At 59.4% G+C, this 223,343-nt stretch carries 230 protein-coding genes, 1 tRNA gene and 18 pseudogenes (2 of these 249 cut by a window edge); 117 read left to right on the top strand and 132 right to left on the bottom strand.

From position 1 onward, the window contains the following. Positions 1 to 50, top strand: a pseudogene (locus ACPPVR_RS35510) (hypothetical protein); its annotated part reaches 205 nt to the left of the window's first position; the annotation flags it as partial. A 1,734-nt stretch (positions 51 to 1,784) separates the two neighbouring features. Further along, entirely contained in the window at positions 1,785 to 2,300 is a 516-nt protein-coding gene (locus tag ACPPVR_RS35515; protein ID WP_426611161.1) for a ferritin-like domain-containing protein, read from the top strand. A 17-nt stretch (positions 2,301 to 2,317) separates the two neighbouring features. Here the strand turns inward: ACPPVR_RS35515 and ACPPVR_RS35520 are convergent, their stop codons facing one another. From ACPPVR_RS35520 to ACPPVR_RS35535, 4 genes are read right to left on the bottom strand one after another with little or no spacing between them, the layout of a single operon-like run. Continuing rightward, entirely contained in the window at positions 2,318 to 2,794 is a 477-nt protein-coding gene (locus ACPPVR_RS35520; protein ID WP_426611162.1) for a DUF3147 family protein, read from the bottom strand. Beyond that, entirely contained in the window at positions 2,791 to 3,138 is a 348-nt protein-coding gene (locus ACPPVR_RS35525; RefSeq protein ID WP_426611163.1) for a DUF3147 family protein, read from the bottom strand. Before ACPPVR_RS35525 ends, ACPPVR_RS35520 begins: the two co-directional genes overlap by 4 nt. Continuing rightward, complete coding sequence (locus tag ACPPVR_RS35530; RefSeq protein ID WP_426611164.1) at positions 3,135 to 3,740, bottom strand: cupin domain-containing protein; 606 nt, start codon at positions 3,738 to 3,740, stop codon at positions 3,135 to 3,137. The genes ACPPVR_RS35525 and ACPPVR_RS35530 overlap by 4 nt, the downstream gene beginning before the upstream one ends. A gap of 2 nt (positions 3,741 to 3,742) precedes the next feature. Next, positions 3,743 to 4,369, bottom strand: coding sequence for a phosphatase PAP2 family protein (locus tag ACPPVR_RS35535; RefSeq protein WP_426611165.1), 627 nt, complete (start codon positions 4,367 to 4,369; stop codon positions 3,743 to 3,745). Between the two features lie 49 nt (positions 4,370 to 4,418). Here ACPPVR_RS35535 and ACPPVR_RS35540 point away from each other — a divergent pair, with 49 nt between their 5' ends. The 4 genes and pseudogenes from ACPPVR_RS35540 to ACPPVR_RS35555 all read left to right on the top strand — a co-directional run bounded on the left by ACPPVR_RS35540 (position 4,419) and on the right by ACPPVR_RS35555 (position 7,356). Beyond that, positions 4,419 to 4,619 carry a hypothetical protein gene (locus ACPPVR_RS35540; RefSeq protein WP_426611166.1) on the top strand — a complete coding sequence of 67 codons (201 nt, stop codon included), beginning with the start codon at positions 4,419 to 4,421 and terminating at the stop codon, positions 4,617 to 4,619. Between the two features lie 136 nt (positions 4,620 to 4,755). Beyond that, positions 4,756 to 5,677, top strand: a pseudogene (locus ACPPVR_RS35545) (YihY/virulence factor BrkB family protein); the annotation flags it as partial. Beyond that, entirely contained in the window at positions 5,637 to 6,821 is a 1,185-nt protein-coding gene (locus tag ACPPVR_RS35550) for an extracellular catalytic domain type 1 short-chain-length polyhydroxyalkanoate depolymerase (RefSeq protein ID WP_426616248.1), read from the top strand. The pseudogene ACPPVR_RS35545 and the gene ACPPVR_RS35550, both read left to right, overlap by 41 nt. Positions 6,822 to 7,200: 379 nt before the next feature. Next, positions 7,201 to 7,356, top strand: a complete 156-nt coding sequence (locus ACPPVR_RS35555; protein WP_426611167.1) for a hypothetical protein — start codon at positions 7,201 to 7,203, stop codon at positions 7,354 to 7,356. A gap of 382 nt (positions 7,357 to 7,738) precedes the next feature. Here the strand turns inward: ACPPVR_RS35555 and ACPPVR_RS35560 are convergent, their stop codons facing one another. Continuing rightward, positions 7,739 to 10,123 (bottom strand): PAS domain S-box protein, encoded by a 2,385-nt coding sequence (locus ACPPVR_RS35560; protein WP_426611168.1) that lies wholly within the window; start codon positions 10,121 to 10,123, stop codon positions 7,739 to 7,741. 573 nt (positions 10,124 to 10,696) lie between these two features. Beyond that, entirely contained in the window at positions 10,697 to 11,266 is a 570-nt protein-coding gene (locus tag ACPPVR_RS35565) for a peptidase S14 (protein WP_426611169.1), read from the bottom strand. A 149-nt stretch (positions 11,267 to 11,415) separates the two neighbouring features. Between ACPPVR_RS35565 and ACPPVR_RS35570 the strand changes: the two genes are divergently transcribed. Further along, positions 11,416 to 11,622 carry a hypothetical protein gene (locus ACPPVR_RS35570; protein WP_426611170.1) on the top strand — a complete coding sequence of 69 codons (207 nt, stop codon included), beginning with the start codon at positions 11,416 to 11,418 and terminating at the stop codon, positions 11,620 to 11,622. Positions 11,623 to 11,814: 192 nt separating this feature from the next. After that, positions 11,815 to 11,973, top strand: coding sequence for a DUF2934 domain-containing protein (locus ACPPVR_RS35575; protein WP_426611171.1), 159 nt, complete (start codon positions 11,815 to 11,817; stop codon positions 11,971 to 11,973). 185 nt (positions 11,974 to 12,158) lie between these two features. On the opposite strand, the gene ACPPVR_RS35580 is transcribed toward ACPPVR_RS35575, so the two are convergent. After that, positions 12,159 to 13,430, bottom strand: a complete 1,272-nt coding sequence (locus ACPPVR_RS35580) for a DUF892 family protein (protein WP_426611172.1) — start codon at positions 13,428 to 13,430, stop codon at positions 12,159 to 12,161. A gap of 250 nt (positions 13,431 to 13,680) precedes the next feature. On the opposite strand from ACPPVR_RS35580, the gene ACPPVR_RS35585 reads away from it, so the two are divergent. Further along, entirely contained in the window at positions 13,681 to 14,406 is a 726-nt protein-coding gene (locus ACPPVR_RS35585) for a Crp/Fnr family transcriptional regulator (RefSeq protein WP_426611173.1), read from the top strand. Here the strand turns inward: ACPPVR_RS35585 and ACPPVR_RS35590 are convergent. Then, the gene (locus tag ACPPVR_RS35590; RefSeq protein ID WP_426611174.1) at positions 14,396 to 14,557 is read right to left on the bottom strand and encodes a DUF6894 family protein; all 162 of its coding nucleotides are present in this window, start codon (positions 14,555 to 14,557) and stop codon (positions 14,396 to 14,398) included. The genes ACPPVR_RS35585 and ACPPVR_RS35590 overlap by 11 nt on opposite strands. A gap of 255 nt (positions 14,558 to 14,812) precedes the next feature. Here ACPPVR_RS35590 and ACPPVR_RS35595 point away from each other — a divergent pair, with 255 nt between their 5' ends. After that, positions 14,813 to 15,328 (top strand): ferritin-like domain-containing protein, encoded by a 516-nt coding sequence (locus tag ACPPVR_RS35595; protein WP_426611175.1) that lies wholly within the window; start codon positions 14,813 to 14,815, stop codon positions 15,326 to 15,328. Positions 15,329 to 15,789: 461 nt separating this feature from the next. Here ACPPVR_RS35595 and ACPPVR_RS35600 read toward each other — a convergent pair whose 3' ends face one another. Next, positions 15,790 to 17,025 (bottom strand): Gfo/Idh/MocA family oxidoreductase, encoded by a 1,236-nt coding sequence (locus tag ACPPVR_RS35600; RefSeq protein ID WP_426611176.1) that lies wholly within the window; start codon positions 17,023 to 17,025, stop codon positions 15,790 to 15,792. A gap of 201 nt (positions 17,026 to 17,226) precedes the next feature. Between ACPPVR_RS35600 and ACPPVR_RS35605 the strand changes: the two genes are divergently transcribed. Continuing rightward, positions 17,227 to 17,376, top strand: a complete 150-nt coding sequence (locus ACPPVR_RS35605; RefSeq protein ID WP_426616249.1) for a BLUF domain-containing protein — start codon at positions 17,227 to 17,229, stop codon at positions 17,374 to 17,376. A 481-nt stretch (positions 17,377 to 17,857) separates the two neighbouring features. Here the strand turns inward: ACPPVR_RS35605 and ACPPVR_RS35610 are convergent, their stop codons facing one another. Further along, positions 17,858 to 18,175 carry a DUF7662 domain-containing protein gene (locus ACPPVR_RS35610; RefSeq protein ID WP_426611177.1) on the bottom strand — a complete coding sequence of 106 codons (318 nt, stop codon included), beginning with the start codon at positions 18,173 to 18,175 and terminating at the stop codon, positions 17,858 to 17,860. A gap of 319 nt (positions 18,176 to 18,494) precedes the next feature. On the opposite strand from ACPPVR_RS35610, the gene ACPPVR_RS35615 reads away from it, so the two are divergent. Further along, positions 18,495 to 18,701 carry a hypothetical protein gene (locus ACPPVR_RS35615; protein ID WP_426611178.1) on the top strand — a complete coding sequence of 69 codons (207 nt, stop codon included), beginning with the start codon at positions 18,495 to 18,497 and terminating at the stop codon, positions 18,699 to 18,701. Between the two features lie 627 nt (positions 18,702 to 19,328). Here ACPPVR_RS35615 and ACPPVR_RS35620 read toward each other — a convergent pair. Further along, the gene (locus tag ACPPVR_RS35620) at positions 19,329 to 19,532 is read right to left on the bottom strand and encodes a hypothetical protein (protein WP_426611179.1); all 204 of its coding nucleotides are present in this window, start codon (positions 19,530 to 19,532) and stop codon (positions 19,329 to 19,331) included. A 225-nt stretch (positions 19,533 to 19,757) separates the two neighbouring features. Next, positions 19,758 to 20,306 (bottom strand): hypothetical protein, encoded by a 549-nt coding sequence (locus ACPPVR_RS35625; RefSeq protein ID WP_426611180.1) that lies wholly within the window; start codon positions 20,304 to 20,306, stop codon positions 19,758 to 19,760. A gap of 567 nt (positions 20,307 to 20,873) precedes the next feature. On the opposite strand from ACPPVR_RS35625, the gene ACPPVR_RS35630 reads away from it, so the two are divergent. Continuing rightward, positions 20,874 to 21,092, top strand: a complete 219-nt coding sequence (locus ACPPVR_RS35630; protein WP_426611181.1) for a hypothetical protein — start codon at positions 20,874 to 20,876, stop codon at positions 21,090 to 21,092. A 141-nt stretch (positions 21,093 to 21,233) separates the two neighbouring features. On the opposite strand, the gene ACPPVR_RS35635 is transcribed toward ACPPVR_RS35630, so the two are convergent. Together ACPPVR_RS35635 and ACPPVR_RS35640 are read right to left on the bottom strand one after the other, a co-directional pair. After that, on the bottom strand, positions 21,234 to 21,434 hold the full coding sequence (locus tag ACPPVR_RS35635) for a hypothetical protein (protein ID WP_426611182.1): 201 nt from the start codon (positions 21,432 to 21,434) through the stop codon (positions 21,234 to 21,236). A 150-nt stretch (positions 21,435 to 21,584) separates the two neighbouring features. Then, positions 21,585 to 21,716: pseudogene (locus ACPPVR_RS35640) on the bottom strand (ester cyclase); the annotation flags it as partial. Positions 21,717 to 22,117: 401 nt separating this feature from the next. On the opposite strand from ACPPVR_RS35640, the gene ACPPVR_RS35645 reads away from it, so the two are divergent. Beyond that, positions 22,118 to 22,357, top strand: a complete 240-nt coding sequence (locus tag ACPPVR_RS35645; protein ID WP_426611183.1) for a hypothetical protein — start codon at positions 22,118 to 22,120, stop codon at positions 22,355 to 22,357. 800 nt (positions 22,358 to 23,157) lie between these two features. On the opposite strand, the gene ACPPVR_RS35650 is transcribed toward ACPPVR_RS35645, so the two are convergent. Further along, positions 23,158 to 23,382, bottom strand: a complete 225-nt coding sequence (locus ACPPVR_RS35650) for a hypothetical protein (protein WP_426611184.1) — start codon at positions 23,380 to 23,382, stop codon at positions 23,158 to 23,160. Positions 23,383 to 23,695: 313 nt separating this feature from the next. On the opposite strand from ACPPVR_RS35650, the pseudogene ACPPVR_RS35655 reads away from it, so the two are divergent. From ACPPVR_RS35655 to ACPPVR_RS35665, 3 genes and pseudogenes are all read left to right on the top strand, one after another. Further along, positions 23,696 to 24,123, top strand: a pseudogene (locus ACPPVR_RS35655) (Hsp20 family protein). A 79-nt stretch (positions 24,124 to 24,202) separates the two neighbouring features. After that, positions 24,203 to 24,535, top strand: coding sequence for a hypothetical protein (locus tag ACPPVR_RS35660; RefSeq protein ID WP_426611185.1), 333 nt, complete (start codon positions 24,203 to 24,205; stop codon positions 24,533 to 24,535). 692 nt (positions 24,536 to 25,227) lie between these two features. Then, complete coding sequence (locus ACPPVR_RS35665; protein ID WP_426616250.1) at positions 25,228 to 25,485, top strand: methyltransferase domain-containing protein; 258 nt, start codon at positions 25,228 to 25,230, stop codon at positions 25,483 to 25,485. A gap of 286 nt (positions 25,486 to 25,771) precedes the next feature. On the opposite strand, the gene ACPPVR_RS35670 is transcribed toward ACPPVR_RS35665, so the two are convergent. Further along, positions 25,772 to 25,957, bottom strand: a complete 186-nt coding sequence (locus ACPPVR_RS35670; RefSeq protein ID WP_028133503.1) for a DUF3606 domain-containing protein — start codon at positions 25,955 to 25,957, stop codon at positions 25,772 to 25,774. Positions 25,958 to 26,074: 117 nt separating this feature from the next. On the opposite strand from ACPPVR_RS35670, the gene ligD reads away from it, so the two are divergent. From ligD to ACPPVR_RS35710, 8 genes are all read left to right on the top strand, one after another. Continuing rightward, a complete protein-coding gene (ligD, locus tag ACPPVR_RS35675; protein ID WP_426611186.1) occupies positions 26,075 to 26,995 on the top strand; it encodes a non-homologous end-joining DNA ligase in 921 nt (306 codons plus the stop codon). 68 nt (positions 26,996 to 27,063) lie between these two features. After that, the gene (locus ACPPVR_RS35680) at positions 27,064 to 27,408 is read left to right on the top strand and encodes a response regulator (RefSeq protein ID WP_426611187.1); all 345 of its coding nucleotides are present in this window, start codon (positions 27,064 to 27,066) and stop codon (positions 27,406 to 27,408) included. 294 nt (positions 27,409 to 27,702) lie between these two features. After that, on the top strand, positions 27,703 to 27,903 hold the full coding sequence (locus ACPPVR_RS35685; protein ID WP_426611188.1) for a hypothetical protein: 201 nt from the start codon (positions 27,703 to 27,705) through the stop codon (positions 27,901 to 27,903). Positions 27,904 to 28,614: 711 nt separating this feature from the next. Further along, positions 28,615 to 29,481, top strand: coding sequence for a hypothetical protein (locus ACPPVR_RS35690; RefSeq protein WP_426611189.1), 867 nt, complete (start codon positions 28,615 to 28,617; stop codon positions 29,479 to 29,481). A 182-nt stretch (positions 29,482 to 29,663) separates the two neighbouring features. Further along, positions 29,664 to 30,101 (top strand): DUF2231 domain-containing protein, encoded by a 438-nt coding sequence (locus ACPPVR_RS35695; RefSeq protein WP_426611190.1) that lies wholly within the window; start codon positions 29,664 to 29,666, stop codon positions 30,099 to 30,101. After that, positions 30,098 to 31,420 (top strand): PQQ-dependent sugar dehydrogenase, encoded by a 1,323-nt coding sequence (locus tag ACPPVR_RS35700; RefSeq protein ID WP_426611191.1) that lies wholly within the window; start codon positions 30,098 to 30,100, stop codon positions 31,418 to 31,420. Before ACPPVR_RS35695 ends, ACPPVR_RS35700 begins: the two co-directional genes overlap by 4 nt. Before the next feature lie 167 nt (positions 31,421 to 31,587). Next, positions 31,588 to 32,148 (top strand): MOSC domain-containing protein, encoded by a 561-nt coding sequence (locus tag ACPPVR_RS35705; protein ID WP_426611192.1) that lies wholly within the window; start codon positions 31,588 to 31,590, stop codon positions 32,146 to 32,148. Between the two features lie 349 nt (positions 32,149 to 32,497). Further along, positions 32,498 to 33,625, top strand: a complete 1,128-nt coding sequence (locus ACPPVR_RS35710) for a YihY/virulence factor BrkB family protein (RefSeq protein WP_426611193.1) — start codon at positions 32,498 to 32,500, stop codon at positions 33,623 to 33,625. 137 nt (positions 33,626 to 33,762) lie between these two features. On the opposite strand, the pseudogene ACPPVR_RS35715 reads toward ACPPVR_RS35710, so the two are convergent. From ACPPVR_RS35715 to ACPPVR_RS35730, 4 genes and pseudogenes are all read right to left on the bottom strand, one after another. Further along, positions 33,763 to 34,160, bottom strand: a pseudogene (locus tag ACPPVR_RS35715) (hypothetical protein). Positions 34,161 to 34,175: 15 nt separating this feature from the next. Next, positions 34,176 to 34,376, bottom strand: a complete 201-nt coding sequence (locus ACPPVR_RS35720) for a hypothetical protein (RefSeq protein WP_426611194.1) — start codon at positions 34,374 to 34,376, stop codon at positions 34,176 to 34,178. A gap of 263 nt (positions 34,377 to 34,639) precedes the next feature. Then, the gene (locus ACPPVR_RS35725) at positions 34,640 to 34,882 is read right to left on the bottom strand and encodes a hypothetical protein (protein ID WP_426611195.1); all 243 of its coding nucleotides are present in this window, start codon (positions 34,880 to 34,882) and stop codon (positions 34,640 to 34,642) included. A gap of 100 nt (positions 34,883 to 34,982) precedes the next feature. After that, positions 34,983 to 35,345: a response regulator gene (locus ACPPVR_RS35730; protein WP_426616251.1), complete on the bottom strand. Its 363-nt coding sequence runs from the start codon at positions 35,343 to 35,345 to the stop codon at positions 34,983 to 34,985. 52 nt (positions 35,346 to 35,397) lie between these two features. Here ACPPVR_RS35730 and ACPPVR_RS35735 point away from each other — a divergent pair, with 52 nt between their 5' ends. Next, the gene (locus tag ACPPVR_RS35735) at positions 35,398 to 35,610 is read left to right on the top strand and encodes a hypothetical protein (RefSeq protein WP_426611196.1); all 213 of its coding nucleotides are present in this window, start codon (positions 35,398 to 35,400) and stop codon (positions 35,608 to 35,610) included. Here the strand turns inward: ACPPVR_RS35735 and ACPPVR_RS35740 are convergent. Beyond that, positions 35,591 to 35,812 (bottom strand): hypothetical protein, encoded by a 222-nt coding sequence (locus ACPPVR_RS35740; protein ID WP_426611197.1) that lies wholly within the window; start codon positions 35,810 to 35,812, stop codon positions 35,591 to 35,593. The two genes, ACPPVR_RS35735 and ACPPVR_RS35740, sit on opposite strands and share 20 nt — an antisense overlap. A 2-nt stretch (positions 35,813 to 35,814) precedes the next feature. After that, positions 35,815 to 36,072 (bottom strand): helix-turn-helix domain-containing protein, encoded by a 258-nt coding sequence (locus tag ACPPVR_RS35745; protein WP_426611198.1) that lies wholly within the window; start codon positions 36,070 to 36,072, stop codon positions 35,815 to 35,817. On the opposite strand from ACPPVR_RS35745, the gene ACPPVR_RS35750 reads away from it, so the two are divergent. Next, positions 36,071 to 36,322: a hypothetical protein gene (locus ACPPVR_RS35750; protein WP_426611199.1), complete on the top strand. Its 252-nt coding sequence runs from the start codon at positions 36,071 to 36,073 to the stop codon at positions 36,320 to 36,322. The genes ACPPVR_RS35745 and ACPPVR_RS35750 overlap by 2 nt on opposite strands. 96 nt (positions 36,323 to 36,418) lie before the next feature. Here ACPPVR_RS35750 and ACPPVR_RS35755 read toward each other — a convergent pair whose 3' ends face one another. From ACPPVR_RS35755 to ACPPVR_RS35775, 5 genes are all read right to left on the bottom strand, one after another. After that, entirely contained in the window at positions 36,419 to 36,853 is a 435-nt protein-coding gene (locus ACPPVR_RS35755) for a hypothetical protein (protein ID WP_426611200.1), read from the bottom strand. A 2-nt stretch (positions 36,854 to 36,855) separates the two neighbouring features. Next, positions 36,856 to 37,119 (bottom strand): hypothetical protein, encoded by a 264-nt coding sequence (locus ACPPVR_RS35760; RefSeq protein WP_426611201.1) that lies wholly within the window; start codon positions 37,117 to 37,119, stop codon positions 36,856 to 36,858. Next, entirely contained in the window at positions 37,119 to 37,424 is a 306-nt protein-coding gene (locus ACPPVR_RS35765) for a hypothetical protein (protein ID WP_426611202.1), read from the bottom strand. The genes ACPPVR_RS35760 and ACPPVR_RS35765 overlap by 1 nt, the downstream gene beginning before the upstream one ends. Positions 37,425 to 37,522: 98 nt before the next feature. Continuing rightward, complete coding sequence (locus ACPPVR_RS35770) at positions 37,523 to 37,852, bottom strand: hypothetical protein (protein ID WP_426611203.1); 330 nt, start codon at positions 37,850 to 37,852, stop codon at positions 37,523 to 37,525. 1,208 nt (positions 37,853 to 39,060) lie between these two features. After that, positions 39,061 to 39,327, bottom strand: coding sequence for a hypothetical protein (locus tag ACPPVR_RS35775; RefSeq protein WP_426611204.1), 267 nt, complete (start codon positions 39,325 to 39,327; stop codon positions 39,061 to 39,063). A gap of 869 nt (positions 39,328 to 40,196) precedes the next feature. Here ACPPVR_RS35775 and ACPPVR_RS35780 point away from each other — a divergent pair. After that, a complete protein-coding gene (locus ACPPVR_RS35780; protein ID WP_426611205.1) occupies positions 40,197 to 40,361 on the top strand; it encodes a hypothetical protein in 165 nt (54 codons plus the stop codon). A gap of 518 nt (positions 40,362 to 40,879) precedes the next feature. Continuing rightward, a complete protein-coding gene (locus ACPPVR_RS35785; RefSeq protein ID WP_426611206.1) occupies positions 40,880 to 41,104 on the top strand; it encodes a hypothetical protein in 225 nt (74 codons plus the stop codon). Between the two features lie 46 nt (positions 41,105 to 41,150). On the opposite strand, the gene ACPPVR_RS35790 is transcribed toward ACPPVR_RS35785, so the two are convergent. Further along, positions 41,151 to 41,468: a hypothetical protein gene (locus ACPPVR_RS35790; RefSeq protein WP_426611207.1), complete on the bottom strand. Its 318-nt coding sequence runs from the start codon at positions 41,466 to 41,468 to the stop codon at positions 41,151 to 41,153. Positions 41,469 to 41,823: 355 nt separating this feature from the next. Next, a complete protein-coding gene (locus ACPPVR_RS35795; RefSeq protein WP_426611208.1) occupies positions 41,824 to 42,192 on the bottom strand; it encodes a hypothetical protein in 369 nt (122 codons plus the stop codon). A gap of 337 nt (positions 42,193 to 42,529) precedes the next feature. Between ACPPVR_RS35795 and ACPPVR_RS35800 the strand changes: the two are divergent. After that, positions 42,530 to 42,732: pseudogene (locus tag ACPPVR_RS35800) on the top strand (hypothetical protein). A 582-nt stretch (positions 42,733 to 43,314) separates the two neighbouring features. On the opposite strand, the gene ACPPVR_RS35805 reads toward ACPPVR_RS35800, so the two are convergent. After that, positions 43,315 to 43,494 carry a hypothetical protein gene (locus ACPPVR_RS35805; protein WP_426611209.1) on the bottom strand — a complete coding sequence of 60 codons (180 nt, stop codon included), beginning with the start codon at positions 43,492 to 43,494 and terminating at the stop codon, positions 43,315 to 43,317. Then, positions 43,491 to 43,811, bottom strand: a complete 321-nt coding sequence (locus tag ACPPVR_RS35810) for a ribbon-helix-helix protein, CopG family (protein ID WP_426611210.1) — start codon at positions 43,809 to 43,811, stop codon at positions 43,491 to 43,493. Before ACPPVR_RS35810 ends, ACPPVR_RS35805 begins: the two co-directional genes overlap by 4 nt. Before the next feature lie 365 nt (positions 43,812 to 44,176). Between ACPPVR_RS35810 and ACPPVR_RS35815 the strand changes: the two genes are divergently transcribed. From ACPPVR_RS35815 to ACPPVR_RS35825, 3 genes are all read left to right on the top strand, one after another. Next, positions 44,177 to 44,407 carry a hypothetical protein gene (locus tag ACPPVR_RS35815; protein ID WP_426611211.1) on the top strand — a complete coding sequence of 77 codons (231 nt, stop codon included), beginning with the start codon at positions 44,177 to 44,179 and terminating at the stop codon, positions 44,405 to 44,407. Positions 44,408 to 45,280: 873 nt separating this feature from the next. Continuing rightward, a complete protein-coding gene (locus ACPPVR_RS35820; protein ID WP_426611212.1) occupies positions 45,281 to 45,415 on the top strand; it encodes a hypothetical protein in 135 nt (44 codons plus the stop codon). 944 nt (positions 45,416 to 46,359) lie between these two features. After that, on the top strand, positions 46,360 to 46,545 hold the full coding sequence (locus ACPPVR_RS35825; RefSeq protein WP_426611213.1) for a hypothetical protein: 186 nt from the start codon (positions 46,360 to 46,362) through the stop codon (positions 46,543 to 46,545). A 1,470-nt stretch (positions 46,546 to 48,015) separates the two neighbouring features. Here ACPPVR_RS35825 and ACPPVR_RS35830 read toward each other — a convergent pair. Both ACPPVR_RS35830 and ACPPVR_RS35835 read right to left on the bottom strand, forming a co-directional pair. Then, positions 48,016 to 48,308: pseudogene (locus ACPPVR_RS35830) on the bottom strand (hypothetical protein). Beyond that, on the bottom strand, positions 48,268 to 48,567 hold the full coding sequence (locus tag ACPPVR_RS35835; protein WP_426616341.1) for a hypothetical protein: 300 nt from the start codon (positions 48,565 to 48,567) through the stop codon (positions 48,268 to 48,270). Before ACPPVR_RS35835 ends, ACPPVR_RS35830 begins: the two are co-directional and overlap by 41 nt. Before the next feature lie 398 nt (positions 48,568 to 48,965). Here ACPPVR_RS35835 and ACPPVR_RS35840 point away from each other — a divergent pair, with 398 nt between their 5' ends. Continuing rightward, positions 48,966 to 49,331 (top strand): hypothetical protein, encoded by a 366-nt coding sequence (locus ACPPVR_RS35840; protein ID WP_426611214.1) that lies wholly within the window; start codon positions 48,966 to 48,968, stop codon positions 49,329 to 49,331. A 560-nt stretch (positions 49,332 to 49,891) separates the two neighbouring features. After that, positions 49,892 to 50,392 carry a ferritin-like domain-containing protein gene (locus ACPPVR_RS35845; protein ID WP_426616252.1) on the top strand — a complete coding sequence of 167 codons (501 nt, stop codon included), beginning with the start codon at positions 49,892 to 49,894 and terminating at the stop codon, positions 50,390 to 50,392. 828 nt (positions 50,393 to 51,220) lie between these two features. Here ACPPVR_RS35845 and ACPPVR_RS35850 read toward each other — a convergent pair. The 4 genes and pseudogenes from ACPPVR_RS35850 to ACPPVR_RS35865 all read right to left on the bottom strand — a co-directional run. Next, a pseudogene (locus ACPPVR_RS35850) lies at positions 51,221 to 51,382 on the bottom strand (YhjD/YihY/BrkB family envelope integrity protein); the annotation flags it as partial. Positions 51,383 to 51,676: 294 nt separating this feature from the next. Further along, positions 51,677 to 51,952, bottom strand: a complete 276-nt coding sequence (locus ACPPVR_RS35855) for a hypothetical protein (protein WP_426611215.1) — start codon at positions 51,950 to 51,952, stop codon at positions 51,677 to 51,679. A gap of 76 nt (positions 51,953 to 52,028) precedes the next feature. Further along, a complete protein-coding gene (locus tag ACPPVR_RS35860) occupies positions 52,029 to 52,235 on the bottom strand; it encodes a hypothetical protein (protein WP_426611216.1) in 207 nt (68 codons plus the stop codon). A 968-nt stretch (positions 52,236 to 53,203) separates the two neighbouring features. Beyond that, a complete protein-coding gene (locus ACPPVR_RS35865; protein WP_426611217.1) occupies positions 53,204 to 53,473 on the bottom strand; it encodes a hypothetical protein in 270 nt (89 codons plus the stop codon). Between the two features lie 725 nt (positions 53,474 to 54,198). Here ACPPVR_RS35865 and ACPPVR_RS35870 point away from each other — a divergent pair. The 3 genes from ACPPVR_RS35870 to ACPPVR_RS35880 are packed head-to-tail and all read left to right on the top strand — an operon-like array spanning position 54,199 to position 55,090. After that, on the top strand, positions 54,199 to 54,345 hold the full coding sequence (locus tag ACPPVR_RS35870) for a hypothetical protein (RefSeq protein ID WP_426611218.1): 147 nt from the start codon (positions 54,199 to 54,201) through the stop codon (positions 54,343 to 54,345). Further along, complete coding sequence (locus ACPPVR_RS35875) at positions 54,336 to 54,899, top strand: YihY/virulence factor BrkB family protein (protein ID WP_426611219.1); 564 nt, start codon at positions 54,336 to 54,338, stop codon at positions 54,897 to 54,899. The genes ACPPVR_RS35870 and ACPPVR_RS35875 overlap by 10 nt, the downstream gene beginning before the upstream one ends. Before the next feature lie 2 nt (positions 54,900 to 54,901). Continuing rightward, positions 54,902 to 55,090, top strand: a complete 189-nt coding sequence (locus tag ACPPVR_RS35880; RefSeq protein ID WP_426611220.1) for a hypothetical protein — start codon at positions 54,902 to 54,904, stop codon at positions 55,088 to 55,090. 278 nt (positions 55,091 to 55,368) lie between these two features. Here the strand turns inward: ACPPVR_RS35880 and ACPPVR_RS35885 are convergent, their stop codons facing one another. The 3 genes from ACPPVR_RS35885 to ACPPVR_RS35895 all read right to left on the bottom strand — a co-directional run bounded on the left by ACPPVR_RS35885 (position 55,369) and on the right by ACPPVR_RS35895 (position 57,240). Then, entirely contained in the window at positions 55,369 to 55,863 is a 495-nt protein-coding gene (locus ACPPVR_RS35885; protein ID WP_426611221.1) for a DUF4142 domain-containing protein, read from the bottom strand. A 900-nt stretch (positions 55,864 to 56,763) separates the two neighbouring features. After that, positions 56,764 to 56,928: a hypothetical protein gene (locus ACPPVR_RS35890; protein WP_426611222.1), complete on the bottom strand. Its 165-nt coding sequence runs from the start codon at positions 56,926 to 56,928 to the stop codon at positions 56,764 to 56,766. A gap of 108 nt (positions 56,929 to 57,036) precedes the next feature. Continuing rightward, complete coding sequence (locus ACPPVR_RS35895) at positions 57,037 to 57,240, bottom strand: cold-shock protein (protein WP_426611223.1); 204 nt, start codon at positions 57,238 to 57,240, stop codon at positions 57,037 to 57,039. A 289-nt stretch (positions 57,241 to 57,529) separates the two neighbouring features. On the opposite strand from ACPPVR_RS35895, the gene ACPPVR_RS35900 reads away from it, so the two are divergent. Next, complete coding sequence (locus ACPPVR_RS35900; RefSeq protein WP_426611224.1) at positions 57,530 to 57,721, top strand: CsbD family protein; 192 nt, start codon at positions 57,530 to 57,532, stop codon at positions 57,719 to 57,721. Positions 57,722 to 59,837: 2,116 nt separating this feature from the next. Then, the gene (locus ACPPVR_RS35905) at positions 59,838 to 60,164 is read left to right on the top strand and encodes a PilZ domain-containing protein (protein ID WP_426611225.1); all 327 of its coding nucleotides are present in this window, start codon (positions 59,838 to 59,840) and stop codon (positions 60,162 to 60,164) included. A 1,077-nt stretch (positions 60,165 to 61,241) separates the two neighbouring features. On the opposite strand, the gene ACPPVR_RS35910 is transcribed toward ACPPVR_RS35905, so the two are convergent. The 5 genes from ACPPVR_RS35910 to ACPPVR_RS35930 all read right to left on the bottom strand — a co-directional run bounded on the left by ACPPVR_RS35910 (position 61,242) and on the right by ACPPVR_RS35930 (position 66,924). Beyond that, on the bottom strand, positions 61,242 to 62,390 hold the full coding sequence (locus tag ACPPVR_RS35910) for an ABC transporter ATP-binding protein (protein WP_426611226.1): 1,149 nt from the start codon (positions 62,388 to 62,390) through the stop codon (positions 61,242 to 61,244). Next, a complete protein-coding gene (locus ACPPVR_RS35915) occupies positions 62,374 to 63,192 on the bottom strand; it encodes an ABC transporter permease (protein WP_426611227.1) in 819 nt (272 codons plus the stop codon). Before ACPPVR_RS35915 ends, ACPPVR_RS35910 begins: the two co-directional genes overlap by 17 nt. After that, positions 63,189 to 64,043, bottom strand: a complete 855-nt coding sequence (locus tag ACPPVR_RS35920) for an ABC transporter permease (RefSeq protein WP_426611228.1) — start codon at positions 64,041 to 64,043, stop codon at positions 63,189 to 63,191. The genes ACPPVR_RS35915 and ACPPVR_RS35920 overlap by 4 nt, the downstream gene beginning before the upstream one ends. A gap of 55 nt (positions 64,044 to 64,098) precedes the next feature. After that, on the bottom strand, positions 64,099 to 65,145 hold the full coding sequence (locus tag ACPPVR_RS35925; protein ID WP_426611229.1) for an ABC transporter substrate-binding protein: 1,047 nt from the start codon (positions 65,143 to 65,145) through the stop codon (positions 64,099 to 64,101). 324 nt (positions 65,146 to 65,469) lie between these two features. Next, on the bottom strand, positions 65,470 to 66,924 hold the full coding sequence (locus ACPPVR_RS35930) for a 4-hydroxyphenylacetate 3-hydroxylase family protein (protein ID WP_426611230.1): 1,455 nt from the start codon (positions 66,922 to 66,924) through the stop codon (positions 65,470 to 65,472). A gap of 121 nt (positions 66,925 to 67,045) precedes the next feature. Here ACPPVR_RS35930 and ACPPVR_RS35935 point away from each other — a divergent pair, with 121 nt between their 5' ends. Both ACPPVR_RS35935 and ACPPVR_RS35940 read left to right on the top strand, forming a co-directional pair. Next, positions 67,046 to 67,321, top strand: coding sequence for a helix-turn-helix domain-containing protein (locus ACPPVR_RS35935; RefSeq protein WP_426616253.1), 276 nt, complete (start codon positions 67,046 to 67,048; stop codon positions 67,319 to 67,321). Next, positions 67,231 to 67,930 (top strand): annotated as a pseudogene (locus ACPPVR_RS35940) (LysR substrate-binding domain-containing protein). The gene ACPPVR_RS35935 and the pseudogene ACPPVR_RS35940 overlap by 91 nt, the downstream one beginning before the upstream one ends. On the opposite strand, the gene ACPPVR_RS35945 reads toward ACPPVR_RS35940, so the two are convergent. The 8 genes from ACPPVR_RS35945 to ACPPVR_RS35980 all read right to left on the bottom strand — a co-directional run bounded on the left by ACPPVR_RS35945 (position 67,924) and on the right by ACPPVR_RS35980 (position 74,570). Continuing rightward, entirely contained in the window at positions 67,924 to 68,853 is a 930-nt protein-coding gene (locus ACPPVR_RS35945) for a 2-hydroxyacid dehydrogenase (protein WP_426611231.1), read from the bottom strand. The pseudogene ACPPVR_RS35940 and the gene ACPPVR_RS35945 overlap by 7 nt on opposite strands. Continuing rightward, a complete protein-coding gene (locus ACPPVR_RS35950) occupies positions 68,850 to 69,305 on the bottom strand; it encodes a type II 3-dehydroquinate dehydratase (RefSeq protein ID WP_426611232.1) in 456 nt (151 codons plus the stop codon). Before ACPPVR_RS35950 ends, ACPPVR_RS35945 begins: the two co-directional genes overlap by 4 nt. 193 nt (positions 69,306 to 69,498) lie before the next feature. Further along, the gene (locus tag ACPPVR_RS35955; protein ID WP_426611233.1) at positions 69,499 to 70,494 is read right to left on the bottom strand and encodes a LysR family transcriptional regulator; all 996 of its coding nucleotides are present in this window, start codon (positions 70,492 to 70,494) and stop codon (positions 69,499 to 69,501) included. 64 nt (positions 70,495 to 70,558) lie between these two features. Then, entirely contained in the window at positions 70,559 to 71,239 is a 681-nt protein-coding gene (locus ACPPVR_RS35960) for a DUF1028 domain-containing protein (RefSeq protein WP_426611234.1), read from the bottom strand. 7 nt (positions 71,240 to 71,246) lie between these two features. Then, positions 71,247 to 71,666 (bottom strand): RidA family protein, encoded by a 420-nt coding sequence (locus ACPPVR_RS35965; protein WP_426611235.1) that lies wholly within the window; start codon positions 71,664 to 71,666, stop codon positions 71,247 to 71,249. A 30-nt stretch (positions 71,667 to 71,696) separates the two neighbouring features. Then, complete coding sequence (locus ACPPVR_RS35970) at positions 71,697 to 72,236, bottom strand: flavin reductase (protein WP_426611236.1); 540 nt, start codon at positions 72,234 to 72,236, stop codon at positions 71,697 to 71,699. Between the two features lie 16 nt (positions 72,237 to 72,252). Further along, complete coding sequence (locus tag ACPPVR_RS35975; RefSeq protein ID WP_426611237.1) at positions 72,253 to 73,767, bottom strand: 4-hydroxyphenylacetate 3-hydroxylase family protein; 1,515 nt, start codon at positions 73,765 to 73,767, stop codon at positions 72,253 to 72,255. Positions 73,768 to 73,823: 56 nt separating this feature from the next. Then, positions 73,824 to 74,570: a class II aldolase and adducin N-terminal domain-containing protein gene (locus ACPPVR_RS35980; protein ID WP_426611238.1), complete on the bottom strand. Its 747-nt coding sequence runs from the start codon at positions 74,568 to 74,570 to the stop codon at positions 73,824 to 73,826. A 384-nt stretch (positions 74,571 to 74,954) separates the two neighbouring features. On the opposite strand from ACPPVR_RS35980, the gene ACPPVR_RS35985 reads away from it, so the two are divergent. The 5 genes from ACPPVR_RS35985 to ACPPVR_RS36005 all read left to right on the top strand — a co-directional run bounded on the left by ACPPVR_RS35985 (position 74,955) and on the right by ACPPVR_RS36005 (position 80,849). Beyond that, positions 74,955 to 76,061 (top strand): ABC transporter ATP-binding protein, encoded by a 1,107-nt coding sequence (locus ACPPVR_RS35985; RefSeq protein WP_426611239.1) that lies wholly within the window; start codon positions 74,955 to 74,957, stop codon positions 76,059 to 76,061. Positions 76,062 to 76,115: 54 nt separating this feature from the next. Next, positions 76,116 to 77,195, top strand: coding sequence for an ABC transporter substrate-binding protein (locus ACPPVR_RS35990; RefSeq protein ID WP_426611240.1), 1,080 nt, complete (start codon positions 76,116 to 76,118; stop codon positions 77,193 to 77,195). A 36-nt stretch (positions 77,196 to 77,231) separates the two neighbouring features. Further along, the gene (locus ACPPVR_RS35995; RefSeq protein ID WP_426611241.1) at positions 77,232 to 78,593 is read left to right on the top strand and encodes an LLM class flavin-dependent oxidoreductase; all 1,362 of its coding nucleotides are present in this window, start codon (positions 77,232 to 77,234) and stop codon (positions 78,591 to 78,593) included. A gap of 46 nt (positions 78,594 to 78,639) precedes the next feature. Further along, complete coding sequence (locus ACPPVR_RS36000; RefSeq protein WP_426611242.1) at positions 78,640 to 80,436, top strand: ABC transporter permease subunit; 1,797 nt, start codon at positions 78,640 to 78,642, stop codon at positions 80,434 to 80,436. A gap of 326 nt (positions 80,437 to 80,762) precedes the next feature. Beyond that, positions 80,763 to 80,849 carry a hypothetical protein gene (locus tag ACPPVR_RS36005; protein WP_426616138.1) on the top strand — a complete coding sequence of 29 codons (87 nt, stop codon included), beginning with the start codon at positions 80,763 to 80,765 and terminating at the stop codon, positions 80,847 to 80,849. A 666-nt stretch (positions 80,850 to 81,515) separates the two neighbouring features. On the opposite strand, the gene ACPPVR_RS36010 is transcribed toward ACPPVR_RS36005, so the two are convergent. After that, positions 81,516 to 81,740 (bottom strand): hypothetical protein, encoded by a 225-nt coding sequence (locus ACPPVR_RS36010; protein WP_426611243.1) that lies wholly within the window; start codon positions 81,738 to 81,740, stop codon positions 81,516 to 81,518. Positions 81,741 to 82,109: 369 nt separating this feature from the next. On the opposite strand from ACPPVR_RS36010, the gene ACPPVR_RS36015 reads away from it, so the two are divergent. Together ACPPVR_RS36015 and ACPPVR_RS36020 are read left to right on the top strand one after the other, a co-directional pair. Beyond that, positions 82,110 to 82,373, top strand: a complete 264-nt coding sequence (locus ACPPVR_RS36015; protein WP_426611244.1) for a DUF6894 family protein — start codon at positions 82,110 to 82,112, stop codon at positions 82,371 to 82,373. 371 nt (positions 82,374 to 82,744) lie between these two features. Beyond that, positions 82,745 to 82,924, top strand: a complete 180-nt coding sequence (locus tag ACPPVR_RS36020; protein WP_426611245.1) for a hypothetical protein — start codon at positions 82,745 to 82,747, stop codon at positions 82,922 to 82,924. 78 nt (positions 82,925 to 83,002) lie between these two features. Here ACPPVR_RS36020 and ACPPVR_RS36025 read toward each other — a convergent pair whose 3' ends face one another. Then, on the bottom strand, positions 83,003 to 83,203 hold the full coding sequence (locus tag ACPPVR_RS36025; protein WP_426611246.1) for a CsbD family protein: 201 nt from the start codon (positions 83,201 to 83,203) through the stop codon (positions 83,003 to 83,005). Positions 83,204 to 83,565: 362 nt separating this feature from the next. Here ACPPVR_RS36025 and ACPPVR_RS36030 point away from each other — a divergent pair, with 362 nt between their 5' ends. From ACPPVR_RS36030 to ACPPVR_RS36040, 3 genes are all read left to right on the top strand, one after another. Next, positions 83,566 to 83,799 carry a hypothetical protein gene (locus ACPPVR_RS36030; RefSeq protein ID WP_426611247.1) on the top strand — a complete coding sequence of 78 codons (234 nt, stop codon included), beginning with the start codon at positions 83,566 to 83,568 and terminating at the stop codon, positions 83,797 to 83,799. A gap of 182 nt (positions 83,800 to 83,981) precedes the next feature. Beyond that, entirely contained in the window at positions 83,982 to 84,200 is a 219-nt protein-coding gene (locus ACPPVR_RS36035) for a hypothetical protein (protein WP_426611248.1), read from the top strand. Positions 84,201 to 84,663: 463 nt separating this feature from the next. Further along, entirely contained in the window at positions 84,664 to 85,962 is a 1,299-nt protein-coding gene (locus ACPPVR_RS36040; RefSeq protein WP_426611249.1) for a PAS domain-containing protein, read from the top strand. Positions 85,963 to 86,585: 623 nt separating this feature from the next. On the opposite strand, the gene ACPPVR_RS36045 is transcribed toward ACPPVR_RS36040, so the two are convergent. From ACPPVR_RS36045 to ACPPVR_RS36065, 5 genes are all read right to left on the bottom strand, one after another. Continuing rightward, on the bottom strand, positions 86,586 to 86,720 hold the full coding sequence (locus ACPPVR_RS36045; protein WP_426611250.1) for a hypothetical protein: 135 nt from the start codon (positions 86,718 to 86,720) through the stop codon (positions 86,586 to 86,588). Between the two features lie 736 nt (positions 86,721 to 87,456). After that, complete coding sequence (locus ACPPVR_RS36050; RefSeq protein WP_426611251.1) at positions 87,457 to 87,828, bottom strand: response regulator; 372 nt, start codon at positions 87,826 to 87,828, stop codon at positions 87,457 to 87,459. Between the two features lie 599 nt (positions 87,829 to 88,427). Continuing rightward, positions 88,428 to 89,570: a hypothetical protein gene (locus ACPPVR_RS36055; protein ID WP_426611252.1), complete on the bottom strand. Its 1,143-nt coding sequence runs from the start codon at positions 89,568 to 89,570 to the stop codon at positions 88,428 to 88,430. A gap of 506 nt (positions 89,571 to 90,076) precedes the next feature. Then, positions 90,077 to 90,226: a hypothetical protein gene (locus tag ACPPVR_RS36060; protein ID WP_084292415.1), complete on the bottom strand. Its 150-nt coding sequence runs from the start codon at positions 90,224 to 90,226 to the stop codon at positions 90,077 to 90,079. Between the two features lie 15 nt (positions 90,227 to 90,241). After that, positions 90,242 to 90,556 carry a hypothetical protein gene (locus ACPPVR_RS36065; protein ID WP_426611253.1) on the bottom strand — a complete coding sequence of 105 codons (315 nt, stop codon included), beginning with the start codon at positions 90,554 to 90,556 and terminating at the stop codon, positions 90,242 to 90,244. Between the two features lie 277 nt (positions 90,557 to 90,833). On the opposite strand from ACPPVR_RS36065, the gene ACPPVR_RS36070 reads away from it, so the two are divergent. Together ACPPVR_RS36070 and ACPPVR_RS36075 are read left to right on the top strand one after the other, a co-directional pair. After that, on the top strand, positions 90,834 to 91,577 hold the full coding sequence (locus ACPPVR_RS36070) for a DUF3750 domain-containing protein (protein ID WP_426611254.1): 744 nt from the start codon (positions 90,834 to 90,836) through the stop codon (positions 91,575 to 91,577). Positions 91,578 to 91,656: 79 nt separating this feature from the next. Beyond that, a pseudogene (locus tag ACPPVR_RS36075) lies at positions 91,657 to 91,920 on the top strand (SOS response-associated peptidase); the annotation flags it as partial. A gap of 386 nt (positions 91,921 to 92,306) precedes the next feature. Here ACPPVR_RS36075 and ACPPVR_RS36080 read toward each other — a convergent pair. The 3 genes and pseudogenes from ACPPVR_RS36080 to ACPPVR_RS36090 all read right to left on the bottom strand — a co-directional run. After that, a pseudogene (locus ACPPVR_RS36080) lies at positions 92,307 to 92,560 on the bottom strand (transposase); the annotation flags it as partial. Positions 92,561 to 92,632: 72 nt separating this feature from the next. After that, a pseudogene (locus ACPPVR_RS36085) lies at positions 92,633 to 92,798 on the bottom strand (Ku protein); the annotation flags it as partial. A 344-nt stretch (positions 92,799 to 93,142) separates the two neighbouring features. Beyond that, positions 93,143 to 94,126: an AraC family transcriptional regulator ligand-binding domain-containing protein gene (locus tag ACPPVR_RS36090; RefSeq protein ID WP_426611255.1), complete on the bottom strand. Its 984-nt coding sequence runs from the start codon at positions 94,124 to 94,126 to the stop codon at positions 93,143 to 93,145. A gap of 386 nt (positions 94,127 to 94,512) precedes the next feature. Between ACPPVR_RS36090 and ACPPVR_RS36095 the strand changes: the two genes are divergently transcribed. Beyond that, positions 94,513 to 95,523, top strand: a complete 1,011-nt coding sequence (locus tag ACPPVR_RS36095) for an NAD(P)H-dependent flavin oxidoreductase (RefSeq protein WP_426611256.1) — start codon at positions 94,513 to 94,515, stop codon at positions 95,521 to 95,523. Positions 95,524 to 95,904: 381 nt separating this feature from the next. Here ACPPVR_RS36095 and ACPPVR_RS36100 read toward each other — a convergent pair whose 3' ends face one another. Next, positions 95,905 to 96,873, bottom strand: a complete 969-nt coding sequence (locus tag ACPPVR_RS36100; protein WP_426611257.1) for a metallophosphoesterase — start codon at positions 96,871 to 96,873, stop codon at positions 95,905 to 95,907. A gap of 296 nt (positions 96,874 to 97,169) precedes the next feature. Here ACPPVR_RS36100 and ACPPVR_RS36105 point away from each other — a divergent pair, with 296 nt between their 5' ends. The 3 genes from ACPPVR_RS36105 to ACPPVR_RS36115 all read left to right on the top strand — a co-directional run bounded on the left by ACPPVR_RS36105 (position 97,170) and on the right by ACPPVR_RS36115 (position 98,948). Next, positions 97,170 to 97,376, top strand: coding sequence for a PRC-barrel domain-containing protein (locus ACPPVR_RS36105; RefSeq protein WP_426611258.1), 207 nt, complete (start codon positions 97,170 to 97,172; stop codon positions 97,374 to 97,376). 464 nt (positions 97,377 to 97,840) lie between these two features. Beyond that, positions 97,841 to 98,134 (top strand): hypothetical protein, encoded by a 294-nt coding sequence (locus ACPPVR_RS36110; protein WP_426611259.1) that lies wholly within the window; start codon positions 97,841 to 97,843, stop codon positions 98,132 to 98,134. Between the two features lie 334 nt (positions 98,135 to 98,468). Further along, a complete protein-coding gene (locus ACPPVR_RS36115) occupies positions 98,469 to 98,948 on the top strand; it encodes a Phasin protein (protein WP_426611260.1) in 480 nt (159 codons plus the stop codon). A gap of 52 nt (positions 98,949 to 99,000) precedes the next feature. On the opposite strand, the gene ACPPVR_RS36120 is transcribed toward ACPPVR_RS36115, so the two are convergent. Beyond that, the gene (locus ACPPVR_RS36120) at positions 99,001 to 99,516 is read right to left on the bottom strand and encodes a hypothetical protein (RefSeq protein WP_426611261.1); all 516 of its coding nucleotides are present in this window, start codon (positions 99,514 to 99,516) and stop codon (positions 99,001 to 99,003) included. Between the two features lie 994 nt (positions 99,517 to 100,510). Between ACPPVR_RS36120 and ACPPVR_RS36125 the strand changes: the two genes are divergently transcribed. Continuing rightward, on the top strand, positions 100,511 to 101,128 hold the full coding sequence (locus tag ACPPVR_RS36125) for an NYN domain-containing protein (protein WP_426611262.1): 618 nt from the start codon (positions 100,511 to 100,513) through the stop codon (positions 101,126 to 101,128). 1,358 nt (positions 101,129 to 102,486) lie between these two features. Here ACPPVR_RS36125 and ACPPVR_RS36130 read toward each other — a convergent pair. Beyond that, positions 102,487 to 102,651 carry a hypothetical protein gene (locus ACPPVR_RS36130; RefSeq protein ID WP_426611263.1) on the bottom strand — a complete coding sequence of 55 codons (165 nt, stop codon included), beginning with the start codon at positions 102,649 to 102,651 and terminating at the stop codon, positions 102,487 to 102,489. Positions 102,652 to 102,868: 217 nt separating this feature from the next. Here ACPPVR_RS36130 and ACPPVR_RS36135 point away from each other — a divergent pair, with 217 nt between their 5' ends. The 7 genes and pseudogenes from ACPPVR_RS36135 (at position 102,869) to ACPPVR_RS36165 (ending at position 108,333) form a co-directional block, all read left to right on the top strand. Then, positions 102,869 to 103,096 (top strand): hypothetical protein, encoded by a 228-nt coding sequence (locus ACPPVR_RS36135; RefSeq protein ID WP_426611264.1) that lies wholly within the window; start codon positions 102,869 to 102,871, stop codon positions 103,094 to 103,096. Positions 103,097 to 103,098: 2 nt separating this feature from the next. After that, positions 103,099 to 103,703: pseudogene (locus tag ACPPVR_RS36140) on the top strand (DNA ligase); the annotation flags it as partial. Positions 103,704 to 105,331: 1,628 nt separating this feature from the next. Next, a complete protein-coding gene (locus ACPPVR_RS36145) occupies positions 105,332 to 105,706 on the top strand; it encodes a hypothetical protein (protein ID WP_426611265.1) in 375 nt (124 codons plus the stop codon). Between the two features lie 814 nt (positions 105,707 to 106,520). Next, positions 106,521 to 106,691 (top strand): LuxR C-terminal-related transcriptional regulator, encoded by a 171-nt coding sequence (locus ACPPVR_RS36150; protein ID WP_426611266.1) that lies wholly within the window; start codon positions 106,521 to 106,523, stop codon positions 106,689 to 106,691. Between the two features lie 285 nt (positions 106,692 to 106,976). Next, entirely contained in the window at positions 106,977 to 107,411 is a 435-nt protein-coding gene (locus ACPPVR_RS36155) for a hypothetical protein (RefSeq protein WP_426611267.1), read from the top strand. Positions 107,412 to 107,887: 476 nt separating this feature from the next. Then, positions 107,888 to 108,070: a hypothetical protein gene (locus tag ACPPVR_RS36160; RefSeq protein ID WP_426611268.1), complete on the top strand. Its 183-nt coding sequence runs from the start codon at positions 107,888 to 107,890 to the stop codon at positions 108,068 to 108,070. Positions 108,071 to 108,114: 44 nt separating this feature from the next. Beyond that, on the top strand, positions 108,115 to 108,333 hold the full coding sequence (locus ACPPVR_RS36165) for a DUF6894 family protein (RefSeq protein ID WP_426611269.1): 219 nt from the start codon (positions 108,115 to 108,117) through the stop codon (positions 108,331 to 108,333). Positions 108,334 to 109,885: 1,552 nt separating this feature from the next. Here ACPPVR_RS36165 and ACPPVR_RS36170 read toward each other — a convergent pair. After that, the gene (locus ACPPVR_RS36170; protein ID WP_426611270.1) at positions 109,886 to 110,707 is read right to left on the bottom strand and encodes a hypothetical protein; all 822 of its coding nucleotides are present in this window, start codon (positions 110,705 to 110,707) and stop codon (positions 109,886 to 109,888) included. Here ACPPVR_RS36170 and ACPPVR_RS36175 point away from each other — a divergent pair. Next, positions 110,694 to 111,137 carry a hypothetical protein gene (locus tag ACPPVR_RS36175; protein WP_426611271.1) on the top strand — a complete coding sequence of 148 codons (444 nt, stop codon included), beginning with the start codon at positions 110,694 to 110,696 and terminating at the stop codon, positions 111,135 to 111,137. The two genes, ACPPVR_RS36170 and ACPPVR_RS36175, sit on opposite strands and share 14 nt — an antisense overlap. Positions 111,138 to 111,325: 188 nt before the next feature. Here ACPPVR_RS36175 and ACPPVR_RS36180 read toward each other — a convergent pair whose 3' ends face one another. From ACPPVR_RS36180 to ACPPVR_RS36220, 9 genes are all read right to left on the bottom strand, one after another. Further along, complete coding sequence (locus ACPPVR_RS36180) at positions 111,326 to 111,649, bottom strand: hypothetical protein (RefSeq protein WP_426611272.1); 324 nt, start codon at positions 111,647 to 111,649, stop codon at positions 111,326 to 111,328. Then, on the bottom strand, positions 111,649 to 111,912 hold the full coding sequence (locus tag ACPPVR_RS36185; RefSeq protein WP_426611273.1) for a hypothetical protein: 264 nt from the start codon (positions 111,910 to 111,912) through the stop codon (positions 111,649 to 111,651). The genes ACPPVR_RS36180 and ACPPVR_RS36185 overlap by 1 nt, the downstream gene beginning before the upstream one ends. Continuing rightward, positions 111,912 to 112,262: a P27 family phage terminase small subunit gene (locus ACPPVR_RS36190; RefSeq protein ID WP_426611274.1), complete on the bottom strand. Its 351-nt coding sequence runs from the start codon at positions 112,260 to 112,262 to the stop codon at positions 111,912 to 111,914. The genes ACPPVR_RS36185 and ACPPVR_RS36190 overlap by 1 nt, the downstream gene beginning before the upstream one ends. 149 nt (positions 112,263 to 112,411) lie before the next feature. Then, on the bottom strand, positions 112,412 to 112,705 hold the full coding sequence (locus ACPPVR_RS36195) for a hypothetical protein (RefSeq protein ID WP_426611275.1): 294 nt from the start codon (positions 112,703 to 112,705) through the stop codon (positions 112,412 to 112,414). A gap of 190 nt (positions 112,706 to 112,895) precedes the next feature. After that, a complete protein-coding gene (locus ACPPVR_RS36200) occupies positions 112,896 to 113,102 on the bottom strand; it encodes a hypothetical protein (protein ID WP_426611276.1) in 207 nt (68 codons plus the stop codon). Positions 113,103 to 113,389: 287 nt separating this feature from the next. Beyond that, positions 113,390 to 113,761 (bottom strand): hypothetical protein, encoded by a 372-nt coding sequence (locus tag ACPPVR_RS36205; protein ID WP_426611277.1) that lies wholly within the window; start codon positions 113,759 to 113,761, stop codon positions 113,390 to 113,392. A gap of 50 nt (positions 113,762 to 113,811) precedes the next feature. Then, entirely contained in the window at positions 113,812 to 113,964 is a 153-nt protein-coding gene (locus ACPPVR_RS36210; RefSeq protein ID WP_426611278.1) for a cold-shock protein, read from the bottom strand. A 50-nt stretch (positions 113,965 to 114,014) separates the two neighbouring features. Beyond that, positions 114,015 to 114,533 (bottom strand): hypothetical protein, encoded by a 519-nt coding sequence (locus ACPPVR_RS36215; protein WP_426611279.1) that lies wholly within the window; start codon positions 114,531 to 114,533, stop codon positions 114,015 to 114,017. A 778-nt stretch (positions 114,534 to 115,311) separates the two neighbouring features. Further along, the gene (locus ACPPVR_RS36220; RefSeq protein ID WP_426616254.1) at positions 115,312 to 115,389 is read right to left on the bottom strand and encodes a hypothetical protein; all 78 of its coding nucleotides are present in this window, start codon (positions 115,387 to 115,389) and stop codon (positions 115,312 to 115,314) included. Between the two features lie 492 nt (positions 115,390 to 115,881). Between ACPPVR_RS36220 and ACPPVR_RS36225 the strand changes: the two genes are divergently transcribed. After that, entirely contained in the window at positions 115,882 to 116,076 is a 195-nt protein-coding gene (locus ACPPVR_RS36225) for a hypothetical protein (protein WP_426611280.1), read from the top strand. A 419-nt stretch (positions 116,077 to 116,495) separates the two neighbouring features. On the opposite strand, the gene ACPPVR_RS36230 is transcribed toward ACPPVR_RS36225, so the two are convergent. From ACPPVR_RS36230 to ACPPVR_RS36240, 3 genes are all read right to left on the bottom strand, one after another. After that, the gene (locus tag ACPPVR_RS36230; RefSeq protein ID WP_426611281.1) at positions 116,496 to 116,699 is read right to left on the bottom strand and encodes a hypothetical protein; all 204 of its coding nucleotides are present in this window, start codon (positions 116,697 to 116,699) and stop codon (positions 116,496 to 116,498) included. Then, entirely contained in the window at positions 116,690 to 117,211 is a 522-nt protein-coding gene (locus ACPPVR_RS36235; protein WP_426611282.1) for a hypothetical protein, read from the bottom strand. Before ACPPVR_RS36235 ends, ACPPVR_RS36230 begins: the two co-directional genes overlap by 10 nt. Before the next feature lie 131 nt (positions 117,212 to 117,342). Next, positions 117,343 to 117,792: a hypothetical protein gene (locus ACPPVR_RS36240; RefSeq protein WP_426611283.1), complete on the bottom strand. Its 450-nt coding sequence runs from the start codon at positions 117,790 to 117,792 to the stop codon at positions 117,343 to 117,345. A gap of 405 nt (positions 117,793 to 118,197) precedes the next feature. On the opposite strand from ACPPVR_RS36240, the gene ACPPVR_RS36245 reads away from it, so the two are divergent. From ACPPVR_RS36245 to ACPPVR_RS36255, 3 genes and pseudogenes are all read left to right on the top strand, one after another. Next, the gene (locus tag ACPPVR_RS36245) at positions 118,198 to 119,700 is read left to right on the top strand and encodes an MmgE/PrpD family protein (RefSeq protein WP_426611284.1); all 1,503 of its coding nucleotides are present in this window, start codon (positions 118,198 to 118,200) and stop codon (positions 119,698 to 119,700) included. A 193-nt stretch (positions 119,701 to 119,893) separates the two neighbouring features. Next, positions 119,894 to 120,733 carry a class I SAM-dependent methyltransferase gene (locus ACPPVR_RS36250; RefSeq protein ID WP_426611285.1) on the top strand — a complete coding sequence of 280 codons (840 nt, stop codon included), beginning with the start codon at positions 119,894 to 119,896 and terminating at the stop codon, positions 120,731 to 120,733. Between the two features lie 205 nt (positions 120,734 to 120,938). Next, positions 120,939 to 121,568 (top strand): annotated as a pseudogene (locus ACPPVR_RS36255) (IS3 family transposase); the annotation flags it as partial. Here ACPPVR_RS36255 and ACPPVR_RS36260 read toward each other — a convergent pair. From ACPPVR_RS36260 to ACPPVR_RS36270, 3 genes are all read right to left on the bottom strand, one after another. Continuing rightward, a complete protein-coding gene (locus ACPPVR_RS36260) occupies positions 121,498 to 123,126 on the bottom strand; it encodes a hypothetical protein (RefSeq protein ID WP_426611286.1) in 1,629 nt (542 codons plus the stop codon). The pseudogene ACPPVR_RS36255 and the gene ACPPVR_RS36260 sit on opposite strands and share 71 nt — an antisense overlap. A gap of 1,071 nt (positions 123,127 to 124,197) precedes the next feature. Beyond that, positions 124,198 to 124,377 carry a hypothetical protein gene (locus ACPPVR_RS36265; protein ID WP_426611287.1) on the bottom strand — a complete coding sequence of 60 codons (180 nt, stop codon included), beginning with the start codon at positions 124,375 to 124,377 and terminating at the stop codon, positions 124,198 to 124,200. Positions 124,378 to 125,049: 672 nt separating this feature from the next. Next, the gene (locus ACPPVR_RS36270) at positions 125,050 to 125,367 is read right to left on the bottom strand and encodes a transposase (RefSeq protein ID WP_426616255.1); all 318 of its coding nucleotides are present in this window, start codon (positions 125,365 to 125,367) and stop codon (positions 125,050 to 125,052) included. Positions 125,368 to 125,758: 391 nt separating this feature from the next. On the opposite strand from ACPPVR_RS36270, the pseudogene ACPPVR_RS36275 reads away from it, so the two are divergent. The 3 genes and pseudogenes from ACPPVR_RS36275 to ACPPVR_RS36285 form a co-directional block, all read left to right on the top strand. After that, positions 125,759 to 126,111, top strand: a pseudogene (locus ACPPVR_RS36275) (hypothetical protein); the annotation flags it as partial. A gap of 121 nt (positions 126,112 to 126,232) precedes the next feature. Beyond that, positions 126,233 to 127,342: a hypothetical protein gene (locus tag ACPPVR_RS36280; protein ID WP_426611288.1), complete on the top strand. Its 1,110-nt coding sequence runs from the start codon at positions 126,233 to 126,235 to the stop codon at positions 127,340 to 127,342. Between the two features lie 47 nt (positions 127,343 to 127,389). After that, positions 127,390 to 129,576 (top strand): hypothetical protein, encoded by a 2,187-nt coding sequence (locus tag ACPPVR_RS36285; protein WP_426611289.1) that lies wholly within the window; start codon positions 127,390 to 127,392, stop codon positions 129,574 to 129,576. 279 nt (positions 129,577 to 129,855) lie between these two features. Here ACPPVR_RS36285 and ACPPVR_RS36290 read toward each other — a convergent pair whose 3' ends face one another. Further along, complete coding sequence (locus tag ACPPVR_RS36290; protein WP_426611290.1) at positions 129,856 to 130,965, bottom strand: hypothetical protein; 1,110 nt, start codon at positions 130,963 to 130,965, stop codon at positions 129,856 to 129,858. A 5-nt stretch (positions 130,966 to 130,970) separates the two neighbouring features. Next, on the bottom strand, positions 130,971 to 131,429 hold the full coding sequence (locus ACPPVR_RS36295; protein ID WP_426611291.1) for a hypothetical protein: 459 nt from the start codon (positions 131,427 to 131,429) through the stop codon (positions 130,971 to 130,973). A gap of 578 nt (positions 131,430 to 132,007) precedes the next feature. On the opposite strand from ACPPVR_RS36295, the gene ACPPVR_RS36300 reads away from it, so the two are divergent. Genes ACPPVR_RS36300 through ACPPVR_RS36315 form a run of 4 tightly spaced genes read left to right on the top strand, consistent with a single transcriptional unit; the run spans position 132,008 to position 142,683 of the window. Next, complete coding sequence (locus ACPPVR_RS36300) at positions 132,008 to 136,204, top strand: hypothetical protein (RefSeq protein WP_426611292.1); 4,197 nt, start codon at positions 132,008 to 132,010, stop codon at positions 136,202 to 136,204. 30 nt (positions 136,205 to 136,234) lie between these two features. Beyond that, positions 136,235 to 139,930, top strand: a complete 3,696-nt coding sequence (locus ACPPVR_RS36305; RefSeq protein ID WP_426611293.1) for a hypothetical protein — start codon at positions 136,235 to 136,237, stop codon at positions 139,928 to 139,930. 60 nt (positions 139,931 to 139,990) lie between these two features. Beyond that, positions 139,991 to 140,968 (top strand): peptidoglycan-binding domain-containing protein, encoded by a 978-nt coding sequence (locus tag ACPPVR_RS36310; protein WP_426611294.1) that lies wholly within the window; start codon positions 139,991 to 139,993, stop codon positions 140,966 to 140,968. Positions 140,969 to 140,982: 14 nt separating this feature from the next. Next, on the top strand, positions 140,983 to 142,683 hold the full coding sequence (locus tag ACPPVR_RS36315) for a hypothetical protein (protein WP_426611295.1): 1,701 nt from the start codon (positions 140,983 to 140,985) through the stop codon (positions 142,681 to 142,683). A 367-nt stretch (positions 142,684 to 143,050) separates the two neighbouring features. On the opposite strand, the pseudogene tnpC reads toward ACPPVR_RS36315, so the two are convergent. Beyond that, positions 143,051 to 143,638, bottom strand: a pseudogene (gene tnpC, locus ACPPVR_RS36320) (IS66 family transposase); the annotation flags it as partial. 355 nt (positions 143,639 to 143,993) lie between these two features. On the opposite strand from tnpC, the gene ACPPVR_RS36325 reads away from it, so the two are divergent. Both ACPPVR_RS36325 and ACPPVR_RS36330 read left to right on the top strand, forming a co-directional pair. Continuing rightward, positions 143,994 to 144,182 carry a hypothetical protein gene (locus ACPPVR_RS36325; RefSeq protein WP_354257742.1) on the top strand — a complete coding sequence of 63 codons (189 nt, stop codon included), beginning with the start codon at positions 143,994 to 143,996 and terminating at the stop codon, positions 144,180 to 144,182. Between the two features lie 242 nt (positions 144,183 to 144,424). Then, a complete protein-coding gene (locus tag ACPPVR_RS36330; protein ID WP_426611296.1) occupies positions 144,425 to 144,757 on the top strand; it encodes a hypothetical protein in 333 nt (110 codons plus the stop codon). 68 nt (positions 144,758 to 144,825) lie between these two features. Here ACPPVR_RS36330 and tenA read toward each other — a convergent pair whose 3' ends face one another. The 3 genes from tenA to ACPPVR_RS36345 form a co-directional block, all read right to left on the bottom strand. Beyond that, on the bottom strand, positions 144,826 to 145,500 hold the full coding sequence (gene tenA / locus ACPPVR_RS36335; protein ID WP_426611297.1) for a thiaminase II: 675 nt from the start codon (positions 145,498 to 145,500) through the stop codon (positions 144,826 to 144,828). A gap of 89 nt (positions 145,501 to 145,589) precedes the next feature. Next, a complete protein-coding gene (gene fdxA, locus ACPPVR_RS36340) occupies positions 145,590 to 145,925 on the bottom strand; it encodes a ferredoxin FdxA (protein ID WP_426611298.1) in 336 nt (111 codons plus the stop codon). 38 nt (positions 145,926 to 145,963) lie between these two features. After that, on the bottom strand, positions 145,964 to 146,566 hold the full coding sequence (locus ACPPVR_RS36345) for a MarR family winged helix-turn-helix transcriptional regulator (RefSeq protein WP_426611299.1): 603 nt from the start codon (positions 146,564 to 146,566) through the stop codon (positions 145,964 to 145,966). A 98-nt stretch (positions 146,567 to 146,664) separates the two neighbouring features. On the opposite strand from ACPPVR_RS36345, the gene rpoH (ACPPVR_RS36350) reads away from it, so the two are divergent. The 3 genes from rpoH (ACPPVR_RS36350) (at position 146,665) to ACPPVR_RS36360 (ending at position 149,785) form a co-directional block, all read left to right on the top strand. Next, positions 146,665 to 147,570 (top strand): RNA polymerase sigma factor RpoH, encoded by a 906-nt coding sequence (rpoH, locus tag ACPPVR_RS36350; RefSeq protein WP_426611300.1) that lies wholly within the window; start codon positions 146,665 to 146,667, stop codon positions 147,568 to 147,570. A 71-nt stretch (positions 147,571 to 147,641) separates the two neighbouring features. After that, a complete protein-coding gene (locus ACPPVR_RS36355; protein ID WP_426611301.1) occupies positions 147,642 to 148,832 on the top strand; it encodes an NADH-quinone oxidoreductase subunit D in 1,191 nt (396 codons plus the stop codon). 794 nt (positions 148,833 to 149,626) lie between these two features. Then, a complete protein-coding gene (locus ACPPVR_RS36360) occupies positions 149,627 to 149,785 on the top strand; it encodes a hypothetical protein (protein WP_426611302.1) in 159 nt (52 codons plus the stop codon). 36 nt (positions 149,786 to 149,821) lie between these two features. Here ACPPVR_RS36360 and ACPPVR_RS36365 read toward each other — a convergent pair whose 3' ends face one another. Next, positions 149,822 to 150,001, bottom strand: coding sequence for a hypothetical protein (locus ACPPVR_RS36365; protein WP_426611303.1), 180 nt, complete (start codon positions 149,999 to 150,001; stop codon positions 149,822 to 149,824). Between the two features lie 511 nt (positions 150,002 to 150,512). On the opposite strand from ACPPVR_RS36365, the pseudogene ACPPVR_RS36370 reads away from it, so the two are divergent. Then, a pseudogene (locus ACPPVR_RS36370) lies at positions 150,513 to 150,999 on the top strand (IS3 family transposase); the annotation flags it as partial. Positions 151,000 to 151,113: 114 nt separating this feature from the next. Here the strand turns inward: ACPPVR_RS36370 and ACPPVR_RS36375 are convergent. The 5 genes and pseudogenes from ACPPVR_RS36375 to ACPPVR_RS36395 form a co-directional block, all read right to left on the bottom strand. After that, positions 151,114 to 151,326 carry a hypothetical protein gene (locus ACPPVR_RS36375; RefSeq protein ID WP_426611304.1) on the bottom strand — a complete coding sequence of 71 codons (213 nt, stop codon included), beginning with the start codon at positions 151,324 to 151,326 and terminating at the stop codon, positions 151,114 to 151,116. A 243-nt stretch (positions 151,327 to 151,569) separates the two neighbouring features. Then, positions 151,570 to 152,178, bottom strand: a complete 609-nt coding sequence (locus ACPPVR_RS36380) for a TorD/DmsD family molecular chaperone (protein WP_426611305.1) — start codon at positions 152,176 to 152,178, stop codon at positions 151,570 to 151,572. A 62-nt stretch (positions 152,179 to 152,240) separates the two neighbouring features. Then, positions 152,241 to 152,879: a DUF3306 domain-containing protein gene (locus tag ACPPVR_RS36385; RefSeq protein ID WP_426611306.1), complete on the bottom strand. Its 639-nt coding sequence runs from the start codon at positions 152,877 to 152,879 to the stop codon at positions 152,241 to 152,243. Beyond that, entirely contained in the window at positions 152,876 to 153,379 is a 504-nt protein-coding gene (locus ACPPVR_RS36390; protein ID WP_426611307.1) for a DUF3305 domain-containing protein, read from the bottom strand. Before ACPPVR_RS36390 ends, ACPPVR_RS36385 begins: the two co-directional genes overlap by 4 nt. Next, positions 153,376 to 154,389: pseudogene (locus ACPPVR_RS36395) on the bottom strand (DUF6352 family protein). Before ACPPVR_RS36395 ends, ACPPVR_RS36390 begins: the two are co-directional and overlap by 4 nt. Positions 154,390 to 154,796: 407 nt before the next feature. Between ACPPVR_RS36395 and ACPPVR_RS36400 the strand changes: the two are divergent. From ACPPVR_RS36400 to ACPPVR_RS36415, 4 genes are all read left to right on the top strand, one after another. After that, positions 154,797 to 156,398 carry a hypothetical protein gene (locus ACPPVR_RS36400; protein ID WP_426611308.1) on the top strand — a complete coding sequence of 534 codons (1,602 nt, stop codon included), beginning with the start codon at positions 154,797 to 154,799 and terminating at the stop codon, positions 156,396 to 156,398. Positions 156,399 to 156,420: 22 nt separating this feature from the next. Continuing rightward, a complete protein-coding gene (locus tag ACPPVR_RS36405; protein ID WP_426611309.1) occupies positions 156,421 to 156,987 on the top strand; it encodes a hypothetical protein in 567 nt (188 codons plus the stop codon). 388 nt (positions 156,988 to 157,375) lie between these two features. Next, positions 157,376 to 157,915 (top strand): hypothetical protein, encoded by a 540-nt coding sequence (locus ACPPVR_RS36410; RefSeq protein ID WP_426611310.1) that lies wholly within the window; start codon positions 157,376 to 157,378, stop codon positions 157,913 to 157,915. Positions 157,916 to 158,446: 531 nt separating this feature from the next. Continuing rightward, entirely contained in the window at positions 158,447 to 158,959 is a 513-nt protein-coding gene (locus ACPPVR_RS36415; protein ID WP_426611311.1) for a hypothetical protein, read from the top strand. 397 nt (positions 158,960 to 159,356) lie between these two features. On the opposite strand, the gene ACPPVR_RS36420 is transcribed toward ACPPVR_RS36415, so the two are convergent. The 4 genes from ACPPVR_RS36420 to ACPPVR_RS36435 form a co-directional block, all read right to left on the bottom strand. Beyond that, positions 159,357 to 163,172, bottom strand: coding sequence for a type VI secretion system tube protein Hcp (locus tag ACPPVR_RS36420; protein WP_426611312.1), 3,816 nt, complete (start codon positions 163,170 to 163,172; stop codon positions 159,357 to 159,359). Between the two features lie 259 nt (positions 163,173 to 163,431). Next, positions 163,432 to 164,991, bottom strand: a complete 1,560-nt coding sequence (locus ACPPVR_RS36425) for an ISL3 family transposase (protein ID WP_426616256.1) — start codon at positions 164,989 to 164,991, stop codon at positions 163,432 to 163,434. Between the two features lie 335 nt (positions 164,992 to 165,326). Beyond that, positions 165,327 to 165,704 (bottom strand): hypothetical protein, encoded by a 378-nt coding sequence (locus ACPPVR_RS36430; RefSeq protein ID WP_426611313.1) that lies wholly within the window; start codon positions 165,702 to 165,704, stop codon positions 165,327 to 165,329. A 271-nt stretch (positions 165,705 to 165,975) separates the two neighbouring features. After that, positions 165,976 to 166,167 carry a hypothetical protein gene (locus ACPPVR_RS36435; RefSeq protein ID WP_426611314.1) on the bottom strand — a complete coding sequence of 64 codons (192 nt, stop codon included), beginning with the start codon at positions 166,165 to 166,167 and terminating at the stop codon, positions 165,976 to 165,978. 509 nt (positions 166,168 to 166,676) lie between these two features. Between ACPPVR_RS36435 and ACPPVR_RS36440 the strand changes: the two genes are divergently transcribed. The 7 genes from ACPPVR_RS36440 (at position 166,677) to ACPPVR_RS36470 (ending at position 174,411) form a co-directional block, all read left to right on the top strand. Beyond that, positions 166,677 to 166,979, top strand: coding sequence for a recombinase family protein (locus ACPPVR_RS36440; protein WP_426611315.1), 303 nt, complete (start codon positions 166,677 to 166,679; stop codon positions 166,977 to 166,979). A 771-nt stretch (positions 166,980 to 167,750) separates the two neighbouring features. Further along, positions 167,751 to 168,749, top strand: coding sequence for an AraC family transcriptional regulator (locus ACPPVR_RS36445; protein ID WP_426611316.1), 999 nt, complete (start codon positions 167,751 to 167,753; stop codon positions 168,747 to 168,749). 378 nt (positions 168,750 to 169,127) lie between these two features. Beyond that, on the top strand, positions 169,128 to 170,735 hold the full coding sequence (locus tag ACPPVR_RS36450; protein WP_426611317.1) for an ABC transporter substrate-binding protein: 1,608 nt from the start codon (positions 169,128 to 169,130) through the stop codon (positions 170,733 to 170,735). A gap of 685 nt (positions 170,736 to 171,420) precedes the next feature. Beyond that, on the top strand, positions 171,421 to 171,555 hold the full coding sequence (locus ACPPVR_RS36455; protein ID WP_426611318.1) for a hypothetical protein: 135 nt from the start codon (positions 171,421 to 171,423) through the stop codon (positions 171,553 to 171,555). A 2,026-nt stretch (positions 171,556 to 173,581) separates the two neighbouring features. Further along, a complete protein-coding gene (locus ACPPVR_RS36460; protein ID WP_426611319.1) occupies positions 173,582 to 173,821 on the top strand; it encodes a helix-turn-helix transcriptional regulator in 240 nt (79 codons plus the stop codon). Between the two features lie 79 nt (positions 173,822 to 173,900). Beyond that, positions 173,901 to 174,263, top strand: coding sequence for a response regulator (locus tag ACPPVR_RS36465; protein ID WP_426611320.1), 363 nt, complete (start codon positions 173,901 to 173,903; stop codon positions 174,261 to 174,263). Positions 174,264 to 174,279: 16 nt separating this feature from the next. Continuing rightward, the gene (locus ACPPVR_RS36470) at positions 174,280 to 174,411 is read left to right on the top strand and encodes a hypothetical protein (protein WP_426611321.1); all 132 of its coding nucleotides are present in this window, start codon (positions 174,280 to 174,282) and stop codon (positions 174,409 to 174,411) included. 142 nt (positions 174,412 to 174,553) lie between these two features. Here the strand turns inward: ACPPVR_RS36470 and ACPPVR_RS36475 are convergent, their stop codons facing one another. Both ACPPVR_RS36475 and ACPPVR_RS36480 read right to left on the bottom strand, forming a co-directional pair. Next, a complete protein-coding gene (locus tag ACPPVR_RS36475; RefSeq protein WP_426611322.1) occupies positions 174,554 to 174,709 on the bottom strand; it encodes a hypothetical protein in 156 nt (51 codons plus the stop codon). Between the two features lie 642 nt (positions 174,710 to 175,351). Beyond that, positions 175,352 to 175,570 carry a hypothetical protein gene (locus ACPPVR_RS36480; protein WP_426611323.1) on the bottom strand — a complete coding sequence of 73 codons (219 nt, stop codon included), beginning with the start codon at positions 175,568 to 175,570 and terminating at the stop codon, positions 175,352 to 175,354. Between the two features lie 991 nt (positions 175,571 to 176,561). Here ACPPVR_RS36480 and ACPPVR_RS36485 point away from each other — a divergent pair. Next, positions 176,562 to 176,753, top strand: coding sequence for a CsbD family protein (locus ACPPVR_RS36485; RefSeq protein ID WP_426611324.1), 192 nt, complete (start codon positions 176,562 to 176,564; stop codon positions 176,751 to 176,753). A gap of 88 nt (positions 176,754 to 176,841) precedes the next feature. Here ACPPVR_RS36485 and ACPPVR_RS36490 read toward each other — a convergent pair whose 3' ends face one another. After that, complete coding sequence (locus tag ACPPVR_RS36490) at positions 176,842 to 177,021, bottom strand: hypothetical protein (protein ID WP_426611325.1); 180 nt, start codon at positions 177,019 to 177,021, stop codon at positions 176,842 to 176,844. Positions 177,022 to 177,299: 278 nt separating this feature from the next. Beyond that, positions 177,300 to 177,578 carry a DUF6894 family protein gene (locus tag ACPPVR_RS36495; RefSeq protein ID WP_426611326.1) on the bottom strand — a complete coding sequence of 93 codons (279 nt, stop codon included), beginning with the start codon at positions 177,576 to 177,578 and terminating at the stop codon, positions 177,300 to 177,302. A gap of 356 nt (positions 177,579 to 177,934) precedes the next feature. Here ACPPVR_RS36495 and ACPPVR_RS36500 point away from each other — a divergent pair, with 356 nt between their 5' ends. Next, on the top strand, positions 177,935 to 178,150 hold the full coding sequence (locus ACPPVR_RS36500; protein WP_426611327.1) for a hypothetical protein: 216 nt from the start codon (positions 177,935 to 177,937) through the stop codon (positions 178,148 to 178,150). A gap of 287 nt (positions 178,151 to 178,437) precedes the next feature. Here ACPPVR_RS36500 and ACPPVR_RS36505 read toward each other — a convergent pair whose 3' ends face one another. From ACPPVR_RS36505 to ACPPVR_RS36550, 10 genes are all read right to left on the bottom strand, one after another. Then, positions 178,438 to 178,629 carry a DUF3606 domain-containing protein gene (locus tag ACPPVR_RS36505; protein WP_426611328.1) on the bottom strand — a complete coding sequence of 64 codons (192 nt, stop codon included), beginning with the start codon at positions 178,627 to 178,629 and terminating at the stop codon, positions 178,438 to 178,440. Between the two features lie 31 nt (positions 178,630 to 178,660). Beyond that, positions 178,661 to 178,825 (bottom strand): hypothetical protein, encoded by a 165-nt coding sequence (locus ACPPVR_RS36510; protein ID WP_426611329.1) that lies wholly within the window; start codon positions 178,823 to 178,825, stop codon positions 178,661 to 178,663. 105 nt (positions 178,826 to 178,930) lie between these two features. Next, entirely contained in the window at positions 178,931 to 179,179 is a 249-nt protein-coding gene (locus ACPPVR_RS36515) for a helix-turn-helix domain-containing protein (protein ID WP_426611330.1), read from the bottom strand. Then, the gene (locus tag ACPPVR_RS36520) at positions 179,176 to 179,376 is read right to left on the bottom strand and encodes a helix-turn-helix transcriptional regulator (protein WP_426611331.1); all 201 of its coding nucleotides are present in this window, start codon (positions 179,374 to 179,376) and stop codon (positions 179,176 to 179,178) included. Before ACPPVR_RS36520 ends, ACPPVR_RS36515 begins: the two co-directional genes overlap by 4 nt. A 254-nt stretch (positions 179,377 to 179,630) precedes the next feature. Beyond that, entirely contained in the window at positions 179,631 to 180,746 is a 1,116-nt protein-coding gene (locus ACPPVR_RS36525) for an HlyD family secretion protein (RefSeq protein ID WP_426611332.1), read from the bottom strand. Positions 180,747 to 180,749: 3 nt separating this feature from the next. Further along, on the bottom strand, positions 180,750 to 181,073 hold the full coding sequence (locus ACPPVR_RS36530; protein ID WP_426611334.1) for a DUF3302 domain-containing protein: 324 nt from the start codon (positions 181,071 to 181,073) through the stop codon (positions 180,750 to 180,752). 71 nt (positions 181,074 to 181,144) lie between these two features. After that, complete coding sequence (locus ACPPVR_RS36535) at positions 181,145 to 181,429, bottom strand: hypothetical protein (RefSeq protein WP_426611335.1); 285 nt, start codon at positions 181,427 to 181,429, stop codon at positions 181,145 to 181,147. Positions 181,430 to 181,469: 40 nt separating this feature from the next. Beyond that, positions 181,470 to 183,014 (bottom strand): DUF1254 domain-containing protein, encoded by a 1,545-nt coding sequence (locus tag ACPPVR_RS36540; protein ID WP_426611336.1) that lies wholly within the window; start codon positions 183,012 to 183,014, stop codon positions 181,470 to 181,472. Positions 183,015 to 183,076: 62 nt separating this feature from the next. Next, complete coding sequence (locus ACPPVR_RS36545) at positions 183,077 to 183,235, bottom strand: hypothetical protein (protein ID WP_426611337.1); 159 nt, start codon at positions 183,233 to 183,235, stop codon at positions 183,077 to 183,079. 59 nt (positions 183,236 to 183,294) lie between these two features. After that, the gene (locus tag ACPPVR_RS36550) at positions 183,295 to 184,488 is read right to left on the bottom strand and encodes a DUF1214 domain-containing protein (RefSeq protein WP_426611338.1); all 1,194 of its coding nucleotides are present in this window, start codon (positions 184,486 to 184,488) and stop codon (positions 183,295 to 183,297) included. A gap of 92 nt (positions 184,489 to 184,580) precedes the next feature. On the opposite strand from ACPPVR_RS36550, the gene ACPPVR_RS36555 reads away from it, so the two are divergent. Continuing rightward, a protein-coding gene (locus tag ACPPVR_RS36555; RefSeq protein ID WP_426611339.1) for an IS3 family transposase occupies positions 184,581 to 185,776 on the top strand; the annotation gives its coding sequence in 2 pieces (ribosomal slippage) (positions 184,581 to 184,842 and positions 184,842 to 185,776; 1,197 coding nt in all). A gap of 15 nt (positions 185,777 to 185,791) precedes the next feature. Here ACPPVR_RS36555 and ACPPVR_RS36560 read toward each other — a convergent pair. After that, on the bottom strand, positions 185,792 to 186,166 hold the full coding sequence (locus ACPPVR_RS36560) for a hypothetical protein (RefSeq protein WP_426611340.1): 375 nt from the start codon (positions 186,164 to 186,166) through the stop codon (positions 185,792 to 185,794). A 236-nt stretch (positions 186,167 to 186,402) separates the two neighbouring features. Here ACPPVR_RS36560 and ACPPVR_RS36565 point away from each other — a divergent pair, with 236 nt between their 5' ends. The 4 genes from ACPPVR_RS36565 (at position 186,403) to ACPPVR_RS36580 (ending at position 189,293) form a co-directional block, all read left to right on the top strand. Beyond that, entirely contained in the window at positions 186,403 to 186,978 is a 576-nt protein-coding gene (locus tag ACPPVR_RS36565) for a tyrosine-type recombinase/integrase (protein ID WP_426611341.1), read from the top strand. An 80-nt stretch (positions 186,979 to 187,058) separates the two neighbouring features. Further along, positions 187,059 to 188,063 carry a hypothetical protein gene (locus ACPPVR_RS36570; protein ID WP_426611342.1) on the top strand — a complete coding sequence of 335 codons (1,005 nt, stop codon included), beginning with the start codon at positions 187,059 to 187,061 and terminating at the stop codon, positions 188,061 to 188,063. A 221-nt stretch (positions 188,064 to 188,284) separates the two neighbouring features. Continuing rightward, positions 188,285 to 188,845, top strand: a complete 561-nt coding sequence (locus tag ACPPVR_RS36575; RefSeq protein WP_426611343.1) for a hypothetical protein — start codon at positions 188,285 to 188,287, stop codon at positions 188,843 to 188,845. 112 nt (positions 188,846 to 188,957) lie between these two features. Further along, positions 188,958 to 189,293, top strand: coding sequence for a DUF3768 domain-containing protein (locus ACPPVR_RS36580; RefSeq protein WP_426611344.1), 336 nt, complete (start codon positions 188,958 to 188,960; stop codon positions 189,291 to 189,293). Here the strand turns inward: ACPPVR_RS36580 and ACPPVR_RS36585 are convergent. Next, positions 189,290 to 189,544, bottom strand: a complete 255-nt coding sequence (locus ACPPVR_RS36585) for a helix-turn-helix domain-containing protein (protein WP_426611345.1) — start codon at positions 189,542 to 189,544, stop codon at positions 189,290 to 189,292. The genes ACPPVR_RS36580 and ACPPVR_RS36585 overlap by 4 nt on opposite strands. Before the next feature lie 79 nt (positions 189,545 to 189,623). Here ACPPVR_RS36585 and ACPPVR_RS36590 point away from each other — a divergent pair, with 79 nt between their 5' ends. From ACPPVR_RS36590 to ACPPVR_RS36605, 4 genes are all read left to right on the top strand, one after another. Then, the gene (locus tag ACPPVR_RS36590; protein ID WP_426611346.1) at positions 189,624 to 190,253 is read left to right on the top strand and encodes a DUF4339 domain-containing protein; all 630 of its coding nucleotides are present in this window, start codon (positions 189,624 to 189,626) and stop codon (positions 190,251 to 190,253) included. Positions 190,254 to 190,311: 58 nt separating this feature from the next. Continuing rightward, positions 190,312 to 191,127: a hypothetical protein gene (locus tag ACPPVR_RS36595; protein ID WP_426611347.1), complete on the top strand. Its 816-nt coding sequence runs from the start codon at positions 190,312 to 190,314 to the stop codon at positions 191,125 to 191,127. 34 nt (positions 191,128 to 191,161) lie between these two features. Further along, complete coding sequence (locus tag ACPPVR_RS36600) at positions 191,162 to 191,338, top strand: hypothetical protein (RefSeq protein ID WP_426611348.1); 177 nt, start codon at positions 191,162 to 191,164, stop codon at positions 191,336 to 191,338. A gap of 96 nt (positions 191,339 to 191,434) precedes the next feature. After that, complete coding sequence (locus ACPPVR_RS36605) at positions 191,435 to 191,776, top strand: hypothetical protein (protein ID WP_426611349.1); 342 nt, start codon at positions 191,435 to 191,437, stop codon at positions 191,774 to 191,776. A gap of 421 nt (positions 191,777 to 192,197) precedes the next feature. Here the strand turns inward: ACPPVR_RS36605 and ACPPVR_RS36610 are convergent, their stop codons facing one another. Next, positions 192,198 to 192,698, bottom strand: a complete 501-nt coding sequence (locus tag ACPPVR_RS36610; RefSeq protein ID WP_426611350.1) for a hypothetical protein — start codon at positions 192,696 to 192,698, stop codon at positions 192,198 to 192,200. Positions 192,699 to 193,562: 864 nt separating this feature from the next. On the opposite strand from ACPPVR_RS36610, the gene ACPPVR_RS36615 reads away from it, so the two are divergent. Beyond that, complete coding sequence (locus tag ACPPVR_RS36615) at positions 193,563 to 194,495, top strand: hypothetical protein (protein ID WP_426611351.1); 933 nt, start codon at positions 193,563 to 193,565, stop codon at positions 194,493 to 194,495. A 227-nt stretch (positions 194,496 to 194,722) separates the two neighbouring features. Here the strand turns inward: ACPPVR_RS36615 and ACPPVR_RS36620 are convergent, their stop codons facing one another. From ACPPVR_RS36620 to ACPPVR_RS36645, 6 genes are all read right to left on the bottom strand, one after another. Next, complete coding sequence (locus ACPPVR_RS36620) at positions 194,723 to 195,472, bottom strand: hypothetical protein (protein WP_426611352.1); 750 nt, start codon at positions 195,470 to 195,472, stop codon at positions 194,723 to 194,725. After that, the gene (locus tag ACPPVR_RS36625) at positions 195,465 to 195,674 is read right to left on the bottom strand and encodes a helix-turn-helix domain-containing protein (protein WP_426611353.1); all 210 of its coding nucleotides are present in this window, start codon (positions 195,672 to 195,674) and stop codon (positions 195,465 to 195,467) included. Before ACPPVR_RS36625 ends, ACPPVR_RS36620 begins: the two co-directional genes overlap by 8 nt. A 917-nt stretch (positions 195,675 to 196,591) precedes the next feature. Then, the gene (locus ACPPVR_RS36630; RefSeq protein WP_426611354.1) at positions 196,592 to 198,691 is read right to left on the bottom strand and encodes an acyltransferase family protein; all 2,100 of its coding nucleotides are present in this window, start codon (positions 198,689 to 198,691) and stop codon (positions 196,592 to 196,594) included. 321 nt (positions 198,692 to 199,012) lie between these two features. Then, a complete protein-coding gene (locus tag ACPPVR_RS36635; protein ID WP_426611355.1) occupies positions 199,013 to 199,690 on the bottom strand; it encodes a hypothetical protein in 678 nt (225 codons plus the stop codon). Positions 199,691 to 199,811: 121 nt separating this feature from the next. After that, entirely contained in the window at positions 199,812 to 200,363 is a 552-nt protein-coding gene (locus ACPPVR_RS36640) for a TIR domain-containing protein (protein ID WP_426611356.1), read from the bottom strand. Then, positions 200,364 to 201,227, bottom strand: a complete 864-nt coding sequence (locus ACPPVR_RS36645; RefSeq protein ID WP_426611357.1) for a macro domain-containing protein — start codon at positions 201,225 to 201,227, stop codon at positions 200,364 to 200,366. 215 nt (positions 201,228 to 201,442) lie between these two features. On the opposite strand from ACPPVR_RS36645, the gene ACPPVR_RS36650 reads away from it, so the two are divergent. The 3 genes from ACPPVR_RS36650 (at position 201,443) to ACPPVR_RS36660 (ending at position 205,649) form a co-directional block, all read left to right on the top strand. Further along, positions 201,443 to 202,129: a recombinase family protein gene (locus ACPPVR_RS36650; protein WP_426611358.1), complete on the top strand. Its 687-nt coding sequence runs from the start codon at positions 201,443 to 201,445 to the stop codon at positions 202,127 to 202,129. Between the two features lie 480 nt (positions 202,130 to 202,609). Beyond that, positions 202,610 to 203,137: a hypothetical protein gene (locus ACPPVR_RS36655; RefSeq protein ID WP_426611359.1), complete on the top strand. Its 528-nt coding sequence runs from the start codon at positions 202,610 to 202,612 to the stop codon at positions 203,135 to 203,137. Positions 203,138 to 203,954: 817 nt separating this feature from the next. After that, complete coding sequence (locus ACPPVR_RS36660; protein ID WP_426611360.1) at positions 203,955 to 205,649, top strand: hypothetical protein; 1,695 nt, start codon at positions 203,955 to 203,957, stop codon at positions 205,647 to 205,649. A gap of 159 nt (positions 205,650 to 205,808) precedes the next feature. Here the strand turns inward: ACPPVR_RS36660 and ACPPVR_RS36665 are convergent, their stop codons facing one another. The 4 genes from ACPPVR_RS36665 to ACPPVR_RS36680 all read right to left on the bottom strand — a co-directional run bounded on the left by ACPPVR_RS36665 (position 205,809) and on the right by ACPPVR_RS36680 (position 208,914). Continuing rightward, positions 205,809 to 207,557 carry a DUF6538 domain-containing protein gene (locus ACPPVR_RS36665; protein WP_426611361.1) on the bottom strand — a complete coding sequence of 583 codons (1,749 nt, stop codon included), beginning with the start codon at positions 207,555 to 207,557 and terminating at the stop codon, positions 205,809 to 205,811. Between the two features lie 89 nt (positions 207,558 to 207,646). Then, positions 207,647 to 207,721: transfer RNA gene (locus ACPPVR_RS36670), tRNA-Glu, on the bottom strand. A gap of 144 nt (positions 207,722 to 207,865) precedes the next feature. Further along, on the bottom strand, positions 207,866 to 208,456 hold the full coding sequence (locus ACPPVR_RS36675; RefSeq protein ID WP_426611362.1) for a DUF2846 domain-containing protein: 591 nt from the start codon (positions 208,454 to 208,456) through the stop codon (positions 207,866 to 207,868). A gap of 113 nt (positions 208,457 to 208,569) precedes the next feature. Continuing rightward, complete coding sequence (locus ACPPVR_RS36680; RefSeq protein ID WP_426611363.1) at positions 208,570 to 208,914, bottom strand: hypothetical protein; 345 nt, start codon at positions 208,912 to 208,914, stop codon at positions 208,570 to 208,572. Between ACPPVR_RS36680 and ACPPVR_RS36685 the strand changes: the two genes are divergently transcribed. From ACPPVR_RS36685 to ACPPVR_RS36700, 4 genes are all read left to right on the top strand, one after another. After that, entirely contained in the window at positions 208,913 to 209,920 is a 1,008-nt protein-coding gene (locus ACPPVR_RS36685; RefSeq protein WP_426611364.1) for an RluA family pseudouridine synthase, read from the top strand. The two genes, ACPPVR_RS36680 and ACPPVR_RS36685, sit on opposite strands and share 2 nt — an antisense overlap. Positions 209,921 to 210,139: 219 nt before the next feature. Further along, positions 210,140 to 211,039, top strand: a complete 900-nt coding sequence (gene rpoH, locus ACPPVR_RS36690; RefSeq protein ID WP_426611365.1) for an RNA polymerase sigma factor RpoH — start codon at positions 210,140 to 210,142, stop codon at positions 211,037 to 211,039. Positions 211,040 to 211,290: 251 nt separating this feature from the next. After that, positions 211,291 to 211,632, top strand: coding sequence for a hypothetical protein (locus ACPPVR_RS36695; protein ID WP_426611366.1), 342 nt, complete (start codon positions 211,291 to 211,293; stop codon positions 211,630 to 211,632). Positions 211,633 to 211,870: 238 nt separating this feature from the next. After that, entirely contained in the window at positions 211,871 to 212,278 is a 408-nt protein-coding gene (locus ACPPVR_RS36700) for a hypothetical protein (RefSeq protein ID WP_426611367.1), read from the top strand. 104 nt (positions 212,279 to 212,382) lie between these two features. Here ACPPVR_RS36700 and ACPPVR_RS36705 read toward each other — a convergent pair whose 3' ends face one another. From ACPPVR_RS36705 to ACPPVR_RS36720, 4 genes are all read right to left on the bottom strand, one after another. Continuing rightward, positions 212,383 to 213,009, bottom strand: a complete 627-nt coding sequence (locus tag ACPPVR_RS36705; RefSeq protein ID WP_426611368.1) for a peptidoglycan recognition protein family protein — start codon at positions 213,007 to 213,009, stop codon at positions 212,383 to 212,385. A gap of 35 nt (positions 213,010 to 213,044) precedes the next feature. After that, positions 213,045 to 214,256 carry a GGDEF domain-containing protein gene (locus tag ACPPVR_RS36710; protein WP_426611369.1) on the bottom strand — a complete coding sequence of 404 codons (1,212 nt, stop codon included), beginning with the start codon at positions 214,254 to 214,256 and terminating at the stop codon, positions 213,045 to 213,047. Positions 214,257 to 214,844: 588 nt separating this feature from the next. Further along, a complete protein-coding gene (locus ACPPVR_RS36715; protein WP_426611370.1) occupies positions 214,845 to 215,456 on the bottom strand; it encodes a LysE family translocator in 612 nt (203 codons plus the stop codon). A gap of 94 nt (positions 215,457 to 215,550) precedes the next feature. Next, complete coding sequence (locus ACPPVR_RS36720) at positions 215,551 to 215,925, bottom strand: response regulator (RefSeq protein WP_426611371.1); 375 nt, start codon at positions 215,923 to 215,925, stop codon at positions 215,551 to 215,553. Positions 215,926 to 216,049: 124 nt separating this feature from the next. On the opposite strand from ACPPVR_RS36720, the gene ACPPVR_RS36725 reads away from it, so the two are divergent. Beyond that, complete coding sequence (locus tag ACPPVR_RS36725; protein WP_426611372.1) at positions 216,050 to 216,892, top strand: SDR family NAD(P)-dependent oxidoreductase; 843 nt, start codon at positions 216,050 to 216,052, stop codon at positions 216,890 to 216,892. A gap of 180 nt (positions 216,893 to 217,072) precedes the next feature. Here ACPPVR_RS36725 and ACPPVR_RS36730 read toward each other — a convergent pair whose 3' ends face one another. Continuing rightward, positions 217,073 to 217,879, bottom strand: coding sequence for a lytic murein transglycosylase (locus tag ACPPVR_RS36730; protein ID WP_426611373.1), 807 nt, complete (start codon positions 217,877 to 217,879; stop codon positions 217,073 to 217,075). A 157-nt stretch (positions 217,880 to 218,036) separates the two neighbouring features. Here ACPPVR_RS36730 and ACPPVR_RS36735 point away from each other — a divergent pair, with 157 nt between their 5' ends. Together ACPPVR_RS36735 and ACPPVR_RS36740 are read left to right on the top strand one after the other, a co-directional pair. Further along, positions 218,037 to 218,972 (top strand): OmpA family protein, encoded by a 936-nt coding sequence (locus ACPPVR_RS36735; protein ID WP_426611374.1) that lies wholly within the window; start codon positions 218,037 to 218,039, stop codon positions 218,970 to 218,972. A 525-nt stretch (positions 218,973 to 219,497) separates the two neighbouring features. After that, on the top strand, positions 219,498 to 219,734 hold the full coding sequence (locus tag ACPPVR_RS36740; RefSeq protein ID WP_426611375.1) for a hypothetical protein: 237 nt from the start codon (positions 219,498 to 219,500) through the stop codon (positions 219,732 to 219,734). 74 nt (positions 219,735 to 219,808) lie between these two features. Here the strand turns inward: ACPPVR_RS36740 and rpoD are convergent, their stop codons facing one another. Together rpoD and dnaG are read right to left on the bottom strand one after the other, a co-directional pair. After that, complete coding sequence (gene rpoD / locus ACPPVR_RS36745; RefSeq protein ID WP_426611376.1) at positions 219,809 to 221,953, bottom strand: RNA polymerase sigma factor RpoD; 2,145 nt, start codon at positions 221,951 to 221,953, stop codon at positions 219,809 to 219,811. Positions 221,954 to 222,328: 375 nt separating this feature from the next. Then, positions 222,329 to 223,343, bottom strand: partial view of a DNA primase gene (dnaG, locus tag ACPPVR_RS36750; RefSeq protein ID WP_426616257.1) — the 3' portion only. 998 nt of this gene lie beyond the right edge of the window; only the last 1,015 of its 2,013 coding nucleotides appear in the window; the start codon falls outside the window, past its right edge — the gene reads right to left on this strand; the stop codon is at positions 222,329 to 222,331.

The following is a 223,343-nucleotide window of genomic DNA, read 5'->3' on the forward strand; positions in this document are numbered from 1 at the left end:
ATGTCACGTCTCTGAAGAAGGACGACAATGGCGTGTGGCGCGGAAAGGCCTGTGAATACTGATCCAACTTTGCCCCCCTCAATCAGCGCACGCACGGATCCAAGCGTTGATTTTATTAATGTGGGACCAGTGACCCCGGCGCCGATCGGCGTCGGAACCCCACGCCGAATGACAGCGGCAGCTTCAGGGTCATTTGACCGTCGCCAAAGATCAGAAGGGAAGTCGCTTCCTGATCGATTTGCCGATCATTTCGCCTCCGGATCAATCGCAATCGGCTTGACCTGAATACTAATAGTCACTCGGGAGCCTGCACCCTGAGTGCCTTCCCCAAAGCCGGTGCGTCTCCTGGGCGTGTCGCTGTCCTCGCTGCAAGGTGAGAGCGAGGAAGATGAGCAACTCGGCCTGCCGATCTGAGAGGGTCTTCGTCGCTGTGACGGAGGGAGCCGGCGTGACGGGTCGGGTAAGTCAAATCAGCGCCCGAGCCGGCCGATTCGCCACCGAAATATTTACGTATTGCTCATCACCAACGACTTCCATCCGATATGCATCCGCTCTGATTGGACATATGCTGCATTTTTCAGCCTTCTGTCGCTCATATGGTTCGGCGCCGGTGCCCAAGGTCTGGGAAGGATTCAAGCGGCTGGATAAGCGTAGGTGAAGACGACATAGCGAGGCGCTCAGCGGCCATGTGATACCCGATCAAGAAACGTATAGCGAAAATGCCGCCGGCACTACTGAAGTGCACAAGAATTAACGACCTGCACCATTGGGACGGATGTACCCCTAGCTGCGGTGAAGACCCTCGGTCCGACTCCGGGGGTCTTTTTTACTTGGCTGTCAGGCTCCGAGTGCAAGAAAACGGCAGTCAGTGTCCGCTAAGACCAAGGCAAAGCCATCTGCTTCCGCATCTCTTCTGCGCCGTTCGGAGTGATGCGATACACCCTCTCGCCGCCGTCGTCGCGATACTCAATCCAACCATGGCCCAAGGCATTGCCTTTCACCCGTGTTCCGCCGCAAATTCGAACTCGACGCAAGCTCATATACGCCGACTAGAACACCGACCCAGCGCACAACATCGGACTCTGTATCGGCGAGCAGAGCGCGGCGGCGCAGGGCGCAAACACTGCATTACCCAACAGTACTGCTGGCACGGACGCTGTAAGCGCGCCGGGCGTTCGCCGCTAACGGTCGGCCCCGCCAGGTTCTGGACTTGGCTGGAGACTGAAGTCGCCAGTTGCAGCGCGCGGGGCGTTAGTGCGGCCGTTCAGGCTGCTGACTCTCGGGCCTGACAGTCATGTTGCTGGCCGGCATTTTGTCTCGGCCCTGATCGCCCGTCTCGTCTTTCCCGCCAGAAGTGGAGGTACCACTTCCGCTGCGCGAGCTAGGGGATACGCCTGTCGTGCCGCGCGGGTCTCTGCTCGGCGTCGTTGAGCTGGCCGCGGGATCACCATTGACCGCCCCTCGTCCACTCGGCGAGCCGGCCTGCTGCGCTACGGCGCTGACAGTCGATAGAGCGAACGCCGCAGCAGCTACCGCCAGTAATTTGTTCATTCTCAGCTCCCGCGCTTTGGATGGTCTTCCTGCCCCGGGTTAATCGAAACGTGGCAGGGTGTGTTCCTATCGAGAACGGAGCGCTCCCTTAGTGCGTATTAGTCTTCTGCCAATTTTCGAGGTCGACGTCGGCTTCGTTACGTTGCTCTCGTTCGGGATCTAAGCGCAGCGCTCAGGAACAGCGACCTTCCAACCGCGTTCGATTGCCATCATTGCGAGAGGAGAGATCGATTATGGGCTTCTTCACAAAAGACATCAAAACCATGGAAGACCTGTTGATCCATGGATTACAGGACATCTATTACGCGGAGCAGCAAATCCTCAAAGCGCTTCCAAAGATGATCGACAAGGCCACCAACCGTGACCTGATAACAGGCCTCAAGAACCATCTGGAAGAGACCAAGAAGCAGGTCGAGCGGCTGGAAAAAGCCTTCGCTAAACTCGGCAAGGAGCCGCGCGGCACCAAGTGCCCCGCCATCGACGGCATCATCAAGGAAGCCGACGAGACTGCCGGCGAGATCGAGGACAAGGCCGTGCTGGACGCTGCCATCGTGGCGAACGCGCAGGCCGTCGAGCACTACGAAATGTGCCGCTATGGCACGCTGATCGCGTGGGCCGAAGAACTCGGACACGACGAAATCGTACGCTTTCTGACGACCAACCTCAACGAGGAGAAGGCAGCGAATAACAAGCTCAACACGGTGGCGTTGCGCAAGGGCGTCAGCGCGAATGCCTCAACCGCGGCCTAAACCAGTCGCCGGTCGTCTCAGCGGCTCCGCGACCTCGCGGGGCCGCTGTTTCGTTGTGCCGCGCGCGTGACGCGAAGCCGCCGCCGCGCGAACCAGGCGGCGACCGAAATGATCAGCCACGCCAGCGCCGCGCAAACGAAGGCACTGGGCACGCTCCTCTCCACAAGAATAAAGAACACCCCCGCGAAAGTCAGCATGCCGAGCGCTCCCAGCGCGGCGCCGGCGGCATCGAGCGCCGCGGCCTCCTGCCCTCTCCGCTTGCCTTCGAGACCGGCCTCCCGCTTGCGCCGTATTTCGTGGCTCTCGATCAAGGTCGCGCTCGCACAGAAGATCGCCGGCAACGCAAGAAAGAGCCCTCCGATCGAAGCGCCACAGCGACTGCTGACGAGCCCGGCGAACACTGTCGCGGTGCCACCCAGCGCGAAGCGGACCAGATATTCATACCAGCGGCCTTCGTGCAACGACGAGATCGTGACCTTGATTGGCGTTGTCATGCCCGGCCTCCCGCGAGCGCCCACAGACCGAAGGCCATGATCAGCCAGAGGACGGTCGACAGCAACGTTGCCGGCAACGCGCGCATCCGCGCGCGCATCAGCAGATGACACACCACGACGCTGGAGACGACGAGCGCGACCGCCCCGGCCATCATCGAAAAGGTCTGTGTGGCCGCGTAGGTCGCGCCGTGCCGGTAGATCGCGATCCCGAGCGTCGCCAGCGCGACCGAGGGCGCCGCTCCGAACAGGCCAGCGAAACTCTTTGGCCTCAGGACGTCTCCAAGCATCGAGAACGCCGATACCATGACGCCACCGACCAGGAAGCGGACGACGTACTCGGTCACTTCGGCTTCTTCCACAACTTCGACAGAGGGCCATCCGTCCCGTATGTTGGATCCTTGCGCGGGACGGGCACCTTCGGAATCGTTTTGAGCGCGCGCGGACGATCTTCGACCGTCGTGCATTCGTCATAGGTGCCCGCTGCCGGATAGGCGCCGACGACGAGGAAATCTTTGTCCGCGGACAGACACTGGTGGCCGGTACCGGCCGGCAGCATGGCGACGTCCCCCGCCTTCAGCGTGAATATGCGCCCCTTACTGCCTCCGAAGCGCACCCGTCCCTTGCCGCGCGCGACGCCGAGCACCTCGTGGATCCGGGAGTGATAATGCACATAGTCGTAGATCGCGTCTCGCCAACTATCGCTCCAGCCGTTGGCCGCGAAGAGGTCCTCGAACACCGCCGCGGGATCGTGTCTACCGCTGAGGTCGATGGCGCCTCGGTAGAGAATCAGAGGCCAGCGAGGATGGTTCGGAACCAGGCCGTCGTCCTTGAACCGGACAGCGTGCGGCTTCCTTGAGCGCGTCAGGTCGGAAGCTTCACGCTTGCCCGGGCGACGAAGACCGGTCGCGCGTTCGGCGTATTCCTTCAGGTCCTCAAGTATCGGCATGATCATCCTCTCCTTGGTTGGATAGCCGGTCCACAGGCGAAGCATCCGTTCGAGTACGGCCCCGAGCGCGAGCCGGCGATGACGTCGCTGGCCCAGTGCGCCAACACGACGATGCGCGTCAGAGAAAGCCCGATCGCCAGTGCCCGGATCGCACGCCTCGGTCCAATCGGCAGCGGACCCGCCGCCGATGCGAGCGCGCCCATGTGCAGCGCGTGTCCGGGTGGAAAGGCATCTTCACGCTTGCCAGAGAACGAGACCCCGTGAACATGGCCCAGCACGGTCCTTCGATCCGGACGCGCCTGGTCAAAGACCCCTTTCATCAGATGCGGCAGCAGCGATGTGGTTGCAGCAACCAGCAGCGCGTGGCTGCCGGCGCGGCGCAGCGGCTCGCCCTTGTTTCGGGTCGCCAACCAGCCCGCGGCGGCGAGAGCCAACAGGATCTTCTCGTCGGCTCCCCAGGTCAGTCGGCGCGCGACCGCCTCGGCGCGATGATTGGTTTTCCGCGCCACCGTTCGCGCGATCAGCACGTCCAGCTTCGTGGGTCTGACGGTCGCAAGGGCCATCTGTTCTCCTAGCTTCGGTTTGTGATTCATAACTCCAAAACCGGTTCCGGGTTCGATCTCACGCATAGGAACCAAGCGTGCAACCCATTGTTGGGGAAGCGAGATCGGAGGGCACATGAAGAGGAAATCGCGGCAGTCCGTGTTGACGGCTGTCCGGATGGCGTTGCTCTCCACGATGGTCGGCTACCTGATGTTCGACACGAAAGACTCAGGCGCTGTCCATGCCAACCCCGGCGCCATGAACGAGAAGGCTGCAGCGTCGGTCGGTGCGCGCGTCCTGCCGACGGCTCCTCTGCTGAAGGTCGAGCCGAAGTAGGGCGGGAGAACAGATCATACGGAGCGTGCCGAGCTGGACAGCCCAAGGAACAGTCGGAAGCTGCCCTCGTTGAACCGACCATGTCCGGCACCATCGCTCCCTACGTCGGGGCGCGCGGAACGCCACGCCAGCCGACATCGCGACCGAAGGCGGAGATCGCGGACGCCAAGCGACCTCACCTGCCGAGATACCCGCCCGAGGCTGGAAGGACATCCTCTGGCGCGTCTACGGCAACATCGGCGACCATCGCGTCCTCGCGCTCGCCGCTGGCATGACCTATTACAGCCTGCTCGCGATCTTTCCCGCGATCGCGGCGCTCGTCGCCATCTATGGCCTTTTCTCGGATCCAGGGAGCATCGCCAGGCACCTCGACGACGTCGCAGGTTTCATCCCGGGCGGAGCCGTCGAGGTGGCGCGCGAGCAGCTGAGGCGGGTCGCCACGAAAGGCGACCGTACCCTCGGCTTCACCTTCGCGATCGGGCTCGCCATCTCGCTCTGGAGCGCGAACGCCGCGATGAAGTCGCTGTTCGACACGCTCAACATCGTCTACGGCGAGCAGGAAAAGCGCGGCTTCATCAAACTCAACGCGATGTCGCTAGGATTCACCGTCGGCGGGATTGCCTTCATCATGGCGGCGCTCGGCGCGGTCGTCGTCGTCCCGGTCATGCTGCAACATTTGGGTCTGTCGAACGCCGCCGACCTCCTGATCCGGATCGGCCGCTGGCCGGCGCTCTTCGTCGTGCTGGCTCTCGTCATCGCCTGCGTCTACCGCTTTGGCCCCAGCCGCGAGGCGCCCCGATGGACGTGGATCACGTGGGGCAGCGCGGCCGCGACCCTGCTCTGGCTCGCCGCGTCCGGCCTGTTCTCGTTCTACGCCGCCAACTTCGGCACTTTCAATCAGACATACGGATCTTTGGGCGCGGCCATTGGCTTCATGACCTGGCTCTGGATCTCCGCGATCGTGATCCTGCTCGGCGCTGAGCTCAACAACCGAGATGGAGCACCAGACCGCGCGCGATACGACGACCGGCAGGCGGAAGCCGCTCGGCGTCAGAGGACATCGTTCGCGAAGCCACACGCCTCACGCGCTCCGGCCGGCTCGTCGAAGCCACCGCACTCCTTCAAGGCATGCTTCGGGGCGAGAGCGCACCGAGCGCAACCTCGCCCACAAACATCGCCTCGGCCCGCGCTGGGAGCGAACCGCCGATCATCGACGCCAAGGCAACCGCCGCAGAAACGCGGCGTCCGCACCGTACCGTCCATACGCCCGTCGATCCGACCATGAAGCTCCCCGCGTTCGGACTCGGAGGATCGCTAAGACGCGCCCTACCGGCCACAGCGGACATCGTGCCGGAGGGCGCCAGATTCGTTGAAGGCAACTTTAGCAATTCCGCAGGGACCCGCGCCTACCGGCTCTTCATTCCCAGCGGCTATCACGGACAGGCCATTCCGCTGGTCGTCATGCTCCACGGCTGCACGCAGTCGCCGGAGGATTTCGCCGCCGGCACGCGGATGAACTTCATCGCCGAAGAACGAACCTGCTTCGTGGTCTATCCTGCGCAGCGCGCGGAGGCCAACCAGGCCAAATGTTGGAACTGGTTTCGTTCGGCCGACCAAAAACGCGACGGAGGCGAACCGTCGCTCATCGCACGCATCACCCGCCAGATCATGCGCGACCATTCGGTCGATCCGCGACGCGTCTACGTCGGTGGACTATCGGCCGGCGCCGCGGCCGCCGCCGTCATGGGATCGACATACGGCGACCTGTTCGCTGCGATCGGCGTACATTCGGGACTTGCCTGCGGGGCCGCCACGGACCTCCCCTCAGCGCTGCTCGCGATGCGGCAAGGCGGCGGGTCCGGAGCAGGACGAGGCAACGGCAAGGCCATTCCGACAATCGTCTTCCACGGCGATCGTGACACTACGGTGCATCCAAACAACGGCGGCCAAGTCGCCCGACAGTCCATCGGTGCGACGGGCACGAAGACGAAACAACACCGCGGACAAGTGCCAGGAGGGCACGCCTACACGCGCACGGTGCATACCGAAGCTGGCGGGCGCACGATCCTGGAGCATTGGCAAATCCATGGCGCCGGACACGCATGGTCGGGAGGCAGTCCCGCGGGCTCCTATACCGACCCGGATGGGCCCGATGCGACGAGAGAAATGCTCCGCTTCTTTCTCGATAATTTGCTCCCATAGAAGCGAAATCTATTTGGGCCGCCTCACTTGCCTGGCGGCTTTAGCGGGCTCTCGGCCCACCGGCGAGCGGCCGGGTTCTCCAAAGGATCGACGCCGTCGCAATTCGTGCAGACGTACCTGTCGCGGCCCTTTTTGGTCTCGTCGGAGGGGCGCTTCATCGGCTTGCCACAGAGCGGGCAAGGCTTTCGGACCGGATGGAAAGCGGTAGACATCTTCGTGACCCCTGCCGCCATGAGCATGTTCCGGCTGCTGCACGAACTCAAGAAGATAACGTCGTCGGCTCATCCATACGCGACTTCATGAGAGCCAGTTCACACGCGAACGTGCGAAGGCCCGCTATCATGGACGTCGTCGCGGCGTTTTTCCAGGAGATCGAACAATGGATTGGGCAGCCAAAGCGCTGGCGCGTGCGACCGGCACGAACGTCGACGTCGAAGAATTCAAGGCGGTCGCGATCTTCTGCGGCGCCGGGTTGCTGCTGTCCGTGGCTGCCGCCCTCGCCTTCGGTCCCGACGTCTGGGCCGCTCTCCTCTAAGAGACTGCTGCCGGCGCTCCGGACGGCTTGACGGCGCCCCTTCTCGGTACTGAATTCAGCGAGTGCCGTTTGCGGGGGTGCGTCATGGAAATTGAATTTTATCGAGGCCTTGCCCAGCGGGTCCGGGACATCGCCGAGCGAGCGGACCCCTTCACAAAACGACGCCTAACGAAGTTGGCCGAGCGGTACGAGGCCAAGGGCTGCCCCGAGGTACCGGTCTCAACAAGGGTCGATAGACCGCTTCCCATCCCCCGCGCGCCGCTTCACCTCGTCCCGCGCCCCGGCGAAGCATAGGACCTTACGCGCATCGGCCGCCGGCTGCATTGATCCTCGACCGAATCCACCGCGTCTCCTTTCCTAACGGCTCCCGCCGCCTTGGACGTCAGCGTCCCGGTAAGGCCGCCTTTCTCGCCTTCAGCGCGCTCTCCAATCCTTCGCGCAGGGATTCAGAAGTGTAAGGTTTCACGACGAGCACCGCGTCCAAGAGCGCGGCTTCAGAGCCGACGCCGCTGTCGCCCGTTGCCAAGACCAGGCAGAGATCCGGCCGCCGTACGCGCGCGTCCTTCGCGAGTTGCAGACCCGATACGCCGGGCAAGCCAACGTCCGTGAGAAGGATCGTGACAGCAACCTCATCCAAGACCTTCAAAGCCTCTTGAGCCGTGCCAGCTTCCCTAACCTGGCATCCGAAGTCGCTCAGCATTTCCGTCGTCGCGGAGCGGACGAGTTCGTCGTCTTCGACGAGCAACACTGTCGCGGTCTTGAGGCCGTCTTCGATGGCCGGCCGACGCGATCCCAGAGCCGCGACGCGCCTTTGGGCATGATTGGCCAGCACATGCCTGACTTTCCGTGCGAGCGCCTCACGTGTGTAAGGCTTGGCCAACAGCTCCACTCCAGGGTCGAGCCGACCACCGTGCACGATGGCGTTTTGCGTGTAGCCGGACGTGAAGAGGACCGCCACGTTGGGCAGACGTTCCTTGGCCTTGCGCGCCAACTCCGGGCTGCGCAGCGTGCCAGGCATCATGACGTCGGTGAAGATCAGATCGATCGGGATGCCGCTGTCAACGATGACGAGTGCGCCCGCAGCATCCCTCGCCTTGACCACGCGATAGCCGAATTCGGAGAGCATGGAGACCGCAACCTCGCGAACTTCGTCGTCATCCTCGACCACGAGCACGGTTTCGTGGCCACCAGCAACTTCACCGGAGGGAATGCCGACCAGCGTGTCTTCGCTCGCAACTTCTCGCTTGAAATAGAGCTTCACTGTCGTTCCGGAGCCGACCTCGCTGTAGATTTTAACATGCCCGCCCGATTGCTTTAGGAAGCCGTAGACCATAGCGAGGCCGAGGCCCGTACCCTTGTCCTCAGCCTTGGTCGTAAAAAAGGGCTCGTACACCCGCTCCAGGATGTCTGGGGGGATGCCGATGCCGGTGTCGGTGACCGCGATCATCACATACTGTCCGGCAGTCAGATCCTCTTGTTGACGGACATACTCGTCGTCGAGGAAGGCGTTGCTGGCTTCGATCGTCAGTCGGCCTTCGCCGTTCATCGCGTCGCGCGCGTTGATCGCAAGATTGAGGATCGCGTTTTCAAGTTGATCCGGATCAAGGAGGCTGTTCCAGAGCCCGCCGGCGATGACCGTCTCGACCTCAATCTCGCCACCGAGTGCGCGCCGCAGCATCTCATCCATGCCTTTGATCAGGCGACCGACGTTCACCACCCTCGGCTCAAGCGGCTGTCGTCTCGCGAAGGCCAGCAACTGAGAAGCCAGCTTCGATCCACGGGCAACGCCAGCGAGAGCGCTCTGGACGCGAGTCTCGGCGCGAGGATTGCCGGCGATGTCCTTGCCGAGCAGCTGCAGATTGCCGCTGATGACCTGCAACAGGTTGTTGAAATCGTGAGCGATGCCGCCAGTAAGTTGACCGATGGCTTCCAGCTTCTGGGAACGGATCACCGTCGCCTGCGCCGCGTGGAGCGCGGCTTCCGCCTCGCGGCGCTCCGTAATGTCCCGGGTCACCTTGGCGAAACCGACGAGCTTGCCGTCGTCGTCTCGGATCGCGTCGATGACGACGTGCGCCCAGAAGGGAGTGCCGTCCTTCCGGACCCTTTGACCTTCGTGTTCCCATCGGCCTTCACGGGCCGCGGTCTGCAGGCCTATTTGCGGTAGGCCCGCAGCCCGATCCGCTTCCGTGTAGAAGTTCGAGAAATGGCGACCGATAATCTCTTCGGGAGTATAGCCCTTGATGTGCCGGGCACCGGCGTTCCAGCTCGCGACATTCCCGTCCACGTCGAGCAAGTAGATGGCGTAGTCGGTCACGCCCTGAACCAGCAGTCGGAACTGCTCTTCGCTCTCGCGTAGTTTCGCCTCGGCTGCCCTTCGCTCGGTTAGATCCCGGGTGATTTTGGCGAAACCCACGAGGCCGCCCTCGGGCGAGCGGATCGCATCGATGACCACATGAGCCCAGAACTGCGTGCCGTCCTTGCGCACACGCCATCCCTCGCGCTCGAAGCGGCCGGTCCGCTCGGCCTCCTCCAACGCAAGAGCCGGCACGTTCTGCGCCCGCTCGACGTCAGTGTAGAAGGTGGAAAAATGACGGCCGATGATCTCGTCCGCGTCATAACCTTTGAAACGCTTGGCACCCGGGTTCCAGCTGGTCACGTGCCCCGCGGGATCGAGCATATAGATCGCATAGTCGGTGATCGCCTCGATGAGGAGGCGGTATCGCCCCTCGCTCGATTTTGCAGCTTCGAACCGATCAGAGATTTCCATATGAGTCCTACCCCGGGTCCCAGTCGGAAGCGGGACCGTCTGCGGTAAAACAATACTTCGTTGATCAGGTTCCATAAGACGCGGCTTGCCGAGCCCGATCCGAGACCCGCGGGGCCTCTACCACCGGCCCGGATGGCCGGTCCGAACAGGACAGTCTTCTATCGCAACAGGAAGTCGACGCGATATCGGCGAAACCCTGAAGGATACGTTGACGGCCGCCTGTCTCGGCCTGGTCCTCGTGCTGTTCGATCGTGCCGTCGCCGAACGACGAGCGGCGCTGCAGAGTTGGCCCGCCGATCAAGCAAAAGCCCCGGGTCCAACCCTTGACTCGCCGGTAGCGGCGCGAGGCAGGCCGTTGTGACTACTCTCCGCCCTGGAGGGACCTTCTTCCCTCGCGGGCGCCTTTACATCTCCAGATGGCAGCACAAAAATTAGCGAAGCGGGATTTGGCTTCAAGGGTGGAAGCAACAATATTGGTACCAGGCTTTAACGGCGCTGGCCAGCGGCCGTGCCCCGTCGTGCCGTCTCATCGCCTTCGGCTGAAGCGTGGTTGAAGTTGCTCCCAGACCTCGACTAAAGGACGTCTTCGACAAGCCCACGGTTCTTCGCTTCCTGCGCTTCCAGATACCAGTTCGACGAAGCTTTCTTGAGCACCTCCTCGAACGTGACATCCGAACCGACAATGAGGTTCTGAAACCCCTCGTTCTGGATCGCTATCGAGCACTCGATTTCATTGAGGGTAGCTTTCACGGTCGCAATGCACGTCGTCAGGGGACCGTCAATTGTCAGCTGCTTCGAAAGCTTTCGCTCATGAATCATGAGGCGCGTGCCGCGGGCGAGATAACGGTTCCGGCGCGCGAAGAAGCCCATGAACGTGGTGCCCGCAGAGTAGATCGCAGCTTTCCCCAGAAAGACAAATCGCCGCTCGGGCTCCATTTCGCTGGCAAACCTTATATCCTCGCCCATCATGCGGGCGACTTCTGGATCGCCTCCGAGTGTCGAGAGTTCGGTTACAACCATTTCCTGATCCGAGGCTTGGTCGAACTGTGTCCTGAACTTCGTGTACATGTCATAGTCGACGACACCCGACAAAGCGATGGCGGGTGACTTGAAGGCGATAGCTGACAGACCCTGCAGTTCCATAGCCGGTCCTTTCGGTTCACGGTTTTCATGCAGAGAACATGCCGTTTTGCGACGACTTCAAACGCCCTGAATGGAGTGTCGAGTTTCACAAATGTGAATGTGCGGGACGCCTTTTTCGCTAAACTCCCAGCTTATGCGAGAGGCGACAGATGTCCGAGATTGACAAGCGCGTACGTGCGAAATTGGAGATGGTGTTGGAAGAGACCTGTCGCGAGCTGGAAAATGGCGGGGATCATGACACCCGCAAATGTATCGCTGAGCAGTTGATGACTGCTATTCAAGTAGGTCATTACACGCTCGGCGAACTGGATATCGTCGCCCGGCGAGCTGTCGCGGAATTCAAGCTTAGCGGCTAGTCGGGCTGTACCGCTCGATGATGACGTCTGCTTGCACATCCGAACCGGTGTCGCCGTAGGAACGGGCCGCAAGCCGACGCTTTGAATCATCAGGCCGGATTTGTACGCGTACTGGCCTGCACGGCTCCTGCCTTCGAATCCTCCTCAGCAGTTGTCCCGGAGGCAGGGGCGTGCTTTTACAAGGAGATTTCGATGACAGTTACTGAAGAGGAGGTACGTCAGCGTGCTTTCGAGCTTTGGGACCTAGCCGGTCGACCTGCCGATCGTGAAGATGAGTTTTGGTATGAGGCTGAGCGGCAGCTCAAAGATGAGGTCATCAAGCACGAACTGAAGGTACCGGATACGCTGTAATTGCCGTCCAACGACACTTGCAGCGTGAGCAGACACTCGCTGCGTGAGCAGAGGCGTGGCAAAGCGCGCTCGCGCTTGCAAAACACATCGACGGATCTGTTTCGGTGAAAACGCTCGCGCCGCGATTGCATGCTTGAGGCGACGATGTGGAGAGGGCCGCCGGGTGCCCTCTCCTTTCGCCTCTTTTACTCAATCTGTTCAATTGCGGCCGGCATCTTTGCGATGGACATCAACGAGCGTGCGACTTGATTGAGCAACTGATCCGCGTTTTCTTCCTCGGCCAGCGATTTCGAGAGGAGGCTGACGATCTGACTGTGGCGCAGTTGCTGCGCCAGACTGCGCGCCGTGGAATAGCCGGCGATCTCGTAGTGTTCGACGCGTTGGGCGGCGCTGATAAGGGCGAGATCGGCAGCGGCATCTTCCTTGTCCTCGCCCTCGGCGATGACTTCCTGGCCTTCTTCGACGAGGCCGGCCATCCCTTTGCAGGGCTTGGCGCGCGCCGACTTGCCCAGCAATTCGAAGCATTCGTTGATACGTTCGACCTGCGCTTCTGTCTCGCTGAGATGCTGTTCAAAGAGCTCCCGCAATTGATCGAACCGCGCGGCTTCGGCCATCTTTGGCAGGGCCTTGGTGAGCTGCTTTTCAGCATGCAGAATATCGCGGAGCTGGTCGATCAAAAGGTCGCCGAGACCGGCCTCATCGACTGGTGACGAACTCTCGGCGACGATTGCTGTTGGCCCGGTTTCGCCGCCCGCCTGGATGGCAGGAGATTCCGTGAACACCCAATCGCTACCCTCATTCCAGGGACCGCGCGTATCGATTTCGCCATGATCGCCGCTGCCCGTCGAGTCGTTGAAGAATTGATTGACCAGGCCCGGTGTGGGCGCGATGCGGCCAATGCTAAAGGCGGGCTTGTTCATGCTCTCCAGGGCGGCAGAGAACGCCTTCATGTGGGTGATTTCGCGGGTCATCAGGAATTGAAGCGCATCCTTGGTCCCGGCATCGTCGCAGAAATTGATGAGACGCTCATAGACGATCTTGGCCCGCGCCTCGGCCGCGATATTGCTACGCAAATCAACGTCGAGTTCGCCGGTGATCTTGAGATAATCGGCCGTCCAGGCGTTGCCTTGGGAATTAAACAGGTTGACACCGCCGCCGCCCGCAATGGCGATCAACGGATCAGCTTCGGCTGCCTCGCGATCGAATTTAGCCGGCTTCAGATGCATGCGGGCAAGCGTGCCCACCACCTCAAGGTGACTGAGCTCCTCGGTGCCGATATCCATCAGAAGATCCTTGCGGTCGGGATCTTCGCAGTTAATTCCCTGAATGGAATATTGCATGGCTGCGGCCAACTCGCCGTTGGCGCCGCCGAATTGTTCGAGCAGCATGTTGCCGAATCGCACGTCAGGCTCATCGACGCGCACGGTGAACATCAGTTTTTTGACATGGTGATACATGCAGGCCTCAACGGTGGGAGAAAGATACCTCTCGAACCGGCCGTCAGATGCGTTGTTCCTAATAAGATGAGGCGACAACGCATCCAATCGCAGATTTCGTTTTACCGGAGGCAAAGTGCCGCTGGGGGCGTCTGAACCGAGGCTGCTCTTTAACATTTGCGAAGAAACCGGATGCGCAGCTAAGAATTTACTCATACTGCCGTTTCTCGGCACTTGGCGATGTTTGCACATCATCCGTAGGGACAGCTCGATGACCGCCTTAGCAACCGCTCTCGTCACGAAACTCAAGATCTCGAACAATTTGGGCGACGAAGATATACGGGCCATCGAGGCGCTACCGATACGCCGGCGTGACCTCGAGGCACACCAACGTATTGTAGGCGACGGAGACCGACCAACCGACTGCTGCCTGCTGCTTAGTGGCTTTGCCTACCGCGCCAAGACGATCGTCGATGGACGCCGGCAGGTTTTATCGCTTCACATTCCCGGTGAAATCCCGGATATGCAGAGCTTGCACCTGCACGTGATGGACCATGACCTCGTAACGATGACGCCCTGCGTGGTTGGCCTTATCTCACACGACGCTGTCAAAGCCCTCAATCGCGCAAGGCCTACCGTGGCGGACGCCTTTTGGCGCGAAACGCTGGTGGACGCCGCCATTTTTCGGGAATGGATCGTTAATGTGGGCGGACGCCCTGCGAATACGCGCTTGGCTCATTTGCTGATGGAAATCTATCGCCGGTTGGAAGCGATCGGGCGGGCAAACGATAACGAATTCGTCTTTCCGATAACTCAGGCGGATCTCGGCGATTGTTTAGGCCTTTCAGCGGTCCATGTGAATCGTGTCTTGCAGGAACTGCGCCGGGAGGGCTTAGTCGAAGTGCAGCGCGGTCGCTTTCGCATTTTGGAGCGCGCGAAGCTAGAAGCTTTCAGCGGTTTTGAAGACGGCTATCTACATTTGAAGCCTACAAGTTAGCGATCGACGTCGTTGCCCGAATATCAATCCGGAATATGATCTCGCCGTCGCGCCTAACTTCAAGCGTCCAGCATCCGCCGGGATTCAGAGCACTCTCGATGTCCCGCACGGTAAGAACCGCCTCACGCCAGGCGGCCGTGTCGTCCGGCAATTCGGTACCCTCGTCATCTTCGAAGGGGTGACCGTTTGCGATCCTAAAGAAGCGGTCGCGAGATCGCGAGCCCCACGGGCCGATCGGTTTGATCTATGGGATAGAGGTGTACCCTGATGGGGCTTGAGGCCCGGTCGCATTGAGGACGCGCTTTGCCCATTGGGCACGCGGCCCGCGGCGTTTCCGTCGGCCGCTAGGTGATCGAGGAACCGCAACCCCTATGCCGCGTTGCAGGTTCTTTCAGAGGAGGATCGGATGGGTTTATTCACGAAAGACATCAAGACGATGGACGATCTGCTGCTGCATGGCCTTCAGGACATTTATTACGCCGAACAGCAGATCATGAAGGCTTTGCCTAAGATGATCGATCTGGCGACGAACCGGGATTTGGCGACCGGCCTTCGAGGCCACCTGGAGGAGACCCAGAAGCAGGTGGAGCGCCTTGAGAAGGTCTTCGCGAAGCTTGGAAAGGAGCCGAGTGGCACCCAATGCCCGGCGATTGATGGTATCATCAAAGAGGCGAACGAGACGGCTGGCGAGATTGAAGACAAGGCGGTTCTCGACGCCGCCATCGTGGCCAATTCGCAAGCGGTCGAACACTACGAAATGTGCCGCTATGGAACGCTGATCGCCTGGGCGGAAGAACTGGGGCACGAGGATATCGTGCGCTTCCTCACAACCAACCTGAACGAAGAAAAGGCGGCGAACACGAAGCTCAATACGATCGCGCTGCGCAAGGGCGTCAATAAAAAGGCCTCGACCGCGGCGTGAGGCTCGGAACAAACGTCAGCTCCTGAGGTTGGTGCGACGTATCAGTGGTGCCGACGAAGCTTCCCCCGGTGATGTCGGCTTTGAAGAACCCCGCGCTTTATAGCCGGGGTTTTTCTCTTTTTGCGCGCCGTAGGCGCTTTTCGCCGGTTACAGGCGTTTTAGTGTTCTGCTGGTGAATAAATGGTGCCGGGAACTTTCCCGTTACGGTTAAAGACAATGACGACGCCATGCGCCGGTCTAAGCCACAGCCAATCCGAGGTCGGCGACCGCGCGCGGGTGCGGCTGATAAAAAAAGCGGTTGGGTCTCTCGGAGACAGAGCTGGCCGCAATTGTCGCGGACGGATCGGCAACTCGATTTTCGCGATTAACAAAGCATCGGCGGCGCAACGCGCATGCACTCGGCAGCCGCCGCAGCTGCCACCGGCCGCTGTAATCACCCCCGCCAAGGTTATCGCGGCCAATCAGAGTTTCAGCCGAGCTCCGGATTCGGCCGCCCGGTAGATAGCAGCCATGAGCCGCATGTCACGCAAGCCCTCTTCGCCCGGCGTAGCAGGCGAGCGATTGTTGACGACACAGTCCGCCATGTGATCGATTTCCAGCGCAAACTGATCTTTTGCGGGCACGTCTATCACCGTTTCAGTCTCGAGGCCGTCAAGGGCACGCACTAACGAAAGCCGTTGCCCTTTATAGGGAAAGGCATGGTCGAGGATAAGTGAAGCCTCGTCCATATGCACCGCCATCCGCGAGGCTCTATGCGCCCCGTAGCTGGTCGACAACGCCGCGAGAGCGCCCGATGGGAAGCGCATCGTCCATACAACGCTTTCCTCAACCTCTCGAAAACGCGGATCATCCGGCGTTGAGCTTATCGCTGCTTGAATCTCCGCCGGTTCCTCACCTAATGTCGCACGGGCCGCGTTCAAGCAGTAGAGCCCAATGTCGGGCAGCGAGCCGCCGCCCGAGAGAGTTTGGCGGAGGCGCCACTGACTTGGATCGCCTTGGTTCTGTGCGTTGACGGCTTCGATTAACTTGACCGACCCATATTCCTTGCCCTGAACCCGACGCATAAGTTCTTTGTGGTGCGGCTGATAGCGGCAACGATAGGCAATCATCAGCTTCACGTTTTTCTCCTTGCAGGCGCCAACCATCGCCTCGGCGTCTAGCGAATTCGTTGCCATCGGCTTTTCGCATAGAACATGCTTGCCGAGAGCGGCTGATCGCAGGACGAACTCCTTATGCAAAGCGTTCGGAAGAACGATATAGATGACGCGAACCTCGTCTACCGCGGCCAGCTTTTCGAACTCGTCGTAGGTGAAGAGCTGGTCGTCGCCGAGCCCGTATTGGCGTCCAAGCACCTTCAATTTCGCGGGCGATCCGGAAACGAGCGCGGCGAGCTTTGCTTTCTTGGATTGTGCAAACGCGGGCAGGATCTGTTCAATTGAAAGGCGCCCCAAAGCCACAACAGCGAAGCCCACTCGCTGGTCGTCGGGCAGTGGACCGTCTGCATCTCGCTCGCCGGCTTCATTCGATTTGAGGATGGCCGGAAATCGTACCTCCCCCTCCCGCACCCCGCCACGATCGACCGGGCTGGCATCCGCCGCAGCCGCAGGCGGGGCAGCAGCTAAAAGAAGCGAGCTTGCCGATACCTGCAAGGCGCGGCGACGGGTGAAAACGGACAGTGGAATACGTGAGAAATGCATGTTCGCAAACGAGACGAGGGTCTGATTGTTCCTGTTCCGCTCCGGACCCCTTGCATTCCCATCTGACTCTTCACTTGGTTACCTGGCTTTAGGGAAAACGTCCTTTACTTGCGGCAAGATTACGATGACGGAGAACATTGTGTTTCGGGTTTTTACGCGAGCGAAGCGGGCCACGCGTTTACGCGCGACGATCTTGCGCTCTTGCTGGCGGGCGTCCGGCAGCGAAACGCCGCCGCCGACCTCACCGGTATGCTTGTGTTTGCCCAGAATCGGTTCCTGCAGGTGCTCGAAGGCCGTGCGGAAGATGTTCTGGCGACCTTCGCCCGCATCGAGATCGACCGCCCGGCATAAGAACATCACCACGCTTTTTCGGGGCAACGCTTCAGCTGGTCGCTCCTTTGCCGAATGGTCTATGCGCTTTCACCTCATCGCCGGCGCGGAAGATTTGCCGCCGGGGTTTGTTCGGGTTCATGAGCGGATCAACCTAGCGCAATTTGATCATCTCACGGCGCTCGAATTCCTCTCGGCATGCCAGCAGTGTCTAGTCGCATCCTGAGATCGGACAAATACGGTTGCATGCGGTGAGAAAGAAGCCCTAATTTTACACGGTCTCAAGCAAACGATCGGGTCGTGACGGTTTTGCAAGAACACGGTATCGCGTGGGAGTGACGTATCTCATGCCTGACATACCAAGATATTCAGATGCGGATCGCTTGAGCGCGCCTATCGGCGCACAGTCGACAGCTTCGGCCCGCAGCTTTCTCATGCTGTATCTACATGTCTCACGGCAGTCTCCTGCGAACGCCCTGTAGCAAGTTCGGTAAAATGCCGCCTAACAAATGTTAGGACGATAGCTGCGGATCTTGCGGCTAACGGAAAGCCGTCGGGCGCGCCGGAATTCGACCATGCGGTTCTTGATGGACGCGTGGGCGCGAAAGCCGGCTTCCATCCATGCTTTCGCTTGGGTATGGCCGACTTTCATCGAACTCTCGTTGCTCCACCAAGCTGAAAATGTGTGGGCCGAACGCGGAAGCTTTCTGCCAAGGATGGCTTCGATCTCGGAAAATGTTAACTGAAGGCTCTGGCTGCCCTCGCGCAGTAGTCTTTGGCGCAGCGGCTCGTAGACCGATTTGCGGCTTTCCAACGTCATACGGTGCACTCTAGCGAGACGCCCGCGCGGCGGGAAGCGCCGATCGATCTCTTTCGACAGGGACGAAGGTCGCCCATGCGGTCCGCTGCATGGAACGCCAGCCTAACCTCCTCGGTTGAAGGAGAAAGGAGACGCCGTGACGCAAGTCGATGCCGATAGATTTAAGAGCAATGCCGACGAGTGCCGACACCTCTCGGCAGCGGCGGTTAGCGACGATGATCGACAGGCATGGCTTCGGTTGGCCAACGAGTGGGATAAGCTTTCGGAGCATGCGCGGCTCCGCCACGGAATTTTTGATCGATATTTATGAGAAAGAACCATGCCCTTTACGATCGGCGAGTCATCACCCAACCGTCTGAAGCCTTGGTCGCTCGAGGACGAGGCTAAGCTGCAAGACATGCGTTCCGGCGGTTCATCCTGGTCAGTTGTTGCCAAGGCGCTTGGCCGCACGCAAGCTGCTTGCGAGAGCCGTTACGCGACGTTGATAAAGAAAAGGCGCGCGCGCGAGGACGCACCGATCGGGTAGATGGCCCGGCGCTGCCAGCTGCCAATCCCTCGTCGGTGGTTGGTACCAGATGACGCCGGCTGGCGCGCGCCCCGTCGTGACACGCTTGGCCTCGACCAACGCGGGAGAAGGCTGTGATCTTACAGCGGCGAGCTGGCGCATGGCTCGACGGCAAGTCTTGAGAGAAATTCGCGCTCCAGGCCGCTGAGCTCCATCTTCGACAACCTCAGATGCGAGAAGGCCCCGAAGTTTTCCTCGGGGCCTCTTTTCGGTTAGCGATTGCCTTGCTGGCCGCCCTGTCCGGGCTTGTCCTGGCCGGGGTTCTGCGACTGCTGACCCGGCTTCTGGTTTGGGTTCTGGCCTTGCTGGCCCACCTTGGTTATTCTGGTTGTTCTGGCTCATGACGGAGGTCCTATTGTAAGCCCCGGTCGTCATTGACGGGAGCTGACCAACCTGCGAGCGCGCGGCGTCGTTCCTGACGGCGACGCAGCAAACGTCATGGCGCCGCAACCGCAGTGTATACTTTTGTGCTCGCGTAAGTTGCGGAAATTCGAAGGTCTTCTGAAGTTACGGAGCGACTGTACGCTCTCGTTGTTAACGTGCCCGTTACATGAGCGCATGAGGCGCAAGCCCGGTGGCGAATTCCGGCTAGGCCATGTCGAATTCGTCCTGAAGTTTGCGCACTTCTTCGCCGAGTGCCGCCTCGGCAGATTCATCCAGAGGCATTTGCCGGATACCGCCGAGCTCCCAACTTGGAATGTATCCCTTCACCCGGATCAGCTTGAGGCCGGTGACGCCCGAGCGATCTTCAAGTTTTTCCGCGAGCTCGTGCTGGTAGAGGATTGGTTTCATCTGGTTCTCCGTTTGCGTTGAGATGCAATTAGCAGCCGCGACATATACTCTTGATCCTCTTGTCCAGCGCGATATCCGCCGGATCGCGTGGCCGTTCGGCACGAGGGTTTGCGGCACTGGGCGGGCTTACTGTCGAAACATGACGTGCGACGAGCCGCTTGCTCTTCGCATCCGCCCCCCGCGCGGCGACAAGACTAGAAGCCGCGACGATGACTGCGATGGCCCTCAGCAATTTTTGCAAATCTTGTTCACCGTTCCGTCGACGTTGGTGTTCTCCTGGTCGATCTTTGCGTCGGTGTCCCTTTCATCGGTGCTTGTTGGCCGGCCGATGCCGCCCGCCGCCGCACCCTGTGGATTGGCAGCCGGTGTTCCCGACGAGCCAGCTGTGCCTGCGGTATTAGTGCCTGGGGTCGTGACGACGCCCGTGCGGTCACCATTGACCATTCCCTGGTTGGTTTCAGATGGGGGCACGGGTGTGGTGTTGGCTATGCCTGTTCTTGCATCGGTAGTTCCCGTTGTTGGATTGGTATTTGCATTCGGCGTAATAGCCGACGGGCTTGCCGTCGCGCCCGAGTTCGCCGTACCCGCTGCTCCCATGCCGGACGGAGATGTTGCGGCCGAACCTCCCGTGCCCGCGGAGGACGTCGCCCCGCCCGCGCTTGCACCGGCAGAGCCGCCAGCACCACCGCCGCCTCCACCACCGCCTCCACCTTGGGCGAACGCCGCGCAGGGGATGACGATAGCTAGGACGAGTACAATGCGTGAGGGTTTCATGTCGCAACTCCTTCAGCGACCAAGCCACGCTCCCGCGTTTCGTTCCTAGGCGTGAAAATGCCCCACATCGCTGCCAATCTGGGGCACCTGGCATTGCGAGCTGTGATCGATTTGCGCGCGCGCTGCTCCTTTTTCCTGGCGGCCCCTTTATGTCGGATCTTATTCCTGCGCGGAGGGCTTGTGCGGCGCTGAGCCTACCGTACCCTGTTGCGAGGGACGATTCTTGCCGCCACGCGCTCCGCAATCCCCACCCCAGAATTCTGGGCACTTTGGAGTTGTCGAAGGCGTGCCGGATGTATGCACCAATTGTCACCGCTCGGCATACGAGACGCTGAGCCGAGCTTGTCCTGTTCGCCCAGTAACCTGATGCGCCTGAGTTTTGCGTCTTGATGCCTTAGCCTCATTCTTTGAGCGGAAAACGTAACGTTTCCGAAGCTGGGCGAAAAACAGTGAGCTGCTTTGCGCAGTGGATCCGGCAAAACGGGGCGATCGACAGAGCCGTCGAATCGGAACTGCGAAGTCGAAAGACCGTTGTTTCAGGCGCATGGGCGCATCGAGTCCCGGAATATGCAAAACTTCGCCAATGCGGCGTTTCCTCCCGATATGGTCGAGGCTATGACGTCAGCCTTGCACGCTGCCGTGGCGACGCTGCCAGAGCCAGTTCATTCGGCGCACGTCAACATTATCGCTGAATCAATCCTGCGTACGGCCAAGGGTGGAGAGCGCGACATGGCAATTCTGCAGAGAATAGCTCTTATGGAATTGCAACTGACGGGGCGGCCCTAGGCGGTCCGCAAAACCGTAGCCAGCGTGCCCAAGCAAAGTCCGTTTCTTCGACAGAAGCGACGAGCCAAGAATATGCCAAGGTTGAGCGAAAGACGAGATTTGCAGACTCCAAAATCCTTAAACGGACGGGCACGATCACGCTTAGGACGCCGCTGGTGGTGGGATAGGGATGCCGGTCTCATCATCCGGCTGGCACGGCTGAATGGTGTACCCATCCTCCAGAACTGTCTTCCCAGCGACAACATCAACAAGGCCGGCCTCTTCAGCGTGAGCCCAAACCTCTTCCTCGGTGGGGAATTCCTTGCTGAGCTTCTGGTCGTCTTCAAACAGCGCATAAGGCATAGGAGTCTCCTCTTCAAATGGAACGCCGTGAGGGAGAACTGGTTCAAGGCGCAGGGCGCGGCGTGCTCGTCGCCTTCGATGCGTGTCCTTCGACCAGCCCGATGTCGCATCGGTCGGGTCTCCTGATGGTGGCCCTGGAACGGCGGTTGCCTAGAGTTGCGCTTCCAAGACCGCCAGATCGATAATCGATCGAACGCGTACGATCTTGTTGTTGTCGAATTGGTAGAAGACGTTCTCTGGAGAGACGCGCCTGCCATTCACCGGCAAGCCGAGAAAGACGCCTGCCAAAGTTTCCCTGCCAAGGAACAAGTCATAGACGCAGTGGTTGTCCGGCAGTTTTGGAGGAGACTATGTTGAAGCTGCTGGACTGCTTCTGCTACTGTCGTCGGCTGCTTTCGCTGAGCCTGGTACAATTGACTGCCCGCCGATAGGACAAACTGCCAAGGGAGACATGGTCTACGCCATGGATTGTCAGGCGCTCAAACCGGAAAACAAAATTGAAGTATTGCCAAACATGCCGCCCACTAACATGGAAGACACCGTCATACCGAAGTCGGGAAAGGTTCAGACACCCGAAACAACTCCCACGACAGGCGAAAATAAATAAAGGACAGGCTTTGCGCGCCTGCAATTGCGGGGCGCCGTAGAGCCCTCGGCATACATCGGTTCGGACATTCCTGGCTATGGCATACACCCTGACGATCTTTCCGGAAGACGGCGGCGCCCTCCCACATAAGTTGGAAGAGGCCACAAACGATCAGGCCGCAATTGCCGAAGCGATGAAGATTGTTCAGGGACGACTGGGCGCTGGTGGTGATCCATTCGTTGTGCGTGAGGACGGCAAGGTCTTCTATAAGGCTGGCGAGATGCCCGATGGCATCGAGCTGGAGTGGCGTGACCCTCCCACGCCGCGGTCTGGCTAATTTACAGCATTTCGGGAGCGGCACGGCGTCACCCGTGGCCTGATCTAAACAACACTGCTGATTCTTGTGCAACTGGCGGGCGAGCCCAGTGGGGCGTACTTACAGGCCGCCGCGCCAGTTCGGCGGTTAGCCAGTATGGTTCGGCTCTCGTGCAAAATCGCTGCTTCGGAACGAGCAAGCTACCTCAGCTTTGGAAAGGTGATGAGCTGAGCCCGCTTGAGCTTCGGAACGGAGAAGAATCCAACCGACGCTCAGCGAGGGTAGGCTGCATCCATTCCCTCGCGTGGTCCATTTGTGAACAAAGCGCGGCGATGTTAGCGCGCGGGCTTACTGCTCGTGAATGTCCTCCGTCTGGTGCGAACGGCCTCACGAGAAGCTGCCGAATTTCGATAGGCTTCGGTATTCCAACGGAGGTGTGTTTTGCGTCACCCGAAACTATGTTTCGCGCTCTGAGTAAGCGTGGAAATGACGAGCCGCCGCAGCCAGGAAAATCCACCCGTGCTCACCTGCCAAGAATGCAGGCGGCCAATGGAGTACCTCGCTACACTTCCGGAGATTGCTGGCCTGCCAGCAATACACGCCTACCTGTGTCGGCCATGTCAGCGGGTTGATAGGGCACATTTTAGGTTAGCCGTCCCGGCACCGAATGCCGAAGTTGTTGCAGGTCAACGCGAAGGCTTCCTTCGCCTTTGCATCCTTAAAGCAGAAGCGAGGGCCTCAGTCTTTGCGTTCTCCAGCAACAGACGATAGTGTCCGATGACCTTCTCGCTACCGCGAAATGTGCAGGTCGCGCACGTCGCTCACGGCTCGCCTCCCGACGTAGCAGGGGCCGACGGGGCTTCGGGCATGATTAATGCTATTGGAAAAGCGTCGGCGGCCAAGGCTTCGAGCGCGGTCCGCTCTTCGGCAAGGCGTCTCTCGAGAAACTCGCGTTCCAGCTCCGAGAGCGTAGTGCGCAGCAGCCGCTGATATCGGCCGATGTTGTTGCGATGGGCCCGGCTGCGGGCGAAATCTTCGTCGAGCATCAGCGTCACTCCTGACGGGCTTAGTGGTCCTTTGCGATTTCAAGAGCTCGGAAGAACGGATCTTCCGCAGCCAAAAATATTCGGGAGCGCACCGCTGTCAAGCGCCTTCTGTCATGAAGGCCGCGAGTCATTCCCGACACATCCGGTCGAAAAAAATTTCCGCCGACCCTCTTGAAGCGCCCTTGCGTTTTTCTATCTCGTTTTTTACCGCGAGAGCGGTGCCGGGCGCCTTCACGGGCCCGGCGCGGGCGCCGCCCGGCAGCTGCCGTCTTGCGCTCCTTCGTAACCATCTTGCTCTTAGGAGGACTTGGATATGAGGACGACCTTCGACTTTGCGCCGCTGTGGCGCTCCACCATCGGATTCGACCACCTGGCTGGGCTGGTCGACAGCGCACTCCGTCAGGCGACCGACGACAACTATCCGCCCTACAACATCGAGCGCTCCGGCGAAGGCCATTACCGGATCTCCTTCGCGGTGGCGGGCTTCGGAGCCGACGACATCACGGTGACCGCCGAGCACAATGCGCGGGCGACTACCTGTTCCAGGGCATCGCCGCACGCCCCTTCCGCCGGATATTTAACCTGGCCGACTACGTCCAGGTGAAGGAAGCAGCCTTCCGCGACGGCCTCCTGATCATCGATCTCGTCCGCGAGGTGCCGGAAGCCATGAAGCCCCGCCGAATCCAGATCGCCGGCGCCACGGCTTCCTCGCCTCAGATCGAGCAGAAGAAAGCCGCCTGACGGCTTTCGCGGGCGGCGGATCTTCGCCGCCCGCATCAACAAACCCGTCCCTGAAAGGAGCGTAAAGGGAGACAACGCAATGACCAACGCCAACACGAACTCCGGCAATCTCAATTCTTTCTTCCACTCGGCTGCGCACTACGCATCCCCGGATGACGTTCTGAACGACATGGAGCTCACCGTTCCGGAGAAGCGGATCATCCTGTCGTCCTGGGCCTCAGACATGTTCGCCGTCGAATCCTGCCCCGCCTTGCGCGAGATACCCGGCATGGGCCGCACGATCCGGCTCGCCGACATCCTCGCCGCATTGCGAAAGCTGGACGGCGATGACGACGATCCTCCCCGCGGCGGCGGCGTGCCGATGCGGTTGCGGCGGCCTTTGGCCGCCGCCTTTCGGAGACAACCGCGATGACGCGGTACTCCGAATGGGATAGTTCGGATTCAAGAGGAACGGACTTGCCGGTTCCGACACGCCGGCCGCCATCCCCGAGAACCCTTGCAGATCGTTAGAAGCACCATCGAAACTGGGCGCTGGCCTGCTTCCAACCTCGATCGCCTAGTTTGAAAATCACTGTGGTCTGATTTGAAGCTCAATGATCACCCATGGCTCTCCAAGACCATGCAGGCACATCTCCGAACGTTGACCAGTTTGGGCAAGGAACCGCCGAAGCCACCCCCTTCGCGCCAAGAAGAGGTCAAGCGGATTATCGAAGTACGCGGTCGACCTCCGAGAGATTATCCGGAAACTACGCCGCAAGGTCAACCGAGCGTATGTTAAAGCAAAGGGCCGCTGTCTGAGACCCCCTCACGCTTTCCGGGTTTCAATAATTCCGAAATGAAATGGCTTAACCAGCCCTAGATTGCCACTTTATCCCAGCTCGCAAATCCTTGCCATAACTAAAGTGAATCGGAACCCGTAAAATTGCCCGTGTAGGCCCCGTCAATTTCGGCCTCTTTCATTCTACGTGCGCTTTTCCGCGTCACCGTTGATGGTGGCGAAACGTAAAGCATAAGCTACTTTTGTCGGTAACCAAACGCGGGCACCTTTCCCCGCGAGCGTGAACACGCGAGGCGGGCAATCGTCGATCCCGCGTTCGCTTCGAGATCGCAGACGCGTGCGACCTCCCGTTCGCGGACGGATCGTTCGACCATTCGCTTTCTCTGCTGGCTTTGCAGTTGGCTCACGACTCGGATCTTGCTGTACGCGAGATGCGACGCGTGACCTGTCCCGGCGGGACCGTATCGGCTGCCACATGGGACACGCGCGGCGACTTCGTCGCTTTGCGGATGTTCTTCGACACGGCCGCCGTCCCACCCCGAGCGGAGAGAGCCGGCGCGCGCGGGCCTATACCCGGCGACTGAGCCGCCCCGGCGAAGCTTGGCTGAACGCAGGCCTGGTCGATGTGGTACAGGGCAGCCGAACCATCCGCATGGACTTAGCTTCCTTCGCGGACTTTTGGGCGCCGGCGGAGGGAGGCGAAGGGCCTATTGCCGAATTCGTTGCCTCGCTGGAAGAGACGACGAAGATCACGCTGCGCGATGCTGTTCGATCCGCGTATCTCGACGGAGAAGGGGACGGGGCTCGTTCGTACGCTGCGACCGCGTGGTGGCGACGAGCGCGGTGCCTTGAGGTGCCGATCTGCTCCGTTCAGCGTCCGAGCCGCTTCTCAACCCGCTTGCGGGAGTTGCCTACCTTCTTGACGGCCTTCTTCACCGCCGAGGCCGACCGACCGGTCTTCTTCGCCTCGTACCGGACCTCGTAGTCCTGTCCCTTTGCGACGCGGGCGCGGTCCTGCTTGCGTCCACGCGCGGTCTTCTTCTTTGCTGCAGCCATCGGTGCCTCCTCTTGCGAAATCTGACGGCAGTGCAACGCTGCAAGGATTCGTGGGTTCCGGAACGATTCCGGCTGTGTCAATTTGAATCGGCGTGTTGTTGCACTGGAGTTCGTTGAGTGGCGTTTCAGCGGCGTAAACCGGCGGCAATCGGCGTCAAGGCGCCGTTCCCCGGATTCGTAGAACCGGCGTTGGCATCGTCGATCGAGAAGGTGCCGTCAGGCGCCAGATGGATCCACGAGATCAAGTTCGACGGCTACCGCGTCCAAGTCCACCTGGCGAACGAGGCCGCCAAGGTCTTCACTCGCCGCGGCCACGACTGGACCAACCGCTTCAAGAAGGTCGCGGACGAAGCCTGGCACATCAAGGCCGGCTCGGCCATCGTGGACGGAGAGATCGTGGTCCCGGCGGCCGACGGCACGACGGATTTCTCGGTCCTTCAGAACGAACTCAAAGGTAGCTCCACCATCATCGTCCTCGTCGCCTTCGACCTTCTCTATCTGAACGGTCGCGACTTTCGGAAGCTGCCGCTCTTTCAGCGCAAGGCCGAGTTGAAGAAAATTGTCGCCGGCACCGAGATTCAATTTAGCGAAAGCTTCGAGATCGAAGGTCGCGAGATGCTCGCGCACGCCTGCAAGGTGGGTCTGGAGGGCGTAGTGTCGAAGGTGCGCGACAGCACGTACGCCAGCGGTCGGGGCAACAACTGGGTCAAGAAGACCTGCGCGCAGCGCGAAACCTTGACCATCGCCGGTTTCGCTCTCGACGAAGGAAAGTGGGATGGAATCTATCTGGGCCGGCGCAAGGGTAGTGATTTGGTCTACGCCGGCAAGGTCGATCACGGCTTCGACAAGGTCTCGACGGCGGAACTCCGAAGGCGGCTTGAGCCGCTGGTTCGGAAGACACAGCCCTATGCCAAGCGTGTCACGCACAAGGGCGTCTGGGTCGAGCCGAAGCTGCTCGCCGAGATCGAGTACCGTGCGAAGTCTGCGGAAGGGAAGGTCCGGCATCCGTTCTTCAAGGGACTGCGTGAAGATCTGTGATCGCCGAGGGGGTTGCCTCGAACCAAATCGGCGATTTCGGATTGACCCGCATACACGAGGAGACCCGAATGTCCAACTTCGTTACCCTGCTTGTCGAAGACGACCCGCTGCAGCGGGAGATCATGTCCGACCTGCTTCGGGACGAAGGTTTCGAGGTCGTCGAGTGCGCCACGGCCGAAGCGGCGGAGCTCATCGTGACTTCGACCGGACCCGAATTGCAGGCGTTGGTCACCGATCAAAACCTGGCCGGCAACATGACTGGCTTGGATCTGGCGAGGTATGCGCGGGAGCGGCATCCACGGCTCAACATCATCGTGATGTCTGGCACCGTCGTCGGTCGCCTGCCGCCGCGAACGGTCTTCCTGCAGAAACCGTTCGTCCCCCGGGCGCTTCTCGACGCGGTCAGATACTGACGGGGGTCGGGCGGGCAAACGCTTGGCCCATCACATCGAGCAATCGCGCACCCCCGCGATCATTGGTGGGCGGGAGTCCACGATAAAAAGCGCCCCTTGTTCAATTGCGGCTGCTGGCCGCAACTGAGATTATTGAGTACTTTGCTAAGGAAAAGCGTTATCGCGCCTCCAAACATTTGTTGTATCGAACCGATCTCCGCAGGCGTACCTTTCAAGCATCACCGCACGGTCCGTGGCAAATATCGGTGATGAGAGCAGCGCTCCCGCCTTCCCCATATGGAAAGGAGCAGCGCCATGCAGAAGCGGCGTCGTTTCAAGCAAGTTACCTCGCTTCGGAAGCGTCTGGAGGAATTCGCCGCCGATTGCCGAAAGGCGGCCGGACAGATGCCGGCAGGATTAAACCAGGACGCCATGCTCAGGCGAGGTCGCCAAGCCGACACAGCAGCTCATCTTGATGACTGGTTGTCGTCACCCGGCCTTAAAACTCCAACATAGAATCGGACGGTGAGGGCGGATGTAACCCCACCGGAAGGCCCTCTTCGGGGGGCCTTCGTCGTTTTAAGGAACGTCCGCAGACCCCCGCCGTTTTCGATATATGGGCACGTATATTGCGGTTCTGATCGGCTCTTTTTTGATCGTCGCGATGGCGTGCTTCGCGTCGCGAAACAGTCGGCGAGCCACCGATGATAAATCCGAAATGCCGAATCTGCCATGGTTTAGGGTGGGTGTGCGAAAGCCACCCGGAACTTCCCTGGCAGGACGAGGTCGATGGGTGCCAATGCGGGGCGGCGATGAGGTGTGAGTGTCAGGACAACGATGAGGAAGAGCCTGTGATCCTGGAGATCACAGTGCGGTATCACTAGCGCTTCAGCGCTGGACCTCGGCTGCATGATGGGCATCAATCCCATTCGCATTCCGTCGGTGAACTCTATCACCGCACTGGGCGAAAAAATGGGCGGTGCGCGGGGGTGGCGTCTCTGCCGACCGGGTCTTGAACGGGACGGCGCTTCCGGAGATCACGCGCTATCGCCGGCAGTAGCGCCGCTAACGCGCGCCGCTTGTTGCCGCAGGCGCACGATCTCTCGCTCACGCCTCCGATTGTGAGGCATCACTTTACCAAACGACCGAGCTTGTGAGTTTCATTCGAGGAACTTACCGCGGAGCTGCGCATTTCTTGGGCATCAATGTCTCAAGGAGGGAAGCGATATGGCAGAAGGATTCGCACAGACGGCGACGGAAGAGCTCGTCGAACCGTCGGTTGCCGGCGTATCCTGGGCGGCGGTATTGGCGGGCGCCGCGGCCTCGCTCGCTATAACCCTCGTCCTGTTGTCCTTCGGCCTAGGCATGGGCTTCGCGGTGGTGTCGCCGTGGGGCAATTCCGGTGTGTCGGCAACGACGTTCAAGATCGGCACCGGTCTCTATTTCATCGTGATGGCGATGTTGTCGTCCTCGATCGGGGGCTATCTCGCCGGCCGTCTTCGGACGAAGTGGGTCGGCGTCCACACGACCGAGGTCCAGTTTAGGGACACGGCCCACGGCTTCCTGGCCTGGGCGGTCGCGTCCTTGCTCGGAGCGGTGTTGTTGGCCTCGCCCGCCAGCACGCTTCTCGGCAACGCCCTCGGCGGCGCCACCCAGGGCGCGGCAAGCGCAGCGAACTCCGGGCCGATAGCGGGTTACGTCGACACGCTGCTGCGTCCCAACGATCCGTCCGCACAGGCACAAGGACAATCCGATCCGCGGCCAGAGATGGTGCGTCTGCTGACCACCGACTTCCGTGCCGGAAGCGATGTGAACGCGAACGACAAGACCTACATCGCCAAAGTGGTTGCCGCGCGCACTGGTCTCAGCCAGGCCGATGCCGAGAAGCGCGTGAACGACGTCGTGACCCAAGCCAAGGCCGACCTCGATGCCGCTCGTAAGGCAGCGATGCAAACGGCCATTTGGTTGACGCTGTCGCTGTTCATCGGTGCATTTTCCGCGACCCTCGCCGCCATGGAAGGCGGCGGACTTCGGGACGGGACATGGGGAAAGAAACGCTACGCAACTGCTCAATCACCCCTGGCAACAAACTAAGGAGATAGAACCATGCCCATCCTTTTATGGCTCGTCGGAATTCCAATCCCGCTCATCATCCTGATCATGCTTCTGCGCTGAACGGGCATCCGCCACGCGGTCTTCAGCCGCGTGGCGGCCGCCTGTTCCAAGGGGCGGCCAGAGGTCGCTCGGCGCTAACCATCGATCCTTTCGGAGGGTACATGGCAAGACCGTCGCCCGAGGCCCGTCCGAGATCACTGCTGCACCCAAGCTTCATTGGCGCCGGGGCAACTCTGCTGATCGCCGGGCTGGCCACCGACATCATGTACTGGGACACATCGAATTGGCAGTGGGCCAACTCGTCATCGTGGCTGATTGCTGCCGGTCTGGTTCTGGCTCTCTTCGCCACGATGGCCCTGATCATCGATTTACTGACGGGCCGTGCGGGCCGCATCAATTGGATCTCCTTCTTACTCGTCGCGGCGGCCGCCCTTCTGTCTCTTCTGAACGTTTTCATCCATAGCCGCGATGCCTGGACCTCGGTCGTGCCGCAGGGGATCTCGCTCTCCGTGATTGTTACGATTCTGCTGCTTATGGCCGCCGTCCGTGGTTGGAAGGTGACCGCTGTTCGGACCTGCTCGACCGGAGACAGACCGTGACTCATGCATTGCTCAGAGCCTTGCCGGCCCTTTGCGCCTTGGTCGCGCTGACCGCCTGCGGCGATCAAGGCGGTGATCCGATGCGCCAATACGGGGCAGATCCTTATCTCCCTGAGCCTCAGAACTATCTGTTGCCGCCAATGAGCGTTCCCAGAGAGGTGGGCTGGAAACCGGGGGAGACGCCGACCGTGGCCGGTGGATTGAAAATTCAGGCGATGGCAACAGGCCTGTTGCACCCTCGCATCGTCTACCCTCTGCCGAACGGTGATATCCTGGTCGTCGAAGGTAACAGTCCGGGCACCACACCTTTCCGGCCCAAGGACTTCATCCAAGGCAAAGTGAAGGCAAGAGCTGGAACTGCCGGCAAGGGCGGCAATCGCATCACCCTGCTTCGCGATGCAGACGGCGACGGAAAGCCGGAGGAGCAAACGATCCTCGTCGACCATCTTCACTCGCCTTACGGCGTGACTTACGTGGACGGCACCCTCTACGTCGCCAACACCGACGCGATCATGGCGTTCAAATACTCGCTGGGGCAGACTCAGATCAAGGAGCCGGGTATCAAGCTTGCTGACCTTCCGGCGGGACCTATAGACCATCACTGGACCAAATCGATGGTCGCCAACGCGGATGGATCCAAGCTTTATGTCGGCGTCGGATCCAACAGCAACATTACCGAAAACGGCCTCGATGTCGAAGAAGGCCGGGCCGCAATCTACGAAGTCGATCGCCTGACCGGTGCCAAGCGCATTTATGCTTCGGGCACGCGTAACCCAACCAATCTCGCAATCGATCCGGAGACAGGCCGGCTGTTCGCAGTCGTGAACGAGCGGGACGAGATTGGTCCCGACCTGGTCCCGGACTACCTTACCATGGTGCAGGAGGGCGCCTTCTATGGCTGGCCTTACAGCTACTGGGGCGAGCACGTTGATGTAAGAGTCCATCCGCAGAGGCCTGACCTCGTGGCCAAAGCGGTCAAGCCCGACTACGGCCTGAGTTCGCATGTGGCAGCGCTTGGCCTTGCGTTCAGCCAAGGCGAGAAGCTCTCCCCCAAATTCAGCAACGGCGTCTTTGTCGGTGAGCACGGCAGCTGGGACCGTAGCCCGGTCAACGGCTATCAGGTCATTTTTGTGCCGTTGGTGAACGGCCGCCCTGAAGGCAAACCCGTCCCGGTCGTTACCGGATTTCTTGGCGACGACAACGGAACGGTGCGGGGGCGGCCCGTGGGCGTCGGGCTCGACCGCACAGGTGCACTGCTTGTCGCCGACGATACCGGGAACGCGGTGTGGCGCATCAGTTCGGTGAAGTCGGCGCAGTAGCCAGCGGGGTCTCCCATGCAGCGCGATCCGCGTGGCAAGACCACATGCATTGGGGTGTCGCGATGGCGCGCAAGGGCGGCGCCCGACCGGGTCTTGAACGCAATGTCCCTTCCGGAGATCACCCGCTACCTGCGCCAGAAGCGGCGCCTGACCGCCCGCGCGGCCTGATGCCGTCGGCGCGCGATTTTTCTCTGGAGGGAAATGTGGTGGCCGTCGCTTCCGATCGCCGTCACCGCTTCAGCAAGCCGACGCAAGATCACATCGTGCTGGTGGAAGGTCATGGTATCGAAGGAGACGCCCACGCCGGTGCGTTCGTCCGGCACCGTTATCTCGCGCGTCGCCAGCCGCGGCTCCCCAATCTGCGGCAGGTTCACCTGATTTCCTCCGAGCTCTTTGCGTCCCTCGCGGATGCCGGCTTCAAGGTCGGGCCGGGAGAGCTCGGAGAAAACATCACAACTGCCTGCCTGGAGCTTGAGCGGATGCCCCTGGGGACGCTTATCGAACTTGGACCGGCGGCAATCGTAGAGCTGACGGGCCTCCGGACGCCCTGCGTGCTCATCGACCGCTTCCAAGCCGGCCTGAAAAGGCAAGTGCTCTCGTCGGCGGAAACGAGCCCTCCATTCAAATGCGGCGTGCTGGGCGTGGTACGGGTCGGAGGAGCGGTCGCGACGGGCGACAGCGCTCGGGTTCGGCTTCCCTCGTCCTTCCGCGACTTGCCGGCTCTGTGAGGATCGCCGACGCGCTCGTCACCGACATAAAGCTTCCCGGTCCCGTTGACGGACGGCAGGTGGCAGAGCGCTGTCGAGAGCATTACCCGCACTTGCCCGTAGTCTAGGGACCGGTTTCTCGCCCGTGTCGCCACGGCCGGTCCTGGGCGGTCTGTGCTTCAGAAACCTTATCATCCAGACGATGTCGTCAAGGCCGTAGAAGAACTCACCGATGCGGCGCGAAGCCGCCGGGCTCAACTAGACTAAATGAAATGCTCGGCTTTCGGCTTCTTCGCCGGGTCAACGTCGCGGCGGGATGAAGCCGCTATCCGCGAGGAACTCCGACTCGGCACTTGCCGTTGAACTTCGCATGGAAAACCAGGAAAAAGCGCGCTCAGAATCGAGATATAGCGGATGGAGCCTCGCTGCAGCGCTCGGTCTGCTGGCGACAGCGGTACTGATCGACCGCGTCGCGCCTTTGCAGAATGGCAACGCCCCGATCTCAACCAAGGAAAAGCGCGACGCATCCTCGGCCGGACTTGCGACGGAGGGCGGGGATCGAGGTCGGCACGCCTCATCACCCGCCGAGATACCGGCGAAAGGTTGGAAAGACATTCTGTTGCGCGTTTACGGCAACATCGGCGATCACCGCATTTTGGCCCTGGCCGCCGGCATGACCTACTACAGCATTCTGGCGATCTTCCCTGCTCTCGCGGCTCTCGTCTCGATTTACGGATTCTTTTCCGACCCCGGCAGCATTGCGAAGCACCTCGACGAGATATCCGGGTTCGTTCCGGCCGGCGCCATCGACATCGCGCGCGAGCAGCTCACGCGAGTGGCGACGAAGGGCGACCGTACGCTCGGACTAACATTCGTGGTCGGGCTGCTGATCTCCCTGTGGAGTGCGAACGCCGCGATGAAGTCTCTGTTCGACACGCTAAATATCGTCTACGGCGAGCAGGAAAAGCGAGGCTTTCTAAGGCTCAACGTCATTTCACTGTCGTTTACCGTGGCCGCCATCACGTTCGTCCTGATTGCCCTCGGGGCCGTCGTAGCCGTACCGGTCGTCCTTAACTACGTATGGCTCTCGGATATCGCCGAGCACGCCATCCGGTGGGCAAGATGGCCCGTCCTGTTCTTCGCGGTCGTAATCGGCCTCGCCTGCGTCTACCGGTTCGGGCCCAGCCGCGAAGCCCCGCGCTGGAGATGGCTGACATGGGGCAGCGTCGTCGCCACGCTTCTGTGGCTCGTCGCCTCAGCTTTGTTCTCATTCTATGCGGCCAACTTCGGCACGTTCAACGAGACATACGGATCCTTGGGCGCGGCGATAGGCTTCATGACTTGGCTCTGGATCTCGGCCATTGCGATATTGCTGGGGGCTGAGCTGAATGCCGAGATGGAGCATCAAACCGCCCGAGACACCACGACCGGCGCGCCGAAGCCGATGGGCGCCCGGGGGGCGAAGATGGCCGATACTGTCGGGGCCGCTCGCGCCTGACGAACAGCCGGCCGCCGTTGTGGCGCGCGAGCAATTCCGAACGATCGTCGCGCGTATTTGACGAGCGCCGAATCCTCGACGCTGAGATGCGGTAGTCCCCTCTCGCCTCGGGTCAAGCGACCGGCGTCGTGACAGACTCAAGAGACGTTCGCCCGAGCTCGCTCGCGTCCTTCGCGGCGACGCTCGCGGCGTTCGCGTCGCCGCTTTGCCCGCTCGGCGGCGCGCGGCAAAGGTGGCACGGAGGCTTGGTCTGTGTCAGCAACCATGACCGGCTGCTCGACGTCCTGACGCGCCTCCATGAATTCGAGCACGATCCGTCCCTTCTCGGTGATCCTCCAACCTCCGCTTTGGCGCTCGACCAGGCCTTGGGAAAAGACATCGAGATCGGGCACTCGCGCCGCCAGCCGTCTGGTGCGGTCGGCCCACTCCCGGCCGCTGGTGGCCAGGATTGCCATGTCGCGTTTGATGTCGTCCATCACCGCGAAGCCAGCCGATAACTCACAAGTATCTTCAACACCGTAACTTGGAAGTTCACACGACCCTCGACCTGTCAACGCCACATGGTCGGCGCCTGCGACAAAGCCTGGCGTCCGACCTGCCTGAGGCCTTCCGGCGAGACTTCCCCGCGGCTTGCAGCTTCGAGAATTCTCGCGGCCACGTGCGAACGCGCACCGGTCTCGCGTGACGAAATGCCTTCGCAAACTTCGTCGAGGACCGCGCGCAATAGCGCGGTGGTAGCCGTAACGAACATGAGGCGCCCCCAAGGCGGAAAAGCTCTAGAGTAGCCAAGTTTTCCCGAAATGCGGATCGTTTTGAGGGTCAGCAAATCTGACCTTCCAAGCCGGAAAGGGTGTGCCGCAAGTCCGACCGGATGGTGCGCGAACATACGGATGATCGTTGGGCGCGCGCGGCTTCCGCAGCCGCGAAATGCCCGGATCCGCTCGCTCCAGCTGCGTAAAAAGCCGCCCTAGCAAATCTGCCAAAGACGGCTCTCAACAAGACATACGACCCGGTTTAGTCCTGCTCTTTGATGATCGTCTTTTCGCGTGGTTCGTCGTGCTCCTTCTTGATGACCGTCGTGCGGTCGGCCGGCTCACGCTCTTTGACCACCGTGGTCGTCCTGTCACGGTCGTAGTCGCGGTGAGACTCGCCGGTAGTCACGCCCGCGCCGACGGGACCGACGTGAACTCCGACTTCGTCTGCGAAGGCAGGGGTAGCGAGGGTAACAACAGCGGCAATTGCCAAAGCGTATTTCATCGTGTGTTCTCCATGATCGATCTTTTGGAAATTCGGCGGATTGCCAAATGTTCCCGGCGGACCGGCTTTGGCGGCCGTGAGCCCGTTGGACCAGGAGCAGCTAATCGGACGTCTTCGAGACATCGTCGATCGCCTTCGCGAGAGCATCGATTTGAAACGGCTTTTGCAGCGCAGGATAATCGTAAAATTCATCCGGCAAACCGGCGAAGCCGTATCCGGTGGCGAAGATGATAGGGCAATTGCGCGCCTTGATCATCTGGGCGACGGGCGTAACCTTCACACCGTTGACGTTCACATCGAGAATCGCGAGTTCGAAGTCGGCCGATGCAGCGTTGGGCAGAGCTTCGTCGATAGCGCCGGCCTCCGCAATCACGCGGTCGCCCAGTTCTGCGAGCATATCCGAGACAATCATCCTGATCAGGACATCGTCCTCGACCAGAAATATTGAAACGTGTCGGTTCATTGGCGTCCTCAATCTAAAAAGTGACTGCTCTAACGAGCTGCCCGAGGCAATCATGCACGACTACGGCGACCGCTGGGTCGCGACCATGTCCGCCGAGATCGAGAAGTACCCGCGCTTCTACATCCCCGCTCTCGGAAAGCCTGCCGCGCCGTATCGCGTCCAGCGCCGGACCGCCGAGCAGATCGCCGCCGACGATGCGGCCAAGGTGGCGCGGAAGGTCTCGCGCGCGAGGCGGGCCACCCAAATCACCGCTTCTTCGGCTTGATCTTCGCGAGATGCATCTCGATCTCCTCCCGCAACGTGATGACGTTGCCGGCGCCGTCGACGGAGAACGACATGTTCTTGTAGAAATAGACGGCCCGATCGTCGCCGCGTTCGACGACCTCTAGCTTCGGCAGACTGACCTTCATCTCGGTGATGCCGCGCTCGCGCAACATCCGGAACGCCTGGTGCGAGGTGAATGTCATCTCTACTCCTTCAGCTCGGCGAACATCCTGCCCGCCGTCTCGCTAATTTGTCCGCCGCCTTGTGCATGCGGGCGGTCGAGCAGCGCGTCTGCCACCTTGCGATAGACGTCATCGCTGACGATCCGGTCGCCGCGCACGATGAACGACAGCAGCTGCTGCGATACGCCGGCCGCCGCCGCAAGTTGCGTCAGGCCGCGCAGGCCGAACGCCGTCTCGGTGGCGGCTTTGATGCGGGCGGCGCGCGGAGAGAGCTCAACCATGCCCCATCTCAACGATTTCGAGCTCTACCCATTCCTTGGCGACCGCGTCCCAACGGTGGGTCTGCTTCCAGCCGACGTAGCGGGCCTTCTGGACGCGTATCTCGTCGCGGACGTTCTTGATCTCATGGTCGCGCTTGGCGCGGTCGTGTTCCTTCAGCCTGTCGAAGTCGTAAATGCTGAAGAGGGCGTCCGAGCCCGGGTGGGCGGCCTTGGTGGCAGCGAAGTTGTTGCGAGTGATGTCGGTCCATAGGCTCGGCCAGCGACCGTATCGGTCGCGCTGGCCGCCGCTCTTGTCCGCGAAGCGCCGGCTGGGCCGCGAAGGCCATCAAGGAGGACGCCGCGCTGCTCAACGCAGAGCTGATTCGGCGCGAGATCCGCGAGCGCAGATACAAGAAGGCCCCAGCGTGATGCCGGGGCCGTCTTGCTCATGAGGGTATCGGTGGTTTACCCGCCCGGAGTCGGAAGGTGACTGCAGGACGCACGCGCCATCGTTTTTCGACTGCAGTCTGCCCGCGCGATCGCGCTGGGCACGCTTGACGGACACGCACTTGTAGCCCATTTCGATCATGGCATCGACCTGCGCCAGGATCTGTTCCTTGAAAAGCGTTCCGACGATGATCTCGTTGCAGAAGCCGTCCAACATGCGGTTGGCATCGACGACGACGATCTTGTCGGGCGCGCCCAAGTTCTCTTTCTCGATTAAGGCCATGATCGCCGCGAGCGGAATCCTAACGACGATTCCATCTTCGTCCAGCTTCGCTTCGAATTGAGTGCCAGCCATCTCTACTCCTCCAGTTCGCGCAGCATCTTGCTCGCGATCATTTCGATTTTTCCGGCCGACTCGTACATGCGAGTGGCCTCTTTGAATAACGCCCAGACAATCTTGCGGTACACGTCGTCGGTCACTTCGCGGTCGCCGGCGACTATGAACGACAGCAACTGCTTCGAGACGCCGGCGACCTCCGCGAGCCTCGAAAGGCCGCGCGTGCCGTAGGCCGCCTCTGATGCGGCTTTGATGCGGGCGCCGCGGGGCGAGAGCTTGGCCATCAGCTCCTCTGCGCCAGCATGTCGTCGCCACGCGGCTCGATGACGCCGAGCTCGCGGACCGAGTCCGCGCCGTCGTCGTAGACGTGCTCGGCCTCGAGCGCGAACATCTGCTCGATCTCCGTCGTGCCGCCGGGAATTCTCTCGATTTCGTTGTTCAGCATCTCGATGACATCGTCGACGAACGCATCCTCGTCGACGACTTCGAACTCTCCGCCGACGCCCGCGTTAACGAGCTCGATCAGACGCGCAACGGGAAGCCGGAAAACGATATCCGAGCCCTCAAGCACTAACTTCGAAGCAGCCATTGTAACCTCCAGGCCCGACGCCACGGAAGGCGTCCTCACGGCCCCGAGCCCGGTAGGCCATCACTGGCCGCCGGGCGTGAGATCGATGTCGGTGACGTCTAGGCGCCGGACACTTCGGAACAGGGCACGTACCACTTGATGTGTCCGATGCCGCCGCGCGCCAGTCGACAATCGCGGAGAGCGCGCATGTAGGTGAGGTTCGCCTCGCTCGGCAGGATCAAGCCGTTCGCGACCGCGCGGTCGGCAATGGCCTTCGCGAGGGCGACGATGCCGCCGATCGTGCGGGGCGTGACGCGAAGGGTGAGGTACTGCTGCCTTGAGGTGTGGGATCCGGAGATTCCGACACCCTCACTTTTCCACAGCCCCCGACGCGCGCAACGCAAGGAACGTTGGCTGAATTGCCACGTTTTCCCGATGCCCTTACCCAAGGGCGCTCGCTAGCCCCAGCTCGCTCTGACCCCAACTGAGCTGGGGCTTTTTTTCCTTTTGGATGATCTGGCGTCCCCTGCGCGACTACACACCATGAGCTGGCGAGAGATACCGCATATTCGAGACGTCCTTCTCGCCATCCTCGCGGGCTATTTGGCTTGGAACATCACACTAGCAATCAGGTTCTTTTTCGGCGGTTGAGGTGGCCGGCCTACTTGTCGGTGATCACGGCCCCGCGCCGACTATCGCCGTGACGACGCCAGCAGCCAGCACTGCGTAGAACGTGATTTCGGACCAGCCCATGTTTTTACTCAAGGCGGCCTTACTCCCCGAGCTGGCGGCGCTCGGTCGCCCTTCCATCTTAGTGTCTCTGGATTGGCTCAAACCGAGCAATCTTGGTTGCGCCTTCCCAAAGCTCTACAGCATGGCCGTTTACTAGCTGTTTGGCCCTGTCCCTTGCGGCCGTTTCGTCTAGCGCTTCAATGTCGATTCGAAGCGCTATGTGACCGTCTGCGTCGATTATGTAAGCCCGAAACCCCCGCATTCTCCGCTCCAAAGCGCCGCACGTTACGAAGCGAGAACGATTTTAGAGTCTCTCTAAAAACACGTCAAAAGAAATTAGGCCACCGTGATTTTCAAACTAGGCCACTGAGGTAGGTAGCAGGCAAGTACCCGGGCACGAATAAGAACGTTGCAGGAAATAAGGCCGCTACAGATCCCTGCGGCCCGCGCCGCGACGTTCCGCATGATCGGCGCGACGGGTGAAGGTAGATTGATATTTGATATTGCGGGAACTTTCGGCAATTCGATACGTTCGCGTTGAGGTCGCCCCGCCTTTCGTGGGTTATCACGTCCCTCGAGTCCGAGAAGCTATCGTTTGAACCGGGAATTAAAGGAATTCCGCAGGCTCGAACGGGCTTGCAGAGACCAGGCGCAAGCATGAGCGCGAGGGTCTTCTCAAGGTGGCCGAGGATTACCGGAAAGCTATCGAGTCGCTGCAACGAATGTCCGACGCTGGCCGTCCCTCGGCCCCAGCATCGAGCCGGGGGGCATGATGATGCTGGGGCCTCCGGACAGGCTGTGTCTCGTGGGACCGAGACAGTCACCGCAAGCCATAAGCCTGCCGCCAACGGGACGTTCCTATTTGCGTTACAGGCCGGCGGAAGCTGAAGATCGATCAATGAAAGAGGCGCCCGCTGCGGCGACCCTAGTCTGGCTTCTCGATCCGGCCTTTGTAGTCGGCCAGATGGTCCCATTGGGTGGCCATCTTTAGGAGGGTCTCGCGCTCTTGCTGGTCGTGTGTCTCGGCTGCAAGGCGTCGGCAGTGATCGGCGCTTTCCCGATACTCAGTCGATGTCGGCAACGCCCTTACTCCCAGACTTCCTTGCGGCAGGCGTCGCAGAAAAAGATCGGCACCGACCTGTTGTTTTTGACGTCCAGGATCGACGTCATGAAGCGAGTTGGCTTGCTGCAATTTGAGCAGTCAGGTGGATGATTGTCGCGCTTTGGCGGCTGTTGCTGATCTTCCACGGCACTCCAATGCATCGGATCGTGGATATAACAAAAGTTAAGTTGTTCCCAAATCAAATCAGGCCACGAGGGGTTAAAGCCCGCGAAATTTCAGCTGGCGTCGAATCGTGCGCTGAGTGATAACTCGACGATCTCGGAAAGTCGGGGCGCGTGAGCACCCTGTACTTGGGTGGAAGGCCCGCTAACTAGCCAGCCCCGGCGGTGCCTTTCCTCACCAATCAGGTTAAGGACGTCGCAGGTTTCATTTTCGGAACTGGCGAAAAAGGAGTCGCGTCGGGAATGATGCTCGGTTAAGAGGTCGTTACCGGGGCTGGCTTCATATTTCACTTAGATCTTTTTCACCCGGATTTTTTTGACCATGGCGCGGGCCGCAGCACACTCAATCGCTGCGGCCTTCTTCTTTTATGGGGACGCGGCGCACCCCGACGCGACCGCAGGTTTTGAGCTCCCAATACATCCGCTCCCTGGCAGGAACTTCGGGATCGCTCCGTCGTTGCCTGTTTTTCCCGACGGACGGCAGTATGAAGATTCCCTTCCTAAACCCTTCTAAACGGCTATCAGACACAGAAATTGAAATGGCGATGGAGCTATTGCGAAAGCTGAGGCTGGAGGTCGCGACGGCTGAGATTGAGGCTGAACTTTCTCGGGTCGCGTCGAACATTCGAGTTTTAAAGCCACGAAACGCTGGGAAGAAAAACAACTGACCACATACCGTCCGGCAGTCTCGGCGCCAGACTCGTGCGGGAGAGAGTTGGGTTTGGCGAGATAAGAAAGCTGGGCGGTGACTGCCTTGGAATATCGGACGTTTAGTGCATGAAGTTCAAGCTGTTCTGTTTCTTTGCCATTGTCGGACTCGGCTTGATTTGTTTGACCTACATCGCAGCGTCCGATCCTGAGGTTCTCGCGCTGGTAGGCAGCATCGACGTTCTATTTATCGTCGCGTCTGGCTTTGCCGCGCTTTGGTGTATTTCTACATAGCGATAAAGGCCCGGCCTGCGAGCGTCGCGCGCGGGTCCGAACGCGTGCGCATTTACCCTACCGCTCAAGCTTAATTCCGGAGTTCAGTTGCGCGCCTCGGCGGTCTGAGTAGGTTGGCGTTACCGGACATTGCCCCCGACACCCCAGTCCGGGATTACCCCAACGGAGCCGGCGAGCGATCATACTCCGCTCGTCGGCTTTGTTTCTCAAACCGAAGCAATACGGCAGCACGCGGATCGTTCAATGTCCATGGGTGTCGAAGATCTCGAGATGCTTCGCTTGATCAAAGCATTTCAGAAAATAAGGAACCAGGGCACGCGCCGCGCTCTGGTGTTGCTAATCGAGGAAACAGCGCAGAAAGAGGCAAGCCTGCCCGAGCCGCCGAAGAATTCCGTAGAACAGCTTTCCCACGTAGCGTTGCTACACCACGGCTCTCGCCAGCGGTCATTGGCCTCAGGAACATCTAGATCAGCCGTCCATTAATCCGTGCAGCCCGAGGACGGTAGAATGCCGGCGTTATGAGCGTGATCAACGAACTTTCCAAGGCCACTAAGACCAATGAAAGGCGCGAGGGAAAGTTGAGTCACGCGGAGGCAGCAAGCATCGCCCAGCGGCCGAGAATGCGCCGCTGGCCCGCCCGCACCATTTGGGCCATTGCGTGCGTAGTGGCAATGCTTGGATGGATGAGCGCGCTAGCGTGGGTTTTCTGGAAGATCCTGAACTGGTTCGCAATGCTCGGGTGAGACGGCGGCCCGCCTTCAGAACCAAATTTGCGAAAGCTTGCCGCCCTCATTGCGAAATTGCGTGTACTGCTTGCACACTATCTCGTGCAAACTTTCGAGGTCGGGCGGGTCGTTCGCCTTCTTTCCACCGTTTCAAAATTCGGGTTTCAATGCCGAACTCTCGCACCGTGGTGAGTTGGACAAAGCCGCCAACATCCTGCGGTCGCAGACGTCCTTGCTGATCGACAAGCGCGACGGCGCGGCGGTCGTCGAATTCGAGTTGCAGGCGAGCGAAGTCGCCCGCCAAATCCGGCGACAATGGAGAGTAAAACGTTCCGGTGATATCGTAAGGCTTCCACGGGTGAAGACCGTAGGCCGCGTTCAAGTCGCTGGTGCCAAGTACGAAGCCCGCCGGACCGCGGCTTTCTGACCAGCCGGTCGACGATCTCGCAGCCGTACAACGCATCCGCGCCAAAGTGTGCTTTCAGCAGCGGTCGCTGCGCGTCGAATGTCGGCTGAATAATGGACGCGATGTTATTGCGCAGATCGTCATAAGAGAGAGAGATCCGGCAGAGATCAATTCCCAGCAAATGCCCATTGCGGGACGCGTGCCACGCACGGCAACGGCCACACCAAGATGAGGCAGCGGCAGGACTTTATGCTTAACCGAGTGCGGCGCTCCATCGCGCGAATTCAGGCCGTCCGTGACGAGGTGGACGCAATTGCACAAGACGACCAAATTAGCCGCGGTCATAGTCCCCCCTGGAAATGGAGACGCCGCGCGAAACGGCCGTGGTGATCAGGAACGTGGTAACGGCAACGGCAACCGATCCGGCGACTGCGTCGATGCCGACGAACGTCAGGACAGCGATGGAAATCGGATCTTGCGTCATTTGAACCGGCCGGCCGAACCCGGCCTGGCCCATCTGCATGACGCGATGTTCGGAGATGGTCGGAAACAGAGCGTCGTCGAGCACTGACCACACGAACGCAACGTGATTTGCTTCAATGAAGCTCACACCAGTTTCGTTGCGGCCGACGAACCACCCGCGCTTTCGGCAAACGACGGTGGCAAGAACTCTTTGACCGTTGTACTCGGTCCAGATCATGCCGACGTCGCCGATCTGCGCCGCGTGCGGGTCGCCATCGCGAACAGCAGCGACAAACGCCGTCTGTGCATGCGCCCGCTTGGCAGCCCTCCACTCCGCGGACCGGGGCCGCAGTACACATCGCGCCGAGTGCAATCGGGGCGGAGGCCACAAATCTAAGGATTGTCGGCTTTGAGCGGGCCCTGGAAGACGCTGGAAAGGGATCGCGAATTGACCGCATTGAAGCATACAGATCGGGCGAAGACCTCGCAGCATCGAAGCGATAGCTATTGAAGCGAGTGGAAATGGAGAGGGTGCGGTGACTCGTCCTGACTCCTTTTCCTATGCACCGCGCGGCATGTCACGCGACGAAGCTGCCCGTTATGTCGGAATCGGCACCCCAAATTTGACGAGATGGTCGCCGACGGCCGGATGCCCAAGCCGAAGAAAATCGACGGACGGGTGATTTGGGACCGGCTGCGCATCGAGGCGGCCTTTACCGACCTTCCGAACGTGGAAAACGCTGTGAACCCGCTGGACCGCATGTTCGATGCGCCATGACACAGCCGTCATTCCCTCCGCGCCTGCTATCCGGCACAGACGCCGCAAGCTATTGCGGGATTACACTAAATACATGGTCGAAGTGGGTGGCCGCCGGTTTGATGCCTAAGCCTGCGATCGGCCGTCGCTGGGACAAAAAAGCCATCGACCTGGCATTAGACAAGGCGTCAGGATTAGTCGCGGCATCGAGCGTTCCGGAGGAGGACCCAGTCACCGCGTGGGAACGAGGCTATGAGGCGCGTAAAGCTGCTCCCGCGGGGGCGGATTATCCCCGACAGCGCTATCGCTGGGAAGACGAGACGACTTCGACGCAGCATGGCCAGATCACATAGCTGAGCACACTGCTCTCTATGCTCGACAGGCCCCGGGCAGCACGGAGCAACTGCGGCAACGACTCTGGAATATTTGGAAAGACCTTAAGGGCGCTGCGCCAGCTCCGATCAACAAGAAAAAGCGCTCGCCGTAGCGGTCGCGGCGTCTATTTCTTGGAGATCGTCGCCTTTAATCCAGCTTCGATCAATTGACGGATTGCGTCCGAGACGTTGGAAATGGGACGCTGCTTGGCGCGCCACTTTGAGTAGATTAGGCGGAGGGCGGCTTCAAGGACGGCTTATCTCCGTCTAACCAGTCTTGCTCTTCCGCCAAAGCGCGCCATGCCGCTTCCATTCGCTTGAACCGATTTCTGTCCGGCTCATCTTCAGCCGCTTCAGCCATCTGAGCGCAGTTGGCGGCGTTCAATCGGTATTGGTCGGCCGTCGTCATTTCTTCACCATCGGCTGATCAAGGCGAGCCCCGCGAAACTCTGTCGGCCCCTTGGTTAGCCGTCGTCGGCGCTGGGCCTGTTCTTCCGGCAGTGCAGCGGGATCGATAATCTTTTCGATCACCTTTGTGGCGAGCTCCTGAGCGCGCAACTTCCGGTCGGGCTTGCTGGCGGCGGTCCGCGCGGGCGTCTTTACGGTAAGCCCGATCTCGACCAGCCGGCGGATGGCCTCGGAACGGCTTAGCTCGCGCGCCTCACCCCAGGCATCAACCTCCGCTGTTACGTCGGCAGGCAGACGAACAGCGCTTACGGGATCCACCCCGCCAGCCTTCTTTGGCCGGCCCCGCGATTTTTTGTTTACGGAAATTGATCTCTTCATAATTTTAGTTTACAAGAATTCGAGCCGAGACGGAAGCAGCAACTTCCACTCGGCTCTAACCTCGACCACAAAGGACGGAAATCCAAATGACCCAGGCTGACCGCGTGCATAGCACGCCACCCCTAAACACGTCTGCATTCCGACAACCCGAACAACCGCCACGCGCTATAGCGAAGCCCCGGATTCGTTTTATCCCACTCCGCCACCAGACAGCCTGTAACGGGAGAACGCGCCAGCGAGACCCCTATGCCCGTCCAGCGCCTATCCGCTTCGGCAGGCTTCAAGGCCAACGCGGGAGACCCGCAATGAGAAACATCATCGCATTCCCCGGCAACCGTCCGGCCTCGAACATCTGCGAGCCGCACAATCCGTCATTCGATCACGACCCGGCGCGGTGGCGGTCGCCAAGCTATAAATCCTCCGGCCACCTGAACATGCACACCTTCTCGTTCCGGAGCTACGATCTCAGCCTCCTTCAAACGATGCGCATGTCCCTTCGCGAGATTGCGAAATACGGCAAGCACGGGCCGACGTGATGAGGCGCCGGCGCAGACGGCACAGGAAGCGCGACCGGCAACGGCTGATTACGCACCGCCGTCGATTGAAGAGGTAAAAACTCAGGAAGGGCCGCCCATCAAGGCGGCCCTTCATCATTGGAAAGCTGTTGTCGCTCCCGCCTAGTCGATCACCGATTTGGTCCGGGCTGAGGCGCGGCAATGCCGTTGGAGATTCCGGTTCTTGCGTCGGTATTGCCTGTTTTCGGGTTAGTATTTGCGCCTGCCCCCGTGGTCGGGGCACCGGCCGCTCCCCCGCCGGACGAAGATGTTCCCGAACCTGTCGTACCTGCTGATAACGCCGCGCCGCCTGTGCCAGCGCCGGCTCCGGCGCCGCCCGGTCCACCTGCCTGCGCGTGCGCGAAACCGATCGACGCACCAGCGAGCAGCGCACAGATGGCCATCGAGAAAATTGTCTTTCGCATGTTCCAACTCCGTTTGACGTTGTGGTTATCAAGCGAAGTCGCGTGCGAACGTTCCTAAGGAGAAGCCCGACATGGGTCCGTCTCCGAGCTGGAACCACCCTGCGGCTTTTCCCCATTTCGCGCGGTCTTACATCAAGCTGGCACCCCCATCACATAGTGCACCTCGTCGGCTCGCTTGGAGCGTTCCCGCAAAAGAGCAGGCAGAAAATCTCGTGGACGGTCATGACGTAGAGCTCTGGCAACTCAATCGCAGGATTTGCGAGTTCAAAGCCAAAGGATGAGCCCTTAGTGGCGGGGCCGATAGGAACGTGGCCCGGCCGGGTCTGTTGTTGACTTATCATCGTATCCAACCTTTGGCCGCTGCCGGTGACTGCGAGTTTCCACGTGCTCACGCTCCCACCGCGGGATGGTAAGCATGTGCGATAAGTGCGTGGAATTCGACAAACGGATCAGCCATCTGGAATTCTTGGCTGCCAATGTGAACGATACTCAAACGGTCGCTGCCATCGGCGTGATGACCAAAAAAGTAGAAGCCGAGAAGAGCGCACTTCACCCCATCGAGTAAGCCGCTCAGCAGGCGCCGACTTTGCCTGTCAAGTAAGTTGCGCTGTACTGCCCTGCTATTGGCGATGGTGCAATGCGCACAGCGGAGGAGTGCAGAAGGATCGTTCTCTTTCAAACCACGCTTTCGCAGCCGACCGTGGCGAAGATCGCGATGTGCTCGACAGTTGCCTCGTGCGCAAGCTTCTCGCACGCTAGCGCTTTTATGCGATATTTCTCAGCATTCATGTGATGCTCCCCTCATGCCTCGCGGGGCGCTGACCTTGTTCCGAGCCTCAGTGCCTGGATTGACGACGACAGTGACCTAATTTGATCTGGGCGTAGATCTAGACGCCGACAATTCGAGGTAGAAGATAACGGACCGTCATCCCCGCGCCGTTCGTTCGATCGAGAAGCAGCGTATCGCCAGTCATAAATTCTGCTTCCATGGCGTCGCATCAGAAAGCCGCCCCGGAACTACCATTGATCATGGAGCGGCAGTTTCGCCGAGTTGATCAGAAGGTCTATCCCACCGCCTATGGCCGCGCGGGCCAACTGGGCACGCAGTTCGTGGCGGAAGTGATCGGTCGAAACCATCTGGGGTGCTCCTGCAATAACTACGCGCGCAATCCGCACCAATAGCTAGTCAATTCGCTACGTAGACAGAGGGCGCCTCAGTGGGCGCGCGAACTACTGCGCGGCCTGGGTGTGGAAAAGCAAAGGACCGCCGGTCATGCTGGCGGGCCTTCGTGCTGTCGTTACGAGCGACCGGTGCCCGCCGGTCTATAATCTAGCTCAACTCTGCCGGCTCAAAGGCCGGCACAGTTCTATGTCAGTCATCGAAGGGAAAGAGCCGATCGTCCTCGGGCAAAGCAGCGAACGCGAAGTAGATCAGCGCGCTACGACGTTGACTTTTGACCGCACGCCAGCCCGTACGCACGATCGGGAAAAAGTGGCATCGGGTGCGCCATGAAGGAATACGAAGCTCAGATAGAGAAGCTGCGGAAGGACGCCGCCGAATGTGCGTTCATCCGCGATCTTGCGACGGACAAAGCCAAACGGCAAGTATTCGACCGGCTCTTCAAACAGCTCACAACTCTAGCGGATCAAGTGACGATCTCAATGCTAGAGCAGAGCAAGGCGACGGAAACGTAAGGCCGCCTCAGTTGGCGGCCTCATCTCGTCGGGTTCACGCTGGCGGCCCTTTTCTCGGTTTGGGTTGTGGAACGAACTGTACAGTTTGGTACTTAGGAACCTCGCCGCGACGCGAGGTGATTCGATGCTCGAAATGATCCTGATAATGTCTGTGTTCGGGACTTCGGCAGTTGGCACCATAGTCATTGTGATGGAGTGGCGCGCGCTGGTCGGTTACTGGCGCCTCAAGCGACAAAGGCGAGCATCGGTAAATTTCCCAATGGACGAGGCGTGAGGACGCGTCAGCCCTTTTCAATGGGAGAGGCGGCCCCGGCTTGGGCTGAGGAGAATGGGCCGGAGCCGCTCCGCCAGCTCGGCAGATAGCCAGCGACAACCAAATAGCAGAGCGCGGCCACTGTTCCTGCCGGGCGTGAGCAGATCTAAATCGTTAACCTATGTGGTCGCGGCGTCCACAAATGCTGGGGAGGTTTTTCCGTCACAGACCGGGCCTCGGCTTTCATCTGTGATGAGAACGCCATCACGCGCTCCCGCCTCCTCTAGAAAGGAGCAGCGCCATGCAGCGACCCGTATCAAGCAAACCACGTCCCTTGAAGAGCGCCTTGCCGAACAAGCCACACGGCTGCGCGAGGAAGCCGAACTGCTTCCTCATGGGCCTGTGCGCGATGCCACCATCCGTAGGGCTCGCCAAACCGAGACCGGCTTACACATCAGCGACTGGCTCAGGTCGCCCGGCCTCAGAGCTCCGACCTGATATTTCATTGGACTATGCGTCTATTCGACGGTCCTAACGTCTATGTTGTTCTTCAGACTGTAAGATGCAGGGCCGCCCCAGTTGGCGGCCTCCCGAGGTCACGCTGGCGGGCCAAATTCGAAGGGCCGCAGCGGGAGGTTTAAACCGCTGCGGCCCGCGCCGTGTCAAAAAGTCCGGGTGAAAACGATCTAAGTGAAATATGCAGCCGGCTCCGGTGACGGAGATGATAGCGGGCGTCTGAGCAGCTGCAATATGATTTAGATCACAAATCAAATTAGTAATTAATCTGAACCATATGCGCGAAGGGAGAGCACCGCGGGGCTGGCTAGCTGGCGGGCTCTCCCGAGCGCAAGACCGCGAATGTCCCCCACGGCCCCGTCCCGCCGGGTACCCTGAATTCACTTGATTAATGAAATCTGAATTTTAAATTAGATATTGTCGGATTTAAAAGCCATTTATATTGGAGGCATCTGATTTAATTGCGTGTCTCCCGGGCCTCAGATGGACTTATCAGGAGTTGCTTGATGGAAATATTCAGAGCGGAGAAAATTGCGGAGTTGGAAGAAAATTCGAGCAGGGAATGCGGCGCTTGCGGTGCAACGATGGAGTTAGTCGGAGTAGTGCATTTTCCAGACAGGCAAGCAGTCGTTCGGGCATTCGAGTGCAATTGCGGCGAGCGTATTTGGAACGAATAAGGCCGCCTCAGTGGGCAGCCTCTTTCAGAGATCTCTCTTCAGCTTGCGCCGGCTCCAGTGTGGGTCTTTGCCCTTCGGGTTGAACTCCTGGACGTAGTGTCGGTTCAGCGCCCGTACGATGCCGATACGGGCAAGCATGGTCGGACCGCCGCGCTCGACGACCAGCAACAGGGCCTCCATCGCGGCACGCCATTCGGGAGTGTCGTCTCTTTCTTCGGCAGCGCAGCGATGTATTCGCCGGCGTCGAGCAGTGTCACGAGCTCGCGGCCGTCGACCTCAATCAGATCCTCGAACGGTCGCGCCCAGCCCTTCGTCATGAAACCGTATTGCCTTCCTTGTTGCGTTGCTGCCACCCCTGAGAATGGCCCCCCGCTTGCCGCAGACCTGGCAGATGAACCGCGGCTCCAGATCGGGCAGCCGGATCTTGTCCGGCCATCGATCGACGTAGACAGCCGAGAGCTTCACATTGCGACTGCACCTGTAGTCTTGGCAGAAAACGAGCAGGTCGCGAACGCCGCTCTCGCGCATCTCGCCCAGCGTGATCTTTGACCGGGCGGCCGTCAGCACGGTGGCCAAGCGTGTCATGGCGTCGAGTGGATCGAGGCATGCCGCCACCGAACCGAGGCCTCGGTCATGAGTCAAATCCACAACGGATATGGCCTTGGAACGCGCGCAGACTACTGCGCGTCGTGGGTGTGGACATCGCCGGCGGGCCGCCGCCCGTTATTCCCCTTCATTTTTAGGCGGCGAGCGGCCAGCTTGTGCGGCAAGGCGCCATCCAGCGATGTCTTCGGCATTGCCGCAATATTCGCAAGTCAGATCGCCTCTGACGAGGCAGGGCTCCAAACGCCGCGCCGCAAACAGGCGACTCGCGCAACTTCTGAAATAATCCGCTTCCTCCGAGGAAATGTCTGTCAGCTCGCGAGTTGTCTGGCGAACAAAACCAGGAGGATGAATCTATGCGGATAGCAAACTTGACGTTCTCCGTCCTGCTCGCGGCAACGGCATTGCCGGCACACGCGCAGCAGAATTCTCCCCAGGCTGTTCAGGAAGAAGCCGACAAGGGCGTGAAAACGCGCAACTCCGGAGCGTCCGGGGTTGTCGGAGAACAAAAGCCCGGGTCCGCGAACATGCCGGGCCAGATGGGGACGACCAATCCCGCAGGGCAGCCGAGCGCGCAGAACTCGGGCACGGGTGTCAGCGGCGCACCGGGCAATAAGAACGGCCCGCCCGCGAACGCGACCACTACGGGCACCTCCAACTCGGCGGTCCAGCAACAGGACAGTTCGGGCGTCAAGGGCCTTCCCGGAAACAAGAGCGGCCCGCCCGCCAAGCGGTAAGCCTTCCTTCCTGGCAGGAGCGCCGCGGCGATCGTCTGTCGTGTCATGGGTCTTTCTCATGGACGCCAAACGCAAAAGGCCGCGCGAGGTTGCTATCCGCCGGCAGGAATCTCGGCCCGGCGGGTGCTTTTGACCTACGAAGCGAATCCCTTCCGTGGCTGATTGAGAAATCCATCCAGATTTCCTGGGATTACATCGAACGTACCGTCGAGATCGTAGATGCTGCGGAGACGAGCAAATTTCTGCTCAGGATTGTCGATGAGATGGTCCTGAAGGGCGAGCGCAGGAAGCTGATGCTGGCCAACCGGGCCATCGATGCCTATCGCCTTCGCAAAGTGCAAATTGCCTCGTTAAGGAGCAAATGGAGAAGCAGCCCACTCAGGAACAGCTCGGCGAAGCGTGCGCGCCACGGCGGAGATTGGCATCCTGATAGAGACCCCGGTGGGCTTGTATCCAGTGACGGAACGCCACCGGAATTGGAACGACTCCAACGCGGCCTCGTTAGCCGCCGAGCTTCACCAGCGGTGATGCGACGACCTCAAAAGATTGGAGAAGCGCAAATGGCAAAAGAGCCGAAGACTCTCGACGACCTATTTCACGATACCCTCAAGGATATCTACTTCGCTGAGAAAAAAATCCTGGCCACCCTGCCGAAGATGGCAAAGGCTGCTCAAGACGAAGAACTGAAAGCAGCATTCGAAAAACACCGCACCGAGACCGAAGGCCAGATCGAGCGGCTGGAGAAGGTGTTCGCAGTGATCGAGAAGAAGCCGCAGGGTAAAACCTGTGCAGCAATCGTAGGCATCACGGATGAGGGCGCCGAGATCATGGAAGAATATAAGGGCTCGCTCGCTCTCGACGCCGGCCTCCTTGCCGCCGCTCAGGCCGTCGAGCACTATGAGATTTCTCGTTACGGCACCATGATTGCCTGGGCCGAGGAGCTTGGCCTTGACGAAGCGGTCTCGCTCCTTGAACAAACTCTCGAAGAAGAAGAGGCGACCGACGAGGCTCTGACCGAAATCGCAAAGACGGCGATCAATCAGGAGGCCGAGGCTGCGTAATTTCGACATACTGAAATGCCCTGCCATGCGGGGCATTTTTGTTTCAGGCTCGTCTAAACGCGGTGGCATCGGCAGCACAGATGCCACGATTTGCAGCACTTCCCAAGGCTATTAGAGTTCTACTTTCGTGACAGCGAATTTCAGACATTTGTCACAAAGCTTGGCGACTTCTCGCGGCATTACCGCTATCCGAGGCTAAAAGTGACCCGACATTCCCTCGTTGAACTACGCCAGCGCTACGTCATCGAGGGCACCCCACTTGAGGCGAGGCTTGAAGAAATCTTGCGCGCTGACACCCGCGCGGGAGCGCGCGCTATCCTCGCTTCGATCAGGAAGCGGCTTTGAAAGCGGATCCGAAGGACAGCGGCTTCGCAAGATGCTGCGCTTTGAAACACTGCTTTGGGAAAATGGGCAGGATGCTGTCGCCGGCGTCGACGAAGCCGGAATGTCTCGGCATCCCGGCGCGCTCCAACTTAGATATGAATAGCTTCGTTCCTGCAGCGACCGTGAAGGTTCGGCCTGATTGATTGACAGCCGGTAGTCGAAGCCCGTCCTGCCCTTCAGATCGACCGCCATGCGCCGGCGGTGCATCCCGAGCTTCCCAAGGGACTGCCGGTCATTCATTCCCACGGCTGGTAGAGCCTCGACCTACAGAGCTGGCAGCAAGCGCCAAGGCGCATGAGGGACGATGGCGAGAGCGGCGTCGCCCGCTAGGACCCGTCCCCCGACTTTGACCACGGCCGATACGCCGCACCGGAATTTGGGCACTGTCCCCTTCCGTGGGTCGCCCGGGCCGCGATCGAACTCAAGGTCCGTTTCGCGCAGCGCCGTATCCGCCATTTTGGCGCCACGCGCACCCAACGGCTTTGGTGCACCCGCCGTCGTGTCGTGGGCAGTCTGGTGCTCCATCTCGGCGTCTAGCTCGGCGCCCAGCAGGACGACGATCGCCGAGATCCAGAGCCACGTCATGAAGCCGATCACCGCGCCCAGCCGATCCCGCTAAGCGCGCGGTATTCGACCGACTTGCCAGCCACCTCACGCTTCTCGCAGACCAAGTCGAGATGGCGATGCTGGAAAGGAAGCAAGCCAGCGGGGGGTAGGGCCGCCCTCAGCCGACGTCCTCGCAGTCGACGCACTTCATGACGCTGTGGGCGGAGAGAGGGCTCCGGCCGGGCTGGGGCAGGGGTATGGGCCGGGGCCGCTCCGCCAGTTCGTTGCGGCGAGCCAGCGAGACTCAGAAGCCGATATGACGACCTTTGTTCCTCGCTGCTCCACTTGGGAAATTTACGGGCGGTCAGCCTGGCGGGAGCGTGTCACCGGGCGCCAATATCCGGACGTAGGTCCCGCTCTCATGAAGCTCAAGCCAACCTTGATCGATTGCATGCTTGATGCCGGCGCCGAATTCTGGCCGCTTGCCTTGAGTGTGAAGAGAAACGGCGCGTTGATCTTCTCGATGTAAACGCGGCCGTCCTGGACCGCTTCGATGCTCTTGGCGATCTCGATCAGTTTGCGCGCCGCGGCCTCCGGGTCCGCGTAAGGACGATCATTGGTCAGCTTCATCAGGCCCCCAGCCGTAGAAATGTCGGCCAGCTATAGAGCGATTCTCATTTTACCGGACCACCCTACAGATTCCGGCCTATCCGCACTTGTGGTTCTTGCCGTGGAGCGCGGTTCGGTCTGGGGTCATTTCCTCGACGTAGTCGTCGATCGCCCTCATCAGCTTTTCGCGGTTGCCGCTGCGGCGTGCCTTGATGCCGAAGATAAGGTAGCGGCGAAGACCCTCAAGCTCTGCGAGATCTGCCTTCACGCGTTCGGCTTCGGCTTCCTCATCGATCTTGCGCATCCGCTCTTGGTGGTAGGCCTTCGAGCCGCGCGGTTCTCTCCCTTTGTCATCGTGAGAGGATATGAGGGACTGGAGCAAGTAGCCAGCCGCTGCGGCTTGCGGGTGTGGACCGTTCTATCGCAATGGCTTGGTCAACGGGGCAACACCCGCGAAGAAGAACGTGGCGTTCATCAGGGCGCGGTACAGTAGCATGACGCGACGCTGCCGGCAAATGTTGTTGCTTGCGGTTAAGGACGCGAAGGCGAGGCTTAATGCTCGCTAAACCACGAAGGCCGCAGCGGAGGTTCAATCGCTGCGGCCAGCGCATGGTCCAAACAAGCCGGGTAAAAGATTTAAGTGAAGTATGCCAGCTCCGGTCTAAGAATTTTAGCGCCAACTTCATCTCAACTGCAATCGGAATTTCTGCGGAACCGAAGTTTGCCTGTTGGGCATAAGGTTCCGAGCGACGAGGAGGGCTTCGCCGGGACTAGGAATCGGAATTCGGACCCCACGGTTAGGACCCGAGGTCAGTCATGAAGCATCGCCGCCGGATCAAACAAACTTTGTCTCTCTTGAAGAACGCCTCGCCGAAGAAGCCATACGCCTCCGTGAAGAAGCTGAAGTGCTCCCGGAAACAAAGCACAAGTAGTTGGAGTTTCACCAAGGACAGCGACCATACTCAAAAACATCGCTAATAGCCTGAACGGGCTCGCAAGCCAGTATGAGCTTCTGTCCGTCATTGCGGCTGAGGAACGCCGACAGCACCGTAATTGAGCCGCCTAAGTTGGTAGCTTGCGGAAGTCGCTTAATGGCCGGACCGACCTCAAGTCAGTGCGCGTTCGCCGTCACCTTTTGACCCACCGCAGTCATTCGGCCTCGAGTGACCGTCTCTAGGCAGTTCATCTGTCGCGGTTGCAGGTCGTAGCAAAGCCCCGTGGGGATTTCCGTCACGGGACTTTTGGATTAACGAGCATGGAGCCGCCAGCCTTTTAATAGCATGGTCCGTAGGGGTAATACCCGCAGCGTGGCCTAGCAACCACCGCTCCTCCTACTACCGCTCCGCCCACCACCGCCCGCCGTGTGGTTCGACGTGCAACGCCGGCGACACTCACGGGGGTCAGCGGTCGCCCCACACGTGCTTGGGCACTATCGACGAACAGCGAGAGGCCGTCATTTTTCGACCACCCAACTGAACCGGAAACCCCGCACGCGACAACGACGGCGACTAACAAAGCTCGTTTCAGCCCGATTTGTTTCATAACAATCTCCTTTCCCTGTTAGGGGAAACGACTGTCGCTGGCTAACCCCGTGAATGCTTGATCTGTGTCAACGTTTCGTCATGGCAGAGCGCAGTACGGTGCCTTCGTTGAAGAACTGAGCCGAAAGGCGACTTTCGTTTCTGGCCCATCGCGTCATTTCGCTGTGCTGCGGAATTTAGACGCTATCGGGGAATAGCAGACACTAACGAACCGTCCGCCGGGAAAGATTTATAGGTTCACGGCCTAAGGAAACGCTGCGTAACGTCGCAAAGGCCTATTAGGTTCTAGCTAGACGCGCAGAGCAAATCCGCACCGTCCAACAGGCGGCAGAGTAAGGCCGCCCTCAGTTGGCCGCTAACAGAACCTGCGACCTCGTGCCCGCGTTAGCCGGTCATGGCAGAATCATTCGGCAACTCTTTTACATTCGTCGAAGCGACAGCGGACGACCTGTCCGCTGGCGGAGTAACAACGCAGATATGGGTTGCAGTGGCTAAGCCGAGTCAGGCGCTCACGCTGGTACTTGCAGCCGTCTCGGAAGGGTGGACAGCGCAGCTTGTAACTGTCCACTTGACGCAAGAGCAGCAAGAGAGATTCGAAGTGCTAAACCTCGAGCCGGGCGATGTTTATCGACTGAATCCTTGCGATCTTCCCCGCGCTCGCCGCTCTCGTCGCCGTTTTTCCGATCCGGGGAGCATCGCCAAGCATCTCGATCAAATCTCCGGGTTGTGCCCAGCGGCGCCATCGAGGTGGCGCGCGAGCAGTTCACGCGGGTCACGTCCAAGGGCAATCAAACGCTCGGCTTCACCTTCGCCATCGGGCTTGCGGTATCGCTATGGAGCGCGAACGCTGCCATGAAGTCGCTGTGCGACTGAACATCGTGTACCGCGAGAGTGAGAAACGCGGCTTTCTAAAGCTGAATGCCTTATCACTGTCGTTCACGGTCATTTCCATAGGCTTCGTGGTGGCGGCGCTCGCCGCCGTCGTGGTCGTCCCCGTCGTCCTGAATTGTCTCGGGCTCTCCCACTTCGCCGACCTGGTCGTTCGCATCTCGCGATGGCCGGTCATGTTCGTCGTCTTGACGCTGGCCCTTGCCTGCGTCTACCGGTTCGGTCCGAGCCGCGCGGCTCCGCGCTGGCGCTGGATCACATGGGGTAGCGCGGCCGCAACGATCATGTGGCTCGCCGCCTCCGGCCTATTCTCCTGGTACGCCACTAATTTCGGGAAGTTCAACGAGACCTACGGCTCGTCGCGAGATCGCGGATCAGGGCACATTCCGCCGCGTCTGTCCGAAGCTTTTCGATGTGAGTCTGATAGTCTTTCATGCGCCGTCCCCGGCGCCAGTTTTTGGGATAATTTGGCAGGGGAACTGCGGTGTCAATCCGCCATTAGGTCAATCAGGCCACTGCAAAATTCAACTCGAGATTAGCGATGCTTTCCAGGATCGAATACCCCCATTGGCTGATGCTGGCCGGAGCCATCCTTGTGCTGGCAGGTCTGGTCGCGTGGGCGTTTCAAAGAAACCGGCAAGCGTCCGAAGATGACATGCGAGAACCCGTAGTTTCCAACACCGATCAACCGGCCGTCGAGCCGGAGGCGAATGCCAACGCCAAACAATAACAGCGCTGATGACCCAGCCCAAGCCAATGTACCCATGCTTCTTTTTGTCTTCGGGTATATGCCCGGCCGGCCTATGATGCGTTATAGTCCCCTGTTGTACTTTGCTCTTCTATCCAAGAGCTTCGCCCGGCGGCTGGCCGCGGTGGTCCGCCGCTGCGGCCTTTTCGTGCGGCTCGTGCTGCTGCGACGCGTAAGACCGCGCCGGCAGCGCCAATTGAATGGTGCCGCAGCCGCCCTGAGCCCGCTAGACTTGCCGCGATCAGCGACGCGACGTTGGATTAATCAGCGGCTTTCAACGATTTTGCGGTGTCCAGATGCTTTTGCAACGTATCTATCTGGCCGGAAGCATATTCTCCCGCTGCATCCTTACTTTTCGATGCCTTTTTGTACTCGGCGATATCCTTTTGGTGGTCTGCGACCATGCGAGTCGCGAACATTTTGTCGAAGCCCACGCCGGACATTTTTGACATCTTGTCATGTTCGGCTTTTTGCTTCGCATTCGGTCCGCTTGGTGCGTTCATTCCGAGTCCCTGGGCAGCATCTAAAGCCTTCTGATTGGCGGCTGCATGGTCTGTGGAAAGCATTCTGCCATACGACTTGACGGCATCGCTTTGGCCGTTCTGCTGCGCCAGCTCTCCCATGCTCACTTCAGCGAAGTTGCCCTCGATTGCCTTCTTGAGGAACGTTTCGCTTTGCTTATCTTTCGCAGATGCGTTGGCAATTGAGATCGCCATCAATGTTGCTGTCCCGAGCGACAAAAGCAGTTTGTTCAAGGATACCTCCTGAGAGTTGTTTGTCGATGAACACGCCAATAGTCGAACAGGTTCCAATTGAGCGCCCGGTGCGAACTGGCGCCTGCCGGTTGCTCGGCTGAGGATCGAACCTTTGACCTCCCGGCGGCGCTCTAACCTGCCGGCTTCCTTGGCGATGCATTGGCGAGCTGTCGTTTTTAGTCTGATCGGCTTGGCGGGTCCGATTTTGAAAGTCGTTGGACAACGCTTGTCCGTTGAGTGAGTACCGGCTTGCGGTAATTTAACCCCATGCCGGTTGCGCACACTGCGTCATGTGTTAGACCGCGCCCTCATCACTGAAGGAGCGCCGCTTTGGCCAAGAAGAAAAAAGTAGTTCGCCGCGAGTGGACGCCCGCTGATTTGCGGACTCTTAAGAAGCACTCGAAGGATCGAACGCCTGTTCTGAAGATCTCAAAGGAGATGAAGCGCACCGCTGGCGCGCTCCGTCAGAAGGCCCTCGTATTAGGGTTTGGCTTAGGCCATCAGCGGTGACAAAGACAACCTGTCCGGAAATTCCTCACTACTTCCAAATCGCCAAATTTCCATATTAGTTTGGACACTAATCCGACGCGATCAGGTGCAGACTATCGGTCTTGCGATGAGGCTTGGGGAATTCATGGCCTCTGCGCGGGATAGAGGGCTCGCTTTATCCAGCCCCGGCGAGCCCTCCCTTCCGTCAATAGGACTGACGTACACAAACATTTTCCAGAGTATGACATCGATAACATTGCGCTCCAGCGCCGCCACGGTAGGCTTAGCTCGCCGGGGCTGGATCTCCCATATTTCACTTATAAATTTTAACCCGGCAGGCCGCAGTGGTCCGCCGCTGCGGCCATTTGATTCACGAATGCTAAACGAATAGACGCAGAGAGAACCGTAGGCTCACTCCTCACGCCCATCTCCCACGCCGGCACCTTGGGCGAGATTCATCCAATCGGCGGCAAGCCTCAGCCAGGCTTCTTTATCCGAGTGCTTAACAGCCTTCTCGGCCAAACGACGGCACTCCGCAGCTTCGGTGCGATAGCGATCCGCTTCATCCTCGCTCATCGTCCACCCTCCCTAGCGAAAGGCGAGGATCGCTGACTAGGAAATCGGAGGAAATTCGACGATAGACCCAAGCAACGAGTGGAAACCGTCGCGTCGCGGTTTGGAAGGCTACCCGACGCGCAGATTTTCCGCCGAGTCTTTTCCGCGATTGTTCACGACGTCGAAGCTCACTTTGTCGCCTTCGTTGAGGCTGCTCCGGCCAGCCTTCTCGACTGCCGAGATGTGAACAAACACGTCCTTGCCACCGTTGTCAGGTTGGATGAACCCATAGCCCTTTGTCGAGTTGAACCACTTAACTGTCCCCATAGCCACTTAACTTCTCCATTTTTCAAAAACGAAAACTAGTGCTGGAATTCCGACAAAAGAAAGGCCTGGCGCTGAAGGGTCGCCGCCTCCCGAAACATTCGTCGACCTGATCAGATGTCCCAGCCATAGGCCCGAACGTGCTGGGTGCGACCGCTCGAACACGGTTGCGCCGAATATAAGCATTTAGCGGCGAACTTCTGATCGGTTGGCACGGCGTCAATGTAATGATTCCACTAGGGAACGGCCGAGACAGCTCGCCCGTTATCTGAAGTGTCCATAAGGAAGGATAGCGACAATGGATCGAGAACACGTGAAAGGCGCCGCTGACAAGGCAAAGGGCGCAATCAAGAAAGGCGCCGGCAAGCTCACTGGTGACAAGAGCCTGGAAGCCGAAGGCGAGATGGATAAGGCCAAAGGCTCCGCTCACAACGCTGCGGGCGACGTCAAGGACGCGGTCCGCGATGCGACTGACGCTGCAAAGAAGTAGTTCAAGAAACTAGCCGCCTTCGGGCGGCTTTTGCCGCTCTCCTCGCCCCGCTACAGGGGCGAAGTTGTGTGGACTGCTAGAGAAGCGGACTCACAATGTAGGATGTGTAATGCGCCAGATAGGTGCAATTTAGGGCCGGGGCGGCTCGCCATGCCCACCGGGCGATTTTTGCCTTCAATGAATCGCGGAAGGGCCGCCTTATTGATGGACCGGTCGAGTTTCGGGAATCCGCCTTGATAGCGATTGAGTCTCTCCTCCCCAATCTCCTTCAGCGGCCGAGCCCGAAGTTCGAGCACGTCCGACGCGGGCTCGCGGTCCTGCCGATCAGCGAATACGCGATACCACAAACTCGCGGCCAAGTACCTTGCTTCCCCAACCGCACCGGCTCCGTACTTCCATGTACAACACGCACTTGGTTGGCAGTTCGGCGAAGTTCCAGAGGCGCGATCGGGAACGCTCTTGGATCAGTCCTACACCTTCGCCCGATCAATCTTCGGTACACTAGTCGGAATTTCTGCCTTCGTTTGCGCGCGGCTCTGGATCAACCAATCCCCTCAGGGAAACTTCTCTCAAGACGAGTAGGAGTCGGCTGCTCCTGTCAGATCCGTGTCAGCTTTTGGAGTTACGTAAAGCCTTGCTCGCGGCAAGGTCGATCATGGGCGGGTTCGAGAGACTGATCGGCAGTCTGACGGCGGAACGCGACGTCGCTCGGCATGAGTTAGCCGAACCGCAAAAGCTGATCGGATAGATCCGCGAAGCGGTCGCTAAGCCTGGGACGCGGACAAAATAATCGCGTGGCTTGTCAGTCGGCTGCAAAATTTCCACGGCGGCCACTGAAACTGCGTGGAAGTTAGGCGCCGACTGGCGGGCCTACTGCGCATACGAGGCCGCAGCCGAGGTTTAATCGCTGCGGCCCGCGCATGGTCAAAAACACCGGGTGAGCCAGCCCGGTAAGTAGCAAATCTACAGCAACTCTAACGACGCACAAAGTTATCTAGGTCACACTTTGGAATCGTATTTAACGCGCGTGAGGGAAGGCTCGCCGGGGCTGGCTGCTCGGCGGGCCTTCACCCTCCGAGCACAAGGCCGCGTAATTCCCCACGGTCCCGTCCCAAAGATGCACCCTGACAGACTCCCTCTAACGGATGGCTAAGATCTCAAGCATTCGAGTGAGGTGTCCGACTGGCATGCAACACGCTGCGCACCGCCGATCGTGCAGAACGTCGCGGAGTCGGTCGCTGATGGTCCAGCGCGGCGGCCCGACGCTGTCCGCGCGGATCGGCGTCATGCGCAGGCTGAACCGACACCACGTCCCGACGTCGTGCGTCCCGATCCCATAAGGCCGGAACAAAGGTCGCACGTTAGAGTTGTCCGCACTCTGAAAACCGGAGGCTCATCATGTTGCGGACAATCTTTGCGATGTCGGTTGCTGGTTTGCTTTTCGCTGCTCTACCCGGGAATTCCCATGCGGCACCTCTGGCCCCCCTCCCGGCCGGAGTTACGGCGAACCTCAGTGATGTAACGCAAGCTTCCTGGCGGCGATGCTGGCGGGATCGCTGGGGTCGCATGCGCTGCCGTGCATGCTGGAGAGACCGTTGGGGTCGCGTTCGCTGCCGGTGAAGTAAACGGCATTGCCGAAGGAAGCCTAGGATCGCCGAGTTGCGTAGGTGCCTCTGCCACCACCTCATACTGAGGCGCTTTAATTCTGCTTGCGGTGAAGCTTCCTCCGTCGCTGAACCGGATCGGCTACGTGTGCTTGGACGATCTGGCAAGCCTCTATCTCGGCGAGTTGATCGCCTAGCTAACTAGATGCAAGCTCCACACGCTTGTTATCGGGTCGCGTAGATCCGTATTCCTTACGGCGGATTCGCCCGGCAAGGAATCGCCGGTTGGTCCGGCTCGATAGTGTAAGGTGGGTCAAGCGCCCCAATTAACCACGAAATCCGATCGAATTTTAATAAGACAACAGCACTGCTTGTTAGCGTAGGCCGCGCGGATGATTGTGTAGGTATTGCCGTATTCTGGAAGCCGGCGGGGCCGGGAAATTGATTTCGTTTAGTGCGAACCGCTTCGATTCGCTCGATGGAAAACTAAATTTCATTTGGAGCATCTCGCCATGATCGAACGTCGTGCAATGGAGCGCATACCGATCAACCGGGCGGCGCGGCTGTCATTTGGTGAAATTCGTGGGACGCATCCATGTATGGTGCGCGACATCAACGCGCTGGGGGCCTGCATCTCTACACCCTACTACGTGTTTGCGAACGAATTTGTCCTGTCGTTCGACGGCCATTCCGCAACCTTCATATGTCGCATCATGTGGAGAAAGGGAACGCTTTGCGGCGTTTCCTTCCTTCTACGTAGCCGCTCGCCGAGGTTGGCGAACGATTCCTGCGAACCCACAAACGTGCAGTTGAGTAGCGAGCAACCGACCCGCACTTAGTAAAGCGCTGCCGACAATTACACTTTCAAAAACCGATATCGCGCTCGTCAACCCTCACTAACTTCCCCTCATAAGCTGATGGGTCGAACATTTTTTGCTTGCCGCGCGTTCGATCTGCGATCGGAACACTACAAAAATCTGCTAAACACTCTTTACTGGGCTGCATCTCATTCCCATTCGACGAAGATCCGTTCAACCATACAAAGACCGCAGCCTCGCCCCGATTCACGGCGAAGTAAATTCCGTGCTAAACGACTTTGTATTTCGCCCTAGAGTCCGGCTGCCGGACAAGCCATATAATTCGATCAAAACGAGAGAAGCCGATGGTCGTGCATCCGAGCATCGCCTGATGATTTAAAATGGCGATTCTCGAAATGGAGGCAAAAATGAAATTTCTTAGACGTCATTGGTACGATCTGGGTGCAGTCGTCGCGATTGGCGTGGGGCTAGTCTCATTTTTCTATGGCGCGACATGTCACCGGTACAGCGCGTGCTGCTGCTAAATTTCATAATGAACGGCTTCCCAATGCGCTCGGACTTCGCGCCCGAACCTGGCCGCCGGGAACGGACTATTCGGATGCAGAGACGCGGCGCCAAAATTCGCCCGTAAAGCGACTGAGCTCCTGCAGAGACAAAAATCCGGAAAATTGATAGCCGAAAATCCCGGCAGAAACGCCCGAGTTGGCGTCGTCCCGGAATCGTGCGTGTTACGAAGACTGGATGGTGGGCGCACCAGGGCTCGAACCTGGGACCCGCTGATTAAGAGTCTCGTGCTCTTCAATATGATTCAAGGGCTTAGCTGTAAAAGATACGTCGGACGGGGCTATATCGATCAATAGGTTACATCCGATATGTAAATCGCGCGCCGCCTTTTGGCCGACCTGCGACCCCTGCGTCCCGAACGTAAGTAGCAAACGAAAACTTAGATAAAATCAGTCAAGTTCGCTGCTGATCGACCACCTTTATCGCCGTTTGCTCACGTCATTTCGGTGGTCATTCGGCGGTCAGCTTCTCTTTCTTTGGGAGTCTGTCGGCGTGACGTAGCTCGCCGAAGGCGCCGCAGCTTGACCGAGGCCGTTACCCGCCCGTTTCGGGCGCGAATGCAACGACGTCGTGGGACTCTACGATCAATCCGACCTCGGCACCAACCGGGCAGGACGACAAGGCCGCGCTCCCCGCTGTACGCAACAGTACGGCTTTGCGCGCAACATCGGCGATTTCGATATAGAGATCGATGTGATCGCCCTGAAAGATCTGCGCGGTCACCGTTCCGGGCAGCGAGCCCGGCGCGCGTGCCGATGTCACAGCGAAGTGTTCCGGCCGAACGAAGACGTCTACAACGTCGCCGATGGCCAGTTTCGCGAGCGGTGCGGCCGGAACCTCGATATGCATGCCGCCGATGGATACGGTGGCGACTTCACCGTGCCGCGCGGCGAGACACCCTGCCAGAACATTCACATCGCCGACGAAGGACGCAACGAAATGATCCGCCGGACGGCGGTACACATCCCTTGGCGCGGCGACCTGACGTATCCGTCCCGCTGACATCACCGCGATGCGATCCGACATCGACAGTGCCTCGCCCTGGTCGTGAGTCACGAAGATCGTGGTCACCCCAAGCTCGCGCTGGATCTGCTTGAGCTCGACCTGCATCGACCCGCGCAGATTCTTGTCGAGCGCCGAGAACGGCTCGTCGAGCAGAAGCACCTTCGGCTTGATCACGAGCGCACGGGCCAGTGCAACGCGCTGCTGCTGACCGCCCGAAAGTTGTCGCGGTTTGCGCTCACCGAACCCGTCCAATTTCACCAGCGACAGCGCTTCGTCGACCCGGCGCGCAATCTCCTTCCTGTCGATGCCGCGGGTCTTTAAACCGTAGGCGATGTTGTTGGCGACGCTCATATGCGGAAACAACGCATAACTCTGGAAAACGATACCGATCTCGCGCTGATGGGCCGGCGTTTCCGTGACCAGGGTGCCCTCGATGAAAATCTCGCCGCTATCGGCTTCGAGAAAGCCGGCAACGAGATTGAGCAACGTGGTCTTTCCGCAACCGGACGGCCCGAGCAGGGTCATGAACTCACTCTGCTGGATCTTGAGCCAAGCTTCGTGAAGGGCAACGGAGCCGCTGAAGCGCTTGGTCACGCCGTCGAGCTGGACGGCCGGCCGGTCTTGCCGTCCTGCCTCGCTGGCCGCGGTTGCGCCCATCCGATCAGTGTGCATCAACATTGAGAATCTTCCCGAGACCGACGAAGGCATTGGCGAGGCTCAGCAGCAATGCCGTGACGGCGATATAAATCACCGACAGTGCCGCCAGCGTCGGATCGGCAAACTCGCGGACATAGTTGTACATCGCGACCGGCAGCGTCTGCGTCGCCTGGCTGCTGACAAACAGTGTGGCAGTAAACTCGTTGAACGACAGGATTGCGGCAAACAGCCAACCGCTCAACAGTCCCGGCAGCAGCAGCGGGACCGTCACGGTCAGCAGGACTCGGCCCGGTCTGGCGCCGAGACTGGATGCTGCGAGCTCGAGGCGGCTGTCGAGGTTCTTCAGCGAGATGAAGGTGCTGCGCATCACGAATGGCAGCACCAGCAGCACGTGAGTCAGGATCACAAGCGGAAAGCCGCGGCCCATGCCTGCCTGCGATGCCAGGATCAGCACGCCCAAGCCGATTGTGTAATGCGGGATGATCAGTGGCGACAGCAAGATACCCTCGAGCAGAGACTTCAGGATGAAGTTGTAGCGATGGATCGCGATTGCGAAGGCTGCGCCGACGACCAGCGCAATGCTCGACGCCCATAACGTCACCGTAAGTCCGTTCCAGAAGCCCCGGCCGAAATCACTATATGAGAATGCCCGCCAGAACCAGCGCAGCGACCATGCCTGTGGCGGAAATGCCAGTATCGCACGGTCGTTGAACGCCGTAATGGCAACGACAATGCCTGGCAGCAGCACGAACAGGAGGATCGCGGCGACAAGCATGCGCCCCGACCATCTCAGCACTATGGTGGCGAAAGGAGACCGCTTCATGTTGCGCTCGCCAGCTGTTCCAGCGGCCGGGTCGCCTGCTTCAGCAGTGCGATGACGGACAGAGACAGCGCGAGGCCGATGATCGACAGGCTCGCTGCAAAGGGGAAGTTGAAAGACGAGAAGCCGAGTTGATAGATCAGGGTCGATACCGTGCTGACCCGCCCACCGCCGATCAATTGCGGAGTTGCGAAAGCGCTGAAAGTCCAGGCAAACGCAGTCGAGAAGCCGGCGACGATACCCGGCATCGACAGCGGCAGGGTGATCGTCAGAAAGACCCGGATCGGTCCCGCGCCAAGACTCTCCGCTGCCTTCTCACAATTCCGGTCGATATGCGACAGACCCGCGGCCAGCATGATGACCATGATCGGCATCGTCACATGGACAAGCGCGGCGATCACGCCGCCTGCGGTAAACATCATCTGCACCGGGCGCTCGACGAAGCCCAGCTTAACCAGCAATGTGTTCAGGAACCCGTTGTTTCCGAGCACGATCATCCAGGAATAGGTCCGCACCACCTCGCCCAGAAACAACGGCGTCACCGCCACAATCAGGATGAAGGAACGCGCTGCGGAGCTTCTCGTGCGGACCAGTGCATAGGCCAGCGGATAGGCGAGAACCAACGTGAACGCCGCGGTCTCAAAGCAGAGCAGGATCGTGTTCCAGAATGCCAGCGCATAAAGCGGCCGCAGCATGGCCGCAAAATTTTGCCACGTGAATCCGCCCACCTCCAGCGAACCCGGGATGTAGGTCCTCATGCTGAACTGAAATACGGCCGCCATCGCAGCCGTCAGCCCCAGCGCGACGAGCCCGGCCGGCGAGACGAACCATCCCAGAAACGGGCGCTTGGTCATGGCAAACTCCGCACGGGAACTCGCGGCCCGGCCGTAGCCGGGCCGCTGCTTTCGCTCAGGGAGCCATCATGTTTTCGGCGAACCACTTCCGCCACTCGGCCGTCTTTTCGGCGCGCAGCTTGTGATCGATGATGAGGGTCTGGTGTGCCCATTGATCAGGCGTCGTGAACACGCCCGGGAGCGCCGCCACCTCCGGCCGGAGTTTCGCGTTGTCGACCACCGGACTTCCCTTCTTGAGATCGGCGATCTGTGCCTGTACCGCCGGATCGAGCGCAATGTTCAGGAATTTGCAGGCGAGATCAGCCTTGGTCGTGCCCTTGGTGATGCCCATGGTGTCGACACCGAGCACCGCACCTTCCTTGGGAATGACAAGTTTGATCGGAACGCCCTGATCACGCATGTAGTAGGCATTCATCGACAACACGACCTGGACCGGCGTCTCTCCGGTTGCGAACATCTGCTGGCTGTTGGCGTCATTGGTGTAGAACGCCTTGTAGTTCGGCTTCAGCGCCTTCAGCTTGTCCTCGCCGGCCTCCCAATGCGCGGCATCGGCGCCAGACAACTTTGCAGCGACGGCGATCACGTGGCTGGGGTCGAAATCGGGCGACGAGATCATTCCCTTCAGCGCCGGATTCCACAGCCCTTCCCAGCTATCGAAGCTGACACCCTTTGGAAGCTGATCCGGCAGATAGCCGATCGTATAGACATAGGCCCAGGCGCCGATGTGGTACGGGCTGATCTTGGCCTGCTCCACCAGATGCGCAGCGTTGGGGATCTTCGAGAGATCGAGCTTCTCGAGCAGATTATCATTTGCGTAGAGCCAGCCAACATGGGCCGTCGTGAAAGTGACGTCGCTCTCGGGCTTGCCGGCAGCCAGTTTGGCCTGGTTGAGCCGGTCCATTGTGCCGCCCGTGACGTACTCGACCTTGACGCCCGTCTCCGCCGTGAATTTCTTCGCGATCGATTCGTCAATCAGATCGCGAAAGCTGCCGCCCCAGGTGCTGACAACGAGCTTATCCTCAGCTGAGGCCGCGGACGGCGCGCCACCGATGATCAGCACCGACGACAGCGCCATCACGAAGTGCTTCAGGACACGTTTCATCTCCAACCCTCACAACAATGTTTGACGTGGATCGAAAAGCAAGAGGCATGCCATGTCGGTCAACAACCCCTTGAAAACATTTATGAAAGACGCACAAAAACCCACTGATCTCTCCGACGAGAGATCAGTGCTCATCTGGCAAAAAGCTGATGTTCGATCAGCCCCGGTGCGGTTCGATCATCGAAGTTTCAGAAGTCACGGCGATCTCCGTCAGCTTCGCGAGACGTCAGAGGATTAGGACTTTCACAATCAGAGTGACGTTCGTGCCTTTTCGAGGAGCAGTCTGATACAGGTCGCGGCAACATCCGCCCGCAGATCGCAAGCTCACGGGACCTTTCCATCGATGCGGTCCGATAGGCCGGCCGACTTCTTCACGAAATCAAGCGGGCCAGAGAAATCGAAGCTGTTGTAGACGGCGGCCAGATGATTGAAGTGCGGCGCCTGGGCGAATTGCACGAAGGTCAGGCGATGACCGGCATAATCCGAATTGAGGAGATCGCGCGCGAAGGCGAGCAATTTGCGACGATCGTCGGCCTGCCATTGATCGTTCAGGGAGTAGAACTTGTTCAGCCACTCTCCGCTGCCTTTGGTATCGAACGCGTTCGCATTGGGCGTGATGCAGATCTGCCCGCCGCACAATTCGCGCGCGATGTGCATCATCGCAGGCAGCTGCGAGCAAGCAAACACGCGTCCCGCGTAGAGCATGGACTGCTGCGGCATCAACAGCCCGCCAGAGCTCTTCTCGGCCATCGCGATCGACGCCGTGAGATGCGCGTTGATGCCTTCGCGGTAGCAGACGAGGTCGGCAAGCTTCTCGCGGACCGACTGGAGTTTCTCGAGACCGGTCTGCTTGGCGTTCCACATCGCCGCCCCGATCATCATGTCGGCGACGTAAAGCAGCCGCAGCACGTAAGGGAATGCCGAATATCGATGCAATGTCGAGCGAACGAACTGGGCGGCACGCGTGTGGCGATAGAAGAAGACGTCCTCCCAGGGGATCAGGACATCGTCGAACACGACCAGCGCTTCCACCTCGTCGAAGCGACTGGCGAGCGGATAGTCCAGCGGGTTGCTGCGGCTGGCGAAGCCGCTGCGGCAGATGTGCTTGACGCCGGGCGCACCCATCTTGACAATGCAGCCGACCGCATAATCAGACAGCTTCTCGGTCGACCATGCTCCGACCGTTGGCTTAAGATAGGCCTGGTCGGCATAGGCAGCCGCAGTCTCGTATTTGGCGCCACGGATGATGATGCCGGCGTCGGTCTCGCGCGTGACATGGACCATCATGTCGGGATCCTGCTGCTGCGGCGGCAGTGATCGGTCGCCTTTCGGATCGGTGTTGGCAGAGACGTGAAAGACGTCTTTCTCGACCACGGCGCGGATATGACGGTCGATATTCGGCGCAAAGCGCGGATCGATCTCTGCCAGAACGTCACGACCATCGGACAGGGACCACATCTCGCCGATAGTCTCGTCGCCGACCCGCGTGACGACGCCGGAAATGTCCTTCATGAAATGATCGAGCGCCTTGATCTTGTCGTGCCAGTCCTTCTGGACCGTCGGAGGCCGATAGAAGATCGAATGGCGCTCGTTACCTTCGACATAGGTGAGATCGCCACTGTAGCGATCCTCATGCGTCATGTCGTACATGCGCGCCTTGATGTCGATGATCGGCTTCAATGCCGGATGTGTGGTGACGTCCTTGACACGTTCGCCATCGATCCAGACCTCGCGACCATCGCGAATGCCCTGCTTGTACTCTTCGCCTGTGCGGATCATCGATCGGCTCCTGTTGCACTGGACGAAAGGGTGCCGGAGCAGCTAGCATAAGGAAAATATAATTATCTTTGGAGATGCATAGGAAAACACGATGAGGTTCTCTCTCCGCGCCCTTCGGTACATGGTCGAAACGGCTGACGCGGCGAGTGTAACCGAGGCGGCCAAACGCCTGAACGTATCGCAACCCTCAATTTCGGCCGCGCTGGGCCAGATCGAGGCGGACTGGGCATTCAGGTCTTCGTGCGGCATCTGGCAAAGGGCGTCACGCTATCGCCGGCCGGCAAGCGCCTCGTCAACGATGCACGATTGTTACTCAATCATGCGCGCGATTTTGCGCAAAGTGCACAGTCTCTCGGCAATACGCTTCATGGCGAGATCGTCGTTGGAAGCTTCCTGACCCTGGCCACGCGCTTCACGCCAGGACTGCTCTCCGGCTTTCGCCAGCGACAACCCGGCATCTCGGTCAAGCTGGAGGAAGGTAACCAGCAGGAAATCATCGACGCGTTGATGTCGGGTCGGACCGAGCTTGCCCTCTCCTATTCGTTGGCCATGCCGGACGACATAACAGGCGACAAGCTATGCGAGCTGCCGCCCTATATTCTGCTGTCGGCCGACCATCCGCTGGCGCGGCGTCCTGCGATCAGCCTTGGGGAACTTCGCAACGAGCCGTTCATCCTGCTCGACCTGCCGCATTCACGCGACTACTTCTTTGGGCTATTCGCCGCCGCCGGAGTCGAGCGTCGCCTTCCGGAGCCGGTCATTCGAGATGATCCGCGGCCTGATCGGTCATGGACAAGGCTACTCAATCCACAACGCCGTGCCACGCACGACCATCGGCTACGACGGCAGCCGCATCGCGGTCGTGCCGATCGTCGAGCCTTTGCCACCGACCCACGTCACGGTGCTGCGGCTGAAGCGGCACGCGCTGCGTCCGGCCGTGCAGAGCTTTGCCGACTACACCCGCGATGCGTTTGCGATCAGTGGCCTGTTCGGCCAGGCTCAATAGCCCCGCCCGGGGTCGACGCGACTTAGCAACGGTTCGCCAGTCCTGGACCGGCGAACATTCTCACCGATCTGCCGGGCTGCCGACGCCGGCAGCGCGATCGATGCCAGATGCGGCGTGATCAGCACATTATCCAGCGTCCAGAGCGGGCTTTCCGACGGCAACGGTTCGGTTGCGAACACGTCTAATGTCGCCTCGGCGATATGGCCGGTTCGCAGTCCCTCGACCAGCGCGGGCTCATCGACGATGCTGCCGCGTGACACGTTGACGAACGAAGCTCCCGGCCTCATCTGTGCCAGCCTGCCAGCATTCAGAAGGCCGCGGGTCGCTGCGGTCTGTGGCAACATGCAGACGACGATATCGCTATTCCCCAACACCGCTTCGAGGGCATCCGGGCCGGCCGTGGTCTCGATCCCATCGACCGCCTTCGGCGAGCTCGACCAGCCGCGCACCCGAAAGCCCTGTCGCGCGCATTCTTTCGCAGCGGTCAGCCCGAGCTCGCCAAGACCGAGCACGCCGACGTTGATCGTCTCAGGATCGCGCGGATGGATATAGTGCCAGCGCCGCTGACGCTGCGCCCGCTCGAACGCGGGAATATTGCGCGCATGACGGAGCACCGCGAACAGCACATAGCCGGCCATCATGCGTGCCATCTTCGGATCGGACAGTCGGGTGATCGGCACGTTGGGCAGATCGTCGCGTCCGACCAGTGCGTCGACACCGGCCCCGAGATTGACGACAAGACCGAGATTGGGATAGCGCGCGAAAAAGCCATGCGGCGGCTTCCAGACCAGCGCATGCCGAACACGGCCGACCTCCTCGATATCATCGGCCCGGCGCAACTCGACATCCTCGGCCGCAAGCGCGGCGCGCCATGCGTTGAAATCGTCATGCGCACTGTAAAATGCCATCAACTCCGATGTCATTGGGCCGCCCGCTCCGCGATCAAACGTGAGAGCGCCGTCAGTGCGAGCTCGTAGCCGAGTGCGCCAAGGCCGGCAACGACGCCCGTCGCCGCGCGCGACACGTAGGAATGGTGCCGGAACGGCTCGCGCTTCCAGATGTTGCTCATATGTGCTTCGATGATCGGTCCTTCGAAGGCGAGCAACGCATCGAGAATCGCGACCGATGTGTAGGTGAGCCCCGCGGCGTTGATAACGACGCCCGCGGCCTTTTCCCGTGCCTCCTGGATCCAGTCGACGAGGACGCCCTCATGGTTCGACTGACGGAAATCGAGCGTCAATCCGAGAGTGGCGGCATGATCCTCGCATCGCTTCTTGATCGAAACGAAGCTCTCGCGGCCATAGGTTCCGCTGCGATCCAGGCCATAGAGATTGGCATTCGGACCATTGAGGAAATAGATCGTCGGTTTCGTCATGGATACGCTTACACCTCTGTCCAACACAGTCGACACTCGCCGCGACCGTTGACGATGCAGGACGCATACCAGTCGGAACGCACGGCCGCACGAACAGTAGCCAGTCGCGTCAATTGGATGAAAATCGAAAAAACCTATGGGCTTCGACGGATTTAGATATGCCCCGGCAGGACTTCGGAGAACGGCCGGTCGCTCAGTCCGGCGTGCCCTTTTCGGACTTGCTCTCCTCGCCCTCCACCAGCCCGCGGAAAGTGCGTCGTTCCATGACGGGCGCGACCATTCCCGGGATATAGGCGTCGGAGACGAAACGGCGGCAATGCTGCTCGAACATGTCGACCAGCCTCGATTTTCGTCCCTGCGAGAGGGTCAGCACGCCGATGATCATCGGCCTGTGATCGCCGGACAACCGAACGCGGGAAACTCGCCGGCCGTCTAACGCAATCTCGCAACGCGGACGAACGTTTGCCAGCGTATAGCCGTAGCCGTTGGCAACCATGGTCCGGATCACGTCCTGATGTGTCGAACGCGATACGATGTTCGGCTCCAGACCTTCCTTCATGAACATGCTGAGGAAGTATTCGCGGCTGATCGGCAGATCCAGCAGGATCAGCGGCTCACGCGCAAGCTCTTGCAGGCTCACGGCAGAATGGCGTGCCAGGGGGCCGGCCTCGCTGACCACGACATGCGGCGGCAGGCTCGCCAGCGGCAGAAACTCGAACTCGTCGGGGATCAATAGATCGTAGGTGATGGCGACATCGAGCTCCGCGCGCAACAGGCGCTCCAGCAACTGCTCGTGGTCGGCGACCGTCTGAATGATGCGTGCTTCCGGATAGGTGGACGTGAACGAATGCGACAGCTCCGGCATCACCATCGGCGCCAGCGTCACCAGGCTTCCCAAAGACAATTGGCCGCGAACGCGTGCTCCGACCTCGGAAGCCACCGAATAGACCTGCTCAGCCTGCTCGATCAGCCGCTTCGCTTCCACCAGAAGCACGCGCCCCGCCGATGTCAGCGACAGTCCCTGCGCGTGCCGGCGCACGAAGAGCTGGGTCCCGAGCTCCTCCTCCAGATGCGCGATGGCCGTCGAGATCGAGGGCTGCGAGATGTTCACCCGCTCCGACGCGAGAGTGATGCTCCCGGTCTCCGCGGTCGCGATGAAATATTCAATCTGGCGTAGCGTATATCTCATCAGCTCCTGCTCGGCCCCTGCACCCGATGACTCGAAGCCGACTATAGCATGGGTGTGGGCCCGATCAGGCCCTGTCGTCGCCGGCGACGCCAAAGCCCGGCGCAACCGACGGGTTTTTGGCCCGATCGATGTATGCATCGACCTGGGGCTGGTAGAATGCCCAGAGCTCCCGGAGTGCCTCAATTGGGCTTTCGCTCCAATCGACCCGGAGATCCACAATCGGCCAAGATACGTCCCGCACCACGCAGAGGCCCGCCGAATGAACCGGACCGGCTTCTCCGCCCTGGGCGAGCCCGGCCTCCAGCGCCGACAGCAGCCGCTCGACAAAGGGCTTGCCGGCACTGGCCTGATAGTCCGAGACCATGGCCGCCGGCACCTGCGCATTGGCGAGCATGTTGCCGGCGGCAATCGCGCCCTCGCCACAATGGGTGGCGTGAATGCCGAGCGTATTGCTGCCGGAATACGACGTGGTGCGTCCTTGCGTATCGACGACCACAAGCTGACGGTAGGCGATGAACGGCGTCGAGGCGACCAGCGCGTCGCGAACCGCGGCTGCGCTGAGACCGCGCGCCAGTAGATCGAGACCGATCTGCCCCAGCACGGGATCCGTGATGTTCTGGCTCGCCACTGCGCCCACCGTGGCGCGAAGATGGACGCAGCGGGCCGCAACGGCCGGAGACGAGGACGAGATCACCATGCCGAACATCCCGGTGTCCGGGCAACGGGCCGTCAGGGAGAAGGTCATGCAGCCCTCATCTTCCGTCGGGGATGACTGCCGTCACATCGACCTCCACCAACCATTCCGGCCGCGCCAGCGCCGACACCACGATTCCGGTAGAAACGGGGAAGACCCCCTTGAGGTGCTCTCCGATCTTGCGATAGACCGCCTCCCGATAACGTGGGTCGGTGATGTAGATCGTGATCTTGCAGATGTCACCAAGCTCTGCACCCGCCTCCGCGAGCAATATCCTGACGTTCTTCATCGCCTGCTCGGTCTGACCTGAGGCATCGCCAATCGCGACATTGACCGCGGTCTCGATATCCTGGCCGACCTGGCCACGGACGAACACCATGCTGCCTTTCGCGACCACGACCTGGCATAGATCATTGTCGAGCTTCTGTTCGGGATAGGTTTCCTTGGTGTTGAACTGGCGGATACGCTTGTGGGTCATCGACTGGTCCTGATGTCGTAGCGGAACTGATTATGAGGCCTGTGAAGCCGGGATAGGATGGGCCCGGCCATAGACGCGATCGGCGTAGATCAGCGCCCGCCCCGAACCGACCGCCACCGCGCCGACCGCGCCGACGAAAATGTGGTGGGTGCCGATGCGCTCGGACGACATGACGCGACAGTCGAACGCCACCACGGATTCGGCGAGGCGCGGCGCGCCGGTCTCACTCGGGAGCCATTGCCCATATGCAAACTTGTCGTCAGCGCCGAACTTGCTGCGGCCACCAAAATGATCGGCGATGTCGGACTGGTCGTCGCGCAGGATATTGATACAGAACACGCCATTGTCGACGATGGCCGCCGCCGTCTTGCTCTGATGATGGATGCAGACCAGGACCGTCGGAGTGCTGCCGTCGGCCGAGACCGACGACATCGCCGACACCGTCACACCGGCGCGTCCCGCCGGCCCATCTGTCGTCACGACGTTGACGCAAAATGCGGCGCGGCTCATGCCGTCGAGGAATTGCGTCCGAATGTCCATCGTAGTCGGTTGCATGCTTGTGGCTGACACGTCAAACCCCTCCCTGCTATTCGGCCGCATCACGGATCTGGCCGAACCATTGGTTGACGGCGCGGTCCCCGGTCTGAGCGCTCTTCTCTTTCATGACCCTCTCTGACAATCCGGCCGATCTCCGCACGAAATCGAGCGGACCGTCCCAATCGAAATTTCGATAGACCGCGCCAAGGTGCGCGAACGGCGCCGACTGTGCAAATAGCTGGAACGTCAATCGATGGCCCGCATAGTCCGAATTCAACAAATCACGCGCAAAGGACAGCAACCGACGCCGGTCATCGGCGATCCAATGCTCGTTGACTGTATAGAACTTCTCCAGCCACGGGCCCGTCTCGGCGTCCTCGAACGCAGCCTTGTCGGGCGTCACGCAGATCTGACCGCCGCACAACTCGCGCGCGATGTGCATCATCTCGTGAAGCTGCGAGCAGGCCAGCACACGTCCGGTGTAGAGCAGCGACTGGTTCGGCATCATCAGGCCGCCGGGGCTGCGCTCGGGCAGCGCGATTGCTGCCGTCAGGTGCGCGTTGATCCCCTCGCGGTAAATAGCGAGCTTCGAGAGCTTCTCCTGCACCGCCTGCTGCTTCTCGAGCCCGGTCTGGCGGACATTGAACAGCGCCGCGCCGATCAGCATGTCGGCGAGCTTCAAATTCCGCTGCACGAACGCGAACGCCGAGTAGCGATGCAGCGTGGCCCGAATGTAGGCCGCAGCTTTGGTATGCCGATAGAACAGCACGTTCTCCCAAGGGATCACCACGTCGTCGAAGATCACCAGCGTATCGACCTCGTCGAACCGGTTCGACAACGGATAGTCTTCGGCTGGCGCGCGGCCCGCAAAGCCGGTGCGGCAGATGAATTTGAGGCCCTGCGAATTGAGATCGCAGATGAATCCGACCGCATAATCGGAATAGGCGGCATCGCCCCAATTCGCGATGGTCGGCTTGGTGAACGCCTGATTGGCGTAGGCTGCGGCCGTCTCGTATTTGGCGCCACGCACTACGATCCCCGCATCGGTCTCCTTGACGACATGCAGCAACATGTCGGGATCCTGATCTTGCGGGGCCTTCGAGCGGTCACCCTTGGGATCTGTGTTTGCCGAGACGTGGAACGGATCGGAGTGCAGCACCTTCAAAATGTGATTACGAATATTCTTGGAGAATTGCGGATCGACGTCGTTGAGCACGTCCTGCCCATCGAACAGCGACCACATTTCACCGACCGTCTCATCGCCAACGCGTGTGATGACACCGCCAACATCCTCCAGGACCGTATCGGTCGCGCGACGTTTGTCCCACCAATCCTGCTGACTGAGGGGCAATTTGTTGTTGATCGCGTTGACTTCCCCGTCCTCACGGTAAGTCATCAGATGCCGCGCCGCCGGATCATGCTGGAGGTCGTATATCCGGGCTCTGAGATCGACTAGCGGCTTGAACGCCCGATGGGCGGTGACGTCCTTGATCTTCTCGCCGTTCATATAGACCGCGCGGCTGTCGCGAATGGAGGCTTTGTATTCTTCGCCCGTCCGTATCATGTCAGCTCCTGTCTCGATTTCATTCGCACTGTCTCGCGGGGCAACCGTAGTCGCGATCAATGCGCATAGGACGGATCCTCGGCATCCAGGATGCACTTCATCTCTTCAAAATGTGCGATCGAAAAGTCCGTGATCTGCTCCCAATCCTGCGCGGTGCTCTCGGCAACGGCGTCGGGCAGAACCCTCAAAGGCTGCCCCGTCGCGTAAGCCTGGAACAGGATCTGGCAGGCGCGCTCCAGCGTGTAGATGTCGTCGAAGGCTTCGCCGACCGTATCGGCGATCACGAGCACGCCGTGATTTCCCATCATCAGCCGCGATTTGTTGCCGAGCAGCGCCGCAAGACGCGCCCCCTCCTGCTCGCTGTCGGCCATGCCGCCATAGCGATCGTCGATGGCAAGACGATTGAAATAGCGCGCGGTATTCTGATCGATCGGCTTGATTTGGGGATCAATGAGCGACGCGATCGTCGTCGCGAAAGGCGGGTGTAGATGCATCACGACCCGCGCCTGGGGCAGTTGTCGGTGCATCTGGCCGTGGATGGCCCAGGCCGTCGGATCAACGTCCGGCCGTCTCTTGACGTCCTGCTCGTCCTCGAGATCGAAGAGAACGAGATCGCTGGCCCTGATGCGCGAGAAGTGCCGCCACTTTGGATTCATCAAGAACCGGCGGCCGTCCGCAGAGATAGCGGCGCTGAAATGGTTGGCGACGGCCTCGTGCATGCCGAGCTTCGCGATGCTGCGGAAGGCAGCCGCGAGATCAACACGAAGCTGCTGCTCTTCCGACGAGACGGCTGAGTTCGTCATCTATTGCTCCTACGAGAGGCACATTCAGGTAAGCGAGCCTTATGGATTCCAGCGCGCGCGTAAAATAAGAAAATCGTCGCCGCTGATTACCTGAAAGCTATATCGGGCCGACGCCGGCTCCGTAGGCGAAAAGGCCAATGATTGACCACCGTTCGCCCAATAATTCCTCAGCTGGATCGATTAGGCGTCGTCTAATCAAAGGACCCGGTTTTCGTAATTTACACATCACGGATCCGGGAGGCTTACTTTGCCCGAGTTGACCTGACAGGATCTGTAATGGATGCGATCCGCGCCGTTCCACCCCTCCGAAGCCGCCGTAGCGACGTGTTTCGTATGTTATGGCGATCGCCGCGCGACGCACACGATGCGCCTATAGGCTCTGCCGTGTCGGACCACACTTCCGCGTCGACCGGCCCGCTGGCGTCGAAGGTCAAGCTGCACGTTCGTGGCATCTCCAAGGCCTACGGTGCGGTCACCGTGCTCCAGCCGATCGAGCTGAAGGTTATTGCCGGCGAGCTCCTCGCGGTTCTTGGTCCATCGGGCTCGGGCAAAACGACGCTGCTCCAGATCGTCTGCGGCCTCGTCGAACCGTCGGGCGGCCAGTTGATCATCGACGGCCGTGACGAGACCGACAACGCCGCCGACAAGCGCGACGTCGGCGTGGTCTTTCAGAATTACGCTTTGTTTCCTCACCTCACCGTCCGTGAAAACGTCGCGTTCCCGTTGCAGATGCGGCGAATACCGGCGAGCGACGTCAAGAGCCGGACGGAAGCGGCGCTCGCGATGGTCGGACTGTCGGACTTTGCCGGCCGTTTTCCCCGCGAGCTGTCCGGCGGCCAGCAGCAGCGGGTCGCGCTGGCGCGCTGCTTCGTCTATCGGCCGTCGCTGATCCTGATGGATGAATCCCTGTCCGCGCTCGACAAGAAGCTCAGGGAAGACATGCGCATCGAGATCAAACGCCTGCATCGCGAAAGCGGCGCCACGATCATTTTCGTGACGCACGATCAGGAAGAGGCTCTCGCGCTGGCCGATCGCATATGCCTGATGAACAACGGCCGGATCGAGCAACTCGGCAAACCCGAGGAGATCTACGAACGGCCAGCCAACACCTTCGTCGCCGACTTCATCGGCGCCTCCAATCTAATCCATGGCAAGGTCGCCGCGAACGGATGTCTCGAGACCAGCGATGGCATGCTTCCGCTGCCCGACGGTTGCGCGATGCAAATCGGCCAATCGGCTGCGCTGGTGGTGCGTCCGGAGAAGCTCGTTCTTTGCGGCGGTGACGAGGCACTGCTGAGCGGTCGCGTTCAGGAACGCATCTATGCGGGCTCGGAGACGCGCCTGCTGATCCGTCTCGCCGGCGGGACGCTGATCACCGTGCGTCGTGGGGCCGGCCTGCCGCCGGTCGAAATCGATGAAGGCGTCTTTGTCCGCTGGGAACACAATCAGGCCCGGGTCCTCGAAAGCGGGCCTTCAATGGCGGGCGCATAGCGCCGTCACATCGCGTCCTCCGACACCGTTCATTGCATCACAGAGAGAACAACAATGTCCGCCATCACACGTATCTCGAGACGGAAGCTTCTGAAGGCCTCGGGCGCGGCCGCCACCGGCATCGCACTGCCGGTAGTCTGGTCCGGACGAGCCAGTGCGGCGGAGCAGATCACCGTCGCCGATGTCGGCGGCGCTCCGGGTGCTGCGCTGCGCACCGCCTTCTATGATCCATTCGAGAAGGCCACCGGCATCCGCGTCGAAGGCGTTGCCCACGAATCCGATCCGGTGACGCAGTTCAAGGTTATCGTGGACACCGACAGCAAGCTGTGGGACGTCTGCATGGTCACCCCCGACGACGTGCTCCGCCTGACCCAGGAGAAGAACTATCTCGAGCCGCTCGAGGTCGACAAGGGACCGGATGACGAACTGATTCCCGGCGCATTGATGCCGAACTGGTTCGGCTTCTCGGCCTATGGCATCGTGATGGCCTATCGCACTGACGTTTACAAGAAGGAGGCCCCGACCGGCTGGGCCGACTTCTGGAACACGACCAAGTTTCCGGGGCGCCGCGGCCTGTATCGCAATCCCAAGGGCGTGCTGGAATCCGCACTGCTCGCCGATGGCGTCGCGCCGAAGGATCTCTATCCGCTCGATGTCGATCGCGCCTTCAAGATGATGGACAAGATCCGCTCCGAGGTCGCGGTATGGTGGACGGCCGGAGCACAGAACACGCAGATCCTGCAGAACGGCGAAGTCGATATGGCCGATACGTGGTCGGCACGCGCTTTTGCCGCGATCGATTCCGGTGCCCCGGTCAATATCATCTGGAAGGGCCTCTACTCGATTGACGGCTGGTCGATTCCAAGGGGCACGACGAAACTGAAACAGGCGCGCCAGTTCGTAAAGTTCTCCATGCAGCCCGAGCGCCAGGCGGCTTATTCTAGCATCGTCGCCAATGGCCCGAGCAACCTCAAGGCCTACAAGTACATCACGCCCGAGCGAGCCAAGGTGCTTCCGACGCTGCCTGAGAATCTCGCCGGCCTCACCGTGCGCGACTATGCCTATTGGGGCAAGAACTACGCAGCCGTCTCGGAGCGCTTCCAGGAATGGCTGCTGATGGGCGGCAGGAAGTAACGTCTGCGGCGCGCGACAGAACATGGAGGGACGGTCATGAGCAAGAAGAAGCAGATGGTAGTCGGCGCGTTGGTGCATGCCAACGGATCGCACGCGGCATCGTGGTTGATGGAGGAGGCGCGGCCGCACGCCTCGACGGACATCGACTACTACCGCGAGATGGCGCAACTCGCCGAGCGCGGTAAGTTCGACTTCTTCTTCATCGCCGACACGCCGGCGGCGCGCACCGAGAACCTGAGGGCCTGGAGCCGATCGCCGTTATTCATGAACGTGCTTGAGCCGATCACCCTGCTTTCGGCCATTGCGGGAGCCACGACTCGCATTGGCCTCGGAGCGACCGCGTCCACCAGCTTCTACGAGCCCTACAATATTGCACGGCTGTTCTCCTCGCTGGATCACATCTCGCACGGCCGTGCCGCCTGGAACGTGGTGACCTCCGCCAACGATTACGCAGCACGCAATTTTGGTCTCGAACGGTTGCCCCCGCACGCCGACCGCTACACCAAGGCGAAGGAGTTCCTCGAGGTCGTCGAAGCACTCTGGGACACCTGGGAAGACGGCGCCTTCGTCTACGACAAGGAAACATGCCAGAGCTTCCTGCCCGACAAGCAGCATCTGGTCGACCACAAGGGCAAGTACTTTACCGTGCATGGCGCACTCAACATCGAGCGTTCACCGCAGGGCCGCCCGGTCATCATCCAGGCCGGCGCATCCGACACCGGCCGGGATTTCGCGGCCGAACATGCTGAAGTGGTGTTTGGGTCGAGCGGCAATCTCGATGCCGCCAAGGCCTTCTACAGCGATCTCAAGACTCGCATGGCCAAGTTCGGCCGCCGACCGGACGATCTGAAGATCGCGTCGGGCATTTCGGTCGTGATCGGCGACACCGAACAGGAGGCCCGCGACAAGCTCGATCGCTGGCAGGATTTGGTCCATCCCGATGTCGGCGTTCTGCGCCTTGGGCAGGACCTCGAAACCGACCTGTCGGATCTCCCTCTCGACGAGCCCGTGCCGGTCAACCGGATTCCCGCGACGTCCAATCTCCACAAGGCCTATTTCGACGAGATCGCCGGCCTGATTCGTCAGGGCCTGACCTTGCGCGAGATCGCGCGCCGGTTCAATCGCGCCAAGGCGACGTTCTGCGGCACTGCGACCCAGGTGGCCGATCACATGGAGACCTGGATCGACGCGGGCGCCTGCGACGGCTTCATGATCTCGTTCGTGGCATTGCCGAGCACGATGACCGACTTCGTCGAAAAAGTGGTGCCGGAGCTGCAGCGACGCGGACGGTTCCGCCATGACTATGAAGGGCAGACTCTTCGCGAGCACCTCGGCCTGGCGCGCCCGGAGAACCGCAAAGCGGCGTTGGTGAAGACGCCGCTTGCCAAGCGCGCGTAGACCGGGGGTGACCGCACTGCAACGGGTCGAGCGAGGGAATTGAGAGATGGCCGAGATGACGTCTCTCGGAATTGCCGAGCGTCCGCGCGCAAAGGCGCGTAAGCTCAAGCTCGATCCGCTGTGGCTGGCGCTGCCCGGCCTCGGCTTCCTGGCCTTGTTCCTGGTCTGGCCGACTGCGCAGATGTTGTCCGTGAGTGTCATGGACAAAGTTACGGGAGCGCTGACATTCGCTCCATTCCTGCGCATCTGGAACGGCGGCCCTTATCTCACCGTGCTGTCGACGACGTTCCAGGTCGCGTGCTGGACCACCGTGCTCTGCCTGGTGCTTGGCTATCCCCTTGCTTATTGGCTGTCCCAGAAGCCGGCCCAGCAGCAGCGCATCGCCACCTTGTTCGTGCTGCTACCGTTCTGGACCAGCGCACTGATCAAGAATTTTTCCTGGCTGGTGCTACTCGGGCGCAACGGCGTCGTGGCGAAAACCATGGCGGCGATCGGCATGAAGGGCGGGGATCAATTGCTGTTCGGGCGCACCACCGTCATCTTTGCCATGGTGCACACGCTACTGCCACTCGCGGTCGTCACGATGTTGCCGGTCATGAACCAGATCGACCGTCGCCTGATGATGGCGGCATCGACGCTTGGCGCCAACGGCTCCCGCGCGTTCTGGCAGGTGTTCTTCCAACCCTCGGTACGCGGCGTCGCTTCGGCCGGCCTCCTCGTTCTTGTCTCCTCGCTCGGCTTTTTTATCACGCCGGCCCTCGTCGGCGGCGCCAGGGACACCATGATCGGGCAGCTCATCATCCTGCAGATCAACGAATTGCAGAATTGGCAGCTCGGCAGCGCACTTGCGGCGATTCTCTTGATCTCGACCATCACGATCTGCTTTGTCTATGACAAGATCTTCGACCTGTCGGCGGTGGCGACAGGCGGTGGCCGGCCGACAAACGCGGACGGCCCGGTACGGCGCATCGGGCTGACCGTCGTCCACGCTGCCGGGCTGATCTGCGGCACGATCGAGGATCTCTGGAAGCGCAATATCCGCGGCCTGCGCGGGGGCGCCCTGCTCTCGGTCTATGCCTGGGTCATGATCGCCTTGCTGCTGGCGCCGATCGTTGCCTTCGTCCCGATGGCGTTCACGGGCTCGACCTTTCTGTCGTTTCCACCGCCGAACTGGAGCGCACGCTGGTTCGAGCAGTTCTTTGCTTCTCCCCTCTGGCTCGGCGCGATGACCCGTTCATTCGGCATCGGGTTCGCGGCAGCGGCGGTTACGCTGCTGATCGCATCGATGGCGGCCTATGGTGTCGCCAGGACCCGCAGCCGGCTCGGCGGCATCGCTTTCCTGCTCTGCCTTTCACCGATGATGGTTCCGTCCATCGTCACCGCAATCGCGCTGTTCTACCTGTTCGCGCGGATGGGACTGGTGGCGAGCGACATCGGGATCACCATCGGTCACACCGTTATCGCGATGCCGGTGGTGTTCATGGTCATGCTGGCGACCTTCAAAGGCTATGACTCGAAGCTCGATGCGGCCGCCGCAACGCTTGGCGCCGGACGGCTGCGGATATTCTGGCGCATCACCTTGCCGCTGGTAGCAGGCGGCCTCGCCGTCGGCTTCGTGACGGGATTCTTGCAATCGTTCGAGGAATTGACGGTGGCGCTGTTCGTCGGAGGCGGCATCAAGACGACCCTGCCGAAGCAAATGTGGGATGGAATCCTGCTTCAGGTAAGCCCCGTCATCGCCGCAGCATCCGTCGTCGTCCTCATTGTCGTGATCGTCATGTTCGCTATCATCGAAATGCTCCAGGCGCGCCGTTCGCGCCCGTCCAGACCAGCTGGGACCTAAGGTTCCTGAGGCGCGCGAGCTCCAAGGCTGGCATGGAGCTAAGCGAGCAGCAGCGACCCGCCGACGGCGTCGGCCAGATGGAGGGCCACCATGTTGACGCCACCCAACAAGCCGCCACGCCGAAGCCGAGCACGAAAAGCAGACTGTAGAAGATGGAGATAAATCCTGTCGCAACTAGAACCGAGGTTCGGGCCGGCTGTGCCGAAGATCAGGGCCTGAAGTCGAGGAGCGCATGCTGTCCGACGAGCGCGATCTCGTGCGCTACCAGGAAAAGAGTAAATTGAGTAAGCAGCTCAAAAAAACCCAAGGCAACATGGGTTGAGCCCGTGTTCACCGCTGAGGTCGAGTACCGCGACGTCACATCGGAAGGCCTCCTGCGAGCAAGCGCGCTAAAGGGTTTCTCCAAATCTTAATTTTTGTTGTGGTTTGGATTTCTGGAGAAACTGTACAGTAATCCCTTCATAACGATGGAAGGGAGCGCGCCATGTAGAAGCGGAGGCATTTCAAACAACAACTTACACTTCAGGATCGGCTCGCCGCGTGGTCAAAAGAGATCCACGAACAGGCCGCCAATCTTCCGCCCGGTCCCGAACGGGATGCTCTTTTGAAAAAGGCCAGACAGGCGGACGTCGCCAGCCACTTAGATGATTGGGCGAAATCTCCCGGCCTCCAGTCGCCAACATAGGAACAGGGCGGCACATCGCGCATTTTTAGTCAGACGGCCGCCGTGCTCGCGGGAAGGTCGTCGCGGCGCGCGGTATGCCTGCGGTCTCCGGTGCAGGGCCCGCGCGTTTTTTGCCAAGCGAAGGGCCTCGGTGAGGGATCCGGATCTACTTCGGCTTCTCGGCGCTGATACGCAGGATATAGAGCGGGTTCTGAAACTCGTCTACGACTTCCATGCGCCAGTCCTGATCGGGCCCAGGGGTCAATGTTCGGAGCCGAAACACAATCGCGTCTGACCGATAGCCTACTAGGCTTAGAGAAAAGGGGCTCAAAGAAGGTCCGAGGAGACTTAAGGGCAGCGAAGCCATTCTGTAATCTCAGGGAGGCCCTTCCTGGACTTCGACCATTTTGCGAAGCTACGGTTTTTCAAGGCTGGAGCCGCGAGAGCAGGCGTTGCCAATCCTGATCGCGAGTCGCTGATCGGAGCGCATTCGTTCAAGTTCGACTTCAGCCTTTGAAATATCCTGCTTTTGTCGCTTCAACTCAATAGTGAGCGCCTCTTGCTTTGCGAGCCGCCGTTCCCCTTCGACCACATCGCGCTCAATCTGCCTGAGTTCATCGCCTATCGCATCCCTGTACATCACGATCCTCGATACTGGAGCTTCGGTTGTCCACCTCAAAGGAACAATCAGCGAAGCGTTGCTTTTTTTCGAGACCGGCGCTAGCACGCATGATTTCTACGTCCTAGCTGCTCAAGCGTTCCAGCGATGCCACTTCTTCCCAAAGATATGGGCATGCCGTGGAAGGGCGCTTTCGCAGCATCAGTTGGCGAACCATTCGTAGTACTAGTCTACCGATTGGAGCCGACAACCCTTCCTAACGGGCCGGTCTGCTTTGCGTTCGGTACGGAGGCTAGCGGGATACGTTGATGGCTCTCAGGCCCCAATACCTAACTAAAACAATGTCCGTTGGAATAGGAACGTAACCGCGCTTGCCGGTTTTTCCCGGCTATGACACTGCTCTTCTTCGACATTCACACCGGTTCAAGCGTCACTATTGATGACCAAGGTGTCGATGTGCCGAATGCTAACGTCGCGCGGCGGATGGCCCTGGAAACACTAGGCCAAACGATTATGGACGAGGCGGCCCGCGGTACAGCGGACGTCACCAAAGTCGAGCTGCGCGATCAGTACGGACCTCTCCTCCGGGTCTCAGCTTCTGTCGTGGTTGAGGAACTCTGCGTGACGGCGATGACCACCCCGATTCCTAAGTAGCGGGCCGCTTGGCGCCTGGGAGTGCTATCGATATGTCCATTCCTTCAGATTGCGACGATGAGTTTGATGCAGCCCAGCAAAAGGCTCCCCCAGCAAACAACAGGCGGTCATTTAGTGACCTAGTGTTCCCAATTGCTTTCTTGAGCATCGCGGGATTAGCCACAGTCACTTGGGCTGGCGGCATCGGTTGGGCCCTTTGGCGCATACTGGCTGTCTTTCTAAGGTGATGAGGTGCGGACGAAAGAGTTCAAAAGTGGTCGGTCTCATTGGGGATATCGCGCCCTGGCAGGACAGGCGTGCATATCGTCACGGCGGTCCGACGTGGTGAGTCGAAAAAACACGCCGCAGGACATTGAGCCCGGACATACAGCATGAACCCGATCGACACATTCAATCCCGACGAGCCCTGCCGCCTCCACGATGGGCTGAACAACGACTTCATCGAATGGAATCCGGAGTGGGCGGCGCACTACAGAGAGTATTCCTTCAAGCAGGACGAGGGCGTGATCTCGTGGGACGGAGCACTTTTGGACGGATGGGTACCGATGTAAGAGCTAGTCGCCGGCATAGCCTGACGGCCCAGGAGCAAAAGAAAAGGCCGCCCGAAGGCGGCCAGTTCTTGTCTTCACTCACTCTTCTTTATTTTTGAGGGCGTCAGCGGCTTCCCGCGCGGCGTCCTTTACATCTCCTGCGGCGTTGTGAGCGGAGCCCTTGGCCTTGTCCATCTTGCCTTCGGCTTCCAGGTCCTTGTCTCCGGTAAGCTTGCCAGCGCCTTCTTTGATGGCGCCTTTTGCTTTGTCTGCAACGCCCTTCACATGTTCGCGGTCCATGATCGTGTTCCTTTGCCGTTCTTAGGACCGGCCCAACGAAAGAGTAACAGTGAGGTTCCTGCAGCAGTGCGCCATGAAGCTACGATCCACTGCTGGCCCTTCTCAGAAATGTCGACCGCTGCTGCGCTTCGCGGCGTGAATGGGGCCCCCTTTGGGACCTGAAATCCCCAAGTTTTCCCCGGAGCGACTTCAAAATTCGTGGGGCTTTAGGCCCGCTGCTGCTCGGCTGATCGCTCGGCGCTTGAAATCTAAAACCGGGACCTACCAGTTTGAAACATTAAGGCAAGAGAACACATTTGCAGCCCGCGAGTTGCCAGTTTGATTGAGCGCGGCCAACGCGCCACACATCGAACGGAGCAACCATGCCCAAGCCCAAGCTCTCACCGGAAGGCGAAGTCATCGCAGCATACGGAGCCGCCATGGTTGCGGCGTTTCAGGTGCTCGTCAGCTGTCTTGAAGAGATTGAAGCCATTCATGTCGGCCAGTACCCAGCGGCGCTCGGCGTGTACATGGAGCTGGTCAAATCAAACAAGAACGAAGTAAGCGACATGACCCTCGCCGTGCTCCACGACATTCGAGCGGCGACACTGGCTTAACGTGATGACCGAAGGATCGGACTACGTCACGGACGACCGCGCGATGCTCGCGCTGATCGAATGTATCCGCTTGCTTGTCGGGAAGGTTCCTCTGCGCCGCTTCAACATGAGTTTAACCCACGAGACGCACGGCTGTCACAAGCACGGGCTACGGGTGTGCAGAGCACTCAGGAGCGCCTCAGATGCCCAAGATCACCCCTTGCCAGTTCGAGCCGAGCTTGGTCGCAACGATGAGAGCGGCGTTGGATACCGCTGCGGATCAGGTGGCCAAGCCTTCGCGGACACCAGCAACCAAGGCGAAGATGGCTCAGCGTATCGTGCAGTCTGCTGCTGAGGGTGTCACCGATGCTCAGGAGCTGGTGGCCGCGGCCGTGAGAGAGGGCTTGGAGCCGGCGCTGTAAGTGACCGCTGCTGCGCTTCGCGGCGTTAACGGGTCCCCCTTTGGAACCGGAATTTCCCAAAATCTCCTGGGAGCGACTTCAGAAATCTCGGGGCTTTACCCGGAGCTGCTGCTCGGCTGATCGCTGGGCACGCTGAAGACCAGGAGAACACAATTCGAGCTCGTGGAAGCTCCTGTTGGCCTAGTTTCCTTTGTTCTCAACGGAGATAGGCAGATATCGCTGCTCTTGCACTTTAAGCCAAACGGTCTTTACAGTAGAAACTGTGTTTGCCATGGCAAATTCCGGGAACAACGATAGCTTACCTTTCGGCGGGGACGAAGCGGGCGCACTCATCCGTCTCCGCGACTGGTCCGACACTAGCTTGGGGCCGATTTCCGGGTGGCCACAAAGCCTGAAGACCACGGTCGGATTGCTTTTACGCTCGCCAGTCCCCATCGTGCTCCTGTGGGGCCCGGACGGCGTCATGATCTACAATGATGCCTACTCGGTCTTTGCAGGGGGACGCCATCCCCTCCTGTTCGGATCGAAGGTGCGAGAGGGTTGGCCTGAGGTCGCCGACTTCAACGACCATGTGATGAAGGTGGGCTTGAGTGGAGGTACGCTCTCGTACCGCGACCAAGAACTCACGCTTCACCGTAAAGGCTTTCCCGAGCAGGTCTGGATGAACCTCGATTACAGTCCCGTGCTGGGCGAGAACGGCCGTCCCGCAGGCGTACTCGCCATTGTCGTGGAGACGACCCGGCGGGTTCTGATGGAGCGGGCATTGGCGAAGACCGAGGAGCGGTTGCGTCAAGCCCTGAACGCTTCCGGCATGGTGGGCACATTCGACTGGCATGTGCAGTCCGACACTTTTTTCGCCGATGCCCGGTTCGCAGAAATGTTCTCGGTCGATCCCCCCGAAGGGGACAAGGGCGCACCTTTGGCGGAGTACCTTGCGGGCATTCATCCTGAGGACGCAGAGCGGGTCGCTAACGCAGTCAACCGTGCCGTCACCACCGGAGAAAGCTATGTTCAGGAATACCGGCTGCTGCGCAAGGACGGAAGTATCCGCTGGGTCGAGGCGCGTGGCGAGTGCTTGTCCGGCGAGGATGGTGGGCCCTCACGCTTCGTTGGCGTGGTGGTGGACATAACAAGCCAGAAGAATGCGCAAGAGCGCCAACGGTTACTAGCCCGTGAGGCGGACCATCGGGTGAAAAACATCTTCGCCAATTTCCACTCGATGATTAGTCTGAGTGCCAGATCTGCCCGCACTCCCAAAGAAATGGCCGAAGCTCTTCGTGGTCGGCTAGATGCGCTGTTGCGGGCCAAGGACCTTATCCGACCAGGCATCATGGGCACGGAACACGACAGCAAGCACACGACCATGGATGCGCTGGTACGCACAGTCTTGCAGCCCTATGAAGACGGCTCGCCCGACCGCATCGTCCTAAATGGACCCGACGTGCCTGTCGGAGCGAAGGCCGTAACGGGCCTTGCCCTCGCGTTGCATGAGACTGCGACGAATGCGGTCAAGTACGGGGCACTCTCCCGACCCAACGGTTCGATCCATGTCACATGGCACGCGAGCGGTGATGACTTACATCTTGACTGGGACGAAACCGGCGGCCCCGAGATCGATGTGACACCGCAAGCTCGCGGCTTTGGTAGCATTCTTACGGAGCGAAGTGTGGCAGGTGAGCTCGGAGGCAAGATCGAACACAACTGGCGGCGAAATGGCCTTCGGCTAAAGCTGAGCATTCCATTGGGACGCCTCGCAGTTTGAAGTGCATAGGCTCGATCTAGCCAGATCAGTAAGCAAACGCTAAGCCAGCTTAAGAGAAAGTCAGGCGGAGATACGGGCCGAGTGGCGAATGTTAGCCTATGGCCGCCCTTCTGAGACGTCCTAGCCGCTCAGACGACTGTCCGTTGTTGGGGGGCATCAGACATCGCTGGCTTCCGCAGTGGCCTCGCGTTCCCTTGGGTGTCTGACGCGCTCTCAAGAGCCCGGTGTGACCTCCGAATGCTGCAGCTCCTCCGGTCGTGCGGCGATCCTCACGAACCAACAGCAGCAGTATCAGGCGAAGACCACTGACCCGTACTCCGCGCTCAGCGGGCTCATGGCATCATCGCCACCAAAAACTGGGCTCGACCTCCAACGGCACGAGCAACACCACGAGCACCTGAGTGCTTGGGATACGCTAAGCGGGATTATGAGTTCTGGCGGTGGGCTCCTGAGCAGCTTCACACCGAGGCACCTGTCATGAGCACGCCCGGCGGCCTAGGTGCAGGCACAGGTGGCCTATCGTTCCCGGTTTACGTAACACGGACCTAGCGGCACACGCGTTCGTCCGAGTTCTTTGGGCGCTAAGGGGAACGCGGTGCTTGCTGTGATTGCTCCTCCGGTTGTCATTTGCGGAGTGCTTTCAGCGCAATGCGGGTATGGCGGGCAGCTTTCTGATTGCCTCGCTTTTCAATCTCTTCAAGTGCGCAAGTGAAATACTGCTGAGCAGCCTCGAAATTAATATCGTCGCAAACAGTCATGTGGATTGCTTCTCTTGCTGTTCTGCACCTATCCCGCACGGGCAGTATGCCTCACCACAAGAGGCGCCTAGTGACGCAGATTGCTGGGTCGGCTCAGCGGAACCTGCGGCCTCCATAGTGTGCGATCCGGTAGCCGCCGTGGGGTCCTCCGTAGCCTACCCGGTGACCATAACCGTAGCCAATGCGATGCCCATAGCCGCCGTAGCCCACCCGATAACCATAGTGTCTGTAGCCATAGTGCCTGTAACCGACATACGGCACTCCATAGCCGTAGCCATAGCTATAGCTAACAGGTGCATGACCGTATCCGTAAGCTTCTGGCTCGTATCCGTAGCCGTAACCGCCGCCGCAACCATCGTAACCGTACTGACAACCGTAGGCCTCGCCATAATACGGCGCGGCGATTGCGGCACCGATGAGCGCTCCAGCGGCGAGCCCCAATCCAGCACCGCCCCAGCCCCAACCTCCGTGTCCCCAGCCGCCTCCATGGAAACCGCCTCCATGGAAACCGCCCCCGTGGAAGCCAAAACCCCCTGCCTCAGCAGACGTGCTCAAGCTCGTAACGCTTGCAGCGACCAGGACCGCTGCAAAAGTGACTGCACCTAATTTTTTCATTTCACTTCCTCCCTCTCAAACTACACTGCGTCTGAGAGCTAACGCGTCGATGTTCGCGAATGTTCCGCTCTGAAGTCGCCACGAAGCGAACGCTCAAGCGCAAGACTTTCTGAGCGTCTTCTTAGGAGCCGACGCCGACTAACTCCCGGATCGCGCCGATTACTTCGTGCGTAGCATATGGCTTGGGCAGAAAGCGCCCGCCCTCTGGCAAGTCAGCCTCCGCGATCCTAGCGTGCCCAGATGTAGCGATGATCTTGACAGGCGGCCATCGGTGGCGAACGAAATGGGCGAGCCTCAAGCCATCCATCGAGCCGGGCATGTGGATGTCGGTGAAGACAAGATGAATGTCAGTGCGCCGCTCAAGGACGGCTATGGCTTCATCGGCGTTGCCTGCTTCGATGACTTCGAAGCCAGCCTCAGTGATGGTATCCACCGCGCCCATGCGAACAAGCGGTTCGTCTTCGACGATGAGAATGACGGGCGGCTTACCCATGGAACTCTACTGAAATTCGTGCCAAGCACAGTCAATGCAAGGCAAAGATTAGTGTTCCTGGGCCGCACCGACAAATGAGAAAGCTGAGATCATCTTACGCTGATGAGTGCGCACGGAGCGCCATGGCCCGGTGGGCACCCCGTGAGCTTACGCCCCGGGTTTCAAGGAGCACCTGCCTCACGACAAGGCGGCGCTCGGCGTAAGGCCGTTTCCGTGGGTGCAGCTTTCAATGGTTCGAGCGCCTGCGATCAAGCCCTGCTCAGTGAGCCTGCGAGCGCCGTGGAGCCGCTGCACGCTGACACCCCAAGGCCCGACCTCGTTGGCGCAAGGCGACCACCGGCCTCGCAGTTCCTCTGTGGGCACCCAAACGCCCAAGCTCTCTCTTTGGCTCGAGCTGACGATCACGCAGCGGTCGCTAGGCGCGCCCAGATCCACTATCGAAGGTAGTTGTCATGGTGATTGACCGAGAGCTGAAGGCCTCTTGTACTGGAGCTACGCTGCAGGGCCACGGATGCCAACGCGCGCTCGGGCTCTCCTGAGCGTCTAGGTGGGTCTGCGCGCGAAGCTCCCTCAAGAGGTCGAGGGCTCGGAGATCAGCGCTACTGCGCGGGCGCCATACCTTCGGCCACCACTGCCGCCACGAGCAACTGCGCATCCGTGATGCCTTCGTGCGCCGACCTGACGATGCGCTGAGCCATCTTCGCTTTGGTCGCAGGCGTGCGTGAGGTGGCCGGGACACGATCAGACGCAGCGTCCAGAGCCCATCGCATGGTGTTGACGAAGTCGGGCGCGAAGGCTGGCTTGATCTGCGGCATCTTGGGAGCCTCTTGAGTTGCCCAAGCTGTGTCATCGGTGCGTGTGACGCGCCGGTGTCGTCCTGTCTCATCCTTCAACGCGACGCGCTTAGCGGTTTTAAGCAGTTTGGCACCTTGGCCACCAGCTACAGCGAGCCGATCCAGATGAAGGTGCTTCATCGCGTGAAAGATCATGATCCTATCGCCGTGCCGAAGATCCGCCTTGCCCTGCTTGAACTGCTGGAGAACTATGCCATCCGCATTCGTAATCGGCCGGCCCAGTTCATCTTCCCGATCTCGGACAGACACCCGATAGGTTTTGCATGGCGATTTAAGAATATATGCCGAATGCGTGGGCAGCCGCCCCTGCTTGATCTTGCGGGTATGGGTGGCATCCAAACCATCCGCGATGGCTGCGTACCGGCCAGCCTTGACCAGCTTTCGAAGCCGCTTCTTCAACTCCTTATGCGAGACGCCCCACACCAGAGCATGCAGGTGCCAAAACAAGCTTCGCTTCCCGTCGTACCGAACTCCCTGCTGCAGATTGACGTAATAGGCTGGTTCGACCATTCCAAAACAGGAAAATTCGCGTAGGCCATGCCTGAGCCGATTCTTGATGACTTCTAGATCAGCGTCGGTCAGCCGATCTTCGGGCGACCAGGCGCAGGTGATATCCATGAGCGAGACAAAATAGAGATCCTGGTTGTGGGTCGTGCCATCTCCGCCGTCGCAGAAAAGCCGCGACAGCTCCCGGCTGAGGACCTCCCCCCAGATCCGACGGGAGAAAGAATTGACCGCTAATAGATCACTCCGAAATTTTGGTTTCGGCAATTCTCGGTCCCCACGAGAAAGGCTATGCCGCTTGGGAGATTGTTGAAAAGCACGCTGAAGGGCCGAATGCTGTCGCGACTGCCAATACTCGATCCTGGTGTTTCGATAGAATGTCATGTCCATCTCCAATGTGGTGCTGGAGATGCTTTACAAGTACTCACGTCACGCCATTTTGGTCGTTGGCGGCTCGAATTACCCAATTTGGGGCTGTGAGGCGCCATTTGGCTAGTTGGTGTGTTCAAGCAGCAGTAGCAATAGCCTGCGAGGACACCAAAGAATGACAGTACTATGCGTCTACTCCTTTGTTGGACCAGAGAGGGACGTCACCTGAGCGAGTCGTGCAGTCCGTGCACCGTTCAACATCCTTCTTCGATTTCTCAGCGTGCCAAATGTGCGATTGACTCAGATCGCCTTGTCTAGGGAACCGAATCGGGGCACGGATTGCACAGCTCAAATCGTCATCGGACTTCATTGTGTCACGCGCCACGCATGGCTGATCGGCAAAGCAGTCTTGATCATGCCCGACGAGCTGCGGAGCTCAACCGATAACCTACCATATACCCGCGCGGCCAACCACGACCATCCCATCCGCCTGCCCTCAGTAGGATCGTGGACTTGGCACGTCAGTGTCGCTTGAAATACTGCACGTCGCGCTCGTGCTTCTCAGCTGCCGCGCGACTTTTGAACGTGCCGAGGTTGCGCCGCTTGCCGGTCTTAGGATTCACTTTGCGCGAGTAGAGCCGGTACTCGCCGGATGCAAGTTTGCGGATCATGATTGCGCCTCCTGCTTACATGACTTCAACGGCGCTATGTTCGGGCAAGTTCCTTTTCGAGATGCCGACAAGGCTCGCTGACAGTCCGATCCCCTCCCCGCGCTCTCTGCGGACTTCAGAAACGAAGCCCCAGAGCACAAGGCCGGTGCTCGCGAGCATCAGCACGCCAACGGATACGAAGCCAGATGTCACGAGCAGTTCTTGCCATGCCGGCGCGGCCTGGTTCGCGGCTGTGATGGGCGACATTGCAGCTGTGCCCAACACGGCAGCAAGCGTCGTCGTTGCCCAATTGCCGTAGGTTCCTGCCAGCAGGCTTATGAAACGCCGCACGTTCCAGCCCGGTCGATAGCCGAACGTGCTCCCAACAACCTCCGAGCGCAAAAAGGAATATGCCGTTCATGAGGCCCTCGAGGTGAGCCGCAAGTCCCATCCTAAATGTTCGAGAAGTGTTGTTCGGCAAGACCGGTGAGCAATCCCAGCAGAAACAGAAGCATTCCATGCCATAGCAGGCGGCGTCCAATTGCTTGCACTTTTTGCCCTCCCTCTTTCGGCTCTGGCGTCTCCACCGTCGCGAACTATATGACGGAGTATCGTATCGCGCGCGCCATTGAAGAAGCCCTTGCTCATCCTTCTATTCCTGCTCTTAGCGCCGATCGCGGCATCGGCGGCGCGTTATCTTTGGCTGGGCGACGGCCGAGGGAACTGGCAGACCGCGGACCGGTCCAGCGCAGGCCTTTTGCCGCCGGCAAGCACTCATCCAGAAGCAATGATCCGGGTCTTTGCTGCGCGAACGGTGCGATGGCGCAGCATTTTCGCCGTCCACACATGGATCGTTGTGAAAGAGAAGGATGCGCCGACCTACACTCGCTACGACTACACAGCGTGGGGTGATCCCATCCGAAGCAACGGCTTCGCTCCGGACGGCCGCTGGTTCGGCGCCCTGCCCGAGGCAATCGTCGCCGTAGACGGCGAACGGGCCGAGGTGCTCATTCCAAGGATCCGCAAGGTCATCGAGAACTACCGATTTCGTGCATACGGCGACTATAGCCCGTGGCCAGGTCCCAACTCGAACACCTTCGTGCAGGCTGCGCTGGATTCCGTCCCCGAGCTACATGTGGTTCTACCGCCCACCGCGATCGGCAAGGACTTCCCATATGATGGCCGCTGGATCGGAATCACGCCATCGGGGACCGGCGCCTTCGCTACGATCGCGGGATACGTTGGCCTCACCGTCGGCTGGGTCGAAGGGCTTGAACTCAATTTCTTCGGCGCAGTTCTGGGGCTCGACGTACGACGTCCCGCACTAAAGCTCCCCGGCCTTGGTCGGTTCGGATTTGCTGCCGGGCTTTGACCGCTTACCGGCATTCCGAGACGCAGCGACACTGCTGCAGTTAGAGCAGCGGCCACCAAGCCGCACCGGAGATCACACCTTGTGCAACCTCTGCAGTATCACTACGAACCAAGCTGCGATCAGCGCGCTGTATGTTGGCGACCTGGCCCCGATGCCTGGCGTCTTCCCTGATTGCAAAGCGCCGATCGTCCGGACTGGCGCCAATGGCCGAGAGCTCGCTACCGCTCGATGGGCCATGCCGTCGTCGGCGCAAGCGCTTATGGAGGCGACCAAGAAACGCGCCGCGAAGCTGGAAGCCAAGGGCAAGACCGTCGATTTTAAGCAGCTGCTCCGGATGGAGCCCGTCCCACGCGAATGTGCCGAACGCACGTACCGGCGTCTCAGTGCAGGCCGGGTTGACCGCCGCCATGTGCATTTTTGATCCGATGTCGACGGCGGCGGCGCCAACATTGACCGGATTCAATTCCGGGCGGTCACTGGTCGTCTTCTTTGGCATCGCAAATCCTCCATCCGATAGTGGGCAGGAGGGTCTGGGCTATGCCAATTGTCATCTTCCTAATCGGGATCACCGCAGGAACGGCGTCACCACTCTCAAGTTCGCATGCACCCATGGACCACGTTTTTTAACGGGGATTGTGCCTCCAATAAGCTGACGGCCGCTACCCTCCGAGATCGAGGATAGCATGGGCTGTTTCTACCGCGCGCAGGCGGCAACGGCCCGTGACAGTTTTTTAGGATATCCCGCTCCGCCTTCAGCTTGGCGACCTCACGGCGCAGCCGCTCGATCTCCTGCTGCTCCGGCTTCATCTGCCCGTGGCCGGCAAAGGCTTGCGTCGGTCGGAGCCCAACTCCTTCACCCATTAGCGGAGAACATTCTCATGAACATCCAGGTCACGGCCGGCTTGCGCCACCGACACCCCACGTTCCCGCACCAGCTTGACCGCCTCGACCTTGAACTCGAGGCTGAACTTCCGTCTTTTCATCGCCACCTCCGGCTTCATGGAACACCTAATCTCGGTGTCCATCAAACCGGCGGCAGCTCACCTCGATGAACGTGTCTCGGTGTCGACCTTGTAGCCCTTCACGATGTCTTCGTTGCGGACCTCATCATCGACGTTGTCCGCGTCGACCTTCAGATACTTGATCCGATGGCCGGTCCGCCGGTTGAGCTGGTTGAACGAGATTTTCTCGCTCTCCGACGTGGCCGGGGTAGAGCGCCATCGGACAGGTGACGAGCGACAGACGCAGAAAACCTTTCCGGTTGGCGCGGGGTCCGCGACAGCGCGTACGCCAGCGGCCGCGGCAACAACTGGGTCACGAAGGCACCCCTTCTTACCCATAAAGCTGGCTGACTACTCCGGGCTGCAGCTGGCTCCTGGTTGTGCTGTGTCCAACGGTGGCGGATCGTCCCACGACATCTAGTGTCGGCAAACCGTGGTCATTTCATAACATCTGATGGGCGAATGACTGCTTTGGGTAGTGGGCTTGAGAAGCGGCCACTTGCCAAATTAACACTATTTGCAACGTGCGAAAAAGCTGGAACTCTCTAGAACCATTCAGGTCGATCATTTAGCCGGCGGCTCCGATTTCTTCGTTGCGTCGGATTTAAGACGAGCCGCGCGTAGTCGACGATAATCGCCCGGCGATTGGCCGACCCAGCGCCGGAAGGCATGATTGAACGCGCTGACTTCGGAGTAGCCGAGCGAAAAGGCAATTTCTGCCAGCGCCAGAGTCTCGTTTTCCAGGAGGTTCAGCGCCAGCGTCTTGCGCACATCGTTCTGCAGGTCGGAGTAGTTCACGCCGGCATCCTTCAGCCGCCGCTGCAGCGTCCGCACCGAGGTGCCGGTTGCCTTCGCGAGATGCTCGATGCCGCCTTCGCCCTTGACCAGCACGCGGGCGATCTCGCGGCGCAATTGCTCGATCTCACCGCGCTGTTCCGGCAAGGCAGCGAGCCGTAGTTCGCCGTAATGGCGCATCAGGGCCTCGATCATCGCATCGGACGTCGCCATCAGTCGCTTGAGCAGGGCGGCGTCGAACCGGATCCCGGCCCAAGGATGGCCGACCCGGATGTTATCGCCCATGATCTCCGCACGGGAGCGGCGCTGCGTCGGCGTTTCGTCCGGCAACTGCGGCAGCAGGACCTGCTGAGGGGTCCAGCGCGGATCGCCGAGCCCGGCGCGCATGAGGTTGCACGCGAAGGCGATCGCCCAGTCAGCTTTCTGCCGGTACGACATCATCAGCGGATCGATATAGTAGGAATACGCAAACACGATCCCGTCACTGACTTCCATGCCGTGCACGGTGGCGTCGACCATGGTGGGCAGATAACGCCCTATCGCTTCGAAGGCTTCGCCGATGGTGCGCGAGGCGAGGGCGATATTGCCGACGACGCCGGCGTGCCTCGGCTCGTACTGGGCGCCGAACTTCAAGCCGAATTGCGGATCGGCCAGCAGATCGGCGCAGAGCTCCAAAAGCTCCAGATAGCGGATGAGCGGCACGCGGCGATCGGGATCGGTCAGGTCGCGGGGCTCAAGTCCGGCGCGGCGCAAGGCATCACCTGCCTCAACCCCACGCGAGCGCATATAGGCGCCAAGGCCATAGACAACGCTGGCCAGATTGATGGTCGGCGCCGCGAGCTTGGCCGCGGCGTGTCTTTCCGTCGTCATTGGCGCGATCTCGCAAGGCTTTGGCGGCGTATATCAAAGACCGCCGTTCCGTTGCCGACTACTCAAGCGGCACAAATCACGGCCGCTACCTGCCGTGTCATACGACAAAAGGGACCGGATTGTGACCCCGGTTGATGCCATCGACCCGGTTCTGACCATGGCGGGGGCCGCACCCCATCAAATCCTCGCATCGAAAAGCGCATCGGCGGCCGCGGTCGCGGTGCCGTCCTGACGACAATCCGCAACTAAACTATCAAAGGATTCAGATCATGTTTTCGACGTCCATCACCCGGTCCTTCAAGCTCACGACGCCCATCGTCAATGCGGGCATGGCGATGATCGCGCGTCCGGCTCTTGCGGCCGCGGTCTGCGAAGCTGGCGGGCTCGGCACGATCGGGGCCGATATCAATCCACCCGATATCGTGCGCGATCTCGTCCGACAGACGAAGACACTGACAAAGCGGCCTTTCGGCGTCGATCTGATCGGTGACTTCGTCACAGATGAACATGTGTCCGTCCTCATTGAGGAACAGGTGGCGCTCGCCATATTCTTCTGGACGTTACCCACGCAGCGGCATGTCGAGCGGCTGAAACAAGCAGGGATCAAGGTCTGGATGCAGATCGGGCGCGTCGCCGAAGCCGAGCAGGCGACGGCACTTGGCGCCGACGCACTCATCGTCCAGGGCGCAGAGGCCGGCGGCCACAATCGGGCTGAGGCCTCGACCATGACGCTGTTTCCGCGCATCCGCAGGCGCTTCCCTGGCTTACCGTTGCTTGCCGCGGGCGGCATCGTCGATGGCGCGACCATGGCCGCGGCGCTCATTCTCGGAGCCGATGCCGTATGGTGCGGCAGTCGCTTCCTCGCTGCGCAAGAAGCAGAAGCGCACGATTCCTACAAGGACCGTGTGCTGTCCGCCGATGTCGGCGATACGGCGATCCTCTCCATTTACGGCCCCGAATGGCCCGATCAGCCGATGCGTGCGATCGTCAATGACGGTGCACGCGTGGCGCTGGGACGGGAAGCTGAGGCTATCGGGGATGCAAAAGGCCAGATCATTGGCTCGACGGTCCTCAACGGCCAGACGATCCCGACGCCGCGCTACAGCGCCATCCTGCCGACGCGCGGTTTCAACGGCGATATCGAGCAGGTTTGCCTGACAGCCGGACAAAGCGCGGGCAACATCAGCGAGATTTTGCCAGCAGGCGAGATCATCCGGCGCATGACAAGCGAGGCGAAGGCGGCCCTCGATCGTCTGACTGTCAAAAGAGAGGCCGCCTGACGCAGTCTTCACGGCTCGATGTCGCTGAATTGGTAGCGACAGCTGGCGACCATGCAGCACCGGCAGAAGATCTTGGCTAACTTTTGCAGATCACCCGGCGTTTTCGGATTTTGTCAGTGAAAAATGGGAGGTGCTGCCGTCTCCTCTGTGAATCGGCGCTGTGGAATGACCCCGCTCAGATCAATAATGTCGGTGGCTTATCATGCCGCTCGGCGTCGGGACCCACGCCGATTCACAACTTGCGAGCCCTCGCGGTACCAAGCGAGGGCACCGTGAGCCCGTTTTTGCCGATTTTCATGCGGCGCGGTGGATCTGATTTGGTGCCGCAAGGGGATTTCTTGATACCGCGTTTTGTTTTTCGGCCACGGACTTGCGCGCGAGCTAGCGCTGCTGCCCGTCGTGCAAGATATGCAGAGTTATCTCCGGCGGGCAGTTTAAGCGAACCGGCAGAAGGCTCGTGCCAGCGCCCACCGAGGTATATCCGACCATGCCGCCATGGCGCCATGATCCAGCGCCCATGAATCTCGGTAATGCCGACTCCAGCTTGATCGGAATTCCGCCGGGTAGGCAAAGCTGGCCCCCGTGGGTGTGTCCGCATAACATGAGATCGAATCTGGCGTTCATTGCTCGATCGTAAACTTCCGGCGTGTGCGCTAACAAAATCGAAAAGGCATCTGAAGGAATTTGCGACGCGGCTTTCTCAATGTCGTCCGCCCGATAGAAATGCGGATCGTCAACGCCGGCCAGGAAAATACGTTGCCCGTCACGAACAATCGGTTCGCACTCGTTGAACAGCATGCAGATTCCCATGGCGTCCATTGAAGGGGCCATGCGAATGCTGTCGTGGTTACCAAGCACCCCAAAGACCGGCCCCTTTAATTGGGCCTGCAGTTCATCGATAATTTCTAGGCATTTTTCGAATGGACCATATGTCTTGCCGCGATAGTCGCCGGTCAAGACGCAAATGTCGTATTGAAGGCCGCCAACCACGTTAACCAGATGCCGCATTGCGCCTATACTTATGTCGGCATGCAGATCGCTGATGTGAAGGATAGTGAACTTGTCAAATGCCGGGGGAAGGTTTGCGAAAGCCACGCTATGTTTTTTGACAACGATGTGGTCAGCGTTTCGACGGGCACGGCCATAAAGTCCAGTCAGCTTCAGTGCAGTTCTGACGACCCACGGCGCTAGGTACCAGTTTTCAACATTGAATAAGATCAGTCCCTGTCCAAACAGCTGGGCCTCATGCTCGACTTCTATTTTCAGTCGCCGCTCAACGTGTTCTGATCCAATTCGCTCGATCAGGCCTTGCAGAGACGTTTTGGTCGCAACGTTCGAAGTAGGATCCAATCTCTAGTCTCTCTCGTGCTGGTCTAGCTGGCGTTCAAGCTGCATTGCTTCCGGGCAAATTAGTCACCGCCACCGTCAAAAAGAATGCTTCGGTCACCAAATTTTCCTTCCCCCGGTGGGCAGCCGAACGTCCCTTACCGAGCTTACGTACAAAGTCGGCTCACGGCGGTCGCCCTCGATGCGATTGTTCCTTGGATTGGGGAACCTGCCTAGACCTTTTCGTAATTCTGACACGACTGGCGCACTTTTCGATGGGAGCAGAGACGTACCTACCACTCGGCTAGCGCGATGAAGCCATGCCCTCGAAGCTCTATGCATCAACAATCATGAACGCGCTCGGGGAGGCGCAGTCCGAACTTATCGGCAAAGCCGTTGTCCTCACCGACGGAAAAGCCGGAACCGTCGAGAACGTGTGGCTTGATGATTTGCACGGGCTTCGAATTTCCATTCGAGGCCATGACGGAAAGTGGCCTGTATCGACCATCAAGTTCGCGGAGCAATAACCGCGCTGGATCGCTCCTGCGAGATTTTTCACGTTTGGCTATACCTGACCAAGCGGGAGGGGCGCGAAGTGCTCATTACGTCAATTCGGCTTGAATTCGCCATTCGGGGCCTGCTGCTTCTATTTATCAGGTTGGGCTCCTGGATATCTCCATCGGCCGGAGTTTCAGTACAGCAGGCTTTTGGCAGGAGAGGCCGGCCGCACAAAAACATGGCCGGCGTTTCTGACCATGTGACCGAATCTCCTGATACGGAAAGCGTCCCGAAGGCGGTTCTCTTACTTCTTTAGAGCATCCGCCGCATCGCGCGCGCCATCTTTTACGTCGCCTGCGGCAGGTGTGCGGAGCCCTTGGCTTTATCCATCTTGCCTTCGGCTTCCATGCTCTTATCGCCAGTGAATAACCGTATCCATTCCTGTGACATCGTACGATAACGGCTAGCCTGTTCGGCCGTTCCAAGAAAACAGGTGAAGCGCAACGCTGCTATGTGGCTGGCTGATCATACAGCGCACTCTGCGCTGAAGCGGGATGGCTGGGTCAAAGAGACAAGCTATCTGTCGTTCCTGGTGTACGCCTTCCTCGTCCGAATGTTCGGCAAATACCAGTTCTTGCAGCCCAGGACAAAGGTTGGGGTTCGCCGTCCGCTTATCATAGTCGATGGGCGCACTCGCCGATTGGTCTTCATCAAGATGCGCGAAGAGGTTCAGCAAACGCCTGTCGTGCGCTGCATGGGCGCCATCCGCTTCAACCTGGGACGATGATCATTGGCTGACGAGGCGGCTAAAGCCGTCGAATAACCTTCAGCTGAGGCGTCCACCTGCGGCGACACGAGACTCAAGCCTGGGCAGTTCCCTTACCGGACTCTTTCGTCGTGTAGAGCGGCGGGGCGTCACGCCCCTGCCGTGTCGGTCACGCACATCGACATGCTGCCGAGCGGACAATTCGGGGTTTTGCTGGGACCAATCTTCGTGAGACGAGACGTTCACAGTTCGACGGTGAGGCTTGCTCTAGGCGAGGTGGCCTTCGGAACGTTGCACATGCACAGTATGTTGTCGTCGCACCGGGGGGGGCGACTAACCATCCTTGGAGTGCTAGATGAGCAAGCGTAAACCAGCGACATCAAAGCATACCCGCGGCCCGAAAACAGTCGGGAAGGCTCAACGGACTACTCAATCTATTGTCCGAGGCCCGAAATCGGGTGCTCAGCCTTCCATTGCCGCAGACTCGAACGAACCGCCGGCAAAGCCTCCTCAGGATTCCCAAGAAGACACTCTCATTAAGAATCCGCAGCCTGTTGTTGAGAAGCCGGAGACAGCCTTCCGGGCGACAGAGAACGTTTCAAAGCGAGAGATTGATTTTCTGTCCTCAGCCAACGCCAACATGTGGGCTTATCAAGTGATGCTACTGGAAATGGCACAAGCCAACATGCAACTTGCTATTGAGTACGCCCAAAGGCTGGCGACGATTAGCTCGCCGCTTGAAGTTCCCAGTGTTGTTGCCGACTTCACTAACAAGCGGATCGCCATGTTCCGGAAGCATTCCGCAGAGATGGTCAAATTAGGTACTAAGCGATGACCTTCTAGGACAAGATCGTGATGCCGAGAACTAATTGGATTGCGCGGCTCACTCAGCTGGCTCGCGAGCGGACGGTCGGCGTGGGTTCGCCTCGCGCTCGGTGAAAGGCCGCACGCCACACGTTTCCAACCTGAATAGCTAGCTTTCTTGCCACCTTCCATACCGCGAGAGATTCGACCATATCCATCATGACTCGCCAATGCCGATATCCCCATCCAAAGGCTGGGATCGACAGCAACTTTTCCTTGTTCAATTCAAACAGGCGCTCGACGACGGTGAGCTTCAAGACTTCGGCTGCAATAAAGGTGACCGCTCCCGCAAAGAAGTGCCCGGTCCCGATTAAATAGCCGCTCAGAGGCTTTGCCGGCTCCAGGATGATCACTGGCACGGCAAAAAGGGCAAGTGACGGATATGGCCGCAATGAAACAACCCAGAGCCGCGCGCGCTCAAGCAACCTCTGCCTGGCCAACCACATGGTGATCGGCCGCATGACATAGGAAAAGGCGCCGTCAACGACGAAGTAGACGAACGCGACCATGAAGATCGGGGTTTTCCATACGCTGGTCATGACGCGCCTCCGCCGTATCAAAGCGAGCCTCAAGAATGTGTTCCCGGACCGGCTGAGCAAATCAAGGGGTCGTGGGTGTGTTTCGGCGTAGGGTTTGGACGCCGATCGGCGCCGGGGTCACTGTTTCTCACATCAATAAAATCAAAACTTTAGATCCACGCGTGAGACGATTGAGGGGTCAATGTTCGATCAGCATTCACACCCGGCTTTTGTCTGGAATCAGATTCGGACTTTTTTCCGTTACGCAATCCGATCGCTGTGGCATGGCCATTGCTACCCCTAAAGCTTAACAAGGATTTCAGGGCTCGGATTGAGAATGAAGCGCTGTCGGGACGTGCATTTCGAGTCCGGCAGCGTTCTATATTGGGATTGGAATGCTCGTCGGCACCCAACGACCGTTAGTTTGCGCACGGTCTATGCTGATTCAGCATTCATCGCCCTGCCGGGTCTGGTTTCGGCGGTCGGGAACACCGACGCCCTGCGTCCGCCATCCAACCTGAGAGAAGCCCGTCCTAGGCTCCGGGTCTACTGCCCAGCGTAGGCGGTGCATCCTCGGATCTTATTCGACTGCGATAAGGAGCGGTCAACAAAAGCTGAAACATGGCACGAGCCGCCATGTATTGCGCCGCGGACCGGCCGCGCTCGTCTCCGACAAACAGAAGTTTCCCGGATTGATCGAAGACAGACCACCGCCAAGCGCGGCCGCGCCTGCAAATCGAAAGATCGAAGAGAGTAAAATCGCCGAAGACCATGGCTCGACCACCCTCCAAAACGCTTCAGCAATAGACAGCAAACATTACAATTCTGACGGAACAACTTTTGGCTAATGCACCAGTTCCTGAAACTCCGTTTATGCGTGTGCGGGTGTCCCGAACACCAGTGGCGCTGACGATCTTCGGTAGCTATCTGTACAAAATGCGACCGACTACTTCCCGATGCGGATGTAGAATTCCTCTTCCTAGCCTATAACCTTGGTTCGCGCGGAACGGCACCAATGTCACCTTCTGCCACTAACAACATCGCGCTCTTCATCGACGGGGCCAATCTCTACGCGACGGCGAAAACTCTGGGCTTCGACATCGACTACAAGCGCCTGCTGAAGGAGTTTCAGAGCCGCGGGACGCTGTTGCGGGCGTTCTACTACACCGCGATTATCGAGGATCAGGAATACTCCTCGATCCGCCCGCTGATCGATTGGCTGGACTACAACGGCTATACCGTCGTCACCAAGGCGACCAAGGAGTTCATCGACGCCTCCGGCCGCCGCAAGGTCAAGGGCAACATGGACATCGAGCTCGCCGTGGACGCCATGGAGCTCGCCGAGCACATCGACCAGATGGTGCTGTTCTCGGGTGACGGCGACTTCCGCTCGCTGGTCGAGGCCGTCCAGCGCCGCGGCGTGCGGGTCACCGTGATCTCCACCATCGCGAGCCAGCCGCCGATGATCGCCGACGAGCTGCGCCGCCAGGCCGACGTCTTCACCGACCTCGTCGAGCTGCAATCCAAGCTCGGCCGCGACCCGTCCGAACGCCCCGCCCCGCGTGACCGCGGCGGGCGCGAGGGACGCGGTCATCTGCCGAAAGAACCGAAGGCGAATGACCTTCCGGAGTGACTCTGGCAGGTCACCCGCGGCCGCTACTTTTGACATGAATGCTGCAGCCGCTTGGCCGAGCAGTTTCGCCTTGCCGGTGATCACAACGAGAACTTCCGAAAAGCTGTCGGCTGTCTGAGCTCTAGCGATTTGACGTCGGCAGTCTGGTTGGCCACCGTTCAACCAATGCACCTGCCATAAGAGGACGGCGACGCACTCGCCTGAGAGGTAAAAGTCCGATCGACACCTGCGGCAAGGTAGACGGCTTTTGGTATGAGGCGAAGCGTCACGAAGCAAACCGCAGAGCCCGCGCAACCCGACAGAAGCAAGACATTAGCATGCCACTAGACCGGTCTGAAGCAAACGAGGTCAATGCAAAAGGCTCCCGGGATCGGACCGAGAGCCTTCCGGCCCACTGGGGTACGTCCGCCCGAGTGAGCAAAATTCGATCGAGGGCGACCGCCGCTCAACGCGAGGCGCGAAGTTGTCGCTCCAGACTGACCGCATGCTCCGCGTTGCGGACCTTTTTCAGGAGCTCGTCCTTCTCGGCGCCCTCCGGCTCTGTGTCAGCTTTCCGTCTCATCCGGTCAGCGAACTGGGCGATTCGATCTTGGAGAGTTTCTGTCTGTTTGAACCGCTTGCGCTTCAAAAGCATCGCACGCGCCTTTTCTCGTACGACGAGTATAGAAAATGGAGCGGGCGGGCCCACAACATACGTTAAGGCCCGTGTCATCTTTCTTGTGATGGATTTTGCCTTAGTCGAAGGCGGCTCTGAGTGCCTCGTCAGAGATTGCTCTGGAACATGCCTGCGCCGCACTGGTAGCCGAACACTTCACTCCAAGCACGTGTCGGAAAGTTCTCGCCACAAAGCCAATGCCGACGAGCAAGGGATCGCTAATGCACAATGATAACGTATAGGAGAGCGGTGGCCAGCAGGACTCCCAAGACCGTGTTGGCATTGGGACGCACTCTAATCTCCTAACTGTACCGGGTGGGCTCAATGCGGCTTTTGCGACTGTTCGTTTTGGGGCTTGACGTTCATGTTGCTGTCCGGCATTTCGTCTCGCCCCTGGTCTCCGTTGTCATCTTTGCCGCCGGACGTGGACGTGCCGCTCCCGCTCCTTGAGCCGGCGGACGTACCCATTGTGCCACGCGGGTCCGTGGTCGGTGATGTCGAGCTGGCGGCCGGATCGCCGGTGACCGCTCCCCTTCCGCTCGGGGCGCCTGCAGGCTGCGACGAAGCGGCGGCAGCGGAAAGAGTAACGATACCGGCTGCTAACAACAACGTTACTCTCATGGCGAGCTCCAGCGTTATTCGCGCCCAACCCGCCGGCTGCGTGCTCGTTCCTATCGACGAGCCGATTTTGCTGCCTTCTTTTTTACGGCCTTCTTCGCCTTAATGGTTTCTTGACGGCCGTGAACTCGCCAGACGTCTCGTCGCGCTTAGTGAAAGCAGAAGCTCCGCCCCACGCCGTCTTGCTCGCGAACGCCTTCTTGACCGCACCTTTTCGCGCATTGTCGCCAGTGGGCTTGTTGACCGCCATGTTGTCTCCCTGAGGCCATTAAACCCGTTGCTTCCTAGCTTGAGGAACGAATCGGCCTTCGTCAAATTGAATCCCGGTTCCGCTGCGTGAGTTGCTTATGCGTCAATTCCGATGGCTTTTGTCGATCGCTCCGAACAGCGACGAGACTGTCTACCTGGTAGCTGACAACTCCGGCCGCAATGGCAGCGCCTGGTGCGAAGCAGACTTGGAGAGGGCGGTGGAAGCCGTCATCCAGGATCTGCTTGCTGGAGAATATCGCAAGCCTTTCCGGGTAGTCGCCTTCAACCCAGTAGAGCGGTGGTCGGAAGATGTTTCCGGGGCCATCGCCCGCGAGATCCAGCATCGCTGTAACCTGCAACTGAGCGACGTCCCCTCACACCTGCAGGAATTCGTCGATCGCTACGCTGCCCAGGACAGCCGGCAGTACAGCTTGCGCCTGGTGTAACCGTGTTTCAGCGAAAGAAGCCGGAAGCACTGGGCGTCAAGCCCCCCTTCCCCGGCTTCATCGAGCCGGCCCTGGCATCCTCGATCGACCGCGTGCCGTCCGGCGAACGCTGGATTCAAGAGATCAAGCTCGACGGCTATCGCCACCGTATCCACCAGCCGTGGGCACGACTGGACTAAACGCTTCAAGAAGGTCGCCGACGATGCCTGGCAAATCAAGGCGAGCTCGGCCATCATCGATGGCGAGGTCGTGGTCCCCGCCTCCGATGGCAGCACCGAGTTCTCCGTCTTGCAGAACGAGCTAAAGGGCGCCTCGACCAAGATCGTCTTCGTCGCCTTTGACCTGCTCTATCTGAATGGCCAGGACCTGCGGAAAGTCCCTCTTCTCCAGCGCAAGGCCGCGCTGAAGAAGATCATCACTGGCAGCGATGTCCAGTTCAGTGAAAGCTTTGAGATCGACGGCGGCGAGATGTTCACGCACGCTTGCAAGATCGGGCTCGAAGGCCTGGTGTCCAAGATGCGCGACAGCGTCTACGCGAGCGGCAGGGGCAACACTTGGGTCAAGAAGACCTGCGCGCAAAACCCTGACGATTGCGGGCTTCGCGCTCCTCTCATGCCGACCATTTGTGAGGCGACCCCGGTCGGCAACTGCTTCCAAGGGTAACGCACCATGGACCGCATATTTCTGGCTGTCATCGTCTCGGCACTGCTGCTACTTACCGGCGCCTTAGGCTTGGCGCTCCGCGGACTTGGTGGATCTGACATCAGCGCAAAGCACTCGCTAATCACGCCCTCCCTCGTCCCGCCGTCTCCGCCTCCTGATCCTGCGACGGTGGGACAGGCTGCTCGTCCTGGATTTCGTCCAGGACGAACGGGAGAACCTCGGCCAGCTCGACCACCTGGGTGACTAAGATTGAGATCTACGCGCTCACAGCAGTACTCGATTTCTGTCGACTCCCGACTGCAAAGGGAATGTAGTCCCATCTCATTACCGTCCCATTCAGATACCGCTGAGAGTGTTGCGCTCCCGCATTAGTCACAGGGTGCGTCATGTCCCCACCTGCGTCCCAGGTGTCCGAAGTGAGGAAAAGCCTATGCACTTGCTGATCCAGGAAACGGCGCCCGCAATTTTCTTTGGGCTAGATGCGATGACGTTGTTCCGATGCAGTGAAAAGTCACTCAGCGCTTGATCGAGAAGCGAACGCGGCCGCCTGAGTAGCGCCCTGCGGGGTGATCAGGTCGCGTGAGTGCGGTGCAGCCTACCGTCCAGATTATCGCCCGCCAAGGTTGCAGCCGGCGACGAATGGCTCGTCTAGGAACGTTGGGCTTGTTCCCCAGCGGAAGAGAGGACATCATGGTCCGTGACCTTTTTCTCCTGCTCGCCGTTTCAATTCGTATCGAGCAATATCTAGAGTATCTTCGGAAATTCGCACACAAGATCCCGGCACCCGCGAGGTGAAGCATCACTCGCCTTGACTGCCGCTCCGGATTTGCAGCCCACGTCTGAGCTCAGTCCGTATGTGAGGACAGAGCGCTGATACGTCTGTCGTCGATGGGCTGGCCGGTATCGCTTTTGCGCACTCTCGTGAGCCTAGCACGTCTGCACAGGGTTAGCGGAGTATGGCTGTCAGGGACAGAGGATGCGTCGCGGCCGCCTAGCAAAGGGCCGCGACGAGCAGGACGTTGGTTGCGCCGTGGCTTTTACTTCCCGCCGGATCCGCCAGCTCCCCCGGCCCCACCGCCCGCTTGGCGGCCCATATTGTTGGTGTTGGACCGCCACCCGTTGGCTCCCGTCCCATGCTGTCTCCAGCTTGGTTCTTCATACTCGAAGCGCCGGTCGTCCGGCGGCCGATGGGCCGACTTCACCTTGCCCGGAGGAGCCCGGCGCGGGCTGGTTGGATTGCGCATATGCGCCCGTTGTTGCGAGCGCGAAACTGCAGGCGGAGGCCAAAGAAGTTTTCTTCAAGAACGTCGTCTCCCTTTGGTTTCTAAGTTTCGACAACGACATAAAGGATCGCGGCGTTCCTATTGACATCGCGACGCGGCCGATTGTGACGAGTGCATGCGCGGGTGACCGGGAAAGAGCGTCATCTTTGTGTGGGGCTCGGGAAACCCTGCACCCAGCCGGACGTTCCTAAAGATGGGCAGGCGAGCGACTGTAGAACGAAGGACGTCCCAGATACGGAGCGCTAACTGACGGGAATTGAGCTAATATAGCGATTCTGGAGGACGCCCCATGGACACCGAAAAGCAACCGCCTCAAGGTCAGGCCAAAAACTCTTCCGAGCAGAAGCCGATCATCGACCAGATGACCGACCTTGCTGCCAACGCGGCCGGAGTGCTGGCCGAGACCGCCGTGAAAACGGTGGCGGACAAAGCAAAAAAGGCGGCGGCTAGACGCATCCCCAAGTCAGTCAAGAAGGTGGCGACAACCATCGCCGACGCTGCCGTGAAGAAAAAAGCAGTCAAAAAAGCCACCAAAAAGAAATCTGCCAAGAAGTCCGCAAAGAAGACTGCGCCCAGGAAATCAAAGAAGGTCGCTAAAAAGAAGGTCGCTAAGAAGACCTCGAAAACATCAGCAAAAAAGAAGACCGCGAAATCGCGGCGCTGATCACGAGCGGCATCCGCAACCAAGCGCTGATCGTCAGAGTGTGTGCCCGCGCACCGACGACAGATGCTTCAGACGGGTGTCTGAGACATTTCCTCGGCTTCTTTTTTTGCCAGCACTCTAAGCATTTCGATGCCGATCTCGCCTTCCTGCGCGGCGACTTGAGGAAGTCGAGCTTGCCCACAGACTGTTCGACGGCTACGATGACTGCAAGCGCGTGGTTGGCTGTCGGGACTTCGGTCGTTAAAACCGCGACATTGCTGCGTTTCAGAAACCGATGTTGTAGGTCATCTCTGCTTCCGAGTTTCGAGACGGTCATGACGTCCACCTGCTGAAAGGGCGGCTCCAGCCTCCGGTACCTGCTGCCAGCGCCGCACTTCGACGCGAATTGAATGTTGCAACGTATCATTTGTTAGCGCGCGAGCGCGCCGAAGGCAGAGGATGGCGTCGGTGCGCTGGACAAGCCGCGCGCTCGCGGCCCCAGCGTCCCCGGCCTCCTTTTTCCGAAAAGCCCCCGGAGACGATTGGGGTCGTCGCACGCTGCGTCACGGATAGAGCAGTGCAAGGATGATCAATGCCGGTGTAGTCATGCCCACCGACATAATTAGCACGATGAACATTCGCTCGTTCGCGGCGGCCCTCACGGGACGAGAATAGACCTGGGGCGGGCGGGGCGCCTTGGGTATACAAGTGAACAGATGGACAGACGGTGGCGGGACATGCTCGCTTCCGTGCCCTGGGCACTCTCGGCGCGCTCGCGGCCCCGTCGTCCCGCTGTTGCTCTCACGGAGACGCTTGGGGCCGCCGCGCGCTGATCATGTACGTGCTGCGTAAACGGCGCTACAAACGCGAGGTCGTCGGCGGTGGGGATAGTCCGATGCGCGACCTGCTTAGTCCACGTGAGAAGCAATTATTGAAGCGCTTGGCTGCTGGGAAGACTGACGCGCAGATCGCGGAGCGGCTCGGCGGCACGGCCAAGCAAGTGTAAGGGTAGAGAGCCCGGTTGCTTGCGCGCCTGCAGATCAATTCGCCCGACGAGATCGCCGATGCAGCAGAGCGCTGGGCGAGCTGGCCGGGCTATCGAGGCATCACGTAGAATCTCGCCCGCGAAACCAAGCGCACGTCTCTTGTGGGAACGGTCGGCGCACACCAGGCGATTCATTGGGCTAAGATCAAGGATCATCTGCGCCGCTGCCACTGGTCCAGGGTTAACGCATGGTTAAGCCGGATCTGTGAGGTTGCAATGGGGGTGACCTAAAACACGAGGTCCACCATGTTGAGGCTGAAGGAAGCTACCCCGGTATCTCGCGATTTGAACATCGGCCAGATCGACACCGCCGAGTTGCTGCTGCACCGCGTATACGCCTTTGGAGCACCCGAGGGGCATGCCCGCGGCATGTCAGTGGGGCAAGACGCTGCGGGGTGGGAACGGGCAGAAATGGCTGTCCTACAGGCGGAGATTGACACCCAGCGCCAAATTATCAAGCTGCTCCGCAACGAAGTGTCAGACCTGAAGAAGGAACGGGACGCTTGGCGCAGTCGGGCTACCAGGCTGTGTCGATCCGTTTCGACTGACCTCACGGCCACCCCGCGCCCCGGATCCTTTTCCGACCTCAACCGCAGACGACAGATCGCTTTACGTCGGGGAGATCGCACCCTTCGTTCAGGACTGCAAATTTGCCTCAGGCATATTCACTCTGCTTTATGATTACTTCGACAAGAAGCCGCGATCATTGCCCGAAATATTTCGACAACCAATAACCCGTCAGAACCTAGCTGACCTTCGACCGCTCCCGACCGCCAAAGTACCGCAACCCCGGCGGAAACCATCTGTTCCGAAACTGTCGCGGGCACAGAAGCGCGCGAAAGCGCAGAAAGACGCCCACGCGGGGAAGAAAACGCAGTAGCGGCAGTAATTTGCTTCGGGCCACCCACCATCACAAATCCTCGTTGATTGAGCCCGCTTAACGGTTGCGACAAACCTTGGCGGGCAGCGACGCGTCGTGCTGAGCAAGCGCCGCCCTGATGAGCGCAACGGTTTTTTCGCTAGCGTCGCCCTGGATGACTACGGTGCTTCCAGCGTGAACCGGCGGGCCTTACGTTGTTGGACAGCGGCGCTTCAGGTGCCAGCAGGCAAGGGCAGCCCGGACTTTGGTCAGGCATGCCGTTTGCAAGGATGACCTCTTGGCGGATCGGACCGGCCCGGTGTTTCTCGATAAAAAGACACCGGGCCTTTTATTTGCGCGCACTGCACAAAAATTCGGCGAGCCAACCAAGCTGTTTGTTGGTTCTGTTTGTGCGGGTCCTTGGGGCGACACCTCATTCGCGAGCCTCGCGCCATCCATCCGCGAGCCCCCGCTTGCTTAGGCGGGCGGGGGCTTTGCTTTAGCAGCATCGGCTCAGGCAGCCCTATGCCCCTTTTCACCTACAAGCTCATCAACGCGCATTTCGTCTCTGGCTTCGGGGCGCATGATTTGCCCAGCGAAACGGAGGCCCAAATAGAGGCTATCAAGCTCGCTCGTTCGTTACGCGAGACCCGACCAGAATTAGTGGGCAAGGGCTATTCAATCTCTGTGATCGATGATGATGGTGTCGCCGTTTGTGTCATCCCACTTGACGCCGCTCTGTGATGGCCGAAAGCCCTGCCAACGAAAAACAGGGACGAAATCATTTTTCAGCGGTGAAGAAGCACGCCGGAAACAAACCCGTTCTAGCCTTCTGTCATCGGACCAGAGGGGATAGGTCATGTTGGATTTCATCAACGCCTTGTATCGGGACTATTGCTTGGCTCGCTTGCAGGAAGTGCGGAAACTCGGTCTAGAGCACTAAGTCATGACGAACTCGAAGCGGTACCCGATCACGACCGCCGCTTTGACGAATGTCACGGTCGCCGTCGCTATTTGATCTGTCGCCGGCCAGCCAAAAACAGCCCATCCCAGGAAGGCCGCGCCCCGTTTGGTGGAGCGGCGCAGAAGCGCTTTTTTTCCTTTCGCTCAACATCCCGGAACAAAGCCATGCAGGAAGATAAAGGCATTCAACTCCAGGATCTCGACCAAGTCTTGTATCATGCCCAACTTCGCCGTTCGGCCGATTTGGGCATCTGGTTGAGGCAGTATCTTGAGGATCGACGTCAGGCCCGCCTACACAGCAAAGAAATGCAGTCGAAGGCAATCACAACTCTCCACCGAACCGTCGCCTAGCTCGACAAGCCAAAGACGCTAGAGCTCTAGCTGCGCCCGATCGTTTGAGCGCTGAGAATGAAAAACCCGCCGGCGTTAACCAGCGTGACCTCTTCATGGGTGGCTATGAAGCCCCCAGAACGCAATCAGCAGAAGGGCTACTGCTCCAAGCCCCCGCAACACAAGAATTGCATCCAGCATGACGAATCAAGCCCCGCCCGTGGCGTAAGGATACACCCGGGCGCAATCCTGTCATCAAGGGACGCGCGCTGCCGGCTCGGCTCGGAAGCCATTCGTCGGCTAATCGATATTGGGCTGAAGGCCGCCCAGCTCATGGCCCAACTTTTCCGCAACGGTTGATGGCCTGGACTTGCAGTCGTGATTCTGGCTGGTTGGCGGTCTGACGCGCGAATGAGAACAAGTTGTCATGAGCAACACCATAGTTCGGCTGCATTGCCAACCCGGTCCCAACCTCGGTTCAGGGACTTCTTGAGTATTGCTGACCGCTACGGCGGCGCCGGCAACCACCAGAACAGCGGCTGCCAGCGTGAGCATTCCAGAGGCTGTCCACTCGGATTTCATGGCGCGTCCTCCAGCTGACGTGGGGACATTAAGCTCGGTTCATGCCCGTCAGTTGTGAACTACTTCATGCCGCCCTACTCAATACTCATCACACCCGCGTGCGGAAGGCCCGCCAGCGCGAACCTGCTCCCTATAGAAGAGGCCGCGAACTGAGGGGCGCGCTTGACGGTCGCAATCACTTCTCCTGGCAGCGCTGCGTCGTGCCTAACCACGGCGGCCCTGATCAGCGCGACAGTCTTCTCGCTGGCGTCGCCCTGGATAACAACGGTAAGTCACGTCTCGGGCAGCGCCATCAAGCCACAATGGCCCGTCGCTGTGTTCGCTATTGCTCTGAATTTGCTTCCGCTGTCGGGGGTACAACGGATATGACTGAACCCGCTGCTGGCTCGACCCGGTCGAGAATGACCCAAAGCTGACGAAACTAATAGCTAGAAGAGTGCTGGCACTCCTCGGGCGAACTGCCGTCACGACGAACAAGCGAGATCTGTACGAGAATGATAGCGCACGCGGTAGCGACCGCCGAAAAAATATGTTTGCCGAAACCCTCGTGCCAAAAATCGTACATGGACGGACTGAGACAGACAAACACGAGACGCGAGACATTAAAGGCGAACTGAACCAGCATCGCTGTCAGGCCAAGATACAAATCACTCTTCAACCAATACGGCCGATGCAACATCGTGAGCGTTACCCAACATAGAGAGGCCAGCGAGAGATTGTGAAACGAAGCGCAAGCCGAAGTAATTTCAACGTTATGCTCGCTTGAAGAATGAACGACAGTCCCGCTCCACGAAGCTCCTGGCACAAGGTGACTGACTAACCAGCCGACCACCCCGGCGTCGATTTGCAAGAGGAAGAATGCGATCTTCGAAAAAACGAGAGGGGCCCAATGCATCTGCACCATAACCGCGCCGGCAACGATTCCGGCAGCCTTCGTGCTCAGGTCGTCGCCGTTTCTGACCAGCAAATGCAATGCAAACAGAGTAATTGAGATACCTGGAAAGCCCACGCAGGTGACCAACACCGCCAGTGCACAACCAAACAGATCTGTTAGCGAAACGCTTCCGGGGTGCCCTTTTGAAAGGAGATATAGCGACGCGGCAACACCAAGGAACTCGAAAGCTCCAAGCGCAGCGCGACCGCCTAAATCAACCCTCTCGTCCAGCGTCGAAAACGTATGGAAAAAGAAAACCGCGAAGGCAGCCAATATCGTCGTCGCTAAGATAAATTTGGTCGTTCTCACGGCTTACCTTACAGGGCGCGACACATTTGCACACGCTCCAGCAGAAGCGGGTATAAATTGGGTTATCGGGCTTTTTTCGGTCAGACAACGGTTACTGCGTCCAGATACCATTGAATGGAACCCAGTTAAAACATTTGACGCCCTGTTTTTTCAGCGGCATATTAATTATCAGATAGTTAATTGGTTTGGAGAATTAAAAATGAAAATTTTACTGGGTGTCCTGCCCGCCTTGATCGTAGCGTCCGCGCTGACGGTTGTCGCAAAGCCTTCTTTGGCGTGCGAACCCGGAGTTACCGGAAAATGCGGTGATGCACCCGGCCAGAACAAGGGAGCGCCCGCACCCCTGCTTGGAGCGGGGATACCCGGTCTAGCTATCGGGATCGGTTACGGTGCCTACTTGATTGCTCGCCGCCGCCGTAGTGTACCCTGACTTAATCGTACGTCGGTTAAGAACCAAGGCCGCCTCAAACTTGTGGCGGCCCTTTTCTTTTCCATAAGTCCGACCTTGGCCCATCGCGTCATTTAGCTGCGCAGCGGAATTCGGTCGCTATTGGTGCATAGCTGACTCCGGCAAGCCGTCCGCCGGTAGACAAAGCTAACAGCACACGGTGGGCGCCCTCAGGCAAAAGGCGTTGAGTCTTGGAATCGGCCTGGGCCATCAGCGCTAGTAGTGGCGTCCCTCCCCCTCTCCTCCAGCAGCCGCGTTCGCAATTCGAGCACGGCCTCCACTGGCTCAGTGTCGCAGCCAATCAACGAGCGCGGCTCGCTGTCCAACGGACATGCACGAAACTTCGATCGGCCGAGCGCGGCGGCAAGCCGTATCTTAATGTCGCGCAGCTCGTACAGATCGCTGGTGTCGAGGCCTTGCCTGAATATTGCGATTGCCTCGGGCGTGATCTGCGTAGAATGGCGGCGCTTGTTCCGCTTCAGGCGCGCCGGCATCAGCGCAGATCTCCGAACTGCTCGACGGCCCATGGTACAGAATCTGTGCCGTTTGGATGTTCTGCTTCAAACTCAGCCATGAACTCAGCACCGAACCGCCGCCAAGCGGCCTGAGCCACATCTCGCGGTGGCTGGCCGTTGTCGTCCAGCTCGACGATACCCCACAGGTCACCGGTAAGGGGCCAGCCCATGCTGAACGTCCACTCCCAATCGTCGAGCCCGTCCGCCGTACGACGCTTATTGTTACGCTTCCGTACCGGCATCAGCGGCGGCTTCCATAGTCGGCAGTGCGAGGCATACGCGGCGCTTCGGGGCCGTCAACTCCGTCAAGCGCAAGCTCTCGGATTAGGCGGGCGAAAGAAATCCGAGCGTTTTGCAGGATACCGACTTCCGGACGCTCCTTCGGTTGGCCGAAGCGATCCATAAACGTCTGGCCGTCACGGTCAAGAACCTCCCGCGCGGTCTGTGCCTGGTCCCAGCTCTCTGCCGCCAAGGTCAGCAATCGAACGTGGTGCCCATCGAGTTCGTAATCGCCGACAACCGTATCGAACCATCGTCGCGTCGGAGTGCGCAGATGTTTGGGTGCCGTTGGAGCACCGGTTAGTTTGGCCATTCAGGCCCTCCAAATATTTTCTTGACCGGGGCGCCCGCCACGCGCATTGAGGTTGGGCGCCGGTAGCCAAGGCGCGTAAGCCCACGCTTTTGACCTACCCGGTGGGGGTCACCGCCCGCACGATACCCGCCCGCGCCTAGCCGGTTAGCCTAAGCCAGAATCCAAGCGACCTTGTCGCCAGGATTGACGAACAGATCTGCACGCCCGTTGGCGGGGTCCATGTATCGACGCGGCCCGTTGGTGGCGTCTGGGCTAGGTCCAATCGCAAAGAAAATCGGAGCGGACGCGCTGATCGAAAGCAGGGTCACGGCATTATTCGGGTTTGCGCTCGATGTACCCGCCGACGCCATGCTCTGTGTCATGGCGAGCGCGAATGGCAACGTCGATTCGCCGTAGCCGACGTTGGTGGCGCCGAATTCAAGATGAACGCCTGTTAGGGCCATTGGTTCTATTCCCTCGATGTTTAGATTTAGGATGTTGGTTGGAAGAGCGTGCCTTATCGGCGATGCTCGTTAAATCGACTTCGAACGGCGACGGCGACAGCAATTGCCTTCTGCTTCTCTGCAGCCCCATCATCGCCCGCCAATGCACTACGGCTTGCAGGCCTTGCAACTGGCTCTGACTTGGCAGTCCTCACACTAGCCTCTGCAGCACGGAGTCGCTCGCACGGTTAGCCGGCTTGGCAGCGGCGGCAGGCTTCTTCTTGGCAGCCGCCTTCACGTGCCTCGCAACCGTGGTTAGCAGCGCGTCCGCCGTTGCACGAAGCTCGCGCCCGGTCTTCATTTTCAATCCTTTCGTCGTCAAAATTCGCCTCCCTGAGGTGGTGAAATATTTTCCCATTGAGGAATCTTACCGGCGCCGCAATGGCCGCGCTCGACGGCATCCATGATCGTCTGCGCGAGAATCGTGCCCGGCTCTCCCAAACTGCCGAACCGTTCGAGTTCAATGGTCGAAACGCTTGATAGCCGACGCCGTCCTGGCGCATCGCGTCCAGGAATTTGCTATGCGACTGAATCGCATCTCCGAACGCGCGAGTCGCGTCTACAACCGCCTCGGCGTGCGCCTAGTATTCGGCTTTGCGCAATTCAGCAACCTTCAGCGAATATTTCCGGCGCTCGCGCTTGAGTTCAACAGATCAACTTAATAGCCTCTGAAACGTTTTCAGCTTCAGCGCTCAACTCCCTCAGGCGCTGCTCGCCGGGCCAGCTCGGCGGCGGTGGCAAGGGAGCCAGCTCTTCGGCCGGTTGGGGACTTAGCAACGAACCAACCAAAGCAACTGCACCCGAGTGCCTGTGTTTCGGCTGCGGTTTCGGCTTGGGCAGTTGCGCTGTCCAGCTTGCCTGCGATCGGCGCTCCTCCTCGGCTAGCGGTCTGCTTTCGGCAATGACTGCATCGTAGCGCGCGTGAAGATTCTGATTGGTATCGAGGAGGTCGGCGTATCGTGGCGAAATTTCCCTGATCCGATCGATCTGTGTTTTTGGTTCTTTGAGTCTAGCCAATGAATGCTCCTTTGCGCCGCGATGGCGCTGTGGTTGTTGGGTGGTAGCTGTTAATCGATGACCCGCACATCAGCTGCGCGGGGCCTTCCATCCTTGTCGAGGACAGAGAACGACAGCGAAAGTCCCACGCGCGGATACGCGACTCCGGCGCTGTAGAGGTCGTTGTAGTGAACGAACGCATCGTCGCCGCCGTCGTCGCGCATAACGAAAGCCAATCCTGCGTTGTGATCGACTCTGGAAATTCGACCAGTTGTCATTTCATTCCCTTCAGCAAATCGTCGAGATCTCCCGCCGACCTGCCCGCAAGCTCCGAGGCGATTGCGAACAAGGCCGCCCCACTAATGACTATGGTGCGGTCGACCGTCTCTTCCGAAGGAAGGTCGCCGAAGACGGCTGTCTTGGCACCATCTGCTGTCAGCGTCGTCAGCAGCGCATAAACTTCGGAGTCGGTGTGGATTTCTAGGCCGCTGCAGATTGGTGGCAGCGAATCCGGTCGTGCCAAGGCGTGCGCGAGCGCACCCTCCAACGTCGTTGAAGCAGGGCCGAGCAAGCCACCAAATCTGATGACGGTGCTAGGCGCCGCAGCGAGACCTTCGTCGATAACCCCCGCCAGCAACATGCGGGCGGCCTCTATCGTGGACACCTCGGCATAGGCGGCCCCGAACTGGTATGTACCAGGACGGCCTCGGCCAGGCGCTGCACCAAACTGGTCAATCGTGTTGATCGCACACCAAGTCGGCGCAAGCATTCGCACCGCGTTAGCTTTGCGCATTTTGTTTCCTTGAAATTTTAAAATCGGTGAGAAAACTAAGCCGCCTGCAGCGGCATCACGGCACTCGGGCCGGAAAAGGTCGCCGGCCGAAACCGGCGCTAGGGGAGCACGTCACGTCGGGGCAGAAATCTGCCTATAAAGACAAAAGAGCTTGGGGGGCTTGGGAGCGTACATGCCCGAGGGCGACGCGGCCTGAGCTGGGAGTGGCCGTTTGCTGAACGTTCACCTATCTGCCTTCGTTCTTGTTCATTTTTGGGTACTGGCCTGCTTCCGACCTCAGTGGCCTACTTTGGTTTTCGTAGTGGCCTGTTTTGGTTCTCTTGATAGAAAGTCGTGTTCCGCCAGACGAACAGTCGCACAGGCTGCTTGATGCAGATCAAAGGATGTTCCGGTCTTTAAGGGCCCCATCAAGGCATGACGCGGGCCACCTTGTTCTTCTGCCTCTCGCTCGGTTGGCTGGTGCTGGTAGCCGGCACAATCGGGTTCGTGCTCGGGCGAATGTGGTAGGCAGCATGCAGCTTTGCCACTGGCCGGGCGTTACATTCCCTGAGTAGAGTGAGGTGATGGAACATGACCTTTGGTTTCGCATCACCGTTGTCAGTGCTGGTATTTTGACCGTTGTTTTGGTCGTCCTGTTGTTCATAAAGTAACCGTCATATAGGCAACTGTCGCGCCCAAATGCTCTTTTAATTTCGGAAATCCAATATTGCGGGTAAGCGCCTGCGATAGTGTGCCCTTACGGCGCCCCGTCTCTGATTTAGGGATAACCTTTTTCAATTCATTCAAAACGCCCGGCGCTAGCCATGAGCGTGCCGAAGTACTGCGGACGCTTCACGGATTCGGCGCTGTACTCCAACCCGCGCAGCCGGAAAAGTTGAACATAGTACTCTCAGGAAACGTTTTCACCCACGGCTGCAACTCCTTCGCGACAAACGCTTCAAGGATTCGAGCAAGAGAGTTGCGTGTGCGGTCATACTGAAAGCCCGTCGCTTCATCGACCAAGGCGATGATGCCGACGCGCGCAAACCCGCGCCATCCAACATGCAACAGCGGAGTACGCGCTGTACCGGCGGCAGATCGCCAAGGCGAAAGAGAAGCTCGGCTTACCTAAATAGGGGGCCTCCTTAATTCTTTGTTCACTTCTGCACTGACCGGGCAAGGGTTGCTTGCTAGAGAAGGGTCATTGCCAGTTTTTCCTTAGTCGTGTTTTGAGTCCCCAGCCCGGCAGTTCGACTGCCGGGCTTTTGCTTTGTGGCCTGTTTTGAATCTGCGAGTGGCCTATTTTCGGCCAGTACCCGGCCGCTGTCACTGGCCTGTTCCGACCTCGGTGCCCAGTTTGGAATCGTTAGTGGCCTATTTTGAGTTTCGGGCGCATAAATCGCCCCATGCCGGAACCGTCTTTCCAACCGCGGCCAACACCACCCATTGCCCGGCTTGTGCGCAGGTTTTGCGCCTGATGAGTTCCATGCTGGACGTCAAGTCCGACCGGACGGTTCGCCTTTATCAGTGCGACAAGTGCGGCGAACGGATCTGGGAAGATTGAAGCCGCTTCAGTTGAGACTCCTTTGATCTAGCTCAAACGGGTATCCGCATCCGCGCGGCCAACCCTCGGCCCATGCCGGCCCCGAAAAACAGAGCGAGGACAAGAAAGCCACGTCGCGCTTGGAGGGGGTGCGACGGATCATTGAGGAGTATGCGGCTGACCTACGCGAGATCATCCGTAACCTGCGGCGCAAACTCAATTGAGGCCACTTCAGGGACGGAACTCACCCGCTTCTTGAGGAGTTTTAATTCCATTCCGGAGCAGGGAAAATCTAGCCCGGGGAAGTCAGATGGAGCGCCGTATCCAAGACCCTCAAGTCGAGACCTACACATTCCAAGCGCGCGTTTGCCTTGGAATTGCAATCGTCGGCTTCGTGATTTTACTCGTCGGGCTTAGCGCCCTCCAGTAAGGTGGCGGCCCTACGCCGCCACCCTCTCCTCTTCGCCCAGCGCCGCGTTCAGTGCAGCCACCGCCGCGCGGACCTCTTTGCCGGCCATCCGCGCATATTGGCCGGCAAAACCCAGACGCTCGCCTATTTCGGAAAGAGTGTTGTCGCCCGCCGCCATATCAAGGATGACGCACGCCTTGCGGCCCAACCTGCCCCGCAGCCGCTCTAGATCCATTGACCGCGCCAACTCGACCTGCACGTCGGCATCTCTGCGTCGAAGTGCTCGATGTCGGCCTTTTCGCTCTTGCGTTTGCGTACCTCGCCGAACTCGGCATCGGGACTAACCCATGCATGCCCATTCCAAACCTTGACCAGTTTGTTTTCGACCCACCGCGTCCGATTGTTTTTGAAGGCCCAGATCAGCTGCTTGGCGGACACGTCAACCATTTCTCGATCCATGTTGGGGGCGACAGGCTGCTCGCCCTGCTCGGTATCTTCCTCACCCGGCTCATTATCGTTCGCAGCCATGCGGAGCGGTTCATTCAGGCTGCGCCAGAGCCTGAGACCGAAGAATGTGACTTCGTCCTTCTCACGCTTGGCCCACGTGACGCAGGGCGGCTGAGCATGATGCGTTGCGTGGGTGGCCGGTGCGGTGGCCAGCCATGCGCGGCGGGCGGCACGTCCTTCTGGCGTGTCAGGGAAGTCTGCAGCTTGGACTGGGCCGTTGTCGTTAGCGTGTGCGGGCATCAGCCCTCCTTGACGTGGTGTGCTGCATTGTCGGGCCGCTTGGGCGGCTCTTAAAAATAATCCGGAATATCGCGGAATTTAGCGTGCGAGGCCCAAACCGGTCTGGGCCATGTAGATTGGGAGGTTGTGACCTACCCCGCCATGTCCGCCACCGTCACCGGTCCAAATGAGTCGCCGGCAATCATGAACGTGGAGCCGTGCAGGTCAGAGCTATCCTCGACGTCCGAGACACCGCAGGCATCGCAGAGTCTCCCGAAGTGCTTTTGCCCTTCTTCTTGCAGGGCCGAACTACTGGCCTCCAGCATAATCGCTACACGCCCGCCACTTGTATCCAACTCTAGCCACTTGTCGCCGCCGCGCTGCTCTATCGCAGAGGCAAGCACCGTGAGTGGCTTATTGCGTGGTGCATCAACCACGATGGCGGCGCGCCCAATCCTGCGGGCATGCTCGGCCATCTTGGCCGCGTAGGAACCGCTGTCTTGCTTCCGTCCCATGTTGGGCGCCCCCTCCTCAATGCCTTCGGCCACCCTCGCCTTTGGCTTCACGCTGCGGTCTGCTTCGTCGTACTTCTCGGCGGCCAACCACTTCTCAAGCGGCATCCGTCGCTGGCCTGGCTTCGCGCTGGCAGCCCATGCAGCAGCCTCCGCCGCCCATTCCGTTTGGTGTCTGCATTTGAGGTTAGATCCGACGCATTGTCCAAGCGGGACGACTGCCGCTATTGGCCCGTCTCGGACCTCCGCACTGCTCCGACCGATGTATGCTCCTGAGAGATCAGCTGACGGGCCGCGAGCTGGCCACCACTTCGCGTTCTGACCCGAAGCCAATATCCCTAGCTTTCCAAAACCGTCGCTGTCGGCCATATTTGAAGTTCGTCGGCGCATAGAAGATACGCGCACTTTGGCGTCCTTTCGCGCCTAAGAGTCTCGACGCTAACGAAGTTCATACTGATCGGTAGCATTTCTGCAATTTCATATTGGAGGACAATCATGAAACGCCGAGATTTTCTGAAGCTAGCCGCAGGTACCACTTCCGCAAGTCTCCTTCTGGAGAGCGTTCGGACTGACGGTTATCGTTTGGTCGGTGCAGCACTCGCTGGCAGCAACGGCGATGAACAGAAAGCAACGCTTGAGCAGAAATTTGCCGAATTTGCGATTTCTATCAGATATGAAGCTCTCCCCGCCGACGTCGTCGCCTCGGCCAAGCGGGTTCTTCTCGATACTCTCGGCTGCGCTTTTGGATCGGTAGGGTCCGAGCCCGCAAATATCGCCGAGGCAACCATTCGAAAGACTTTCGGGGACGGTAATACTGCAACAGTGATCGGCTATCCGCGACCCGCGACCGTGGAAGGCGCGCTGTTCGTCAATGGCGTTCTCGTCCGTTCCCTCGACCTGAACGACACATACATCGGCACCGACCCGCTTCATCCAAGCGAGGTGCTGCCGACGGCGCTTGCGCTCTGCGAAGAGAGTGGACGAAGCGGCCGTGATCTTGTCGAGGCGATAGTTGCTGGCTACGAGGCGAGTATGCGTGTCAATGACGCCATTTCCTTCATTGAGCGAGGTTTCCATCCGTTGTGCGCGGCCTCCTACGGCATTCCCGTAATTGCGGGCAAGATCTGGGGACTTCCCAAGGAAGCCATCGCAAACGCGGTTGGAATATCGGGCGCTCGTGGGTTCACAAGTTTTGTCGTCAATAGTGGAGCGATAAGCATGATGAAAGCCATGGGACTTGCCGCCACGGCGGCTGACGGCGTTTTCGCAACACGGCTTGCCGCGCAAGGCTTCACCGGCCCGTCCGGCACGCTGGAGTGGCTGGCGTCGAAGATGAAGCCCGCCAAGGAGGGCTTTGCCGTTGACCTTGAGCTCGCGCGATACCGGCTGCCTAGGGTGGCATTCAAACGCTTCCCCATTCAAATCGAGTTGCAAGCCGTGGCAGAGGCTGGCGCATCGCTCTCTGCGAAGATCAAGGACCGCGCACAGGATATACGGGCGATCACGGTTGAGACCTATCCCGGAATAATCGAGCGCGTTGCGGATCCCGCGAAATTCCGGCCACAAACAAAGGGTACCGCCGATCACAGTCTCCCCGTCTGTCTTGCCTTGGCTCTTCTCGACGGCGATGTGACGGTAGCTCAATTCGAGAAGGATCGCTGGCGAGCCCAGGACGTAATGGCGCTGGTGGGAAAGACGTCGGTGAAGCCCGGAGAGGCACTCATCGCCAAACTCCCCAAGGGACGCGGCGCAAACCTAGAGATTGTGTTCGCGGACGGTCAGTCTTTGCGCGAGACCGTGGAGGTTCCCGAAGGTGGCGCAGAACGACCGCTCTCAAGGTCGTCGCTCGAACGCAAATTCATGAACTTCGCCGTCCCCGTCGTTAGCAAGGCCGGCGCTGAACGCATCATATCACTCGTCAACAATCTCGAAGAGCTGAAGGATGTCCGAGAATTGACCGGAGCCCTCAAGGGCGCTGGAAAACCAAATCCGACGTGAACCTGCCCAGTTCTGGTCGTGCCCATGTCGGCTGTTGGCCCGTCGGGGACCTGCGCATCGTGTTGGCCGACGTCTGCTTCCGAGAGAAAAGCTGACCGGCCGCGAGATAGCCACCCTTCGCGTTTTGACCCAACGGAGACATTGGCTGCGCCAGAGCATAAAATGCTAAATATGCCAAAGAAGGATAGCTGACATGCGCTCTGGACTGCCCAGTCAGACGGCTCGGGGCGCGGCGGCCTATCGCGCTGTCCATCAGATGTTGGAAGGCGGAGCAATCTTCAAAGACCCGTTCGCATCGAGAATTCTGGACGAGCGGACAGCGGCCTCCCTGAATGAAATGGCGGCCGATGAATCGCTTCTGCCATGGCGTTTGTTCATCGCCGCGCGCAGCCGGTTTTCCGAGGATACGATGGCAAATTGCGTTGCGGCCGGCATGCGCCAGATCGTGGTGCTGGGTGCGGGCCTTGACACGTTCTCGTTGCGAAATCCGTTTGCCGATCTCGGGGTCCGCGTATTCGAAGTCGATTACGCTGCGACACAAGTGTGGAAGCGCGAGCGGATAAAGGCCGCAGATCTCATCGAGCCGCAGTCGCTTATCTTTGCGCCCATTGACTTCGAGCAGGAAAGCCTCTCGGAGGGCCTAACGAGAGCGGGGTTTAGACTGGACCGGCCTGCGTTCTTCCAATGGCTTGGCGTTGTGCCGTATCTGACAAAAGAAGGGGTCTCTTCCACTCTAAAGTTCGTCTCCAAGGTACCGCAAGCCGTCGTCGTTTTCGATTACGCCGAGCCATTCCAAAATTATCCTGTTGAACGCCGCGCTAACGTCATAGCTACCGCAGAACGAGCCGCGGGCGGTGGTGAGCCCTGGGTCAGTCTTTTCGACCCTGCCGAGTTGCTCGAACTGTTGCGCGGCGAGGGTTTCAAAACCGTTGAAGATCTGGGTCTTCCTGAAATAGCGGAGCGCCTCTATGGGGACCTGAGACGGGACATTGCGATTGGACCCGGTCCGCACATCGTTCGGGCATATCAATAAGGCGCGCCGCAGCGCTGCTTTAGTGCATGAGTCCGTTTGTGGCAGGGTGAACCGAAAGGTACTTGAGCCAGCGACGACTTCCGATTGTGGGCCCAGCGCGGACCTGGGCGCAGATCCAACGAAGGCTATGATGCGATAACGTTTCCGACCACGCAGTCAATGCATAGGGCCCGCGCATGAGCACCACTGTCGTCCCAGATGGTTGTGTGGCCTGCACCGGATCGAACGATTGATGCGGCAGCAAGCGCTTAAAGCGCGCCCGCGCCGGCGTCGACTGCCGCCGGATCTGGGTGAGCGGCAGGTCGCCGCCGTCGCTCCCAACGTGCTCGACCGCAGCTTCGAAGCTCCCGCTCCCAACCGCAAATGGATTGCTGACTTCACCTATGTGTGGACGGCGGAGGGCTGGCTCTATGTGGCCGCCGTCGTCGATCTCTTCTCCCGCCGTGTGGTTGGCTGGTCGATGAACGCAGCGATGACGGCCCAGCTCGTCACCGACGCCCTGGTGATGGCGATCTGGCGACGGGGCAAGCCGGACGCGCTGCTGCATCATTCCGATCGTGGCAGCCAATACACCAGTGAACAGTTCCAGAGGCTGATGGCTGATCACGGCGTGGTCTGCTCGATGAGTCGTTCCGGCAACGTCTGGGACAACGCGGCGATGGAGAGCTTCTTCTCGTCGTTGAAGACCGAGCGGACGGCGCGTAAGGTGTATCGATCACGGGACCAGGCCAAGGCCGACGTCTTCGACTACAGCCATTGGAGTTTTACTCGCTTTCCTGCTCCTTGGTGCTTTCAACATTCTCCTGTGCTTGGTCAGGTGCCGTCGCGGATCTGATATTCGCACCGCCCAGATCGTGCAACACCGCGGGTGTGATACCCAGCGCCGATGACATCGCATGTCGCAACTCTTGCGCCTGGTCGGGCGCGTGCTGGGCGAGGGTTGCAATCCCAGCCGCAGCTTGCTTCAGCTCCCTTATCACCCTCGTGTATTCCTGCGGAGGATCAGGCAGCGTCTTCACCAGACTGAAGAACGCGTCGGACCGGATATAGCGTGCCGCAACGTCAAGGAACGGCTTCATGCAGCGGCCTCTGTCGGCGTAGTACCGTGCCTCCCAGTGCAGGATCTCGTTGTCGACAGTCAGGCTTTCGGCACTCCAGCTAACATCGCTTGAGGCAAAACGCTCGCTCGCGCTCGCCTCGATCGACAGATCGACATGTCCAACCACCCCCGGCAAATCAAAGACTAAATTGGAGGTGAAGTCGTCCTCTCCGACGCCATAGTTTACAATCACGTCCTGTAACGCAGACGTAGCGGGCTGGGCCGCGTGGTCGGTCGTAACTGCAGCCTGAACTGTGATCGAACCCTGCACGTTGGGCTGCTCCAGCTGCGCCGGCGGATTTAAGTCGACTCCGTTGACTCGCCACCGGTATATCGGTAGCCCAAACCCTCGCGTGGCAGCAATGCAAGTTACTTTCTTCGGTGCACTGTCGAGGTACCAGCGGTAGACGTCTTTCGGACAGGTGAAGAAAGGCGACGTGAGTACTAGGCCCTGATCTACCCGGAACGGCTTGCCTTCCGGCTCCGAATCTACTGAGAGCTTCACATCTCGTCTCAATCCTTCCAGCAGTGGAAATGGATTCTCAGTCGCAAGCTGTGGCGTGCTGCCCGGCCGAAAATACTTATTGATTAGCTGAGAAAAGGCCGCGGCCGCGTCATTCTTACCGGTAAGATTTTGATAGGTTTGCGCAAGGTTGTCTCCTCCCGCGGCGATGATGTCAGGAATCGAGTGGTTCAGCTGGTTCTTGAGGTAGTAGAGAAACAAGAGCGACAACCCAAAGCTGACCGGATTTTTGTCCGTGTTTTCCGATGCCCCTATCCATTGCGTATCTCGGCTCGACTGCAACCATCTGTTTACCCATGGCGGGCCGTAGAACAGAGCATAACCTGTGCCGAACCGCTCTCTGGCGCACAGTAGTGACAGCCCCTCGCCATCGCTCTTAGATGCGTTCCACGCACTGTTGCCGTGCTGGTTGCGATAGCTGGCGAATACCTCCACCAGCTCAGCAACCAATGACATGCAGCTACTCTGTCCCGCAGCCACAGCGTTCGCGTTTGACGTTTGGTTGCCAATCTTGATGACGGTATTGCTTCCCTTGTATCCGTTGTTGCTTGCCCCACCAGCGGCAAAGTCCGCAACGATCTGAATGGTGATGCGATTGTCCGGGCCGAATCCGTCGGTGATCTTGTACCAGCTGGCCAAAATGCCGAACTCGGCCTCACATACTCCCATCACTCGCTGAGCTCGCGAAATTGCATTCGGGGTGCCGTCAGGACCGATCAGGGTTTCGTCGTACTGAATGTTGAAATGCGCAGTTTGCCCAAGCGTCTGCATCCGAAAAGATCCTTTTGCAAATGACACCGCGTCTTTGGGAACCATAGGCGCAATCGCGATTCCACTGTGAGAGGCAGTTCACACACCTGGACGGATAGTTCTTGGTAGGAAGCGCGGCCAAGAATCGCAGGGCGGCTGACGAGTTTGCATCTCAACTCAGGGAAAAACTGGACGCGGATCTATTGCGGCGATCTTACAGTGAGATTGCGCGGCGCTTGAACGATGCCGGAGTTACGACGGCGACCGGGCGCAGATCCTATCAACAGACTGTCAAGAACTACTTGGTTCGCACTAAACGGGTCTCAGAAGACAGCTAAGCATATTCGACCGAGATGCCACTCTCCATGATGGCACCTTCATGTTCGTTCCACGCAGCTTCTGAGCGTCGAGAGTCGCTTTCGGTCTTAAATATCAGCAACTGAGGCAGCGCTCGCATCGTCAATCGTCAGCCGTCGTTGGCAACGAGTGACAACAATGGATGAACCTCTACGCCTCGCTGACGCTGATAGCCGACGATCACCGTGGTTCGGCTAAGGCCATAAGGGGAAATGGCTACGGCATGAGAAAAGGTCGCCAACTGAGGCGGCCTCCTTGGTCAGAAGGTCGCACGGTTTAGGCTTGGCGTGGGCGTTCATGGGACAGAAAAATCGCACCTTCCGCCTTCAGGTGGGATTGTCAAAACTAGATAAGCAGTGATCGACGACTTCTGGTTCCGCGACCGGCTTCCAAGCCGCCCGGCCGCCGTTAGGGAATTGCTGCGACGCGCGCTCGCGAACGATAAACCTCTGTCCAACAGTGTCCCGCAATGAGGCGAACTAAGAAGGACGGCCAACTGCGGCGACTTACTTCGTGCCGTTCTTTCGTTCCAGTCGCCATTTCAACCTGATCCGCGAGCATTGTGAGATGGCTTGCTAGGCGATCAAAGAGCGCGCACTTAGCCGGATCAGTTGCAAGATGCGAATGAGAGCGCACTCGGCCGCATCTTTCCGAAGCTTCTCGACCTGCCCCAAATAATCCTGCATCGCGGCCTCCGGAGAAACCGAGTTTCATCCTTGGACACTCTGAGTCGAATTAACTGCGAGGCTGGCGGCGCTCCTCGTCACCAATGGCGGCTAAGACCTCGTGTTGGCTTGCAAGGCCCGGCAAGCTGCGGGCGATATTGTTGAGGACCGTCGCCATTTGCGGAGACACGCCAGCCTGACCCGCCTGAGTGCGGTAGTGCACCATCCGACGGGTTTTGACGTCCAGCATGGAAGTCATCAGACGGAGTGGATTCGCGCAAGCTGGGCAATGGGTGAGCGCATGGCAAGGTTGGCGAGACGGGTCCGGCACGGGCGCATCTTATGCGCCCGAAACTCAAAACAGGCCACTCACGAAATCAAACTAGGCCACTGAGGTCGGAAACATGACAGACCCTCAGCGGTACTGGCCGAAATAGATCACTCTCAGAATCAAATCAGGCCACCTAACGAGAACGCCACCAAGCTAATAATGCTCAGTGGCGCTGCGCTGGAACTGGAAATTGCAATCCCCCAGTAAGAATTGGTCGGGCGGCGGGCCTCTACGGTTCAAGGGCCACTCGGGATTTCAAAGTAGGCCAGTGTCAGCTGCGGTGGAGTGGTGAATCACGAGCTCCAAATAAAATAGGCAGCCAACTAAAGCGGCCTTTTGTCATCAGGTCGGCGCTCTCAAACCTGGGGAGCTTAGAGCCGTCGTGGATTCGATCGCTGCGCCGTCGGTTGCGGCTACCCCATTCGCGGAAGCACGCTGCCAGATATCCGGCGCGATCTCATTTAAGCCGCAACGCGGCCGGCTCCTGGCAGCGCTCGCCCTTCTCCATCATCGCCAGGCCATTCTGCCGAGCTTGTTGGCAAGCACGATGGCGGCAATCTTGGTCGGTCGCCGCGCCAGCAATCCCGTAAGCTAGGGTCGATGATCGGTACCATGGATCTTTGCATAACGGATCATGGCAAGCGCGCCAGCCGTGAACAGGCTACGCAAACAGCGATCGCCTTGCTTGCTGATGCTCCCAAGCCTGTCATTGCCCCCGCTCGAACTCTGCTTGGCACGAGCCCAGTCCAGGCTAAGAGGCCTCGTCCGGATCGGAAGGCTCTTGATCGGCCACACTCGCCGCCAGCGCTGGGCCAAGGCCACACCGGGGATCGCATCCTGGTGCCGATCGCAGTCGGCCCCCAGGCCGAAACACACGACAAACCTGCGTTCAACTCGTGACGTTTCCATCAGCTTGGCTTGAGGCAAGGATGAACTGACAATCACGGAGCGGCAGTTCGTCCTGGTAGAAAGGATGGCTTCGCTCTTAAATCTGTTTGCACCGCGCAACGAAACGCGCAACGAAAAAGGTCGTTAACCGCCTTTTCGAGAGTATGGGCTGGGATATGGGCCCTCAGGTGGTTGATTTGGGGAAGCGCTGAAAAGTAAGAACTTTTCGGCCTGTATGGCGGAGAGAGTGGGAGCGAACCCCATTCCCGTAGTTAACCCATTGAGTCGCGAAAATTTTAGAGAGCCGCAGCCGATTTCAGATACCATGTTGTGTACCCTGAGCCTGCTTCTTGGTCAACGCGCTGAAGCTACCGCGCCCCCGTCGGGACGGGTCGTGATTTCAGCCGGATCGATGCTTCGAGACTCGAATTGTTCGGGGTTCGAATGTTACGAGACTCGAAATGTCTGCCCCATCGACGTTTCGGGACTGCCTCCCGAATACTGGAAAGCCATCCTGCGCTACCCGTGCGTTGACGCCGATGCGGGTTGGCCGAGGGAGCTGCAGCTAGACCAGATTTCCAAGCAAATTCTGAGGGTGGGCCATCGCCCTCGCGGACGGACCGTCGAGAGATCCAGACGGTCAATGCCGTCCGAACATACGGCCTGCAGGCCGCCTGGAAGGATGTCGGCCAGAGGTTGCTCGACAATACGTGCGGTCAGCGGACTGGGCGTCACGAAGAGGACGGCTGCCGGCCGCTTTTCGAATACCGCGACATCGCTCTACCTGTGAGCTTTGTCGCACGCACTCGGTTTGCTATAACAATCGGACGTTGCCGCTTATCCCAGAACAACCATTAGCTCAATGTCCTCAAGCCAACACCCTCGAATGGCCCTCACCGTGGTAGCGACGGTGTGTTCGCTCTTCATGGCAGCGGGCGGTCTATCATCTACTGGCCACTCAGCGGATCTGCCGGCACAGCACAAGTGTGACCGCTTTGCGGACTTGGGTGGGTCGAAATCGATTGTCGCGGAGGTCAACCTCGAAGGTGTTCGGCTCATTCAGCTCTCATCGAGTTCCTTCGGTGATTACAATACGGCCATTTGGGGCAACAAATCGAAGGGCGGTGAATTGCCGAGCGATACAGGCATTTGGGGGCGGCTTATCAAGCTCGGTTCGTATGCCGTCGTCATTGGAAAAGATCGAACCAGCGTAATCGATGGCAAAGGAAGCCAGGTAAAGACGTTCGATCTCCCCATGAGGGACCTGTCCTCCGATGTCCCTCCCCTCCCGAATCTTTCAATTCCAAAAGAGCTGTGGATCGGTTTCCCTGAGCCCTACGCAAAAACTGGCGACGTGCTCTGGCTCTCTTCTGAGAACGGGCTGTTTAGATTAAGTGCAAGGGATTTGGAGTTGACGAAGGTCCGGGATGGTTCGTGGTCGTTCCGAGCCCTTCCGAAAGCCATGGATGCGGATCTCGCTCTGGCCTTTGGCCCAGGAGCCGGCTTCTCTGTCGTTGCGTCGCAGCTGTCCGTGCCCGCGGGCTCTATTCTGACGGACTTCACGATAATGGATGGCCTGGCGATCACGCCATCAACTGTCCTATTTGCCGGCCCGGGAGGGCTCTTTTGGCTCGACCCGCGAAACGGCGACAGCGGTGCATTGTCCGACCAGCCATCGAACATCCAGTATCGAGCTGGAACGCTTATGCTCGTTCGTGTGGGTGCTGGACTCAAGCGCGTAGCGCTGGAGGATAGGAAGCTGGAAGACGTCGGAGCTTCCGCGTCGAACGTGTCATCGAGCGATGCTTTCCTTTGGGCATCGGGCGCGGGACGCCTCTATCGTTCGGCAAAGTCGGTCCCCATCAAGTTCGACGAAGTGTCTCAATTTAGAGGAGAAGTTGTCGCACTTTGGGATTTCGAGGGAGCTTCGTATGTCGCTACCGAAGATGCGAAGCTCTTTCGAGTGGAAGAATCTGAGCCCCCACGGCCACATTGATCCGTCAGTTTCCAGCGACGTTCTCAGCCAAGTCGCGAGATTTCATAGTGTACAGTTCAGGTCAGGACCTCTTCCTCGTCAATTATTCGGGCCGCCCTCAACCGGTCGCGCTCAAGATGACCGACCATCAATGGATATCGAGCGACGACGCATTCTGGATCCTGTCCGGGGCCACCTTGGTTATGCTGAATGCAAAGTCCCCGGGAAAGGTCCATCAGTATCGACTTCCACGTTCCTACCCTGCGCAATCAGATTTTGCGGTCCATCTGGGCTCGTCAGGTTACTTCGTCAGGATAGGCGGCGATGGCTATCTCCTTACAAGTCTGGACTCAGAATCACTTCAAGAAGTTCATCCCAACAAATATGCGGAGCCTAATGTCGATGGCTCAATCGCGTCGGATAACGAACCGGTTGAAGGGATTCGAAAGATTAACGGTCATTTGGTTGCACTCGACCCCTCGCTTGACATAACTCTTGAATGGCGACCTGAAGTCGAACTCCTGAAAGGGACGCCCGATCAAGCTGCGCCCTTTCAGAATATCGTACTGACTTGGGAGGTGCGAGACTACAAATGCACGGCAAACCACGAGTTGGTCAGATTCCATAGCGCCCTGATTGCGCCAGATGGAAAGAGGCTTGCCGAGCCTGTCACTGTGGACGCATCCAATTACAATAGATTTCAGTCGATCATCTCGCTGCCTGGGAACGAGGGTGAATACACTGTCGAAGCCTCGCTCACCGACGTGTTCGGAAGGCGATGGATTTATCGTAAGAACGTTCATATCGGAATATATGAAGTCGATTGGATCAAGCTCGCCAAGCGGGTAGGTATATCTGCCGCTGTCTTGAACGTCGCTGTTTTCGTAATCCTTTTGATGGGTGCAAGATGGTCAGAGCTCTGCTTCAAGCTGCTGACGGATCCGGTCTTACGACGAATTGGCGTCTATTTCGGGCCAACTCTTTTGTACCTTCGACCCATTCGACTATGGATACTCCAAAGATATTTCGTCCTAGCAAAGCAAGAATACACTGATCTTCGCAGCTATTTGCCGGTAACGCTCAGAACGGCTTCTGACGGACGACCTGGCAAATCGATAATGTCTGATGGCGTCCTCGGCGGAATGGCGGAGACGCCGCTTGCGTGGGTTCGTGGAGAGTCCGGCACGGGCAAGTCCGAGCTATGCCGCGTTCTGATGCGATCCTATTTTGAACAAGGCTCCCTATATGCGGCATGGAAGAAATTTGGGCTCGTCCCCATATTGGTCCGCGTCCGGTATAGTTCGGCGCAGCCGGGTGCAGATTGGATTCCTGAATCGGCGCGACTCTCCCTTCGGCGCTATGGCCTTTGGTTCAGCGATGGTGAGTTTTTTCAACGATTGCTTACCTGCGGGGACTTCCTAATAATCCTCGACGGAATGAATGAGGCGGACGTCACCAAACATTACAGAACCTATGCACTATCTGAGAACAAGGCTCGCATTCTTGCGACGTCCCAAACTCCTCTGGGAGAGCCATCGGTTGTAGAGTACGTACTTCCATTGATCCGTGGTGAAGCAGCACGGATGTTGCTGAAACTCCTTTTGGGGCGACAAGAAGGGGAGAAAGGCGATACGGCGCGAATTGCCCCAAGCCTCTTTGAAGATTTGCGTTCCGGATACGACGTCTATCTTCTAGCAAATGTACTTGAGGCGGGAAAGAAGCCTCCTAGTGATCGCACCTCACTTTACGGTTCGATATTGGCGCAAGCTAAGGAGTTTGCTGATTTCGACGACAGTGTTATCTGCAGTATCGCCGCAGAGATGCTTGTTGCACGTCAGAGATCGTTCGGCACAAGTGATAAGCTAACTCAAGAGTTGATAGCGCCACTTGAGCGAGCTAGAATTGTCGTAACGCGAGACGGACGATACGAGTTTCGACACGACCTTATGCGCGGGTATCTCGCATCAAGATGGTTCACGGTCCACTGCGCATCTACTGAGGAGATGTTGAAGCGAATTTCTGACGATAAATTATGGGCATTGAGCCCGGGCGAGCTCGAAACCCTCTTGCCTTTCTTGTGCGATCTGGTCACCGATAATGCAGGTCTAGAAGAGCTAATAGGGTTAGGCATGACGAATCCGATCAGATTTGTCGCTTTGCTGGATGCCCTTCAATCATCGGCCAGTCGACGTGGTCTGGATGTACGGTTTGCTATAACGCTGGAATCCACATCAACATCTGGATCATTTGACTGATCGGCTCAAATCGAAGCGGGGGTAGATCAACGTTTAGGCGGCGCTTCTTCGTTCGTCGGGGCGAGCCCGCTTCCGACGAAGCTAGATCGTCGAGCATTGTCCCGGCGAAGCTTCGAGACTCGAATCGTTGCCCGCGTGGAAAGTCGCAAGTCGCCAAAGTCACTGCACGATTGGCCCGCACTTTACGCTGCTTCCGATCTCAGACTTCGCTGAGTCGAATCGCCGCCATGAGCGGTCGTTCCATGGAGCCCGTTGCGGCGCGAGCCGCACTCGCCCTCATTACGTCAGCGATAGCATTGGCGGATTTTGAGGCCTAACGCATCGCGAGGAAACGTCCATCAATGGAGCCAGAAAGCTGTCCACGTCGTTGGGCAGGTCTTGATTGCGTGGCCAACCGAGTGAGTCCCATCCATGGGAGGCTTGCTCTATTCCGTCATTGAGGGCGGATTGGATTTCAGCATCAGATAATTTGAACTGCGGCAAATCGATATGTACGGCTGCTTGAATATATAAGGCCCGGTGTGACGCGGGAGGATGTGAGTAAGAATGCCCGGAATAGTGCTCGTAGAGCAACGAAACAATTCCCACTGCGATGCCGAACAGCGTCAGATGCTCGATAGCTGCTTCATGCTTTCGTTCGATCGAGGGGTTCTCCCACAGGGAGTGCAGGATGTGCAACGCTCCCAGATAGAGCGCTCGCTGATCCGCCAGGAATTCAAGTGGCTGCAATTCCTTGCCTAAGAACTCTTCACGCTTCTGACGTCGCATTTGTAGTGCTTTGTACTTGGTCTCTCGGCAAAACTCGATGTGGCCCTCAATAACGTGGGCGATTTCATGAAGAAACAGATACGTGAGCGCGTGTGAATGTAACAGCCTAAGATTGCCCATGAGCTTCGAATCCTCGGCTAACGCGGGAGCTTTGATGTTCTGATGACCGATCCAGCCGAACTCCGACCCGCCTCCTTTCGGCAACAGTGGAAGGCCGAGCGGCACCTTTAGCTCAAGCTGGCGAACTGACTTGAGTGAAGTAAAGGTCGATGGCTCGGCCATCAACCGGAAGAGTGCAAGCAGAATTTGAATGGAAGAAGAAGCCTCCACCGCGACGGCGTAGCCGCTGCGGTCACTGAGATAGCTCGCGCTTCCGCCGAACCCGCCATAGTTGGTCAGCCCTGGAAATACGTACTTGCAGATAGGAAATGCTTCTTCTTCCAGACTTAACAGGCCTCTCATGATTGGCAGAATATCCGCAAGAATCTTGGAAGCGGCGACCATGCCGTTAGGCATATTGGGATTATTACAGTATTGACGCGGATCAACCCAGGACCAAGGCCAACCGCGCGGAGGATCGGAGATCGTCCGGGAAAAGTCAGCCTCTTGATCGTCCGGCATTCGCTTCAACTCTTCTCGGCCGACGTGCGTTTCCTGGCTGACTCTTTCGTCCTCGACGGCTTGGGTGTTCGAGTTGTCCTCGCGGGCTTTATTTCACCACACCAGGCGTCGATGGCGTCTTTGCCTAAATCGTTGATCGTCGAACCAAATTGCTTCTTGATGAGAATGACCGTTGCGTATGTCGCAATCGCCCCTCCGAAAACATGTGCGAGGGTGCCGAAGATAGCCTGAACCACCGTAAGCGGTCCCTTTTTGCGAATAGTGCTGCTCTGGCACACGAACATCCTGACGTCGTCCTTGTGCCGGTTCCACCAGCTCTGCCCTCCCTCGATCCTCGCCTCGTCCGACTCTTCCGCCGCGCCGAGATCGGGCCTGTCCGGATCGAGATCGGCTAATCGCTTAAATGCGTAATCCAGGCTGTTCGGGTCCTCCAGGAGCGCCTGCAGGTTTTCCTCCGGGTCCATGGTTGCGTCCTCCACGCTAGGTGCCCGAGACTATAGGAGCTCAACCAGAGATCGGCCACAGCATTTAGGTGCGATTAGCGCGGTTAGCGTGACATTTTGACCCACCAACCCCAAGCTGATTGGTCCACAACGGTTCGAAATTGCCTTTTCCTGATGGAAGCATGGGAGCTGTCCGCACGTATCGGAGCAAAGGACCGCCGCAGCAATCGTCACTGACGATTCAGCCCTCGATAGAATTTCTTTGTGAGATTTCCGCGAGTTGTGTCTACCCAAGCGAAGCACTCTGCAAGCGCGGCATTGTCTTGAAGCACATCCTTACGTGCGCTCTAACGGACTGCCAAATTTAGGACAAGCAAAACTTCCGGTAGTGCCCTAGCATCGCTGCTCGCAGGGCGGCCGGAGGGCAGCAGATGAGCGATCCGTCAGGGGTGGAACGTGACCAAAGGCAGGCCCTTCTTGGACTTGCTCTGAATCTCTCACCGGGGCCAGGGGCGGCTGAAACTGACGTTACCCTTGCGCACGCGAGGTTGACGTCTGCCGTCGAAGGGGGCCAGGACGTGGGCACTGTAGCGGCTTCAGTGCTTCTCGAACCGAACCAACTCGGCAAGACCGCTACGAAGGACATCAGGAGCAGCCAACCCGGAGCGAACCGTGCCTTTCTCTCCGGGCTGCCCGCGACGTTGGAGGCTGACGGCGGGGTCCCCGAGTGGGCGCACGGAATGGTCGTCTCTGCCGTGGCACCGCCAATGCTCACGGTCGATCGTCTACCCGCGCAACTGCGCTGGATCGACCCGCTCGTTCAGATGAGCGTGGTTCGCGCCGACGACCCTACGGTCTTGGCGACCATTGACCTGCCGTTGCGGAGTCGGCCAGGACGATCGTTTGCGATCGGCGCGGGTAGCGTCTGGTTTGCTTCGGGCGCACTGGCCGTTGGATCCTCAGGCGGGTTCGCGGGCTTGCGAGTTAAGAGCGGCACCCTGACCGTCGACATGGACGTGACCTTCACCGATTTCAAAGCCCATCTGCCTGTCGGTGCGACGGCGACACTGCAGCTCGAAATTGAACAACCGACCGACGTTTCAGTTCAGTTTCCGAAATCGATTTTGATCGTGTGGGCCCCGGACAAGGTCTCGCTGTCGGCAAATGGTGCAGCCACGGTCACTGCGTTTGGCGTTCGCGTCGGATTGACACCTGCTACGGGGGCCGTCGCCTACGACAACGCTACCCACGACCTGACCGTCCCTCTAACACCGGACACCGCGCGATTCAGCCCGGTCGCATCTGACTCGGTGATCGCCGCGGTCGACGGGATGGCGCCTATCAGCGCGGCTTTGTGGGCCATCCCGGTGGCGTTCGCCGCCGCGACGAACCTGGGCCAAGCGGCCGGTGCCGGGGCAATTCGGCTGATCCTGGGCGACGGAATTGCCCTCACGATTCCTACGCTGAATTTGAGAACACCTGTTCGAGGCGTAGCGATTTCGGTAGGGACCGATTTGCTGCAATTGACCGGCCAACTTGCCCAGCACCTGACGGCGGAGGTTCAACTTTGGGACGAGCAAGGCGGAGTCTCGGGTGTTCGGACATCGAGCATTCTCTTTTCTGCCAAACCTGGCGACCAGGTACTCTGGCGTGTGGAAGTTTCCACAGAACTAGTTTCAATTCTCGGTGCCTGTACGGCCTCGGTCGATCGTCCGCTCACCTCAGCCGGTACACGGCTCGGGCTGAGTTTTCCGATGGCCCTGCTCGCCGTTACGCGTACGACGGCTGGAATCTCGGCTTACGTCATAGGTAACCAGACCACCGCAGAACACCCCGAACGCCATTCACTGGTTCTCGAGAACGCACTGCTGATCGTGGATGGGCCGCAAACGCTAGTCGCAACTGGCCCGATCGATGACGCGCGATTGCGCTCGGGCTCGCTTCGGCTGACGTTTCCCATGTTTGACGTGGTGGCCACGCTGCCAGACCCATATGCGGCAAGCACGTCTGAGCAGCGACGCGCCAGCAACTTGATCGTGGACGTGCTCACCGTCGCCATGCAATGGAGCCCGGAAGGTGCAGCGACGCTTGAGGTGACATCCAAAGGGGTCGGACCGACGCCGGGTGTCGTGTCTGGTCGACAGCCCGATATGCTACTTGACGTGTCGACAAACGCCGATCTCTTCGGCGTCCGGATGATCGAGGGAGGCGGCGCACGGGTAGATGCATCGATCCTGAGCGCATCTGGTGCTTCGCTGGCTCTCTTCACGGTGCCGGGTGTCTCGTGGGAGCCAGTCGAATTCAATGATGCCGCGATTACGATCGACCCGCCGCCCAACGACGGCCAGCCGACGGTCATCAGGGTTGAATCGGTTCGTCTCGTGCCAGTCGAACCTCTGCCGGTGCTCAGTGCATTTGTCGACATGACGAAGGCAGGCGCGTCCGCCGCCATGAGGTTCATGCTGCCATTCGGCCTGGTAGCCGACGCATCTTTACCTGCGAATTCAATCCGCGATCAGGGCTCAGCCTTTGAGCTGGTCATGCCGGCGTTCGACCAAGGTATGATCGGTGGCCACCAACTCACATTGCGGCCCCCTAATCCGACATCGCTCATTGCTGGCTTCCCCGGATCGGTCTCCGCCGCTGGCCCTGGCGCCAAGCAAGTGCTGGGCTCGAGCGTGTTCAGCATTTTCGACGGTCAGTTCGGGCCAAGCGCGGGAAACCGAATGGTCCCGGTCCGACGCGTCGACATTTCCGGCTATGGCAACTCGATGTTTAGCGATTGGCTCGACACCGCTACCGATGCCGGCGTCCCCGCGGTGGCGGAAGCGCGCTTCGACGTTATTGTAGGACGCACTTCCTACGAAGTGATTCAGGTCGTCAGTGTCATCTACCCGTGGGCTATTCGCACGGTGCGCACCATCACGATGGCGCGCCAGGACGGCGGCCGAATCCTGCGATCGGATACCGGCTGGCTCGCGCTCTCCGACGGTAACTTCGACTTGCCTCCCGGCATCGTCTCCCACAAGGGAGCGGTCACTCGGGTGACCAATGTTCACAACATTAAGGAACAGGGTCCAGAACTAGTCCTTGACTCGACCGCGCCGGGACTTGATTTCCAACCCGTCACATTCGATGCCGACGCCCTGATCAATCCGGATCTGGGTGTTCCTGACGGCGGTGTGAACAGCAGCACCGGGACCGTAGTGCCAAGCAAAGGCATGAACGGCTTCATGCAGCTCAAGCCGAACAAACAATTCATCAGCGCCGCGCAGCTTCGCACGTTGATGCAAGACCGGCCGGTGGGCGGCGCACTCGCCTGCTCCGTCGATCTCGGTGGTCCAGGCGTCGGCGGCCCTTTGGTACGGGTAACAGGCGTCGGTGTGAGTACCGCGGACACCCCCGCAGCGCCCGAAATTGTGGTAACGCTGATGGGAACGCCGCGCCTGCCATCGAACGGCTCGTGGAGCGTCGGTCGCCTATCTCCCGGCGACACCGCGCCCAACGCGCTCAAGCCTGACGCCGCCGTTCCTTTGATTCGGCAGAACGGCAATCCCGACTGGCATTTCGCGGACCCCCAGGACATTGATCGTCTCACCGCCCCGCAGGCAACCCAATACGGACTGATTCAAGGAACGGGAACCCAGCGCGCATTCTTCCGGCAACCGCGTGTGGCCAAGGGCAGTTCTCAAGTCGACCTCGGCCAGCCGCCCCATCTTGCAGACGTTTCATCTCTGCTCAATGCGACCGGTGTGTTCCCCGACCTGACCAACGCACTCAAGTTCGACAAGCCGCCCCAGATCAACCTCGTCGGCGATTCGCTCACGGTTCAACGACACCGGTTTTCACTAGCGGGCGTCCCTCCGCGTACTCTGCTGGAAATCACGCCGGTGAAGATCCTGCTGGACTACGCCGACGCAGACGGTCAGGCAGCATTCGTCGACTTCGAGATCGAGCCGAGCGGATCGCCCATCTGGACCGTCGCCATCGGCACCGTCAGCATCCTTCTGGTCCTCCCTCCGTTCGGGACCCAGAGTGACCCGCTTCTGCGTCTAACCGGTTCAATCCACGCGGATTCGCGGTCGGCACCGAACTACAAGGATCTCGTCGTTCACTTCGGTGGCTCGATGAGCTTGATCCAGCAGGTGTTCACCCGCCTCCAAGAACTCGCAAAGATGCTACCAGGCGGAAGCGCGAACCTCGACGTTTCCTTTTCCGACGGCAGGCTGACCATCCGTGACGGCTTCACGTTACCCAATCTTCCGCTCGGCCTGGGCCAGATCACCAATGTCGGAATGGACCTCGGCCTCACGGTGTCGCTCGGGCCGCCTGCGGTCAGCTTCCAAGTCGGCATTGGGACGCCCGACAAGCCATTCCATTGGCTGGTCTCACCCTTGTCCGGCACGGGTGCAGTCGTGGTCGGTTCGCAGGATGGCCGTCCGACGATCCTGATTCTGGGCGGCATCGGAGTCGGATTGGCGATCGATGTCGGGATCGCTTCCGGCAGCGCGTCCGTGGTGCTCGCGCTCCAAGTCGACAATCGAGTCGCGCCGCTGGAATTAAAGATCATCCTGACCGGCCAGGCCGCGATCGACGTATTGGAGGGCTTGGCGAGCGCCACGATCACGTTGTCTGCGGCGATGGGCATCGCCCCGGACGCCCTGCCGATTCCACATGAACTCACCCTTTTTGCGGATGTCGCGGTCGGCATTCACTTGTCACTGTGCTGGGTTGCGAGCATCGACTTCGACGGTTCGTGGCATGTCCAGCAGACGCTCACGTCTCCGATTTCATAAACGCCCTGAATTTCCTTCAGGAGGATTGCGATGTCTCTCAGCGATGTGCGTCTGTCGATACTCGCCTTCCCGCAACGTTGGGACGGCAATGGAAACCTCGATCTCAACATCGTCGTGATCCCGGTCGGCGATCCGCTTGCTGCGCTGACGCCTACCGGCCCGTCCTTCGCCGGCACCGAACTGCAACTCCAGGCCATCGTGATACCCGGGTTGGACGCGTTGCCAGCACCGGCGTCGCCTGCAGTGCCGTTTTCGATTTCGACCCCGCTTCCGCCAAATCAGATCGCGCTTTTCGGCACGTTTCTCGGGACCTACCCGATCGATCCGGAACCAATCAAAAGAGTGCTCGGGCCCGATGTGCGTGTTCGCAAGAGTTTGCCGCCAAGTTATCTTGCCGCCGCAGGCGTCGATGCGCCTGGAAGCGCGGATACGACTGTCGGCGATGAATTCGGCTGCAGCCTGCTCGGGCAAGACCCCGGTGCAACACGTCGCGGCAGCCAGCCGCCACGCACGATTAGCTGGGGAGCTCTGCTGTCGTTCGCTCTAAGGCAGCCCCGGGTGGCCAGGGAGTTGGGCTTGATTTACCAGGTTTCCTTGCCGGTCCATCCCTCCGACGTGATCGAGGGTGGCTGGGTCTACGTCCATATCGATCCGGCTGGCGATGCTCCTTACAGCGCCGACTCTACCGCCGCCCCTGCGCTGGTTCGCTCCTACGCGGCGCGTTTGCCGCCGCTCCACAAGTCGCCGCGCCGGTTGTTTGCAGCCGTTCTCTTTCCGGTGGTTCCGCCGGTTGGCGATCCTGCGGCCTATGACGAGGCGGACCTCGAGGCGCAAGTCTACGACGACGGTTTCGCGACGGTCGTGCACTGCGACCAGCCGACCACCTTCGATGCCGCCTCGGGCGACCACGGCACGTTGAGCCCGGCGACAGATGCTGGGATCCAGATCGGCTGGGACGACGAGCAGGTCACTACCTGGCAAAACCGCCAACTCGACATCGCGCGCGCCCGCCAGGCGGCGACTGATCCGCCTGCCGAGGTCCCTCTGGGAGTCTTCGGCTACAGGGTTGACGTGAGTGACGACGCGGGCTCCACGTGGGCCTCGTTGTGCATGGCAACACAGCAATTCGCGTTCGGGCCACTTCAAGGGCCGCAGCCGTTTGAAGGCATGATCGAACCAACACCCGTGCGCGCGAACCGCCCGGACGACAACCATGCCTGGCTGCCGCGCTACTTCGCGCAGTGGAGAGGCGGCTCGATGGTGGCCGACGATCCGGTCGTTCATGAGATGACCGGCGGTGGGCTCCCTCCCCCGAGTTCATCATTGCGCGCCCTCGCGCCTACCGTCGATCTGAGATACGGCCGCCGTTATGCGGTCCGCGTGCGGCTGGCCGACATTAGCGGCGGAGGACCGCTCGTCTCCGACCAGCCAGAGCACCCGGGCGCCGCCTCCATCTCCCATTGGGACTTCAAACGACATGTCCCGCCAAAGGCAGTGCGTATCGCCACCACGCCACCGCGACCGCCCATGCCGGCTGCGGGCACCGCCCCCCAAGCGGCGACCGCGACGGCGCCCCTCGTTGTCCTCGACGTCCTGCGCCCGCTGATCGGATATCCGGAAATGCGCTTCACCGGGCTCGGCGATGCTGACCTGCTGCGTTTTCGCCAACTGATTAGCCTCGGCGTCACGACGGCACCGGGTGAGCCGGCGGGGATCTTCGGACTGCCGGATCCCGACGTCGATACGTTGCACATCATTGTGGAGGCGCGTTCGCTGGCACCCGATGACGGAGGAGCGCCTCCGCTCGACGGCGCGTTCAGGGTGATTTACGAACTCGAGCGCGCGTTTCCCGTGCGACCGGCCGACCCGCTCGCCGAAGACGTACCGCTGACGATCAGTTTGACCTATGTCGACGTCGGTACGATTTCGTCGCTCGTCGCGCCAGCGGCGGGACTGGTTCTTCCCATCCCGACCGCGAGGGATGTGCGCATCCGGCTCTCGGCAATGTGCAAGGGGGCGTCGCCCGACTATTTCGGCAGTGATGCGGCTCGCATCGGTATCACGGTGGACCTCACCACGCGGAAGGAGTCGTCTCTCGAAGACGATCTTCTGATCCCGGTCGGGGCCCACGGTGCCGAGGCGTTTTTCCTTCAACCTGGATCGGACGCTGCCGCACGGCTGGCGCAGCAACTTGATCTCGACGTCAAGGAACTCACCTTTAGTGGCCGGCCCGGTTCGCGTACGGTGGTCGCCGCCTCGCGGTTCCTGCGCCACACGCTCTCGGGCGACCACAATGCCATCACTCTCGCGAGCCGCGAGGAGCTCGCGCACCAATGGATCGTCGCCATTCGATTCGATCTCGCCCGCGACTGGACGTGGGATGGACTGGCGGACGAGGGAATAGCCGTGGAGCGCGACGACACCGGAAAGGGCCCGATCGGATCTCTCGAATTGCGCCGGACTGCTACTCCTGCAGCGCTTGCACCTTCAGACGAAGGTGCGCGCCGCGAGATCACTCGTCTGGTCTTTTTCGACGCAGTCAATCCACAGCCATCGCCAAAAACCTTCCCGACAGAACTCCGCATCCGGTACCACTTGAGGCCGAAGCTGACCGGCAGCGCGGCGGTGGCCCCCACAGACGTAACAGAGCTCCGCCTCCCGGTGACCGTCAACCCAGCGCAGATCCCGCGGCTGGCGTCGGCTGGCGTCGCTCTTACGCCTTACCTTGCGGCCGATGACTACTCCTCGACACAGCCGCGCCGGCGCGCGCTCTGGCTCGAACTGGCCGAGCCGGTGGCCGATCCGAACGATGCCATCTTCGCACGGATCCTTGCCTATGCGCAGGACCCACTGCTCGCGCCTTTCTCCGCACTGCCAGACGTTGCAGACGAACCTCCACTCTCGCTGCCCGATGAAAAGATCAGGTTCATCGCACCGGGGCAATCGCGGGACGATGCCGGACTGGCCGCGATGACTCGATTGTTGCCGTCCGCTGGCTCTGCCAAACACTTCCTGCTGCCGCTACCGGACGGCGTGGACGCCAATTCGCTTGCCCTCTTTGGCCTATGGACCTACGAGCTGCGCATTGGCCACGTCGGCGAATGGTCGACCGCTCAAGCGCGCTTCGGCCGCCCATTGCGGGTTGCTGGCGTCCAGCACCCGGCGCCGACGCTCTACTGCGCTGCCGGCCGCGTCGGCCCGCCTGACCACGCTTCCGGCATTCTGGCTTCCGCGCCGTTGGCGACTTCGGTCACCGCGGAAGGCAAGCGTTTGAGGCTACGCGATCTGCCCGGCAACACGTCGATGTACTTTCTGCTGTACGCGCAGGCCAGGCAAGCGGACGGTCTTGCTTGGCGCAACATTCTGCTTGTGACGCGGCAAGGCAATGCGGTCCGGACCCACGACAACGTCTCACAGTCACGAGATGTGCGCGCGAGCGCGTTCTTCACCGACGAAGAGATACGCGGCGCTCTCGACCACTTCCTTCTCTCGAGAGATTCCCGTTTGAGCATATTGGCGGTCGAGCTGATGCCGGAGGGGACGGTGCCGCAGAAGACGCCGTTGACCGATGAACTCGGCTCACGCCGCATTCTTCGCACGTCGCCTCTCGAGCCGGTGCACGCTGTCTGTCCACCGGAGACCGCTCCACTACCGCGAGCTCGGCTTCATCCGGGGCTTGCGATCGCGGTCGACAACCACGCTCCTCTTCCGGCACCGCACGAGTAACCGAGAGTGAATGACCGGGCCCGGAAAGGTTAGAAGTCAGCCAAGAGGAATACGGTTGCCATGGCAGTCCCACCGACAATATCAAGCGGAAGCCCAGACGTCGGGACAGTCGTCGCGGCGCAGCGGAACCTCAACGTTGCAGACGCACGAGAAGCGTCGGCCGGCCGTCCGGGCCTGAACGCCTGTCCGCTCACCGAAGACGGTGTCTTTGGTACTGAAGTGACGCAGGCGACGATCGAATTCCAGACACGCCGTGGCTTGGTCCCGGATGGCATCATCGGTCCTCTCACCTGGGGTCAGCTTCTTGAGAGCGTCAATCCAGACTCGGGCGTGCGTTCAGGTACATCGCTGCCGATCGAGGGGGCGGTGCGGTGGTCCGTCGGTCTTGACGATATCGCGACGGTTGCGGGCCAAGCGCCAACTGACGCGCAACTGTCGGGCCTTTTGGTGACGGTCGGCGGCAGCGCAGCAAGGGATGTCACCATCTCTCCCGACGGCCGGATCATCTATTTCACCGTCCCAGCCGGCGAGGAGGGTGCTGCCGACCTGGTGCTCACCGGAGGAGATGCCAGCAGTTTCGTGCTCGCGAATGCGGTTAGCTACACAGCTTCTTTCGGAGCCGCGCTGCAAGGGGTGATCGTTGCCGTGGCACTAAGCATCCAGGAGGCTGGTTCCTTTGCGGCCGCGCTTCAGGTCGGGCGCATCCAAAGCTTCGTTGACGACGTGGCTGCGGCGATGCGCGATCACCAGAATCTCCTAGCCAAGCTGCTGACCCGCCTGCAGGATCCCCTATTTGCAGACTCCGTCGAGGATGCCGACGCGTGGTTCGGGTATATGTCATCACGCGCGCGGATGGTCGCAGCAATTGTGAACGAGCAATGCCGTATCACCTTGTCAACCGACCCTATCGCTGACCTCGACGGATTGCCGTTCGGCGGAGCGGACGATCAGCCAACATTGGACACCGGAGCAACGGTGTTGCTGCTGACGGCCATGGAAAGCGTGATCGTCCCGGGCTTTGTGGATCTCACAGCTTAGATAGGAGAACAAAATTGGCGCAGATGATCACCGACCGCGGCAAGCCAACGCAGATCGTCTGGGATCAGGACGAAAAGGACGTGCAACGCGTGCCCGGTACAAAGATCGTTCAAGGGTTCCTTCCAGTTCCTCGGCAGGGTGGCCCGCTGACTAACGTCACTTCGCAAATCTTCCCCGGCGTGCCCGGGATTCCAGATGTGCCGGACCTGCCAGGGTTTTACAAGGCAGAGTGGTTTCTCTCACCGTCGGACGGCCTGACTGTCCAGAACGTCCGCTTTGTCCAGGCCAACGTGTCGGATGAAGTCCACAAAGTGGTCGAGTTCATGCAATGGCGAAACCTCCGGCTGATCGTCGATCGGGGACCCGCACCTTTTCAGACGATCGCCGTGACCTTGCCCGACAGCACATGCATGCAAGGTGCGCTGATGACACAGAAAGGCACACGGACGGCGGACAACAAGAAATTCGCGTGGGGCGCCTGCGTGATGTTCAATCCGTTCGAACTACCGGACAAGAGTCCTGCAGGGCTGCTGGCGAATATCAAGTACACTGTGACCATCAGCCAGTCGTATCTGTTCGGGGCGCCGGACGCAGATATCGAACCCAGCGGATCCGTCGTGGCCGTAAAGGCTTGGCCAGTAATGACCGTATCGATCACATCGAGCGATCCGAAGTTATTTCCGCCGCCTTCCTTTGCAGCGGATCTCAAATTGGTCGTCGCCCCAAGATTGACACGTCCCGATCAACACCGCCCTGCTCCTCAGTTCCCGAACTCGGCGTTGCGCGACACCAATGTCGTCAGCATCTTCTCTGATACTAATGACCTCTCGCGCGGCATCCCTGGACAGCCAGGTTCTGTCGTCACGCTCTTCGCGCCAAACAAGCCATTTTGGGACCGGGTTTTCGATTACAGCGAGCCTGACGTCAGTACCGAGATCGCGTTCGATGCGGTCGTGTTTCCACGCTCGATTGCTTCAACAAAGCCGTTCACAGCAGCCAGCCCTAGCAGTTCCTTGCTGCAATGTCAGCGCGTTGGCGGCCAAGGCGAGTTCGATAACGTTCACATTCATCCTTGGGTCGGATTCGACGATCCGACAAGCAGTTCCGGCACCAATAGCAACAGCCCCAAGTTCATCGAGGCTCCCATCGCTGCAGATGAAGTGATCCACATGCACTGGCGTTGGGGAGTGGGCATACCCCAGGGCGTGAAGGACGGCTCCTTCCCTACACCTGCCGATGCAGAGAACTTCAGAAGAAGCTTTCGGGGGTTCGACCCGCAGGCGAATCAGCCCAACAGTTTAGCGGGCGCCCCGCTCATTCCTGCGGACCAGTCCCTGCGCATCAAGCTCGGCAATCCGGGCAAGGATGTTTCCGATCCGCCGGCTGGGCCGCTCGACCCGAATTCGACGGTGATTTGGTATTCCCCAATGTGGCACGCTCCAAAGAACGGGGCTTACACCCAGTTCTTCGTTCACGGGTTCGCATGCGCTTATCGCCTCAAGCCATTTACCCTGTTAGGAATTCCGGTTCTGAAGAATCCTGACTTGCTCGACTCTCCATCCTTTCCAGGCTTTGGCTACCACGACCTGCGCTTCGATTCGAGCGGCAACCAGAATGTGCTGATCGCGTCGGCCAGTACGCCGCCAGGTCTGTCGAGAAATCGAATTGGTACTGGATCGACTCCCGTCGACAAGGACTTCTTCTCGCCGAAATAGCCGATAACGATCGATCGTGGCGTCGCAACGCCTGGCATGCGTTGCTCACGCAATCCGCCTGTAGTTCTCTTTCTCGATTCTGAGCGAGTAGCCAAACGACGCCGGCCCGATCATAAACCGCTGAGGCTGCCACGGCCGGATCGGCGTTTCGTGCACGGCGAAGAACCGGGCGTGGCAGAAAGCCATCGCTCATCTTCACTTGCCGCGGCTCACCGTCGAGGACCTCACCGAAATCCATCAGTTCAAATTGGGGCCATGAGTTTGCTCGATGTCCAATTCGCACATGGAGGATGACCACCAGAAAGGCGTCATCATTCGTACGCATCCGGCCAGCACCCCGGCCAGGCGCGCCGGTCTGCCGTAGCGCTCAGGCAGCAGCCGCTTTGGACTTTCGGTCCGCCTTCCAAATCCACGGGAGCAGGTCGGCGACTCCGTTTGCGGGGTGATCGGGAAGCCTGGCCAGCACGTCAGCGAGCCAAGCTTGCGGATCAACGTCGTTCATCTTGCAGGTCTCGATCAGGGTATAGACGGCGGCGGCACGATTGCCGCCAGCATCTGAACCGGCGAAGGTTCAATTTCGTCTTCCGACAGCCACACCGCGTAGTGCTCGTTCGGCAGCATTGTTCGAGAGGCAGACGCGTCCGTCGTCTAGGAAGCGTGTAAACGCCGCCCAGCGGTTGAGCAGGTAGTTGATCGCCTTTGCAGTATCGTTGCCTGAGGAGAGCAAGGTCCGCTGCTTGCGCATCCAGATCTCGAGATCAGCAACGATCGGCGCGGACTTCTCACGACGCACCGCAAGTCGCTGTTCCGGCGTTTTGCCGTTGATGGTGCGCTCGATCTCGAACAGGATATCGATGCGTCGCACGGCCTCGCTGGCAATCGGCGCCTCACCAGACTTCGCCAGATCAAAGAACTTTCTGCGGCCATGGCTCCAGCAGGCCGCTTCAAGGATTGGACGGCGCGGAAATCTCCGGACCAATATTTGAATCGAGCGTCGCGGCGCAGTCAAAGCTCACTCCGAGATCGGTTGTGTCTTAACGCTGAACTTCATAAACGGGCTGTTGCCGAGTGTGGCGCACCACGCTTGACCTCGAATGCATCCAAGCACTCACCCTCTCAATGAGGGCTGCAATCTAGGAGCGAATCGTAGGCTGGTCACCATAGGCTGGTTGCCGCGAAGACAAGTTAGCTTCCCGATTTCGGGTTTTCCACGCCTTCGAGACGGGTCGAATGCGGAATCTTCTCGCTTATGTCGACTTTGCCTGCAAACACTACCGGCGTGTTCCAGACCCATGAGATCGAGAGACAGCATGACAAAACGCAGCATGGCGAAACCGCGCAAGGAGGATACGTATACGATGACATCGCTCACCCCGAGAGGCGTCCGCATCACGTTGCCCAAGACTGACTATATTTCACCGTTGTATTCGCGCAAGCAGGTGCGGGCCATTATCGCCGATCTCCTGGATGCCCTCGATAACGATTTGTTCTACGCCTAAGATTTCGGGACTTCTGAGTGAAATTCTCCCATCCGCGTCGGCAGCTGCGTCTCCCGGAAGCGTCGTGGGGTGCCGTAGGTATCGGCAGCGAACCTCGGCTCGCGCAGTGTAGAGGCGCGGCGCTTAAGCGCATCCGATATCGCGATGTAGAACGGATCCCCTGCGATGTCGGTCACGAGAAACAACCATTACGTCCCACGGTGGTATCAAGAGGGCTTCCCGGTCGCTCGTCGCTTGCGTACGTGGACATGACGCCGGACCGCCAGATCCTTCCAGACGGCCGCGAGATCGTCCAAAGGGGCGAGTGGAACGATACTCCGACTTCGAAGGCCTTCCGGCAGCAGGACCTCTACTCGACGTTTTTCGGCACCTCGGTCAACGACGAAATCGAACGCCGACTGTTCGGCGACGTCGACGCTCGCGGGTCCAAAGCCGTCCGCGCGTTCATCGGCACGGACATGCGTGCATGGCACGAACACTTCAACGACTTCTTCGAATTTCTCGACATCCAGAAGATCCGGACCCCGGGCTGGGGTGAACCATGGCGTTGGGTGCTCGGTTTACGGAGGCCGTGATCTGACGTGAGTTACGGCGTTCGCCATCGACTGCGATCACAATCGAATTCTTGATGATGGGCGAACGATTATTCAACACGCTGGCCGGCGCGCCAACCCATCTGCCAGAAGTCTGCCTCGAGCCTGGTGGCTTCCTTGAAGATCGCAATCAACTCTGCCTCGCGAGCCGACGTGGAGTAGAGATCGGCGAGATGCTCCAGGTGCGCCCGCGCCTTCGCCGCGACCTCCTGGTATGGCACGCCAGCATACTCAGCGACCCAAATGCGATAAGGGTTCGTCGCAGCGTCCGCGGCGGGGTGCGAAGCGAGCCGCGTTGCGATCTCCGCGTACCCGATCACACAGGGGGCAAGCGCCACCTTGAGTGCCAGCAGATCGCCGCGCATTCCCGCGTCGAGCACATAGCGTGTATAGGCCAGCATCTCGACCGCGGGAGGGGTTTGTTCAAGGTCGCTGGGCGATAGGCCCCAGCCGGCGCAGAGCTTCACATGCATGTTCATCTCGACGTCGAGGATGACCGAGATGCCGGCCGCCGCTTCACGCATGTCGGCGAGCTTGGGCGATTTATAGACGGAGAGCGCGTAGGCGCGAGCAAACTCGATGAGGAACAGGTAGTCCTGAACGAGGTAGTGACGAAACGCCGCTTCGGCGAGCGAACCGTCTGCCAATCCGTTCGTGAAGGGATGCTCGGTGTAGGCCCGCCACTCGGCGGATGCTTCTGTCTTCAGGCGCTCGAAGAAACTCATGATCTTTCGCCAGGTTTGCTTCTCAATGAGTGGCTTTGGGTCGCCACCATAGCACATCGCAAACCGGGTGGACCTTGACCTCGTCCGCCTCAATCACCCGTGCCGGGATTCGGTGAGAAGTATTGGAGTTTGTCCGGCTTCCCCTCCCACTCCTTAGAGTCGGGCGGGGGCGCCCTTTTGATCGTAATATTTGGCCAGATTTTCGCGTATTCCGCATTCAGCGACAGCCATTTCTCAAGCCCCGGCTCGGTGTCAGCTTTGATCGCGTCGTATGGGCATTCCGGCTCGCAGACTCCGCAATCGATGCATTCGTCCGGGTGGATGACGAGCATGTTCTCACCCTCGTAGAAGCAGTCCACGGGACACACGTCGACGCAGTCCATGCTTTTGCAGCGAATACAGCTCTCGTTGACGACGAAGGTCAAGTAAGCATCCCTTCAGCAGAGCGCAGTGGTGAACTCATTCATGGTGTCCGGCCGTCCTCGCGGTGCTCGTTCGTTGGTTGAAAATGGATGCACAGAAGACCTACGTCCTCTGGCTCAATCGGAACACCGAGGAGCAGGCATTCAGCAGCCGAGGAGCTCGCGCTCGGCGGGTTGCCGCACATCTCTGCGCCGAAATGCGCGCAGTCCGGGCAAACACCGATCCGCCGATGCGCACCACTCGTAGCTAGAGTGGACAGCACTTGGTGCAGGGCGCGACGCATCGCAGTTCGCTGCTGCGCGTCGAGCGAATCCACGGCGCGCACCAGAACTTCGAACGGATCGCGTGCAAGCGCTTTTTGGCCCTTGCTCGTCAGTCGCAGACTTACGCTTCGCCCGTCCGTTTTGAATGGCTTTCGGACCAGGTACCTACCCGCTTCAAGCGCCTTAATGGCTTGTGTGGCGGTGCCGCGTGTCGTCGCTTGAAATTCCGCGAATGCCGACGGGGTCCGCGAGAACGGGTTGGCGCGCGCGAAGAAGCGGAGCGCCATCCATTGGGCCGGACTGAGTTCGCCGTCATAGCCCTCAGCTTGTACGAGCCGTCCCACCTGCAGCAGGAGTTCTGCCGTTTCGCGCGCTGACATGATTGCCTCTTTTCAAAAGATAATAGCGTTTCGAAATCAACTTGACAAGCGATCGGATGCGGATAATTTTGTTTCGAAACTAGTTGGAGGGCTTGATCATGGCCCGCGACGCGGCCCTGCGGATACTTACGGCGGAACCCGGCCTCACTCATTATCTTGAGGAAATTCGGCGGTTCCCGATGTTGGAGCGCCAGCAAGAATACATCCTGGCCGAGCGCTGGCGCGAGCACGGCGATCGCGACGCGGCGCACAAGCTCGTCACCAGCCATCTGCGGCTCGTGCCCAAGATCACCAGGGACTATCGCGGCTACGGCCTGCCAATCTCCGACGCGATCTCCGAGGGCAATGTCGGCCTGATGCAGGCGGTCGAGCGCTTCGAGCCGGAGAAGGGCTTCCGGTTCGCCACCTACGCCGTGTGGTGGATCAAGGCGGCGATCCAGGAATACATCCTGCGCTCATGGTCGCTGGTGAAGATGGGCAGCACGGCCAACCAGAAGAAGCTGTTCTTCAACCTGCGCAAGGCCCAGAGCAAAATCTCCATCCTCGACGATGGCGATATGCAGCCGGACCAGGTGAAGATCATCGCCCAGCGGATCGGCGTCACCGCAACGGACGTGATCTACATGAACCGGCGGCTCGGCGGCGACGCCTCGCTCAACGCCGCGATCCGCGAGGACGGCGATTCCGGCGAGTGGCAGGACTGGCTGGTGGACCAATCCCCGGACCAGGAGACGACGCTCGCCGCGCGCGAGGAGTTCGATGACCGTCGCAAGACGTTGTCCGATGCGCTCACCGTGCTCAACAAGCGCGAGCGGCGCATTTTCGAGACGCGCTGGCTCGCCGAGGAACAGATCACGCTCGTGGAACTGGCCGAGGAATTCGGCGTCTCGCGCGAGCGCGTACGCCAGGTTGAGGTGAGCGCCTTCGCGAAGGTGCAGAACGCAGTGACGCACCACGTCGCGGCGATGAAGGCCGATCCCTGGCCGGCTGGGCATTCGAAATAAGCGATTGAACCGGTCCTTTCCCCGATCGCTACGGAACCCTGGAAAGGGCGTTGAGCCGACGCGAGGCAGCCATGGCCGAAGCCCCTGCTCGCAATTTCACCATCAATTTTGGGCCCCAGCACCCGGCGGCCCACGGTGTCCTCCGGCTCGTAATCGAGCTCGATGGCGAGGTCGTCGAACGCGTCGATCCGCATATCGGACTTCTGCACCGTGGCACGGAAAAGCTGATCGAGCATAAAACATACCTGCAGGCGCTGCCCTACTTCGACCGGCTCGACTATGTCGCGCCGATGAACCAGGAACACGCGTTTTGTCTAGCAACCGAGAAACTGCTGGGCATCACCGTTCCCAGGCGCGGTCAGCTTATCCGGGTGCTCTATTGCGAGATTGGCCGCCTGCTCTCGCACCTTCTCAACGTCACAACGCAAGCGATGGATGTCGGCGCGTTGACACCGCCGCTGTGGGGCTTCGAGGAGCGTGAGAAGCTGATGGTGTTCTACGAGCGCGCCTCGGGCGCACGTATGCATGCAAACTATTTCCGGGTCGGCGGCGTGCATCAGGATCTGCCGCCGAAGCTACTCGACGACATTTGGGCATTCTGCGATCCGTTCCTCAAAGTCTGCGACGATCTCGAGGGCCTGCTGACGGACAATCGTATTTTCAAGCAGCGCAACGTCGGAATCGCGGAAGTCAAGCTCGCGGACGCCTGGGGGTGGGGCTTTTCAGGCGTCATGGTGCGCGGCTCCGGTGCCGCTTGGGACCTGCGCAAAGCGCAGCCCTACGAATGTTATGCCGAGCTCGATTTCGACATCCCCGTTGGCAAGAACGGCGACTGCTACGACCGCTATCTCTTGCGCATGGAAGAGATGCGCCAGTCAGTGCACATCATGAAGCAGTGCTTAGAAAAGCTGCGGCTGCCCGAAGGTCAGGGGCCGGTGGCAATTGTGAACCATAAGATCGTTCCGCCGCGGCGTGCCGAAATGAAGCGCTCCATGGAGGCCATGATCGAGCATTTCAAGCTATATAGTGAAGGTCATCGTGTTCCCGCCGGCGAGGTTTACGCTGCTGTCGAGGCGCCCAAGGGAGAGTTCGGTGTCTATCTCGTCTCTGATGGCACCAACCAACCCTACAAATGCAAGATCCGGGCGCCCTCCTTCGCTCATCTGCAGGCAATGGATTTCCTGTGCCGCGGCCACATGCTGGCCGACGTCTCGGCGATCATCGGTTCGCTCGATATCGTGTTCGGGGAGATCGATCGATAAACGCCCGCCGCTCTTGACCATCTGAGAGCAAATACATGACTGAGACGCCCGCCGACAAAACATGCACGCCCTGTCACGGCGGCATCCCGCCACTCACGCATGATGAAGCTCAACGCTTCCGGTCACAGTAGTCTCTCCTCCTCGGAGCCCGACGTCCCCACCCAAAAAAAAGCGGAGTTCTCGATAGCCGCCGACGTAAACCGGCGCCCTCACCTCTCCTCTTCCGGATGAAGCCGGAGCGACGATCGCCAAGCCCTCCGATGCTGGCCGAATTAGGCCACTCGCGTTTTCAAATTAGGCCGCTAGACCTTTAGGCAATCGCTCCCCAATTTTGCCCCGTGACAGGCCGTGACTTGAACGCGGCGAGGAGCGCGCACGGGCGATTTTGTGCCAGGCTTGGGCGATGCGGATGAACCACTCCAGGCCTTCGGCTACGACGGCCTGTCTCATGGCGCCTTCTGGCCCGTCCTCGACTCCAAGAACCTTGTCCAAGAACCGTCCAAGACCCCTTGGGCTGGATGGTGAGCGGTCTCGGGCAGCCCGCGGCGGCGCAGGAGCAACATGGATCGCTCGTTATTTCTCGCCAGGCTCAGGGGTCCGACATTCGTTGCGATCACACTCGGCATACCGATTAATCTCGGCATGTACGAGAGCATGATCGCAGAAGCGCGTATACCGGCATTCTGTTCTATCTGTCCCGCCTGCTGTCCCTGCTCGCGGGCCTCGCGATTGTCAATCTGCACAATAGGTGGTGCGCAGACTGGCGCGTCATCGTCACGGTGCTTGGCTAGCTGATGACGATCGGCGGTATCAGCCGCATTGTCGTGCCGCAGATCGCGGTTGCGATCGGTTCGAACATCCATGGCGACCGCGCCTCCACGATCGTAGTCGCACTGATCATCGGCACACTGGGTGGTTTCCTCAGCTTCAAGGGCTACTTGCAGGGTGCGTAACGGCTCGAAATGCGGGCGATCCTAAAGCATCCTGTTCTAGTCTTCGTCCGGCTCGCGCACGACCGGCAGTTCATCGGTGCGGTCCTCTTCGTCCTCTTCGTCCTCTTCGTCCCCGTCTTCATTAGGATCTCCGGGCGGCATCGTGTTGCCCATGATCACAAAGGGACTCCGGGCGATCAACTTGGTGGATAATTCCTTGGGGATGTGTGGGGTCATGGCGTTGCTCCTCGGGTGTGGACACTAGGGTGTTATTTAGCATAGGATTTTCGACGCCGGTCGGCACGGTAACTCTTTGATTGTTTTAACACCGGTGGGGTCTACTTCGGCGCCGATTTACAAGTTGCCCGCGCGACTTGGTGGCAGCACTAGTGTCGCGCACCGCTGCAGGGCCGATACGCCATTTGTACCGATCACCCGTGCGTGAAGTCGCCGGGTCTCAATCCGAGCGCTTTGACAGCGGCTTCCGGAAGGGGTCCCCACGCTTCAACCCTTTCATTCGGCGCCATCACTTCAGCGACGATTGCCGCGGCCCTTTGCGGATCCCCTTCGGCCACGAAGTAGACAGAGCGAACGGGCGAGCCGCCGCCTAACGGTTCAGTTGTTAATAGGACAACCTGACCATTTGCCATACCCTCATCTACCACCGTTGCAGTGACGTTTCCACGATCGTATGGATCCCCATAGGCTTGGCGGTGCGGCAACGACAATGTGCGCGCCGAGGTAAACTGTCGCGACCTGGACCGGCTTCGTCTACGTCGCCTTCGTCATCGACGCCTATGCCCGCAGGATCGTCGGTTGGCGAGCCTCGCGCACGGCACATGCCGGCTTTGTGCTCGATGCGCTGGAAGCAGGCACTGCACGATCGTCGGCCGGTCCATCGCGGCGGGCTCCTGCATCATAGCGACCGCGGCAGCCAATACGTCTCGATCAAATACACCGAGCGCCTGGCCGAAGCAGGCGTGGAGCCCTCGGTCGGCAGCGTCGGAGATTCCTATGACAATGCTCTCGCCGAAACCATCAATGGTCTCTACAAGGCCGAGGTGATCCATCGGCGTGGGCCATGGCGCAGCTTCGAAGCTGTCGAGTTCGCAACCCTGGAATGGGTGGACTGGTTCAACAACCGAAGGCTTTTCGAGCCTATCGGCAACATACCGCCGGCCGAAGCCGAGCAACGCTACTACGCCATGCTGGAACAACCGGCCATGGCGGCGTAACTTAAACCAAATGGCCTCCTGCAAACCCGGGGCGGTTCATATGCCCGGATCACGATACACAATCAGGCTGCACGTCTGTGTCACGACGCCGCCGTGGTGGGACCGCCCGTCTGCTCAGTTCTTTCCCTGCGCGGAAAAGACCAGCGACTGATCTTCCATTTCCTGAACCGGAAGCTTGTGCACGCCGGCTACAGCATGGAGCTCCTGCAAGGAAGGCATCGCCGCGGCTCCGGTCGAAATGTCGATCGAGCGCGATGGGGATCGCATCATGAAGGCTGCGATCGCGATTGCGAACACCGCAAGCGCGGGAATTGTCAGGCGCAACATGGATCGCTCCATTTCTCCACTTCAGATCAGTCGCCCGGTCCGACCAGGAGGTTCAATCCGGGACCGATACGGCGGGCTGGAACCGCCCCGCTTCAAAGCCGCGCACTTGATTCTGCAAAGGCCGCGGACGCCGGCTGTTGCACAAAAAAGTCGAGAATGGCCGCGGCACTGACGGCGAGCAGGCCAGCGATACAGCAAGCAGCGATAAACGAGCGCATAACAATCTCCTGTTTCTCGACTGCCTTAGGCTGGCAGGGAGTAGGCTTCGATCTCGATGTCCATGAAAATCCGGCCAAGCGCTCCCACCGATGAATAAAAAGGCGCAGATTCCGCCCGCTCGAGGTCGACAAAAAGGCGCCTCGCCCATACCGTAAGATGCTTTTCGAAAAACTCGCGGTCCGTGCCCGTCGGAGCCGGGATATCTCCGCCGACAAGACCCGCCATGATCTCACAGAGAATTGAGATGTGGTCCTCGGGCTCCGACCGGCGTACCGATTCGATGCCCAGTCGCTGAAGCGTTTCGCGCAGCCGTGCGAGCGGCCGTGCATACAACGAGCCTGTCAGGTAGTGCGATGCATATGGCGAGAGCAGTCCTTGCCCGAGCCCGACAAAGAGATTGAAGTATTCTCGTCTCGCGCATTCCTCGCTGGTGTTGGCCGCCGCATCCGCGAGCGCTGCGTGAGCCGTTCCAAGCGAGCTGTCGTCACCTTGCAACAAGGCCAGTCGCTTTATCATTTCAGTATCCGGACTACGAGCAAGCAGGGTCGCAAGCAGCGCATACTCGCGCGAACGGGCGCGGTCGATCCCGTCGGAACCTGTTTCGGCGGAGACATGGGGCGCAGGCTGCTGCATCCGCCCTATATCCGCCGGCGATGTACAGTTCGATCAACAGAGAACATTGCCTTCTCGTCCTGTTACTTTGGCAAGGCCCCGCCGTGAGAACGGCGCGGCGCGGGAGAATCATCTTCCTGCCCAACAGCAGGACCGATTTCGGTCACGTCTACTTCCTGGTCCGCCTCGCTCGCTGCAGTTGGGCTATCCAACGTCTCGCGGCCGACGCGCGTGTGCGCAATTGCGTCCGGTGGCGCCTGCCGAACAGATGCTGATACCGGCTCCGGGAGCTTTTCATAGTCTCCGAGCGCTTGCCGGAGAAGTATTTGCACATCGTCAGTCTCTTTCAGCTCACCAAAGCCCGGTATGGCGTTCGGATCGTTAAAATCCCACTGATTCTCCGCGATGCCGATAAAGTCGCGGATGGCTGGATCACTCGCCCAGGCGCGGCGTAGTGCGGCCCGGGTCAACTCGACGGGAACCCGGCTTTGCAGAAATGCGCCGATGTCGGCCTGGGCCGTAATCGCCTCGAGCGGCGGCAGACTTGCCGGATCGAATAAGTCATCCGCCGTCGCGTTACATTGGCCAAGCGCGAGCTCAACGTTCGGCATCTCAACCGGGTCAATTTGAATATCCTTGCCGCCGGCCGCATCCTTGCGCTCCGAAGCCGCCTCGCACTTCAACCGCGCCCAACGAGAAACGAAACTGCCGGACCCCGTCATGCTCCATCCTCCCGCGCGTCCTTGCGACGGTCGAATTCAGCCGGCTGACGCCGACGCTTCACGAATGGCTGCTCGACATGATGCGTGGCGATGAACTGGGCAACAATCTCCACAATGTCGGCCGGCATCGAGACGGTCTCGACCAGATTGTTGCCGGCATCCGTCAACGCCTCGCCTTCCGCCGGATCCGCCGTAACTGCCGCGAGCTGATAGGGAGGGTCGGATGCGGTAGGACGCAACGCGACCCACAATTTGGCATCAGCTGATGCAAGATTGTCGCGGTAATACGCCGTCTCGGTCCGGTGCAATTCGATCACAGCTTCACCGGCGTAAAACAAGACTCTTTCCTCTGCTATGTCGAGCGGAGTCCAAGGCTCGGCCGAAGGCGTTCCGATGAGCACCGAGACCGGACGCCACAGAAACTCTACCCATATGCTCGACGCCTTGCGCCGTTCGACGACAACACCGACCGGGATGCTCGCGAGTACGGTCGACCTCAATTTACCGCCTCCTCACAATGAATCGGCAGTCCCGTCACCAGATTTTGCGGCTTCAACCGCAGCATCTCGTCAACCGTCATGGCCGCCAACAGATAGACCGGATCGCCCCTGACCTTTTCGATCATGTCGAACGGATCACGGAAGGTCAGCCGATACAGGCCGACGAGGTTCTTTCGTATGGGGTCGTCGACATCGCTTCCATTCCAGATCGCGTCGCCGATGCGCGTGGCGTCGGAATCCAATCCGACATACCACGTCAGTGGCGCGTCACGCAGTTCGGTCAACGGCTCGATCGCGACATCGACCGCAAGCAGGTGTGAGAGCTAACGCATGGCAACGTCGCCAAGCGCGCCGAGCCCGCGCGACCCCGCTGTCAGATCGAGCGCCATGTCGAACCGATCGCTGCGTTCCCAATAATCGCCGGCCGTTGCATCACTGAGCACGTCGACGTCCGTCGTTTCCTGCAGCCCCAACAGCGCGATCAACGGCGATTGATGCTGTCGACTGACTGAGGTCTCGGCTTCGTCATCGATGGCGACGACCGAATTATCCCGTATCATCAGCTTTTGCGGGCGGAAAAACATCTCCGCGGCACGGAGAACAAAAACGTCTGTGCAATCATCCAGCGCGTTTCGCAAAATGACCTGCACGAGCTGACCGATCAAAACATGCGGAAATCGCATGCTGCACCGGGCAATCTTGAGATAGGCCGCTTCCAGCGTGCGGTTCCCAACGAGATGGTCGCGCCAGGCGACCATCACTTCCCAATTCTTACGGGCGTCCTGATCCGCGATCGTTGCTATCCGCGAGGCAGTCACCAGGCGTCGCGGGTCGTTTAGGAAGTCATCATGAAGCAGGCGCTCGGCAACACAGGCTTCGGGCGGCGGGACGATCTCAGGACGCGCCAGATATGCCTTCAAGAACTCATCCGTGACCAATAGTCGCCCGTCGGCATCACGATCGAGGAGATGGTGTCCGCAAGCAAACCAGAAATCGTGCTTCCCGCTCAACTGGGCACTCCCTTCCCCAGCTCTGCGAGGTCAAAGTGTGTTTCGGCGTGGGTTTAGACGCCGATCGGCGCCGGGGTCACCATTCCCACATCAATTAAATCAAGACTTTAGATCCACGCGTGCGACATTTGAGGGGTCAAAGTTCGATCATTATTCACATCCAGTGGCGGAACGGGCGCAGCGCCGCCGCGAAGGACGCGAACGAGCTCGAGCGAACGCCTCTTGAAGGTACGGGGCACGACAGGTTTGCTTCCCTCGAGCAAATCGGCCCTATTGACTCGGATTGCGAATGGGCAAATCCTTCCGACAGTGCGATTGCCATTTAATTTCAGACCTACTAACTTCGGCGCACCGGTATTTATTGGCGCCATCTGGCTAAATCTTTTCTGACCAGAAACGGAGGGCCGATGCGCGCGCTCGCCTTGAGAGCCGTCTCTCTTCTCGCCCTTGCTACCCTGGGCTCGATTTCCGCCTCGCCTGCGGCACGCGCGGAGGACGGAACCGACGAGCAGTTTGGCAAGGTTCACTTCCAGACCTCCTGCAATGAGGTGGCGCAGCGCCGCTTTGACCGCGGGATGCGCTATCAGCACTCGTTCTGGTACCGGCCCGCTAAAGAGATTTTTGAGGAGACATTGCAGGCTGATCCCGAATGCGCGATCGCCTATTGGGGAATTGCCCTGAGCCTGCTGTACAATCCGCATTTTCCAGCGCCGAAGGAAAACCTCACCGAGGGTCTCGCCGCGCTGCAAAAGGGCAAGGCACTTGGCGCCAAGAGCGAACGCGAGCGCGACTATATCGACGCGCTGCTGGCCTTCTATTCGGGCGATGAAAGGACGACTTTTGGCCAGCGCGCACAGGCTTATCTCAAAGCAACCGAAGTCGTGGCCGCACGCTACCCAGATGACGACGAGGCGCAGATTGCCTACGCCATTACGCTGAATGTCACGGCGTCACCAAACGACAAGACCTATTCCAACCAGCTCAAAGGCGCCGCCATCCTGGAGCCGATCTTCAAGCGCCAACCGCGACACCCTGGCGTCGCGCACTACCTGATCCACCTCTACGACTATCCGGCGATCGCGGAGCAAGGCCTCGACGCTGCCAAGCGCTATTCTGAGATCGCGCCGGCGGCGCCGCACGCTTTGCATATGCCGTCGCACATCTTCACGCGCGTCGGCTACTGGAACGAATCCATTGATGCCAATAGCCGTTCAGCCAAGGCTGCCAAAGAGGGCAAGGACCCCAGCGAGCAGCTGCATGCCGACGACTATATGGTATACGCCCTGCTCCAGCTTGTGCAGGACGGCCGAGCTCACGACGTCATTGCGGACATGGTTGCGACCACGGGCTACGCGCCGGCGGTCCGAGCGGGTCCCTACGCGATAGCGGCCAGCCAGGCGCGCTATATGGTCGAGCGCGGCGATTGGCAGGGCGCTGCCGCCCTGAAGGTCGAGCCGAGCAGATTTGCCTATGTTGATGCGATCACCTATTTCGCCCGCGCCCTTGGCGCCGCGCGCTCCGGCAATGCAGACGCAGCCTCGGCGGACATTGCCAAGCTGGCGGACCTGCGGGACAAGCTGCAGCAGGACAAGGACGCCTATTGGGCCGAGATTGTCGACATTCAGCGGCAGGTCGCCACAGCCTGGCAGCTCAACGCCCAGGGAAAACAGGCGGACGCGCTGGAAGCGATGCGCGTTGCCGCGGACGCCGAAGACAAGACTGAAAAATCCATCGTTACGCCGGGACCGCTTGCTCCGGCACGCGAGCTTTACGGGACCATGCTGCTCGAACGCGGCAAGGCGGCGGAGGCATTGGCTGCGTTCGAAAGCACCATGCGCAAGGAGCCGAACCGCTTTGGCGCGACGATCGGCGCCGCTCACGCTGCCGAGAAAGCGGGTGACGCCGTGAAGGCACGCCAATACTACGCCAAAGTCGTCGAGATGGCGCGCAATGGCGACTCCTCACGGGAGGACCTCGTGGCCGCACGAAAGTTCTTGGCTCAGAATTAGCAAAAGTGCCGCGGCAGCTTCCATGCGCCTGACAAGCAAATTCTTCGCGATCAGCGCTGCCGTCGCACTGCTCTGCGCAGCCGCGGCGGTCTGGAAATTGCGACCCGGCGAACCGGCACGCGCAACAGCGGCATCCGGCGAGGTCCGCCCGGTGTGGACAGAAACCGACTGGCCTTTCGGCGCAGACCCTTGGGGGAAAGGAAAGGCGTTCCGCTGCAAGGCTGCCGATTGCGGCGGTGAGGTCCAGCTCTACGTCCGCGCCAAGCTCGGCTTTTGCAATTGCGCCACCGGCGTCGCCGACGATGGCGACCTCGAGCAAATGGGCGACCTGGCGCTGATTGGCAAGGCAACGCCGATCGGTTCCGGCCGCGAAATCATTGTCGGTCCGATGCGCGGCCGCAGCCGGGCCTATCGCGTCGAGGGAGATCGGAACGCGGCGCTGTCACTCGCCTACAATCAACGTTGTGACATGGTGGCCGCAACGGCTTTGGTTGGGCCGGGCGCTCCCGCGTCACTAGAGCCGGCGGTGCTGGCCTTCCTCAATAGCGACCGCATGTTGAAATGGGCTGAGATGGCGCTTGGCTTGTAATACAGCAATTCGGGTCGTTCGCAGTGTTCGGATATCCAATGTTATGGATGAAATCGGCCGGGTGACTGGGCTCGCTCCAGGAGCCGCACATGCAAGAAGCGCAACGTTCGCATTTGTACGACATCGAAGCCATTAGTTCGCAAGTGAGCGGAGCGGAAGTGGCGTCGACCGCTGCGTCTTTGAGAGAGCGAATCCTCTCGATGCGTTGAGGGCTCGGCTCTCTCCTTGGTGAGCCATCGCTCCAATCGGTCAAACGTCACAAACCTCGGTCAAATGGCGTCGCTTCTGCATCGCAACATCGGCGATAACCACGTTTCCATTCTTAATCTATCTTTAGCGATCTACTAAGAATTCCGGTTTCAAGGTCGTCTCGAATGGGAGGCGACCCATGCCGTTGATCAAATATTTTGGGTTTGTCGGCAGCGCCCTTGTCCTAGTGCTGATCGGATTGGGGTGGTGTTTGCCGCAGCCAGTGGCGGAACCTATCGTTGGCGCGAACGACAGGCCAGCCATAAGGATAACCTCGGCCGAACTGTTGCCCGAGCGGGTCATTATCGACACGAGTTTGCCGACGATTGTCTCGCCGCCGAGCGTTCTGGAATTTGCTGAACGATGGCCACAAGCAGCTGTTGCAACTGTGGTTCCAAATCCCAGGACAACGACTCCGGCACCGGTTGGTGAAGTACGGATAAAGCCGAATCTCACAAACCAGGGACGTTCGAAAATGGTTGCTGTTCGTCATCCAACGTCAAAGACGAATATCGAACCCTCGAGGAACGACAAAGCCACGACTCCATCTGCAGTCGCTGAATTGTCTCTGTTGGACAGCGTGAAGGAAGGGTTGGGACATACGCAAGCTAAACTGATGGCGGGCCTTGAGCCCTTGACGACCTATGTCGCGAAATCCCGGCTCGAGATACGGCGATAGTGCTGTCACCCTCAGTCGTCGTTGAGGCTGAAGTGATCGCATCGGGAAGAATGCTGAGTACGACTGATGGAGCCCCTGAGAAACGAGGCGAGCGCTCTTCAGGAGGATACTGCAACGGCACGGGCCACCGTGTCCGGCTTGCAAGCGCACCGATCTTGACAATCTACCGGAGGGGTTTGTCGTCGAACTGAAGCGCAACCAATGACCGACGGCTGAGGGCGCCATTTGATGATCCGTTCCCGTCGCCAACAAGGCAGCGGGGGGAGCGATGAATGGGAAATGCAGTGTGATGCACAATGTTTTCCTTGCCATCACCTTCGCCGGAGTCCTGGTGCTTGTCTTAGCGTCTCTTGTCGCCCTTCAGAGGATAATTGAGTGATCGTCGCCTGACGATCCATTGCAACGCTTGCAGGGAACTGCGACCTGTCGCGGTTTCTTCCAAGTGTGTGAGGCATCTCTCAAAAGACTGCGTCGAGTCTGGCGTAAGACGGGCGTGGAGGTCGTCTTCCGCAAACCACCGTGGAGATTGCAATGGCCAAGAATCCAACGGGCGGCTCAGGTAATGACCGGCTCCCGAATCCGTTCAGCGACTTGCTCGCCGCCGCTACCGTACCACCGCAAGCCGAGTTCCTCGTGCACAGCGTGAAGGTCGTGTGCGGCAGGCAGACCGAGACGAACTGCTGCTGTACCGCGGGCGCAAGGCCGGGCGTGTACGCGACCGAGGTCAACATACAAAATATCACCGGTCAGCCGGCGCAGGTCGCAAAATTCTTCGTACCTTTGATCAACGCAGGCGCCGTTATTGGGCGCGAGCCCAAATTCGCCGATCCAGCCAAAATCTCCCAGCGCACTGGCGAGCTCATCACGCTTCCACCGCTCGCGGCGACGATGGACGATTGCTGCCGCATCGCGGAGTTGCTGCTCGGCGGTCCCCCAAGCGGAGAGTCGGCGCTCACGATCGGCTACCTCACGATCGGGAGCTTCTTCGAATTGGCCGTCTCTGCGGTCTACACAGCTACCCCCCTGAGCGGGGACGGCATTTAGCATTGACGTCGAGTGCATTCTGCCGCGGCGCCTGGGACGTGGCCGGGTCAGGGCTGAAAACCGCCTGACAAAACAAAAGTCATTGCGATCCGGAAGGAGTTGGATGCCCCCTGCGCGCGCACGGGTGGCCTTCCTTGCACGCGGAAAGCCGCCTGCGGCGCAAGCGGGTCCAGAGCCTTGACGGTTCGGTCGCTGACGCATTTGGCGTCTCGCGAGCAAGCATTCAGCTTCGTTTGAGCTGCGGCGCTAGCAAGAACGGAGATTCGGAAATCAGATGTTATGGAAGAACTCAGCCAATGGCTAAGCTTGCTCGCATTCGCAAAGGACTCGCATAAACATGGGTGATAATCTCGCCATGGAGCGCGTGAGCGGCTTACGTGCACGTTCGCTGAAGTTTCTAGACTAGAAAGAAATCCGTGTGCATGTGGGCAAATGCGGTGAGCGTGTCGTGGTCGACCGGCATCACTGAGCCGGTCGCGAAGTTGACGGTCTGGCCGGCATTGACCGAGCCGTTCGGGTTCTGGCCCGGAATGGTCTCACTGCCCTTTGCGAAGTTGAGGGCGATCGCGGTGTCGTGCCCACCATCAGCGGCAAAGCCCGCAACAGTCACATCCGTCAGCTTCAGGTCCAAGACCTTCTGCAGGCCGTCACCTTGGGGATGCAATCCAATCAGCTCGATCGTCGGGATGTGCTTGCCCGACGCCGCATCCGCAAACAACGTCATCAGACCTGGCGATAGCTTGCCGATGTCGACCATCAACGGATCGAACTGAGGCTTGCCGGCACCTGCACCGCTGCCGGCACCTGCTCCGAGCTTGCTCAGCTCGTTGAACGTGAACTCGTCAACCGTAAAGGCGCCCTCATAGCCCTTTACCGTGGAATCCCCCGTGACCCCCGCCACCTTCAAAAGGTAGGTCGACTGTGATCCGACATGCTCATGGGCAAATGCGGTGAGCGTGTCGTGGTCGACCGGCGTCACTGAGCCGGTCGCGAAGTTGACGGTCTGGCCGGCATTGACCGAGCCGTTCGGGTTCTGGCCCGGAATGGTCTCACTGCCCTTTGCGAAGTTGAAGGCGATCGCGGTGTCGTGCCCACCATCAGCGGCAAAGCCCGCAACAGTCACATCCGTCAGCTTCAGGTCCAAGACCTTCTGCAGGCCGTCACCTTGGGGATGCAATCCAATCAGCTCGATCGTCGGGATGTGCTTGCCCGACGCCGCATCCGCAAACAACGTCATCAGACCTGGCGATAGCTTGCCGATGTCGACCATCAACGGATCGAACTGAGGCTTGCCGGCACCTGCACCGCTGCCGGCACCTGCTCCGAGCTTGCTCAGCTCGTTGAACGTGAACTCGTCAACCGTAAAGGCGCCCTCATAGCCCTTTACCGTGGAATCCCCCGTGACCCCCGCCACCTTCAAAAGGTAGGTCGACTGTGATCCGACATGCTCATGGGCAAATGCGGTGAGCGTGTCGTGGTCGACCGGCGTCACTGAGCCGGTCGCGAAGTTGACGGTCTGGCCGGCATTGACCGAGCCGTTCGGGTTCTGGCCCGGAATGGTCTCACTGCCCTTTGCGAAGTTGAAGGCGATCGCGGTGTCGTGCCCACCATCAGCGGCAAAGCCCGCAACAGTCACATCCGTCAGCTTCAGGTCCAAGACCTTCTGCAGGCCGTCACCTTGGGGATGCAATCCAATCAGCTCGATCGTCGGGATGTGCTTGCCCGACGCCGCATCCGCAAACAACGTCATCAGACCTGGCGATAGCTTGCCGATGTCGACCATCAACGGATCGAACTGAGGCTTGCCGGCACCTGCACCGCTGCCGGCACCTGCTCCGAGCTTGCTCAGCTCGTTGAACGTGAACTCGTCAACCGTAAAGGCGCCCTCATAGCCCTTTACCGTGGAATCCCCCGTGACCCCCGCCACCCTTAGAAGGTATGTGGTGGATTTGGTCGAGAGGATATTCACTTCTACAGACCCATTGCTGCTCCGAGGATCAGCGTGGCCGTCCGTAGTTCCATCGTCCGTAACGATGTAATTGAATGACGCGCTGCCGACGAAGTTTTCGTCTGGCGTATAAACGACTTGTCCACCGATCAATGCAACCTGACCATGAGTGTCGGCCGTCGCCGAAACAGCCGTCACTTTCAAGTGCTGTCCGCTCTCATTAGACGGACCAGCTACGTCGTTTTGAACCAGATCAGACGCCGCGAAAGCGAGGTGCTTATTTTCACCCGTCGTCTTGCTATCAATGTTCGCGATCGGGGCGTCGTTAACTTCGCGGACCGTGAGCCTCATCGTCGCTACATTGGAGCTTAGATCGCCGTCGATACTTTTGAAGGTAAACGAATCTGCACCGTTGAAGTCCGCGTCGGGGGTAAAAACAAACGAGCCATCGGAGAGAAACTTCAAAGCTCCGTGTTGGGGGCCTGCAACAAGGCTGAACGTAATCGGCCCGGGAGAGTTGTCCGGATCCGTGGCGCTGACGTGCCCCGAGATTGGGTGATCTTCTTCGCCCTCTGCAGCGCCATCCGCTGCAATTGGCGCCTGGTTCGGATCGTATATATGAATCTCTTCGGCGCCGTACTCCATGTCGAGCTTGGTAATGCCCGAGGCATCGACGCTCAACGTCTTGGCTGCCGCCAGGCCGAAGCTGTAGTCGACCGCAAGGTGGCTGGAGCTGCCGGTGCCATGATAGCCGAGGACGTCGACCTCCTTAAACGGTGTCCCCGAGGCAAGCATCTGGAACAGTTTTGGGTCGAGCCCGAGCTGCGAGAAGCTCAGATGCAGCGGATCGAACGCCACCTTGCCGGCGCCAGCGCCGGTTGACTGGCTGCCGATGTTGAGGGTCTGGTCGTCGCCGAAGGAGAAGTCGTGCAGCCCGAACAGCTTGTTGCCGTCCACCGTGAACGTCGTCCCGTCATACATCGAGAAGCGCACATAGTAGTGCAGCGAGGCGCCCGCGGTGTCAGGTGCCACCCCACTCGTCGGCAAGGTCAGCGGCGCCGCAATCGGCTGGATCGTGTGCTCACCGTCGCTGAAGCCGGAGATGTTCTTGACGCGGTTCCAGCTGGACGTCTCATCCGGCGTCGATGAGAACGACCCGTTCGGATTTTGCTTGTAGATCTGGAGTTCTTCGGCGCCGTACTCCATGTCGAGCTTGGTAATGCCCGAGGCATCGACGCTCAACGTCTTGGCTGCCGCCAGGCCGAAGCTGTAGTCGACCGCAAGGTGGCTGGAGCTGCCGGTGCCATGATAGCCGAGGACGTCGACCTCCTTAAACGGTGTCCCCGAGGCAAGCATCTGGAACAGTTTTGGGTCGAGCCCGAGCTGCGAGAAGCTCAGATGCAGCGGATCGAACGCCACCTTGCCGGCGCCAGCGCCGGTTGACTGGCTGCCGATGTTGAGGGTCTGGTCGTCGCCGAAGGAGAAGTCGTGCAGCCCGAACAGCTTGTTGCCGTCCACCGTGAACGTCGTCCCGTCATACATCGAGAAGCGCACATAGTAGTGCAGCGAGGCGCCCGCGGTGTCAGGTGCCACCCCACTCGTCGGCAAGGTCAGCGGCGCCGCAATCGGCTGGATCGTGTGCTCACCGTCGCTGAAGCCGGAGATGTTCTTGACGCGGTTCCAGCTGGACGTCTCATCCGGCGTCGATGAGAACGACCCGTTCGGATTTTGCTTGTAGATCTGGAGTTCTTCGGCGCCGTACTCCATGTCGAGCTTGGTAATGCCCGAGGCATCGACGCTCAACGTCTTGGCTGCCGCCAGGCCGAAGCTGTAGTCGACCGCAAGGTGGCTGGAGCTGCCGGTGCCATGATAGCCGAGGACGTCGACCTCCTTAAACGGTGTCCCCGAGGCAAGCATCTGGAACAGTTTTGGGTCGAGCCCGAGCTGCGAGAAGCTCAGATGCAGCGGATCGAACGCCACCTTGCCGGCGCCAGCGCCGGTTGACTGGCTGCCGATGTTGAGGGTCTGGTCGTCGCCGAAGGAGAAGTCGTGCAGCCCGAACAGCTTGTTGCCGTCCACCGTGAACGTCGTCCCGTCATACATCGAGAAGCGCACATAGTAGTGCAGCGAGGCGCCCGCGGTGTCAGGTGCCACCCCACTCGTCGGCAAGGTCAGCGGCGCCGCAATCGGCTGGATCGTGTGCTCACCGTCGCTGAAGCCGGAGATGTTCTTGACGCGGTTCCAAGCAGCAATCGAATCGGACATTGAAATCTCCGAATGTCGCAATACATGGCTCGACCACTACCAGTCGAATTATTTATGGAACTCGTTCTTGTGAGCAAACAATTCGCGTCTAAAATGAGCTTAGTAGTAAAAGCATCAGAGCTGGACCTGATTCCTCTGTCAAGCCCACGGTGATCTTCGAGCAGGCACACCTCCGTGCCGTAGGGACGCTTCGCAAACCGATTAAACCAATACGCCCGCGCGCGATTTTGGCTCTGACGCAACTTTGGTGCAGCCGTGGTCATGTAGCGGCCCCTATTAGGCGAGCCTGAAGCAAGTCGAGCTTGGCACGCCCGTACATTTGACGCTTAACGAGCTTGAGCTTGGTGATCTGGCCTTCGGTCTGTCCGTTGGACCAAGACGTCGTGATCGCAGCGCTGATGGCGGCTTTGTCCTTGGTGACGCCATTGGCGAAGGACACGACGAGGCTCGCGCATGCGCGTTCCAGCCATGGGTCAAGATCGGCGTGGGCCTTCTTACGGATCATCGTATGGAAAGCGGCGATGACTTCTCGAGCTTCTACCAGGAGAGGAACGCCTTGCTCGATCGCCGCGATGGTGACGGTGTCTGACTTCGATAGCGTATCGCGGCCATTGGTCATCAAGCGGGCGATAGTTCTTGCGGACGGCACGCGCTGTAGGCTCTGAGCATTGGGCGTTTCGGCGCGCCGACGGCGTGTCGCCCACTCTGTAACAACCCGCACCGAGCCCCTAAATCCCTGCGCCTTGAGGCAACGCCACAGGTCGGCGCCGTTACGATGACCAGCAGCCCACTGCGCGTCGAGCCATGGTAGGTGGGGTTCGAGCGAGCTCTCGCGAACTCTGAACACATCGGTTCGCTGACCTCGCAGCACCCTGCGAACAAGGCCCCGGCTATGTCCGGTGAGCCGCACGATCTCCTTAATGGAGACGCCCGCCTCAGCCTGCTTGAGGATTGCCGCGTTGGTGTCCTCACGTCGCAGATAGCCCTCATACTGGATGCGCTCGGCGGCGGTCAGCAAGTCGGGATTTATGGTGGCGGAGCCGACCGCGGCGCGGACCCGGTGCATGGATTTGCGAACCGCATCGAGGAAAGCGTGGCTGGCGTTCTCCATGAGATGCCAACGGTCAGCGACCTGGGTGGCGTGAGGGAGTGCCTTGGCGGCAGCAAGGGCGTAACTGCCGCCGCGGTCGCGCGCGACCACAGTGATTTGCGGCTGGCCCGCGAGCCAGGCCTGCGCGGTGGCAGGTTCTCTGTCGGGTAAGAGTGTGATCGGTCGTCGCCGCTCCAGGTCGCAGACGATTGTTCCGTAACGCTGGTTGCGCCGCCAAGCCCAGTCATCGATGCCTATAACGCTTGGTGCAGCAAAGGGCGGACACCCGCGCCTTCGAACGACCCGAAGCAACGTATCATTGCTCACGGGCAACATAAGTCGGCGGGCAAAACTCGCCGCTGGGCGGCCACCCAAGGCAAGGCCAAGATGATGGACGACCAAATCGAGCCGCGCGGTTCGCCGCGCCCACGGTGCCACAGCGCCGTCATCGAAGCGCTCGGAGAAAATACGTCGACCGCACAGAACCACTTCGCAGCGGAAGCGACGCGCCACGACCACAAGCCGAACCTGCCGCCCCGCCAGCGGCAGATCGGTAAGGCGTCGCTGATATCGGCTATGGATCCGCCTAGAACTGGCTCCGCATCCGGGACAGAGACTCGTCCTACTCGTGGGACGCACGGCGATCACGGTCGTGGTGCCGTCACAGAAGGCGCTTTCCACGTCAAACCCGCGAGGGACCAGGGCCGACGGACGTAGGGCTTGCCGCATCATGTTGATTCCTTTGTGAAACCAACGCGAGCCGGCGCTTGAACTTCATCAAAAGTGAGTCAGAGCCCGATTTTGACCGCGCCGGCGATCGACGGAGGGTCTCCACGCCAACCTGACTCGATTCCGGCAAATAACGGAAATTGCGTGGACTGAACAACGCAGCGGAGTTGGAGACTGTTCGCAGATGAGATGTTATGGAAAAACTCGGCCGATGAACTGGCGCAGCTTGGCCGATAGGCACCTAGGATTCTTACTACACCAAGCCGCTGCTGCGGGCTCACGGCCACGGTCCTCCATTGCGTCGAGGCGCACCTCTTCCGCTCTAATCCGGGAGACTAAGCCGTCGGGCTTAGCGCAGCTTCATCAGGCTCTTCGGCCGGAGGGTGAGCTGTCATGTAAGATGTCGCAATCGTCAGGAGATGAACGGCAGCAGTGCCAAGTTGCTGCATTTCTTTATCGATCGTGTATGTGCCCGCGGCGCGGTGATATGCCATCGTTACTGTGGCGTAGGCGTCGGTGATGAATACTGCTAAATGGTCTTTGCCGTCATTTCCTCGTTGGCTGCGTCGCTTCACAACCTCAAGCGCAGCTTCCGCAGTATCTCTGGCGATCTGTGCGTCATCCGCAAGCGGATCAATGACTGGGCGGCAAGCGGCGGATGCTCCTTCAACGGCCTCGTAAAATCGGTGCTTGCGAGGTTCATCTGCTAACAAATAACTTCGCAGAAAACGCTGCGTTCGGCCAACAACGTATCTTCGGTCCTCCCGGATTGCCTTCCGTCGGGGGTCAGTTCTAATCCAGTCGAACACACTCGGACCTCGCAAAGTTATTGAATAGCCCGTGGCGACTTTCCATGTTGTCCCGGCGCCTAAAGCAACAATATATCTTCCGGTGACGACGAACTGGCACGGTGCAAGATCACCAGCAACGCGGCCCCTACAAAGAACTTCTGCTTAACGTCTAAGCAATCCCAGCACCTTAGTTTCAAGCAGAGTTAGCGTCGCGACGCTCCGGATCAGCCGGGGTAATCTCCAGGCCCGCCTCGTTTAGAGCGCCAACGATCTGCTTTCCAAGAAGCTTGGCTTCTTCAATTCCACATTGTGCGTCAGGATGTCCTTTGAAAAACGCGGAAATCGCAGTGGCAATGATGGAGTTCACTTGGTGCGGATCATCCATTTGCGCCAGCCACAAAAGTAGGCTCACTCAAGCGGGCACGGACACTCTGCGCTTGCCCGGCACTACCTTAAGCCAAAGAACGAAAGATTGGCGGCGACTACGAGGATCAACCCTACCAGGTAAATGAGACTGCTCATTGCTTTTCTCCTAGGTCGAGAACCGTTATGCTAACGCCGCGGATTCTTTCTTTGAGATGGACTTCTCAAGCGCCGACAGCCTTTCGAGCTCAACTTCCTTCTTTATCGCGGCTAACGCGTTACCGGTCTTATTCACGATCCGAACCAAATCGGCATCAGAGATGCCTGGTGCGGATCGCGAGACGATTTCACTCGCAACAATGGCCGGCCTCCTGCCTTCCTTAAGAGCGACAGGCCTAGATTGTTCCAAGATGCTGTCCGGATTGAGCCCGTTCAGAGCGCGCCGGTTTAATCCTGGCACATTGAGGCAATAGCCGCTGGGCTATCAACCGCTTTGCAGCAAAACGCAGAACGGAGTGGGGATTCGTAAACTTGGCACTCTTCATGGGATTGGGAATCCTCCTTGAGATCTCACATGAATCTTGTCGAATTGTTCGAAGGTCAGCGGTGACCTTCGTTTCCGTCACCCAATCCTTCAACACCAAGGATGCCATGGGCCGCATGGCTCTAAACAACCTGGTGACGTTCGCCCAGTTCGAGCGCGAGCTGATTGGCGAGCGAATCCGCGACAAGGTCGCGGCCTGTCGCAAGCGCGGCAAATGGACAGCCGGCTGGACGCCTCTCGGCTATGACGTCCTCGACCGAAAATTGTTGATTCACGAAGGCCATGCCTAACGGGTCAGAGCTATTTCATTCCGCCGCCAAGGTGGCCGCAAACGCGTGATCACCCCGGCGAATGCGGAGAACTGGTCTATGATTGTCGCCCATCGACCAGAGCCGTCGCGAATTCCATCGCCGAGCCCTCCCTTGCGGCTACCGCGTTCGCGGAAGCACGCAGCCAGATCGTCCCGGCGACGACGATTGCAATGATAAATGCGACGGCTAAGGCCACGAGCCAGCCCGCCTCACCTGGAGGACGACGCCGAGGCAGGTCTACTGGAGCCGGCGCGGGACCCGTGTTTCCTCACTCCGGCATTCTGAGCAGAATGCGTGGGGAATCCGCTCTTCCGTGTGCGCAATCAAGTGTTCATGCGGGTGCAGTATTCGTCGGGCTTCAAGGCGCCTCGTTTCGAGAAGAGCATCCAGGAAGGCGCGAAAAAAGCGTTTATGTCTCGCTGCGGGAAATTGTAGATCGAGCTGAGGTTCTCTCGGTGCCTCAGGCGGTCGAATGAAATCGCGCCGTTGGTAATGCACGCTTTCTCCTCCTCTTTGTGGCTTTATGCCGCTTTCGCGAAATACACTTATATATCGGCGCGCGAGAATGGATGGCGGCGATGTCCGGCACTTCCTCGCAAGAACTATCCGCTATTGCCCAGGCGCAGCTATCCGATCCTGGCGGCAGCTATCCGGAATTCGCGAAAAACGAGAGACTGAAGCACGAATATCTGCTACGTGTGCGGGTCGCGGGATCGCCCGGCAACCAGATGATTGCGAAAAGGACCAGGAATGGGCGAAGCGATCGGGGGCCTTCTCAGCCGCTACGAAATATTCGCCAGCAAGAACCTGGACGAGACGTACGCTTTTATGGAGGACCGCGCGGCGCATTTTTTAGAAGTGTCGCCGCGCGATTCCGGCACACTCGATGTTGTTTCGCGTATGGTTATTTTGCCCAACATCAACATGGGTCGCATCTACTATGGGCCCGCGGTCTTGGCGGGGGCCCGAGATCTTGGGCGGCCGGAGCGTTTCCTGATCTCCATTCCTCTGCGCGGCAGTTCCGAGTTAGCTAACAAAACTCGCAGCCTTGAATGCAGCCCGGCGCGCTCATTCGTCGTCTCCTCGACCGAAGAATATACCATGCGGTCAGCAGCCGAAAGCGACCGGTTAACGCTCCACATCACCAAATCAGCCGTGATGATGCAGCTAGCAGCGTTGCTTGGGGACGAACCAGAACGAAGGCTGGAGTTTCTGCCAGAACTCGACTTCGGCACGGCGCATGGGCGCAGGCTGCGCCGACAAGCGCATTTGGCCATCGCCGACCTGGACGAGGCTGGACCGGAGGGGGCCAACCCCCTTATGATGAATATGTACGAGCAACTTATCATCACGGGGTTGCTGCTCAATCAGGCTAGCAACTACACTGCCGCCCTGAACCGCCTAGAAAACAAGATTGGGCCGGGGGACGTGAAGCGCGCCATCGATTTCATGGAGGCGCATTTGCATTTGCCGATTACGCTGGTCGATATTGCCAAGGCATCTGGCGTACCTGGACGAACATTGCTCGAGCATTTTAAGGATCATCGCAGCGTCTCGCCGATGCGCTACCTGCGCAACGCGCGGCTTGCCAAAGTTCGCCAAGCACTTGCTGGCAGAGACTGCGCTGAAACCGTTACTCAAATTGCAATGGAGTGGGGCTTCAGTCATTTGGGACGTTTCGCGATCGAGTATCGCAATCAATTTGGTGAAAGCCCGTCTGATACTCTGACACGCAGTCGGGCCGGCTGAGCGATCCCGCCCAAAATACCAAGTTAAGGATCAATAGCGACGGTTTGGAAGTCGGCCAGTTACTTCCTGGTTTAGTCCGCTAGGCAGACAGGCTGGGGACTGCGGGCGCCGACGTGACGCGGCGGGCTTTCCATCTAGCCAACTGTTTAACGCTCCGCGCAGAAATCCGCTACAGGGCCTCCGCTGCGGACAAGCGAGCCACCCTCGGGCGTGATCAGCGAAGAAACGACGACGCCGAAAGCCCAAGAGCGATGGGCAAACGACCCAAGCGCCGGGGATACCAGGGAGAAGGCCGTTTCATTGCCCCCAAACCCTACGTATAGACAGCGGCACCATCGATATGGCTTTTCAAGCGAATCACAATTTAGGAGACGTAGGATGTTTCGGATCTCGCGCAGCAAACGTCTCGCCATCATATTGAGTACCGTCCTGTCGGTCCTTGCATTCTCGCCACCCCTTAGCCTTCAGGCGTTCGCCGCCGGTAAGACCGTCACGGCTGTGATGCATTCGGATCTGCGCGTCATCGACCCGATCTTCACTCCTGCCTATATCACGCGTGACCACGGCTACATGGTCTACGACACTCTTCTAGCGATCGACGCTAATTTCGACGTCCAGCCTCAGATGGCAGATTGGAAAGTCTCCGAAGACCGGCTCACCTACACCTTCACTCTGCGCGACGGGCTGAACTGGCACGACGGTACGCCAGTGACCGCAGAGGATTGCGTGGCATCACTCAAGCGGTGGAGCAAGGTTGACGGGTTGGGCCAGAGGCTGATGAATGTCAGCGCGAGCCTTGAGGCTACCGATGCGAAGACAATCACGCTGAAGGTCAAGGAACCGTACGGGCTCGTGCTGCAATCGATCGGAAAGCAGTCGACGCCGGTACCATTCATGATGCCTAAGCGGCTTGCCGAAACGCCGCCCGACAAGCAGATTTCCGAACAGATCGGCTCAGGCCCTTTCAAGTTCGTGCAAGCCGAGTTTCGGCCCGGTGTAAAAGCCGTTTACGATAGAAATGCCGCCTACATGCCGCGCAAGGAGCCGCCGAGCGGGACTGCTGGCGGCAAGGTGGTGAAGGTTGATCGCGTCGAGTGGATCACGATGCCCGACGCGCAAACTGCTATCTCCGCCCTGCAGTCCGGCGATATCGATTTTCTAGAAGGTGCGCCGGTTGACCTACTCCCGACACTCCAAAAGAACAACGATATAGAGATCAGAACTCTGAACAAGGACGGCTATCAGACATACGGACGTATGAACTTCCTGCTGCCGCCCTTTGACAAGGTCGAGATACGCCGCGCCGCGCTTCTGGCGATCAATCAGAAGGACGTACTGGACGCGCTGGTCGGTGACCCAAAATACTATAAGATCTGTGGTGCCATCTTCATCTGCGACACGCCACTCGCATCCGATGTCGGTTCGGCGAGTTTGGTCAAGGGCGACGGCATTTCGGAGGCGAAGAGCCGCTTGGCCGCAACCGGGTACGACGGCACACCGGTTGTCATCCTGGCGCCCAATGAATGGATGCTGAAGCCGCAGCCAACCGTCGTTGCCCAACTGTTGCGCAAGGCGGGGTTCAACGTAGACCTGCAGGCGACTGACTGGCAAACAGTTGTGAGCCGTCGAAACAGCCAGAAGCCTATCAATGAGGGCGGCTGGAACATGTTCTTCACGACGACGGCCGCTTCCGAAATGATGAATCCCCTGGTCAACAATGCAGTCAATACGAGGGGCAAGAACGGCGGTTGGTTCGGCTGGGCCGAGGACGCCAACATCGAGCAACTTCGCGATGCGTATGCGCGCGCGTCATTGCTCAGCGAGCAGAAAAAGATCGCCGAGGAGATCCAGAAGGAAGTCTACGATCAAGTGATCTACATCCCGCTTGGGCAATATGTGGGACCGAGCGCTTGGCGCAAATCGCTTTCCGGCGTGCTCGACGGCACCGTTGGCCCGCTATTTTGGAATGTCGATAAGTCGAAGTGATGGATGACCGCGTGTCTGTGGAGATGTAAGCCCTCTGACTTTGGGTCTTGCGGCGCGCCCGCGAAAAGCGGATACGCGCTCTCTCTGTTGAGGATATCTACTGCGCCAAGATGCACCTGCAGAATGGCGATGTCTCCTACTTGGCGTCCACTGCTCGCTGCGGATTAGCAAAATGACGCAAAGGGCCCAGAAGCAAATTATCTAGACTGATCGCAAGGTCAGCTTCGCAGGGCAGAAATGCTAGATCAGAGCGGAAGGCTCTTGTGGCACTTTATCGGAATCGTACTTCTTCCTCAGCTTCGGCTGCTTAATCGCACAACAAGGAGATCGTCTCGGGCTGGGAACTTGCGGTCTCACTTGCTGAAGCGCGTCCCCAGATCGTCAAGGCGACGATGTGAACGATGAGAAACGCGGCTGCTGCGGCCAACAGCCAGCCCATTTCGTTTCGGGCCTGAGGGGCAGCCATCAACCTTGCTTGACCCGCCGAGCTCCCAATGGTCATTCTCGTTCTCCGGAATCCTGTTTGAGTTCGCCTGTGAGGAGGCTCTCATACTGGCGCATGACTCGGCTTGCGTGACACCGGCGCGACGAGTGTAGCGTCGACATGATGAAAGCGAAGATGCGCCGCTTGTACAGTTCGACTACACGATCATGAAGTCGGGAGGCAGCTTTAGTTGGATAGGAGATGGTGTTCATTGTCGAAACCGATCGCTTAGAAGAATCCGGCACTGAGATCGAGCCCGTAAGTCGTCGACAACAGCCAAATGAAGACGACAGCTCCGCAGAACAACACGAGCTGTTTGAGAGCGACGGCCTGTAGCGATGATACGGGAAATGCGCGGGCAAGAGCGTTCGCTATGGCGATGGCTGCAAGAGCTCGCATGAGAATCTCCAAGCTAATGACCGGGCTTCAGCGAGCGTCGCGCGTCGTCTACGAGCTCGCAGTGCCGTTTCCGACGCCGGCGACCTTCTTCGATTTCCCAAAAAGCCCAGATAAAGCAGGCGCCAAGGCAAATTGAAATCAGGATGAGCAGAAATGCTAAATCGCTCGCGGTGTGGATCATGAATGTCTTCCTATGCAAATAGACTCTCAGCTCTGTGCAAATGGGCGCAACGCAGAATCGATCAGGGAATGTTGATCCCCGGCAACGGCCCCGTGGGGCGGATTGATACTTTTGCTGCTGGCTGCTGCGAGAAGGCCGCGAGTGCAATCAATATAATGCATGCCAGGACGATGAAAAAACCGAGACGCCATCGGTTGAACTCCGACCGGTCGTCGGGCGTCGCGAGGCAGCGCATGCCAGTTGCGGTAGGCATGGTGAATCTCCGAATGTTGTGACGACGAGAAGATCAGCCTTCCAGATGCATCTCCGGCTCCTCTCCTCCGAGCTCCTGCTTGCAGTATCTCGGGCCTCCAAAGAACTAAGCCTGCCGCGCAGGCGCGGCTATCCGGTTTTGGCGACCTTTATCCGGATTTCGCAGAAAACGACTGTGAACCCATTCATGCTACGAAGTTCGGACCAAACTGGCGTGGGCAGACAACCGCCCGCCTAGCGCGTTTTCCGCGAGTTTCGGATAGTTGGCGCCGGAATTGGATAGCAGCTGGGGCTCTAACGAGACTAGTTCTTGCATCCGAGGTGCTGGCTATTCGCAGGCACAGTATTCGGTCCACAACAAATGCGGTATGGAGCCAACATCATCAGCGGCACGCGAACCGTCTCCGGCTTGGCGCCGGAAAATGCCGCGCCTTGTGTATGTGCTCGGCATCCTGGCCAGACCGCAGGCCGAGACAACGACAAGAGCTTGAGCGGGTGACTGGCGCTACGCTCCGCCCCGAGAAGCATGACCTGGATTACCGCGCCTGCGGCTCGTTGCGCGCCGACCACGAACGAGATTTGGAGATTGCTGAGACATGCGTTCGCAAGCCCTTCCGACAAGGACGCCCGTAAGGGCGCAAACCGCGGTTCACGGGCGGCCAGCGGTCATACCGGCAACGGGATTGGCCTCAGATGGTGATGGCCTTCGCATCCGCGCGATCTTCAGCCTCCCCGCCACATGGTGGCGGCGATCTCGTTTCAGGGCAGAGTTGCGCGCGGATCTCAGGGACAAACCCGAGCTTCTCCGCGACATCGGTATCGGCGTGTACGAAGCGCAAGCCGAAGTGTCGCGGTATTTTTGGGAAGCTCTGATACTGGAGCGCCGATAGAACAGGGATCAGCAATCGTTAGGCTGGCGACCTCGCTTGGTGCTCCATCGCTGGGTGGACGAGCTAGACCGGCTATGTCCGTTCACCCCAGCCTTCGCACCCGACTTCGTCAACACCATGCGATGGGCTCTGGACGCTGCGTCTGATCGTGTTCCGGCACCTCGCACCCCTTCGACCAAAGCAATGGCTCAGCGCATCATCAGGTCGGCGCACGAAGGCATCACGGATGCACACTTGCTCGTTGCGGCAGCATTGCCGAAGGCATGGAGCCCGCGCAGTAGCGCTGATCTCGAAGCCCTCGACCTCTCTCGCGCGGGGACCGACTTTGACGCTCAGGAGCCCGTGGGCCACGTTGGTAAGCCGTTGCCCTTGGCCAAGAGTGACGCCAGTTCACGAGGCCCTCAGCGGGCTCCTGAGCCTCACCTGAGCGCACCGAACAGCCCTTCGAACAATTACCTTTGGACAATCACCTTGATGGTGGTCCTGAATGATCGTCAGGTGGAGCCTGGGCGCGCGTGGGTTGCCACAGCGGTCGCTAGGCGTCCTAGAGGAGAGCTAGGAGCTTGGTATCTAGCTTCAAACCCGAAGGCTCCCGATCGACATTGCTGGAACGTAAGATCAACGGGCACGTTAGGTTCCCATGAGAAAGACCAAATCCATATCAGCAGTCGATCGCCATATTGGCGCGGAGATACGCAAGCGTCGTCTAATTCTGGACATGAGCCAATCTCAGCTTGCCAAAGCTTTGGGTGTCTCGTTTCAGCAAATTCAGAACTACGAAAAGGGCACCAACGGAGTTAGCGCGGTGCGCATGTTCGATGTTTGCAATATACTGAACGTTCCCGTGGCGTCGATGTTTCCGCGGGAGTTGGGCGCTTGAGCGCTTGCCGGGTTTGAGAAACAAAACTTTTTGCCTTGCATTGAAAACTGCGGTCGGCAGCAATGTTCAGTAGAGTTCTATGGATAAGCCACCCGTCATTCTCATTGTCGAGGACGAACCGCTTGTTCGGATGAGCACGGCAGACACCATCAGTGAAGCGGGCTTCGACGTCATCCAAGCACGTAACGCCGATGAAGCAATTGCCGTCCTTGAGCTGCGCCCCGACATTCACCTTGTCTTCACGGACATCCACATGCCGGGCTCGATGGATGGCTTGAGGCTTGCCCATTTCGTTCGTCACCGATGGCCGCCTGTTAAGATCATCGCCACGTCAGGACGCGCCCGTATTTCGAACGACGACTTGCCAGAGGGCGGGCGCTTTCTGCCCAAGCCATATGCTACGCATGAAGTAATCGGCGCGATCCGGGAGTTGGTCGGCTGAGGGAAAAGGAAACGTCTTGTCCACACCCGCCATCGCTGCGTTCGGGACAATCGATCATCAGCTGCAGCTGAGCGGTGATTTCCTCGACATCAAGCGGCTTGCCAAAGAAGCGGCTCTCCGCAGGCCTTTCCGCATCAAAATGGCTTAACCTGCCTGGAAACAATATGATCTCGATCGCCGGCCAGCGGTCGCGAACTGCGTGTGCGAGCTTCAGACCGTCCGTACTGCCCTGCCTCGACAGCATTGACGGCTTCGTTACCTGCCCGAGTTTAGTGCAAGGAGCGCAGAGCTTAGCGCTCCGATTTCTTCAAACGTTTTAGCAGCACCAGCAGCCGGCTTGATAGCCGCAATGGCTTTAGGGCTGTCAGAAATCGAAGTCTTTCGCCAATCTCCTCGCTGATGGCACGGGCGTGAAGCTGGGTGATATGAAGCTTTCGATAAGTCATGGAATGCTCCGGTTGATCTCAACGAGTTATCAAACGCGCTTCGTAGACTGGTATCCCCGCACTGACATCGCGCAAGCAGGAAGCGGTAAGATAAGGCCAAGTCTGGCTTGAGCAGCTTCCGACAATGATGCGAGCGGGAAGGCGATCCGTTTTCGCCAAGGCAATCGTATCGTCCGCTTTCGCGGGTAACACAATCATCGACGTTCCCAACAGCGCGAGTACAGTAAAGCTGTGAAAAGATTTGATCATTCTGCTGACTGAGGTGGGCCGCCGATCCCGCTGCGCTTGGGGACACATCACAACAACCAATATGATGAATAGTTCCTCAACCACAACTTATATTTGAGAGGCGGAAATTTCCCGCGCAACCTCGCCGTTGGGCCAAACCGGATATGTCACTCCTGCTTCTCGTACTCCGAACATCGGACATGAGGACGACAACGGTTCGCACTCTGGAGAACTCTTGCGTGCCTGTTGCCCGGCGTTTCAGACTGGGAGGTCCCGATTTAGACTGCAAGACCTCCGCGATCAGCCGAGCAGCATCGCCCGTAAAGGGCCGGAGTTTTTAAAGTCGATCTGGGGAAAACTCGGAGATTTCAGGTCCCAACGGGGCCCCGTCACGCCGCGAAGCGCAGCGGTCACTTAAAGCGCCGGCTCCAAGCCCTCTCTGACGGCCGCGGTCACCAGCTCCTGAGCATCGGTGACACCGTCAGCAGCAGACTGCACGATACGCTGAGCCATCTTCGCCTTGGTTGCTGGTGTCCGCGAAGGCTTGGCCACTTGATCCGCAGCGGTATCCAACGCCGCTCTCATCGTTGCGACCAAGCTCGGCTCGAACTGGCAAGGGGTGTTCTTGGGCATCTGAGGTGCTCCTGAGCGCTCTTCTGCACATCCGTAGCTCGTGCTCGTGACAGCCGTGCGTCTCGTAAGTACAACTCATGTTGAAGCGGCGCAGAAGAACCTTCCCGACAAGCAAGCGGATACCCAACGAAATCAATGGGGCCCTCTGCAATGGGCCCCACAAGGAATTCCAGTGCTGAACATGGGGCCCATTAGGGCCCCCACCGCAGCAACTTCACGCCCGTTCCCTAGCTGAAGGCTGCGCTAAGGGAAACGCGTGTGGCGCCGTCACGAATCTTATTTCTTCGGCGCAGAGCCGTCCTTGAGGGAAGCGTTGTAGTCGGCCTGCGAACTGTTCATGTTAGATTGATCGGTAGACATGCTGCTTCCGGTCGTCGGCCCCACCGTGTTGCTTGGGTCTCCTGCTGCATGAGAAGCCGCACCGGGTCTGTCCTGGTTGCCAACGTAGCCCGATTCACCGGAATTGCGGGTCTTGATGCCCTTGTCGGCCTCGGATTGGACCCGTTGGTCTACACCGGGCTGAGAAGTTGCGCCTGTTTGCTGTTAAGCGGCGGCCGGAACGCATATGAATGGAGGCATGGCAAGTACTGCCACAGAAAGCGGTCGCATGACTGTCCTCCATTGGCCCTGCCCGAGGCATCAACGTGCGCGTTTCCCATCGTTTCCAAAAACGTTCCCAAAAAATTGGGACTGCAATGTTGACACAGCTTATGCAAAAGGACGGCAGAACGGATCCTGATCATGCATCCGCGCGGCAACACCTGTCAGCGTTATGGAGGGTAGTGGTCAGCTCTCGCGTGCAGGAGCGGGGTTAGTGGCTAGCCGTAGCCCCATTGCTTAGGCCGAGCTGGCCTCTAGGACGTGGATTTTCCTGCGGACAGCATCGCCAAACCGATTTCGAGATTGACTGCTCACTTTGTCGCCTGTCCTCCGAGGAACGCCTGCGCAACTCTTTTGTTGGACTAACTCTCCGAACTCAAAGGAAATGATCATGGATCGCGAACATATCAAAGGTGCTGCAGACAAAGCAAAAGGTGCCATCAAAGAGGGTGCTGGTAGGATCACTGGCGACAGGGAAATGGAAGCCGAAGGCAAGATCGATAAGGCCAAGGGATCCGCCCACAACGCCGCAGGAGATGTGAAGGATGCAGCGCGGGACGCCGCTGACGCTCTTAAGAAATAAAGAAGAGTGAGTGAAGACAAGAACTGGCCGCCTTCGGGCGGCCTTTGGTTTTGTCCCTGGGCCGTAAGGCTATGCCGGCGACTAGCTCTTACATCGGTACCCATCCGTCCAAAAGCGCTCCGTCCCACGAAATCACGCCCTCGTCCTGATTGAAGGAATACTCTCTGTAGTGCGCCGCCCACTCCGGATTCCATTCGATGAAGTCGTTGTTCAGCCCATCGTGGAGGCGGCAGGGCTCGTCGGGATTGAATGTATCCATCGGGTTCATGCTGTATGTCCGGGATCAATGTCCTTCGGCGTGTTTTTTCGACTCACCAAGTCGGACCGCCGTGCCGATATGCACGCCTGCTCTGCCAGGGCGCGATATCCCAATGAGACCGACCACTTTTGAACTCGTTCGTCTGCACCTTCATCACCTTAGAAAGACAACCAACATAGTACGCACCAAAGGGCCCAACCGATCCCGCCAATCCACGTGACTGTGGCTAATCCCGCGATGCTCAAGAAAGCAATTGGGAACACTCTAGGTCACTAAATGACCGCCTGTTATTTGCTGGGGGAGCCTGTTGCTATCGGGGTGGTCATCGCCGTCACGCAGAGCTCCTCAACCACGACAGAAGCTGAGACCCGGAGGAGAGGTCCGAACTGATCGCGCAGCTCGAATTTGGTGACGTCCGCTGTACCGCGGGCCGCCTCGTCCATAATCGTTTGGCCTAGTGTTTCCAGGGCCATCCGCCGCGCGACGTTAGCATTCGGCACATCGACACCTTGGTCATCAATAGTGACGTTTGAACTTGTGTGAATGTCGAAGAAGAGAAGTGTCATAGCCGGAAAAAACCGGCAAGCGCGGTTACGTTCCTATTCCAACGGACAATGTTTTAGTTAGGTACTGAGAGCCATCAATGGATTCCGCTGGCCTCCGTACCGAATGCAAAGCAGACCGGCCCGTTAGGAAGGGTTGTCGGCTGCAATCGGTAGACTACCGATGGTTCGCCAACTGATGCTGCGAAAGCCCCCTTCCACGGCATGACGATATTTTTGGGAAAAAGTGGCATCGTTGGAACGCTTTTGAGCGGCTAGGACGTATAAATCATGCGTGCCAGCGCCGGTCTCGAAAAAGAAGCAACGCTTCGCTGATTGTTCCTTTGAGCTGGACCGAAGCTCCCGTGTCGAGGATCGTGATGCACAAAGATGCGATAGGCGATGAACTCAGGCAGATTGAGCGCGATGTGGTCGAAGGGGAACGGCAACTCGCAAAGCAAGAGGCGCTCATTATTGAGTTGAAACGACAAAAGCAGGATACTTCAAAGGCTGAAGTCGAATTTGAACGAATGCGCTCCGATCAGCGACTCCGCGATCAGGATCGGCAACGCCTGCTCTCGCGGCTCCAGCCTTGAAAAAAATGTAGCTTGGTAAAATGGTCGAAGTCCAAGTCCTCGATTACAGAATGGCTTAGCTGCCCTTAAGTCTCCTTCGCCCTTCCTTGAGCTCCTTTTCTCTAAGCCTACTAGGACTTATCGGTCAGACGCGATCATGGTGGTTTCACAGACCCAGCCGCGCCCGTGACAGATGGGACAGCTAGTCAAAGAACAGCCCCGCGACCATGTGCGCGAAGGTTACCATGAGGCCTGACATGCAAACGGCTATCGCGACGTCGATGTAGAACAACAGCCACTCGCGGTCTTCATTGCGCATCTGCCCCTTTGCCCAACTCCTTACGGACTGTAGCTGCGGAGTTACCCACCTTATCGACTGCCTTCTGAAGCTCTGCACGGGTCACGCCGAGCGCACGGGTCCAGTACTTCACCTCGTGGGCCTCATGCATGTTGATCTTGCTTCGGTCGGGTTGATCTCGTTTGGTGAGGTTATCAGTCACGTTCGTCCTCCCTACTAAGCGGAGAACGCTGCTAGAAACGGCGCGTTCCTTTGCTCAGTCCCTTGAACGAGCTTGCTCGCAGAAGGCCTTCGGAGGTTGTGTCGCGGTATTCGATGTCAGCGTAAAACTTGGGTTCGACCCATGTGGCCTTCGGCTTCTTGATGGTTTTCGTCAGCTTCTGCTTTGGCCTTACCACTGTATCGAGCGCCTTGGGTGTGAATCGGCGCTGTGGAATGACCCCGCTCAGATCAATAATGTCAGCGGCTTATCATGCCGATCGGCGTCGTGACCCCACGCCGATTCACAAGCAATACAGCTCGCCGACCCCGCATTTGCGTTTGAGTGCAAGTCGCCTTGCCTTGAGGAATTCAATCAGCACCGACCCAAGAATTAGATGCGGTCGCGATCCGGTCATGGCCGGCAGCCCGCCGCGACGAACCCAATTCCGCACGGTGTTCCGGTGGAGATTAAGCGCCCGCGCCGCTTCCTCGACGGTGTAACTGTACTTGCCTTTGATCCGTCGCCAGTCTGCCCGGCGATTGCGGCTCATATGCCCGGCTTTTCAATAAGCGCCCGAATGTCTTCCACACGCCAAGCGGTGATTCGCGGCCCCAGCTTTACCGACTTCGGGTAACGGCCGCTTTTCACTCCCGCCCACCAGGTTGATTTGCTGACAGGGATCGGCCCGCGCGGCGCAAGAATGCCTGAAAGTCTCACAAAGCCGGTTGTGGTTTCGCTGTTGTCCATTTTGGAACATCTCCGTTTTTGACGATGCGGAGAAGTCCTAGGAGGTACGCCTAGTTAGTTGGCCGAATTCGGTTAGCAGCAAACCGAATTCGGTTAGATCTACAATCTTGGCTGCCTCTATCGTGCTTGCCGGCTGACCTTCGATCCGCAGGCCGACTTCTTCAACACAATCGGCCAAGAGCGGTCATTCGAATGAAGTCTAACCCTTGTGGCAGCTCCGTCAGCCTATCAGGTCGCCTCGTACTCTCGCGCGCTCAAAGCACGTAATTCAACCAAGACTTCATCCGCAGCAGAATTCGTCGGATCGCCGCCACAGGACCCCAGTGGTCGCTGTAGACGGCAACTTGGGCGGTGGTGCCGGCCGGCAATTGGTAAGTGGAAAGGTCGTCAACGATACCGATGTTGACCGACGCAAGCCCGGGGGACTTTGCCCGATCCTCTGGATTCAGCAATGTGCCCGTTGCCTGCAGTTGCCCCTGCGACACGGCGTCGATCAGGGCGTCGACCTTTCCCCGGAACACGCGGCCGGGTATTGCGTCGAAGGCAATCTCCGCTTCGGCCCCGGGGCGCAGCCGCTGAACGACCGTCTGCGGGAAGGATGCCGAGAAGATCCTGTCGTCGCTGTGGATGAAGACCATAGCCGGCGTGGAGGCCGCCAACATGCCGGGCCGCAAGAAAAGCTGCGTGACATAGCCGTCGGTCGGAGCCACCACCGTCGTCTGGTCGAGGTCGTATTGCGAATCGCGCAGATCAGCCGAAAGCCGGGCAACCGTCGTGTTGACGCCGCCGACGTCCGACGTGTAGGCAAGGCGCGCCCGCTCCTCGACGGCCCGCGCTTCCGCGACCGTCTGCTTGGCGGCTTCCAGATTGCGCTGCGCGGTGTCGAGCGCGGCCTGGGCGATGTCCTTGGCTTGGAAGAGCTGGTTTTGTCGATCGTAGTTGGCCTGCGCCAGCGAAAGCTGTGCGGTCGCCTTTTCAAGGCCGGCGGAAGCCTGGTCGAGCGACGCCTTGAGTTGCTTCACGCCCTGCTCGGCTTCCGCCAGCGCGGCCTTCTTTTGGTCGACCACGAACTGGTAAGGTGCGGGATCGATCTTGAACAGCGGATCACCCTTCTTCAGCGCGACGTTCGGCTTGGCCGGAACCTCGACGATACGCCCCTTGACCTGGGGAACGATCGGCGTGGTGAAGAAATAGAGTCGAGCGTCCGTGGTGAAGGGATGGTTGTAATTCATTCCCGCGAGCAGTCCGCCGACGATCACCACACCTACGATGCCGGCAGCGGTGACCGACCACTGATTCAGCGGTACGCGAAGGATCTTGAAGATCGCGACGCAGATGGCGGCATAAATCAGCAGCAGCAGAACGGCCATGAGTCACCCGGGCTGATGGAGTTTCTGTTCGAGAACCGAAACCCGCTTCTCCAATTGAGCCGAAGCGGTTTCCTCCGACGCGGCGGTTGCACCTGACAGACCCCAGCCGCGATCTGGACGATAAGCCATCGCCCAGATCCACAGGAACGGCCAGAGCGCGCCAAGCGTGAAGAGACTCACCCAGGTCGCTGCGCCGATCGCGTCCTGGTGCGGATGGTTGCGCCGCTTGGCGATCTCGTAGGGAATCCCCCAGACAGCGACCACGCCGTAAACGACGAGGAGCAGCACGACAACCAGGATGACCAGTGCCACGTAATCCAGTGTCATGGCCGAGTCCCCACTCTCAATTCGCCCGTATCATCGAAGCCGCGGAGCTTGCGTCGTCTTGGCATTGCGGTTCAGCTTGCTGCCATCGGCCAGCGACAGACAAAGGCCATCTGCGCGACCGTCCTCGCGTAGTCCGGCTGCACCGTGAGGCCGGTGGCTGGCTCCGTCACAGTCGCTGCCGCGGCAGGCGCCTGCTGGGCCTGTGTGACGCCCGTCCTGACGGCAATCGCGATACTCGATACCCCGACGGGGGCAGCCGCTCTGACGGCGAGGGTGCTGAACGCTGCCGCACCGAGACCACCCCTCATCGCATCGCGGCCGAAAATTTCGAGATTACCTCCAGACATGACTTTCATGATGATTTCACTCCAAGCTCTTGTTGTCGCGCGGGACGAGTCAGCTCGAGATCACCGCTGGCGGCGGCGCCCACTTGCCTTCGTTGACCTCGGGCTTGGGCCAGTAAGTGCGCGTGTAGAGCGAGAAGTCGCCCTCGGGAGCAGGCAGCCAGTTCGACTCCTTGTCGGGTCCCGGGGATTCGTGCTGCACATAGATCGTCAGTGAACCGTCCGGATTGCTTTTGAGGTTCTTGTTCTTGGTGCCCAGGGAGAACCTGTTGATCTTGTTGGGTTCGAACAAATGGTGCTGATTGTACATCGTCAGCGACCAAAAGCCGTTCACCGGAGGCGGTGACTTGAACGTGACGGTGTAGCGATTTGAACCGTTCAGCCGCTTCCCGTTGCCGTCCAAGTCCAGATAGAAGTATCGCGTCTCCTCCGGACGATTGACGTACATGTTGGACTTGGCGACCGCGGCCCGAGTCAGATAGTCGTAACCAAAGCGTGCGCCGTTAGGTGCCGTGGTCCAGCCGTTGCCAATCTGAAGGCCGTAGTTGCGGAATTCAAATAGCGGACCGATGAGGTTCTCCTCCGCCTCGATGGCCACTTCCTTCAGTTGATTCTTGATGGCGGGATTTTTCGTTGCGGCATCCAACAGGAATCGCATCTGGGCATACAGCGCTTCCTCGCCAGGAAGCGGAGGCGTCTCGTCCAGGGTCGCCGGCAATTCGTCGAAGAAGGTTTCGGGATCGACCCAGCGCGTTTCACCGCTTCCTTGGCCCGTAGGCGTAGGGAAATGCGGAATTGATTTCCAGTCCTTGGTCTGCGGGTTGCCGGTGTATTTGCTCAGCGGATAAATCATTATCTGGTTGAGGACCGGCTGGATTGCCTTCCGATCCTCCGCGGTGTCGTCCAGCAGGATGCGCGGCGCCATGGCGATCGTGTTCGTCGGCGAGTGGATCACCGCCGTGATGCCCGCGGGCACATTGCCTTTCCAATTCGGCCCCACGATCAAGTACACGCCCGGCTTGGTGCCATATTGCTTGCCAAGCTCGCCAAAGCTGTCGGACCGCGCGTCGTACAGGGCGTAAACCCAAAAGCGATCGCCGAAATCGGGCACCTGCACGACGACCGCATCCTTGGCCAAGTCCCCGAAGCCAAAGCCGTACGTAACGTCCTGATTGGGACACGTTACAAAGTGCTCGTCGGCCGCAATGTAGTCAGTGAGCATGGTGACATAGTTCTCGGGTCCGATAGGCAGCACCCCTCCTCCGAGGCCGGACTCAGGAGCTTTGTTGAAGGTCGCCCGTCGATGTCGCTCATTGATGATAGGCCAGCCCCACAGATAGGTCAGACGTCCCATCGTGGCGACATAGTCTTTGGTCATCAGCATATCGGAGGGCGGGGACATGGCAGCGATGTCAGGCGCCGGCATCTTTTGTCCAGCCGTCTGCGCCAGTGCGGCGTTGGTTGTGACGGCCACAGAGGCGGTCGCGATTGCCGCTGGAACGGCGGCACCGGCCGTCATCGCCGCCAGCGAAGCTGCACCGACGCCGCCCTTCATCGCGTCGCGGCGGGAGATATTGAGGTACGATGTCGTTTTCATTGTACATTCCCTTCCGATCAGATTCTTAGAAATGTGGTCTCGTTCAGTTCACAGGGCGTGCCTCATTGCACCTTCACGACCTCATCCGGCTTCCATGTCTGGTCGAAGAACTCGAAGCCGATGCCATACAGCGCGATACCGCACGATAATTGCGTCCCTTGATCGTCTGAATCCAGTTCGCCTCGGATGCAGGCGCGACTCGTTGAGTTGCCAATCCTCATAGATTCTTCTCCTAGAGATCCTGCTCGTTGACGATCGCCGGCGCCGGAGCGCAGTGACCTCACTTCACCGGCTGAAAGTCGCCGGGCTTCCAGCTGTAGTTGATGGCCGGTTCCTCGGGCCCATAAAGCCTCAAGATGGCGAAGAATCCGCGTCCCGGGGCCGTTGCGAGCCAGTTGGCTTCCTTGCCGGCGGGCGGCTTCGGACCGATGTAGAGATCGGTCGTCCCGTCGGCGTTCTGCACCGGCTTGTCGCGCGATCCGAGCGAGGGGAAGCGACGCGCGTCGGTTGCCAGCCCCGAAGCGTTTTCAGCCTCGTAGAGCGTCAGCGACCAGAACAGCTTGGCCGGGACATTGGGCGGCAGCGTCATCTTGTAGGAGACGTCGCCCGAAAGCGGCTTGGCATCGGCGTCGTTGAACGCGATTTCGTACGCCGCGCCCTTACCAGGCGACAACGACACCATTCCCGGGCTGAGCGAGTAATAGTCGGTGAACATCCAGATGCGCGGTTCGATCTCGGTGAAGCCCGCCTTTTTGTTGCGCCAGCTCAGATCAATCGTCTTATCGGTGCCGGGCTCGCTGACATTGTTGATCGGGTTGACCCATTGGCGGTCTTTCCAGACCCTGAGGTCGCGGCCGCCGATCTCGGACATTCGACCGATCACACGGCTCGTCTTGTAGGCCGTCTTCGCGGCCGCATTCAGCATCGCCCGCGTTTCCGCGTCGGGCTCGAACGGGCGACCGGCGACGAGGCCGACATTGGCGAGAAGGCCCAGACCGTCGGCGCTCGCCAGGTTCTCCCCTTCGCGGTCCACGATCCATTTGAGCTGGTCGAATGCGCTCGCATCGGAGCGCGGCAGCATGTTCGCATCGACGCCCGAGGCATTCGGGAATTTCATCGGTTTATGTTCGGCCTCGGGAAGGTTGAGCGGATAGATCTTCGCTTGCTCCATCAGCGAGACCGCGGGCGTGAGGTCCTTGGGGTCCTGATAGAAGGCGCGGAGGAAGACGAAGATGTTGTTCGTGGCGGAGCGGTAGACATAGTATCCTTGCGGGACATCGCCGCTATAGCCCGGCGGGAGCACGAGGAACTTGCCGCCCTTCCCCGCGTCCGGTCCGGGCAGCCCCACATCGCCGAAGAACTTGCCGCCGTCGACCGGGATCGGCCGCTGCCAGAAATCGAGCAGAATGCCTTGGAGATTGGGCGGCGCCTCGAACACGATCGGCCCCGTCTCGCCCATGTCCACATAGCTCATGGCGTAGAGCACATCGGAGTTGGGTGTCTGACCTGAGCCCCTGAACTTCCTCCAAAAATGGGTAGAATCCGTCCACCTTGAGGGAGACGGAGATGAAGCAGTCGAGGTTCACGGAAGAGCGGATCATTGCGGTGCTGCGGGAGCACGAGGCAGGATCGAAGACCGGTGATGTTTGCCGGAAGCACGGGATCAGTAGCGCGACGTTCTACAAGTGGAAGGCCAAGTATGGTGGCCTGGACGTATCCGAAGCTCGGCGCCTCAAGGTCCTTGCCGACGAGAATGCGAAGCTGAAGAAGCTGTTGGCCGAGTCGATGCTCGACAACGCCATGCTAAAGGACCTCAATTCAAAAAAATGGTGACGCCCGTTGCAAGGCGGCAGGCTGTGGCTCACCTTTGTTCGAGTTTTGAGGTCAGTCAGCGGCGGGCGTGTGAAGTGATTGGGGCTGATCGGTCCTCGGTGCGTTATCTCAGCCTTCGGCCTGACGATGCGACCATTCGCGTCCGGCTGCGCGAGTTGGCGTCGGTGCGCCGGCGCTTTGGCTATCGCCGTCTGCTTCTCATGATCCGCAGTGAAGGCGTGCTTATCAACCACAAGAAGCTGAGGCGGCTGTATGCCGAGGAGCGGCTGCAGGTTCGCCGGCGAGGTGGACGCAAAAGAGCTCTCGGAACACGGGTTCCGATGGCGTTGCCGCAGGGACCGAACCAGCGTTGGTCACTGGATTTCGTCAGCGACACGCTGACCGACAGCCGACGCTTCCGTATCCTGGCTGTCGTTGATGACTTCACCCGTGAATGCATCGTATTGGTGGCCGACACGTCGTTGTCGGGGATCCGGGTTGGTCGTGAGCTCGATGCCGCGATCGCCCGACGAGGCCGCCCAATGATGATCGTCAGCGACAACGGGACCGAGCTCACCAGCATGGCCATCCTGCGTTGGTCGCAGCTCACCCGGATCGAGTGGCACTACATCGCGCCGGGCAAGCCGCAGCAGAATGCCTTCGTGGAAAGCTTCGATGGAAGACTGCGCGACGAGTTGTTGAACGAGACGTTGTTCTCGTCACTCGATCATGCTCGGAAGCTGCTCGCCGAATGGCAGGACGATTACAACACCGTTCGTCCGCACAGCGGGATCGGCAACCTGCCGCCATCAATCTACGCCAGGCTAACAGCGTCCGACATGCAACGGGACGGGACGCTGCGCTGTGTCGAGGGCTCCGCGCCCCGTCCCGTTGCATCACCTAGCCACACAGGCTCAAATGACCAAAGGATTCTGCCCATCGCTGGATGACCTTTGGGGCTCAGGTCAAGACCACTCGATAATTCCTTCGAGCATGTCTCCCAACGATTTGATTGCCGCGAATTCGGTTTCGAGATCCAAGAGACCACTCTCAAGAATCCTCATGTCAACATCTAACTCCCTGTATTTTTCTGCGAAGCAGACCACTCGTCTAAGCTGCCTACGGATTTTTCGATAACGGGTCACCGAGAGACTCCCGTCCGGCACCTTTCCCAACGACATCCACATCTGATGTAGCGACTTACGCAACTCCAACGACCGCTCCCCTAGATAAAATAGCGTTTTCCGATCTTTTAGAAAGAAGGTTCTCTCGAATTCGGCTTCGGCCTTCCTCAGGGTTTTTTGCAGTTCAGATCTTCTCGACGTTGCCTTCTGTTTCACTTTCGAACTCCATGTAGTGGTCTAACGCCTACACTTTACAAGTTCGATTATCGGCGACTCTTATAGAAGCAGTTGCGATTGATACCGGTCACGATCCCTCCGCATCTCCGCGAAGGAGTCAGTTGGCGACTGATAAGAAAATTCTGAAAAATCTTATCAGTCAGCGAATTGCGAGATTTTCCCTTGCGCACAGAGTCAGATTCTCTAGAATCTAGCTGCAACTGGTTTTGAGTGAGATGGCTGGCAAGCAAGCGAAGACGCTTTCGATTGACCATATCGACGATCTCTTGTTTTTCGCCGAGTGCTCTCGCCACCCACTTCGCAACCGTCTAATCGTCCTACTCTCGGTCAAGGCAGGTCTTCGCGCCGCCGAGATCGCCAAATTGACATGGGCGATGCTGCTCGATCCGAGCGGCGAGGTCGGTAGCACGCTTGAAGTTCGCGACGAGATCGCCAAAAAGCGCGGCGGTCGCTTAATTCCGATTCATCCTGAGCTACGACAGGCCCTCGTCGAGGCGCGTCAGCTATGTAACGCGCATGGCCCCCTCATTCGATCCGAGCGGGGCGGCGCGATGACACCGATGAGCATCGTTGTCTGGTTCAGCCGCGCTTACGACGAACTCGGGTTCGAAGGATGCTCGTCGCACTCGGGGCGTCGAACTTTCATTACGCGAGCGGCTCGCTCGGTTCACAAAGCAGGCGGCTCGCTACGGGACGTTCAACTGCTGGCTGGCCATCGGTCCATCCAGACCACACAGCGCTACATCGACGGCGATAGCGATGCCCAAAGGAGGCTGGTATCCCTCATCTAGCAACCATCGTTTCGGGTCGGCGCTCGGCAAAGGCCCGCTCCGGCACAGCATCGGTCGTCGCCAAGAGAACCATCGATCAGTTGGACCGGGCTGAAAGCCTGATCCGGACTGTTTGCGCGGTCGCCGGATCGATGTCATTCCTCGACGAGATCGATGACGAGGTTCGGGACGCGGACTTAATTCGAGCTGTCGCCCTCGCTGACACGCAGCCGATTTTTGATTGGCTCGTTACGACCTTTAGCTTCCAAGGCATCTCGGACCGCGTCGCGCGCGGTTACATCCACAAGCATGGCACTGCGTCCTGGTCGGCGATAAAGGCGAGCGAGAAGAATGCGCTCTTTTGCCCCAAGCTGCGCAGCTACTGGCATTTCGAGGGCTGCCGATACGACAAGACCAGCTTCACTTGCGCGGAGCCCGACCACATCGATGCGTGCCCCCTGCCCCGGCCGCGCCTGCGCAACGGCCGACTGAATCAGACCGCATACTCACTCTTCTTGTTCGTCCGCGACCTCGCCGACGGCGACCTCGTTGGTTGGATCGACCATCAACTGGAAAGCGCGAAAGGCGCTACCACGGCCGAATTGGAGGCAGCGCAGCAGGAAGCCTTGATTGGCCCCCTTCGAAACGTCTACGGCGTATCCGACAAAATACTCATGATGACGCTTTCGACGCTGCTGATCGGCGCACGCGAGCACCAGCCGACCTGGCTCGAAACCGGTACCGCGATGATCGCGGTAGACACGCTGGTTCATAACTTTCTTCATCGCACTGGCATTTTACAGGATTGCGGTAGCTCTCACGCTTATGGCGCCGCCTGTTACGGCCCGGGTAGCTGTGCCGAGATCATCAGGACCGTGGCTAACCGCATCGATGCGCGCGCATTGAATCCCGCATTCCCTCAGAGGTTCGCGCGATTTGTGCAGAACGCCATCTGGCGGTTTTGCGCAGGCGACTGCCTTAACCTGTGCAATGGTAACCGAATTGACGACCGTAAAGCCTGCCAAATCGGCTATTGCCATCTACACCAAAGGTGCGGCCGAATACCGTTAAAAACCGCAAAAATATATGTAAAAACAGTGACTTAGTTCGCATTCTTGCTGCAGAATTCGCTTGAGGCTGCAGCACGGTTCGCCTATACTCGCTCTACAAGGTCTAATAACGACTTTGCAATTTATAGTGGAGATACACCCGTGATTTGTTTGCCTCGGCGGCCGTCTGGCCCGCCACCGTGGCCAAGCCACAACATCACTAGAACTGCATACAGCGGGGCCCTTTCGGGCCCCGTATGCTTTTGAGGAGGAGAAAGATGGGAAAGCAGCCAGAGAAGAAGACGGCCAACGCTTCAGACAAGCTGTTTGTCTTCGGCCTTGATGAGGACGGAAAGCCGCGCGGCGCTCGGTTTCCAGAGTTCAACGAGAAAGTCGTCAGCGCCGCGGCCCAAATGAAGCTGGCGTTCGTGCATCCGGCCTCGCCAGCAGCCACCGAGATCGGCATGCTGCCCGTGGGGAGGCTATACGCAAGCGGTAAGGCATTCGTGCCCCCGATCCGGCGAGACCTCCTGGCCAAGCTCAAAGCAGCGCTCGATGTGCCTGGCGACGCCAGCCAGGTTAACCAGCCCGCGCCAGCGCCCGAAAACGCAAAGGCGAGCGGCGTTGTTGCTGCTGGCTTGCCGCGCACCTGGGAGAGCATCGCTGTCGGCCAGTTGGTGCTCGTCGAGGACGACGACCCCGGGTTTGGCTGGTGGCCTTGCCTTGTAACCAAGCGCGAAGATCAGGTGTTGACCCTTCAGCTTCGCGACTACCCGGACAAGGGCACTTACGTCCGGCATATCGCCCAGGTGGGGCTCGTAAATCCCGGTCCCGAATAATCTGCAGACCAGCCTTCAAGCCCGGACCACGGCCCGGGCTTTTGCAATCTGACCAGCCTGCCCGAGCTGGCGCGAGCCAGGGCCCAATCAACACACATCATGGAGAACAGCCATGTCCCTGCACACGGACACGGACCGCATACGCATGCTCAACGACGAACTTCGGAAGCACCTTCTCGGCGGCGGCGCCGTCATCACGGCAAGCATCGCCGAACTAGGCCCCGAGGCCGTCGCACGCTTGGTCAAGACCATCGCCGTTTTTGACGACTTTTGCCACGCCAACGACCCTCACGAGGAGCACGACTTTGGCGTCTTTGATTTTGACGGCACCGCGGTGATGTTCAAAATTGACTACTTTGATAAGTCTCTCAACTTTCGCTCGCCCAATCCGGCAGACCCCGACGTTACCGAGCGGATCATCACCATCATGAGGGCGGACGAGTACTAGGACTTTCGGGGGCGCCCCACCTTCGATTTCCTCGGGGCCGCAGGCGCTGCCTCGAAGAGGGCTCCAGGCTTGATCCTTAGCGCGACCGATATGTGCCAAAGGGTGACGGCCGTAGGATTCCGGCGGCCTGCCTCCAATCCGCTCAGATAGCTCTGCTCGACGCCGATCTTTGCAGCGAAAGCCTCTTGGGAGAGCTTCGCTGCAATCCGCCTCGCGCGCACGTTTTCTCCAATCAGGCGCCTCACATCCATGACGCCATGCGAGGGATTTTCGTTCGCCGAATCTATACACTTAAGTATATAATTATTCTGAGATCGAAAGAGGATGCCAATGACTGAAGAACTCTCTGCACCACCGCCGCTGCCGGATACCGGAGTCGCAAACACGCCTGCATCAAACGAGTGGTACTACGTCGCGAACGGCGCTCGGCAAGGCCCGATGACCGCTCAGACCATCAGGGACCTACTGACCAAAAAGCAGATCGAGACGAGCACCCAGGTCTGGCGAAAGGGAATGCCGGAATGGGAGCTACTCCGAGAAAGCGACCTTCGTGATCTGGTGGCAGCCGAGCCTCCTCCAGTTTCGTCGAGGCATGGCAACGGTTACGTCTGGACACTCGCCCTCTTGCCACTCGTTATCGGGGTGATCGAGGCCGTGGTGAGCGCCAGCAACCAGGACGCCGCAGTCCGCTCTCTAGCACTTGGGATTCCGTATCATCCAAGCAGAGGACTGCCGTTCCAAGTGCCCCTGGTCGTCAACGCTCTTTTGGGCTGGCTCGATGACCGCAGGCTCCAGCAAGCTGGCTATGGCTCTCGCACAACACGGGTCACAGCCGTGCTGCTCGCACCGGTCTACCTATTCCTGAGAGCGAAACGCCTGAAGCAGCGTCCTTACTACGCGGTCGCGTGGATCATCAGCATGATTGCGGGATTCCTCATCTACGCATCCGTTGAAGGATAACGGGGGCCTCATCTGCTCCGGCATCCGCCCGATACGCAACTCACACCAGAGATCACAAATGATGAAATGGATTGCTTTCCTCGCAACGTTCGTGTGCTCATCGGCCTTTGCACAGACACCGCCACCCTCGCCCGACCCCATGGCGGTGATCCGTGCTCAAATCATGCAGCACTGGTTTCCCTCTCCGCAGGTCAAACTCGACTTTGCTGTCAGTTTTGACCTAGATCGAGACGGTAAGATTATCGGTCAACCGGTGGTCGCCGCGAAAAGCTTTGATCAAGGAAACTCCGCTGAGGGCTTGAAATTTGCTGTCTGGGGCGCGCAGCCGTTCCTTTTACTTCGCCCGGAGGACTACGAAAGCTGGAAGCACGTTACGACCAGCTTCACTGGGGCGGATAAACCGTCAACGAACATTTATGCATTTACAAAAAGAGATATTTTGGGAGTCGAGACCGGCATGACGGAGGCTGCGGCGAAGGCCGCGATGGCGAAAACAGGATGCAGTGTATCGTCACCTAAGCCAATGGTCTTGGAGTGCACGAACAACAAGGGAAGTAAGCTTGCCGCCCGGTTGACCGAGAACATGTCACCCAACGTGGTGACGGCCATATCCTACGTCTTTCAATCTGGCGCACCAGCCCAAGAAATCGTTGGTGCAGTCTCCGCACAATTTCACACCCGGCCATTCAATCAAGTTTGGCACCTCAGCGACTCTTCAACGATGGAGTTTGGTTCATATTTTAGCGAATCGCGATCCGCACAATCCCCCATTCCGTCATGGGTGCTCATTGTCAACGAGCCACAACTCTTGGACAGAGATCAAGACGCTCTCGCGGATAAGCAACGGGCCGCTGTTCCAACGCCGAAATTCTAATCCAGCGTTTGCTTGCAAAATCGAGAAAACGGACATGAATTATCTTGTCTTTGTATTCGTCACGCTGATTTCCAAGGCGGCATTGGCCGACCCGCCGGAAGTCAAGATACTGTGGAACGGCGACTACCCGCACACTTCGAACAAGCACTGGTCCAAGGACAACCCCTATGATTCCGGCTTCTCAAAGAACCGACTACGGAGAAAGACATGATGGAAGCCATCAACGCTGCGATAAGTGAAGAAATTCGGCGAAGGGGTTGAACTCAGATGACCACCGCTATTCATTGAAGATCATCTTGAGTATTTAATGGGCCAGAAATCGGAACCGCCAGGGTTCGACCAAGTCTATGTCCTCGGTGGTCGAGACCGAGGACATCCACGGGGCGCTCGATTTAGTGTCCTCAAAGACAGCATCGTCTCCGCGGCAATGGACATGAATTGCCGAATTTTGATCAGACAGCCTGCCGAGGTGAGCGCGCTGGCCAGAAAGCTGCCGCTGGGGTACGTGATCGGCACCGGGAAAATTGTCAGGTTGTTGCTCCCGAGAATTGGAGACGATCTTTACAGACAGATTTTGGAGGCTTCGCGTGTTGCCATCATTCATGAAGAAACCAGGATCGCCGGTGCCATCTCGATGACCGTGCATTGAGTTTTTTCGACCAGCAATTCGCGAGAAACATGACTTGGGAGCCCCCCAGTAGCTACGACCGATTGCTAATGTTGAGACAGGTATTAGCAGGGGGGGACGTGCGGTGCCTTCGGCCGTTTTGCCTGACGCAGACCACAAGCAGAAGAGTCGCCGGATACGCGCCCAGGAATGCATTTACTTCCAGGATGTCCCAGGCACCAAGTCCCGGCAATTCACGCGACGGCACGATGGGTTCGCCGGATGTGCGAGGACCGCAGTACAGCTTAAAAGGAAGCGGAGGCGGTCGCTTCGCGATTGTCCCGGCGCGATTGAGACAACTGTGATGCATACCTGAAGAAGTAAGAACCGGTGCGAAGTCCGAACGCTCCGCACCGGTAATCAACGCCGAGACTATAGCGGCGTTGTCGCTTCAGATGGAACACTACACCAGATATTTGTCCACAAAGTCGGTCTTATTCCCAGCATCATCGACGTAGTCGATGCGCTTGTCTGATCTATCGAATTGACAGAAGCCATCTTCTTTCCCGCGGTACTCCAGCAATCCTAGCGCGTGCATCCCGAAAAGACGAAGAACGTAGTCGGTCACCTCGTTGATCGTTTCGCCGTTGGCATAGAGAAGCTCCGAAAAGTCATCGGCAAGTGTCGAGATCACTATCGGAGGCTCGATACGTTCGAGTTTGCCCGGAACTCCATGCCCCTTCACGCCGACGTTGTTTTCCAACTGGCGGGACGGGCGCCAGCACCGAACCTTGCGCCCGCCGAACTTTTCAGCTCGTGCGATATTACGACGTGCCAGACACGTCATGATCAGGTGCATTCTATGAAATCGCGGCAGATCCTCGAACTCAGGGTCGTGCCTCAAGAGGCTAACATCGAGAATAGTTGCGATCTCAGCAACGATGGCGTCAATTCTGACTTTCATTTGGCGTCTCCTTGTTGGCCGCAACGTCGCGGCTGGACAAGAAGCATTTACAAGTTTGCCAGAACCCCACTCCCGCTGCTCGGTCTTATCGCGAGCAACAGACTCCCCCAACCTTCCGATGGGCCTCGAAACCCAACAACAAGAAAAGCCCTACCGTTACCAGCGGGCTCTCATCGTCGCGCCGTCAATGGAAAAACGCGCCACCCTCGGGTACGTACTAGTCGAACGCTTCCAATGTTCGAATCATATGGGACCTCCAAAAACAGCTGGAATATTCGGCCAAATTGGTAGTCTGCATATGATCAGTTTCATGGAATCCGTCGTCTAGGGTCTCTCGCTGCCCAAAAGCCAGCCTGATAGTGTGGCTCATCGTCAGCAAGTCGATCAACTAAGAAATAGTTCTCGCAAGGCTATCGTCCAGGTGACCGACGAGAACGGAGGCATTATCGACCTCCTAGCCGATAGAAACGATTGGCGTGATATCGGCGATAGCTATGACGAATCCTGACGCGTCCAAGCCGCTGAGAAAAACGCAGGTCTTTTCACTATCGAGACTGGCTGTAGTTATGTTTTCCTGTCTGAGCGACGGGCACGTCATAAGTGGCATTGCCACGTAGGAATTCTTTACAACCTTGGAAACTGACAATGCTCTCTTGCCGTCATTAGCGGCTGCCTAGAATTAGTGCGCTTTGTGGTCATGCTGGAGCTCCTCTGGTTAGCTTTACATGTTCTACACTGCACTTCCCTCGGCCCTGATCACTCCTTCTGAGACGGCAATGAGAGAGGGAGCGCGATTTTCAGTCAAGGACTCGTCTTCGACCAATATTTTAGGCGTCCTCATCAGCGGCCGTTGCGGACCAGTCTGTGACTGAGGCCCGCTGGCAGTCCCGGACAAAACTCGAAACTTGTAAACCTGAGAAGTTTGTAGCGAAACCGGCCGCCAAGGTCGGTTTGACGCCATTCAGAACGCAACAGCTTGCACAGGTGCTAACAATGAAATTCGACTTCCGCGACGCCGCGCTGAAGGTTGACGAGGACGTTTTTCCTGCGAGGTTTGAAAGCTTCAGACAGGCTAGGACAGCGCGCCAACGGCTCGAGACGGCCCTGGAGCAAGCCGGAGAAAGCGGTCAACGACTAGCTCGCCGCTTAGCGAACTGCGGCTTAAGACCGTGCCGGTCGGCGGCATGTCCAACGTGCCGCCGCCATTTCCGTCTCTGGTGGGGTTCGGAAATCAGCAAGTACGTGGCGATTGATCCAGACTACTGGTTTACGGTGAGCATCGTCCCACAAGATCTGTTCTTCGCCATCGGAGAGCTAAATCGGTTCAAGTGGGATCATATCAAGGATCGCCTCCGGAAGCAGATTGCGCGAAGCTTCGCCGGCGACGTGATCGCGGTGGGCGCTTTTGACTACGCGCTTCAAATGTTTGACGATGGCCGCCATCCCAAATGGCGACCCCACATCTACTTGCTGTTCCAAGGTGGCGCGAAAAGCCAGATCGAACGCAGCCTTGGTAGGTTTTATCCAAAGGACGACGACACGCCGAAGCCCATCGTCGTCACTCCTCAACGGGCAAGCGATGAGGATCGGATCAAAACAGCCACGTACAGCTTCAAGTCGGACTTCTATCGGAGGCTCCCTACAATAGACCACCGGGGCAATGCCGACACAGAAAAAAGACCACTAGAGCCGGCGCATGAAGCTGAGCTAGCGCTAGTCTTGCATCGACAAGGTTATTTAGGTCGCATAATACGCTATGGCCGCGGTGATGCCTTTCCGCTGCTTACGACGAGGTGAATTATGGCGTGCCAGATTTTGTCGAAGATGATGCAAGGCAACAAGGCAGGCGGACTGGTCTTGGGCACGTAGGCACGAAATATGAATTTCAGTTGAGCTGTGTGGTCCAATCTAGCCGACATGACCTAGCGTTCTCGTCGTCGTTTAGTTATGGACCACACAGGAATTGACTGGCCTTAGTGCGGTGAAAGTTCAACGGTTCGCTTTAAGCGAAACCATTTGTTACTTCAGTCGCCCCAATCAGCCTCGGATTCGACCGCCGCCAACGCATGCGCGACCTTCAGCCTTACGATTTTCTCCACCGCAAACGCCGTCACGGTGCCAGCAGTTTTCCACACATAGCCGGTCATTGTTATTTTGGTACCGCTGAATTGATCTAGCTTGGCTCGCAATGCAGCCGGCAGGCCAAATTGAATCGGCGTATCTAGGTCAACAATCTCGGTATTAGCGTCGCCAGGTCGTTCTTCACTTTCTTTGCCCGCTTCGATGGCCTTGGGCCACTCATCGATATCCTCAGCGCCGCCGGCGGGTGCGCGCCCTTTCTTACGGGGCTGCGCCTGCGCCGCGAGCCTTGCAAGTTTCTCGATTCCACCGTGCTCGGCGACGGCTTCAGAAATTTTGTCGAGCGAAACATTGAGTCCCTCCACCAGATATCGCAAGGCTCGGGCTCTTTTTGATGCCATCTTCCTGGCCGGCTCTGTCTCCGCCGCACAGACAAAGATCAACGCGGCATAAACAACGTCTCTCGCGCCCATTTCTTTCCGAAACCGCGCTTTGAGGTCATCATCTGCCTCGATCGTAAGGGCAATTCGCATTGCCTCGCCCATCACCTTATATTCGGCGACCCGGTACCCTTCGGCCAACCTTAGGTGTTCATCTTTCGCGCGGTTCAGTTCGATCATGAGATGGTCAAACAAGCATGCCGCTGTTGTTGATTGTTGCGCCGCGTTCGACTCGCCAAAGTTGACTTCAGCCATTTTTGGTACCCCCAAAAGCGGGAGTACTACCGAACCAGCGCGCCTCTTCTTCGAGCGAGATCAAGGTGCGTCGTCCGACTTTTCTCGGGCGGAGACGACCTTCCTTGATCTCATTGTAGGCGGTGGTCCTTCCAATTCCGTTGCGAAAACAGAATTCCTCCAGACTAAAGCAGTTTCGTTCCGGGTATTCCGACTTGCTCATGGACATAGTCTCCACACCGCTCGATCGAGCGGGAAAGATCAGTTTCGGATGAATCTGAAATTTGAGTGGGCTCAACGGTCGACCGCTAGCCGCAGGCCCAATGCCTGCCGCGTCAGGTTCGAAGCACCATTCGAAACATCAGTCTTCGGTGAATCTGAAATTCGTGGATTCAACGGTCGGCCGCGAGTTGCAGGTCTATCGCCTGCCGCGTCGAGCCGCGAAGTACCATTCAGTACGTCTTCGCGGGCGCTCGTTGTCTGCTGGGCGGAGCATGGCAGTTCGCCGGCAGAGACTCTAGCCACCTGTCCACTACGTGGCTGAGTCCAGGATCAGAGATTTAGCGCCAAATAACTTGAGCGCCAGCGGTGATCCGTGAGCGGCATGTTAGTCGAAGGCGGAGGTTTTGCAAACTAAATTAGGACGGTCGCCGCTCGACCCAAAACGCATGATCTACATGGGGGCACGGAGGTTTCGAAACGCCCTCCAGACGAAAAAGTGCGGATGGGACTTGGAAGTCCCGGCCAGCTCTTTTTATTCATTATCGTTCGCGAGGGGTCGCACACGACCGCTGGCTGGCGGCCACACGAAATTGGGAAAGAGCAGACAGGACGAAAGAGTCTAGTTTGCCGACAGTTCTGAGTTGAAGAAGAGTTGAAGAAGGCCAAAAAGCCGTCGAGTGCTTACTCGCTAAGCCATTGATTCTATTGGCGCTCCCTAGGGGAAGGAGCGGGCCGCTCAGGAAGGCACTGAAAACAAACACAAATCAGATTTGCTGCGAGGCGATTGCTACCACCGACTGCTACTACCTTCAAGCCTTGGTTCAGCGCGACCTTCGCCCGTCTGTGTTCAACGCCGTGTCGGCGTCACTTGTAGCAGCGCGTCTGATCGCCTCTTCCACCATCGCCTCATGCTTCGGCTCAATCCATTCTTTCGTATGCTTTAATCTCAGTGTGGAGGGCTGACCTAAAGGCAGCATCGAATAGGCCCCTATACTGGATTGCATTGACGTTGGAAATGTGGGCTGTATCGCGGAAATTGGCCTCCCCGTTCCTGACGAGATAACATCGGTTTTGCTCGCACACCACCGACTGCGGATCCACCATAACTAGTCGCGGATTGTCCCTGTGCTTGTCGAGGTTTTGAGCGATTTCGGCGCGGAGGCTGTTCATCGTCAGATCAGGAGCGGCGTCCACGCTCCATTCACCGATGGCTCCGCCCGCGCGGACCTGTTTCTCGATCCATCGCTGTGGCAGGTCGAAGCCAATATTGAGCAGCGGCATGATCAGCACGACGGTTTTGCCAGAGGAAAGCAGTCGGTCAGCCAGCGAGGAAACATCGAGAGCATTTCCCCAATTACCTCCAAGGACAACGATGCTTGGCTCAGTGTGGTTCAGCACGAAGTCCAGCGTACTGCGGTTAAAATCTCGGCACGGCTGCTGATCTGCGGAGTTTCTAACAGGATCGTCAAGGAACGGCCTGCACGCGCTCTGGGTTGCGATCAATCCATGAATTCCGTTACCAAGCGCAGCCGAAGAAATTGGCTCAAGGTACTGGTTGGCAAACGAATCTCCCCACAGCATTGCGGAAGGCTTCCCCGCTGTCTCTTCAGCGCCGAAATTGCAATAAGTCCCCGTTGCGTTCTTGGTGGAGTTCGAGTTCCTGAAACACTCGTCTCGTGGCGTGTTGGTCCTTCTTGCCAATTCAGCCGGCAATAAGTAGTCCGGCAGTCTGTTTGGGAAACCACCGTTCAAAGAAGCCACAGCGACGAAGCTGAGTAACAACGCGAATGTTGCGCTGGACGTAGTCAGCAGCCTTCGCAGCGTCCAGAAGTCCCGTCGCACTCTGATTGGTTGCTCAACGTAACGATAGGAGACCACGCTGAGCGCGAGCGACGCCAGCACCATCAGTATCTTTTGCGTGGCATTCACACCATATCCGCGCAAGGACAACCAACTCAGTGCGAAGACCCAAATCGGCCAGTGCCAAAGGTAAATTGAGTAGGACCAGTCGCCTAGGCGCTGAATTGCAGACATCCCGAGCAAGCTTGCTTCCCCGATCCACTGTCGCGCCCCTACTATCATAGCTGCGCCGAGGACCGGTAGAATCGTGAGCACACTTGGCCATCGCGCTTCGGGCAGAGGGTAGATCACGCAGCTGGCGACGAGCGTCCAGCCTGCGGCTGCGATGATCCCGTTTTGGAGCCACCGAGGTCTAGTAGCATCTTCGGACCATCGCCTGATCTCTGCGGCAGCGATTAGTCCTCCGGCCAAAGGTTCCCAAGCCCTTGCTCGTAGAGAAAAAAAGGAAGAGCCCATTGCGTCCGCTTGGCTCTGCCACAAACACCACGCCAAGGAGAGGGCGGTGACGGCCAGAAGTGCAATGATCACGGTGCTGATTTTAGACTTCGAGCCGGAAGCGTAACGCCAGATCAGCGATACGACCAAAGGCATCCAGATGTAAAACTGCCACTCGACCGAAAGAGACCAAGTGTGCAAGAGCGGCTTGGTCTGAGCGGCCATCGAGAAATAGCCATTGTCACTATCGAAGGCAAAGTTCGACACGAATGTCAGCGCCGACAAGGCTTGCAGCAGGTGCTTCAGGTATTCACGCGGCAAGGTCACGAACCAGCCAGCAACAATCGATGAAGCGGTCACAACCGCAAGCGCAGGATAGATGCGGCGCATTCGCATCATACTGAAGTGACGGAATGAAAAATGACCCGAAGCGAGTTCGGTTAGCACCTTACCCGTCATCAGGTATCCGGTTATCACCAAGAAGACATCGACGCCGACAAATCCCCCAGCGAATCCCGGCATCTGGAAGTGATAACCAACGACAGCAACGACCGAAAGCGCCCTAAGCGCGTTGATGTCTAGGCGGAAGGCGTTACTACTTGCATTCTCTATTCGAGGCGGCGGTAGGCCAAATCCAAACAACGAACGGCGCCAGTCAACGCGGACGGGCGATGATGCTCCCCGCCGCAACTGCGGCTGAGCACCGTAAGGTAAATAAGACAATCTGAGGCCCCCCGGCCCTGTGCGAATGCGCTGGGAAGCATAAACCGCAGCTTGCAACCTGAACAAGCAGGCCTTTAGCCGGGATGCAATCCGTAAGTGTACGGGCTGGCCGGTCAGGTCGCTAAGTACCCAGCGCAACCTTGGCCGCGTGGGAAGAGCTATGCAAAACCGAATCGCTGCGATTCCGAAACGCGCGTTGGCTCTTTGCGGTGCTTGCGGTGCGCTCCTCGGACCGTTAGGTCCTGTTGGATGGAGCCGCGAACCGATACCATCAACGTTGAAAAGACTTACAAATTTTCACTCGCTCTGCCAGGTCTTGTGTCACGCTCTTGTATTTTTCGAAGGCCTTGGTTCGATGGCGACAATCAAGCCCCGCCCCACCGTCTCCGCTCGCGCGGACATTCGCAGATAGTCACAGTCCTCCCGACAAAAGACCAAGCGAGCCTGCCGCGCTGCGCTAAGCGCCATGCGGGCCGTGCGCCAGAGTTCGTTCGATTGGGCTTCCTGCGCTGGCTTAGGGGCAACGGTGACATGGCCGAGCCGTTTGCTACGGAAGTGATAAAGGCGCTTCCAAACGTCCGGCTGTGAATTTAGGGGCGACCATCGGCGCCTTAACGTTCCGATGCTCTGCTGCACAGTCGCACACCGAGAGGCCCTTGGCCCAACAGCCACCCTCCACTGCATATCCGTAGCGACAAGCTCTCGGCAAAGCTCTTTGTCTCGCAGCGCGTCGATAAGGCGGTCGATTGAGGCATCATCGTCCCGTTCCTTCTGGTTGGTGAAACAGAGAGCGCAGACGCGGATCACGAGCAGATGCAGCAGATCAGATTGGATGATGTTGATGGCCCTTATTTCCGAGCCAGCCAACGCCCCGCGCTCTATTGCATTGTTGATGCCGTGAAAGACACCCAACGTGTTGCCCAGGTTCAGCGCAGCGACGTGCACTGCCTCAGCCTTTAAACGCAGGTTCTCAATTTTCGATCTGACTGCGTCGGTCACTCTGCACACTACCTGTCGACTTTAACGCCGCATCAAATAAATTCCGCCCGCTGCTTTCCTATTGATCGCGTCGCTTCTCGCCCATCACAAGGGCCTGCGAACTACTTTCCTTCACATCTAGTCACACTGAAATCCCGAACGATCTGTGGGCCTCTAGTGAGTAGAACCACAGCGAATCGAGAGGAAGATTCTCGTGATCGAATTGGTTAATCGCGTCGTCAATGGCATTTCGCCTGAATGGAATGTGAATTGAACGGACGCTCCCATTCTGGATTCGAGAGGCGAAAGCGGCAGGCCACAGGCTGCTCAGTTCTAGTGGGCGCATAATCGCATTGTATCCTGTGTAAGCAGCAATAATTGGAATCTTACAGACATCGACAGCGTATCCAATTTCAAAAGGTACCCAATCGGTATCTAACTTGGTCGTTGGCCCAATGATGAGCACCATATTTCGAGAATTGTTTAGGCGCTCCATAAGACTACGCCGCAACGTTTCGCGCTTACTCGAATCTCGAACAGCACCGACTTTCTCGTGACTGTTTATAAAACGGAATTCTATTTTGTCGTGCTCGTGCCAAGCCTTTAGAATTCGATAATACTTAATATCAGAAGCTGTCGGATCGTCCGTGCCCCCGGCGTGAAAGGCTATGTACGTGCCATTTCTGTAGGCCATTTAGCGTCTCTTCCAATCGCGCTGGATTTCTCGAATATCGAGCATTTCGAAACATCCCTCGGGCACGATCACATTGACAATCTTCGGTAACGAATTTTTACGACCGAAGTCTACCAGCGCGAGGACAATCAACCTCAGAAGGTGTTGCGGTTCGATATTAACGCTGGACCGGCCGTTTCCTATCAAGGGCAAAGATAAAGGAGCGCCATTGCCAAAGTGGGTCACTGAGGTAAGAGCGCCGCGCAGCGCATCCCAGAGCATCGGCACGGTCGAGGAGGCTTTCGCCGTCTGCAGGTCAACATGCGACATGGCCACGAGATAAATCTTATGCGGGCCATTTTCGACTACTGCGGTTGTGCCGATTTCGTACTTGAGCTTGGGCTCAAAGGCGCGTTGCGTGTACGCTCCCACGAAATTCGCTAAAGCGGCATCCACGGCTTTGCGAAACCGCTGCGCATCTCCGTTGAAGACACTCTCGATAACTTTGCCATGAAGTGAATCTTTGGAGACCACATGGCCGACCTCGCTGTCGAAGAATTCACCAACACCGACCATCCAATCAGTTCGCTCAGCTAGAAGGTCGCCAAAGCGAACGCTAATCATACTGTCCGTGGTAGGAACCGAAAACGAAACGGACCTTACCTCATAGATGTGGACAACAAACCGCACCAAACAGGCGACGACGACAACAGCCCCGTACCAATGTCCGTTTTGAACTACGGCCCCATCGAAGGTGGGGGAGACTTTCGCCGCAATGCTTGTCACCAACCAGATTGCACCAGCCACACTGAGTGCCTTGGCAAAACCTGCGGTCCACCGTCGTCTGAATCCGACCTTCAGGGATTTGATAATCTCGCTTGCCACAGGCTTTGCTCTCGGGGTTAAGAATCGGATGCGGACGCGCCAAGCATAACAGTGAACGGCCCCCCTTCTTCCTAGAAGTAGGCTTATCCGGTTTCCCACAACCGGGAGACGTTGGCGTTCGGCTGCGCGACAGCCATGCAAAACGGAATCGCAGGGATTCCAAATAGGGCATTGTCTATAACCTAAACGCTCGATAAGGTCTTTTACAGACGCTTATGGAGGCTGCGGTGACGACCGAACGCACCTTAATCACCTACATCCGAGTCTCGACTTCCCAACAGGGCCGCTCAGGGTTGGGCATCGAAGCGCAGCGGCGGACGCTCGCTCATTTCGCTCAGGCCGAGGGGTTCACGGTAGTGCGTGAGTTCGTAGAGGTAGAGACCGGCAAGGGCGCTGATGCTCTGGACCGCCGCCCGCAGCTAAAAGGGGCCCTCGCTGCCGCAAAGAAGCTCAGGTGCCACGTAGCTGTAGCTAAACTGGACCGGCTCAGCAGGGACGTACACTTCATTTCGGGGCTCATGGCCCACAAGGTCCCTTTCGTGGTCGCTGAGCTAGGGCCTGATGTTGATCCGTTCGTGCTCCACCTGTTCGCCGCATTGGCTGAGAAGGAGCGCGCGCTCATCTCCACGCGCACCCGCCAAGCTCTCTCGGCTGCTAAGGCTCGTGGGGTGACGCTGGGCAACCCTAAGCTCAACGTGGCCCGCAAGAGCGCCGTGGAGGCCGTGAAGGCCGAAGCTGACCGCTACGCGGCCAACGTCCTGCCAATCATCCGTGAGGCCCAGAAGGCCGGTGCGAGCACGCTCAGGCAGGTGGCAGACGCATTGAATGCGCGCGGTATCCCTACGGCACGCGGCGGGCGCTGGTATGCGCAGTCAATCGCAAACATTCTTGAGCGCGCCTAAGCAGAACGGGTGGCCTCCGGTGCCACCACAGCGTTTCACTACGCTGAATGCAACAGATTCAACAACATGACCAATTATCCCCCTTATGTACTACAGCAAGCGCTCACGGGACTCCGGTTGGGCATGGGACCCGTGGGACATTGTTGCTGGGTCCCTCCTTTCAAAATCGGCGGGCTAAAGGCAAAGGCCCCTGCTCAGCTAAACAGGGCCGTGTGCTTCTCTGGAAGTACCGTATGGGTCCCATAACGAGCCGCTAGCTACTAGCTGCCCTTTCTCTTGCAGCAGCAAACACACTCAGCAGTCAACCTCCGCGCAGGGAGTGTTTCACTACGCTGAATGCAACAGATTCAATCACTTAGCCGATTATCGTGCCGACGTTGTAGACGAAGGCCCACCATGCCCCCGAGCAAAGCCCCTAGCTAGCTAGAAACGGGGCGACCACACACAAGCACACCACTCGAAAGGAACAAAGAGAACACAATGGCTCGATTGCCTAGAGGTAAGACCAAACACCCGCCATCTCATTCTGAGGCCATGAAGGCCAAGTGGCAGGACCCAGAGTACAGGGCAAAAATGGCTGAGCGGGACAGCGAGATGAAAGAACTCCGCAAAGCTGACCCAGAACGCTTTACTCGAACAGGTATCCCCAACGGGATGAGAAAGGAAGAAGCTCAGCGCCTGTGGGCCGTAGCGGAGACACAGGCCGACAAGGTCATTCAGACTCTGAAGGTGGCCGGGATGCTCCCAGAGACAACAGGGGCCTCCACAGCGGCAACAACTACGGGAGCAAATCAGTCCAGCATCGCTGTTCCAAACACAGACGAGGGGATGGCTGAGGCTGCGCTCAGAGAACTCTTTAAGGTGGCCTTGGGACCTACAGGGACTCGGGCCAAGCTGTCGGCGCTAGCTATCATCATGAAATACACCCGCCTGCCGCCTATGGCTGTCCTACAGTTGGCCACAGGCACCGCTGAGGGTGTGCTCGATGAGCTTGCTGGCAGCAGCTAATAGAAAACAGCAGAGGAAGATAATAGCGGCAATCAATTGCTGGCTAATAACCTTCTGCAATCTGCTCTCTGTGCTGGGCTAGTCGAAATCTACAGGAGAATCTAAACCACCCCCTGAACCTTCTAATATCTTCTTCATTAGGGCTTTCGAGGGTTGCTTTCCGTCAAGTGCGGATAAGGCCTGTGCCCTTCAAGAGCGGACTCCTCCGCATTACGCTCTGACACAATTCACAGCAGCAAACCGCCAACCTTAACTGTCAACCCTCTAAGGGCAGCCAATGGCCCGTGGGTTATCCAGCTATCATGTTCCCCACTGTCCATTGGGTTTCCTCAGCGTGGTTCAGGTGGGGTTAGTTGGTTTGCGATTATGGGCCACCTTAATGGTCCCCATTAGTTCCCTTCTCTGTAGCCGAATCTCCCCCCCATACTCCTAAAGAGATCCTTATAGGACCGAAGGGGGTGCATTAATCGCCGCCCTTTGACGCGGCTAATCACCCAAACCAAAGCCCGCCTAAACCGTCCGCATTGGCCGGACCCCAAAGGCGTGCGCTCAATCCAAGGCATAGCCTATGCAGAACAATACTATCGGCTCGCACGGGCCCGCTCTCGTGTCGCCGCAGGACTTCCTTGACCGTATATCGCTCCTGTGGGCCGCCCCGCCTTTCAGCATGAATACTACCCCGGCGCTTGAGGCTGGTTGGTCTGTACTAGTGGAGCATTTCCACCGTGCCGCGTCCAGCAATCTAAGCAGCGCCGCGCAAAAGCGGTCATATGCGCTCCCTCTGCCTACAGGCTCAGGGAAGACAGAAGGGACCTGCGTGTATGCGGCGCTTCAGGCCGACAGAAACCTGAATCACCCCAGCCCGGTCGGCATGCTGATCGTAACCCGTCTCATCGTCGATGCCGACAAGGTGGCTGAAAAGATCAACTCAATGGCAGGGCGCAGGGTCGCCGCAGCCCACCACAGCGAACACAAGTTGACCACTAGCGAAATGGCTGAGTTTGACGTGCTGGTAATCACACACGCAGCATTTAGGGACGCCGCCGAGGCTTTTGGAAGACACGCGCCAGAGCGGTGGAACGTGTTCTATCATTGGTCCAGAGGGACGCGCTCATTGATCGTGGTTGACGAAGCCTTGGCCAACGCCGTGGACCACAACGCAGTGACAAGCTCTGACCTCGACGTGGTGTTGCGGGCCATTCCCCACGAGCTGCGCGCTCAACACCCGCTTGCTCTCACCGCGTTGGAAAAGCTCAAGTCCTACTTGGACCGCAAGGAAAGGGATCAGGAGCCGGGTAGCGCCTTATCACGGATGCTGTGGGGTGAAGGTGCCCCCGCCTATGTAGAGCAGATCAGGGGCCTTCGTGGAGTGCTGAAGACGACAGCCTTTGACCTCACGCTGTTCAATGCTGAAGCCCAAGACACCGTCGATGGTATCCTTGAGGACGTTGAGGTGATGCTGGATAGCTACGCCTACTATTACCGCAGCGGCGCCCAACACTCGCTGAACTCCTCCCGTTATCTCATTCCACGCGGCATGCCGGGGATCGTAATCCTAGACGCCACCGCCAACAGCAATGTGCTCTATGAGTTGCTGGAGGAGGCAAGGGCCGGGGCCGTGTCCGTGGTGCCGGTTCCTAGGGGAATACGCAACTATAGCAACGTCACGCTGCATGTGGCTCGCACCACCGCAGGGCTAGGCAAGAGCAAGATGAAGGACACGAAACATCTACGGATTCCCCGGCTTGTCCATGAGGTGGCGAAGGAAGTCGGGCAAGGCCGCAAGGTGTTCATGTGCGTCCACAAGCTGGCAAAGGATCTGTTGGAGACCTTCAACACAAAGGAAATGCCCCTAAGCATCGGCTGGTGGGGTGCCGTGGATGGAAAGAACGATTGGGCGGACTGTGATGTGGCAGTGATTTTTGGGCTTCCCTACATGGACCCGCGCCGTGCCATCGGCAGCGTCCTGGCCGTGAACGGGCCGCAAGACAACGCATGGCTTCAGTCACCACCGCCCTACAATGAGCACGCCAACATTCCCGACATGCTAGCTATCAGGGACGTAGCTGCGTCTGTGGTTCAGGCCATCAATCGCGTGCGGTGCCGTCGAATAGTGGACTGCTCCGGGCGCTGTGAAAAGACCGACGTGTACATTGTGCTCCCGAAGGATTGGCGGGGGGATACGGTGCTGGAGCATATCCACCTTAACATGCCCGGTATCCACGCGGTGCCATGGGACTTCGAGCCTGATGGGCCGAAGGTGTATGCGCCACGGTGCAGCTCAGCGAACGAAGCTGTAATTGGCCTCATGAGGGACCGGAAGCGCGGTGCGGTGCCGATGTCGCACGTTCAGAGGGAGCTTTCCTTAAGCAATCGACAAATGGCACGAGTGAAGGAGGACTTGGCGAAGGACACGAGCAAGATCACAGCCGCTCTGCGTGAGGAGGGGGTGATCTACAGGGTGGAAGGAAGAGGAAGAGGGTCCAAGAGCTATCTCCTGAAGGCAGCATAGCAATACATCGGCGCACCAAGGGTCCCAATTGGATTCCAAGGTGCGCCGTTTTTTTCTCATTGGCAGGTCGTGTTTGTGCCACCGATTCCGTTTGGCATAGTGGAGCAGTGAACCGTGGGCGGGTTCATGCTCTGCATTGCTGCACGGGCTACAGGGCACTTAGGTTGCCTCTGTGCCGCGTGTACGCCTTACAGCTCCCATTGGCTGGACACGCGACACGTCCAGACCGGGGTACGAGATGTCATCAACTGCTCGCTTCAGAACATTGGCGCCCCAGCGCCTTAGCATCTCCTTCGCGCCATAGGTTCGGCCCACCGACTTCCCGCCGCTGCTTCGTCCTGTCAGAGCATCACGCAACTCCTCATCGGGGGTGGTGCGGCGAAGCGCGTCCTGAAAGCCGTGGCGGAAGCTGTGATAGACCTTGTTCCGATCATTGATGCCAACGTGATTGCGCAGATAGCGGCCCCACCACTTGGACCACGCGCTCAGGGCACCCTTTTGATGCGGAGCAACGGTGGGAAACAGCCACGCCTTGTCACCTTCTTTGCGCCGTGCCTCCACGTATTTCAGGAAGCCAAGGGTGACGAGTTGCGGGTGGACCGGAACGACACGCTCGGACGTCTTAGTCTTGAGCCTCCGGCCTATTTTGATGTCGCGCGTGAACCACATGAGCAGAACGCTCGTGTCTTCATCCGAACGAATGTCCGATACCCGGAGGCCCGCGTATTCGGCCTGACGTGCTCCAGCGAACAGCGCCAGCAAGGGCAACCACACTCCCGCATCTCCCTTGGCCCCCACGGGCGGCTTGTGCTCGGTGAAGAGCGGGGCGTCAAAGATGGTCTGGAGGTCGCGGGCGTCGAATGGCTCTCGCTCCGACTGCTCTTCTTCAAGACGCATCTCGGCAAAGGCATCAGCCCACACCACATCATCGGGGAGAAGCTCCTTGTGTCCCCACCCTGCAACTGCCTGCACAGCCCCAATTTGCTTATTCACCGTGCCGGGGGAGACCTTGGCAACGGCGGGATGCGCGCGCCCATACTCGCTCAGCTCCGGCAGGGAAGCTTTCAGCAACGCGCCCTTGCGTATCTTAGGGACTAACTGAAGCGCTGCGCGATACGCACGGGCGTGCGAGCGCCTGACATCCGCGATAGCGAGATTACCATGCAGTTGAATGAACATCTCCACTGCTCGGCCGTACTCGTGCACCGTGCCCTCGGGCCTCTCGCGTTCCTTTTTCCAGCCCTCAAAGGCTTCCTTCAATGTTCCGCCTCCGTGCTCGCCTAAGACCCTGGAATCAGGTAGGCGCGGAGTTTCTATAACTGCACCGTCATAACGAAGCCCAATGTCATCAAGGGCCTGAAGGAAGGCCTTGGCGCTTTCGATACAAAGGTTGTGATAGGCCGCGCTGCTTTGGTCTATCGTGATACCGAAGGCTGCTAGGGCGTTTTGGGCGCGGTGCTCAGCGAACGAAACATCCCCGCCAGCAAACTGCTGCTGACAATCGCGTAAGATGTCCCTCAGAGCATCCGCGTTAACATTCTGGCCGTGTTCTCCGATTGTCTCTAGCCTGCCCGAAAACCTAAGGGCTGCGTCTTCCTTCAGCGCCGTTGCGTACACCCACTCGGCCATACGTTTGATCAGTGCATCGGTTAGTGATGCGACGACGGGGCGTTCCTTGAGCAGGGCCTCGGCGCTCGCCAACGTCCGATTGAAGTCCGCTAGGACGTGCGTGGCAGCGACATTCGCCTCCTTGAGCACCTTGGTGCCGAGGGATTTCTTGAGATAGACCTGCTTGGGTTTCTCGGAATTGAGGACACGCGCGACGGCCTCTTGGAGGCGCTCGGGCACCTTCCGCTGGGCGTAGTACGTCCCGTGCCTGTCCTTGATCAGTCCCATCAACGCGCGCATCAAAAGCTACCACGCAGTGCTACCACCAGAGCGCGGTCAAAGCCATGATTTGCGTGATGTTTTTGATATTTCAGCGCTTCTAGAGCCGCTGGCGCTCCCTAGGGGAATCGAACCCCTGTTTCAGCCTTGAGAGGGCCGCGTCCTAACCGCTAGACGAAGGGAGCGTGTGGGAGAGGACATAGCCGCGAATTTTGGCGGCGGCAAGCCTCGATCGGGCCCGAAAAGTGCGGATATGCACGGGGGTGCGGCTCAGGCTTAACCGCACGATGGCCGGCCGGGCACCGCGTTCCCGAGACCGCCGGGAACACCTAAGGCGTCTTCAGCTTCTCGATCGCGGCTGCGCCGGCGGCCGGGTCAAACCGGAACAGCCCCGCGCCCGCGAGCGCGGACTTGAAGGGCGATGACGACCGGATCTGCTCCCCGCTGCTGCCTGAAACGGCCTGGTTGAGCAGATCCTGGACGGGGGCGCCGCCGCGCTGCGTCCCGACACCGAAATAATAGTTCTTGCCGGCCTCGATCGGGACTTCGACTTCGTAGTCCGTCAGGGACAGCTTCATGTGCGAGGCGATCTTGGTGATCCCCGGTGGCCGATCGACGACGAAGAACGTCCCCATCTCGACCTTGCCGGCGGACTTGCCGTCGATCAGGATCTCCGTAGAGGCGGCCAGCCCGCCCATCGCGCCCAAAATGCCCTTCTCGCGCAGGAAGTAGAGCCGCGCGTGCCGTGAGCCCGTTGGCTTGGCCCGCGCTGCGGGTTGTTTGGACTGAGCTGGCGGTCCGGCTTGTTTGCCTGGCGCTGCGGGCTGTTTGGCCGGCTCGGCGAGCGCCGCAGATCCAGCGCATCCGATCCATCCAATCACGAAAGCAATCGCGACGACGCCTGACTTGATACGTCCCATTCCCAGTCCCAGCCCAACTTGCCCTGGGCGAGAGCTAAATCAGAAGTTGCGCGGCAAGACAACGCGGGACCAGGGAACGATCAACAGAGTCAGCCCGGGCGCCTCGGCCGGGCTCACGGCTCGTTGGCAAACTTCAGCTTTCCAGCCGGCCGCAAGGTGCGGGCGTCGAAGGTGCGGATCTCGGTCACCCCGCCGACATCGAGCGTGATCACCAGGCGGTCGCCGGCCACGCCAGTCGCGACGATTTTGGCGCCCTTTGGCAGGGTGGCGGTGACGTCACTGGGCGCCTCGGTTGCCCTTCCCTCCGACTTGAAAAGGCGGTAGCCCACCCCGATCAACACGGCGCAGATCGCCAGCCCCGTGGTCAACCCCGCGATCAGCATCATCCGACGCACCCGCGCAAACAGCGCGGCCTGCTCGGGGCTCGGGTCGGGAACAGCGGTATCAGACGTCGTCATGGAAAGCTCGGGTTCAGCGCAGAAATTGGAGGTCGTGGTCGGCGGCGACGAGGGCTCGGCCCGGCTCGACCGCGTGCTGGCGGCGCGCCTGCCGGACCTGTCGCGATCAAGGCTGAAAGCCCTGATTCTGGCGGGCGCGGTGAGCCTGAAGGCCTCCGCGGTCCGCGACCCCGCTTATCACGTCAGTTCGGGCGATACGATCATAATCGACGTGCCGGAGGCAGTCGCGCCGGAGCCCAAGGGCGAGGATATCGCGCTCGATATCGTATTTGAGGACGACGACATCATCGTCCTCAACAAGCCCAAGGGCCTGGTGGTGCACCCGGCGGCCGGGCACGAGACCGGCACGCTGGTGAATGCGCTGATCGCCCATTGCGGAAGCTCGCTGTCGGGCATCGGCGGGGTGCGCCGGCCCGGCATCGTGCACCGGCTCGACAAGGACACCACCGGGCTGATGGTGGTCGCCAAGAACGACCTCGCCCACCAGTCGCTGACCGCGCAATTCGCCGACCACGGCCGCACCGGGCCGATGCGGCGCGGCTATGTGGCTTTCGCCTGGGGCGTGCCGGGCCGCCATCGCGGCACGGTCGATGCGCCGATCGACCGCCATCCGTATGCGCGGGAGAAGATGGCGGTGCGCGACAGTGGCCGCGAGGCCGTGACCCACTGGGAAGTTTTGCAGAGTTTTGCCGGGCGCGACGGCAAGCCGATCGCGACGCTGCTCGCCTGCGAGCTCGAGACCGGGCGCACCCACCAGATCCGCGTCCACCTCGCCCATATCGGCCACCCCCTGCTGGGCGATGCGGTCTACGGCCCCCATTTCAAGACCAAGGCGAACCAGCTTGGCCTCGAGTCGCAGGCGGCCCTGACCGCCCTTGGACGGCAAGCCCTGCATGCTTATCTGCTGGTATTGGAGCACCCGAGGACCGGAGAACTTCTGCACTGGGAAGCAGCTCTGCCGGAGGATTTGCTTCTCCTGGAGGGCGCCCTGAAAGCGGCGCTATGACGCAGGCTGTTTCAGAAAACCCTTACCTTACAAAAAGTTATAGCTGCCACACGTGGACGTGACGTCAGCAATCCTTCCCTTTTTGCCCCTTCCTGTTGTATATTGCGCCTGCGTTGAAATGAGCAACGCGGAACATCGCAGCTACGACTGGCTTTAACAAAGCGGTCGTCTGCCTGGCTCGCCGCTATCGGGGGCCTGAACCTGTTTGGAGGGCGCACTATGGCCCGTACAGCTGCACTGCCGGTCCTTAATGGAGAATCCGGCCTTTCCCGTTACCTCGGCGAGATCCGCAAGTTTCCGATGCTGGAACCCCAGCAGGAATACATGCTCGCCAAGCGTTGGCGCGAGCACGACGATCGTGACGCCGCGCATCAACTCGTCACCAGCCATCTGCGACTCGTGGCCAAGATCGCCATGGGCTATCGCGGTTACGGCCTGCCGATCTCCGAGGTCGTCTCGGAAGGCAATGTCGGTCTGATGCAGGCGGTGAAGCGTTTCGAACCCGAGAAGGGCTTCCGTCTCGCTACCTACGCCATGTGGTGGATCAAGGCGTCGATTCAAGAGTACATCCTGCGTTCGTGGTCGCTCGTAAAGATGGGCACCACCGCGAACCAGAAGAAGCTGTTCTTCAACCTGCGCAAGGCGAAGAGCAAGATTTCCGCACTGGACGAAGGCGATCTCCGCCCCGACCAGGTGGCGATCATTGCCAAGCGTCTCGGCGTCACGGCTCAGGACGTGGTCGACATGAACCGCCGCCTCGGTGGCGACGCGTCGCTCAACGCACCGATCCGCGACGACGGCGAAGCCGGCGAATGGCAGGACTGGCTGGTCGACAATTCGCCCAACCAGGAAGCCATGCTGGCCGAGCACGAGGAGTATGATCACCGCCGTGACGCGCTCAATGGCGCCATGGGCGTGCTCAACCCGCGCGAACGCCGTATCTTCGAGGCTCGCCGCCTCGCCGATGAGCCGATGACGCTGGAAGACCTTGCCGCCGAGTTCGGCGTGTCGCGCGAGCGCGTCCGCCAGATCGAGGTCCGCGCCTTCGAGAAGGTGCAGTCCGCAGTCAAGGGCACGATCGCAAGGCAGGAACAAGCCGCGCTGGAAGCCGCGCTCTAAGCGCGAGGTTTTGGCGCCGGAGATTGGCGGATCGAAGAGACAAAAGCCGGCGGCAACGCCGGCTTTTTTGTTGGGTGGAGAGATGAGGGCCAAGCACCGGCTGCCCCTTCTTCCCTTGGATACAGAGTGAGACGACCATCACTCTCCTCTGCCCCGAGCCAAGGTAGAACCGGGCTTGCCTTGAACCCGCACTGCCGCTCAACCGACCCAAGACTATCGTGCTGGCAGCATCAAGCGAACGGACACCCACCGTGTCGATCATCCTGCAATCCACCGTCGGCGGCTTCTCCACTCAGTTCATGCGCAAGCTGCCGCTGGTCGAACAGGCCATGCGCGATCACGGGCTCGCCCCCGCTGAGTTCGTCATCTCGAAGGACTATGCGAGCACCGCGACGATCCCGATCATGGGTCCGTTCTTCTATAATTACAGCGTGTTCTTCGGCGACGAGCAGTTCACCGTCACCGAGCCGAACGACATGGTGTTTCTGGATTACTTCTTCAAACGCGTGCTGGCTGCGGACGGGCCGCCGGAATTGCCGCAGCAGCCGGGGTTGATCCGACGATTGTTCGGGTGGATGGCTCAGCCGGTTTGACGCCGTTTGTCTCAATCATGCTTGTCGCAGGACGTCGGCTCGTGTATGTGCTGCGGCCCGGCGCAATACCGCGCCGCTTTGTTCACGCTCTCAAGGGAGGCGGCATGAAGTTGAGATCGACACGTTCCGACCGCCGCCGCCCATCGGTGACCGGCGATCGGTCATGAGCTGAACGCCGCTACGCGGCTGTTCTTCCATTCATCCAATTTGGTTACGAGGGGCGTGACGCGACACGGCGTTGCGCCGTGTCGTCATGTATTTGCGGTTCGTTACACCGCTCATCCACCCGCACAGCCGCGTGGAGAGCGGCTTCTTTCGCGCGTCCTGGTACATCCATCGGAACAACTGTCCCGACTGGATTCGGCAGGAGCTGGCAGACCAGTTCGGCTGGTTCGCACAGCATCTGCCGATTCCGGGGCGCATCGCGCGGCACTTCAAGCGGCGCGATTCGATCTGGGGCATTTGCTGGTTCGATCCCCGAGCCCGCGAGGCGGTTAGCCGCGCGCGTTACTGCGCCTGGCTGCTCGAGGAGGGGGGCCTGCCGGTGCGTACGATCACGACCTCGCGCCAGCGCGAAGTGATCTGGCGCGATGCGCATCAGATCGTCACCAAGCCTTCGGCCGACCTTCCCAAGGCCTTCCCCTGAACGGGAAGGCTCGCTGGGCTTCGGCCACTCTCGATGGCCATTCGGCACCGGCGGCTTCGGCCGCCGGTCGTTCCGGACGCGCCCAATGAAGGACGTCGAATCCTTCACTCCCCCCAGGTCCGTGCCAGCGTCGCGAGCCAGCAGCCTTCGCAATAGCGCGCGTCCTTGAAGTCGATCCAGTTGTGCGCATAGACGTGGTCGAGCGGGATGTTGTAGCGCGCGCGCAGGACCTGGACGAGGATCTTCCACGCCGCGACCTGCGCTGCGGTCGGGCCCGTCGCCACGTCAGGATAGTTGCCGGCGAACTCGACGCCGATTGAATTGTCGCGCACGACCTGATGATAGGTCGGCTTGTTGTCGATGTACTTGTTGTCGTCGCGGTTGGCGCCGTCGGTATGGGTCGGCACCAGATTGTCCGCGACTGACCAATAGACCGTGCCGTCGGTCTCGACCCAGACCATCACCCCGCGCCGGGTCGGGTTCTTGAACTGCTCCTGCGCGCCGCCGCGCGCCGAGCCCGTCGGCCCCTCGGTCTGGTGCACGATGATGTTGCGCCAGGCATGGGCATTGCCGACATCGCCCCACGGCGCGAGCCAGACCATCTTCAGGCCGGGAATGTCGGGCGTGCCCGAGCCGCGCGCGAGCTTGGTGAGCTCGACATCGGTTGCGGCGGCGGGAGCGATCAGGGCGAATGCGGCGAGAACGGCGGCGAGCAGGCGAGATATCATCATGCGGGGTCCAATGCGGACCAGACGCTAACACAGCCTCAGGCGAATTTGCGCGTGGCCTCGACCGGTCCAGGCAGCTCCGGCAAGAGCGGCGGGGCCGGATCATAGACCGCAAAATCGTTCTTGCCGTTCTTCTTGGCGGCATAGAGGGCGTGGTCGGCGTGCGCGATCAGCCGGTCCGGGAATTGGCCGATGTCGCGATCCCATTCGGCCACGCCGATCGAGATCGCGATCGGGATGTCCTTGCCGGCGCAAGCCGCCGCGTCATGGCGGCAGACTTCGAGCACGCGGCGGGCAATCAGCGCGCCTTCACGCAATGAGGACGACGGCAGCACGACGCAGAACTCGTCGCCGCCGGTGCGGGCGAGCATGTCGCCGGGCCGCAGCCGCGTCTGCGCCATCAGGGTGAAATGCTGGAGGCAGGCGTCGCCCGCGGCATGTCCATGGGTGTCGTTGATGGTCTTGAAGCCGTCGAGATCGATCACCAGCAGCGAGAACGGCTCGCCGCTGCGCTCCGAGCGGGCGCATTCCTCGGAGAGGCGCTGCAACAGATGGCGACGATTGGCGACGCCGGTGAGATCATCGAGCAGCGCGAGGTCGGCAACCTCGTTGCGCAGCCGGTCCATCGCCATCAAAAGGAAGCCGAAATTGAGCGTCATCGACAGGAACAGCAGTCCCAGCACCATGACGGCATGGCCCTGACTGCCGGCCACGGCCGAGAAGTTGCCGCCAAGCAGATTGCCGATCGTACGGGCAAAAAACAGCGCGATGATGGTGATGATGACGATACTGGACAGCCAGGCGCCGGGACTGACGCGGCCTTCCTGCGGCGACAGCAGCAGGCGCAACGCCAGCAGCAGGGGCACAGCCTGTCCGACCGTGTAGCTGATCATGCGAAGCTGCATGTGGTCGAAGACGAGCATGAAGAACGCCGTACCGCCGATGCTTACGGCGCTCGTCGCGACCATGACGCGCCAGGACACCGGCCGGCCAAAGAAGCGCTGAATGCCCATCGCGGCCAGGCAGCTCGCCGCGATGATGCCGGCAGAGCCGAGCAGAAGCGGCGCGGGAGAGGTGACGAACAGGCGGGCCAAAGCGGTCATCGCGCCGGCGGCACCGACGAAGGCCGACGCCATCCAGAACCGCGCGGCCTCGAATTTCGGATAGGAGCGCGTCACATAGGCCCAGATCAGGCCGAGCGCCAGAAAGTTGACGACGAAGACCGTCCAAAGTGTCGGCACGTTCAGCATGGCGTCCGCAGTACGCGCAGCGTCCCGCCCCCTGTCTCCGGCAGCCGTTCGTCCATGACCCGTCCCCGTGTTCTTGCGGAAGACAATGCGCGGGGTGCGCTTAATGGAATCTCACTGCGATCTGCGAAAGCGCGCCTTTGGTTTTGGATTGATGAATCCCGCGCGGCGATTCCGGACTCGTTAAGGATGGCCGGCGCACCCGCCGCCATCATGCCGCGGTGCGCTGTGATGCGAATTCGCGGGCGGAAATCACCCGAAAATGCATCTGAGCTGTGGATAACGTAATGACACAGATGTGACAGCGCGGGGCACAGCCCTGCGAATCTGCTGAGTTTGTCCTCGAGGATGTTGCGAGGCTGGCCCTCCGCCGAGCATCCCTCGTGTCGCGTTTAACCATGAACCCTTGAGAGGATACTATGGCTAAGAAAGCGAAGAAGGCGAAGAAGGCGAAGGCGAAAAAGACCAAGAAGGCGAAGAAGAAGTAACTGAACTTCTTTTTCTTTGCCCGGGTGGAGCCTCGCTCCGCCCGGGCGTCGGGTCAGGTTGAGAGTTTGAAGATGGCGGGCGCAAGGCCCGCTTTTTTATTGCTTATCGCTCGGCGAACGCCAGCTTGGCGCCGAGCAGTGCAAAGCCGGCGGCAAAGCTGCGTCGCAGCCAGGCCATCACGGCGGGGCGCGAGATGACGCGCTCGCGCACCGAGGCCGCGCAGAGACCGTAGACCACGAACACCGCTAGCGTCATCGCCATGAAGGCGCCGCTCAATTCCAGCATCCGCGCCAGCACATGGGCCTCGTCCACCGCGATGAACTGCGGCAGGAAGGCGAGAAAGAAGATCGAGAGCTTCGGGTTGAGGATGTTGATCAGGAAGCCGGTCACGATGACCCGGCCGCTGGAGCGCTCCTTGATATCAGCCTCGACCGAAAGCGCCCCGGTCTCGCGCAGCGCCTGCCAGGACATGTAAAGCAGATAGGCCACGCCGCACCATTTCAGCGCCGCAAAGGCGAGCGCGCTCGCATGGAGCACGGCGGCCAGGCCCAGCATCGCCGCAATCATATGCGGCACGATCCCGAGCGTGCAGCCGAAGGCGGCAGCTATGCTGGCGCGCGAGCCGCGGGTGAGTGCCGCGGCCAGCGTGTAGAGCACACCGGTGCCGGGGGACGCGACGACGATGAGCGAGGTGAGCAGGAAGGACAAGGTCATGTCCTGTCCCTACCATTCCTGCCCGGTGCGGAGAAGTCACGACACGGTCAGCGCCTGCCGCCGACGCCGTCGGCGCGCCGGCGACGCCGTCTGCCTAGGATCGTTGCGCAATCTCGGCTTCGCGCAACACGTCGAGCGGCGCCCAGGGCTTGGCCCAGAATTTTGCACCGTCAGGCAAGGGTTGCATCAGCGGGCGGCCCGAGGTGACGACGACGTCGAGCTTCGGATTGCGATCCTTGGCGACGTGCGCCAGCTCGACCCCGTTCATGCGGCCGGCGAGCTGCACGTCGGTCAACATCAGGCACAGCGCGCCGGCGTTCTTGTCCAGCACGCGTTCGGCTGCTTCGGCACTCTCACACTGGATGACCTGGTAGCCGCTCTCTTCCAGCAGGAGACTGAGCATCTCCCGCTGCATGGCGTCGTCTTCTACGATGAGTGCGGTTGCGCGAAATGGTTCTGACTGTCCCATCGACGGCTCCCAATGCTTTGCGTCCACCTAACGCAAGTTAAGGAGCGAACGCCCTTGCAGTTCGGTTCCATTCTGAAAAAATGCAAATCGTAGTTCCTTATCCAAGGCTCGACGGGGGTTGACCATGACTGCGATTCGCGGCGCTGCCGCTATCACCGGAGCGGCCAGCGGCATTGGCCGCGCGCTCGCAATCGAACTGGGCCATCGCGGCTGCGACCTCGCGCTCGCTGATCGCGACGAGGCCGGGCTGAAGACGCTCGCCGCCGAGATCGGACAAGGAACCGGTCAAACGCGCAAGGTCAGCGTCCATCGTGTCGATGTCGGCGAGCCCGGTGACATCGCCCGGTTCGCAACCGAGGCGATCGCGGCCCACCCGTCGCTCAACATCCTCGTCAACAATGCCGGCGTGGCGCTGCTCGGGCAATTCGATGAGATCGACCAGGCGCAGATGGACTGGCTGTTCGGCATCAACTTCTGGGGCGTGGTGCACGGCACCCGCGCCTTCCTGCCGCATCTGAAGACGAGGGACGAGGCGCATATCGTCAACCTGTCCTCGATCTTCGGCATCATCGCGCCGCCCGGACAATCGGCCTATGCGGCAGCCAAATTCGCGGTACGCGGCTTTTCCGAGAGTGTGCGCCATGAGCTTGTTATGGCGGGAAGCCCGGTAAAACTGTCGGTCGTCCATCCCGGCGGCGTCGCCACCTCGATCGCGCGCAGCTCGCGTACCGGGACAGGCGTCACCGACAATGCGCGACGTGCGCAAATGATCGACCGGTTCGAGACTGCGGCAAGGACCACGCCGAAGGACGCGGCGCTGCGCATCATCAGGGGTATCGAGAAGAACGAGCCCCGCATCCTGATCGGCAACGACGCCCGCTTCATGGACATTTTGCAGCGCTTCCGCCCGGGGACATATTGGGCGTCGTTGCAACGGAGGTTGGAGAAGATGGCGAAGAGGACGTGAGGTAAGGCGCGATCGCGTTGCCTTATCTTCCGCTGTCGTCCCGGCGAAGGCCGGGACCCATAACCACCGAATTCAGTTTGGCGAAGACTGCCGTTCGGTACTCCCACCGTCCGCGGCAGATAGATTCCGCGGTATGGGTCCCGGCCTTCGCCGGGACGACGACAAGGAGAAACCGCACCCTCACTGCCCCACCAACCGATCAGCAAAATACCCGATCGTCTTCCGATAAATCACGGCCCTGTTCCACTCCCGCATCGCATCGAAATTGGCGGTGCCTTCACCGTAGGGCTGGCCCATCTTGAAGCCGTTGGTGTGCAGCAGGTTCGCGGTCGAGGCGAGCACGTCGGGGACGCTGTGGCGGAGGTCGACGTGGCCGTCGCCGTCGAAATCGACGCCGTATTTGATGTAGGACGACGGCAGGAACTGGGTCTGGCCGATCTCGCCGGCATAGGCGCCGATGAGGTCGCGCAGCGGCAGGTCGCCGCGCTGCACGATCTTGAGCGCGGCCAGCAGTTCGCCCTGGAACAGCTCGGTGCGGCGGCAGTCATGCGCCAGCGTTGCGAGCGTGCGGATCACCGGCAGCTTGCCGATGTCGCCTTTGCCGAAATCGCTCTCCAGCCCCCAGATCGCAACCAGGATCTGCCGGGGCACGCCGAACTGCTGCTCGATGCGCGAGAGCAGCGCGGCGTGACGCTGGAGCAGCGCCTTGCCGCCATTGATGCGGCCGGGGCCGACACGGGTCGAGACATACTGCTCAAAGCTCTTGTTGAAGGTGTAGCGCTGGCGCCGGTCGAAGGCGAGCACCGCGCCATCCTGGGTAATCCCGCTGAAGGCAGCGCTGGTCGTGCTTGCCGAAACGCCGGCTCCTTGCGCCTCTGAAGTCATGCCGGCGACAAAGCTGTTGAAGTCGCCACCGCAGCGCGCGGCTTCGGCTTGGCCGCCGGCCAGCGCGAGGATGAAGGCGGTGGCCAGGGCGTGTTTCAACATGCGAGAAAATCCTCAAGAATTATGCGCGAAGCAGGGCTGCGATCATGCCCGGGAACCAGAGTCCCGTCAAAGCGGCAAATCCCCACCAGAACCGATCGCTACGTGTGCGCGACTAAAGAGTTGCGCTCACCCCCATCCCCAACTGTTCGAGATGACCATGCCCATTCCGTACCGAATGATCGCTGTCCTCGCCTTGCTCTGCTTTCACGCCATCACGGCCGCCTCCGCGCAGACGCGCGACGCGGCGGGCGCCCGTGACTATCCCGGCATCGGCCGCTTCACCGGTAGCGTCGTCACCGGCTATGTGGTGAAGGATTTTGACGCGGCGCGGATGCAGGCGGCCGCCTTCAAGGACGGCCAGCCCACAGACGCACGGCGGCTCGAGGGCCGCATCATCCGCATCGCCTACCGCACCAATCCCGGCCCCTCGATCCTTGAAGTCTCCCGCAATTTCGAGACGCAGCTTGCGAAAGCCGGCTTCGAGACCTTGCTGGCCTGCGACACCGACGCCTGCGGCGCCATTCCCTTCACCGAAGCCATCGACACGCTGCCGGTGCCGCAGATGTGGGTCGACGGCTTCAACTATCGCTATTTTGCGGGCCGCAAGACCGAAGGCGGGCGCGAGACCTATGCCAGCGTCATCGTCAGCCAGAACAATCAGGAGATCTATGCGCAGGTCACCGTCGCGGAACTGGGCGCGATCGAGAACAAGATGATCGATGCTGCCGCAATGGCCAAGGGTCTCGGCGAGACCGGGCACATCGCGCTCTACGGCATCTATTTCGACACCGACAAGGCCCTGCTCAAGCCGGAGAGCCGCCCGACACTGGAGCAGATCGCAAAGCTGCTCATGGGCCAGCCACAACTCAACGTCTTCATCGTCGGCCACACCGACAGCCAGGGCGCCTATGAGTACAATCTTGATTTGTCGAAGAGGCGCGCCGAAGCGGTTGCTGCCGAGCTCGTGAAAAGCTTCCGCATTGCGCAAGCACGGCTGCGTACCGCGGGCGTCGGGCTGCTCGCGCCTGTCGGCTCCAATGCAACGGACGCCGGCCGCGCAGTGAACCGGCGCGTGGAGCTGGTAGCGCCGTGAGTAAGAGGGAACTGCCGCGGCGCACCGGAGCAACGTGATGTGTGCACCGAGAAGCACGAAACTGATTCACCTATGTTAAGTCAGCGCGTGCGCGCGCTCGCCGAAACGCAGTGCACGCGCTCTCGCGCTAAGCACACCACCTTCCGCTGCATTGCGAGAGCAGACAAAATGAACAAAGTATTTCGGCTATCCAAGCATCTCCTTCGAGAACATGCCGGAACCAGCGATCACACGCGCCGCATATCTGATGCGCCCGCTGCGACATCAACGCGACCACGATTTATCTTGCCATCGCATGGCGCGAACTATAGCCTTCTATTTTAAGTTGCTGCCCTGCCAGCCCCGGGTGGCGCTGAAGACCAAAAATAAACGGCGGGCTTTTCGGCCCGCCGTTTATCGAGGCAAGGGTCGGGTCGCATCGCGCGGACAGATTTCGTCAAGCAGTCGCGCAAAAAGCCCCTCAAACCGACGCTGGCGGCTGTCGAAGTCATTTGACTGTAGCGCTCTTATCGACGACAAGCCGCCATGGCTAAAAAACCTGGAACCAATCCCAAAGGCGAATTCGCCTTTTTCAACGTCTTCTACGAAGACGGCTCCCAGCGCTCCAACCGGCGCGTGCCGTCGGAGTTGCTCGGAGGCCTCGATGGCGATGAGCCCGCCCGCGCCTTCATCATGGAGCAGGACCGCGAGATCGCCGAAAAATCCGGCCGCCCGCCGCTCGAGATCAAGACCCTCGACCGGGTCGGCGCGAAGAAGAAATAGGCTGCGTCCAAGCGTCAGCATAAACAAGAACGGCGGGCCTCGGCCCGCCGCTTTCGTTTGGATCGATGCCTGGATTAGTTATCCAGGAAGCTCCGCAGCTTCCGCGACCTTGACGGATGCTTCAGCTTCCGCAGCGCCTTGGCTTCGATCTGGCGAATACGTTCGCGGGTGACCGAGAACTGCTGGCCGACTTCTTCCAGCGTGTGGTCGGTGTTCATGCCGATGCCGAAGCGCATACGCAGCACGCGCTCTTCGCGCGGGGTGAGCGAGGCGAGCACGCGCGTCGTGGTCTCGCGCAGATTCGACTGGATCGCCGCGTCGATGGGGAGGATCGCGTTCTTGTCCTCGATGAAATCGCCGAGGTGCGAATCCTCTTCGTCACCGACGGGCGTTTCCAGCGACAACGGCTCCTTGGCGATCTTGAGGACCTTACGGACCTTCTCCAAGGGCATGCCGAGCTTCTCGGCGAGCTCTTCCGGGGTCGGCTCGCGGCCGATCTCGTTGAGCATCTGGCGCGAGGTGCGCACGATCTTGTTGATCGTCTCGATCATGTGCACGGGGATACGGATGGTCCGCGCCTGGTCGGCGATCGAGCGGGTGATCGCCTGCCGGATCCACCATGTGGCGTAGGTCGAGAACTTGTAGCCGCGGCGGTACTCGAACTTGTCGACCGCTTTCATCAGGCCGATGTTGCCTTCCTGGATCAGGTCGAGGAACTGCAGACCGCGGTTGGTGTATTTCTTGGCGATCGAGATCACGAGACGGAGGTTGGCTTCCACCATCTCCTTCTTGGCCTGACGGGCTTCGCGTTCGCCCTTCTGCACGGAGTGCACGATCTTGCGGAACTCGATGATCTCGAGGCCGGTCAGCGCCGCGAGCTGGTGCACCTCGTGGCGAAGGTCCTTGATGCGGTCCTTCTCGTGGTGGACGAAGTTCTTCCAGCCCTTGGCCGAAAGCTTCGAGACACGGTTGAGCCAGCGCGGATCGAGCTCCGAGCCGGTGTAGTTGCGCAGGAAGTCTTCGCGCGCGACGCCATGGCTGTCGGCCAGGCGCATCAGGCGGCCCTCATGCGAGACGAGGCGCTTGTTGATGTCGTAGAGCTGCTCGACGAGCGAGTCGATACGCGCCTGGTTCAGGCGCAGCGACTTCACCTCGACGATGATCTCGTCCTTGAGCTTGCGGTACTTGCGCTCCTGGTGCGGCGAGAGCGAGGGACCATGCGAGGTGCTCTCGAGCTGGTTCTGGATGTCCTGCTCTTGCAGCTTGCGCAGCTTCTTGTAGCTCTCGGCGATCTTGTCGAAGATCTCGACGACCTTGGGCTTGAGCTCGGCCTCGATTGCCGCAAGCGACATCTGGTTCTCGAACTCGTCGTCCTCGTCCATGTCGGACTCGGCGGCGGACTCCGCAGGATCCTTCTCGGCTTCGCCGGCATTGCCGGGCGCAGGCACGGCGCGGAACGGGGTCGGCGACGGTGGTGCGGCCGGCGGCGCGACATGCGAGGGCGCGCCGGCAGCGGCAGGCTGGCCGCCTTCGGCCGACGCTTCGCCGTTGGGACCGGCGATCATCGCATTGTTCATGCCGGCCTTGGCATCGGGCCCGGCATAGGTCGCTTCGAGATCGATGATGTCGCGAAGGAAGATCTTTCCTTCGTTCAATTCGTCGCGCCAGATGATGATGGCCTGGAAGGTCAGCGGGCTTTCGCAGAGCCCTGCGATCATAGCCTCGCGGCCGGCCTCGATGCGCTTCGCAATCGCGATTTCGCCTTCGCGGGACAGCAGCTCGACCGTGCCCATCTCGCGCAGATACATGCGCACGGGATCGTCGGTGCGTTCGCCCGGCTCGCTCTTCTTGACCTCGGTGACGGCCTTTTGCGTGACCTCGACGAGTTCGTTGTCGGTCTCGTCCTCGCCGCCCTCGTCTTTATCTTCCTCGCCTTCGCTATCGTCGGCTTCGGTGACGTTGATGCCCATGTCCGAGAGCATGGACATGATGTCCTCGATCTGCTCGGGCGAGGTCTGGTCGGACGGCAAAACTTCGTTGAGCTGATCGAAGGTCACGAAGCCGCGCTTCTTGGCCTGCTTGATCATCTTCTTCACCGCTGCGTCGGACAGATCGAGCAACGGCGACGGTGCGTCCTGGGAGTCCTTCTCCGGCGCATCCGCTGCCTTGTCGTCTTTTTCCTTGTCCTTCGCCTGCAGCGTCTTTGCCTTGGTGGCCATCCATTGCTCCTAAACGCGCTTCACACAGACGTTCGCCGCGCCTGCCTGAAATCACTTGAACCTGTTGCTCGACGCTCTCGCTTCGTCAGATCTCGACACGGAAAGGGCGGCGCGAACATCTGATCGCCACCCCCAACTTTCCCTCGCCGGATTTGCCTAACGCTTCGTGAGCACCTTTGTCGCAGCGGATGCAGGTGAAGTGCCAACAGATATTGCGCGGATTCATTCCTGACGCGTCTGTTCTGCCTGCGGCCGCCTGGGGGCCAAAGTGCTACAAGACCGTTAAGCCTCGATTAACCCTGTTTTTGCCGCCAAACCTTGGATTTGGCGAGTCTTTTAGCGGTTCCGGCCCCGGCCGTCCGCATGATTCTTTCGTCACACACTCTTCTGGAACCGGCCCGACAGCTCGCCAAAACCCTCGATCAGGGCCTCGGTGCCATCGACCTCGGCCAGCCGGGCTTTGACGTCCCGCAGCCACGCCATATTGGCCTCGCTGGGATCCTCCCCCAAGGCCAGCTCGGCGTCCTTCAGCTCTCTAAGTAGTGAATGGTATTGCCGATGCAAGGCAACGAGCTGGTGCCAGGTCGAGAGAACGTCGTCCCGGGCCGCGCCCTCCCTTGCACCCCACACGGCCTGCGTTGTGATGCCATTCTCAACCCTTTGAAGAAGCTGCGAAAATCCGCCTTTCTCGATGTCGGACCGCATTTTCTCGGCCTGCTCGCCAGGGTCCGGTGAGTGGTGATGATCGTTGGCGAAGGCGGCGATGATGCCGGCCCGCAGCTTGTGGGCCTCGGGATGGGCCAGCTCCAGGGCCGCCACCTCCTCCAGATGCTCATGCAGAAGCCAGGGGTGGTTGATCAGGATCTGCAGGATCAGCGCCTCGCGCCGGGAAATGGCGCTGCGCTGTCCGCGCATGATCGGGCTCGCCGCCAGCTGGGGGCTCGCCGCCTGGTAGGGGCCGGAGGGAAGCGGGATGGGACCGGGCGGGCCGCGGCGGCCTCCCCCAAAACCCTGGCCACCGAATCGATTCGCCTGTCCCCCGCCCCTCGGCTGGAACTGGCGACCGGGGGAGCCTGCACGGAAATTGCCCCGGCCGGCAAAGCCGCCGCGTCCGCCTTCCGGCGCGAATGTGCGCTGAAGCCGCTCGGCGAGATCCTGGCGATAATAGCGCCGCACCACCTCGTCGCGGATGCCGTTGGAAAGCTCCTTGATGCGCGCCTCCAGCGCGGCGCGGCGTTCGGGGGTGGCGAAATTACCGCCTTCGAGCTCGCGCGACCAGATCATGTCGGCGAGCGGGCGTGCCGCCGCGATCACCTCCTCGATCGCTCCGCGGCCGCCGGAGCGCGCGAGATCGTCGGGGTCCTGCCCTTCCGGCAGCAGCGCAAAGCGC

Source organism: Bradyrhizobium sp. McL0616, assembly GCF_049993385.1.
Lineage (GTDB): Bacteria > Pseudomonadota > Alphaproteobacteria > Rhizobiales > Xanthobacteraceae > Bradyrhizobium.

Coding starts and splice junctions, on each gene's coding strand:
- ACPPVR_RS35615 (WP_426611178.1), top strand. CDS start 18,495: ATGCCCTTTACGATCGGCGAGTCATCACCCAACCGTCTGAAGCCTTGG.
- ACPPVR_RS36725 (WP_426611372.1), top strand. CDS start 216,050: ATGACTGCGATTCGCGGCGCTGCCGCTATCACCGGAGCGGCCAGCGGC.
- ACPPVR_RS36185 (WP_426611273.1), bottom strand. CDS start 111,912: ATGCCGGTACGGAAGCGTAACAATAAGCGTCGTACGGCGGACGGGCTC.
- ACPPVR_RS36465 (WP_426611320.1), top strand. CDS start 173,901: ATGGATAAGCCACCCGTCATTCTCATTGTCGAGGACGAACCGCTTGTT.
- ACPPVR_RS36735 (WP_426611374.1), top strand. CDS start 218,037: ATGCCCATTCCGTACCGAATGATCGCTGTCCTCGCCTTGCTCTGCTTT.
- ACPPVR_RS35570 (WP_426611170.1), top strand. CDS start 11,416: ATGTCCGAGATTGACAAGCGCGTACGTGCGAAATTGGAGATGGTGTTG.
- tenA (WP_426611297.1), bottom strand. CDS start 145,500: ATGAGTTTCTTCGAGCGCCTGAAGACAGAAGCATCCGCCGAGTGGCGG.
- ACPPVR_RS36380 (WP_426611305.1), bottom strand. CDS start 152,178: ATGCAGCAGCCTGCGCCCCATGTCTCCGCCGAAACAGGTTCCGACGGG.
- ACPPVR_RS35735 (WP_426611196.1), top strand. CDS start 35,398: ATGCACGACTACGGCGACCGCTGGGTCGCGACCATGTCCGCCGAGATC.
- ACPPVR_RS36010 (WP_426611243.1), bottom strand. CDS start 81,740: ATGTACAGGGATGCGATAGGCGATGAACTCAGGCAGATTGAGCGCGAT.
- ACPPVR_RS36410 (WP_426611310.1), top strand. CDS start 157,376: ATGCCGTTGATCAAATATTTTGGGTTTGTCGGCAGCGCCCTTGTCCTA.
- ACPPVR_RS35825 (WP_426611213.1), top strand. CDS start 46,360: ATGAAGGAATACGAAGCTCAGATAGAGAAGCTGCGGAAGGACGCCGCC.
- ACPPVR_RS36235 (WP_426611282.1), bottom strand. CDS start 117,211: ATGCCCGCACACGCTAACGACAACGGCCCAGTCCAAGCTGCAGACTTC.
- ACPPVR_RS36610 (WP_426611350.1), bottom strand. CDS start 192,698: ATGAAAGTCAGAATTGACGCCATCGTTGCTGAGATCGCAACTATTCTC.
- ACPPVR_RS35645 (WP_426611183.1), top strand. CDS start 22,118: ATGGCATACACCCTGACGATCTTTCCGGAAGACGGCGGCGCCCTCCCA.
- ACPPVR_RS36015 (WP_426611244.1), top strand. CDS start 82,110: ATGACACTGCTCTTCTTCGACATTCACACCGGTTCAAGCGTCACTATT.
- ACPPVR_RS36190 (WP_426611274.1), bottom strand. CDS start 112,262: ATGGCCAAACTAACCGGTGCTCCAACGGCACCCAAACATCTGCGCACT.
- ACPPVR_RS36375 (WP_426611304.1), bottom strand. CDS start 151,326: ATGTTGCGCCTGACAATTCCCGCGCTTGCGGTGTTCGCAATCGCGATC.
- ACPPVR_RS36435 (WP_426611314.1), bottom strand. CDS start 166,167: ATGGATGATCCGCACCAAGTGAACTCCATCATTGCCACTGCGATTTCC.
- ACPPVR_RS35720 (WP_426611194.1), bottom strand. CDS start 34,376: ATGTTCGTTACGGCTACCACCGCGCTATTGCGCGCGGTCCTCGACGAA.
- ACPPVR_RS35730 (WP_426616251.1), bottom strand. CDS start 35,345: ATGAACCGACACGTTTCAATATTTCTGGTCGAGGACGATGTCCTGATC.
- ACPPVR_RS36590 (WP_426611346.1), top strand. CDS start 189,624: ATGACTGAAGAACTCTCTGCACCACCGCCGCTGCCGGATACCGGAGTC.
- ACPPVR_RS35585 (WP_426611173.1), top strand. CDS start 13,681: ATGACCGCCTTAGCAACCGCTCTCGTCACGAAACTCAAGATCTCGAAC.
- ACPPVR_RS35905 (WP_426611225.1), top strand. CDS start 59,838: ATGATCGAACGTCGTGCAATGGAGCGCATACCGATCAACCGGGCGGCG.
- ACPPVR_RS35980 (WP_426611238.1), bottom strand. CDS start 74,570: ATGACGAACTCAGCCGTCTCGTCGGAAGAGCAGCAGCTTCGTGTTGAT.
- ACPPVR_RS36525 (WP_426611332.1), bottom strand. CDS start 180,746: ATGGCCGTTCTGCTGCTGCTGATTTATGCCGCCATCTGCGTCGCGATC.
- ACPPVR_RS35600 (WP_426611176.1), bottom strand. CDS start 17,025: ATGCATTTCTCACGTATTCCACTGTCCGTTTTCACCCGTCGCCGCGCC.
- ACPPVR_RS36385 (WP_426611306.1), bottom strand. CDS start 152,879: ATGACGGGGTCCGGCAGTTTCGTTTCTCGTTGGGCGCGGTTGAAGTGC.
- ACPPVR_RS36520 (WP_426611331.1), bottom strand. CDS start 179,376: ATGGACAACAGCGAAACCACAACCGGCTTTGTGAGACTTTCAGGCATT.
- ACPPVR_RS35710 (WP_426611193.1), top strand. CDS start 32,498: ATGGAAAACCAGGAAAAAGCGCGCTCAGAATCGAGATATAGCGGATGG.
- ACPPVR_RS35785 (WP_426611206.1), top strand. CDS start 40,880: ATGAGCGTGATCAACGAACTTTCCAAGGCCACTAAGACCAATGAAAGG.
- ACPPVR_RS36480 (WP_426611323.1), bottom strand. CDS start 175,570: ATGCCCAAGAACACCCCTTGCCAGTTCGAGCCGAGCTTGGTCGCAACG.
- ACPPVR_RS36655 (WP_426611359.1), top strand. CDS start 202,610: ATGGCTCGATTGCCTAGAGGTAAGACCAAACACCCGCCATCTCATTCT.
- ACPPVR_RS35845 (WP_426616252.1), top strand. CDS start 49,892: ATGGCAAAAGAGCCGAAGACTCTCGACGACCTATTTCACGATACCCTC.
- ACPPVR_RS35740 (WP_426611197.1), bottom strand. CDS start 35,812: ATGACATTCACCTCGCACCAGGCGTTCCGGATGTTGCGCGAGCGCGGC.
- ACPPVR_RS36640 (WP_426611356.1), bottom strand. CDS start 200,363: ATGGCCTACAGAAATGGCACGTACATAGCCTTTCACGCCGGGGGCACG.
- ACPPVR_RS36305 (WP_426611293.1), top strand. CDS start 136,235: ATGTCTCTCAGCGATGTGCGTCTGTCGATACTCGCCTTCCCGCAACGT.
- ACPPVR_RS36345 (WP_426611299.1), bottom strand. CDS start 146,566: ATGTCAGCGCGCGAAACGGCAGAACTCCTGCTGCAGGTGGGACGGCTC.
- ACPPVR_RS35515 (WP_426611161.1), top strand. CDS start 1,785: ATGGGCTTCTTCACAAAAGACATCAAAACCATGGAAGACCTGTTGATC.
- ACPPVR_RS35680 (WP_426611187.1), top strand. CDS start 27,064: ATGTCCAACTTCGTTACCCTGCTTGTCGAAGACGACCCGCTGCAGCGG.
- ACPPVR_RS36455 (WP_426611318.1), top strand. CDS start 171,421: ATGGTGTTCATTGTCGAAACCGATCGCTTAGAAGAATCCGGCACTGAG.
- ACPPVR_RS36230 (WP_426611281.1), bottom strand. CDS start 116,699: ATGGATCTAGAGCGGCTGCGGGGCAGGTTGGGCCGCAAGGCGTGCGTC.
- ACPPVR_RS36245 (WP_426611284.1), top strand. CDS start 118,198: ATGAAACGCCGAGATTTTCTGAAGCTAGCCGCAGGTACCACTTCCGCA.
- ACPPVR_RS35955 (WP_426611233.1), bottom strand. CDS start 70,494: ATGAGATATACGCTACGCCAGATTGAATATTTCATCGCGACCGCGGAG.
- ACPPVR_RS36180 (WP_426611272.1), bottom strand. CDS start 111,649: ATGCCGGCGCGCCTGAAGCGGAACAAGCGCCGCCATTCTACGCAGATC.
- ACPPVR_RS35560 (WP_426611168.1), bottom strand. CDS start 10,123: ATGGAAATCTCTGATCGGTTCGAAGCTGCAAAATCGAGCGAGGGGCGA.
- ACPPVR_RS35805 (WP_426611209.1), bottom strand. CDS start 43,494: ATGACGACGGCCGACCAATACCGATTGAACGCCGCCAACTGCGCTCAG.
- ACPPVR_RS35745 (WP_426611198.1), bottom strand. CDS start 36,072: ATGGTTGAGCTCTCTCCGCGCGCCGCCCGCATCAAAGCCGCCACCGAG.
- ACPPVR_RS36580 (WP_426611344.1), top strand. CDS start 188,958: ATGTCCCTGCACACGGACACGGACCGCATACGCATGCTCAACGACGAA.
- ACPPVR_RS35935 (WP_426616253.1), top strand. CDS start 67,046: ATGGTCGAAACGGCTGACGCGGCGAGTGTAACCGAGGCGGCCAAACGC.
- ACPPVR_RS36540 (WP_426611336.1), bottom strand. CDS start 183,014: ATGAAAACGACATCGTACCTCAATATCTCCCGCCGCGACGCGATGAAG.
- ACPPVR_RS36270 (WP_426616255.1), bottom strand. CDS start 125,367: ATGGAAACGTCACGAGTTGAACGCAGGTTTGTCGTGTGTTTCGGCCTG.
- ACPPVR_RS35520 (WP_426611162.1), bottom strand. CDS start 2,794: ATGACAACGCCAATCAAGGTCACGATCTCGTCGTTGCACGAAGGCCGC.
- rpoD (WP_426611376.1), bottom strand. CDS start 221,953: ATGGCCACCAAGGCAAAGACGCTGCAGGCGAAGGACAAGGAAAAAGAC.
- ACPPVR_RS35975 (WP_426611237.1), bottom strand. CDS start 73,767: ATGATACGGACGGGCGAAGAATACAAAGCCTCCATTCGCGACAGCCGC.
- ACPPVR_RS35765 (WP_426611202.1), bottom strand. CDS start 37,424: ATGGCTGCTTCGAAGTTAGTGCTTGAGGGCTCGGATATCGTTTTCCGG.
- ACPPVR_RS35815 (WP_426611211.1), top strand. CDS start 44,177: ATGAGAAACATCATCGCATTCCCCGGCAACCGTCCGGCCTCGAACATC.
- ACPPVR_RS36605 (WP_426611349.1), top strand. CDS start 191,435: ATGGGCCAGAAATCGGAACCGCCAGGGTTCGACCAAGTCTATGTCCTC.
- ACPPVR_RS35945 (WP_426611231.1), bottom strand. CDS start 68,853: ATGACATCGGAGTTGATGGCATTTTACAGTGCGCATGACGATTTCAAC.
- ACPPVR_RS35880 (WP_426611220.1), top strand. CDS start 54,902: ATGCTTTCCAGGATCGAATACCCCCATTGGCTGATGCTGGCCGGAGCC.
- ACPPVR_RS36095 (WP_426611256.1), top strand. CDS start 94,513: ATGTTTTCGACGTCCATCACCCGGTCCTTCAAGCTCACGACGCCCATC.
- ACPPVR_RS35910 (WP_426611226.1), bottom strand. CDS start 62,390: ATGTTGATGCACACTGATCGGATGGGCGCAACCGCGGCCAGCGAGGCA.
- ACPPVR_RS35630 (WP_426611181.1), top strand. CDS start 20,874: ATGCAAAACTTCGCCAATGCGGCGTTTCCTCCCGATATGGTCGAGGCT.
- ACPPVR_RS36710 (WP_426611369.1), bottom strand. CDS start 214,256: ATGCTGAACGTGCCGACACTTTGGACGGTCTTCGTCGTCAACTTTCTG.
- ACPPVR_RS36050 (WP_426611251.1), bottom strand. CDS start 87,828: ATGGGTAAGCCGCCCGTCATTCTCATCGTCGAAGACGAACCGCTTGTT.
- ACPPVR_RS36055 (WP_426611252.1), bottom strand. CDS start 89,570: ATGACATTCTATCGAAACACCAGGATCGAGTATTGGCAGTCGCGACAG.
- ACPPVR_RS35575 (WP_426611171.1), top strand. CDS start 11,815: ATGACAGTTACTGAAGAGGAGGTACGTCAGCGTGCTTTCGAGCTTTGG.
- ACPPVR_RS35990 (WP_426611240.1), top strand. CDS start 76,116: ATGTCCGCCATCACACGTATCTCGAGACGGAAGCTTCTGAAGGCCTCG.
- ACPPVR_RS35995 (WP_426611241.1), top strand. CDS start 77,232: ATGAGCAAGAAGAAGCAGATGGTAGTCGGCGCGTTGGTGCATGCCAAC.
- ACPPVR_RS36595 (WP_426611347.1), top strand. CDS start 190,312: ATGATGAAATGGATTGCTTTCCTCGCAACGTTCGTGTGCTCATCGGCC.
- ACPPVR_RS36495 (WP_426611326.1), bottom strand. CDS start 177,578: ATGACACTTCTCTTCTTCGACATTCACACAAGTTCAAACGTCACTATT.
- ACPPVR_RS36740 (WP_426611375.1), top strand. CDS start 219,498: ATGGCTAAAAAACCTGGAACCAATCCCAAAGGCGAATTCGCCTTTTTC.
- ACPPVR_RS35530 (WP_426611164.1), bottom strand. CDS start 3,740: ATGCCGATACTTGAGGACCTGAAGGAATACGCCGAACGCGCGACCGGT.
- ACPPVR_RS36680 (WP_426611363.1), bottom strand. CDS start 208,914: ATGACGACGTCTGATACCGCTGTTCCCGACCCGAGCCCCGAGCAGGCC.
- ACPPVR_RS36115 (WP_426611260.1), top strand. CDS start 98,469: ATGAGCAAGCGTAAACCAGCGACATCAAAGCATACCCGCGGCCCGAAA.
- ACPPVR_RS36265 (WP_426611287.1), bottom strand. CDS start 124,377: ATGCTGGACGTCAAAACCCGTCGGATGGTGCACTACCGCACTCAGGCG.
- ACPPVR_RS36360 (WP_426611302.1), top strand. CDS start 149,627: ATGACGATCGGCGGTATCAGCCGCATTGTCGTGCCGCAGATCGCGGTT.
- ACPPVR_RS35795 (WP_426611208.1), bottom strand. CDS start 42,192: ATGATCTGGACCGAGTACAACGGTCAAAGAGTTCTTGCCACCGTCGTT.
- ACPPVR_RS35635 (WP_426611182.1), bottom strand. CDS start 21,434: ATGCCTTATGCGCTGTTTGAAGACGACCAGAAGCTCAGCAAGGAATTC.
- ACPPVR_RS35965 (WP_426611235.1), bottom strand. CDS start 71,666: ATGACCCACAAGCGTATCCGCCAGTTCAACACCAAGGAAACCTATCCC.
- ACPPVR_RS36355 (WP_426611301.1), top strand. CDS start 147,642: ATGGCCGAAGCCCCTGCTCGCAATTTCACCATCAATTTTGGGCCCCAG.
- ACPPVR_RS36545 (WP_426611337.1), bottom strand. CDS start 183,235: ATGAGGATTGGCAACTCAACGAGTCGCGCCTGCATCCGAGGCGAACTG.
- ACPPVR_RS35620 (WP_426611179.1), bottom strand. CDS start 19,532: ATGAAACCAATCCTCTACCAGCACGAGCTCGCGGAAAAACTTGAAGAT.
- ACPPVR_RS36210 (WP_426611278.1), bottom strand. CDS start 113,964: ATGCGCGACGACGGCGGCGACGATGCGTTCGTTCACTACAACGACCTC.
- ACPPVR_RS36165 (WP_426611269.1), top strand. CDS start 108,115: ATGCCCCTTTTCACCTACAAGCTCATCAACGCGCATTTCGTCTCTGGC.
- ACPPVR_RS36145 (WP_426611265.1), top strand. CDS start 105,332: ATGGACACCGAAAAGCAACCGCCTCAAGGTCAGGCCAAAAACTCTTCC.
- ACPPVR_RS35915 (WP_426611227.1), bottom strand. CDS start 63,192: ATGAAGCGGTCTCCTTTCGCCACCATAGTGCTGAGATGGTCGGGGCGC.
- ACPPVR_RS36295 (WP_426611291.1), bottom strand. CDS start 131,429: ATGGACCCGGAGGAAAACCTGCAGGCGCTCCTGGAGGACCCGAACAGC.
- ACPPVR_RS36500 (WP_426611327.1), top strand. CDS start 177,935: ATGCACAAAGATGCGATAGGCGATGAACTCAGGCAGATTGAGCGCGAT.
- ACPPVR_RS36025 (WP_426611246.1), bottom strand. CDS start 83,203: ATGGACCGCGAACATGTGAAGGGCGTTGCAGACAAAGCAAAAGGCGCC.
- ACPPVR_RS35650 (WP_426611184.1), bottom strand. CDS start 23,382: ATGCTCGACGAAGATTTCGCCCGCAGCCGGGCCCATCGCAACAACATC.
- ACPPVR_RS35610 (WP_426611177.1), bottom strand. CDS start 18,175: ATGACGTTGGAAAGCCGCAAATCGGTCTACGAGCCGCTGCGCCAAAGA.
- ACPPVR_RS36620 (WP_426611352.1), bottom strand. CDS start 195,472: ATGGCTGAAGTCAACTTTGGCGAGTCGAACGCGGCGCAACAATCAACA.
- ACPPVR_RS35670 (WP_028133503.1), bottom strand. CDS start 25,957: ATGGCTGCAGCAAAGAAGAAGACCGCGCGTGGACGCAAGCAGGACCGC.
- ACPPVR_RS35705 (WP_426611192.1), top strand. CDS start 31,588: ATGCCGTCGGCGCGCGATTTTTCTCTGGAGGGAAATGTGGTGGCCGTC.
- ACPPVR_RS35855 (WP_426611215.1), bottom strand. CDS start 51,952: ATGAAGCTGACCAATGATCGTCCTTACGCGGACCCGGAGGCCGCGGCG.
- ACPPVR_RS35900 (WP_426611224.1), top strand. CDS start 57,530: ATGGATCGAGAACACGTGAAAGGCGCCGCTGACAAGGCAAAGGGCGCA.
- ACPPVR_RS36425 (WP_426616256.1), bottom strand. CDS start 164,991: ATGCGGCAAGCCCTACGTCCGTCGGCCCTGGTCCCTCGCGGGTTTGAC.
- ACPPVR_RS35860 (WP_426611216.1), bottom strand. CDS start 52,235: ATGCGCAAGATCGATGAGGAAGCCGAAGCCGAACGCGTGAAGGCAGAT.
- ACPPVR_RS35930 (WP_426611230.1), bottom strand. CDS start 66,924: ATGATCCGCACAGGCGAAGAGTACAAGCAGGGCATTCGCGATGGTCGC.
- ACPPVR_RS36400 (WP_426611308.1), top strand. CDS start 154,797: ATGCGCGCGCTCGCCTTGAGAGCCGTCTCTCTTCTCGCCCTTGCTACC.
- ACPPVR_RS35755 (WP_426611200.1), bottom strand. CDS start 36,853: ATGGCTGGCACTCAATTCGAAGCGAAGCTGGACGAAGATGGAATCGTC.
- ACPPVR_RS35625 (WP_426611180.1), bottom strand. CDS start 20,306: ATGAAACCCTCACGCATTGTACTCGTCCTAGCTATCGTCATCCCCTGC.
- ACPPVR_RS35865 (WP_426611217.1), bottom strand. CDS start 53,473: ATGAAACAAATCGGGCTGAAACGAGCTTTGTTAGTCGCCGTCGTTGTC.
- rpoH (WP_426611300.1), top strand. CDS start 146,665: ATGGCCCGCGACGCGGCCCTGCGGATACTTACGGCGGAACCCGGCCTC.
- ACPPVR_RS36035 (WP_426611248.1), top strand. CDS start 83,982: ATGCCCAAGATCACCCCTTGCCAGTTCGAGCCGAGCTTGGTCGCAACG.
- ACPPVR_RS36125 (WP_426611262.1), top strand. CDS start 100,511: ATGTCACCTTCTGCCACTAACAACATCGCGCTCTTCATCGACGGGGCC.
- ACPPVR_RS36450 (WP_426611317.1), top strand. CDS start 169,128: ATGTTTCGGATCTCGCGCAGCAAACGTCTCGCCATCATATTGAGTACC.
- ACPPVR_RS36515 (WP_426611330.1), bottom strand. CDS start 179,179: ATGAGCCGCAATCGCCGGGCAGACTGGCGACGGATCAAAGGCAAGTAC.
- ACPPVR_RS36030 (WP_426611247.1), top strand. CDS start 83,566: ATGCCCAAGCCCAAGCTCTCACCGGAAGGCGAAGTCATCGCAGCATAC.
- ACPPVR_RS35695 (WP_426611190.1), top strand. CDS start 29,664: ATGGCAAGACCGTCGCCCGAGGCCCGTCCGAGATCACTGCTGCACCCA.
- ACPPVR_RS36730 (WP_426611373.1), bottom strand. CDS start 217,879: ATGTTGAAACACGCCCTGGCCACCGCCTTCATCCTCGCGCTGGCCGGC.
- ACPPVR_RS36250 (WP_426611285.1), top strand. CDS start 119,894: ATGCGCTCTGGACTGCCCAGTCAGACGGCTCGGGGCGCGGCGGCCTAT.
- ACPPVR_RS35595 (WP_426611175.1), top strand. CDS start 14,813: ATGGGTTTATTCACGAAAGACATCAAGACGATGGACGATCTGCTGCTG.
- ACPPVR_RS36105 (WP_426611258.1), top strand. CDS start 97,170: ATGCCCTCGAAGCTCTATGCATCAACAATCATGAACGCGCTCGGGGAG.
- rpoH (WP_426611365.1), top strand. CDS start 210,140: ATGGCCCGTACAGCTGCACTGCCGGTCCTTAATGGAGAATCCGGCCTT.
- ACPPVR_RS35750 (WP_426611199.1), top strand. CDS start 36,071: ATGCCCCATCTCAACGATTTCGAGCTCTACCCATTCCTTGGCGACCGC.
- ACPPVR_RS35950 (WP_426611232.1), bottom strand. CDS start 69,305: ATGACGAAACCGACGATCTATTTCCTCAATGGTCCGAATGCCAATCTC.
- ACPPVR_RS35920 (WP_426611228.1), bottom strand. CDS start 64,043: ATGACCAAGCGCCCGTTTCTGGGATGGTTCGTCTCGCCGGCCGGGCTC.
- ACPPVR_RS36195 (WP_426611275.1), bottom strand. CDS start 112,705: ATGGCCCTAACAGGCGTTCATCTTGAATTCGGCGCCACCAACGTCGGC.
- ACPPVR_RS36685 (WP_426611364.1), top strand. CDS start 208,913: ATGGAAAGCTCGGGTTCAGCGCAGAAATTGGAGGTCGTGGTCGGCGGC.
- ACPPVR_RS36585 (WP_426611345.1), bottom strand. CDS start 189,544: ATGGATGTGAGGCGCCTGATTGGAGAAAACGTGCGCGCGAGGCGGATT.
- ACPPVR_RS36530 (WP_426611334.1), bottom strand. CDS start 181,073: ATGACACTGGATTACGTGGCACTGGTCATCCTGGTTGTCGTGCTGCTC.
- ACPPVR_RS36575 (WP_426611343.1), top strand. CDS start 188,285: ATGGGAAAGCAGCCAGAGAAGAAGACGGCCAACGCTTCAGACAAGCTG.
- ACPPVR_RS36260 (WP_426611286.1), bottom strand. CDS start 123,126: ATGCAGACGCTTGGGCAAACTGCGCATTTCAACATTCAGTACGACGAA.
- ACPPVR_RS36120 (WP_426611261.1), bottom strand. CDS start 99,516: ATGACCAGCGTATGGAAAACCCCGATCTTCATGGTCGCGTTCGTCTAC.
- ACPPVR_RS36215 (WP_426611279.1), bottom strand. CDS start 114,533: ATGCGCAAAGCTAACGCGGTGCGAATGCTTGCGCCGACTTGGTGTGCG.
- ACPPVR_RS35580 (WP_426611172.1), bottom strand. CDS start 13,430: ATGTATCACCATGTCAAAAAACTGATGTTCACCGTGCGCGTCGATGAG.
- ACPPVR_RS36420 (WP_426611312.1), bottom strand. CDS start 163,172: ATGTCCGATTCGATTGCTGCTTGGAACCGCGTCAAGAACATCTCCGGC.
- ACPPVR_RS35565 (WP_426611169.1), bottom strand. CDS start 11,266: ATGGAACTGCAGGGTCTGTCAGCTATCGCCTTCAAGTCACCCGCCATC.
- ACPPVR_RS35555 (WP_426611167.1), top strand. CDS start 7,201: ATGGATTGGGCAGCCAAAGCGCTGGCGCGTGCGACCGGCACGAACGTC.
- ACPPVR_RS36600 (WP_426611348.1), top strand. CDS start 191,162: ATGAATTATCTTGTCTTTGTATTCGTCACGCTGATTTCCAAGGCGGCA.
- ACPPVR_RS36280 (WP_426611288.1), top strand. CDS start 126,233: ATGGCCCTCACCGTGGTAGCGACGGTGTGTTCGCTCTTCATGGCAGCG.
- ACPPVR_RS35690 (WP_426611189.1), top strand. CDS start 28,615: ATGGCAGAAGGATTCGCACAGACGGCGACGGAAGAGCTCGTCGAACCG.
- ACPPVR_RS36060 (WP_084292415.1), bottom strand. CDS start 90,226: ATGATCCGCAAACTTGCATCCGGCGAGTACCGGCTCTACTCGCGCAAA.
- ACPPVR_RS36415 (WP_426611311.1), top strand. CDS start 158,447: ATGGCCAAGAATCCAACGGGCGGCTCAGGTAATGACCGGCTCCCGAAT.
- ACPPVR_RS35540 (WP_426611166.1), top strand. CDS start 4,419: ATGAAGAGGAAATCGCGGCAGTCCGTGTTGACGGCTGTCCGGATGGCG.
- ACPPVR_RS36200 (WP_426611276.1), bottom strand. CDS start 113,102: ATGGGAAAATATTTCACCACCTCAGGGAGGCGAATTTTGACGACGAAA.
- ACPPVR_RS36020 (WP_426611245.1), top strand. CDS start 82,745: ATGAACCCGATCGACACATTCAATCCCGACGAGCCCTGCCGCCTCCAC.
- ACPPVR_RS36535 (WP_426611335.1), bottom strand. CDS start 181,429: ATGAAAGTCATGTCTGGAGGTAATCTCGAAATTTTCGGCCGCGATGCG.
- ACPPVR_RS36045 (WP_426611250.1), bottom strand. CDS start 86,720: ATGACTGTTTGCGACGATATTAATTTCGAGGCTGCTCAGCAGTATTTC.
- ACPPVR_RS36705 (WP_426611368.1), bottom strand. CDS start 213,009: ATGATGATATCTCGCCTGCTCGCCGCCGTTCTCGCCGCATTCGCCCTG.
- ACPPVR_RS36365 (WP_426611303.1), bottom strand. CDS start 150,001: ATGACCCCACACATCCCCAAGGAATTATCCACCAAGTTGATCGCCCGG.
- ACPPVR_RS36000 (WP_426611242.1), top strand. CDS start 78,640: ATGGCCGAGATGACGTCTCTCGGAATTGCCGAGCGTCCGCGCGCAAAG.
- ACPPVR_RS35890 (WP_426611222.1), bottom strand. CDS start 56,928: ATGAGCGAGGATGAAGCGGATCGCTATCGCACCGAAGCTGCGGAGTGC.
- ACPPVR_RS36150 (WP_426611266.1), top strand. CDS start 106,521: ATGTACGTGCTGCGTAAACGGCGCTACAAACGCGAGGTCGTCGGCGGT.
- ACPPVR_RS35660 (WP_426611185.1), top strand. CDS start 24,203: ATGACCAACGCCAACACGAACTCCGGCAATCTCAATTCTTTCTTCCAC.
- ACPPVR_RS35685 (WP_426611188.1), top strand. CDS start 27,703: ATGCAGAAGCGGCGTCGTTTCAAGCAAGTTACCTCGCTTCGGAAGCGT.
- ACPPVR_RS36665 (WP_426611361.1), bottom strand. CDS start 207,557: ATGCGCGCGTTGATGGGACTGATCAAGGACAGGCACGGGACGTACTAC.
- ACPPVR_RS36565 (WP_426611341.1), top strand. CDS start 186,403: ATGGCTGGCAAGCAAGCGAAGACGCTTTCGATTGACCATATCGACGAT.
- ACPPVR_RS35535 (WP_426611165.1), bottom strand. CDS start 4,369: ATGCGTGAGATCGAACCCGGAACCGGTTTTGGAGTTATGAATCACAAA.
- ACPPVR_RS35925 (WP_426611229.1), bottom strand. CDS start 65,145: ATGAAACGTGTCCTGAAGCACTTCGTGATGGCGCTGTCGTCGGTGCTG.
- ACPPVR_RS36715 (WP_426611370.1), bottom strand. CDS start 215,456: ATGACCTTGTCCTTCCTGCTCACCTCGCTCATCGTCGTCGCGTCCCCC.
- ACPPVR_RS36445 (WP_426611316.1), top strand. CDS start 167,751: ATGGGCGAAGCGATCGGGGGCCTTCTCAGCCGCTACGAAATATTCGCC.
- ACPPVR_RS36720 (WP_426611371.1), bottom strand. CDS start 215,925: ATGGGACAGTCAGAACCATTTCGCGCAACCGCACTCATCGTAGAAGAC.
- ACPPVR_RS35725 (WP_426611195.1), bottom strand. CDS start 34,882: ATGAAATACGCTTTGGCAATTGCCGCTGTTGTTACCCTCGCTACCCCT.
- ACPPVR_RS36490 (WP_426611325.1), bottom strand. CDS start 177,021: ATGAACCCGATGGATACATTCAATCCCGACGAGCCCTGCCGCCTCCAC.
- ACPPVR_RS36310 (WP_426611294.1), top strand. CDS start 139,991: ATGGCAGTCCCACCGACAATATCAAGCGGAAGCCCAGACGTCGGGACA.
- ACPPVR_RS35780 (WP_426611205.1), top strand. CDS start 40,197: ATGAAGTTCAAGCTGTTCTGTTTCTTTGCCATTGTCGGACTCGGCTTG.
- ACPPVR_RS36155 (WP_426611267.1), top strand. CDS start 106,977: ATGTTGAGGCTGAAGGAAGCTACCCCGGTATCTCGCGATTTGAACATC.
- ACPPVR_RS35960 (WP_426611234.1), bottom strand. CDS start 71,239: ATGACCTTCTCCCTGACGGCCCGTTGCCCGGACACCGGGATGTTCGGC.
- ACPPVR_RS36130 (WP_426611263.1), bottom strand. CDS start 102,651: ATGGCGGTCAACAAGCCCACTGGCGACAATGCGCGAAAAGGTGCGGTC.
- ACPPVR_RS36290 (WP_426611290.1), bottom strand. CDS start 130,965: ATGCCGGACGATCAAGAGGCTGACTTTTCCCGGACGATCTCCGATCCT.
- ACPPVR_RS36405 (WP_426611309.1), top strand. CDS start 156,421: ATGCGCCTGACAAGCAAATTCTTCGCGATCAGCGCTGCCGTCGCACTG.
- ACPPVR_RS36650 (WP_426611358.1), top strand. CDS start 201,443: ATGGAGGCTGCGGTGACGACCGAACGCACCTTAATCACCTACATCCGA.
- ACPPVR_RS35760 (WP_426611201.1), bottom strand. CDS start 37,119: ATGGCCAAGCTCTCGCCCCGCGGCGCCCGCATCAAAGCCGCATCAGAG.
- ACPPVR_RS36325 (WP_354257742.1), top strand. CDS start 143,994: ATGACAAAACGCAGCATGGCGAAACCGCGCAAGGAGGATACGTATACG.
- ACPPVR_RS36625 (WP_426611353.1), bottom strand. CDS start 195,674: ATGAGCAAGTCGGAATACCCGGAACGAAACTGCTTTAGTCTGGAGGAA.
- ACPPVR_RS36675 (WP_426611362.1), bottom strand. CDS start 208,456: ATGGGACGTATCAAGTCAGGCGTCGTCGCGATTGCTTTCGTGATTGGA.
- ACPPVR_RS36475 (WP_426611322.1), bottom strand. CDS start 174,709: ATGACTTATCGAAAGCTTCATATCACCCAGCTTCACGCCCGTGCCATC.
- ACPPVR_RS36460 (WP_426611319.1), top strand. CDS start 173,582: ATGAGAAAGACCAAATCCATATCAGCAGTCGATCGCCATATTGGCGCG.
- ACPPVR_RS36550 (WP_426611338.1), bottom strand. CDS start 184,488: ATGAGCTATGTGGACATGGGCGAGACGGGGCCGATCGTGTTCGAGGCG.
- ACPPVR_RS36485 (WP_426611324.1), top strand. CDS start 176,562: ATGGATCGCGAACATATCAAAGGTGCTGCAGACAAAGCAAAAGGTGCC.
- ACPPVR_RS36040 (WP_426611249.1), top strand. CDS start 84,664: ATGATCTACAATGATGCCTACTCGGTCTTTGCAGGGGGACGCCATCCC.